General features: G+C 66.4%; 214 protein-coding genes and 8 tRNA genes (1 of these 222 only partly in view). 100 read left to right on the forward strand and 122 right to left on the reverse strand.

What is annotated here, in order from left to right; genetic code table 11:
- Positions 1–121 precede the first annotated feature (121 nt).
- Positions 122–1,312 (forward strand): MFS transporter, encoded by a 1,191-nt coding sequence (locus AC0Z6F_RS09345; RefSeq protein WP_012511569.1) that lies wholly within the window; start codon positions 122–124, stop codon positions 1,310–1,312.
- Between the two features lie 45 nt (positions 1,313–1,357).
- Here AC0Z6F_RS09345 and AC0Z6F_RS09350 read toward each other — a convergent pair whose 3' ends face one another.
- The 5 genes from AC0Z6F_RS09350 to AC0Z6F_RS09370 form a co-directional block, all read right to left on the reverse strand.
- Positions 1,358–2,044: a DUF2058 domain-containing protein gene (locus tag AC0Z6F_RS09350; protein WP_012511570.1), complete on the reverse strand. Its 687-nt coding sequence runs from the start codon at positions 2,042–2,044 to the stop codon at positions 1,358–1,360.
- A gap of 10 nt (positions 2,045–2,054) precedes the next feature.
- On the reverse strand, positions 2,055–2,294 hold the full coding sequence (locus AC0Z6F_RS09355) for a SlyX family protein (RefSeq protein ID WP_006376881.1): 240 nt from the start codon (positions 2,292–2,294) through the stop codon (positions 2,055–2,057).
- Complete coding sequence (locus tag AC0Z6F_RS09360) at positions 2,287–3,636, reverse strand: UDP-glucose dehydrogenase family protein (protein WP_006376882.1); 1,350 nt, start codon at positions 3,634–3,636, stop codon at positions 2,287–2,289. The genes AC0Z6F_RS09355 and AC0Z6F_RS09360 overlap by 8 nt, the downstream gene beginning before the upstream one ends.
- 23 nt (positions 3,637–3,659) lie before the next feature.
- A complete protein-coding gene (locus tag AC0Z6F_RS09365) occupies positions 3,660–4,637 on the reverse strand; it encodes an FKBP-type peptidyl-prolyl cis-trans isomerase N-terminal domain-containing protein (RefSeq protein WP_006376884.1) in 978 nt (325 codons plus the stop codon).
- Positions 4,638–4,733: 96 nt separating this feature from the next.
- Complete coding sequence (locus AC0Z6F_RS09370) at positions 4,734–5,321, reverse strand: glutathione peroxidase (RefSeq protein WP_012511571.1); 588 nt, start codon at positions 5,319–5,321, stop codon at positions 4,734–4,736.
- A 369-nt stretch (positions 5,322–5,690) separates the two neighbouring features.
- Here AC0Z6F_RS09370 and AC0Z6F_RS09375 point away from each other — a divergent pair, with 369 nt between their 5' ends.
- The 7 genes from AC0Z6F_RS09375 (at position 5,691) to AC0Z6F_RS09405 (ending at position 10,290) form a co-directional block, all read left to right on the forward strand.
- Positions 5,691–5,927 carry a hypothetical protein gene (locus AC0Z6F_RS09375; protein WP_100434969.1) on the forward strand — a complete coding sequence of 79 codons (237 nt, stop codon included), beginning with the start codon at positions 5,691–5,693 and terminating at the stop codon, positions 5,925–5,927.
- 2 nt (positions 5,928–5,929) lie between these two features.
- Positions 5,930–6,289 carry a GntR family transcriptional regulator gene (locus AC0Z6F_RS09380; protein WP_012511573.1) on the forward strand — a complete coding sequence of 120 codons (360 nt, stop codon included), beginning with the start codon at positions 5,930–5,932 and terminating at the stop codon, positions 6,287–6,289.
- Positions 6,289–7,179, forward strand: a complete 891-nt coding sequence (locus AC0Z6F_RS09385; protein WP_006376922.1) for an ABC transporter ATP-binding protein — start codon at positions 6,289–6,291, stop codon at positions 7,177–7,179. Before AC0Z6F_RS09380 ends, AC0Z6F_RS09385 begins: the two co-directional genes overlap by 1 nt.
- On the forward strand, positions 7,176–8,198 hold the full coding sequence (locus tag AC0Z6F_RS09390) for an ABC-2 transporter permease (RefSeq protein ID WP_006376924.1): 1,023 nt from the start codon (positions 7,176–7,178) through the stop codon (positions 8,196–8,198). Before AC0Z6F_RS09385 ends, AC0Z6F_RS09390 begins: the two co-directional genes overlap by 4 nt.
- A gap of 25 nt (positions 8,199–8,223) precedes the next feature.
- Positions 8,224–9,111: a DUF4097 family beta strand repeat-containing protein gene (locus AC0Z6F_RS09395; RefSeq protein ID WP_100434970.1), complete on the forward strand. Its 888-nt coding sequence runs from the start codon at positions 8,224–8,226 to the stop codon at positions 9,109–9,111.
- A gap of 30 nt (positions 9,112–9,141) precedes the next feature.
- Positions 9,142–9,759, forward strand: a complete 618-nt coding sequence (locus AC0Z6F_RS09400; protein ID WP_100434971.1) for a YggN family protein — start codon at positions 9,142–9,144, stop codon at positions 9,757–9,759.
- 105 nt (positions 9,760–9,864) lie between these two features.
- Positions 9,865–10,290 carry a hypothetical protein gene (locus AC0Z6F_RS09405; protein ID WP_041864559.1) on the forward strand — a complete coding sequence of 142 codons (426 nt, stop codon included), beginning with the start codon at positions 9,865–9,867 and terminating at the stop codon, positions 10,288–10,290.
- A gap of 127 nt (positions 10,291–10,417) precedes the next feature.
- On the opposite strand, the gene AC0Z6F_RS09410 is transcribed toward AC0Z6F_RS09405, so the two are convergent.
- Positions 10,418–11,845, reverse strand: coding sequence for a class II fumarate hydratase (locus AC0Z6F_RS09410; protein WP_100434972.1), 1,428 nt, complete (start codon positions 11,843–11,845; stop codon positions 10,418–10,420).
- Positions 11,846–12,134: 289 nt separating this feature from the next.
- Here AC0Z6F_RS09410 and purB point away from each other — a divergent pair, with 289 nt between their 5' ends.
- The 6 genes from purB (at position 12,135) to lpdA (ending at position 22,317) form a co-directional block, all read left to right on the forward strand.
- A complete protein-coding gene (gene purB / locus AC0Z6F_RS09415; protein WP_100434973.1) occupies positions 12,135–13,502 on the forward strand; it encodes an adenylosuccinate lyase in 1,368 nt (455 codons plus the stop codon).
- Between the two features lie 733 nt (positions 13,503–14,235).
- The gene (locus AC0Z6F_RS09420; protein ID WP_012511578.1) at positions 14,236–15,651 is read left to right on the forward strand and encodes a ribosomal protein uL16 3-hydroxylase; all 1,416 of its coding nucleotides are present in this window, start codon (positions 14,236–14,238) and stop codon (positions 15,649–15,651) included.
- A gap of 9 nt (positions 15,652–15,660) precedes the next feature.
- Positions 15,661–16,557 carry a GNAT family N-acetyltransferase gene (locus tag AC0Z6F_RS09425; protein WP_100434974.1) on the forward strand — a complete coding sequence of 299 codons (897 nt, stop codon included), beginning with the start codon at positions 15,661–15,663 and terminating at the stop codon, positions 16,555–16,557.
- A 186-nt stretch (positions 16,558–16,743) separates the two neighbouring features.
- A complete protein-coding gene (locus AC0Z6F_RS09430; protein ID WP_065724239.1) occupies positions 16,744–19,575 on the forward strand; it encodes a 2-oxoglutarate dehydrogenase E1 component in 2,832 nt (943 codons plus the stop codon).
- 39 nt (positions 19,576–19,614) lie between these two features.
- Positions 19,615–20,817, forward strand: coding sequence for a dihydrolipoyllysine-residue succinyltransferase (sucB, locus tag AC0Z6F_RS09435; RefSeq protein WP_012511581.1), 1,203 nt, complete (start codon positions 19,615–19,617; stop codon positions 20,815–20,817).
- 63 nt (positions 20,818–20,880) lie between these two features.
- Positions 20,881–22,317, forward strand: coding sequence for a dihydrolipoyl dehydrogenase (lpdA, locus tag AC0Z6F_RS09440; protein WP_485617191.1), 1,437 nt, complete (start codon positions 20,881–20,883; stop codon positions 22,315–22,317).
- Positions 22,318–22,465: 148 nt separating this feature from the next.
- Here the strand turns inward: lpdA and AC0Z6F_RS09445 are convergent, their stop codons facing one another.
- From AC0Z6F_RS09445 to AC0Z6F_RS09495, 11 genes are all read right to left on the reverse strand, one after another.
- A complete protein-coding gene (locus AC0Z6F_RS09445; RefSeq protein WP_012511583.1) occupies positions 22,466–22,714 on the reverse strand; it encodes a hypothetical protein in 249 nt (82 codons plus the stop codon).
- Positions 22,711–22,923: a hypothetical protein gene (locus tag AC0Z6F_RS09450; RefSeq protein ID WP_005410275.1), complete on the reverse strand. Its 213-nt coding sequence runs from the start codon at positions 22,921–22,923 to the stop codon at positions 22,711–22,713. The genes AC0Z6F_RS09445 and AC0Z6F_RS09450 overlap by 4 nt, the downstream gene beginning before the upstream one ends.
- 168 nt (positions 22,924–23,091) lie before the next feature.
- On the reverse strand, positions 23,092–24,681 hold the full coding sequence (locus tag AC0Z6F_RS09455) for an alkaline phosphatase D family protein (protein ID WP_006377192.1): 1,590 nt from the start codon (positions 24,679–24,681) through the stop codon (positions 23,092–23,094).
- The gene (locus AC0Z6F_RS09460; RefSeq protein ID WP_065724245.1) at positions 24,681–26,924 is read right to left on the reverse strand and encodes a TonB-dependent receptor family protein; all 2,244 of its coding nucleotides are present in this window, start codon (positions 26,922–26,924) and stop codon (positions 24,681–24,683) included. The genes AC0Z6F_RS09455 and AC0Z6F_RS09460 overlap by 1 nt, the downstream gene beginning before the upstream one ends.
- 172 nt (positions 26,925–27,096) lie before the next feature.
- Positions 27,097–28,527, reverse strand: coding sequence for a replicative DNA helicase (locus AC0Z6F_RS09465; protein ID WP_006377195.1), 1,431 nt, complete (start codon positions 28,525–28,527; stop codon positions 27,097–27,099).
- A 259-nt stretch (positions 28,528–28,786) separates the two neighbouring features.
- The gene (locus AC0Z6F_RS09470; RefSeq protein ID WP_006377197.1) at positions 28,787–29,347 is read right to left on the reverse strand and encodes an NADPH-dependent FMN reductase; all 561 of its coding nucleotides are present in this window, start codon (positions 29,345–29,347) and stop codon (positions 28,787–28,789) included.
- A 66-nt stretch (positions 29,348–29,413) separates the two neighbouring features.
- Complete coding sequence (gene asnB, locus AC0Z6F_RS09475) at positions 29,414–31,357, reverse strand: asparagine synthase (glutamine-hydrolyzing) (RefSeq protein WP_485617190.1); 1,944 nt, start codon at positions 31,355–31,357, stop codon at positions 29,414–29,416.
- Between the two features lie 3 nt (positions 31,358–31,360).
- Entirely contained in the window at positions 31,361–33,640 is a 2,280-nt protein-coding gene (locus AC0Z6F_RS09480) for a thiamine pyrophosphate-dependent enzyme (RefSeq protein WP_100434979.1), read from the reverse strand.
- 77 nt (positions 33,641–33,717) lie between these two features.
- Entirely contained in the window at positions 33,718–34,374 is a 657-nt protein-coding gene (locus tag AC0Z6F_RS09485) for a glutathione S-transferase family protein (RefSeq protein WP_485617193.1), read from the reverse strand.
- A 173-nt stretch (positions 34,375–34,547) separates the two neighbouring features.
- Positions 34,548–35,090, reverse strand: a complete 543-nt coding sequence (locus AC0Z6F_RS09490; RefSeq protein WP_012511589.1) for a GNAT family N-acetyltransferase — start codon at positions 35,088–35,090, stop codon at positions 34,548–34,550.
- Positions 35,091–35,221: 131 nt separating this feature from the next.
- On the reverse strand, positions 35,222–36,064 hold the full coding sequence (locus AC0Z6F_RS09495) for a glycine zipper 2TM domain-containing protein (RefSeq protein WP_006377367.1): 843 nt from the start codon (positions 36,062–36,064) through the stop codon (positions 35,222–35,224).
- Between the two features lie 162 nt (positions 36,065–36,226).
- Here AC0Z6F_RS09495 and AC0Z6F_RS09500 point away from each other — a divergent pair, with 162 nt between their 5' ends.
- Positions 36,227–36,445 (forward strand): DUF6116 family protein, encoded by a 219-nt coding sequence (locus AC0Z6F_RS09500; protein WP_006377368.1) that lies wholly within the window; start codon positions 36,227–36,229, stop codon positions 36,443–36,445.
- Complete coding sequence (locus AC0Z6F_RS09505; protein WP_012511590.1) at positions 36,442–37,212, forward strand: TatD family hydrolase; 771 nt, start codon at positions 36,442–36,444, stop codon at positions 37,210–37,212. Before AC0Z6F_RS09500 ends, AC0Z6F_RS09505 begins: the two co-directional genes overlap by 4 nt.
- A 78-nt stretch (positions 37,213–37,290) precedes the next feature.
- Here the strand turns inward: AC0Z6F_RS09505 and AC0Z6F_RS09510 are convergent, their stop codons facing one another.
- Positions 37,291–38,118, reverse strand: a complete 828-nt coding sequence (locus AC0Z6F_RS09510) for a tRNA threonylcarbamoyladenosine dehydratase (protein ID WP_006377415.1) — start codon at positions 38,116–38,118, stop codon at positions 37,291–37,293.
- A gap of 77 nt (positions 38,119–38,195) precedes the next feature.
- Here AC0Z6F_RS09510 and AC0Z6F_RS09515 point away from each other — a divergent pair, with 77 nt between their 5' ends.
- Positions 38,196–38,630 (forward strand): cytochrome c, encoded by a 435-nt coding sequence (locus AC0Z6F_RS09515; protein WP_006377416.1) that lies wholly within the window; start codon positions 38,196–38,198, stop codon positions 38,628–38,630.
- A 136-nt stretch (positions 38,631–38,766) separates the two neighbouring features.
- Positions 38,767–39,261, forward strand: a complete 495-nt coding sequence (locus AC0Z6F_RS09520) for a glycine zipper 2TM domain-containing protein (protein ID WP_006377417.1) — start codon at positions 38,767–38,769, stop codon at positions 39,259–39,261.
- An 87-nt stretch (positions 39,262–39,348) separates the two neighbouring features.
- Here the strand turns inward: AC0Z6F_RS09520 and AC0Z6F_RS09525 are convergent, their stop codons facing one another.
- Positions 39,349–39,558, reverse strand: coding sequence for a cold-shock protein (locus AC0Z6F_RS09525; protein ID WP_006377459.1), 210 nt, complete (start codon positions 39,556–39,558; stop codon positions 39,349–39,351).
- 235 nt (positions 39,559–39,793) lie between these two features.
- On the opposite strand from AC0Z6F_RS09525, the gene AC0Z6F_RS09530 reads away from it, so the two are divergent.
- The 3 genes from AC0Z6F_RS09530 to arsC all read left to right on the forward strand — a co-directional run bounded on the left by AC0Z6F_RS09530 (position 39,794) and on the right by arsC (position 41,894).
- A complete protein-coding gene (locus AC0Z6F_RS09530) occupies positions 39,794–40,279 on the forward strand; it encodes a DUF456 domain-containing protein (protein WP_006377462.1) in 486 nt (161 codons plus the stop codon).
- Positions 40,280–40,398: 119 nt separating this feature from the next.
- Complete coding sequence (locus AC0Z6F_RS09535; protein ID WP_012511591.1) at positions 40,399–41,553, forward strand: phospholipase A; 1,155 nt, start codon at positions 40,399–40,401, stop codon at positions 41,551–41,553.
- Entirely contained in the window at positions 41,553–41,894 is a 342-nt protein-coding gene (arsC, locus tag AC0Z6F_RS09540) for an arsenate reductase (glutaredoxin) (RefSeq protein ID WP_012511592.1), read from the forward strand. The genes AC0Z6F_RS09535 and arsC overlap by 1 nt, the downstream gene beginning before the upstream one ends.
- A 71-nt stretch (positions 41,895–41,965) precedes the next feature.
- Here arsC and AC0Z6F_RS09545 read toward each other — a convergent pair whose 3' ends face one another.
- The 3 genes from AC0Z6F_RS09545 to AC0Z6F_RS09555 form a co-directional block, all read right to left on the reverse strand.
- Positions 41,966–42,601 (reverse strand): glutathione S-transferase family protein, encoded by a 636-nt coding sequence (locus AC0Z6F_RS09545; protein WP_012511593.1) that lies wholly within the window; start codon positions 42,599–42,601, stop codon positions 41,966–41,968.
- 58 nt (positions 42,602–42,659) lie between these two features.
- Complete coding sequence (locus tag AC0Z6F_RS09550; RefSeq protein WP_485617189.1) at positions 42,660–42,995, reverse strand: hypothetical protein; 336 nt, start codon at positions 42,993–42,995, stop codon at positions 42,660–42,662.
- Positions 42,996–43,115: 120 nt separating this feature from the next.
- The gene (locus AC0Z6F_RS09555) at positions 43,116–44,633 is read right to left on the reverse strand and encodes a fumarate hydratase (protein ID WP_006377486.1); all 1,518 of its coding nucleotides are present in this window, start codon (positions 44,631–44,633) and stop codon (positions 43,116–43,118) included.
- Positions 44,634–44,812: 179 nt separating this feature from the next.
- On the opposite strand from AC0Z6F_RS09555, the gene AC0Z6F_RS09560 reads away from it, so the two are divergent.
- The 4 genes from AC0Z6F_RS09560 (at position 44,813) to AC0Z6F_RS09575 (ending at position 49,168) form a co-directional block, all read left to right on the forward strand.
- Positions 44,813–45,709, forward strand: a complete 897-nt coding sequence (locus AC0Z6F_RS09560; RefSeq protein ID WP_485617188.1) for an RNA polymerase sigma-70 factor — start codon at positions 44,813–44,815, stop codon at positions 45,707–45,709.
- Positions 45,710–45,745: 36 nt separating this feature from the next.
- On the forward strand, positions 45,746–46,195 hold the full coding sequence (locus AC0Z6F_RS09565; protein ID WP_485617187.1) for a carboxymuconolactone decarboxylase family protein: 450 nt from the start codon (positions 45,746–45,748) through the stop codon (positions 46,193–46,195).
- 242 nt (positions 46,196–46,437) lie between these two features.
- Positions 46,438–48,309: an ABC transporter ATP-binding protein gene (locus AC0Z6F_RS09570; RefSeq protein ID WP_006377523.1), complete on the forward strand. Its 1,872-nt coding sequence runs from the start codon at positions 46,438–46,440 to the stop codon at positions 48,307–48,309.
- A gap of 79 nt (positions 48,310–48,388) precedes the next feature.
- Complete coding sequence (locus AC0Z6F_RS09575) at positions 48,389–49,168, forward strand: ferredoxin--NADP reductase (RefSeq protein WP_012511596.1); 780 nt, start codon at positions 48,389–48,391, stop codon at positions 49,166–49,168.
- 78 nt (positions 49,169–49,246) lie between these two features.
- On the opposite strand, the gene AC0Z6F_RS09580 is transcribed toward AC0Z6F_RS09575, so the two are convergent.
- The gene (locus AC0Z6F_RS09580; RefSeq protein WP_012511597.1) at positions 49,247–49,726 is read right to left on the reverse strand and encodes a glutathione peroxidase; all 480 of its coding nucleotides are present in this window, start codon (positions 49,724–49,726) and stop codon (positions 49,247–49,249) included.
- A gap of 130 nt (positions 49,727–49,856) precedes the next feature.
- Here AC0Z6F_RS09580 and AC0Z6F_RS09585 point away from each other — a divergent pair, with 130 nt between their 5' ends.
- The gene (locus tag AC0Z6F_RS09585; protein ID WP_180889267.1) at positions 49,857–52,025 is read left to right on the forward strand and encodes a M3 family metallopeptidase; all 2,169 of its coding nucleotides are present in this window, start codon (positions 49,857–49,859) and stop codon (positions 52,023–52,025) included.
- Positions 52,026–52,116: 91 nt separating this feature from the next.
- On the opposite strand, the gene cfa is transcribed toward AC0Z6F_RS09585, so the two are convergent.
- From cfa to AC0Z6F_RS09600, 3 genes are read right to left on the reverse strand one after another with little or no spacing between them, the layout of a single operon-like run.
- Positions 52,117–53,232, reverse strand: a complete 1,116-nt coding sequence (cfa, locus tag AC0Z6F_RS09590; protein ID WP_012511599.1) for a cyclopropane fatty acyl phospholipid synthase — start codon at positions 53,230–53,232, stop codon at positions 52,117–52,119.
- A 19-nt stretch (positions 53,233–53,251) separates the two neighbouring features.
- Positions 53,252–54,133 (reverse strand): DUF3298 and DUF4163 domain-containing protein, encoded by an 882-nt coding sequence (locus AC0Z6F_RS09595; RefSeq protein WP_012511600.1) that lies wholly within the window; start codon positions 54,131–54,133, stop codon positions 53,252–53,254.
- Positions 54,134–54,170: 37 nt separating this feature from the next.
- Positions 54,171–54,473: a GNAT family N-acetyltransferase gene (locus AC0Z6F_RS09600; RefSeq protein WP_006377679.1), complete on the reverse strand. Its 303-nt coding sequence runs from the start codon at positions 54,471–54,473 to the stop codon at positions 54,171–54,173.
- Positions 54,474–54,682: 209 nt separating this feature from the next.
- Between AC0Z6F_RS09600 and AC0Z6F_RS09605 the strand changes: the two genes are divergently transcribed.
- The gene (locus tag AC0Z6F_RS09605) at positions 54,683–54,844 is read left to right on the forward strand and encodes a hypothetical protein (RefSeq protein ID WP_012511601.1); all 162 of its coding nucleotides are present in this window, start codon (positions 54,683–54,685) and stop codon (positions 54,842–54,844) included.
- A 55-nt stretch (positions 54,845–54,899) separates the two neighbouring features.
- Here the strand turns inward: AC0Z6F_RS09605 and AC0Z6F_RS09610 are convergent, their stop codons facing one another.
- Both AC0Z6F_RS09610 and AC0Z6F_RS09615 read right to left on the reverse strand, forming a co-directional pair.
- A complete protein-coding gene (locus AC0Z6F_RS09610; RefSeq protein ID WP_485617186.1) occupies positions 54,900–55,526 on the reverse strand; it encodes a rhomboid family intramembrane serine protease in 627 nt (208 codons plus the stop codon).
- Between the two features lie 7 nt (positions 55,527–55,533).
- Entirely contained in the window at positions 55,534–57,099 is a 1,566-nt protein-coding gene (locus tag AC0Z6F_RS09615; protein ID WP_012511603.1) for a POT-type proton-dependent oligopeptide transporter, read from the reverse strand.
- A gap of 162 nt (positions 57,100–57,261) precedes the next feature.
- On the opposite strand from AC0Z6F_RS09615, the gene AC0Z6F_RS09620 reads away from it, so the two are divergent.
- Positions 57,262–58,098: an endonuclease/exonuclease/phosphatase family protein gene (locus AC0Z6F_RS09620; protein ID WP_012511604.1), complete on the forward strand. Its 837-nt coding sequence runs from the start codon at positions 57,262–57,264 to the stop codon at positions 58,096–58,098.
- Between the two features lie 164 nt (positions 58,099–58,262).
- On the opposite strand, the gene AC0Z6F_RS09625 is transcribed toward AC0Z6F_RS09620, so the two are convergent.
- A complete protein-coding gene (locus AC0Z6F_RS09625; protein WP_012511605.1) occupies positions 58,263–58,874 on the reverse strand; it encodes a superoxide dismutase in 612 nt (203 codons plus the stop codon).
- Between the two features lie 219 nt (positions 58,875–59,093).
- Between AC0Z6F_RS09625 and AC0Z6F_RS09630 the strand changes: the two genes are divergently transcribed.
- Both AC0Z6F_RS09630 and AC0Z6F_RS09635 read left to right on the forward strand, forming a co-directional pair.
- Positions 59,094–59,543 carry a guanyl-specific ribonuclease gene (locus tag AC0Z6F_RS09630; protein ID WP_006377728.1) on the forward strand — a complete coding sequence of 150 codons (450 nt, stop codon included), beginning with the start codon at positions 59,094–59,096 and terminating at the stop codon, positions 59,541–59,543.
- Positions 59,543–59,956 (forward strand): barstar family protein, encoded by a 414-nt coding sequence (locus tag AC0Z6F_RS09635; RefSeq protein ID WP_012511606.1) that lies wholly within the window; start codon positions 59,543–59,545, stop codon positions 59,954–59,956. The genes AC0Z6F_RS09630 and AC0Z6F_RS09635 overlap by 1 nt, the downstream gene beginning before the upstream one ends.
- Positions 59,957–60,099: 143 nt before the next feature.
- Here the strand turns inward: AC0Z6F_RS09635 and AC0Z6F_RS09640 are convergent, their stop codons facing one another.
- Both AC0Z6F_RS09640 and AC0Z6F_RS09645 read right to left on the reverse strand, forming a co-directional pair.
- Positions 60,100–61,866 carry a hypothetical protein gene (locus AC0Z6F_RS09640; protein WP_485617185.1) on the reverse strand — a complete coding sequence of 589 codons (1,767 nt, stop codon included), beginning with the start codon at positions 61,864–61,866 and terminating at the stop codon, positions 60,100–60,102.
- A 10-nt stretch (positions 61,867–61,876) separates the two neighbouring features.
- Positions 61,877–62,476, reverse strand: coding sequence for an NfuA family Fe-S biogenesis protein (locus tag AC0Z6F_RS09645; RefSeq protein ID WP_006377738.1), 600 nt, complete (start codon positions 62,474–62,476; stop codon positions 61,877–61,879).
- A gap of 90 nt (positions 62,477–62,566) precedes the next feature.
- Here AC0Z6F_RS09645 and AC0Z6F_RS09650 point away from each other — a divergent pair, with 90 nt between their 5' ends.
- The 3 genes from AC0Z6F_RS09650 to zupT all read left to right on the forward strand — a co-directional run bounded on the left by AC0Z6F_RS09650 (position 62,567) and on the right by zupT (position 64,237).
- Positions 62,567–62,917, forward strand: coding sequence for a 4a-hydroxytetrahydrobiopterin dehydratase (locus AC0Z6F_RS09650; RefSeq protein ID WP_006377739.1), 351 nt, complete (start codon positions 62,567–62,569; stop codon positions 62,915–62,917).
- Positions 62,914–63,330 carry an energy transducer TonB gene (locus AC0Z6F_RS09655; RefSeq protein WP_012511608.1) on the forward strand — a complete coding sequence of 139 codons (417 nt, stop codon included), beginning with the start codon at positions 62,914–62,916 and terminating at the stop codon, positions 63,328–63,330. The genes AC0Z6F_RS09650 and AC0Z6F_RS09655 overlap by 4 nt, the downstream gene beginning before the upstream one ends.
- 97 nt (positions 63,331–63,427) lie before the next feature.
- Complete coding sequence (gene zupT / locus AC0Z6F_RS09660; RefSeq protein WP_006377819.1) at positions 63,428–64,237, forward strand: zinc transporter ZupT; 810 nt, start codon at positions 63,428–63,430, stop codon at positions 64,235–64,237.
- Positions 64,238–64,328: 91 nt separating this feature from the next.
- Here the strand turns inward: zupT and AC0Z6F_RS09665 are convergent, their stop codons facing one another.
- Entirely contained in the window at positions 64,329–65,303 is a 975-nt protein-coding gene (locus tag AC0Z6F_RS09665; RefSeq protein ID WP_485617184.1) for an RluA family pseudouridine synthase, read from the reverse strand.
- A 407-nt stretch (positions 65,304–65,710) separates the two neighbouring features.
- Here AC0Z6F_RS09665 and rne point away from each other — a divergent pair, with 407 nt between their 5' ends.
- A complete protein-coding gene (rne, locus tag AC0Z6F_RS09670; protein WP_012511610.1) occupies positions 65,711–68,986 on the forward strand; it encodes a ribonuclease E in 3,276 nt (1,091 codons plus the stop codon).
- Positions 68,987–69,128: 142 nt separating this feature from the next.
- Here rne and AC0Z6F_RS09675 read toward each other — a convergent pair whose 3' ends face one another.
- The 10 genes from AC0Z6F_RS09675 to AC0Z6F_RS09720 all read right to left on the reverse strand — a co-directional run bounded on the left by AC0Z6F_RS09675 (position 69,129) and on the right by AC0Z6F_RS09720 (position 83,020).
- Positions 69,129–70,022 (reverse strand): endonuclease/exonuclease/phosphatase family protein, encoded by an 894-nt coding sequence (locus AC0Z6F_RS09675; protein ID WP_006378058.1) that lies wholly within the window; start codon positions 70,020–70,022, stop codon positions 69,129–69,131.
- Between the two features lie 2 nt (positions 70,023–70,024).
- The gene (locus AC0Z6F_RS09680; protein WP_006378060.1) at positions 70,025–73,192 is read right to left on the reverse strand and encodes a discoidin domain-containing protein; all 3,168 of its coding nucleotides are present in this window, start codon (positions 73,190–73,192) and stop codon (positions 70,025–70,027) included.
- Complete coding sequence (locus tag AC0Z6F_RS09685) at positions 73,189–74,025, reverse strand: carbohydrate ABC transporter permease (RefSeq protein ID WP_006378064.1); 837 nt, start codon at positions 74,023–74,025, stop codon at positions 73,189–73,191. Before AC0Z6F_RS09685 ends, AC0Z6F_RS09680 begins: the two co-directional genes overlap by 4 nt.
- Positions 74,022–74,903 carry a carbohydrate ABC transporter permease gene (locus AC0Z6F_RS09690; protein ID WP_197584973.1) on the reverse strand — a complete coding sequence of 294 codons (882 nt, stop codon included), beginning with the start codon at positions 74,901–74,903 and terminating at the stop codon, positions 74,022–74,024. Before AC0Z6F_RS09690 ends, AC0Z6F_RS09685 begins: the two co-directional genes overlap by 4 nt.
- Complete coding sequence (locus AC0Z6F_RS09695; protein ID WP_485617183.1) at positions 74,900–76,240, reverse strand: sugar ABC transporter substrate-binding protein; 1,341 nt, start codon at positions 76,238–76,240, stop codon at positions 74,900–74,902. The genes AC0Z6F_RS09690 and AC0Z6F_RS09695 overlap by 4 nt, the downstream gene beginning before the upstream one ends.
- A 4-nt stretch (positions 76,241–76,244) precedes the next feature.
- Entirely contained in the window at positions 76,245–77,849 is a 1,605-nt protein-coding gene (locus AC0Z6F_RS09700; RefSeq protein WP_046984367.1) for a glucoamylase family protein, read from the reverse strand.
- A gap of 250 nt (positions 77,850–78,099) precedes the next feature.
- Positions 78,100–81,186, reverse strand: a complete 3,087-nt coding sequence (locus AC0Z6F_RS09705; RefSeq protein ID WP_485617182.1) for a TonB-dependent receptor — start codon at positions 81,184–81,186, stop codon at positions 78,100–78,102.
- A gap of 76 nt (positions 81,187–81,262) precedes the next feature.
- Entirely contained in the window at positions 81,263–82,300 is a 1,038-nt protein-coding gene (locus AC0Z6F_RS09710; protein ID WP_006378125.1) for a LacI family DNA-binding transcriptional regulator, read from the reverse strand.
- A gap of 148 nt (positions 82,301–82,448) precedes the next feature.
- Positions 82,449–82,724, reverse strand: coding sequence for a BolA family protein (locus tag AC0Z6F_RS09715; RefSeq protein WP_006378127.1), 276 nt, complete (start codon positions 82,722–82,724; stop codon positions 82,449–82,451).
- Positions 82,721–83,020 (reverse strand): YciI family protein, encoded by a 300-nt coding sequence (locus AC0Z6F_RS09720; protein WP_012511616.1) that lies wholly within the window; start codon positions 83,018–83,020, stop codon positions 82,721–82,723. The genes AC0Z6F_RS09715 and AC0Z6F_RS09720 overlap by 4 nt, the downstream gene beginning before the upstream one ends.
- A gap of 361 nt (positions 83,021–83,381) precedes the next feature.
- Here AC0Z6F_RS09720 and AC0Z6F_RS09725 point away from each other — a divergent pair, with 361 nt between their 5' ends.
- The 3 genes from AC0Z6F_RS09725 to AC0Z6F_RS09735 are packed head-to-tail and all read left to right on the forward strand — an operon-like array spanning position 83,382 to position 86,848.
- Positions 83,382–84,287 (forward strand): segregation and condensation protein A, encoded by a 906-nt coding sequence (locus AC0Z6F_RS09725; protein WP_046984371.1) that lies wholly within the window; start codon positions 83,382–83,384, stop codon positions 84,285–84,287.
- Between the two features lie 13 nt (positions 84,288–84,300).
- The gene (gene scpB / locus AC0Z6F_RS09730) at positions 84,301–85,176 is read left to right on the forward strand and encodes an SMC-Scp complex subunit ScpB (RefSeq protein WP_046984372.1); all 876 of its coding nucleotides are present in this window, start codon (positions 84,301–84,303) and stop codon (positions 85,174–85,176) included.
- The gene (locus AC0Z6F_RS09735) at positions 85,169–86,848 is read left to right on the forward strand and encodes a pseudouridine synthase (RefSeq protein ID WP_046984373.1); all 1,680 of its coding nucleotides are present in this window, start codon (positions 85,169–85,171) and stop codon (positions 86,846–86,848) included. Before scpB ends, AC0Z6F_RS09735 begins: the two co-directional genes overlap by 8 nt.
- 115 nt (positions 86,849–86,963) lie before the next feature.
- Here the strand turns inward: AC0Z6F_RS09735 and AC0Z6F_RS09740 are convergent, their stop codons facing one another.
- A complete protein-coding gene (locus tag AC0Z6F_RS09740) occupies positions 86,964–87,752 on the reverse strand; it encodes an AraC family transcriptional regulator (RefSeq protein ID WP_041864562.1) in 789 nt (262 codons plus the stop codon).
- A gap of 90 nt (positions 87,753–87,842) precedes the next feature.
- On the opposite strand from AC0Z6F_RS09740, the gene AC0Z6F_RS09745 reads away from it, so the two are divergent.
- Complete coding sequence (locus AC0Z6F_RS09745) at positions 87,843–88,997, forward strand: MFS transporter (RefSeq protein WP_012511620.1); 1,155 nt, start codon at positions 87,843–87,845, stop codon at positions 88,995–88,997.
- 78 nt (positions 88,998–89,075) lie between these two features.
- Here the strand turns inward: AC0Z6F_RS09745 and AC0Z6F_RS09750 are convergent, their stop codons facing one another.
- Positions 89,076–89,483, reverse strand: coding sequence for a hypothetical protein (locus tag AC0Z6F_RS09750; RefSeq protein ID WP_012511621.1), 408 nt, complete (start codon positions 89,481–89,483; stop codon positions 89,076–89,078).
- Between the two features lie 353 nt (positions 89,484–89,836).
- On the opposite strand from AC0Z6F_RS09750, the gene AC0Z6F_RS09755 reads away from it, so the two are divergent.
- On the forward strand, positions 89,837–90,130 hold the full coding sequence (locus AC0Z6F_RS09755; protein ID WP_046984376.1) for a hypothetical protein: 294 nt from the start codon (positions 89,837–89,839) through the stop codon (positions 90,128–90,130).
- On the opposite strand, the gene AC0Z6F_RS09760 is transcribed toward AC0Z6F_RS09755, so the two are convergent.
- The 3 genes from AC0Z6F_RS09760 to AC0Z6F_RS09770 form a co-directional block, all read right to left on the reverse strand.
- Positions 90,117–90,551: a hypothetical protein gene (locus AC0Z6F_RS09760; RefSeq protein WP_485617181.1), complete on the reverse strand. Its 435-nt coding sequence runs from the start codon at positions 90,549–90,551 to the stop codon at positions 90,117–90,119. The two genes, AC0Z6F_RS09755 and AC0Z6F_RS09760, sit on opposite strands and share 14 nt — an antisense overlap.
- A gap of 103 nt (positions 90,552–90,654) precedes the next feature.
- Positions 90,655–91,461: an amidohydrolase gene (locus tag AC0Z6F_RS09765; RefSeq protein ID WP_485617180.1), complete on the reverse strand. Its 807-nt coding sequence runs from the start codon at positions 91,459–91,461 to the stop codon at positions 90,655–90,657.
- A 13-nt stretch (positions 91,462–91,474) separates the two neighbouring features.
- A complete protein-coding gene (locus AC0Z6F_RS09770; protein WP_485617179.1) occupies positions 91,475–92,623 on the reverse strand; it encodes a pyridoxal phosphate-dependent aminotransferase in 1,149 nt (382 codons plus the stop codon).
- Between the two features lie 186 nt (positions 92,624–92,809).
- Between AC0Z6F_RS09770 and ccmA the strand changes: the two genes are divergently transcribed.
- The 11 genes from ccmA to AC0Z6F_RS09825 all read left to right on the forward strand — a co-directional run bounded on the left by ccmA (position 92,810) and on the right by AC0Z6F_RS09825 (position 101,191).
- Positions 92,810–93,439, forward strand: coding sequence for a heme ABC exporter ATP-binding protein CcmA (gene ccmA / locus AC0Z6F_RS09775; RefSeq protein WP_485617178.1), 630 nt, complete (start codon positions 92,810–92,812; stop codon positions 93,437–93,439).
- Positions 93,436–94,131, forward strand: a complete 696-nt coding sequence (gene ccmB, locus AC0Z6F_RS09780) for a heme exporter protein CcmB (protein WP_478481841.1) — start codon at positions 93,436–93,438, stop codon at positions 94,129–94,131. The genes ccmA and ccmB overlap by 4 nt, the downstream gene beginning before the upstream one ends.
- A 43-nt stretch (positions 94,132–94,174) precedes the next feature.
- Positions 94,175–94,945 carry a heme ABC transporter permease CcmC gene (gene ccmC / locus AC0Z6F_RS09785; protein WP_006378253.1) on the forward strand — a complete coding sequence of 257 codons (771 nt, stop codon included), beginning with the start codon at positions 94,175–94,177 and terminating at the stop codon, positions 94,943–94,945.
- Complete coding sequence (locus AC0Z6F_RS09790; protein ID WP_485617177.1) at positions 94,942–95,130, forward strand: heme exporter protein CcmD; 189 nt, start codon at positions 94,942–94,944, stop codon at positions 95,128–95,130. The genes ccmC and AC0Z6F_RS09790 overlap by 4 nt, the downstream gene beginning before the upstream one ends.
- A complete protein-coding gene (ccmE, locus tag AC0Z6F_RS09795) occupies positions 95,127–95,588 on the forward strand; it encodes a cytochrome c maturation protein CcmE (protein WP_006378257.1) in 462 nt (153 codons plus the stop codon). The genes AC0Z6F_RS09790 and ccmE overlap by 4 nt, the downstream gene beginning before the upstream one ends.
- Positions 95,589–97,508, forward strand: a complete 1,920-nt coding sequence (locus AC0Z6F_RS09800; RefSeq protein WP_006378259.1) for a heme lyase CcmF/NrfE family subunit — start codon at positions 95,589–95,591, stop codon at positions 97,506–97,508. It begins immediately after the preceding gene.
- Between the two features lie 8 nt (positions 97,509–97,516).
- The gene (locus AC0Z6F_RS09805; RefSeq protein WP_006378261.1) at positions 97,517–98,134 is read left to right on the forward strand and encodes a DsbE family thiol:disulfide interchange protein; all 618 of its coding nucleotides are present in this window, start codon (positions 97,517–97,519) and stop codon (positions 98,132–98,134) included.
- Between the two features lie 4 nt (positions 98,135–98,138).
- On the forward strand, positions 98,139–98,588 hold the full coding sequence (locus AC0Z6F_RS09810) for a cytochrome c-type biogenesis protein (protein WP_012511626.1): 450 nt from the start codon (positions 98,139–98,141) through the stop codon (positions 98,586–98,588).
- Complete coding sequence (locus AC0Z6F_RS09815; protein WP_485617192.1) at positions 98,582–99,571, forward strand: tetratricopeptide repeat protein; 990 nt, start codon at positions 98,582–98,584, stop codon at positions 99,569–99,571. The genes AC0Z6F_RS09810 and AC0Z6F_RS09815 overlap by 7 nt, the downstream gene beginning before the upstream one ends.
- A 162-nt stretch (positions 99,572–99,733) precedes the next feature.
- The gene (gene metX / locus AC0Z6F_RS09820) at positions 99,734–100,846 is read left to right on the forward strand and encodes a homoserine O-acetyltransferase MetX (protein WP_485617176.1); all 1,113 of its coding nucleotides are present in this window, start codon (positions 99,734–99,736) and stop codon (positions 100,844–100,846) included.
- Positions 100,847–101,191, forward strand: coding sequence for a DUF1294 domain-containing protein (locus tag AC0Z6F_RS09825; RefSeq protein WP_100435002.1), 345 nt, complete (start codon positions 100,847–100,849; stop codon positions 101,189–101,191).
- A 91-nt stretch (positions 101,192–101,282) separates the two neighbouring features.
- On the opposite strand, the gene cydC is transcribed toward AC0Z6F_RS09825, so the two are convergent.
- Together cydC and cydD are read right to left on the reverse strand one after the other, a co-directional pair.
- Positions 101,283–102,956 (reverse strand): thiol reductant ABC exporter subunit CydC, encoded by a 1,674-nt coding sequence (cydC, locus tag AC0Z6F_RS09830; protein WP_197585275.1) that lies wholly within the window; start codon positions 102,954–102,956, stop codon positions 101,283–101,285.
- Positions 102,953–104,698, reverse strand: a complete 1,746-nt coding sequence (gene cydD, locus AC0Z6F_RS09835; RefSeq protein WP_485617175.1) for a thiol reductant ABC exporter subunit CydD — start codon at positions 104,696–104,698, stop codon at positions 102,953–102,955. Before cydD ends, cydC begins: the two co-directional genes overlap by 4 nt.
- A 228-nt stretch (positions 104,699–104,926) precedes the next feature.
- Between cydD and AC0Z6F_RS09840 the strand changes: the two genes are divergently transcribed.
- The 10 genes from AC0Z6F_RS09840 to pgaD all read left to right on the forward strand — a co-directional run bounded on the left by AC0Z6F_RS09840 (position 104,927) and on the right by pgaD (position 115,593).
- Positions 104,927–106,510 (forward strand): cytochrome ubiquinol oxidase subunit I, encoded by a 1,584-nt coding sequence (locus tag AC0Z6F_RS09840; RefSeq protein WP_006378378.1) that lies wholly within the window; start codon positions 104,927–104,929, stop codon positions 106,508–106,510.
- A gap of 15 nt (positions 106,511–106,525) precedes the next feature.
- Positions 106,526–107,680, forward strand: coding sequence for a cytochrome d ubiquinol oxidase subunit II (gene cydB, locus AC0Z6F_RS09845; RefSeq protein WP_012511632.1), 1,155 nt, complete (start codon positions 106,526–106,528; stop codon positions 107,678–107,680).
- Between the two features lie 54 nt (positions 107,681–107,734).
- Positions 107,735–107,851, forward strand: a complete 117-nt coding sequence (gene cydX / locus AC0Z6F_RS09850) for a cytochrome bd-I oxidase subunit CydX (RefSeq protein ID WP_005410354.1) — start codon at positions 107,735–107,737, stop codon at positions 107,849–107,851.
- A 55-nt stretch (positions 107,852–107,906) separates the two neighbouring features.
- Positions 107,907–107,983, forward strand: a tRNA-Pro gene (locus AC0Z6F_RS09855).
- 140 nt (positions 107,984–108,123) lie between these two features.
- A tRNA-Pro gene (locus AC0Z6F_RS09860) sits at positions 108,124–108,200 on the forward strand.
- A gap of 202 nt (positions 108,201–108,402) precedes the next feature.
- Positions 108,403–109,608 carry a CynX/NimT family MFS transporter gene (locus tag AC0Z6F_RS09865; RefSeq protein WP_485617174.1) on the forward strand — a complete coding sequence of 402 codons (1,206 nt, stop codon included), beginning with the start codon at positions 108,403–108,405 and terminating at the stop codon, positions 109,606–109,608.
- 344 nt (positions 109,609–109,952) lie between these two features.
- Positions 109,953–111,980 (forward strand): poly-beta-1,6 N-acetyl-D-glucosamine export porin PgaA, encoded by a 2,028-nt coding sequence (gene pgaA, locus AC0Z6F_RS09870; RefSeq protein WP_485617173.1) that lies wholly within the window; start codon positions 109,953–109,955, stop codon positions 111,978–111,980.
- A 1-nt stretch (position 111,981) separates the two neighbouring features.
- A complete protein-coding gene (gene pgaB, locus AC0Z6F_RS09875) occupies positions 111,982–113,868 on the forward strand; it encodes a poly-beta-1,6-N-acetyl-D-glucosamine N-deacetylase PgaB (protein ID WP_012511635.1) in 1,887 nt (628 codons plus the stop codon).
- Position 113,869: 1 nt separating this feature from the next.
- Complete coding sequence (gene pgaC, locus AC0Z6F_RS09880) at positions 113,870–115,126, forward strand: poly-beta-1,6-N-acetyl-D-glucosamine synthase (protein ID WP_485617172.1); 1,257 nt, start codon at positions 113,870–113,872, stop codon at positions 115,124–115,126.
- On the forward strand, positions 115,123–115,593 hold the full coding sequence (gene pgaD, locus AC0Z6F_RS09885) for a poly-beta-1,6-N-acetyl-D-glucosamine biosynthesis protein PgaD (RefSeq protein WP_485617171.1): 471 nt from the start codon (positions 115,123–115,125) through the stop codon (positions 115,591–115,593). Before pgaC ends, pgaD begins: the two co-directional genes overlap by 4 nt.
- A gap of 79 nt (positions 115,594–115,672) precedes the next feature.
- Here pgaD and AC0Z6F_RS09890 read toward each other — a convergent pair whose 3' ends face one another.
- From AC0Z6F_RS09890 to AC0Z6F_RS09940, 11 genes are all read right to left on the reverse strand, one after another.
- Entirely contained in the window at positions 115,673–116,944 is a 1,272-nt protein-coding gene (locus AC0Z6F_RS09890) for a glutamate-5-semialdehyde dehydrogenase (protein ID WP_006378485.1), read from the reverse strand.
- On the reverse strand, positions 116,941–118,098 hold the full coding sequence (gene proB / locus AC0Z6F_RS09895; RefSeq protein WP_485617170.1) for a glutamate 5-kinase: 1,158 nt from the start codon (positions 118,096–118,098) through the stop codon (positions 116,941–116,943). The genes AC0Z6F_RS09890 and proB overlap by 4 nt, the downstream gene beginning before the upstream one ends.
- Before the next feature lie 10 nt (positions 118,099–118,108).
- Entirely contained in the window at positions 118,109–118,372 is a 264-nt protein-coding gene (locus tag AC0Z6F_RS09900; protein ID WP_100469029.1) for a YciI family protein, read from the reverse strand.
- Positions 118,372–119,667 (reverse strand): argininosuccinate lyase, encoded by a 1,296-nt coding sequence (argH, locus tag AC0Z6F_RS09905; protein WP_485617169.1) that lies wholly within the window; start codon positions 119,665–119,667, stop codon positions 118,372–118,374. The genes AC0Z6F_RS09900 and argH overlap by 1 nt, the downstream gene beginning before the upstream one ends.
- 20 nt (positions 119,668–119,687) lie before the next feature.
- Complete coding sequence (argC, locus tag AC0Z6F_RS09910) at positions 119,688–120,641, reverse strand: N-acetyl-gamma-glutamyl-phosphate reductase (protein ID WP_032971543.1); 954 nt, start codon at positions 120,639–120,641, stop codon at positions 119,688–119,690.
- Positions 120,638–121,237 carry a GNAT family N-acetyltransferase gene (locus AC0Z6F_RS09915; protein ID WP_006378491.1) on the reverse strand — a complete coding sequence of 200 codons (600 nt, stop codon included), beginning with the start codon at positions 121,235–121,237 and terminating at the stop codon, positions 120,638–120,640. The genes argC and AC0Z6F_RS09915 overlap by 4 nt, the downstream gene beginning before the upstream one ends.
- 4 nt (positions 121,238–121,241) lie before the next feature.
- On the reverse strand, positions 121,242–122,570 hold the full coding sequence (locus tag AC0Z6F_RS09920) for an acetylglutamate kinase (RefSeq protein ID WP_006378492.1): 1,329 nt from the start codon (positions 122,568–122,570) through the stop codon (positions 121,242–121,244).
- Positions 122,571–122,645: 75 nt separating this feature from the next.
- Positions 122,646–123,734 (reverse strand): acetylornithine deacetylase, encoded by a 1,089-nt coding sequence (locus tag AC0Z6F_RS09925; RefSeq protein WP_006378493.1) that lies wholly within the window; start codon positions 123,732–123,734, stop codon positions 122,646–122,648.
- Between the two features lie 152 nt (positions 123,735–123,886).
- Entirely contained in the window at positions 123,887–125,083 is a 1,197-nt protein-coding gene (locus AC0Z6F_RS09930; protein WP_485617168.1) for an argininosuccinate synthase, read from the reverse strand.
- Between the two features lie 68 nt (positions 125,084–125,151).
- A complete protein-coding gene (locus tag AC0Z6F_RS09935) occupies positions 125,152–126,162 on the reverse strand; it encodes an N-acetylornithine carbamoyltransferase (protein WP_005410369.1) in 1,011 nt (336 codons plus the stop codon).
- A 319-nt stretch (positions 126,163–126,481) separates the two neighbouring features.
- Entirely contained in the window at positions 126,482–127,051 is a 570-nt protein-coding gene (locus AC0Z6F_RS09940; RefSeq protein ID WP_012511643.1) for a glycine zipper 2TM domain-containing protein, read from the reverse strand.
- Between the two features lie 188 nt (positions 127,052–127,239).
- Between AC0Z6F_RS09940 and cysS the strand changes: the two genes are divergently transcribed.
- From cysS to AC0Z6F_RS09955, 3 genes are read left to right on the forward strand one after another with little or no spacing between them, the layout of a single operon-like run.
- Positions 127,240–128,616, forward strand: a complete 1,377-nt coding sequence (gene cysS, locus AC0Z6F_RS09945; RefSeq protein ID WP_485617167.1) for a cysteine--tRNA ligase — start codon at positions 127,240–127,242, stop codon at positions 128,614–128,616.
- 53 nt (positions 128,617–128,669) lie between these two features.
- A complete protein-coding gene (locus AC0Z6F_RS09950) occupies positions 128,670–129,122 on the forward strand; it encodes a SufE family protein (protein WP_485617166.1) in 453 nt (150 codons plus the stop codon).
- A complete protein-coding gene (locus AC0Z6F_RS09955) occupies positions 129,119–130,366 on the forward strand; it encodes an MFS transporter (RefSeq protein WP_065724290.1) in 1,248 nt (415 codons plus the stop codon). Before AC0Z6F_RS09950 ends, AC0Z6F_RS09955 begins: the two co-directional genes overlap by 4 nt.
- A gap of 391 nt (positions 130,367–130,757) precedes the next feature.
- On the opposite strand, the gene dksA is transcribed toward AC0Z6F_RS09955, so the two are convergent.
- Positions 130,758–131,975 carry an RNA polymerase-binding protein DksA gene (gene dksA / locus AC0Z6F_RS09960; protein ID WP_065724291.1) on the reverse strand — a complete coding sequence of 406 codons (1,218 nt, stop codon included), beginning with the start codon at positions 131,973–131,975 and terminating at the stop codon, positions 130,758–130,760.
- Positions 131,976–132,247: 272 nt separating this feature from the next.
- Between dksA and yidD the strand changes: the two genes are divergently transcribed.
- The 3 genes from yidD to AC0Z6F_RS09975 are packed head-to-tail and all read left to right on the forward strand — an operon-like array spanning position 132,248 to position 134,695.
- Complete coding sequence (yidD, locus tag AC0Z6F_RS09965; protein WP_005414016.1) at positions 132,248–132,502, forward strand: membrane protein insertion efficiency factor YidD; 255 nt, start codon at positions 132,248–132,250, stop codon at positions 132,500–132,502.
- 1 nt (position 132,503) lies between these two features.
- Positions 132,504–133,850, forward strand: coding sequence for a dihydroorotase (locus tag AC0Z6F_RS09970; RefSeq protein ID WP_065724292.1), 1,347 nt, complete (start codon positions 132,504–132,506; stop codon positions 133,848–133,850).
- The gene (locus AC0Z6F_RS09975) at positions 133,850–134,695 is read left to right on the forward strand and encodes a M23 family metallopeptidase (protein WP_180889276.1); all 846 of its coding nucleotides are present in this window, start codon (positions 133,850–133,852) and stop codon (positions 134,693–134,695) included. Before AC0Z6F_RS09970 ends, AC0Z6F_RS09975 begins: the two co-directional genes overlap by 1 nt.
- 89 nt (positions 134,696–134,784) lie before the next feature.
- Here AC0Z6F_RS09975 and AC0Z6F_RS09980 read toward each other — a convergent pair whose 3' ends face one another.
- From AC0Z6F_RS09980 to efp, 5 genes are all read right to left on the reverse strand, one after another.
- Entirely contained in the window at positions 134,785–135,489 is a 705-nt protein-coding gene (locus AC0Z6F_RS09980) for a squalene/phytoene synthase family protein (protein WP_485617165.1), read from the reverse strand.
- Between the two features lie 11 nt (positions 135,490–135,500).
- On the reverse strand, positions 135,501–136,196 hold the full coding sequence (locus tag AC0Z6F_RS09985) for a phosphoglycolate phosphatase (RefSeq protein ID WP_006379721.1): 696 nt from the start codon (positions 136,194–136,196) through the stop codon (positions 135,501–135,503).
- Entirely contained in the window at positions 136,193–136,909 is a 717-nt protein-coding gene (gene ubiG / locus AC0Z6F_RS09990; RefSeq protein WP_100435016.1) for a bifunctional 2-polyprenyl-6-hydroxyphenol methylase/3-demethylubiquinol 3-O-methyltransferase UbiG, read from the reverse strand. The genes AC0Z6F_RS09985 and ubiG overlap by 4 nt, the downstream gene beginning before the upstream one ends.
- 23 nt (positions 136,910–136,932) lie before the next feature.
- A complete protein-coding gene (locus AC0Z6F_RS09995) occupies positions 136,933–138,276 on the reverse strand; it encodes a TRZ/ATZ family hydrolase (protein WP_012511648.1) in 1,344 nt (447 codons plus the stop codon).
- A 158-nt stretch (positions 138,277–138,434) separates the two neighbouring features.
- Positions 138,435–139,001 (reverse strand): elongation factor P, encoded by a 567-nt coding sequence (gene efp / locus AC0Z6F_RS10000; RefSeq protein WP_006379771.1) that lies wholly within the window; start codon positions 138,999–139,001, stop codon positions 138,435–138,437.
- Between the two features lie 97 nt (positions 139,002–139,098).
- Here efp and epmB point away from each other — a divergent pair, with 97 nt between their 5' ends.
- A complete protein-coding gene (epmB, locus tag AC0Z6F_RS10005; RefSeq protein WP_012511649.1) occupies positions 139,099–140,139 on the forward strand; it encodes an EF-P beta-lysylation protein EpmB in 1,041 nt (346 codons plus the stop codon).
- A gap of 73 nt (positions 140,140–140,212) precedes the next feature.
- Here epmB and AC0Z6F_RS10010 read toward each other — a convergent pair whose 3' ends face one another.
- The 3 genes from AC0Z6F_RS10010 to AC0Z6F_RS10020 all read right to left on the reverse strand — a co-directional run bounded on the left by AC0Z6F_RS10010 (position 140,213) and on the right by AC0Z6F_RS10020 (position 144,085).
- Entirely contained in the window at positions 140,213–142,339 is a 2,127-nt protein-coding gene (locus tag AC0Z6F_RS10010) for a putative bifunctional diguanylate cyclase/phosphodiesterase (RefSeq protein ID WP_485617164.1), read from the reverse strand.
- Positions 142,336–143,238 (reverse strand): phosphate/phosphite/phosphonate ABC transporter substrate-binding protein, encoded by a 903-nt coding sequence (locus AC0Z6F_RS10015; RefSeq protein WP_485617163.1) that lies wholly within the window; start codon positions 143,236–143,238, stop codon positions 142,336–142,338. Before AC0Z6F_RS10015 ends, AC0Z6F_RS10010 begins: the two co-directional genes overlap by 4 nt.
- Positions 143,239–143,314: 76 nt before the next feature.
- Positions 143,315–144,085 (reverse strand): RNA methyltransferase, encoded by a 771-nt coding sequence (locus AC0Z6F_RS10020; RefSeq protein WP_012511652.1) that lies wholly within the window; start codon positions 144,083–144,085, stop codon positions 143,315–143,317.
- 120 nt (positions 144,086–144,205) lie between these two features.
- Here AC0Z6F_RS10020 and AC0Z6F_RS10025 point away from each other — a divergent pair, with 120 nt between their 5' ends.
- A complete protein-coding gene (locus tag AC0Z6F_RS10025; protein ID WP_012511653.1) occupies positions 144,206–145,033 on the forward strand; it encodes an inositol monophosphatase family protein in 828 nt (275 codons plus the stop codon).
- Between the two features lie 259 nt (positions 145,034–145,292).
- Here AC0Z6F_RS10025 and htpX read toward each other — a convergent pair whose 3' ends face one another.
- The gene (gene htpX, locus AC0Z6F_RS10030; RefSeq protein WP_006379846.1) at positions 145,293–146,159 is read right to left on the reverse strand and encodes a protease HtpX; all 867 of its coding nucleotides are present in this window, start codon (positions 146,157–146,159) and stop codon (positions 145,293–145,295) included.
- Between the two features lie 93 nt (positions 146,160–146,252).
- Between htpX and gluQRS the strand changes: the two genes are divergently transcribed.
- From gluQRS to phaR, 3 genes are all read left to right on the forward strand, one after another.
- On the forward strand, positions 146,253–147,173 hold the full coding sequence (gene gluQRS, locus AC0Z6F_RS10035; protein WP_485617162.1) for a tRNA glutamyl-Q(34) synthetase GluQRS: 921 nt from the start codon (positions 146,253–146,255) through the stop codon (positions 147,171–147,173).
- A 17-nt stretch (positions 147,174–147,190) separates the two neighbouring features.
- Positions 147,191–147,931 carry a beta-ketoacyl-ACP reductase gene (phbB, locus tag AC0Z6F_RS10040; RefSeq protein ID WP_006379851.1) on the forward strand — a complete coding sequence of 247 codons (741 nt, stop codon included), beginning with the start codon at positions 147,191–147,193 and terminating at the stop codon, positions 147,929–147,931.
- Between the two features lie 184 nt (positions 147,932–148,115).
- On the forward strand, positions 148,116–148,661 hold the full coding sequence (phaR, locus tag AC0Z6F_RS10045; protein ID WP_012511655.1) for a polyhydroxyalkanoate synthesis repressor PhaR: 546 nt from the start codon (positions 148,116–148,118) through the stop codon (positions 148,659–148,661).
- Between the two features lie 75 nt (positions 148,662–148,736).
- Here the strand turns inward: phaR and AC0Z6F_RS10050 are convergent, their stop codons facing one another.
- From AC0Z6F_RS10050 to AC0Z6F_RS10075, 6 genes are all read right to left on the reverse strand, one after another.
- Positions 148,737–149,693 carry a TraB/GumN family protein gene (locus tag AC0Z6F_RS10050; RefSeq protein WP_485617161.1) on the reverse strand — a complete coding sequence of 319 codons (957 nt, stop codon included), beginning with the start codon at positions 149,691–149,693 and terminating at the stop codon, positions 148,737–148,739.
- Position 149,694: 1 nt separating this feature from the next.
- Entirely contained in the window at positions 149,695–150,624 is a 930-nt protein-coding gene (locus tag AC0Z6F_RS10055; RefSeq protein WP_485617160.1) for a DUF1684 domain-containing protein, read from the reverse strand.
- Positions 150,625–150,635: 11 nt separating this feature from the next.
- A complete protein-coding gene (gene mutL / locus AC0Z6F_RS10060) occupies positions 150,636–152,540 on the reverse strand; it encodes a DNA mismatch repair endonuclease MutL (protein WP_006379887.1) in 1,905 nt (634 codons plus the stop codon).
- Between the two features lie 141 nt (positions 152,541–152,681).
- Positions 152,682–154,247 carry an N-acetylmuramoyl-L-alanine amidase gene (locus AC0Z6F_RS10065; protein ID WP_485617159.1) on the reverse strand — a complete coding sequence of 522 codons (1,566 nt, stop codon included), beginning with the start codon at positions 154,245–154,247 and terminating at the stop codon, positions 152,682–152,684.
- Positions 154,248–154,329: 82 nt separating this feature from the next.
- The gene (tsaE, locus tag AC0Z6F_RS10070; protein WP_197585187.1) at positions 154,330–154,812 is read right to left on the reverse strand and encodes a tRNA (adenosine(37)-N6)-threonylcarbamoyltransferase complex ATPase subunit type 1 TsaE; all 483 of its coding nucleotides are present in this window, start codon (positions 154,810–154,812) and stop codon (positions 154,330–154,332) included.
- Positions 154,809–156,293 (reverse strand): bifunctional ADP-dependent NAD(P)H-hydrate dehydratase/NAD(P)H-hydrate epimerase, encoded by a 1,485-nt coding sequence (locus AC0Z6F_RS10075; protein ID WP_012511660.1) that lies wholly within the window; start codon positions 156,291–156,293, stop codon positions 154,809–154,811. The genes tsaE and AC0Z6F_RS10075 overlap by 4 nt, the downstream gene beginning before the upstream one ends.
- 23 nt (positions 156,294–156,316) lie before the next feature.
- Here AC0Z6F_RS10075 and queG point away from each other — a divergent pair, with 23 nt between their 5' ends.
- Positions 156,317–157,387, forward strand: a complete 1,071-nt coding sequence (queG, locus tag AC0Z6F_RS10080; protein ID WP_012511661.1) for a tRNA epoxyqueuosine(34) reductase QueG — start codon at positions 156,317–156,319, stop codon at positions 157,385–157,387.
- A gap of 44 nt (positions 157,388–157,431) precedes the next feature.
- Positions 157,432–158,763, forward strand: a complete 1,332-nt coding sequence (gene xseA / locus AC0Z6F_RS10085) for an exodeoxyribonuclease VII large subunit (RefSeq protein ID WP_485617158.1) — start codon at positions 157,432–157,434, stop codon at positions 158,761–158,763.
- Between the two features lie 598 nt (positions 158,764–159,361).
- On the opposite strand, the gene AC0Z6F_RS10090 is transcribed toward xseA, so the two are convergent.
- Both AC0Z6F_RS10090 and AC0Z6F_RS10095 read right to left on the reverse strand, forming a co-directional pair.
- Positions 159,362–160,258, reverse strand: coding sequence for a M48 family metallopeptidase (locus AC0Z6F_RS10090; protein WP_065724304.1), 897 nt, complete (start codon positions 160,256–160,258; stop codon positions 159,362–159,364).
- An 88-nt stretch (positions 160,259–160,346) separates the two neighbouring features.
- Positions 160,347–162,233 carry an SUMF1/EgtB/PvdO family nonheme iron enzyme gene (locus tag AC0Z6F_RS10095; RefSeq protein ID WP_485617157.1) on the reverse strand — a complete coding sequence of 629 codons (1,887 nt, stop codon included), beginning with the start codon at positions 162,231–162,233 and terminating at the stop codon, positions 160,347–160,349.
- An 84-nt stretch (positions 162,234–162,317) separates the two neighbouring features.
- Here AC0Z6F_RS10095 and rnd point away from each other — a divergent pair, with 84 nt between their 5' ends.
- A complete protein-coding gene (rnd, locus tag AC0Z6F_RS10100; protein ID WP_065724306.1) occupies positions 162,318–163,394 on the forward strand; it encodes a ribonuclease D in 1,077 nt (358 codons plus the stop codon).
- 176 nt (positions 163,395–163,570) lie between these two features.
- Positions 163,571–164,323: a hypothetical protein gene (locus AC0Z6F_RS10105; RefSeq protein ID WP_485617156.1), complete on the forward strand. Its 753-nt coding sequence runs from the start codon at positions 163,571–163,573 to the stop codon at positions 164,321–164,323.
- Positions 164,324–164,412: 89 nt separating this feature from the next.
- Here AC0Z6F_RS10105 and AC0Z6F_RS10110 read toward each other — a convergent pair whose 3' ends face one another.
- Together AC0Z6F_RS10110 and AC0Z6F_RS10115 are read right to left on the reverse strand one after the other, a co-directional pair.
- Entirely contained in the window at positions 164,413–166,743 is a 2,331-nt protein-coding gene (locus tag AC0Z6F_RS10110; protein ID WP_253144719.1) for a TonB-dependent receptor, read from the reverse strand.
- Positions 166,744–166,942: 199 nt separating this feature from the next.
- Positions 166,943–167,545, reverse strand: a complete 603-nt coding sequence (locus AC0Z6F_RS10115) for a TetR/AcrR family transcriptional regulator (protein WP_448123243.1) — start codon at positions 167,543–167,545, stop codon at positions 166,943–166,945.
- Positions 167,546–167,646: 101 nt separating this feature from the next.
- Between AC0Z6F_RS10115 and AC0Z6F_RS10120 the strand changes: the two genes are divergently transcribed.
- The 4 genes from AC0Z6F_RS10120 to AC0Z6F_RS10135 all read left to right on the forward strand — a co-directional run bounded on the left by AC0Z6F_RS10120 (position 167,647) and on the right by AC0Z6F_RS10135 (position 170,697).
- Positions 167,647–168,702, forward strand: a complete 1,056-nt coding sequence (locus AC0Z6F_RS10120) for a sugar phosphate isomerase/epimerase family protein (protein WP_485617155.1) — start codon at positions 167,647–167,649, stop codon at positions 168,700–168,702.
- Between the two features lie 20 nt (positions 168,703–168,722).
- On the forward strand, positions 168,723–169,616 hold the full coding sequence (locus AC0Z6F_RS10125) for an alpha/beta fold hydrolase (RefSeq protein WP_100435030.1): 894 nt from the start codon (positions 168,723–168,725) through the stop codon (positions 169,614–169,616).
- Positions 169,606–170,532, forward strand: a complete 927-nt coding sequence (locus AC0Z6F_RS10130; RefSeq protein ID WP_485617154.1) for an alpha/beta hydrolase — start codon at positions 169,606–169,608, stop codon at positions 170,530–170,532. Before AC0Z6F_RS10125 ends, AC0Z6F_RS10130 begins: the two co-directional genes overlap by 11 nt.
- A gap of 89 nt (positions 170,533–170,621) precedes the next feature.
- Positions 170,622–170,697 (forward strand) — tRNA-Ala (locus AC0Z6F_RS10135).
- A 61-nt stretch (positions 170,698–170,758) separates the two neighbouring features.
- On the opposite strand, the gene AC0Z6F_RS10140 is transcribed toward AC0Z6F_RS10135, so the two are convergent.
- Positions 170,759–170,932, reverse strand: a complete 174-nt coding sequence (locus AC0Z6F_RS10140; RefSeq protein WP_202908194.1) for a hypothetical protein — start codon at positions 170,930–170,932, stop codon at positions 170,759–170,761.
- A 160-nt stretch (positions 170,933–171,092) separates the two neighbouring features.
- Between AC0Z6F_RS10140 and AC0Z6F_RS10145 the strand changes: the two genes are divergently transcribed.
- Entirely contained in the window at positions 171,093–171,578 is a 486-nt protein-coding gene (locus AC0Z6F_RS10145; protein ID WP_100435031.1) for a hypothetical protein, read from the forward strand.
- 6 nt (positions 171,579–171,584) lie between these two features.
- Here the strand turns inward: AC0Z6F_RS10145 and AC0Z6F_RS10150 are convergent, their stop codons facing one another.
- The gene (locus tag AC0Z6F_RS10150; protein WP_485617153.1) at positions 171,585–172,346 is read right to left on the reverse strand and encodes an SDR family oxidoreductase; all 762 of its coding nucleotides are present in this window, start codon (positions 172,344–172,346) and stop codon (positions 171,585–171,587) included.
- Between the two features lie 132 nt (positions 172,347–172,478).
- On the opposite strand from AC0Z6F_RS10150, the gene AC0Z6F_RS10155 reads away from it, so the two are divergent.
- Positions 172,479–173,318: a bifunctional transcriptional activator/DNA repair enzyme AdaA gene (locus AC0Z6F_RS10155; RefSeq protein ID WP_100435033.1), complete on the forward strand. Its 840-nt coding sequence runs from the start codon at positions 172,479–172,481 to the stop codon at positions 173,316–173,318.
- Positions 173,319–173,363: 45 nt separating this feature from the next.
- On the opposite strand, the gene AC0Z6F_RS10160 is transcribed toward AC0Z6F_RS10155, so the two are convergent.
- Positions 173,364–174,389, reverse strand: a complete 1,026-nt coding sequence (locus AC0Z6F_RS10160) for an NADP-dependent oxidoreductase (protein ID WP_485617152.1) — start codon at positions 174,387–174,389, stop codon at positions 173,364–173,366.
- A 334-nt stretch (positions 174,390–174,723) separates the two neighbouring features.
- Between AC0Z6F_RS10160 and AC0Z6F_RS10165 the strand changes: the two genes are divergently transcribed.
- The 7 genes from AC0Z6F_RS10165 to dxs all read left to right on the forward strand — a co-directional run bounded on the left by AC0Z6F_RS10165 (position 174,724) and on the right by dxs (position 181,252).
- Positions 174,724–174,799, forward strand: a tRNA-Phe gene (locus AC0Z6F_RS10165).
- A gap of 73 nt (positions 174,800–174,872) precedes the next feature.
- Positions 174,873–174,948 (forward strand) — tRNA-Phe (locus AC0Z6F_RS10170).
- Between the two features lie 159 nt (positions 174,949–175,107).
- Positions 175,108–175,659: a lipocalin family protein gene (locus AC0Z6F_RS10175; RefSeq protein ID WP_164159138.1), complete on the forward strand. Its 552-nt coding sequence runs from the start codon at positions 175,108–175,110 to the stop codon at positions 175,657–175,659.
- 162 nt (positions 175,660–175,821) lie between these two features.
- The gene (locus AC0Z6F_RS10180; RefSeq protein ID WP_485617151.1) at positions 175,822–176,298 is read left to right on the forward strand and encodes an LEA/WHy family protein; all 477 of its coding nucleotides are present in this window, start codon (positions 175,822–175,824) and stop codon (positions 176,296–176,298) included.
- 60 nt (positions 176,299–176,358) lie between these two features.
- Complete coding sequence (locus tag AC0Z6F_RS10185; RefSeq protein ID WP_012511679.1) at positions 176,359–178,149, forward strand: acyl-CoA dehydrogenase C-terminal domain-containing protein; 1,791 nt, start codon at positions 176,359–176,361, stop codon at positions 178,147–178,149.
- 424 nt (positions 178,150–178,573) lie between these two features.
- Positions 178,574–179,239, forward strand: a complete 666-nt coding sequence (locus AC0Z6F_RS10190; RefSeq protein WP_006380400.1) for an HNH endonuclease — start codon at positions 178,574–178,576, stop codon at positions 179,237–179,239.
- Between the two features lie 105 nt (positions 179,240–179,344).
- Complete coding sequence (dxs, locus tag AC0Z6F_RS10195; protein WP_041864673.1) at positions 179,345–181,252, forward strand: 1-deoxy-D-xylulose-5-phosphate synthase; 1,908 nt, start codon at positions 179,345–179,347, stop codon at positions 181,250–181,252.
- A 71-nt stretch (positions 181,253–181,323) separates the two neighbouring features.
- On the opposite strand, the gene AC0Z6F_RS10200 is transcribed toward dxs, so the two are convergent.
- From AC0Z6F_RS10200 to AC0Z6F_RS10210, 3 genes are all read right to left on the reverse strand, one after another.
- Positions 181,324–181,527 (reverse strand): hypothetical protein, encoded by a 204-nt coding sequence (locus AC0Z6F_RS10200; RefSeq protein WP_005417823.1) that lies wholly within the window; start codon positions 181,525–181,527, stop codon positions 181,324–181,326.
- 166 nt (positions 181,528–181,693) lie between these two features.
- Positions 181,694–182,254: a DUF3011 domain-containing protein gene (locus tag AC0Z6F_RS10205; protein WP_006380460.1), complete on the reverse strand. Its 561-nt coding sequence runs from the start codon at positions 182,252–182,254 to the stop codon at positions 181,694–181,696.
- 133 nt (positions 182,255–182,387) lie between these two features.
- On the reverse strand, positions 182,388–182,591 hold the full coding sequence (locus AC0Z6F_RS10210; protein ID WP_012511682.1) for a hypothetical protein: 204 nt from the start codon (positions 182,589–182,591) through the stop codon (positions 182,388–182,390).
- Between the two features lie 396 nt (positions 182,592–182,987).
- Here AC0Z6F_RS10210 and AC0Z6F_RS10215 point away from each other — a divergent pair, with 396 nt between their 5' ends.
- From AC0Z6F_RS10215 to AC0Z6F_RS10230, 4 genes are all read left to right on the forward strand, one after another.
- Positions 182,988–183,272 carry a hypothetical protein gene (locus AC0Z6F_RS10215; RefSeq protein WP_485617150.1) on the forward strand — a complete coding sequence of 95 codons (285 nt, stop codon included), beginning with the start codon at positions 182,988–182,990 and terminating at the stop codon, positions 183,270–183,272.
- A 12-nt stretch (positions 183,273–183,284) separates the two neighbouring features.
- Positions 183,285–183,518 carry a DUF1653 domain-containing protein gene (locus AC0Z6F_RS10220; RefSeq protein WP_032971752.1) on the forward strand — a complete coding sequence of 78 codons (234 nt, stop codon included), beginning with the start codon at positions 183,285–183,287 and terminating at the stop codon, positions 183,516–183,518.
- 86 nt (positions 183,519–183,604) lie between these two features.
- Positions 183,605–184,177 carry a TetR/AcrR family transcriptional regulator gene (locus AC0Z6F_RS10225; RefSeq protein ID WP_100435039.1) on the forward strand — a complete coding sequence of 191 codons (573 nt, stop codon included), beginning with the start codon at positions 183,605–183,607 and terminating at the stop codon, positions 184,175–184,177.
- A gap of 13 nt (positions 184,178–184,190) precedes the next feature.
- Positions 184,191–184,523, forward strand: a complete 333-nt coding sequence (locus AC0Z6F_RS10230) for an SMR family transporter (RefSeq protein WP_012511687.1) — start codon at positions 184,191–184,193, stop codon at positions 184,521–184,523.
- A gap of 22 nt (positions 184,524–184,545) precedes the next feature.
- Here AC0Z6F_RS10230 and AC0Z6F_RS10235 read toward each other — a convergent pair whose 3' ends face one another.
- From AC0Z6F_RS10235 to AC0Z6F_RS10255, 5 genes are all read right to left on the reverse strand, one after another.
- Positions 184,546–184,719 (reverse strand): DUF1328 domain-containing protein, encoded by a 174-nt coding sequence (locus AC0Z6F_RS10235; protein WP_006380555.1) that lies wholly within the window; start codon positions 184,717–184,719, stop codon positions 184,546–184,548.
- A gap of 94 nt (positions 184,720–184,813) precedes the next feature.
- The gene (locus AC0Z6F_RS10240) at positions 184,814–185,455 is read right to left on the reverse strand and encodes a LysE family translocator (protein WP_100435040.1); all 642 of its coding nucleotides are present in this window, start codon (positions 185,453–185,455) and stop codon (positions 184,814–184,816) included.
- A gap of 98 nt (positions 185,456–185,553) precedes the next feature.
- On the reverse strand, positions 185,554–186,162 hold the full coding sequence (locus AC0Z6F_RS10245; RefSeq protein ID WP_100435041.1) for an ATP-dependent Clp protease proteolytic subunit: 609 nt from the start codon (positions 186,160–186,162) through the stop codon (positions 185,554–185,556).
- Between the two features lie 37 nt (positions 186,163–186,199).
- On the reverse strand, positions 186,200–186,550 hold the full coding sequence (locus tag AC0Z6F_RS10250; RefSeq protein WP_100469071.1) for an SRPBCC family protein: 351 nt from the start codon (positions 186,548–186,550) through the stop codon (positions 186,200–186,202).
- Positions 186,550–186,861: an ArsR/SmtB family transcription factor gene (locus AC0Z6F_RS10255; RefSeq protein WP_032128664.1), complete on the reverse strand. Its 312-nt coding sequence runs from the start codon at positions 186,859–186,861 to the stop codon at positions 186,550–186,552. The genes AC0Z6F_RS10250 and AC0Z6F_RS10255 overlap by 1 nt, the downstream gene beginning before the upstream one ends.
- An 86-nt stretch (positions 186,862–186,947) precedes the next feature.
- Between AC0Z6F_RS10255 and AC0Z6F_RS10260 the strand changes: the two genes are divergently transcribed.
- A complete protein-coding gene (locus tag AC0Z6F_RS10260) occupies positions 186,948–187,640 on the forward strand; it encodes an aspartate/glutamate racemase family protein (RefSeq protein WP_006380560.1) in 693 nt (230 codons plus the stop codon).
- A 24-nt stretch (positions 187,641–187,664) separates the two neighbouring features.
- On the opposite strand, the gene AC0Z6F_RS10265 is transcribed toward AC0Z6F_RS10260, so the two are convergent.
- On the reverse strand, positions 187,665–188,060 hold the full coding sequence (locus AC0Z6F_RS10265; protein WP_012511691.1) for a hypothetical protein: 396 nt from the start codon (positions 188,058–188,060) through the stop codon (positions 187,665–187,667).
- A gap of 241 nt (positions 188,061–188,301) precedes the next feature.
- Here AC0Z6F_RS10265 and AC0Z6F_RS10270 point away from each other — a divergent pair, with 241 nt between their 5' ends.
- The 3 genes from AC0Z6F_RS10270 (at position 188,302) to AC0Z6F_RS10280 (ending at position 189,690) form a co-directional block, all read left to right on the forward strand.
- Positions 188,302–188,811: a DUF3011 domain-containing protein gene (locus AC0Z6F_RS10270; RefSeq protein ID WP_485617149.1), complete on the forward strand. Its 510-nt coding sequence runs from the start codon at positions 188,302–188,304 to the stop codon at positions 188,809–188,811.
- A gap of 88 nt (positions 188,812–188,899) precedes the next feature.
- Positions 188,900–189,253, forward strand: coding sequence for a DUF6713 family protein (locus AC0Z6F_RS10275; protein ID WP_100435045.1), 354 nt, complete (start codon positions 188,900–188,902; stop codon positions 189,251–189,253).
- Positions 189,250–189,690, forward strand: coding sequence for a GNAT family N-acetyltransferase (locus tag AC0Z6F_RS10280; RefSeq protein WP_100469077.1), 441 nt, complete (start codon positions 189,250–189,252; stop codon positions 189,688–189,690). Before AC0Z6F_RS10275 ends, AC0Z6F_RS10280 begins: the two co-directional genes overlap by 4 nt.
- A gap of 64 nt (positions 189,691–189,754) precedes the next feature.
- Here the strand turns inward: AC0Z6F_RS10280 and AC0Z6F_RS10285 are convergent.
- From AC0Z6F_RS10285 to thrS, 9 genes are all read right to left on the reverse strand, one after another.
- Positions 189,755–189,831 (reverse strand) — tRNA-Pro (locus AC0Z6F_RS10285).
- Positions 189,832–189,899: 68 nt separating this feature from the next.
- Positions 189,900–190,256 carry a MerR family transcriptional regulator gene (locus AC0Z6F_RS10290; RefSeq protein WP_005410431.1) on the reverse strand — a complete coding sequence of 119 codons (357 nt, stop codon included), beginning with the start codon at positions 190,254–190,256 and terminating at the stop codon, positions 189,900–189,902.
- Positions 190,237–190,536 (reverse strand): integration host factor subunit alpha, encoded by a 300-nt coding sequence (locus AC0Z6F_RS10295; protein WP_005410432.1) that lies wholly within the window; start codon positions 190,534–190,536, stop codon positions 190,237–190,239. Before AC0Z6F_RS10295 ends, AC0Z6F_RS10290 begins: the two co-directional genes overlap by 20 nt.
- A 27-nt stretch (positions 190,537–190,563) precedes the next feature.
- Positions 190,564–192,945: a phenylalanine--tRNA ligase subunit beta gene (gene pheT / locus AC0Z6F_RS10300; protein ID WP_485617148.1), complete on the reverse strand. Its 2,382-nt coding sequence runs from the start codon at positions 192,943–192,945 to the stop codon at positions 190,564–190,566.
- An 83-nt stretch (positions 192,946–193,028) separates the two neighbouring features.
- On the reverse strand, positions 193,029–194,024 hold the full coding sequence (locus tag AC0Z6F_RS10305; protein WP_012511694.1) for a phenylalanine--tRNA ligase subunit alpha: 996 nt from the start codon (positions 194,022–194,024) through the stop codon (positions 193,029–193,031).
- A 192-nt stretch (positions 194,025–194,216) separates the two neighbouring features.
- Positions 194,217–194,576: a 50S ribosomal protein L20 gene (gene rplT / locus AC0Z6F_RS10310; protein WP_006380762.1), complete on the reverse strand. Its 360-nt coding sequence runs from the start codon at positions 194,574–194,576 to the stop codon at positions 194,217–194,219.
- Between the two features lie 11 nt (positions 194,577–194,587).
- Positions 194,588–194,785, reverse strand: a complete 198-nt coding sequence (gene rpmI, locus AC0Z6F_RS10315; protein ID WP_005410436.1) for a 50S ribosomal protein L35 — start codon at positions 194,783–194,785, stop codon at positions 194,588–194,590.
- Between the two features lie 284 nt (positions 194,786–195,069).
- A complete protein-coding gene (infC, locus tag AC0Z6F_RS10320; RefSeq protein ID WP_006380763.1) occupies positions 195,070–195,612 on the reverse strand; it encodes a translation initiation factor IF-3 in 543 nt (180 codons plus the stop codon).
- A gap of 49 nt (positions 195,613–195,661) precedes the next feature.
- Positions 195,662–197,563 carry a threonine--tRNA ligase gene (gene thrS / locus AC0Z6F_RS10325; RefSeq protein WP_012511695.1) on the reverse strand — a complete coding sequence of 634 codons (1,902 nt, stop codon included), beginning with the start codon at positions 197,561–197,563 and terminating at the stop codon, positions 195,662–195,664.
- A gap of 429 nt (positions 197,564–197,992) precedes the next feature.
- Here thrS and AC0Z6F_RS10330 point away from each other — a divergent pair, with 429 nt between their 5' ends.
- The 3 genes from AC0Z6F_RS10330 to AC0Z6F_RS10340 are packed head-to-tail and all read left to right on the forward strand — an operon-like array spanning position 197,993 to position 200,122.
- Positions 197,993–198,289, forward strand: coding sequence for a hypothetical protein (locus AC0Z6F_RS10330; RefSeq protein WP_005410439.1), 297 nt, complete (start codon positions 197,993–197,995; stop codon positions 198,287–198,289).
- The gene (locus AC0Z6F_RS10335; RefSeq protein WP_012511696.1) at positions 198,289–198,552 is read left to right on the forward strand and encodes a hypothetical protein; all 264 of its coding nucleotides are present in this window, start codon (positions 198,289–198,291) and stop codon (positions 198,550–198,552) included. The genes AC0Z6F_RS10330 and AC0Z6F_RS10335 overlap by 1 nt, the downstream gene beginning before the upstream one ends.
- A 10-nt stretch (positions 198,553–198,562) precedes the next feature.
- Complete coding sequence (locus AC0Z6F_RS10340) at positions 198,563–200,122, forward strand: PepSY-associated TM helix domain-containing protein (protein ID WP_485617147.1); 1,560 nt, start codon at positions 198,563–198,565, stop codon at positions 200,120–200,122.
- Between the two features lie 36 nt (positions 200,123–200,158).
- On the opposite strand, the gene AC0Z6F_RS10345 is transcribed toward AC0Z6F_RS10340, so the two are convergent.
- Positions 200,159–201,349, reverse strand: coding sequence for a glycoside hydrolase family 18 protein (locus AC0Z6F_RS10345; RefSeq protein WP_485617146.1), 1,191 nt, complete (start codon positions 201,347–201,349; stop codon positions 200,159–200,161).
- Between the two features lie 205 nt (positions 201,350–201,554).
- On the opposite strand from AC0Z6F_RS10345, the gene AC0Z6F_RS10350 reads away from it, so the two are divergent.
- On the forward strand, positions 201,555–202,538 hold the full coding sequence (locus AC0Z6F_RS10350; RefSeq protein ID WP_050767051.1) for a tetratricopeptide repeat protein: 984 nt from the start codon (positions 201,555–201,557) through the stop codon (positions 202,536–202,538).
- A gap of 127 nt (positions 202,539–202,665) precedes the next feature.
- Here AC0Z6F_RS10350 and pnp read toward each other — a convergent pair whose 3' ends face one another.
- The 20 genes from pnp to AC0Z6F_RS10450 all read right to left on the reverse strand — a co-directional run.
- Positions 202,666–204,774: a polyribonucleotide nucleotidyltransferase gene (gene pnp / locus AC0Z6F_RS10355; protein WP_012511700.1), complete on the reverse strand. Its 2,109-nt coding sequence runs from the start codon at positions 204,772–204,774 to the stop codon at positions 202,666–202,668.
- A gap of 151 nt (positions 204,775–204,925) precedes the next feature.
- A complete protein-coding gene (gene rpsO, locus AC0Z6F_RS10360) occupies positions 204,926–205,186 on the reverse strand; it encodes a 30S ribosomal protein S15 (RefSeq protein WP_005410445.1) in 261 nt (86 codons plus the stop codon).
- Between the two features lie 173 nt (positions 205,187–205,359).
- The gene (truB, locus tag AC0Z6F_RS10365) at positions 205,360–206,268 is read right to left on the reverse strand and encodes a tRNA pseudouridine(55) synthase TruB (RefSeq protein ID WP_006381016.1); all 909 of its coding nucleotides are present in this window, start codon (positions 206,266–206,268) and stop codon (positions 205,360–205,362) included.
- Between the two features lie 109 nt (positions 206,269–206,377).
- Positions 206,378–206,761, reverse strand: a complete 384-nt coding sequence (gene rbfA / locus AC0Z6F_RS10370; RefSeq protein ID WP_012511702.1) for a 30S ribosome-binding factor RbfA — start codon at positions 206,759–206,761, stop codon at positions 206,378–206,380.
- Positions 206,762–206,922: 161 nt separating this feature from the next.
- Complete coding sequence (gene infB / locus AC0Z6F_RS10375; protein WP_485617145.1) at positions 206,923–209,574, reverse strand: translation initiation factor IF-2; 2,652 nt, start codon at positions 209,572–209,574, stop codon at positions 206,923–206,925.
- A 92-nt stretch (positions 209,575–209,666) separates the two neighbouring features.
- On the reverse strand, positions 209,667–211,178 hold the full coding sequence (nusA, locus tag AC0Z6F_RS10380) for a transcription termination factor NusA (protein ID WP_006381058.1): 1,512 nt from the start codon (positions 211,176–211,178) through the stop codon (positions 209,667–209,669).
- A gap of 4 nt (positions 211,179–211,182) precedes the next feature.
- Positions 211,183–211,773: a ribosome maturation factor RimP gene (gene rimP, locus AC0Z6F_RS10385; RefSeq protein WP_006381060.1), complete on the reverse strand. Its 591-nt coding sequence runs from the start codon at positions 211,771–211,773 to the stop codon at positions 211,183–211,185.
- Between the two features lie 401 nt (positions 211,774–212,174).
- Positions 212,175–212,251: transfer RNA gene (locus AC0Z6F_RS10390), tRNA-Met, on the reverse strand.
- Positions 212,252–212,333: 82 nt separating this feature from the next.
- Positions 212,334–212,410: transfer RNA gene (locus AC0Z6F_RS10395), tRNA-Met, on the reverse strand.
- Between the two features lie 127 nt (positions 212,411–212,537).
- Positions 212,538–213,998, reverse strand: a complete 1,461-nt coding sequence (gene nuoN, locus AC0Z6F_RS10400; RefSeq protein ID WP_485617144.1) for an NADH-quinone oxidoreductase subunit NuoN — start codon at positions 213,996–213,998, stop codon at positions 212,538–212,540.
- Between the two features lie 15 nt (positions 213,999–214,013).
- The gene (locus tag AC0Z6F_RS10405) at positions 214,014–215,522 is read right to left on the reverse strand and encodes an NADH-quinone oxidoreductase subunit M (RefSeq protein ID WP_006381122.1); all 1,509 of its coding nucleotides are present in this window, start codon (positions 215,520–215,522) and stop codon (positions 214,014–214,016) included.
- Between the two features lie 23 nt (positions 215,523–215,545).
- A complete protein-coding gene (gene nuoL, locus AC0Z6F_RS10410; protein ID WP_012511705.1) occupies positions 215,546–217,720 on the reverse strand; it encodes an NADH-quinone oxidoreductase subunit L in 2,175 nt (724 codons plus the stop codon).
- Positions 217,721–217,727: 7 nt separating this feature from the next.
- A complete protein-coding gene (gene nuoK, locus AC0Z6F_RS10415; protein WP_006381125.1) occupies positions 217,728–218,033 on the reverse strand; it encodes an NADH-quinone oxidoreductase subunit NuoK in 306 nt (101 codons plus the stop codon).
- Positions 218,030–218,686, reverse strand: a complete 657-nt coding sequence (locus AC0Z6F_RS10420) for an NADH-quinone oxidoreductase subunit J (RefSeq protein WP_006381127.1) — start codon at positions 218,684–218,686, stop codon at positions 218,030–218,032. Before AC0Z6F_RS10420 ends, nuoK begins: the two co-directional genes overlap by 4 nt.
- A 9-nt stretch (positions 218,687–218,695) precedes the next feature.
- A complete protein-coding gene (nuoI, locus tag AC0Z6F_RS10425; protein WP_006381128.1) occupies positions 218,696–219,184 on the reverse strand; it encodes an NADH-quinone oxidoreductase subunit NuoI in 489 nt (162 codons plus the stop codon).
- A gap of 3 nt (positions 219,185–219,187) precedes the next feature.
- Positions 219,188–220,282 carry an NADH-quinone oxidoreductase subunit NuoH gene (gene nuoH, locus AC0Z6F_RS10430; RefSeq protein ID WP_012511706.1) on the reverse strand — a complete coding sequence of 365 codons (1,095 nt, stop codon included), beginning with the start codon at positions 220,280–220,282 and terminating at the stop codon, positions 219,188–219,190.
- On the reverse strand, positions 220,279–222,513 hold the full coding sequence (gene nuoG, locus AC0Z6F_RS10435) for an NADH-quinone oxidoreductase subunit NuoG (protein WP_485617143.1): 2,235 nt from the start codon (positions 222,511–222,513) through the stop codon (positions 220,279–220,281). Before nuoG ends, nuoH begins: the two co-directional genes overlap by 4 nt.
- On the reverse strand, positions 222,510–223,850 hold the full coding sequence (nuoF, locus tag AC0Z6F_RS10440) for an NADH-quinone oxidoreductase subunit NuoF (protein WP_012511708.1): 1,341 nt from the start codon (positions 223,848–223,850) through the stop codon (positions 222,510–222,512). The genes nuoG and nuoF overlap by 4 nt, the downstream gene beginning before the upstream one ends.
- Positions 223,851–223,854: 4 nt before the next feature.
- Entirely contained in the window at positions 223,855–224,382 is a 528-nt protein-coding gene (nuoE, locus tag AC0Z6F_RS10445; RefSeq protein WP_012511709.1) for an NADH-quinone oxidoreductase subunit NuoE, read from the reverse strand.
- Between the two features lie 97 nt (positions 224,383–224,479).
- Positions 224,480–225,171 carry the 3' portion of an NADH-quinone oxidoreductase subunit D gene (locus AC0Z6F_RS10450; RefSeq protein WP_100435050.1) on the reverse strand. It continues 616 nt past the right edge of the window, so the window shows 692 of its 1,308 coding nt (coding positions 617–1,308); its start codon lies off the right edge, out of view — the gene reads right to left on this strand; the stop codon is at positions 224,480–224,482.

Below are 225,171 nucleotides of genomic sequence, written 5' to 3' on the forward strand. Positions count from 1 at the left end.
AGATCGTTGTCCACCCCCAATCCCTACCCACTCTCCAACTTCCTTGGTCACCACCGCCCCCTCCCCTCCTCCCCCTCCTCCCCCCCGGCCCTCCCCCCCCGCTACCGTGCATTATTCTGCGATGACCGTTCCCGTTGCCCGTCTTTCCAGCTTCTACCTGTTCTACTACGCGGCGCTCGGTGCGTTCACTCCGTACTGGAGCCTGTTCCTGACCGCGCGCGGCATGAGCGTCACCGCCATCAGCGTGATGATGGGCCTGTGGTATGCCACCCGTGTGGTCGCTCCCAGCACCTGGACCACGCTGGCCGCGGCCTCGCCACGACCGATCCGCCTGCTGCGACTGGGGTGCGTGCTGGCCCTGATCAGTTTCACCGCCTTCCTGCTGCCGCTGCCACAGCCATGGATGTACCCGGCGATGGTGGTGTTCTGCTTCTTCTACAACGCGGTGATGCCGCAGTTCGAGTCGATCACCCTCACCCACCTCGGCAGCGACAGTCATCGCTACGGCCTGATCCGGGTCTGGGGCTCGCTCGGCTTCATCGCCATCGTGACCCTGTTCGGCTGGTTGATCGAGGGCGATGGCAGCGGCAACCGCGCCGCGCTGCTGCCGTGGATGATGCTGCCGTTGTTCGTGTTGATGGTGGCCTCGGCCTTCAGCAACCACTATGCACGTGACATCAGCAAGGCCGACGGCGATGCCACTGGTTTCTGGCAGATCGTGCGCCGGCCACCAGTGCTGGCGTTCTTCCTGGCCGCGTTCATGGAGCAGCTCTCGTTCGGACCGTACTACACGTTCTTCTCGGTCTACATGGACCACCACGGCTACCGCACCTCCACCCTCGGCCTGCTGTGGACCATCGGCGTGGTATTCGAGGTCGGCGTGTTCTTCACCATCGGCCGCTTCTTCCGCCGCTACGACGCCAGCTGGATGCTGCTGATCGCCCTGGTCAGCTCCTGCCTGCGCTGGGCGGTGACCGCGTTGTTCCCGCAGAACCTGCCGGTGATGCTGGTCGCGCAGAGCGCCCATGCGCTCGGCTTTGCCGCCTTCTTCGCGGCAGCGATGCAGATGCTGGCCACTTATTTCCCGGGCCGCCTCAACGGCCATGGCCAGGGCCTGCTGTATGGATTCTCGTCCGGCGTCGGCGGCGTGCTCGGCGCGCTCATCGCCGGCCAGCTGTGGAAGATCGACGACGGCCGCACCGCGTTCCTGGCCGGCAGTGCTTTCGCCCTGATAGGTGCCCTGCTGTGCTTCTTCGCGCTGAGCCTGCCGCTGATCCGCGCACGCCGCACCGGCAGCCGCGCCCAGCAATGAAAACGCCGGGCATTGCCCGGCGTTCCCATCAACCAACCGCACTCATTACCAGACCAGGTCGTCCGGCACCTGGAACTGCGGGTCGGCGTACGGATCTTCCTCGGCCGGCGCATTCGGATCGACCTTCAGCGCCACCGATGCGGCAAACACCGCCTCGGACTGCGCCAGCACTTCGGCGGTGACCAGCAGGTAGCGGCCATTGAGCTGGACCACGCCCAGTTCACCGGCATTGAGCGCAGTCAGCTGTTCGGCGGTCACGTAGATGCGCTTGATCTTGCCGCCGTACGGGAAGTGGCGGGCAATGTCGGCCTCCTCGGCATTCAGGCCCTTGTCCTTCAGCAGCTCTTCCAGCTTGGCCTTCGCCTCGCGGCGCACGCGCGCTTCTTCCTGCTTCAGGCGCTCGGCCTGGATGCGCTCTTCCTTTTCCTTCTGCGCACGGATGGCATAGGCCTTGGCCAGATCCATCTCTTCGGCACTGCGCGGCTTGCGCGGGCCCTGCTGGCCCTGGCCACGCGCCTGGCCGCCGGGCTTGCCGGCTCCAGCGTGGTGGCCATGGCCACGGCGCTCGCCGGGCTTGTGCTCGCCCTTGCCTGCGCCCTGCGGCTTTCCATTGCCATTGCCACCCTTGCCCTGCGGGCGGCCATCACGGCGGGGGCCATCATTCTTGCGCTCGGGCTTGGGCGCTGGCTTGAAGCCCAGGCCCATCAGCTGGTCGCGGAGGGTATCGCTCATAGAGTTCGGATCAGTAGTGCGGCGGCGGCGGTTCGCTCGCCGGATCGGAAGAATTCAGAGCGTTGCGGACCTTGCCCAGGTCTTCCAGCAGCACGCGCAGGATGCCGGCATTGCGGCTGCCTTCCATGCGCGCGTCGGCCAGTGCATCGCTCAGTTCGGCAAGCGCGTGTTCCTGGAAGGACACGCGCATTTCCAGCTCGACCAGGCGCGCTTCCAGCGCCTGCTCGCGTTCACTCGGCAGCTCAGACATGCAACGAACGCCCCCGGCCGATGCCGTAGTAGGCCAGGCCTGCAGCTTCCACCTCGGCCGGCTCGTACAGATTGCGGCCATCGAACACCGCCGCATCCTTCAGCTGCTCGCGCAGCTTCTGGAAATCGGGGCTGCGGAACTGCTTCCACTCGGTCACCACGACCAGCGCGTCGGCACCCTGCAGCGCTTCGTCGGCACTGCTGCAGAACACCAGGTCGTCACGCTCGCCGAAGATGCGCTGCGATTCGTGCATCGCTTCCGGGTCATACGCCCGCACCGTCGCACCACCTTCCCACAGCTGCGCCAGCAGGCGACGGCTGGAGGCTTCGCGCATGTCGTCGGTGTTCGGCTTGAAGGCCAGGCCCCACACCGCAAACGTCTTGCCGCGCACGCCTTCGTCCTCGCCCTTGTCATAGTGGCGCTGGATGAGGGCGAACAGATGGCCCTTCTGTGCATCGTTGACCGCTTCCACCGCGTTCAGCAGCTTCGGCTCGAGGCCGTACTGCTGCGCGGTGCGGGCCAGCGCCTGCACATCCTTGGGGAAGCACGAGCCGCCGTAGCCGGCACCCGGATAGATGAAGTGCCAGCCGATACGCGGGTCCGAACCGATGCCCTGGCGGACCTGCTCGACGTCGGCACCGACACGCTCGGCGATGTTGGCGATTTCGTTCATGAACGAAATCTTGGTCGCCAGCATCGCGTTGGCCGCGTACTTGGTCAGTTCGGCCGAACGTACGTCCATTTCCACCACGCGGTCGTGGTTGCGGTTGAACGGCGCATACAGGCGACGCATCACCGCCACCGATTCTTCGCTGGTCGCACCGATGATGATGCGGTCCGGGCGCATGCAGTCGGCAACCGCGTCGCCTTCCTTCAGGAACTCCGGATTGGACACCACATCGAAGGCGATGTCCGCGTTACGCGCAGCCAGCTCTTCGGCAATGGCCGCGCGCACCTTGTCGGCGGTACCCACCGGCACCGTCGACTTGTTGACCACCACGGTCGGCACACTCATGTACCGGCCAATGGTGCGGGCCACGGCCAGCACGTACTGCAGATCGGCGCTGCCATCCTCGTCCGGCGGCGTGCCGACGGCGATGAAAACGACCTGGCCGTGATCGATGGCAGCCTCAGCGTCGGTGGTGAATGCCAGCCGCAAGGCGGCATGGTTGGCCTTCACCATCGGCTCCAGGCCCGGCTCATAGATCGGGATGATGCCCTGGTTGAGGCCATCCACCTTGGCCTGGTCGATGTCGACGCAGACCACCTGATGGCCGACGTCGGCCAGGCAGGTGCCGGTCACCAGTCCAACGTAGCCGGTACCAAAAATCGCAACGCGCATGTCCGTGCAGGCTCCGTGGTCGCTTACGGCAGGACGCCCAGCAGCTCGACGTCGAAGGTCAGAGTTGCGTTCGGGCCGATCGGGCCGCCCGGGGTGCCGTTTTCGCCATAGGCCAGGTTGCCCGGGATCCAGAAGCGGTACTTCGAACCGACCGGCATCAGCGCGACGCCCTCGGTCCAGCCCTTGATCACCTGGTCCAGGCCGAACTCGGCCGGCTGGCGGCCGTAGGAACTGTCGAACACGGTGCCGTTGAGCAGCTTGCCTTCGTAGTTCACGCGCACCTTGCTGCTCGGCAGCGGACGCTCGCCACTACCCGGGCGGATCACCTGGTACTGCAGGCCCGAGGCAGTGGTCACCACGCCCGGCTGGGTCTTGTTCTTGGACATGAACGCATTGCCTTCCTCGCGGTTGGTCTGCGCGGCGGCGGCGGCCTTGGCCTGCATTTCGGCCTGCTTGGCGCCCATGAACGACTGGATGGTGGCGGTCGCGTCAGCTTCCGTCATCTTCGGCTGGCCCTTGCTCAGGCCGGTGCTGATCGCGTCAAACAGCGAGGCGACATCGATGTCGTCCTTCAGCTGTGCCAGCGACGGACCGACCGAATAGGAACCGATCATCTGCGCCACCTTGACGCGGTCCACCTTCGCCGGCTGCGAACCCGGCGCCACACCCGGCACCTGCTGGCCGCTGCGGGCCATCACCACCTGGCGCAGCGCGGCATCGGTGGCCTTGGCCTGTTCCTGGGTGATCTGCGGCTGCAGGCCTTCGAAGGAGCGCTCCACGGCGGTGCGCAGGGCAGCCACGTCGATTTCATCGGCAATCGGAGTGAACGACTTGGCCACGTCCAGGCCGATGGCGTAGCCGAGCTTCTGCTTGGGGGAATTCAAGGTTGCGGTCTCCTTGGCGGCTGCAGGGGCAGCCGGTTGTTGCGACAGAGCGACACCCGAAGTGCCCATTGCCAGAATCAGAACCGACGCCGCGGCGCCGCGCATTCCCATCTTCATTCGCTGCATTCCTGAAAGTGTCCGGGCGCCGACGTCGGCGCGAAAAGAGTCATTGTCGCACGCATGCCGTCGATGTCGAGGCATACATGCCGGATATCAATGCGTGGCGGCAGCGGCCAGCGCCTTGTCGATGGCGGCGGTGAGCTGTGCATCATCCGGCGTCACCTTGCTGGCGAACTGGGCGATGACCTTGCCATCGCGGCCGACCAGGTACTTGTGGAAGTTCCAGGCCGGGGCTACGCCGGTGGCTGCGCTCAGCCGCTGGTAAAGCGGCGTTGCCTGCGCCCCCACCACATGCACCTTCTCGAACATCGGGAACTTGACGCCGTAGGTCAGCGTGCAGAAATCCTGGATCTGCTTCTCGTCACCCGGCTCCTGGCCCTTGAAATCATTGGACGGGAAACCAAGCACGGCGAAGCCACGCCCCGCATAGCGCTTCTGCAGCGCTTCCAGCCCTTCGTACTGCGGGGTATAGCCGCACTTGCTGGCGGTGTTGACCACCAGCAGCACCTGCCCCTGGTAGCGCTGCTGCAGGTTGACCTGCTGCTTGCCGGCCAGCGGCCGGTAATCCAGGTCGAGCAGATCGGCAGCAAGGGCACTGCCGGAACCAGCAGCGCCGGCCACCATCAGGACCAGCAGGGACAGGCCGCGCAGGCGGCGCGAGGAAACAGTCGGCAGGGGCATCAGGAGCGGTCCGCGGTAGCCATTCAACAGGGGCCCGGCCAGCACCGGCCGGGGATCGGCCGAACTATAGCACCGGGCCTTTGCGGCCCAGATTGCGGCAGCCCGCCGCCACTTTGCGCGGCATGGCCTTTGGATGGAGCGTTCTTCAACCCCGGCGGAGTAATGACATGGTATGCACATCACTGAATGCAAGGTCGACCTGGGTTGCTCACCCGAATTATTTTATTTCCCTTCAAAATCAAAATCTTGAATGGATGTTTCAGCACCATGACCACCCCTGCCATCAGTTGGGGCCGGCAAGGACTTGCACGACGGCGTGCCGGTGTTATAGTTGCATACAACACCAGTCACCTGAGACAGGGGGAAGCCATGAACGTCCGGATACGTCGCAACCTCACCGCACCCGCGGCCGCTGCCGTTTCGACCCTGATCGTGCTGGCCTGGCTGGCCGCGCCAACCTCCCCCGCCTCAACCGACAGTGCGCAGGACGCGACCGCTTCACCGGCAGGCAATGCTGCCCCCTCCCCCTCCCCCCCGCGTCGGCTGCACAGCTCCCTGTCCATGCCGTACTTCTCGTTCGCCCAGCCGCTGACCCCACGGAGCTGAATATGAGCGACATCCAGTGGAGCGACGGTGCTCCCATCTACCGTCAGTTGAAGGAGCGCGTGATCGCCATGATGCTCGACGGAATCCTCAAGCCGGGCGATGCCCTGCCTTCGGTGCGCCAGGTGGCCGCCGACTACCAGCTCAACCCCATCACCGTTTCGCGCGCTTACCAGGAACTGGCCGACGAAGGCCTGGTCGAAAAGCGCCGCGGGCTGGGCATGTTCATGACCGAACAGGCGGCCACGCAGCTGCGCAGCAGCGAACGCGAACGCTTTCTCAATGAAGAATGGCCAGCGGTCCTGGAGCGCATCCAGCGCCTGGGCCTGAGCCTCGACGAATTGCTGCCCCAGGGGAAATTCTGATGAATGCCAGTCCCACTACTGCTGCATCCGGCGATGCCGTCATCACCGCCAAAGGCCTGCGCAAGGCCTACAAGACCACCGTCGCCCTCGACAATGCCAGCTTCAGCATTCCGAGCGGGCGCATCATCGGCCTGATCGGCCCCAACGGTGCCGGCAAGACCACTGCCCTGAAAGCCGTGCTCGGCCTGACCTCGGTGGAAGGCGAGCTGAGCGTGCTCGGCCGCGATCCGCGGCTGCATCGCGATGAGCTGATGAACGACATCTGCTTCATCGCCGATGTCGCCGTGCTGCCGCGCTGGCTGAAGGTCCGCGAGGCGATCGATTTCGTCGCCGGCGTCCATCCGCGCTTTGACCGCGCCCGCTGTGAGCGCTTCCTGGCCAACACCAAGCTGCAGCCGAAGCAGCGCGTGCGCGAACTGTCCAAGGGCATGATCGTGCAGCTGCACCTGGCGCTGGTGATGGCCATCGATGCCCGTATCCTGGTGCTGGACGAGCCCACCCTGGGCCTCGACATCCTGTACCGCAAGGAGTTCTACCAGCGCCTGCTGGAAGACTACTTCGATGAGCAGAAGACCATCATCGTCACCACCCACCAGGTGGAAGAGATCGAACACATCCTCAGCGACGTGATGTTCATCCGTGACGGCCGCATCGTGCTTGATGCGGAAATGGACGAGGTCGGACGGCGCTACACCGAGCTGCTGGTCAACGCCGATCAGCTGGATACCGCGCGCGCCCTGAAGCCGATCGACGAACGCAGCCTGACGTTCGGCAAGACCGTGATGCTGTTCGATGGCGTGCCGCGCTCCCAGCTTTCCACCCTTGGCGAGACCCGCAGCCCGGGCCTGGCCGACCTGTTCGTCGCCATCATGAAGGGGACCTACGCATGAATGCCGTCAACCACCCCGTCAGCCCACTGGGCACGCTGCGCTGGCTGCTCAAGCGCGAGTACTGGGAAAACCGCGGAGGATTCCTGTATGCCCCGCTGATCGCCGGCCTGATTTCGCTGGTGATGAGTACCGTCGGCATCGCCTTCGGCCTGTTCGCGCTGAATCGCGCCGCGCGCAACGGCGGATTCCATGTCGATGGCGAAAGCGTGAACGTCAACGGCCTGGACCTGGCACTGCTCACCCGCAACATCGACAGCAAGGACCTCACCGACCTCGGCAACGGCCTCGACCTGACCCTGGTGCTGAGCTCGGCATGGCCGTTCCTGGTGCTGGCCTTCGTGGTGTTCTTCTACTGCCTGGGCGCGCTGTACGACGACCGCCGCGACCGCAGCATCCTGTTCTGGAAGTCGCTGCCGCTGTCGGACACCCAGACAGTGTTGTCCAAGGTGATCAGTGCACTGGTGGTGGCACCGCTGATCGCGGTGATCGCCGGCATCATCACAATGTTCGGCTTCATGCTGATCATCAGCATCGTGGCCCTGATGCATGGTGGCAGCCCGATGACCCTGATCTGGGGTCCGGCCAGCCCGCTGACCCTGGCCGCCGGCCACCTGTCCTGGATTCCGGTCTATGCCCTGTGGGCACTGCCTACCGCAGGCTGGCTGCTGCTGTGCTCGGCCTGGGCCAAGAGCAAGCCGTTCCTGTGGGCGGTAATGCTGCCGCTGTTTGCCGGCGTCATCGTCAGCACCACCAAGATCATGCCGCTGTTCGGCCTGAGCACCGGCTGGTTCTGGCAGAACATCGTCGGCCGCCTGCTGCTGGGCGGCGTGCCGGGCATGGACCTGGTGTACCGCCTCAGCGCCGGTTCGCGGCGTGACCTGGATTCGGTGGTCAGCCTGATGTCCCCCGCTTCGCAGCTGAAGTCACTGGCGATGCCGGAACTGTGGATCGGTGCTGCCGTCGGTGCAGTGTTCATCTTCCTCGCCATCCGCCTGCGCAAGCGCGCCGGCGAGATCTGATTCCATCCACCCGGAGGCACCACCCATGCGTTCTTTGCTCGCCTGTTCCGCGTTGTTGCTGTTGCCGTTGTCGGCGCTGGCCGCCGATGCTCCGAACTGCAAGTTCACTGCCGCCCGCACGTTGAAGCTGGACGTGGCTGGTGCCAAGGCAGTGGTGTTCGAGGTCAACCAGCATGACCTGAAGGTCGTTGCCAGCGCCGGTGGCGGCCAGCTCGATGGTCGCGCCTGTGCCTCCAACCAGGAATGGCTGGACCAGCTGGTGCTGGGCCAGCGCAAGGTGGGCGACAAGCTGGTGGTCAGCCTGCGCCGCGAGGGCCGCATCAGCAGCATCAGCCTGGGCAACAGTTACGCCTGGCTGGATATCCGCGGCAGCGTGCCGGACAACCTGCCGCTGCAGGTCAAGGTCGGCTCGGGCGACGCCAGCATGGAAAACGCACAGTCGTTGAGCGTGGACGTCGGTTCCGGTGACGCCATCGCCCGCGGCACCCGGGGCAGCATCCATGCCGCGGTGGGTTCGGGCGACCTCGACATCGACGGTGGCAGCTCGCTGAACCTGCTGTCGCTCGGCTCGGGCGACGTTACGGCGCGCAACATCGGCGGCGATGTCATTACCGGCACGGTCGGCTCCGGTGACCTGAAGATCACCGACGTGCGTGGCAACGCGCGGCTGGACACCGTCGGCTCGGGCGACATCGAGTTCAAGCGCGTGCAGGGCAATGTCGAGGTGGGCGTGGTCGGCTCCGGCGGCGTCGATCTCACCGACATCGGCGGCAATGTGCACGTCCGCAGCCATGGCTCGGGCGACATCCAGGTCGATGGTGTGCGCGGCAGCCTCACCGTCGACCACAGCGGCAGCGGTGACGTCGGCCACCGCAATGTCAGCGGCAAGGTCACCCTGCCGCGCAACAAGTAACTCTCAGCCAACCGATCCCAGGGGAATACCATGAACCTGTTGCGCCTGCTGCCTGCCACCCTGTTGTGCCTGCCGCTGATCGCCTGTGGCGGCACCTCTTCCTCGCCTGACAAGACCGTCGGCAAGAGTGTTGCCGAGGCCACCAGCGGCGTCGGCGAGACCGTCAAGGACGCCATGAACGATGCCCGCAAAGACATCGCCCAGGGCAACATCAAGATCTCCGCCGACAAGCAGCCGCGTGCGGAGATCACGCCGGATGGCCGCCTGCTGATCGCGGGCAAGGAGATCGCCGCCAACGATATCCAGCGCCGTCATCTGCAGGACTACCGCGGCCACGTGGTCGCCATCGCGATGGACGGCATGGATGTCGGCCTGGCAGGCGCCAAACTGGGTGCCAGTGCTGCCGGCGAAGCGCTGAAGGGCATTTTCAGTGGCGACAGCGAAGGTGTCGAAAAGCGCATCAATGCCGAAGCCGAGAAGATCGAAGCCCAGGCCAAGCGCATCTGCGACCGCCTGCCCGCGATGCTGGCCAGCCAGCAGGCGCTGGCGCACGAACTGCCGGCATTCAAGCCCTACGCGACGATGGACCAGAGCGACGTGGACGACTGCGGCAAGGACACCGGCAAGGGCCACACCGTCAATCCCTGACTGCGGCAAATGAGCGCACCCGGCCGGCAGCGCGCAAGCGTTGCCGGCCGACGCTGCCTGCGCGGGCTTACAATGGCCGCCCCGGATGCACCCGATCAAACCGCCATGAAGAAACTGTTCCTGCTGCTGGCCGCCCTGCTCTGCCTGGGCCTGGTTGGCTGTGACAAGGATTACCGCAACCACCGCGCCGAGCGCGGCAAGCCCAAGATTTCCGTGAGCGAAGGCATGGTCACCGTGCGTCGCCCACCCGCGCCGAACATCATCATCCTCGCCGATGGCACGATGAAGATGGACGAAATCCAGATTCCGCTGGACGACGCGCAGAAGCAGATGCTGCAGACCATGTTCGGCAAGCTGCAGGTGTTGCGCCAGAACACCCTGGTGGCCGCACCGGCCGATCCCAACATGCAGCCGGTGAAGATCCAGCCGCCCGAAGGCATGGAAGTGATTCCGTCTGACCTGATCCAGCGTATCCCCGAGTTCAAGGACTACACCGACACCTTCGGCAACATCGTCGCTGACCGTCGCTGAAAAAAGAAACGCCGCCCGAGGGCGGCGTTTCTCATTGACCCGGTAGCGCCGGGCCACGCCCGGCGAGCGCAGCGCGCGGCCCTCCGGCGGTTCGCCGGGCATGGCCCGGCGCTACACAACCGGTAGATCAACCGCCCGCGCCACCACCACCGGCCTGGATGCCACCGGCGGTCAGCGCGGTCGGATCCAGCAGGCGGCGCAGCTCGGCTTCGGCCAGGCCACTGTCTTCCAGCGCCACGTCCAGCACCGGGCGCTGTTCCTTGTAGGCGCGCTTGGCAATCGCCGCGGCCTTCTCGTAGCCGATGATCGGGTTCAGTGCGGTGACCAGAATCGGGTTGCGTGCCAGCGCCTCGGCCACGCGGTCCTCGCGCACCTTCAGCCCGGCAATCGCGCTGTCGGCCAGCAGGGTGGACACATTGGCCAGCAGGCCGATGCCATCGAGCAGGTTCACCGCGATCAGCGGCAACGTGACATTGAGCTGGAAGTTGCCGGTCTGGCCGGCCACGGTAATGGCGGTGTGGTGGCCGATCACCTGTGCACAAGCCATCACCGTCGCTTCCGGAATGACCGGATTGACCTTGCCCGGCATGATCGAGCTGCCCGGCTGCAGGGCCGGCAGTTCAATCTCGCCCAGCCCAGCCAGCGGACCGGCGTTCATCCAGCGCAGGTCATTGGCGATCTTGATCAGTGCCACCGCCAGCGCATTGAGCTGGCCGGACAGTTCCACCGCATCGTCCTGCGCGGCCAGGCCTTCGAACTTGTTCTCGGCACTGTCGAACTTGAAACCGGTCTGCTGCTTCAGCGCCTTCGCCACCTGGGTACCGAAGCGCGGATCGGCGTTGATACCGGTGCCGATGGCGGTGCCGCCCAGCGGCAGGCGACGCACGCGCTTGAGGCTGTCTTCGATACGCTCCTGCGCCGACGCCAGCTGTGCCGACCACGCGCCGAACTCCTGCTCGAAGGTCAGCGGCATCGCATCCATCAGGTGGGTACGGCCGGTCTTGACCACCTTGCGCAGGCTGCGGCCCTTCTTGTCCAGGGTCTTGCGCAGGTGTACCAGCGCCGGCAGCAGCTGCTCATGGGTCGCCAGCACCGCCGACACGCGCAGCGCGGTCGGGATCACGTCGTTGGAGCTCTGCCCCTGGTTGACGTGGTCGTTGGGGTGCACGCTGGTCTTGCCCGCCTTGCCGGCACGGTTGGCCAGGGTGGCGATGACCTCATTGGCATTCATGTTCGACGACGTGCCCGAGCCGGTCTGGTAGACGTCGATCGGGAAATGCGCGTCCCATTCACCGGTGGCCACTTCGGCCGCGGCGGACTGGATGGCCTTGGCCACGTTCTTCGGCAGGTGGCCCAGCTCGGCGTTGACGCCGGCGGCGGCGCCCTTGACCAGGCCCAGCGCGCGGATGAAACCGCGCGGCATGCGCTGGCCCGACACCGGGAAATTCTGCACGGCACGCTGGGTCTGTGCGCCCCACAGGGCGTCCGCAGGCACCTGCAGCTCGCCCATGCTGTCGTGTTCGATTCTGAAACCCTTGCTTGCAGCTTTGCTCATTGCATCAACTCCGCACTACTTCAGTTGGGGAAAGGGAAGCGGCGGCTGGCAGGGTGTCGCTTCCCGGGCTGGCGGCTGCGCCAACGATACTCCCTTGCTGGTGACACGGGATGACGGGGACGGGCCAGATCGTTCCGTCCGCAGGGCCGTTTACACGGGTAGCGCCGGGCCATGCCCGGCGAGCGCGCAGCGCGGCGACCATCCGCCGGGCATGGCCCGGCGCTACCAAGCATGCGAAAGCCACGCGTCGTAGAATATGGCCCCCGCCGCTCGCCCCAGCCCTGCCGACATGTCCGATTCCGCCCTGCTCGCCCTGTCCCCGCTCGATGGCCGCTATGCCGGCAAGGTCGACGCCCTGCGCCCGATCTTCTCCGAGTACGGCCTGATCAAGGCCCGCGTCACGGTCGAGGTGGAATGGCTGCTGGCCCTGGCCGCCGAACCGGGCATCGTCGAGCTGGCACCGTTCTCCGACGCCGCCATCGCACGCCTGCGCGCCCTGGCCGCCAGCTTCAGCCCGGCCCAGGCCGCGCGCGTGAAGGAGATCGAGCGCACCACCAACCATGACGTCAAGGCGGTGGAGTACTTCATCAAGGAACAGCTGAAGGACGACGCCGAGCTGGCCCCGGCGCTGGAATTCGTGCATTTCGCCTGCACCAGCGAAGACATCAACAACCTCAGCTATGGCCTGATGCTGGAACAGGCCCGCCGCGAGGTGCTGCTGCCGACCCTGGACGGCATCGCCACCTCCCTGCGCAGCCTGGCCCACGCCCAGGCCGGCCAGCCGATGCTGTCGCGCACCCACGGCCAGACCGCCTCGCCGACCACCCTCGGCAAGGAGCTGGCCAACGTGGTCGCCCGCCTGGAACGCCAGCGCAAGCAGATTGCCGCGGTCGAACTGACCGGCAAGATCAATGGCGCGGTGGGCAACTACAACGCCCACATCGCCAGCTACCCGGACGTGGACTGGCCGGCCTTCGCCGAGCGCTTCGTGACCAGCCTGGGCCTGGTGTTCAACCCGTACACCACGCAGATCGAGCCGCACGACAACATCGCCGAAATCGGCGATGCCGCGCGCCGCGCCAACATCATCCTGATCGACCTGGCCCGCGACATCTGGGGTTACGTATCGCTGGGCTACTTCAAGCAGCGCCTGAAGGAAGGCGAAGTCGGTTCGTCGACGATGCCACACAAGGTCAACCCGATCGATTTCGAGAACGCCGAAGGCAACTTCGGCATCGCCAACGCGCTGTTCGAGCACTTCAGCGCCAAGCTGCCGATCAGCCGCTGGCAGCGTGACCTGACCGACTCCACCGTGCTGCGTGCACTGGGTACCGCGTTCGGCCACAGCCAGGTGGCGCTGGATTCGCTGGCCAAGGGCCTGGGCAAGCTGGAAGTGAACCCGCAGCGCCTGGATGCCGATCTGGATGCAGCCTGGGAAGTGCTGGCCGAGGCCGTGCAGACGGTGATGCGTCGCCACGGCCTGCCGAACCCGTACGAACAGCTGAAGGCGCTGACCCGCGGCCAGGGCATCACCGCCGAGTCGATGCGCGCGTTCGTGCAGGGGCTGGAGCTGCCGGCGGATGCGAAGCAGCGCCTGCTGGAGATGACCCCGGGCAGCTACACCGGTCTGGCCGAGTCGCTGGCGAAGAAGATTTAAGGGGTTTCCTTTGCGGCGGCGGCCGCGGGCGCTGCCTGCGGCAGGCAACAGCAACAGCAACGACAACAACAACAGCAACGTCAAGAGCGGCTCTGGATTGCCGCTAGCTGGGCGGGTCGGGATGGGCCAGCGGGACACGCCGTAAACCCATCCCTGGGGGCTCGATGGCGCCATCCATGGCGCCAACGGTCCCGCTGGCCCATCCCGACCCACCTCTGACAGATTTCCGGTGACGGATCGAAGAGCGGTGGGTTGTCGGGACGGAATTTGAAAGAGGGACGCGGCTTCGCCGCGTCCCTCTTTCGTTTGTCCGATGGGGTCAGATCCCTTTTCCATTGGAAAAGGGATCTGACCCCACGAGCGCAGGAGCATGAGCAAGCGCAGCGCGCGACCCGCTTTTGCCTTGCTTTTCTTCTTCCATTCCGTGGCGGGCCGCGCAGGAAACTGTCAGGGGCCGGGCGGGTGGGCCATGCAGGGGCGTTGGCGCCATGGATGGCGCCATCGAGCTTACAAGGACGTACTTGCAGCGTCCCCTGCATGGCCCACCCGCCCGGCCAAGCGCGGCTTTTGCTTTCAGCGACCAACCCAACCACCCGCCACGAGGGGCTCCGCCGTTGGCCGGACACCCCGCGACAAACCCGCGCACGTGCGCAATCCCGGCGAACGTCGGACAATGGAGGCCTTGGCGGCCCGCCGCGCCGCCCCTCCCGCTTTCCGCTGCAAGGATTCCCCCATGGCCGCCCGCAAGTCCTCCGCCCCCCTCATCGAAGTCACCGCCCGCCCCGGCCAGCCGCTGGGCATGGCGCCGGCCACCTTCCTGCGCGATTTCTGGCAGAAGCGCCCGCTGCTGATCCGCAACGCCTTCCCGGATTTCCAGACCCCGGTGCAGCCGGAAGACCTGGCCGGCCTGGCCTGCGAAGAAGGCGTGCTGGCCCGCCTGATCGAGCATGACAAGACCCAGGATGGCTGGCGCGTACGCACCGGCCCGTTCCAGGAAGAGATCTTCCCCGCCCTCCCCGACCGCGACTGGACCCTGCTGGTGCAGGACGTGGACAAGTGGGACAAGGACGTGCGTGCGTTGATCGAGCACTTCAGCTTCCTGCCGCGCTGGCGCATGGATGACGTGATGATCAGCTTTGCCGCCACCGGTGGCTCGGTTGGTGCCCACGTCGACCAGTACGACGTGTTCCTGCTGCAGGCCCAGGGCCACCGCCGCTGGCAGATCGATGCCAGTGAATCGATCAAGGGCAAGCAGCCGCCGCTGGGCTTCCGCCCCGACGTGGAGCTGAAGCTGCTGAAGGTATTCAAGCCGACCCACGATTGGGTGCTGGCACCGGGCGACATGCTGTACCTGCCGCCGAACGTGCCGCACCACGGCGTCGCCGAAGACCCCTGCCTGACCTTCTCGTTCGGCATGCGCGCGCCAGCGTCGGCCGAGCTGATCAGCGACTACCTGGACACCCTCATCGCCGATGCCGACGAGAACATCCGCTACCAGGATGGCGACCTGAAGGTACCGGCCGACCCGAACGAAATCGACACGGTGGCGATGGCTCGGGTGATCACCGCGCTCAACGCCATCCGCATGAACGATCCGGACAAGCTGGGTGACTGGTTCGGCCGCTTCATCACCACCTACCGTGCCGCCGGCGAAGTGATGCCCCACCAGGCTGCTCCGGCCCCGGAGGAAGTGATCGAGGCGCTGGCCTCCGGCCTGCTGCTGCAGCGCCACCCGTGGGCACGCCTGGCCTGGCGCCGGGCCAAGCGTGGCGCCAGCCTGTATGTCAGCGGCCGGGACTTCGCGCTGCCGGTCAAGGACGCGCAGCGCCTGGCCGGTGCCGAACAGCTGGACGCCGCCGCTTACCGCGGCCTGTCCGACAAGGGCCGCGCTGCGGTCCAGCAGCTGCTGGTCGGCGGTGTGTTCCAGCTGATCGACCCGAACGAGATGTATGAGGCCGAAGACGAGGACGACGGTGAGGATGCCGTGGTGCTCGGCGAAGTCGTCGAAGGCCGTGACCGCGTGGATGCGATCGACGCTGACGCGGTGTCCGACGATGTCCACTCCGTGACCGTGCACGACGACGGCATCGAGGTTATCGTCAACTTCGAGGACGACGAGGAAGACGACAGCGGTGCTGGCCGCGCCTGAGTCGCCACCATGATCCGGGTCCAGCAGGTCAGTCACGCCGATGCCCACGTCGCCATCCACGAGGTACGCCAGCGCGTGTTCGTGCAGGAACAGGGCATCGCCGCCGAGCTGGAACGCGACGCGCTGGACCCGGTCAGCGCCCATGTGCTGGCGCTGGATGGCGACGGGCAGCCGGTCGGCACCGGCCGGCTGGCCCCGGACGGCCGCATCGGCCGCATGGCGGTGCTGGCCAGCCATCGCAGCCATGGGGTGGGCGAGGCTTTGCTGGAGGCGCTGGTCGAGGCCGGGCGGCGGCTCGGGCTGGCCGAGCTGCACCTGCACGCCCAGCTGCCCGCCCGCGATTTCTATGCCCGCCAGGGCTTCCTGCCCGAAGGCGAGGTGTTCGAGGAGGCCGGCATCGGTCACCAGCAGATGCGCCGCCGGCTGGACGCCGCCAGCGCCATCGACAGCCGCGCCGAGGCGCTGGCCATCACCACCGCCATCATCCATCGCGCCCGCCGCCAGCTGTGGCTGCACAGCCGCCAACTGGATCCGGGCCTGCTGGATGCGCCGCCGGTGCAGGCGGCCCTGCGTCGCTTCGCCACCGCCCGCCACGACAAGCAGCTGCGGGTGATCGTGCACGATGCGGCTGCGATCGCCTCGGCCGGAGCGCCACTGCTGGCGCTGGCCCAGCGTCTGCCCAGCGTGATCCAGTTCCGCGAGGTCACCGACCCGGTCGACCGTGGGCTGGCCTCGGCCTGCCTGCTCAACGATGCCGGCGACTTCTACTTTCGTCTGATCGGGCATCGGCTCGACGGCGAAGCCGGCATCGCGCTACCGGCACGTTCGCAGCCGTTCGAGCAGCAATTGCAGCGCATCTGGGACCGTTCACGCGATTGCAGTGAACTGCGCGCGCTCGGCATCTGAGCCAGCGCAGCTGACCCAACCTGTCTGGAAGCGGCACCGGGGGACGCGCGATGCCCTTGGTGGTGCCCCTTCGTGTCCGGTTGGGGGTACAATTTGGCTGTTTGAACGCGCCCGTGCATGGCTATTCATCTTCGTGCCGGGTCCTTCTGAAGCCATACCCCACAAAGCGAATCAGCACCCTCCATCGTGGACAATCAACTGAAGCAGTTTGCGCAATCTTCGCAACTCGCCGGCGGCAACGCCTCCTATGTCGAGGACCTGTACGAGCAGTACCTGGTCTCCCCGGATAGTGTCGATCCCAAATGGAAAACCTACTTCGACGGCTTCAAGGGCCGCGAAGCAGGTGACATTCCCCACTCGGCCGTCATCTCCCACATCGCGGACGCTGCCAAGGATGCGCTGAAAGCTGGCACCGGCACCGGTGCAGGCGACGAGCGTGAGCGCAATGTCGGTCGCCTGATCACCGCCTACCGTTCGCGCGGTCACCTGGACGCCCGCCTGGATCCGCTGGGCCTGGCTGCTCCGGTCAACACCCCGGACCTGGGCCTGCCGTTCCACAGCCTGTCCGATGGCGACCTCAACAGCGAGTTCAGCACCGGTGGCGTCGGCGGCCAGCCGCGCATGAAGCTGCGCGACCTGCTGGCACGCCTGAAGGCGACCTACACCGGCTCGATCGGTGCGGAGTTCATGCACATCTCCGAGGTCGAGCAGCGCCAGTGGATCTACAAGAAGCTGGAACTGGCCGGCGGCAACTACCAGCTGGACGCTGACACCCAGCGCCGCACGCTGGAGCGCCTGACCGCAGCCGAAGGCCTCGAGCGCTACCTGCACACCAAGTACGTCGGCCAGAAGCGTTTCTCGCTGGAAGGCGGCGACTCGCTGATCCCGATGATGGACACCATCATCCGCAGCGCCGGCAAGGATGGCGTCAAGGATGTGGTGGTCGGCATGGCCCACCGCGGCCGCCTGAACGTGCTGGTCAACACCCTCGGCAAGAACCCGCGCAAGCTGTTCGACGAATTCGAAGGCAAGTTCGAGCACGACGAGCACGCCTCGGCCGGTGACGTGAAGTACCACATGGGCTTCTCGGCCGACGTGGCCACCGACGGTGGCCCGGTGCACCTGGCGCTGGCGTTCAACCCGTCGCACCTGGAAATCGCCGACCCGGTCGTGGCCGGCTCGGTGCGTTCGCGCCAGGAACGCCGCAAGGACACCGCGCGCAAGCAGGTGATGCCGATCCTGATCCACGGCGACGCGGCCTTCTCCGGCCAGGGCGTGGTCATGGAGCTGTTCCAGATGTCGCAGGCCCGCGGCTTCGCCGTCGGCGGCACCGTGCACATCGTGGTCAACAACCAGGTCGGCTTCACCACCTCCAACCCGCTGGATACGCGCTCCACGCGCTATGCCACCGACGTGGCGAAGATGATCGCCGCCCCGGTGCTGCACGTGAACGGCGATGATCCGGAAGCGGTGGTGTTCGCTGCACAGCTGGCCTTCGAGTTCCGCCAGAAGTTCGCCAAGGACGTGGTCATCGACCTGATGTGCTACCGCCGTTGGGGCCACAACGAGGCCGACGAGCCGGCGATCACCCAGCCGCTGATGTACCAGGTGATCCGCAAGCACGCCACCACCCGCGAGATGTACGCCGAACAGCTGGAAAAGGCAGGCGTGATCGCCGCCGGCGCAGGCAAGGCGATGGTCGATGCGTACCGCGAGAAGCTGGATGCCGGTGAAGTGACCACCGAGCTGGCGAAGGTCGAGAAGACCCCGCCGAGCAGCCCGCTGTTCGTCGATTGGCCGAAGCTGCTGGAAGGCAAGCTGTCCGATCCGATCTCGACCAAGGTCGAGAAGAACAAGCTGGTCGAACTGGCCAAGCTGATCAACACCGTGCCGGAAGAAGTGCAGCTGCACTCACGCGTGTCCAAGGTCTACGACGACCGCCGCAAGATGGCCGCTGGCGAGATCCCGGGCGACTGGGGCTTTGCCGAGAACCTGGCCTACGCCACCCTGCTGGACGAAGGCAATGCACTGCGCCTGGTCGGCCAGGACGTCGGCCGCGGTACGTTCACCCACCGCCACGCGATCCTGCACGACCAGAAGACCGACAACTACTACCTGCCGCTGCGGCAGCTGGTGGATTCGCCGGAAAAGGCCACCATCATCGATTCGCTGCTCAGCGAAGAAGCGGTGATGGCCTACGAATACGGCTTCTCGACCACCGATCCGAACACCCTGTGCATCTGGGAAGGCCAGTTCGGCGACTTCGCCAACGGCGCCCAGGTGGTGATCGACCAGTTCATCGCCGCCGGTGAAGCCAAGTGGGGCCGCATTTCCGGCCTGACCCTGCTGCTGCCGCATGGCTATGAAGGGCAAGGCCCGGAACACAGCTCGGCGCGCCTGGAGCGCTTCCTGCAGCTGTGCGCGCTGGAGAACATGCTGGTGGTGGTGCCGTCGACCCCGGCGCAGGCCTTCCACATGCTGCGTCGCCAGCAGCACCTGACCACCCGCAAGCCGCTGGTGGTGATGTCGCCCAAGTCGCTGCTGCGCCACAAGCTGGCCGTGTCGACCCTGGACGAGCTGGCCAATGGCGAGTTCCAGCACCTGATCGGCGATGCCAATGCCGATGCCAAGAAGGTCAAGCGCGTGGTGCTGTGCTCGGGCAAGGTCTACTACGACCTGCTGGAAGACCAGACCAAGCGTGGCCAGGACGACGTGGCGATCATCCGCGTGGAGCAGCTGTATCCGTTCCCGCGTGCGCTGCTGGCTGCCGAACTGAAGAAGTACGGCAAGGCCACCGACGTGGTGTGGACGCAGGAAGAACCGCAGAACCAGGGTGCGTGGTACCAGATCCGCCACCATCTGCAGTTCTGCCTGGCCGATGGCCAGAACCTGCACTACGCCGGTCGCGCACGTTCGGCTTCGCCGGCTGCCGGTCACATGGCTGACCACGTCCGCGAACAGCAGCAGCTGGTCGCCGATGCACTGGTCAACCCGTTCAACGACTCGTTCGCTGAATAACTCTCCCCCTATTTAGAAGACAAACCAGGAAGCTCCCGCATGGCCACCGAAGTCAAAGCCCCGGTACTGCCCGAATCCGTCGCCGACGGCACCATCGCCACCTGGCACAAGAAGGTGGGCGACGCCGTCAAGCGCGACGAAAACCTGCTTGACCTGGAAACCGACAAGGTCGTTCTGGAAGTGCCGTCGCCGGTCGATGGTGTGATCAAGGAAATCAAGTTCGCCGAAGGCGCGACCGTGACCTCCAGCCAGGTCGTGGCGATCATCGAAGAAGGCGCCGTGGCCGCTGCTCCGGCGCCGGCCGCTGAAGCCGCTCCGGCTGCTGCCGCCGCTCCGGCCGCTGCTGCGCCCGCTGCCGCCGCTGCTCCGGCCCCGGCTGCCAAGTCGGCCGCTGACGCGCTGCCGCCGGGCGCCCGCTTCACTGCCATCACTGAAGGCGTGAATCCGGCTGACGTCGATGGCACCGGCCGTCGCGGCGCGGTGACCAAGGAAGACATCGTCAACTTCGCCCGCAACGGCGGCGCCGGCAAGGCCGGTGGCGCACGTCCGGAAGAACGCGTGCCGATGACCCGCATCCGCAAGCGCATCGCCGAGCGCCTGATGGAGTCGAAGAACTCCACCGCCATGCTGACCACCTTCAACGAAGTCGACCTGTCCAAGGTGTCGGCCGCGCGCAAGGAACTGCAGGACGAGTTCGTCAAGGCCCACGGCATCAAGCTGGGCTTCATGAGCTTCTTCGTGAAGGCCGCTGCCAACGCGCTGCAGCGCTTCCCGCTGGTCAACGCCTCGATCGACGGCGATGACATCATCTACCACGGCTACTCGGACATCTCGATCGCCGTGTCGACCGAGAAGGGCCTGGTCACGCCGGTGCTGCGCAACGTCGAGCGCATGTCGTTCGCCGACATCGAGCGCACCATCGCCGACTACGCCAAGAAGGCCCGTGACGGCAAGCTGAGCCTGGAAGAACTGCAGGGCGGCACCTTCACCGTGACCAACGGCGGCACCTTCGGTTCGCTGCTGTCGACCCCGATCATCAACCCGCCGCAGAGCGCCATCCTGGGCATGCATGCCATCAAGGAGCGTCCGATCGCCCAGAACGGCCAGGTCGTGATCGCGCCGATGATGTACCTGGCGATGTCCTACGATCACCGCATCATCGACGGCAAGGACTCGGTGCAGTTCCTGGTGGACATCAAGAACCAGCTGGAAAACCCGGGCCGCATGCTGTTCGGCCTGTAAGAAACCTCCCGCCCCTCCGCGCCTGCGCGGAGGGGTTCTGGTAATGCATCAAGGAATAATTCAATGGCTGAACAATTCGACGTCGTCGTCATCGGTGCCGGCCCGGCCGGTTACCACGCTGCCATCCGCGCCGCACAGCTGGGCCTGAAGACCGCCTGCATCGACGCAGCGCTGGGCAAGGACGGCAAGCCGGCCCTGGGCGGCACCTGCCTGCGCGTGGGCTGCATCCCGTCCAAGGCGCTGCTGGATTCCTCGCGCCAGTTCTGGAACATGGGCCACATCTTTGGCGACCATGGCATCAGCTTCAAGGATGCCAAGATGGACGTCGAAGCGATGGTTGGCCGCAAGGACAAGATCGTCAAGCAGTTCACCGGCGGCATCGCCATGCTGTTCAAGGCCAACAAGGTCGCCACCTACTACGGCTTCGGTGAACTGCAGCCGGGCAACGTGGTCAAGGTGAAGCAGCACGACGGCTCGGAAGTCGAGCTGAAGGGCACCAACGTCATCATTGCCGCCGGTTCGGATTCGATCGAACTGCCGTTCGCCAAGTTCGACGGCGATACCATCGTCGACAACGTCGGCGGCCTGGACTTCACCGAAGTGCCGAACCGCCTGGCAGTCATCGGCGCCGGCGTGATCGGCCTGGAACTGGGCAGCGTGTGGAAGCGCCTGGGCGCTGAAGTCACCATCCTCGAAGCACTGCCGGAATTCCTGGCCGTGGCCGACGCCGAAGTGGCCAAGACCGCTGCCAAGGAATTCAAGAAGCAGGGCCTGGACATCCGCCTCGGCGCCAAGGTCTCCAAGACCGAGATCACCGGCAAGGGCAAGAAGAAGGAAGTCGTTGTCACCTACACCGACAGCGAAGGCGAAAAGACCCTGACCGTGGACAAGCTGCTGGTGGCCGTTGGCCGTCGCGCCGCCACCAAGGGCCTGCTGGCCGAAGGCACCGGCGTCAAGATCAACGAGCGTGGCCAGATCGAAGTCGATGCGCATTGCCACACCGGCGTCAACGGCGTGTGGGCGGTCGGCGACTGCGTGCGCGGCCCGATGCTGGCACACAAGGGCTTCGAGGAAGGCATCGCGGTGGCTGAGCTGATCGCCGGCCTGCCGGGCCACGTCAACTTCGACACCATCCCGTGGGTCATCTACACCGAGCCGGAACTGGCATGGGTCGGCAAGACCGAAGCCCAGCTGAAGGCCGAAGGCATCCCGTACAAGGCCGGCAGCTTCCCGTTCGCCGCCAACGGCCGTGCCGTGGCGATGATCGAGCCCGCAGGCTTCGTGAAGATCCTGGCCCAAGCCGAAACCGATCGCATCCTCGGCATGCACCTGGTCGGCGCCAACGTCTCCGAGCTGGTGCACGAAGGCGTGCTGACCATGGAGTTCAGCGGCTCGGCCGATGACCTGGCCCGCATCTGCCACGCCCACCCGTCGCTGTCGGAAGTGATCCACGACGCAGCGATGGCGGTCAGCAAGCGCGCCATCCACAAGGCGAACTGATCTGCATCCAGGTGGGTGCCGACCGTTGGTCGGCACACTCCAGCCAAGAAAAAACCCCGCCTCGGCGGGGTTTTTTCTTGGCGCTGATGATGTAGAGCCGAGCCCACGCTCGGCTATCCCGGGAGAAGAGCCGAGCATCGGCTCGGCGCTACACCTTTTCAGCCGGCTTCTTCGGCGGATCATCACAGATCCGGTGCTGGACCACGGTTTCACCCGCCTTCCATTCCTTCACTACCCGGCAGTGCTCCTTGGGTTTGACCGCGTTGGCCGCCGCTGCATCCGCCTCGTCGGCAGCGGCAGTCTGCTGGCGCTCCAGCCACACCGATGGCGGTGCTGGAGGTGAAGCCAGTGCCGGCCCCGCGAGCAGCGCCAGCGCGGCCAACAGCACCGCCCTCATGCGGCCACCGGACCGCCACCGAGCAGGCGCGCCGGCAGCATGAACAGCGCGCGCAGGAACGCGAACAGCGCCGAGAAGGTGATGCCGACCAGGCGGAACGGCAGGCTCAGCAGCCAGACGAACGGCCAGGCGATCAGGGCGAGGATCGCCAGCGGCCAGCACAGCACGAACAGCAGGCACCACACACCGAGCGCGAACAGGGTCTTCATCACGGTCTCCTTGTGGCGGCACCTTGCCGCCTGCGGACACCATGGCGCCCTGCCCCCGCCGCCCGCAAACGGTTTGCGACGAAACCGGGCTGGGGGCGATGAAACCGGTGGTGGGGAAACCGGAGATTCATGAGGTTGCCGGCCAGCGGCCGGCACTACCGCAGGGATTTACACCGGGACCGCGCCCGGACTGCCGTGGGTCACCTGGAAACGGGCCGCTGTACGCACCGCCGCATCCGCACGCAGCACGCTGTCGGCGAAGCGCAGCTCGGCGTCCACGGTCTGCCGGTTCAGCTGCAGCTTCCACCAGCCACGGCGGTCGCCGTCGAAATAGCGGATGTGCGGGTTCTGCGGTATCGACGGCCCGTAATACGGTCCATACGGTGTGTCGTCGCCGCCACTGCTGATCGCCGGGGCGATGAATTCGGTGGCCACGACCGACGCACTGGCCGCGTCAAAATCCAGCTTCAGATCGTTGACGAAGGTGGAATGCCAGTCGCCACCCAACACGATGGCATTACCCTGCCCGCCCGCCTGCATTGCCTGCAGCAACCGGATACGTGCGGCAGGATAGCCATCCCAGGCGTCATTCCAGAAGCGCTCGCGTGGCGTACCACCGTCCAGCCGCAGCTGCGCCATCAGCAACTGCTGCACCACCACGTTCCAGCGCGTGCCCTGCGCGGCCGCCATCGACTGCGCGAACCACGCCTCCTGGCCCGTGCCGAGCATGCTCATGCGCGGGTCCAGTGCAGCATCACAGCGTGGCGACTCGCCCACGCCACAGGGATTGGCCGGGCGGAACTGGCGGCAATCGAGCAGGGTCAGCTGTGCCAGATCGCCGTAGCGCAGCCGCCGGTGTACGCGCAGGCCACCATTGCCCGCCGGCGAGCTGCGCATCGGCAGGTGTTCGTAGAACGCGCGGTAGGCGGCGGCACGACGCACGATGAAGTCTTCGGTCGATACACCAGGCTTCTCCGGATGGATGCCGGAATAATCGTTCTGCACCTCGTGGTCATCCCAGATCACCGCGAACGCATGCGCGGCGTGCGCAGCCTGCAGATCCGGATCGAGCTTGTACAGCGCGTACTGGTCGCGGTAGCGCTCCAGGCTGACGGTCTCGCCGCTGAAGCGCTCGGCATCCAGTGCGCGCCCACGTGCGTTCTGCAGCGGGCTGTACTCGTACAGGTAGTCGCCAGCATGCAGCACCAGGTCGAGATCGCTCTGGGCGATATCGCGCAGCACCGGGTAGTAGCCGCTGTTCCAGGCCTGGCAGGTACACAGCGCCAACCGCAGCTGCTGCAGCTGCGTGTCCGGCAGCGGCGCGGTGCGGAAATGACCGACCGCGCTTTCCTCATCGCCATCGCAGGCGAAACGATAGTAGTAGTCACGGCCCGGGCGCAGGCCGCTGACTTCCACATGCACCGAATGGGCCAGCTCGGGCACCGCTGCAGCAACACCGCGCTGCACCAGCCGGCGCATGCCCGGATCTTCGGCCACGAACCAGCGCACCGCCACCGCCCGCGATGGCATGCCACCACCGTTGAGCGGGTCCGGGGCCAGCCGCGTCCACAGCACCGCGCCCTGCGGATCCGGATCGCCGGCGGCGACGCCGAGGGTGAACGGATCGCGCCCCAGCCGCGGCCGAGGGCCGGCCGTGGCCAGCCCCGGCATCGCCGCCAGCGCGATCGCCGCCCCCGTGCCCTGCCACGCCGTGCGCAGCAGGCGACGACGGCTTTCCGGATCGACAGGCCCGCGCATCAGAAATGCACGGTAGCGGTGGCCATCACCTGGCGCGGCGCGCCGACCTGCATGGTCGCCAGGCTGCGGGTCGGGTCAGCGGCGTAGGTGCCATTGGTGTTGATCGAGGACAGGTAGCGCTTGTCGGTCAGGTTGGTCAGGTTCAGCGCAACAGTCAGGTTCTGCGCCGGACCCAGCTTGCCGAAGTCATAGGCCACCGAAGCGTTCACCAGCCAGTAGCTCGGCACCGACACGTCATTGGTGTAGGTCACGTAGCGCTTGCCGACGTGGTTGGCGGCCAGGCGCATGTCCCACGGGCCCGGGGTCCAGGCCAGGGTGCTGGCGAACATCCATTCCGGGGTATCGACGGTCTTCTTGCCACGGGTCGGCACCACGGCGTTGTTCACATAGTCGTTGTCGTAGGTACTGTCATTCCAGGACAGCGCATTGGACCAGGTCAGGTCCTGCATCGGCTTCAGCTGCAAGGTTGCCTCGGCGCCACGGCTGGTCACCGAACCGACGTTGGAGAACAGCGCCGGGCAACCGAGGATGCCCACGCACTGCGCGATGGCCAGCAGGCGGTTGTCGAACTTGACGTCGTACACCGCCACCGAGGCTTCATAGCCGCGGCCGTAGCCACGCCAACCGAGCTCAATGGTGCGCGACTGTTCCGGCTTGAGGTTCTTTGCGCTGCTGTCGAAGGCGGCCTGCGGCACATTGAACGGACTGCCGACACCCAGTGCATAGGCGGCGATGTTCTTGGCGAACGAGCCGAAGATCTCATTGCCTTCGTTGAGCTTGAAGTTGAAGCCGGCCTGCGGCAGCAGCCCCTTCTTCGAGGTCAGGCTGCTGTTGTTGGCGTAGCTGCCCAGCGGCGTGCGCACGCTGGTACGGGTGTGCGGCGACTTCGCACCGATGTCGATGGTCAGGCGATCATCGAACAGGCGGAAGCGATCCTGCACGTAGAACTGGCGGGTGATGGTGGTATAGCGCTGGTGCCACACACGCTGGTCCGGATTGCGCAGGAAGAAGTCGTCGGTGATCGGGCCGTCGATGTAGTAGAAGTTGCGCTGCACGCTGTGGCCGTTGTCCTCGTACCACAGGCCGGCCTCCAGCTCGTGCCCGCCCACATTCCAGGTGAACGCCGAGGTCACGCCGGTGCGGTCGATCGCGTACTCGGTGGTGCGGATCGAGATCGGAATCTCGCGGCTGGTGCCCGGGTTGGACGGATTGGACGGGCTGAACCAGTGGCCCTGGCCGCGGTTGCTGTGGTTGTAGACATTGACCTTCAACCGCATCGATTCATTCAGGCCGAAATCGCCGGCAATGCTGGACAGGTCATCGTTGCGCAGGCCGTGGCCGGAGTAGTACGCATCCCACGGGCTGTTGACGCCGCCGCTGAATTTGCCGCGTGCGGCGGCGACCGCGCGATCCCAGTCCGGCGCGTAGTTGTCCCAGTCCCAGCCGAGGCGGTCGATCATCTCCAGCGACAGATCCTGGTAGTCGGCCTCGACGCGGCGCGACGCATTGAACAGCGCGGTGATCCTGCTGTCCACGCCGAAGTTGTAGGTGGCCTTGCCGTTGAACTGCTTCAGTTCCTGCGAGCCCTTGCCCTTCCACTTGTCGCCTTCGGAATAGACGCCTGACAGGTAGGCGGCAAAGCCTTGATGGTCGCCGGTATCCAGCCGCGCATAGCTGCGGCGCGCACTGTCGCTGCCGAAGCTCTGTGCCAGCACCACGCCGTACTCGGTGGACGGATCGATCGAATAGAACTGGAACACGCCGCCGAGGTTGCTGGTGGACGGCGTGCCCAGCGCACCGATGCCGGTGGAGACCTCGGCACCGCCCAGGTTCTCGCTGATCACCGCGCGGCTGATATGCAGGCCGTTGCTGTTGCCGTAGGCCATGTTGCCCAGCGGGATGCCATCGAGGGTGTAGCCAAGGCGGTTCTGGTTGAAGCCGCGCAGGCTGATGGTGGTCGACCATTCGTAGGCGCCGGTGGCATCGGCCGACTCAAAATGCACGCCCGGCTTGGTTGCCAGCAGCTTCAGCGGGTTGGCACCGGGCGGCAGCACCTTCATGTCCTCGGCAGTGACGCGCTGCACCTGGCGTGCTTCGCCGCGGCCGATCACCGAGACCGAATCGAGGGTGGTGGCCGACTGCACGTCGGCGGCGGGGGCGGTTTCAGCGGCAGCCAGAGACGGGAGCGAAGCACAGACCAGCAGGGCCAGCAGATTGCGGCGGAGCGGAGCGTGGGACGGCATGGAGGCGGATTCCTTGGGCGCGCTGGACGCCGAAGGGCGGCGTCAAAAGGGGAAAGCGGCGGCAGAATCCTAAAAGCGTCTCGTTACATGTCATTTACACGCCACATACGGAACGTTGATGTTCCGAATGGTGCTGGGGCCGGCCTGTGTCCGTGCCCCAAACGAACGTCCGTTACTCGAACGAACCGACCGAATCGTGGGCCAGGTTGTCGAAGCGGGTGTACTCGCCGAAGAACTTCAGCTTGCACGAGCCGGTCGGACCACCACGGTGCTTGCCGATGATGATCTCGGCCAGGCCCTTGTCCGGCGAATTTTCCTTGTTGTAGTAATCGTCGCGGTAGATGAACACGATCATGTCCGCGTCCTGCTCGATAGCGCCCGATTCGCGAAGGTCGGCCATCACCGGGCGCTTGTCGGTACGCGTTTCCAGCGAGCGGTTGAGCTGGGACAACGCGATCACCGGTACGTGCAGCTCCTTGGCCAGGCCCTTCAGCGAACGCGAGATTTCCGAGATTTCGGTCGCGCGGTTCTCGCTGTTGCCCGGCACGCTCATCAGCTGCAGGTAGTCGATCACGATCAGGCCAAGATCATGTTCACGCTTGAGGCGGCGGCACTTGGAACGCAGCACTTCCGGCGACACGCCCGGCGTGTCGTCGATGAAGATCTTGGTTTCCTTCAGCATCTTGATCGCGCTGGTGACGCGGCTCCAGTCCTCGTCTTCCAGCTGGCCGGTACGCAGGCGCTGCGCGTTGATGCGGCCGTTGGAGGAAATCAGGCGCATCGCCAGCTGCGAGGCCGACATTTCCATCGAGAACACCGCCACGCCCTTCTTCGACTTGATCGCCGCATACTCGGCGATGTTCAGCGCGAAGGTGGTCTTGCCCATGGCCGGGCGCGCAGCGAGGATGATCAGGTCGGTCGGCTGCAGGCCGGCGGTCATCGCGTCGAAGTCGTTGTAACCGGTCGGCAGGCCGGTAATGTTGCCGCCGTTCTCGAAGCGGTTGCGCAGTTCCTCGAAGGCATCCTTCAGCGCGCCAGGCATGGCCACGAAGTCGGTACGGCCGCGCGCGCCCTGCTCGGCGATGGCGAACACGCTCTTTTCCGCCGAGGCCAGCAGCTCGCTGCTGTCGCGGCCTTCAGGCTGGAAGCCATCGTTGACGATGTCGGTGCCGACCTGGATCAGCTGCCGCAGCACCGCCTTGTCACGCACGATTTCGGCGTAGGCCACGATGTTGGCCGCCGACGGCGTGGTGCTGGCCAGTTCGATCAGATAGGCACCATCGCCGACCAGCTCCAGCTTGCCCTGCGATTCGAACCACTCGCCCAGGGTCACCGCATCGAACGGACGTTCACGTTCGGACAGCTCGCGGATCGCGCGGTAGATCATCTGATGGTCGCGGCGATAGAAATCGCCCTCGGTCAGCTGGTCGTTGACCCGGTCATAGGCCTCCGGCGCCAGCATCAGCCCACCCAGCACCGCCTGCTCGGCTTCCACCGAATGCGGCGGCACACGCAACTGATCGATGCGCGACTCGTCGCGATCACGATCAAAGCCATCACCGCGCTCTCTGCGGTTGGAACGGAAGCCGGAACGGGCGGACATGCTGCGGTGTTTCCTACGAAAGTGGCCAGACGAGTGTAGGCATGCACCGACCCCGGCGACCATGGACAAGCCTGTGGATAAGCCGTGGAAAAACGGGGGATATCCGCCGGTGCCTGGCCAGACTGGCATGGGGGCGTCGCACTGCCTGCGATGAACGCCGTTGCGGCGCCCAAGCCGCGCATTATCGCAGATCAACGCCCGCCCAGCTGGACATGGGGTCGGATCCCTCTGCAAAGCAGAGGGCTCTGCCCCCTCGGTCTCAACCGCCCTTGGCGTGCACCGCGATCAGCGCCAGGAAGCGGTCCACGTAGCCCTGGAGGAATTTCTGCGTGCCCTCGTTGTGGACCGTGCCATCGGCATCGATCAGTCCGTCCTTGAAATGGATGAACGCCTCGGGCTGGCCGAGCACGTGCATGTCCAGGAACGCCAGGCTGTTGCGCAGGTGCTGCTGGGCCACGGCGGTACCGATCTGGCCGATGGAGGCGCCGATCACCGCCGCCGGCTTGCCAGCAAACGCGCTGTCGCCATACGGGCGGGAGCCGATGTCGATAGCGTTCTTCAGCACGCCCGGCACCGAGCGGTTGTATTCAGGGGTCACGAACAGCACGGCTGTGGCGGCGCGTACCTGGTCTTTCAGGCGCGTACCCTGCGCCGGATAGTGCGCATCGAAATCCTGGTCGTACAGCGGCAGATCGCCGATCTGCACGTACTGGAAGCGCGCGCGGTCGCCGGCGATCTTCTCCAGCGCATGGGCCAGCTTGCGGTTGCAGGAATCCTTGCGCAGGCTGCCAACGAACACGGCGATGGTGGGGACGGACATCGGGACAGACTCCTCACGGTGCGGGAGGCCCAGCCTAGTCGCCGGGCCCGTGCAGGCCGGTGAAGATCAGCCGCCGGTGACAGTGGCGCGCACCTGCCGCCAATGCGCCTGCCACGCCTGGAACATCAGCACGTTCCACAGGTGGGTATGCCACTTGCGCTGGCCGCCGAGGAACTGCTGCCACAGCGGCTGCACGGCCGCCGCCGACAGCACGCCCTCGCGCTCCAGCCGCGCCGGCTGCAACAGATCTTCGGCCCACGGCCGCAGGTCGCCCTTCAGCCAGTCGCTGACCGGCGCGCCGAAGCCACGCTTGGGCCGGTGCACCATCGACTGCGGCACGTAACGGCCCAGCACGCGCTTGAGCAGCACCTTGCTGGTGGTTTCACTGCGCTTGAAGCCCAGCGGCAATGACCAGGCGAACTCGGCCACGCGCCAGTCCAGCAGCGGCGCGCGCGCCTCCAGGCTGACCGCCATCGAGGTGCGATCGACCTTGCACAGCAGATCGTCTGGAAGGTAGGTCACATAATCGGCCAGCATCATCGCGTCGGCCGGGGTGCCTGCACCGTGCAGCGGGTCGGCCAGGTCGTAGAAACTGCCTGCCGCCTGCGCGCCCGGCACCGCAGCGGCCGGGTCACGCCAGCGCGAAATACGGTTGCGGTACACATCGCCAATGCCACGCGCGCCGGACTCGGCCAGCAGCGCGGCCAGGCCACCGGTACGCGAGGCCTCGCCCTGCTGCTGCGCGCGTGCGCCCATCCAGCGCCGCAGCGGGCCCGGCACACGGCCCAGCATCTGCCAGTTGCGCAGCGCACGCACATAGCGGGTGTAGCCGAAGAACAGCTCGTCGCCGCCGTCACCGGACAACGCCACGGTCACGCCCTGCCGTGCCAACCGGGCGACCAGCGCGGTCGGCACCTGCGAAGCATCGGCGAAGGGTTCATCGAACATCGACGGCAGCTGCGGAACCACCGCCAGCGCATCGGCGCCACTGACGTAGAGTTCGGTGTGATCACAGCCCAGATGCGCAGCCAGCTCCCTGGCCAACGGCGCCTCGTCGTGGCCGGAGCCGGTGAAGCCGATGCTGAAGCTGTGCACCGGCTGCCCGCTCTGTGCCTGCATGAGTGCCGCCACCAGCGAGGAATCGGTGCCGCCGGACAGGAACACGCCCACTGGCACATCGGCCACCATGCGCAGCGCAACTGCATCGCGCAGCAGCGCGTCCAGCTGTTCCTCGGCCTCTTCGATGCGGCCCTGGAACGGCGCGGCCAGCGCCGCCTGCATGCGAGCACGCGCATCCCAGTATGGGCGCTGCGCCTGCTCCGGGCGATGCGCGGCCGCACCCGCCGCTACGGCTTCGGCGTCCAGGCGCAGCACGCGGCCCGGCATCAATTTGTAGCAGCGCTGGTGGATGCTGTGCGGTGCCGGGATGTAGTCCAGCCGCAACAGCAGGGTCAGTGCGTCGCGGTCGATGTCGTTGTCGAAGGCCGGGTGCTGCCACAGCGCCTTCAGTTCCGAACCGAACACCAGGGTGTCGCCGGCCCAGCCGTAGTACAGCGGCTTCTTGCCGACGCGGTCGCGGGCCAGCCACAAGCACTGTTCCTGGCGGTCCCACAGGGCGATGGCAAACATGCCGTTACAGCGCTGCAGGGTGTCTTCGATACCCCACTGCAGGATCGACGCCAACAGCACTTCGGTATCCGAGTGGCCACGGAAGGTGTGGCCCAGCGGCTCCAGTTCGGCGCGCAGCGCGGCGAAGTTGTAGACCTCGCCGTTGTAGGCCATCACATAGCGGCCATCGGCCGAGGCCATCGGCTGATGGCCCAGCGGGGACAGGTCGAGGATGCTCAGGCGGCGGTGTGCCAGCGCGATGCCGGTATCGGCATCGACCCAGCTGCCACCATCATCCGGCCCGCGGTGGTGCAGCGCCTCGCCCATGGCCAGGACCTGCGCCTGCAGCACCTCGGCCGACGCCACCGGCGCCGGCAACAACATTCCCGCCAATCCACACATGCATCAGGGTTCCTGCGCCAGTTCAAGGGCGGCGCCAATCACTGCATTGTCGCTTGGAAGCCCGAACATTGCTGCCCCCGCCAGCGGCGTATAGGTATCGGCTCCACAGACCCGGCGCAGCGGCAGGTGGCCGAAGCCGGCCTCGACCAGTGCGGTGACCACGCCCTCGCCCACCCCGCCGCTGTGGCGGCCCTCGTCCAGCACCAGCACGCGCCGGGCGCTGGCGGCCTGTGCGGCGATGAAGCCGGCATCCAGCGGCACCAGCCAGCGCAGGTCGACCACCCGCACCTGCCAACCCAGCTGCTGCTCGATTGCCCGTACCGCACGCAGCGCCATCGGCACGCCGTTGCCATAGGTGTAGACCACCAGGTCGCCGGCGTCCGGCGCGTAGACCCGGCCCTCGCCCGGCACCAGCGCCTGGCCGGGCGCGGGGTAGTCGAACAGCCACTGGCCATCGCCCGGTTCGTGCAGGTCCTTGCTCATGTACAGCGCGATCGGCTCCAGGAATACCGCCACCCGGCCGTCCACCCGCGCCAGCGCGGCCAGCGTACGCAGCATCATCACCGCATCGTCGCCACGCGAGGGGCAGCCGACCACCAGGCCAGGAATGTCGCGCAGCGCGGTGATCGAATTGTCGTTGTGGAAGTGGCCGCCGAAGCCCTTCTGGTAGCCCAGCCCGGCCACGCGCACCAGCATCGGGTTGCGGTACTGGTCATTGGAGAAGAACTGCAGCGAACACGCTTCGCCGCGCAGCTGGTCGATGGCGTTGTGCAGGTAGGCCAGGTACTGGATTTCCGGGATCGGCAGCATGCCCATGTTGGCCAGGCCCTGCGCCATGCCCAGAATCATGGTTTCGTCCAACAGGGTGTTGAACACCCGGCGCGGACCGAAGCGGCGCTGCAGGTCCTTGCTGACCGTGTAGACACCGCCCTTCTGCGCCACGTCCTCGCCGAACAGCAGGCTCTGCGGATACTTCGCCAGCAGCTCCTGCAGGCCGTGATTGATCTGGATTGCCAGATGCCGTGGCGGTTGCCGTTCCGGCAGGGCGTCGGCACCGCCATACAGCGCCTCGCGCGCGTCGACGGGCGGCCCTCGCTCGGCTTCAACCTGCACCGCTGCCGGCGTGTACGGAGCCAGCGGCGCCATCACTTCTTCCAATGACTGCAGCCGGGGTCGCCCTTCAGCCTCTGCAGCAGCGGCCATGCAGCGCGCGCGCATCGTCTCGTAGGCAACCTCGATCGCCGCCGCATCCATCCAGCCGGATTCCAGTGCGATCTGCGCCGAGCGCAGCAGGGGATCCTGCGCCTCGGCCGCACACAGCTCCGGCAACGCCCGCCATTCCACTTCGAAGTCGGTACCGGCGTGGCCCATCAGGCGCGTGGTGCGCAGGTGCAGGAAGGTCGGCCGCCGCGTGCGCCGGCAGTGCTCCACTGCGGCCTGCACCTGGGCGTGGCCGACCGCCAGATCCAGGCCATCGGCGAAGAAATAGTCCAGCCCCGGCTGATGGCTGAAGCGCTCGGCGATCCACCCTTCGGGCGTCTTAACCGAGATGCCCAGGCCGTTGTCCTCGCAGACGAACAGGATCGGTGCCGGAAGCTTCTGGTAGGCCGACCACATTGCGGTATTGAACGCGGTCTGCGCGGTGGCATGGTTGGACGAAGCATCGCCGAACGAGCACAGCACGATGCTGTCGGCCGGGATCGGCAGCGGCTGCCCCAGCCGCTTGCCACTCTCGATGGCCAGCGCAGTACCCAGCGCCTTGGGCAGATGCGAGGCGATGGTCGAAGTCTGCGGCAGCACCCACAACGGCTTGCTGCCCCACACCTTGTGGCGCCCCCCGCTGGCCGGATCATCGGCACTGGCGGCGAACGACAGCGCAGCGTCGCGCAGCGGGTCGATGCCCGGAACCTGGCGCGAACGCTCGGCCATGAACGCGCCGGAGCGGTAGTGCAGGAACGCTGGATCGGTATGCCGGCAGGCGCGCGCCAACAACGCATTGCCCTCGTGGCCGGAGGAACCGATGGTGTAGAAGACCTTGTTCTGCACGCGCAGCACGCGCGCCATCAGGTCCAGCTGGCGACTGGCCAGCTGCGAATCGAACAGGTCGTCGAAGGCAGCGGCGGTGAGCGTGCTGCCCGGCAGAATCGGCGCGTCCGGGGCCGGTCGCGGGCGAGGAGTCCCGCGCCAGCCACGCACTGCATCCAGGAAATTGACATCGCACACTTCGGCGCGGTTGAGCACGCGCATGCGTGCGGGAATCGGATCTGGAACCACAGCGAACATCGAACACCCTCCGTGTCGTTGTTGCATTCCGCCGGGCATGGCCCGGCGCTACCCTGTGGGGGTCACCTTGGCGAGAGTCACGCGGCCTCGAATCGTGAGCGCACTTCGGCGGTCACTGCCGGCATCGGCAGAAAGCGCGGTTGCGCGCGCACGCGCTGCAGCCAGCCGCGCACCTCTGGGAAGAGATCCAGCGCGATGCCACCCTCGCCCGCCACATCGGTGTAGGCGAACAGGGCGATGTCGGCGATGCCGTATTCGCTGCCCGTGAACCACTGCGCCTGCCGCAGGTGCTGCTCCATCACCGCCAACGCGTTGGCGGCGCGCTCGTGCAGGCGCGGCAGTTCAGCGCGGCGCGGTGAATCCAGTGCGGTCCAGCCACGGATGAAGCGCGCCACTGCCACGCAGGGCTCGTGCGTGTACTGCTCGAAGAACATCCAGCTCAACGCCTGCGCACGCTCCCAGCCGTCGCTGGGCAGGTAAGGGGTACCTTCGGCCAGCCAGAACAGGATCGCATTGGATTCAGTCAGCACGCGGCCATCGTCGCGGACGATCAACGGCACCTTGGCGTTCGGATTCAGCGCGAGGAATTCAGCGGTGTGGTTCTGGCCATGGGCGCTGTCCACTTCCACCCAGCGGTAACGGCTGCCGAGCTGCTCCAGCAGCAGGCGGACCTTGTGGCAGTTACCCGAGACCGACATGCCATGCACCGTCAGCGGGATGCGCTCTTCCAGCATTGCCTGCTCCATCGAATCCGGCCGGCGGCCGGCTGCGGGCAGTCTGGCAAGCGCACCGGTGAATGCCAAGCGCGGGTGCAGCATGGCACCCTGGTAGTGCCGGCCGCTGGCCGGCAATCGCACGAATCCTGCCAAGAGGTTGCCGGCCAGCGGCCGGCACTACCGGGCAACGCTCAGCGTGCGCGCTGCCGCCACTGCTCGCGCGACTGCCCCCAGATCTGCATCGGCTTGTCGTTGTACGGCGGCGGCAGCTCACCCATGCGCAGCAGCGTGCTGCCCAGCTTGCGCGCGACCACGCGGGAGTTCTCGTTGTCCTCGGCGATGGTGTGGACCACCTCATCCCAACCCAGCGTGTCGAACGCCCAGTCGATCGCGGCCGTGGCAGCTTCCGGCGCATAGCCCTTGCCCCAGCTGGCGCGACGGATGCTCCAGCCGACCTCGGTGCCCGGCCAGTCCTGCGGCTGCCACGGTCCCATCCGGCCGACCCACTCGCCGCTGGACTTCTCGATCACGCTGAACATCGAGAAACCAAACAGCTGCCAGGCACCCGCAAGGCTGCAGAAGCCCCGCCACGCGACCGAGGGCGGCTGCACACCGCCGAGCGTGCGCATCACCTCTTCGTCGGCGCAGAAGGCCAGGTACGGCTCATAGTCGTCACGCTGCGGTGGACGCAGGATCAGGCGCTCGGTTTCCAGGCGCAGGTCGAAGATGCTCATGCCGATTCCATGTCGCAGTGATGGGAAGGCCCATGATGGTAGACCCACATCCGGCGCGGATGAACATCGGCGTCCCCAACGAAACGGGCCGGCATGTGCCGGCCCGTCAGGTACTGCGTGGTGCGGATGGATTACTGGCGGGTCGCGGCGGTAGCACCGGCGGCCGCGGTCTGCGTGACCAGCTGGCCATCGACCACCGGCAGGCGATCGCTGGCCGGCTTGTTGTCCAGGCGCACGGTCTTCTCTGCACCGTCATAGCGATAGGTCACGTTGTAACCCTTGACCACATCGTTGGTGCCCATGGCGATGCGGTTGCCCGGCTTGCTGGCCATGCGCATGGTGCCGGTGGTGCCGTCCTCGTTGCGGTAGGTCACGTTGTAGCCGGTGACGCGGCTCGACTCGGACGTTGCGGTCTCGGTGTGGCACTGGCGCTCGGTGCGGTTGACCACACGGCCACCCACATGGCGCTTGTCGATCTGGTTGCCGATGAAGCCACCGGCCACGGCGCCAGCCGCGGTCGCGGCCTTCTTGCCGTTGCCACCACCGACCTGGTTGCCGAGCAGGCCACCGACCACGGCGCCGACCACGGTGCCACCGACGTTGCCATCACGCTCCGGCAGGCGCTCCTGCACCGTCACGTCCTGGCAGACTTCATGCGGGGTCTGTGTGGTGGAGGTCTCACGCACCGCATCGGTACCAATCACAGTGGCATAGGCCTTCTGCTTCTCAGTGATCGGGTCGACCTTCAGCACGTCGGCGTATTCCAGGCCGCGCGGCGCCGACGGGTCGAGCGTGTCAGCACGTGCGCCATCGTCAGCGGCGTTGCCGTCGACCAGGCGCGATTCACCATTGGGGGTTCCGGCGCTGATGGAATCGGGCGACGTGTCGCCGCTCTTCATGAAGGCGGCGGTGGCGATGCCACCGACCAGCAGCGCGCCCGCTGCGACCAGGACAGTTGTAGTTGTGCTTTTCATGACCTGCTCCTTGCGGACCGTCCGCAACGTTCTCGGGGCAGATTGCAGCATGCGCTGCCTGAACGGAATCTCCACATTTCCTGCTCATTCTCGTAACCCATTCAGCATCGGGAAATGCTGGGCCCGTGGTAGCGTTTGCATATTCCCCACGAGGACCCCGCGATGGCCAACCCGATGCTGCTGCCGGTACTGCAATGGGCGCGCCGGCTGCGCTACCCCACCCTGTTCAAGCTGACCGCCGGGTTGTTCGTGCTGACCCTGTTCGTTCCGGACCCGATTCCGTTCATTGATGAGCTGGTGCTGGGCTTCGGCACCCTGCTGCTGGCCAACTGGAAGAGCCGCAACACCTCCACGGCGCCTCCGTCGCTGGAACAGCGTTGAGCCTGCTGGTCGACAGCCACTGCCACCTGGACGCCAGCGAGTTCGACCGTGACCGCGCCGCCGTGGTCGAGCGTGCGCAGGCGGCTGGCGTGCACCAGCAGGTGGTGCCGGCGGTGACCGCGGCCAGCTGGCCGAAGCTGCGCGAGGTCTGCCAGCAGGCCCCGGGGTTGTACCCCGCTTATGGCCTGCATCCGATGTTCCTGGCCGAGCACCGGCCCGGGCACCTGCCCCAGCTGCGCGAATGGATCGAGCGCGAACGCCCCTGCGCGATCGGCGAATGCGGCCTGGATTTCTTTGTCGAAGGCCTGGATGCAGAGACGCAGCAGGCGTACTTCATCGGCCAGCTGGAACTTGCCCGTGAGTTCGAGCTGCCGGTGATCGTGCATGCGCGGCGCGCGGTGGATGCGGTGATCGCCGCGATCCGTCGCATCGGCGGCCTGCGCGGCGTGGTGCACAGCTTCTCCGGCAGCCCGGAGCAGGCTGCGCAGCTGCACAAGCAAGGCTTCCTGCTCGGCCTGGGCGGGCCGCTGACCTACGAGCGCGCGCAGCGCCTGCAGCGACTGGTGCGCGAAATGCCGCTGGAACAACTGCTGCTGGAGACCGACGCCCCGGACCAGCCCGACGCCGGCATCCGCGGCCAGCGCAACGAGCCGGCGCGGCTGGCAGTCATCGCCCGCCATGTGGCGGCGCTGCGCGGAAGGGACCTGGATGCGCTGGCGCAGGCCACGACGGAAAATGCTCGGCGGCTGTTCAACCTGCCCACCTGACCGGTAGCGCCGGGCCATGCCCGGCGGCATTGTGCTGGTCGCGCTGTTCGCTCGCCGGGCATGGCCCGGCGCTACCGATCACGCGTCGGCGTGATCCTCGACCGCTTCGGCCTTGACCTTCTTCGGCTCCAGCAGCATTTCCAACGCCTTGCCCACCGCCGCGAAGGCGAACGCGCCGGTGATGTGGGTCGCCGCGCCCAGGCCGGCACCGCAATCCAGCTTCAGTGCCGCATCGGCCCCCAGGTTCGGGCGGAGGCCACAGACACTGCCGTCGGCCTGCGGGTACTTCACGTTCTCCAGCGAGTACACCGCCGGCACGCCGAAGTAGCGCTTGGCGTTCTTCGGGAAGTTGAACTCGCTGCGCAGCTTCTTGCGGATCAGCGCCAGCATGGCGTCGTGCTCGGTGCGCGAGACATCGCGGATCCGCACCAGGGTCGGATCGGTGCGGCCACCGGCGGCGCCCACGGTCAGCAGCGGCAGCTTGCGGCGGCGGCACCAGGCGATCGTCTCGACCTTGACCCGGAAGCTGTCGCAGGCATCGATCACCAGATCGAAACCACGGTCCAGCAGCTCGGTCATGTTGGACACGGTCAGGAACGCCTGCACCGCTTCGACCTCGATCTCCGGATTGATCGCGCGGCAGCGCTCGGCCATCGCCTCGGCCTTGTTGCGCCCGTAGTTGCCTTCCATCGCCGGCAGCTGCCGGTTGGTGTTGGACACGCAGATGTCATCGGCATCGATCAGGGTCAGGTGGCCGACCGCCGAACGTGCCAGCGCCTCCACCACCCACGAGCCGACGCCGCCCATGCCCACCACCGCCACGCGGCTGCCCTGCAGGCGCTCGAGCGCGCCCACGCCATACAGCCGTTCGATGCCGGCAAAGCGTTGTTTGACCTGTTCGTTCATCGGGCTATTTTAACGTGCAGGCGCCGGTGCCTACAGCGCGCTGGCATCGAACCCACCGTTGCACCGGAGAGCCCGCCATGAACGCCAGCCCGCCCCGCCCCCCGTCCACTGCCTATCGATACCTGTTCGTGCTGTGCCTGGGCCTGCTGATCGGGCTGATTGCCACGGTGATGGTGGGCCGTGCCCTGCAGGCCCGCCGTGACCCGTTCCCGGACAGCCTCATGCAGGTGATGCAACGGCAGTCGCAGCTGCTGCAGCAGGCCCAGCAGCAGAACCGCTGCAGCCTGGCCGACAGCGTTCCGCGGCTGCAGGCCATACGCCTGTTGTCCAACGATCTGGATCTGGCCTTTCCCGGGCTGAAGGACAGTGCGCAGTTCCAGCAGCACGCCAGCCAGCTGCGCGGCAACCTCAACAGCGCGCTGGCTGCGCCGCCCAGCGACTGCACCACCTTGGCCAAAGTGGTGGAAACACTGCAGGCGGACTGCCGTGCCTGCCACCAGGACTTCCGCTGACGCGCATTCATCCTGCAGCCGGTCAGGGCACGCATGGTTGGCGCGTTGTTCACGTTCGAAAGGAGAGGATTCGTCCACCCTGCTGCATGACGCAGTACCACCCAACGCACCCGCCTTCACGGCCAGGAGACGCCCCATGAAGATCCAGCTCATCGCTGCCAGTGCCATCGCAACCCTCGCCCTGGCTGGCTGTGCCACCCCCGGCGGCTACGGTGGCGGCGGTTACAACAATGGCTACAACAACGGCGGCTACGGCAACAACGGGGGCTACAACCAGGGCCGTTGCGCCGACTGCGGCATCGTCACCCGCATCAACACCGTGCAGTCCGGCCGCACCGCGCCCAGCGCCACCGGCGCGATCCTCGGCGGCATCGTCGGCGCCGTGGCCGGCCACGAGATCTCCGACCATACCGGCGGCAGCCGTGGCAACAAGAACATCGCCGCCGCTGCAGGCGCGGTCGGTGGCGCCCTGGCCGGCAACCAGATCCAGAAGAACGTGACCAGCGACACCTACGACATCAGCGTGCGCATGGACGATGGCCGCACCATCGTGGTCAATCAGCGTGACCTCGGCGGCATCCGCGAGAACACCTATGTGCGCGTGGTCAACGGCAAGGTCATCCTGCGCTGATCCACGGCGGGCCTTGGCCAGGGAAAACCAGGCCAACGAAAAAGGCCCGCTTGCGCGGGCCTTTTTCATGCCGACTGGCGGCGGGTATTACACCGGCTGGACCTTGTCAGCCTGCAGGCCCTTCTGGCCCTGCACGACTTCAAAGCTCACAGCCTGGCCTTCCTTGAGGCTCTTGAAGCCCTGGGTCTCGATGGCACGGAAGTGCACGAACACGTCCTCGCCATTCTGCCGGCTGATGAAGCCGAAGCCCTTCGCATCATTGAACCACTTTACGGTACCGGTCTCGCGATCAGCCATCTCACTAACTCCCTTTGACTCTCTCTTGTTGTTGGAAACGCCTGTTGGGCGGCTGACAAGCAAGGGGGAAGCGAGGTGCATCGATGCAGCGGATCGGGAAGATCTTGCTTCATCAGGCCACGATCCACGGTGACCTTGCCAAGCTCAGCGACTGCAACTTAACCCGCCCAAAACGAAAAAGCAACTGGCAAAATCTTTCACTGTCAACCCCAAAACGGCGACCATACGGGACAGCATGGGACTCTCATTCATCTTATATCTGCTAGCGGTCATTTTTGTCCTCGTCGGCATCGCCGGGATCATCCTGCCGGCCCTGCCCGGCATCCCGCTGGTGTTCATCGGACTGCTGCTGGCGGCCTGGGCCGACGGCTTCGCGCACGTCGGCTGGCCCACGCTGGTCGCGCTGGGCGTACTGACCCTGCTGTCGCTGCTGGCCGACGTGCTGGCCACCGTGGTCGGCGCGCAACGGGTCGGCGCCAGCCGCAAGGCGTTGTGGGGCACCTTCTTCGGCAGCATCGTCGGCCTGTTCTTCATGCCGATCGGCCTGTTCGCCGGGCCGTTGATCGGCGCCCTGCTGGGCGAGTACTGGCACACCCGCGAACTCGGCCGCTCAACCAAGGTCGGGCTGGCCACCTGGCTTGGCATCCTGCTCGGCCTGGCGCTGAAACTGGCCGTGGTGATCGCGATGCTGGGCCTGTTCGCCTTCGCCTGGTTCCTGTGAGCGCCTCCGTCTTCACGCCCTGCGCACGCCGTGGCCGTGCATAAACCGTGGGGGCTGGCCGTGATCCGGTGCAGCCGCCACACTGTGCGATCCCCGTATTCACCGAAGGGCCTGCTGGAATGACCCTCCCCCCGCTGCTTCCCCGCCTTGCGCCGTTGGCGCTGGCCCTGGCCAGTGCTCCGCTGGCCGCGCAGGAATTCGCGCCCGGCACCGACACCTCGCCGGCTGCCTGTGCCGCCATCACCACCGACGCGGCACGCCTGGCCTGCTATGACCGCCTGTTCGCACACACCCCGCAGGCTACCGCTGCGGCCGACGCCGCTGCCGAGGCGGCCGCGCAGGCCCGTCGCGAAGAGCGCCAGACTGCGCGTGTGAGCCAGGGCGAGGAGAAGCTGCGCGAACGTGTCAGCGACCTGTTCCGTCCGGCAACACCGGACAGCGCACTGGCCAACGCCGGCCGCGGTTCGCTGCTGGACAGCCGCTGGGAACTGGCCGAAGACTCCAAACTGGGCCCGTTCCAGCTGCGTGCGTACAAGCCGGTGTACCTGCTGCCCGCGTTCTGGACCAGCGACCGCAACACCACGCCGCATTCGCCGAACCCGGCCAACACGGTCACCACGCCGCAGGTGCTCGACAGTGCCGAGCTGAAGTTCCAGATCAGCTTCAAGACCAAGATCGCCGAGAACCTGTTCGGCGACAACGGCGACATCTGGGCCGGCTACACCCAGAGCTCGCGCTGGCAGGCCTACAACGGCGAGGATTCGCGCCCGTTCCGCGAAACCAACTACGAGCCGGAAGTGATGATGGTGTTCCGCAACGGCTACTCGATCGGTGGCTGGCGTGGGCGCATGACCGGCATCGCGCTGAATCACCAGTCCAACGGCCGTGCCGACCCACTGTCGCGCAGCTGGAACCGGGTGATGCTCAACATCGGCCTGGACCGCGAGAACTGGGCGCTGGTGCTGCGCCCGTGGTACCGCATTCCCGAGACCCGCAGCGACGACAACAATCCGGACATCGAGGACTACATGGGCCGCGGTGATGCGACCCTGACCTGGAACCGCAACGGCCACGAAGTCTCGTTGATGGCACGCCATTCGCTGCGTACCGGCAGCCGCTCACACGGTGCCCTGCAGCTGGATTACGGCTTCCCGATCAGCAACCTGCTGCGCGGCCACGTGCAGATCTTCGACGGCTACGGCGAAAGCCTGATCGACTACAACCACAAGGCCACCTACGTGGGCGTGGGCGTGTCCCTGCTGGAGTGGTTCTGATGGACGTGACGATCTGGCACAACCCGGCCTGCAGCAATTCGCGCGGCGCACTGAAGCTGATCCGCGATGCCGGCTTCGAGCCGGAGGTGATCGAGTACCTGGGCAACCCACCCGACGTGGCCACGCTGCGCCAGGTACTGGCCGAATCCGGGCTGGACGCGCAGGCGCTGGTGCGCAGCAAGGAAGCGCAGTTCACCGAACTGGGCCTGGAAGATGCGGACGAGGCCACGCTGCTGGCGGCGATGGCCGAGCACCCGCGGCTGATCAACCGCCCCGTGGTGCGCACACCCAAGGGCACGCGGCTGTGCCGCCCACCGGAAACGGTGCTGGAGATCCTGTAACGGAAAAGGGGACGGAGGGGATTAAGTCGTTTGTGCACAAACGACTTAATCCCCTCCGTCCCCTTTTCTGGTTACAGCCAGTCGGTGATGCCTTCGCGGCGGTACACCTCGGAGAACGCCGGGCGCGCCTTCATTGTCGTGGCGTGCGCCTTCAGCACCGGCCAGGTGTCGCTGGGCCTCGGCATATTGCGCGACCAGCGCATCAGCATCACCAGCATGTAGTCGACCACGCAGGGCGTGGCACCCAGCAAGTACGGTCCGTGCGCCTGCAGGTGCGTGGCCACATGCTGCCAGGCAGCTTCCAGACGCTGCCGTGCCATCTCGCGGGTGGCCTCCACGTTTGCCTCGCCCGCCATTTCGTGCGGATAGAACCAGGCCCGATAGGCCGGCTGCAGCGTATTGGCACACCAGAACATCCAGCGGTAGGCATCGGCGCGCTGCGGCGTACCCAGTGCCGGCAGCAGGTTGGCTTCCGGATGGCGGTCAGCCAGATACAGTGCGATCGCCGCCGCTTCGGTCAGTACCAAGCCATCGATCAGCAGCGTCGGCACAACGCCGGCCGGATTCAGCGCCAGGTACTCCGCCGACTTGTGCTCGCGCGCGTCGAAATCCAGCAGCACCAGTTCGTGCTCGATACCCAGCTCGATCAGCAGCCAGTGCACCACAAGCGCGGCGGTACTGGTTGAACCATACAGCGTGGTGCTCATGCGGAAGATCCTGTGCAGGTGGATCAGCCGATTATGCGCCCACGCGCGCAATCGTCGCTCAGCCGCAGCTGCTCATGCAGGTATCGCGGCCTTCGCTACAGGACATGATCGGCGTGCGTATCGCGCAGTCGTGCGTCTTCAGTTCACAGGAACGGCGCAGCTCGGGGTTGGCAACGTCCTTGCAGCGTTTGTCCGGCGCCGGCACCATCTGCTGTTCGCAGCTGAAGTCATTGCTGCCGATACTGCCCCGCGCCATGCAGCTGCGATAGTCGGCCTGGCACTGCATGCGGCACTGCGAGGAGGCGGAGAAATCCGCACCTTCATAGGATGAGGTTGTACTGCAGCCGGCCAGGGCCAGCAGGGTCGCAACGGCGATGAATCGATGCAGGCCCATGAACACGTCCTGTGTGAGGTCGCGCCGAGCCTAGCAGAGCAGATGCTGCAGGTTCGTTAACCCTCACCACACAACAACGGCGCCACACGGGCGCCGTTGTCTGAAACGAAACGTGCGGAATTACTCCACCACCACCGGAATCTTGCCGATGCGGGCCTGCCATTCGCGCGGGCCGGTCTTGTGCACCGACTCGCCGGTGGAATCCACCGCCACGGTCACCGGCATGTCCTGCACGGTGAACTCATAGATCGCCTCCATGCCCAGGTCAGCGAAGCCGACCACCTTGGCCGCCTTGATCGCCTTGGACACCAGGTAGGCCGAACCGCCGACCGCCATCAGGTAGGCCGACTTGTTGTCACGGATCGCTTCGATCGCCGCCGGGCCGCGCTCGGCCTTGCCGACCATGCCCAGCAGGCCGGTCTGCTCCAGCACCTGGCGGGTGAACTTGTCCATGCGGGTCGCCGTGGTCGGACCGGCCGGGCCCACTACCTCGTCGCGCACCGGATCGACCGGGCCGACGTAGTAGATGAAGCGGCCCTTCAGATCGACCGGCAGTTCCTCGCCCTTGTTGAGCATGTCGACCATGCGCTTGTGCGCGGCGTCGCGACCGGTCAGCAGCTTGCCGTTGAGCAGCAGGGTCTGGCCCGGCTTCCAGCTGGCCACGTCCTCCGGGGTGATCGTGTCCAGGTCCACGCGGGTGCCCTTGGACGAATCGTAGGTCAGCTTCGGCCAGTCCTCCAGCGACGGCGGGTCCAGCATCACCGGGCCGCTGCCATCCAGGGTGAAGTGCGCATGGCGGGTGGCCGCGCAGTTCGGGATCATCGCCACCGGTAGGTTGGCCGCATGGGTCGGGTAGTCGTTGATCTTGATGTCGAGCACGGTGGTCAGGCCACCCAGGCCCTGCGCACCAATACCCAGCGCGTTGACCTTCTCGTACAGCTCCAGGCGCAGCTCTTCAATGCGGTTGGACGCACCACGGGCCTGCAGCTCGGTGATGTCGATCGGCTCCATCAGCGCTTCCTTGGCCAGCAGCATCGCCTTCTCGGCGGTGCCGCCGATGCCGATGCCGAGCATGCCCGGCGGGCACCAGCCGGCGCCCATGGTCGGCACGGTCTTCAGCACCCAGTCGACGATGGAGTCGGACGGGTTGAGCATGGCGAACTTGGTCTTGGCTTCCGAACCACCGCCCTTGGCGGCGACGATCACGTCGACAGTGTTGCCCGGCACCACCTTGACGTTGACCACGCCCGGGGTGTTGTCCTTGGTGTTGATGCGCTTGCCGGCCGGATCAGCCAGCACCGAGGCGCGCAGCTTGTTGTCCGGGTGCATGTAGGCGCGGCGCACGCCTTCATTGGCCATGTCTTCCACGCCCATGGTGGCGTCATCCCAACGCACGTCCATGCCGATTTCCAGGAACACGGTGACGATGCCGGTGTCCTGGCAGATCGGACGGTGGCCTTCGGCGCACATGCGCGAATTGATCAGGATCTGCGCCATCGCTTCCTTCGCTGCCGGCGACTCCTCGCGCTCGTAGGCGGCGGCAAGGTTCTTGATGTAGTCGACCGGGTGGTAGTACGAGATGTACTGCAGCGCGTCGGCGATGGACTGGATGAGGTCTTCCTGCTTGATCGATGTCACGACTTGCTCGCTTGCTGGAGGCTGGCGGGGTAATCCCCCATTTTACCCCCTCCCCGGCCGCGGGTAGAGTCGGTGGGGTCAGATCCCTTTCCCCTGGAAAGGGATCTGACCCCAATCCCGCTGAGATCCGGCCTGTAACCCTCTGTCACGCCGCGCCCCGCTGGCGCGTCCTTGCCCACATGAACGCTGAAACCGCTTTCCAGACCCACCGTCCGCGCCTGATGGCGCTGGCCTACCGCCTGCTCGGCAGTCGCGCCGACGCCGAAGACGTGGTCCAGGATGCCTGGTTGCGCTGGTCCGGCGCCGACCCGGCGGCCGTCCGCGACCCCGAAGCCTGGCTGGTCACCACCACCACCCGGCTCGGCCTGGACCGGCTGCGCGCAGCCAAGCGCGAGCGCGTGCACTACGTCGGCCCGTGGCTGGCTGAGCCGCTGGCGGTCACCCTGGAGCCCGACCCGGCGCCCGGCCCGGCGCAGCTGCATGCGCTGGCCGACGACATATCGGTCGCCTTCCTGACCCTGCTCGAACAGCTCGGCCCCGAGGAGCGCGCCGCCTTCCTGTTGAAGGAGGCCTTTGACCACGATTACCGCGAGATCGCCGACCTGATCGGCCACAGCGAGGCCAACTGCCGGCAGCTGGTGCATCGTGCCCGGCAGCGCCTGCAGGCCGGGCGGCCGCGCTTCAACGCCGACGCCAGCCAGCACCGGCAACTGCTCACGCGCTTCATGGACGCTTCCCAGCGCGGCGACAGCGAAGCGATCCAGGCCCTGCTGCACGCCAACGCGCTGCTGGTCTCCGACGGTGGCGGCGTGGTCACCGCAGCGGTGCGCCCGCTGCTGGGCGCCGAACGCATCGGCCGCCTGTTCTGGGCCATCGCGCGCCGCGGCGCGGTGCACCCGGCGCAGTTGGGCTATGTCAACGGCGAGCCGGCGATCCTGCGCTTCCAAGGCGATCGCCTGCACTCGATCACCACCATCGAAGTGGTCGATGGCCGCATCGCCAACGTGTACAGCGTGTTGAATCCGGAAAAGCTGCCGGGGGTTGTCACGCGCGGTGACGGTGCGGCGTCCTTGTAGTGAAAGGCGGCCATCGTGGCCGCCGTGGAGCCGAGAATGTCCGACCACGCATCTCCCCGCGTCCCTTACACCCGCCTGGCCGCCGAAGCCTTCAAGGGCCTGCTGGCCACCAGCAAGGCGGTGCACGAAAGCTCGATCGATCCGACGTTGATGGAACTGGTGTTCCTGCGCGTCTCGCAGCTCAACGGCTGCGGCTACTGCATGGACATGCACGGCACCACGCTGCGCAAGGGCGGCATCGAGCCGCGCAAGCTGGATACGCTGCCGGCATGGCACGAAAGCCGCTTCTTCGATGCGCGCGAACGTGCCGCGCTGGGCTGGGCCGAGGCACTGACCCGCTTGACCGACGGTGCGCCGTCGCAGGCGGCGTTCGATGCGCTGGCGCCGCACTTCGATGAGAAGGGCATCAGCGACTTGAGCATGGGCATTGCGGTGATCAACGCCTGGAACCGGCTGGGCGCCGGGCTGCTGCCGCCGCTGCCGTAAAGGGAGGCAAGCCGGGCCAGGCAGGTTCTGCAGCTGTTGGTAGGTGTCGACCTTGGTCGACACGGTAGATCCACGCCATGCGTGGATGTGGTGGGTCGGATCCCTTCGCATTACGAAGGGCTCTGACCCGATCCGGGCAGATGAGGTCAGAGCCCTTTGCTCCGCAAAGGGATCTGACCCCGGTGTCGGCCACACGGCTGCACTGACCCCATCTGCACGCGTCGGGCGCGCACAATACGCGCATGCCTGCTACCCCCACCGCCGGCGCTGCCGCCGCGAAGAAGCCCAGCCTGCGACAACGCTTCAAGGCGATGCGCAACCTGCCACCGTTCCTGCGCATGGTCTGGAAGACCAGCCCCACGCTCACCCTGGCCAGCCTTGGCCTGCGCCTGATCCGTGCGCTGCTGCCGGTGGCGATGCTCTACGTCGGCAAGCTGATCATCGACAGCGCCCTGCACCTGAGCCAGCACGACGCTGGCTTCCCGCCGCTGGGCGAGGCACTGTCCAGCGGCATACTGAATCCGCTGCTGGGCCTGCTGGCGCTGGAATTCGGCCTGGCCATCGCCTCGGATCTGCTCGGCCGGCTGGTCAGCTACGCCGATGCCCTGCTCTCGGAGCTGTTCGCCAACGTCACCAGCATCCGGCTGATGGAGCACGCTGCGACGCTGGATCTGGAGGATTTCGAAGACCCGGACCTGCAGGACAAGCTGGACCGAGCACGGCGCCAGACCATGGGCCGGATGAACCTGATGAGCCAGTTGTTCGGCCAGGTACAGGACGCGATCACCGTGGCCAGCCTCGCCATCGGCCTGCTGGTCTATGCGCCGTGGCTGATCCTGCTGCTGGTGCTGGCGCTGGTGCCGGCCTTCATCGGTGAATCGCACTTCAATGCGGCCGGCTACAGCCTCAACTTCCAGTGGACGCCGGAGCGCCGCCAGCTCGACTACCTGCGCCAGCTGGGTGCCAGCGTGGAAACGGCCAAGGAAGTGAAGATCTACAACCTGCATCGCTTCCTGGTGGAACGCTATCGCAGGTTGTCTGTAGCACTCTTCCAGGCCAACCGTGCACTGGCACGGCGGCGTGCGTTCTGGGGCACGCTGCTGGCTGCGCTGGGCACGCTTGGCTACTACACCGCGTACGCCTACATCGCGTGGCGCACGGTGCGCGGCGACTTCTCGATCGGTGACCTGACCTTCCTCGCCGGCAGCTTCCTGCGCCTGCGCCAGCTGCTGGAAGGCCTGCTGATCGGTTTCTCGCAGGTGGCCAGCCAGGCGCTGTACCTGGATGACCTGTTCTCGTTCTTCCAGATCCAGCCGGAAATCCATTCGCGCGAGGGCGCGGTACGCGTGCCGCAGCCGATCCGCCAGGGCTTCGTGTTCGAGAACGTCGGCTTCCGCTACCCCGACGCCGAACAGTGGGCGGTACGCCACCTCGATTTCCAGCTGCAGGCCGGCGAAGTGCTGGCCCTGGTCGGCGAGAACGGCGCCGGCAAGACCACCCTGGTCAAGCTGCTGGCGCGGCTGTACGAACCGGACGAGGGCCGCATCCTGCTCGATGGCCGCGATCTGCGCGACTACGACCTGGACGACCTGCGCGCCAACCTCGGGGTGATCTTCCAGGACTTCGTGCGCTACAACCTCAGCGCCGGCGAGAACATCGGCGTCGGCCAGGTCGAGGCGATGGACGATCAGGCACGCATCGCCGACGCCGCGCGGCGCGGCATGGCCGAGGAAGTGATCGACGACCTGCCCGGCGGCTACAACCAGCTGATTGGTCGCCGCTTCAAGCAGGGCGTGGACCTGTCCGGTGGCCAATGGCAGAAGATCGCCATCGCCCGTGCATGGATGCGCAATGCGCAGGTGATGATCCTGGATGAGCCAACGGCGGCGCTGGATGCGCGAAGTGAGTTCGAGGTGTTCCAGCGGTTCAGGGAACTGGCGGATAATCGCACCGCAGTGCTGATTTCCCACCGTTTTTCCTCGGTACGCATGGCTGATCGCATCCTGGTGCTGGCCGATGGCCGGATCGAGGCCAGCGGCACCCACGAGCAGCTGATGGCCGAGGGCGGTCGTTATGCCGAGCTGTTCGAGCTGCAGGCGGCCGGTTACCGCTGAGAACGCCTCTCGTTCCGCCTAATGAGAACCTGTCTCATTTGAGATAGAATCACCCCGACGACTTCCGATAGATACGCCCATGTCCTCCGCTTTTGGCGCCGAAACGGTGCTTGAGGTCCGTCATTGGACCGATGCCTACTTCAGCTTCACCCTCACCCGCGACAGCGGTTTCCGCTTCGAGAACGGCCAGTTCGTGATGATCGGCCTGGAAACCGAGGCGCGGCCGCTGCTGCGTGCGTATTCCATCGCCAGCGCCAACTGGGAAGAGCATCTGGAGTTCTTCAGCATCAAGGTGCAGGACGGCCCGTTGACCTCGCGCCTGCAGCACATCAAGCCGGGTGACAAGGTGCTGGTCGGCAAGAAGCCCACCGGCACCCTGCTGATCAGCGATCTGCACCCCGGCAAGAACCTGTATCTGCTGGGCACCGGCACCGGCATGGCGCCGTGGCTGTCGGTCATCAAGGACCCGGAAACCTACGAGCGCTTCGAGAAGGTGATCCTCTGCCACGGCGTGCGCTACGAGAAGGATCTGGCCTACCGCGACTATTTCGAGAAGGAACTGCGCGAGCATGAGTTCCTGGGCGAGATGATCGGCGACAAGCTGCTGTACTACCCGGCCGTCACCCGCGAGCCGTTCGCCAACCAGGGCCGCCTGACCCAGCTGATGGCAAGCGGCGAGATGCAGCGCACCCTCGGCCTGCCGGAGCTGAGCCCGGAGAACGACCGCGCGATGATCTGCGGCAGCCCGCAGATGCTGGCCGACCTGCGCAGCGTGCTCGATGCCCGTGGCTTCCAGGTCTCGCCGCGTATCGGCCAGCCGGGCCACTACGTGTTCGAGCGCGCGTTCGTCGAGAAGTAAGCAAAAAAGGGGACGGAGGGGATTAAGTCGTTTGTGCACAAACGACTTAATCCCCTCCGTCCCCTTTTTGGGTTCATCTCACAGCAGCGCTTCGATCTCGCCGCGCAGCTGCTCCGGCCTGGTGGTGGGCGCATGCCGCGACACCACCTGCCCCTGGCGGTCGACCAGGAACTTGCTGAAATTCCACTTGATGCGGGCACTGCCCAGCAGGCCGCGCTTCTCGCGTGACAGCCACGCCCACAACGGGTCAGCCCCCTCGCCGTTGACCTCGATCTTCTCCGACAGCGGGAAGCTGACCGGGTAGTCCAGCGAACAGAACTGTCGGATCTGTGCCGCGTCGCCCGGTTCCTGTGCACCGAACTGGTTGCACGGGAAGCCGATCACCACCAGGCCGCGCTCGCGATACTCCTGCCACAACTGTTCCAGCCCGGTGTACTGCGGGGTGAAGCCACAACGGCTGGCGACATTGACCAGCAGCAATGGGTGCCCCTGGTACCGGGCCAGGGCCTGGGGCTGGCCGTCGAGGTCGCGGAAGCTGAAATCGTAGGCGGTGGTCATGGCAGCGGGCCGTGGGCGGTGAATGCATGGTACCCGCGCCCGGCCCAGGCAACATGCCTTTTGACACAAGTGCCGGCGCGCCGGGCCGGGTTACCCTCGGGCCCTTGTTTGCCTTACCGGAGTTCCTACCTTGACCACTCGCCTTGCCCTTGCCGTGGCCATGTCCCTCGGCCTTGCCCTGCCCGCCTTCTCGGCCGGCGCCGCCACCCCGGCTGCCATCACCCATGCCCAGCAGGCCAATCCGTTCTTCGCCGAAAGCCCGCTGCCGCTGCATTTCCCGCAGTTCGACAAGATCAAGGACAGCGACTTCGCCCCGGCCTTCGACGCCGGCATGGCGCAGCAGCTGAAGGAAGTGGAGGCGATCGCCAACAACAAGGCCAAGCCGACCTTCGACAACACCATCATCGCCCTGGAAAAGAGCGGTGACATCCTCGACCGTGCGACCACCGTGTTCTTCAGCCTGGTCGGCGCCGACACCAACGACACCCGGAAGAAGCTGCAGGCCGACTACTCGGCGAAGTTCGCCGCGCACAGCGATGCGATAGCGCTGAACGGCAAGCTGTTCGCCCGCATCCAGGCGCTGTATGACAGCCGCACCACCCTGGGCCTGGACGCCGAAGGCGTGCGCCTGGTCGAGAAGTACTACGACAACTACGTGCGCGCCGGCGCCAAGCTGTCCGAGGCTGACAAGACCAAGCTGAAGGAAATGAACGCCGAACTGGCCAACCTGGGCACCAAGTTCAGCCAGAACGTGCAGTCGGAAGTGAACGCTTCGGCGATCACCGTTGACGACGTCAAGGAGCTGGACGGCCTGTCCAAGGAGCAGATCGCTGCCGCCGCCGAAGCCGCCAAGGCTCGTGGCCTGGAAGGCAAGTACGTGATCACCCTGCTCAACACCACCGGCCAGCCGCCGCTGACCAACCTGGCCAACCGCGCCCTGCGCCAGAAGATCTACGAAGCCTCGACCACCCGCGGCAGCCGCGGCGGTGAGTTCGACAACACCGCGCTGGTCTCGCGCATCATGCAGCTGCGCGCCGACAAGGCCAAGCTGATGGGCTTCCCGAACTTTGCCGCCTACAACCTGACCAACCAGACCGCCAAGACCCCCGAAGCGGTCAATGCGATGCTGGGCAAGCTGGCCCCGGCCGCCGTGGCCAATGCCAAGCGCGAAGCCGCCGACCTGCAGGCGATGATCGACAAGGAACAGAAGGCCGCGCGCAAGCCGACCTTCCAGCTGGAACCGTGGGACTGGGCCTTCTACAGCGAGAAGGTGCGCCAGGCCAAGTACAACTTCGACGAGTCGCAGCTGAAGCCGTACTTCGAGATGAAGAACGTGCTGGAGAACGGCGTGTTCTACGCCGCCGGCCAGGAATTCGGCCTGACCTTCAAGCAGCGCACCGACCTGCCGGTCTACCACGATGACGTCACCGTCTACGACGTGTTCGACGCTGACGGCAGCCAGCTGGCGATCTTCATCTTCGACCCGTATGCACGCGCCTCCAAGCGCGGCGGTGCGTGGATGAACTCCTACGTCTCGCAGTCCAAGCTGACCGGCTTCAAGCCGGTGGTCGCCAACCACCTGAACATCCCGAAGCCGCCGGCCGGCCAGCCGACCCTGCTGACCTGGGATGAGGTGAACACCACCTTCCACGAGTTCGGCCACGCCCTGCACGGCATGTTCTCCAACGTGAAGTACCCGTACTTCTCGGGCACTTCGGTGCCGCGTGACTTCGTCGAGTTCCCCTCGCAGGTCAACGAAATGTGGTCGGATAATCCGGTCATCCTGAAGAACTACGCCAAGCACTACCAGAATGGTTCGGCGATGCCGCAGGCACTGCTGGACAAGGTGCTGGCCGCTGCCAAGTTCAACCAGGGCTTTGCCACCACCGAGTACCTGGGTGCGGCCATGCTTGATCAGCGCTGGCACCAGATCGGCGCCGACCAGGTGCCGGCCGCCAAGGACGTGATGGCCTTCGAGCGCGCCGCGCTGGAGAAGGACGGCATCTACTACGCGCCGGTCCCGCCCCGCTACAAGACCCCGTACTTCAGCCACATCATGGGCGGCTACTCGGCCGGCTACTACGCCTACATCTGGTCGGAAGTGCTCGACGCCAACACCCAGAAGTGGTTCAAGGACAACGGCGGCCTGAGCCGCAAGAACGGCGACCACTTCCGCGCCACCCTGCTGTCCAAGGGCGGCAGCGTGGATGCCATGCAGCTGTTCCGCGATTTCGCCGGCCACGAGCCGCAGATCGAACCGCTGCTGGAAAAGCGTGGCCTGACCGGCGCCGGCAACTGATCGCCCGCGCGGTAGCCTGAAACGAAAACCGCCCGGGAGACCGGGCGGTTTTTTGTTGGGGCATCCACGCATGGCGTGGATCTACTGGCTGTCAACGCGGCGCCACGTACCCACCCGGCACGCCCTCCGGCGACAGCACCAGCTGCCACAGCTGCGCGTGCCGGCAACGGAAGGTGGCCATCGACCCGGCCAGGTAGAAGCGCCACATGCGGCGGAAATGCTCGTCGTAACGTTCGTCCAGCCGCGGCCACGCTGCTTCCACGTTCCGCCGCCAGGCCTGCAGGGTCAGGTCGTAGTCGGTGCCGAAGTTGTGCCAGTCCTCCAGCACGAAACGGCCTTCGAACGCCTTTGTGATCTGCACCGCCGATGGCAGCATCGAGTTGGGGAAGATGTATCGCGCGATCCAAGGATCGGTGCGATGCCGCGAAATGTTGGTGCCGATGCTGTGCAACAGCAGCAGGCCGCGTGACGACAGGCAGCGCCTGGCCACCTCGAAGAAGCTGGCGTAGTTCTTGTCGCCGACGTGTTCGAACATGCCGATCGAGAAAATCGCATCGAACGGCTCGTCCAGTTCACGGTAGTCCTGCAGGCGGATCTCGATCGGCAGGCCGGCGCATAGTTCGCGCGCGAACTCGGCCTGTTCCTGCGAAATGGTCACGCCGACACCGCTGACGCCGTAGCGCTCGGCGGCAAACTTCAGCGCTTCGCCCCAGCCGCAACCGATATCCAGCACACGCTGGCCCGGGCGCAGGCCCAGCTTGCGGCAGACCAGGTCGAGCTTGGCTTCCTGCGCAGCGTCGAGATCGCCGGCATTGCGCCAGTAGCCACAGCTATAGACCAGGCGCTGGCCCAGCATGGCCTGGTAGAGATCATTGCCGAGGTCGTAGTGGCGGCGGCCCACCTCGTAGCTGCCCTGTCCCACCTGCAGGTTGAACAGGCGCGCTTTCAGTGCATCGGCCACTTCGCGCCAACCGTGCACCCGTTCGTCCAGGTGCGCCTGCATCAGGTGGACAAGGAAGTCGTCCAGGACGTTGGCATCCCACCAACCGTCCATGTAGCTCTCGCCGAGGCCAAGCGAGCCGTGCGCCATGACCCGCGCGAAGAAGCGCGGGTCATGCACCTGGATATCCTGTGGCTGGGTACCGCCGATGCGGACCCCGGCTTCCTGCAGCAGGCCGGCAACCCGCTCCTGCAACCCTGTATCCACGCCACCTCCTCGACTGCGGTCAACCGCGTGCGAACAGCTCCACGTAGTCCTTGGCCACGTGCGGCAACAGCACCGCCGCCGGTACATCGGCGGTCTGGGTGCCGTCCGAGTATGGACCCACCTGGTACGGCGGGAAAACAAAGCGCAGCGCGGTGATCTGCCCCTTGTCGTCGGTGAGCGGCTGGAACTGGCTGAAATTGTCGGCCTGCGGGCCGGTGCCGTCGGCAATCATGCGCGATGCGTTGCGCAGCGATTCCTGCAGCTGGGCCGGGTCCATGTCCTCACCACTGAGGCGGGTCGCCACGCGTTCGCGCAGCTGGTCGGCGACGAAGTCACTGATCGCCTTCCAGCCCTTGGCATCGGCCACCAGCTTTTCGGCGCTGAGCATCTGCTGGTGCTGCGGCAGCCACACGAAGCGCGCCACCAGCGGCTCACCGTGGGCGCCACCGGTATAACGGCTGCCATCGGCACTGACCACCACCAGCTGCGGGGTTTCCAGCAGCTTCTCGAAGCTCAGCGACAGCTCGTAGGGCATGGTCGGCTTGTCGTTGCCCAGCCCGTCCAGCGCCTGCTGCAGATCGCTGCGTGCATTGGTGGCGTAGCCTTGCAGCGCGCGCGCCAGGCCCGGGTAACGGTCGATGCCGGCCGGATAGCTGATGCCCACCACTTCGCGCTCGTTGTTCTCGATCACATCGCGCAGGTCCAGCGGCGCTTCCGCAGCCGGCGTTTCACCTGCCGCAGTGGCCTCGGCGGCAGGCGCCGCGTCGGTCGCCGCTGCCGGCTCGCTTTCACGCTGGCAACCGGCCAGCAACAGCACGCCCACCACGCCGGCCAGCACGCTGCCGTGCAGTGGCCGGTTGTTTCCAATCTTCATCGGGATCCCCTGTTCATGTTTGTACATCATCGCCTGCCATGGCTGAAGCGTGACCCGCTGGCGTTCAGCCAACGAGCAGGTCGTGATACTCCTCGTGCCGCTGCAGGAAGGCCTCGGCGTACGAACACGCCGGCACTACCTTGTACTTCTGTTCGCGGGCGAAACGCAGCGCGACGCGGGTCAACTCACCGGCAATGCCACGGCCGGCGATCGGCTCGGGGACTTCGGTGTGGGTGATGACCATGCGCCTGCGCTTGATCTGGTAGTCGAGCACCGCCAGCTGTCCTCGCACGCGGGCGGTGAAGCGGTGGCTGGCCAGATCATGTTCGACCTCGTAGGCCAGACCGGGGGGCGTGACCGAAGCCATGGAGCTGTCTCCTGCGACGACTGCGTGGATGGTGCGCAGCCGGGCGCCATGATCGCGTGAAGCCTGAACAGGGGCAAGTCCGATCCATTCACGTCAGTTCCCGACCCTCAAGCTGGAGGGCGGGCGGCCGCTATCGCATGTGGAGGGGTACGGCCAGGCTGGCACGACCCTTGCGACCGTTGACCATGCGCACCACCGTGGAGGCTCCCATGCACCCCAGCGATACCCATTCCGATACCGACCGTGCCCTGCTGGAGGGCCTGCTGCAACTGGCGGTGGAAGGGCAGACCGAAGACCAGGATTTCCAGCGCATCGGCGAGGAGGTATTCGCTCGCCTGCAGGACACCTACGGCCAGCAGACCCGCGCCTGAACAGGAGCGGGGGCCAACCCGGGGCCGGATCCAGCGGACCCGACCCCAGCCACCTTCAACCGCCGCCGAGGCGGAAGGTCGGGTTGGAAAGTTCGCGCAGGAAGTGAGTGAAGATGCTCGGCTGCATGGCCAGCATGAAGATCACGCCGAATGCCGCGCCGGCCAGGTGCGCACTGTGGTTGATGCGGTCGCCGCCACGCTTGTCCATCCAGATGCTGTAGCCGACGTAGAACGCGGCATACACGATGGCCGGTGCCGGGATGAAGAACACCAGGATGATCGACCACGGCTTGATCAGGATGAAGGCGAACAACACCGCCGACACCGCACCCGACGCACCCAGGCTCAGGTAGTTCGGGTTCTTCTGGTTCTTCAGGTAGCTGGGCAGGATCGAAACCACCAGCGCACCGATGTAGAACGCCGGGTAGGTCAGGTAGCTGCCGGTCAGCTGCACCATCACGCTCTCGATGAAGCCCCCGAAGAAGAACAGGGTGATCATGTTGAAGATCAGGTGCGACCAGTCGGCATGGATGAAGCCATAGGTCACCAGGCGGTCGCACTGGCGGTGGCGGTCCACTGCCGGCGGCCACAGGATCAGGCGGTCGGCCAGCTTGCGGTTGTTGAACGCCATCCACGACAGGATGGCGGTGACGGCGATCAACAGCAGATTGACGGGGGTCATGTCAGGCTCAGGCGCTACGGTAGTTGTCGACCATACGATAGCGTTTCGCGTACCAACCGAAAGCCAACGCCGCGATGAAAGCGAAACCGGCGAAGAAGAACATCAGGAACGCCGCCTCGCTCAGCCCGGTTCCGGCAATCTGGTGGGTCACCGTGTCGTTGCGCACCGCGGCGTTGGACAGAAGTACCCACAGGTTGCCGATGGTGGTGGTCAGGTTCCAGAAGCTCATTACCACGCCCTTCATGGCCTGCGGCGCCTGGCTGTAGGCAAACTCCAGGCCGGTGGCCGAGACCAGCACCTCACCGAAGGTCAGCAGCGCATACGGCAGCATCTGCCAGAAGATCGACATCGCATTGCCGCCATCCATCACCACCTGGATGCCACCCACCACGATCCAGGCCAGGCCGCTGAAGGCGATACCGGCGGTCATGCGGCGCAGCGCGGTCGGTTCGAAACCGAAGCGGCGCAGGGCCGGGTACAGCACCAGGTTGTTGAATGGAATCAGGATCATCACCAGCAGCGGGTTCAGCGCCTGCATCTGCGAGGCGGTGAACCAGCTCGGCATCTGCATCTGCTGGCCCTGCAGGACCCAGGTCGAGGCCTTCTGGTCGAACAGCGAGAAGAACGGCGTGGTCAGCGCGAAGATCACCAGCACGCGCAGCACCGAACGCACGCCTTCCACGGCTTCGGCCGGATGCTGGCCGCGGGCGCGGTCCAGCTGCAGCCAGGTGCCGCCACCGATGCCAGCGAGGATGGCGACCAGCGCCAGGCACAGGCAGATCACGATGCCGAGCGAACCGACCAGGCCGAACGAGGCTGCCGCCAGTACCAGGCCGAGCACGGCGATCACCAGGCCCGGACGGCCCTGGCCGGCGACGCGCGCGGTCAGGGCGGTACGCACCACGTTGGCGAACGAATGCGGGTCCTTCGGCGGCAGCGGCACCAGCACGTAGCGCTTGCGGCCCAGCCAGAACACGAAGGTGGCGATGAACATCAGGATGCCCGGGATGCCGAACGCCCACTGCGGGCCCCAGTTCTTCAGCACCAGCGGGATCAGCAGCGAGGCAAACAGCGAGCCGAAGTTGATGATCCAGTAGAAGGCGTCGAAAACGATCTTGGCCAGGTGCTTGTTGCTCTGGTCGAACTGGTCGCCCATGAACGAGGCCACCAGCGGCTTGATGCCGCCGGCACCGAGCGCGATCAGGCCCAGGCCGAGGAAGAAGCCTTCGCGGCTGTTCTCGAACAACGCCAGGCACAGGTGACCGGCGCAGTAGACCAGGCTGAACCAGAGGATGGTGTGGTACTTGCCGAAGAACTTGTCAGCCAGCCAGCCACCGAGCAGCGGGAAGAAATACACGCCGATCATGAAGCTGTGCATGATGTCCTTGGCTTCACCGGCACGGCCTTCCGCAGTGATTTCCTGCAGCAGCAGCGAGGTGATCAGGAACTGCACCAGGATGTTGCGCATCCCATAGAAACTGAACCGCTCGCAGGCCTCATTGCCGATGATGTACGGGATCTGGCGCGGCATCTTTCCCTGGCCGGCGATGGGGGCAACTGCGTCGTGGCTCATCCTGTAAGGCATTCCTGCAAAGCGAAAGGCGCAAGATTACCGGAACCCGGGCTTGCGAAGCACGCTGCAGGGCTGCATGACAACGGTGCCAATCCGTGGCAGACACAACATCCCCTGCCGGAAGTCACGGAACCTGCACGACAAAAGCGTAAACTTATCGTTATGCGCCCCCCCGCCCTCGCCCGCCTCCTGCTCGCTTGCCTTGCGCTGCTGCTGGCGTGGCAGGCCCAGGCGCGACCACAGGCGCCGGGTGCCGCCACCGGCGAAAGCGGGCCACGGCAGTTGACCGTGGCCGCGCTGGAACTGCCCAGCCGCGACGATGCACAGTGGAAGCTGCGCCGTGAGCAGGTCGCCCAGCTCTTGACCGAGCTGCAGCCGGACGTGATCTCGGTGCAGCAGGTGCTGCAGCAGCAGGGCCGCAATCCGGCCTGCTGGCTGGCCAGCCGGCTCCGCTACAGCTGCGACTTCGTCACCGCCGATCCGCCCAGCCAGCCGCTGCGGCATGGCAACGCGATGCTGACCCGGCTGCCGGTCAGCGAGGACGGCGTGACCCTGCTGCACCCGCCCGGCACGTTCAGCGCGGCTGGCATGATGCGGCTGAAGCTGGGCGCGTCGCTGCTCAACGTCTACGTGGCGCGCCTGCGCCCGGACCCGGACGAGGCCATCGCCCGCCAGCACCAGACCAGCGACCTGATGACCTGGATCAGCGCCACCGCCGAGGGCATGCCCAGCCTGATCGCTGGCGACTTCTCGGCCAACACGGTGGAACTGGTGCGCAGCACGCCCGGCTTCCAGCCGGCCCGGCGCAATCCCGGCGCACCGGCGGCCAGTGGCGGCGGCGCAAGTGGCCATGGCCTGGACGTGCTGTTCCAGGTCAAGCACTTCGGCGGCATCCGCCAGCAGCCGATCCTGTTGCCGGCCGACGGCGACCTGCCCGGCCTGCGCCTGGGCGTGATGGCGACCCTGCGCCTGCAGGGGGATACGGCCACGACGGAATGACCGTGACGCTGCGCTCGCCGGGTATGCCCTGCGCTACCCGGCAAGCGGCGCACAACGGTAGCGCCGGGCCATGCCCGGCGAGCGCAGCGGTAAACACATAAAAAGGCCGGGGTCTCCCCCGGCCTTCTGTTGAAGCCGCCGGGCATGGCCCGGCGCTACCGTTCTCAGGCAATCGCTTCCTGGTAACGGCGCTCGACTTCGTTCCAGTCGATGACGTTGAAGAACGCGCCGATGTATTCCGGACGACGGTTCTGGTACTTCAGGTAGTACGCGTGTTCCCACACGTCCAGGCCAAGGATGGGGGTGTTGCCTTCCATCAGCGGGCTGTCCTGGTTGCCGGTGCTCTCAACCACGACCTTCTTGTCCGGAGTCACGCTCAGCCAGGCCCAGCCGCTGCCGAAACGGGTCAGCGCCGCCTTGGTGAAGGCGTCCTTGAACTTGTCGAAGCCGCCCAGGTCCTTGTCGATGGCCTTGGCCACGTCGCCCACCGGGTTGCCGCCAGCATTCGGAGCCATCACGGTCCAGAACAGCGAGTGGTTGGCATGGCCGCCACCGTTGTTGCGCACCGGACCCTGCAGGTTCTCCGGCAGCGACTTCAGCTTCCTCACCAGTTCTTCGACCGGCAGGTCAGCGTACTCGGTGCCTTCCAGCGCCGCGTTGACGTTGTTGATGTAGGTCTGGTGATGCTTGGTGTGATGGATTTCCATCGTCGCCGCATCGATATGCGGTTCCAGCGCGTCGTAGGCGTAGGACAGCTTGGGCAGGGTATAGGCCATGATGCATCTCCTGATTGCGAGGGCACCCGACGGTGTCGGGCGTTGCGCGGTGAATGATGGGGACAGAGCGCCAGATTACCAAGGGGGATGTAAAGGAAATTGCGTCCTGCCGGTGAGCATGACGGCAATTGTTACGCAGCGGTGACGCATCGCCTTCCTCATGCACCGTGCAGCGCACAGGCGCTACAGTGCGTGCACCACCCTCGCCCGCCACTGCCCATGCGCAACCCCCGGCTGCTGATCACCGCCATCGCCCTGCTCGTGCTCGGCCTGGTCGTCAACCATTTCATGCAGCGGCCTCCGGCGCCGCAGTTCGCACCGGACCTGCAGAGTGCGCCTGCGGCACGTGCAACGGCTGCACGAAGCAGCAATGACAACGGCCTGCCGGCCTTCCTGCCCGCCGAGGCACGCCAGACCATCGCCCTGATCCAGCGCGGCGGCCCGTTCCCGCATCGCCAGGACGGCAGCACCTTCGGCAACCGCGAACAGCAACTGCCGCAGCGCCCGCGCGGCTACTACCGCGAATACACTGTTGACACCCCCGGTGCGCGTACCCGCGGCACGCGCCGCATCGTCACCGGTGGCGATCCGCCGGAGGCGTGGTACTACACCGACGACCACTACGCATCGTTCCGCAGCTTCACCGTACCGGCCCCGGGAGCGCAGTAATGAGCCACGACGATTTCGGCCTCGGCCTGCATGACATCAACAATGCCGGCGTCTATGCCATCGACAGCGACGACATCAGCGCACTGGCTGCAGCGATGCGCGATGCCGGCCTGAAGGTGATCCGCATCGACCTGGATGGCGTGGCCGACAAGCGCACCCTGCTGGCCCGTCTGGCTGCGCAGCTGGATTTCCCGGCGGGATTCGGCGGCAACTGGGATGCGCTGTCGGACAATCTGCGCGACCTGCAGTGGCTGCCGGCCAACGGCTATGCGCTGTTCCTGGCCGATGTCGACGCATTCCGTGCGACCACGCAGAAGGATTTCGATACCCTGCTGGACGTGATGGACGAAGCCAGCCGCGACTGGGTCGGCCGTGACGTGCCGTTCTGGGTGTTCCTGTCGCAGAGCGCGTGAGGTCAATTCCCCGGTAGATGCCGACCTTGGTCGGCATGCGCTGATGCCCTGGTAGATGCCGACCTTGGTCGGCGTTTCTGTGCCAACCAGGGTTGGCACCTACCAAAGCGCGAGCCGGCCAGCGTGTGGGGCGCGGCCCCTTCCTAGCGACTGCCGTTATCTTCCTGCAGCTCTTTCTTGAACGGGATGTCCGGCGGCGGTCGCGCCACGGCCGGCTGGTCCTGCATGTTCGGGTTGGTCAGGCCGCAGCCGCCGCCCGCCTGCAGGATCGAGATCACGCAGGAGATCTTCGAATTCGTACCCGGCAATGGAATCTCCATCGCCTTGATGCCCTTGCGCACCCATTCGGCCAGCAGCGATTCCTGCGGCACCCAGTACTTGTCGAACGAAGTGGGCGTGTAGTCATAAGGTGGACGCTTCAACCACTTCCCGGACTCGGCGATGCGCTCCTTGCTCCAGCCATCGTTGGCGCCACCGGGCGCACCGCGCTCGGCACGACCCTCGCCCTCCTGGCCCGGCACGCGGACGCTGCCATCGGCATTGAACAGGCCACTGCCCTTGCCCGCGGTGCTGGCCTGGCGGGCGCCATTGTCGGCGCCGTCATGGTTGCGGCTTGACGCGCCCCAGTCATCACCCTTGGCGGGCGTGGCCCAGTTGCCCGGATTGGGCGCCGGGCGCGCTCCAGCCTGAGCCGGGGTCGTGCTGGATGCAGCAGGCCGCGCAGTACTGCTGCTCGCCTGCGTCGCGTTGCCATTGGCTGCCGGCGCGGGCGTTGCCGCGGGTGCATTCCCACTGGAAGACGATGGGGCTGCCGCCGGTGCCGAGGCTACTTCGCGCTCGCGCACCTTTACGTCACGACCCGCCGGCGCATGCATCGCCGGTTCACGACCGGCGACGGTTGCCATCCGCACCTGCGGATCGACCACCGCCTGCACTTCACGCTCGCGCACCTGCACGTCGCGCTGCGGCACGCGCACCTGCACGTCGGCCGTGCGCAGCGGCTGCGGCGCAACCGGCGCGTCGACCGCACTGACTTCGCGCTCCTGCACCTGGATCTCGCGCAACTGCGGCGACCGCACCGCAACCTCAGGCGCCTGCACCGGCGTGGACGTCGGCGGTGCCTGCACCGGCTGCACGCTGCGCTCGCGCACCGTGGGCGTGGTATCGCGCGGCACGATGCTGACCTCGGTGCGCGGCACGCTGACCGGTGGCACCACGAAATCGGTGCTGGCCTGGGCTACTTCGGTGGCCTGCACCGGCGACGGCGGCGGCGCGGCAACCGGTGCGGGTTCGGCTTCGGCCGGCGGCGGCGGCACGCTGGCTGTCGGTGCTGGAGCCGGTGCGGGCGCAGGCGATGACGCGGCCGCAGGACGCGGCTCAGGCGCAGTCGCTGTCCCTGCTTCCTGGCCGACGGCAACCTGGCCGGCCGGTGCCGCCGCAGCAGCTTGGGCACCCGGCTGATCGCCGCCGCCTTCCTGGCTCGCGCGACCCACGAACTCCACCTGCACACGCTCGCCTTCGGCACCCTCCTGCTCCGGCTCGCTGGTGCGGATCACGGCAACCCACAGCAACAGTACGAAGAACAGCAGGTGCAGCAGCGCACTGGCCAGTGCCGAGATCCAACGCATCCAGCGCTGGTCGCGCGGCGCCGCATCCCAGTCCTGCCAGAACAAGCGGCGCAGCGCCTGCCAGGGGGACAACGCAGGCAACCGGCCAGGCGGGCCAGGCAGCGGGCGCGGCAGCAGTACCGCAATGACATCGCGGGCGTGCAATGGTCGCGGCAGCGGGCCCAGCGAGCGCAGCCACAGCGCCCAGCCATACGGCAGGCGCGTGGTTTTTTCGAGGACGGCGCTTGGCTGCTGGCGCGCCAGCAGAAGATCGATGAGTTGCTCGGCCCGGGTCAGAGGCACGCGTCAGCGATCAGGCGGCGTTGCCGCGAGGAATATACGGCGCGTGGCCACTGTCGTGGTCGGTCGCGTCACGCACAGCGGTGACGCCCGGCACGCGGCCCATCAGGGTCTTCTCGATACCCTGCTTGAGGGTCACATCGGCCATGCCACAGCCCTGGCAACCACCACCGAAGCGCAGCAGCACTACGCCTTCAGCCGAGACTTCCTGCACCGCTACCTTGCCGCCATGCGACGCCAGCTGCGGGTTGATTTCGTTTTCCACCACCCAGTGCACGCGCTCCACCAGCGAGGCGGCATCACCGGGCGCTTCGCCCTTGATGCGCGGTGCCTTGATGGTCAGCTGCTGGGCGCCCGCGGTACCGGCGACGATGTCGATCTCGGCACCGTCAAGCCAACCCACGCTGGCTGCATCGACGTAGAGGGTGAAGCCATCGCAGTCCACCGCCCACTCGTCACCAAGCAGGTCGCTCGGCTCGGCGAACTCCAGCCGGGCATCGGCGCGCGGGGTACCGGGATCGACCGCGCTCAGGCGCACGCCCATGCCGGGCGCGCCCTCGCGTTCGATCAGCTTGCGGAAATGGGTCTGGGCAGTGTCGGAGATCTGGATCATCAGGCTATTCTAGCCAAGTAAGCGTCAGCCGCTCATTCGGTTTATACACCGTCCGGCGCATTGTTCAGTCAACACGAGGTGGAGATTCCCATGGCCGACCTGATTCCGCTGGCCCAGGCCCGTTGCGTGCCGCGCAAAGGCAGCGACCACAAGCTCGGCGAAGCCCGCCTGGCCGAACTGTTGCCGCAGGTTCCCGGCTGGGAGCTGAGCGAGGGAGGCCAGGCGCTGCTGCGCACCTTCCGCTTCAAGAACTACTACGCCACCATGGCCTTCGTGAACGCGCTGGCCTGGATTGCCCACCACGAGGACCATCACCCGGACCTGGGCGTGCACTACGACCGCGCGGTCGTGCGCTTTTCCACCCACGACGTGGGCGGCCTGAGCGAAAACGACTTCATCTGCGCGGCCAAGACTTCGGCCCTGACGGAGCAACTGCCATGAACGTACGCCTGCTGAGCCTGTCCCTGATCGCTGCGACCGGCCTGGCCGGTTGTGGCGCGTCCGAACCGGCGGCCCCGCCACCGCCGCCGCCGACAGAAGTGGCTGCGGTTAAGACGCCGCCGCCGCAGTACCCGCTGGAACTGGCCTGCATGGGCGTGGGGGGTACCAGCACCTTCAAGGTGACCATCGGCACCGACGGCAAGCCCAGCGAGGTCGCCCTACTGACCGGCGCCGGCAACCCGCAGCTGGACGAACTGGCCAAGACCGCGGTACAGGGCTGGCAGTTCAACGCCGCCACCCGCAATGGCCAGCCGGTGCCCGCCACCATCCAGGTGCCGGTCAGCTTCAACCCGCCGCAGCCGAAGCCGGACCAGTGCTTCGCGGTCGAAGAACGCCTGCGCCGCGGCGGCTGATCGCCCGCACCCGACGAGGCCAGCCGACGCCCGCCTCGCCCTTGCCGCCCCGGCCCTGTCCGGGGCGGTTGTCTGTTGACCAGGATCGCGTCGGTACATGCTGCACATTCCCCCCGAAAATGTCTGGATCGCGCTGGCGGTCACCCTCGCGGCCGGCCTCGCCACCGCCATCGGCAGCCTGCTGGTGCTGTTCTCGCGCCGACCCAATCCGCGCCTGCTGGCGTTCGGCCTGGCCTTCGCCGGCGGCGCGATGGTCTATGTGTCGCTGTCGGAGATCCTCAACAAGTCCATTGCGTCGTTCGCGCTGGCCTATGGCGAGCGCACCGGCTTCACCTACGGCACCCTGGCCTTCCTGCTGGGCGTGATCGTGATCGTGCTGATCGACCACTTCATCCCCAACCCGCATGACAGCCTGGACAAACAGGACCCGGCGTTCCGCGAGAACAGCCGCGAGTACCTGAAGCGTGTCGCCCTGCTGACCTCGATCGCGATCACCGCGCACAATTTCCCGGAAGGACTGGCAACGTTCTTCGCGACGCTGGAGAGCCCGTCGGTGGGCATGCCGCTGGCCTTCGCCATCGCCATCCACAACATTCCCGAGGGCATCGCCATTGCGGTGCCGGTGTACTTCGCCACCCAGAACAAGTTCTACGCGTTCAGTGCCAGCCTTCTGTCCGGCCTGGCCGAACCGGTGGGTGCGGCGCTTGGCTACTGGCTGCTGTCCGGATCACTGTCGCACGCCACCTTCGGCTGGGTGTTCGGGCTGATCGCCGGCGTGATGGTATTCCTGGCGCTGGATGAGCTGCTGCCGGCGGCCAAGCGCTATGCCAAGGGCCACGAGACGGTGTACGGGCTGGTGGCAGGCATGGGCACGCTGGCGATCAGCCTGGTGCTGTTCAAGTGGTGAGCGGCCCCGCAAGCCGCATCCACGCATGGCGTGGATCTACCGGCCCCAGGTAGCGCCAGGCCATGCCTGACGGCAGTGACCGGCACCACCTTCAGCGAAGCCGGTCCAACGCCTCGACCAGCTCATCCGCCAGCGGCGCGTTCAGCACGTAAGGGGTCTTGCCCGCGTCCAGCGCGAACTCCAGCGAGGCTGCGTGCAGGAACAGGCGTTTCAGCCCGATCTGCTCACGAAGCCGCTTGTTCACTGCCGGATCGCCGTATTTATCGTCACCGGCCACCGGATGCCCCAGATGCTGGGCGTGCACGCGGATCTGGTGGGTGCGACCGGTTTCGATGCGCACCTCGCAGTACGAATGACCACCGCGACGCTCCAGCACGCGGAAGTGGCTGATCGATTCCTTGCCGATCGCATTGACCTGCACATGGCGCTCGCCGCCCTGGCGCAGGCCCACGTGCAGCGGCGCGTCGACCGTCATCACACCGTCGGGCATGCGCCCGGCCAGCAGGGTCAGGTAGCGCTTGCGGATACCGGCACCATGGTCTTCACGCAGCAGTGCCTGCAGCTCGCTCAGTGCCGAGCGCTTCTTGGCCACAATCAGCAGGCCCGAGGTGTCGCGATCCAACCGATGGACCAGCTCCAGGGTCTGCCCCGGGCGCAGGGCGCGCAGGGTCTCAATGGCGCCGAAGCTGATGCCGCTGCCGCCGTGGCTGGCCACACCGGTCGGCTTGTTCAGGGCCAGCAGGCGGGCATCCTCGAAGACGATGGCCTGCTCCAGGCGGCGCATGAACGCCTCCGGCGGACCGGCCTTGTCTCCTTCCTCACTGAGACGGATCGGCGGCACCCGCACCTCATCGCCCGCTTCCAGCTTGCGTTCGGCCTTGGCACGGCCGCCATTCACCCGTACCTGGCCGCTGCGCACCAGCTTGTAGACCAGGCTGCGTGGGGCGCCCTTCAGTTGGCCGAGCAGGAAATTGTCCAGGCGCTGGCCGGCACGGTCGGCGGGAACGGTGATCATGCGCACGGAAGGCTTGTCGCCAGCGGGCTTGGTAGGGTCTTGGGCGGTCATCAGGCTGTTTATTCTGTTACACTCGGGGGGCGATATAAGGGATTGATTTCGTTGGAAGTTACTCAGGGCCAGAAGCCCAGCTTCCGACGAATCCGGCACAGTGCGCGACCACCGCCCGCGGGGCGGCCATGTTAGCGGCTCACCGGCCTTCCCGGCCATCGCCGGATGTCTGACACACAACCGTGCTGAACATGTCCCGCGTGGCGCTCCAGCCTGGCTGACAGCTGCCTGCGGCCTGTAACACCCCAAAACCCATAAGAGTGAAGCGCTCCCGCGGCCTGCCGTGGTGTCGTAGCGCTGGAAACCCAAGCCGCCCTCCCCGCGCTTGCGCGAATGGGCGGCGAACCGTGTCCAGAGGCGAAACCCCATGGCGTTCCGCGCGGTAGCCGCTTGCGAGGAACGCAACAATGAAGCGAATGCTGATCAACGCCACGCAGGCTGAAGAGCTGCGTGTTGCCATCGTGGATGGCCAGTCGTTGTATGACATCGACATCGAACAGCCGTCGAAGGAACAGAAGAAGTCCAACATCTACAAGGGCCGGATCTTTCGCATCGAGCCCTCGCTGGAAGCAGCCTTCGTTGAATACGGTGGTGGCCGCCACGGCTTCCTGCCGCTGAAGGAAATCTCCCGCGACTACTTCCAGGCCGGTGTCGACCACAACAAGGCCGGCATCCGCGAGCTGCTGAGGGAAGGCCAGGAAATCGTCGTCCAGGTGGACAAGGAAGAGCGTGGCAACAAGGGCGCTGCCCTGACCACGTTCATCTCCCTGGCCGGCCGCTACATGGTGCTGATGCCGAACTCGCCCAGCGCGGGCGGTGTCTCCCGTCGCATCGAAGGCGAAGACCGGGCCGCCCTGAAGGACGCCCTGGACAAGCTGAACATCCCCGACGACATGGGCGTGATCATCCGCACCGCCGGCGTCGGCCGCGATGCCGAAGAGCTGCAGTGGGATCTGGATTACCTGCTGAACGTCTGGCGCGCCATCGCCGAAGCCGCGCTGAGCAAGCCGGCCCCGTTCCTGATCTACCAGGAATCGCGCCTGATCGTGCGCGCCCTCCGTGACTACCTGCGTGCCGACATCGGCGAGATCCTGGTGGACACCGAGGAGATGTACGAGCACGCCAAGGAGTTCATGCAGCAGGTGATGCCGCAGACCCTGCGCAAGCTCAAGCATTACAAGGACGACATCCCGCTGTTCAACCGCTTCCAGATCGAATCGCAGATCGAGGGCGCCTACGAGCGCAACGTACGCCTGCCGTCGGGTGGTTCGATCGTGGTCGACCAGACCGAAGCGCTGACCGCCGTCGACGTGAACTCCTCGCGCGCCACCAAGGGCAGCGACATCGAGGACACCGCCTTCCAGACCAACCTGGAAGCGGCCGAGGAAGTGGCCCGCCAGCTGCGCCTGCGCGACCTGGGTGGCCTGGTGGTCATCGATTTCATCGACATGGCCTCCAACAAGCACCAGCGTGAGGTCGAGAACCGCCTCGCCAACGCGCTGAAGTACGACCGTGCACGCGTGCAGGTCGGCCGCATCTCGCGCTTCGGCCTGCTGGAAATGAGCCGCCAGCGCCTGCGCCCGAGCCTGGGCGAGTCGAGCCAGATCGTCTGCCCGCGTTGCGACGGCCACGGCCGCATGCGCAGCGTCGAGTCGCTGTCGCTGTCGATCATCCGCGTCGCCGAAGAGCACGCGATGAAGGAGAACACCGGGCAGGTGCTGGTGCAGGCCCCGGTGGAGATCGCCAATTACCTGTTGAACGAGAAGCGCAGCGCTCTGCGCGAGATCGAGCAGCGCCATGAGGCGCCGATCGTGATCGTCGCCGATGAGCAGCTGCACACCCCGCACTACGCCGTCACCCGCCTGCGCGACAACGAGCTGGGTGAGGAAAGTGGCAGGCCGAGTTACCAGCGCGGCACCCCGCGCAAGCTGCCGGTGCACGCGCTGACCAAGGGCCAGCTGAACATCCCGCCGCCGATGGTGACCCAGGTCAAGCACAACTCCCCCGCCCCGGTGCGTGAGGAAGTTGAGCCGGCTGCAGCCCCGGCTCCGGCACCAGTGGCCGCGGTCGCTCCGGCCGCAGCCGCCAGTGGTGGCGTCGTCGGCTGGCTGAAGCGCATCTTTGGCGGCGAGCCGGCACCGGCGCCCGCACCGGCTCCGGCCGCACGCCAGCCGCAACAGGACGGTGGCCGCCGTGACCGCAACAAGGATCGCAACAAGGACCGCAAGGACCGTCGCGATGACAGCCGCGGCAACGGCAATGCGCAGCAGCAGAAGGACGGCGGCAACCGCAAGGACCGCGGTGAGCAGCGCAAGGACGGCCGCCAGGGTGGCAACGGCGCCAATCCTGGCACTGGCAATGCCCAGCAGCCGCAGCAGCAGGGCAAGCAGAAGGATCAGCAGAAGGACGGCCAGCAGCAGCCGCAGCAGAACAAGCCGCGCAACGAACCGCAGGCCCAGAACCCGCAGCAGCAGCCGAAGCTGAAGCAACCCCGACAGCCGCGTCCGCAGCAGGACGGCGACAAGCCGGCCGAAAAGCCGCAGCGCAATGCCGCCGAAGCCTCTACCGAAGTGGTCACCGCTGCCGCTGCAGTGACCGCGACGGCGGTCGTCGCCAATACCGTGACCGCGCAGGAAGCCACTGCACCGGTTGCGCCGGTTGCCGCTGCCGCACCGGTGGACGCCGCACCGGTGGTCGAGACCGCCATGGCCGCAGGCACCGAGGCTGAAGCCGCTGTCGTGACCGGTGAAGAGGCCACTGCCGAGGCCACGGGCGACCAGACTGGCGAAGGCGCGAGCCGTCGTCGTCGTGGCCGTCGTGGTGGCCGCCGTCGCCGCCGCGGTGGCGCCGAGAACGCGACCGGCAATGACGCCCTGGGCGACGACCAGGACGACGGTGACGAAGGCGATGACGCCGACGGCACCGAACCGAACGTGGGCAACACCAGCGAAGCCGCTCCGGTCGCCGTCAGCCAGCCGGTCCGTTCGCAGCCGGAGTTCGATTTCGACGACGAGGCCGAACCGGCCGCCGTCGAAGCAGAGAAGCCGGCCCGTGCCGCCGCAGCCGTCGTGGCCGCGCCGGTCGCGGTGGTAAGCAGCGCCGTGGTCGAAGCCGCCGTTCCGGCCGTCGCCGAGACCGCAGCCCCGGTTGAGACCATTGCCAAGTCCGAAACGGCGTCCTCGCCGGTGCAGACCAGCATGCTCGACGCCATCGACGCAGCGACCCCGGTACAGCCGGTCGCCGTTGCCGCCCCGGCGGCAGAAGTGAAGCCGGTCGTGGAAGACGTCGCTCCGGTGATCGAAGCGAAGCCGGTGGTGGTTGAAGCCGCTCCAGTGGTTGAGTCGAAGCCGGTGGTGGTTGAGGCGGCTCCGGTCGTGGAATCGAAGCCGGACGTTGTTGAAGCCGCCCCGGTGGCTGAAGCGAAGCCGGTCGCGGTTGAAGCTGCCCCGGCGGTTGAAGCGCCGCAGGTCGTCGAGACCGCGCCGATCGCTGAACAGCCGGTCGCTGCGGTAGTGGTGGAAGCCGCGCCGGTGGAAGCCGCTGCACCGGTCGCCGAGGCGGTGGTGACGCCGTCGATCGACCCGGTCGCCGATGGCCACGCCGATGCGGCCGCCCAGGCTGCTGAAGCCAAGACCGACGAAGAAGACGAAGAGGCTGCCAAGCGCACGCCGCCGGCAAACTGATCGATCTTTGATCGCGTGAAAACAAAACGGCGGGGATCGATGATCCCCGCCGTTTTTGTTTGTGCGTTGGGTAGAGGCCGACCCTGGTCGGCGCTGCTGGTTCGTGCCAACCAAGGTTGGCACCTACCGAAGTGTGTCTGCGTCAGGGGCTCGGTGCGAACTGCAGGCGGGTCCACACACCGTAGTGGTCCGAGGCCCAGCGGCCGCTGTCGTCGGGCTGGTCGAACAGGATCTTCGCCTCGCGCGCCACCATTTCATCCTGCTGGAAGAAGATGTGGTCGATCCGCGATGGCGCCTGGTAATAGTGGCGGTTGAGTGTACTGACCCCGGCCAGGTCGGTGTTGACATGCACGCTGCCGTAGCTGTCGCCATAGCGGCTGCGCAGTTCGCTCAGATCGCCGGCATCCACCAGCGCGTTGAAATCGCCTGCGATCACCACCGGTGCCGCAGCGGAAGTGGCCGTGATGAAGCGCAGCAGATCCTCCACCTGGGTGCGACGGATGCGTTGCCCGCTTTCATCGCTGCGCTCATTGAGATGGGTGGCATAGACGTTCACTGGCCTGCCATCGACGTCGATGCGCAGATGGGCGACGGTGCGGTAGTCATCCAGCGGCAGCAGCAGGTGATCGTTCCGGGCCAGCACCGGGCGCCGGGTCAGCAGCGCATTACCATAGCGCTTCGGGGCCCCGACCGGATCGGTGGAAACGAACAGATACGTGTAGCCGAGCTGGCTGGCCAACCACTGCGCCTGGTTGCGCAGGGTACGGCGCTGGATCACCTCCTGCAGGGCAATCGCATCGGGCTGCAGGCGCTTGAGTTCGGCAACGATGCTGCGCCGGCGGCTCGGCCAGTCCTCGCGATCATGATGCAGATTGAAGGTGACCATGCTCATGCTCATGCCCGGCGCATGGGCGGCATCGGCCTGCAACGTGTTTGCCGACGTTGCCGCCGCCATCGCGAGGCCAGACAATGCCAACGCGACGGCCAGCCCAAGGGCACGCACGACCGTGCGCGCCCTCGTCCCCTGTTGCTTCATTGTTACTGTCCCTTGCGTTCGGCGCGGCGTACCGCGCTTGGCACTTCAATCTCGACCCGTGCCGGCAACTGGTGCACGTGCAGTTCCTTGTTGACCCACTCGACCGTTTCGCCGTTGATGGTCGCCTCGCCCGGATCACCCGCGTATGGCCACGGCAGCACCACGCCGCCGACCGGCGGCACCAGGCCCGGTTGCACCTCCAGCACCAGCTGCTTGTCGCTGCGCTGCAGGCGATAGTTCAGCTGGCCCTGCGGCGTGCGCAGGCCCTGCACGGCAATGCCCTCGCCCTGCAGCCACGCGCTCGGCACGCCCGCGGCCAGCACCAGCGCGTCGTCCATGTCGCGGTGGTAAGCAAACATGTCCAGCGCCGAGCGCACGAAGTCCGAGGCCACCCAGGCATGCGGCAGGTCGCCGACGAAGAACGGCTTGCGCGGCGTACGCGAGACCACTTCGGCCCACTGGTTCCAGGCCTGCGGTGCGCGATCCTTGAAGAAGAACTCGGTGGCCTGCCAGGCACGGTCGCGCCAGCCCAGGCGCACGAACGCGGCCACGTTGCGCCACTCGTACGGGGTGTAGTCCTTCCACTCGCGCTTGCCGTCGCGACGGGCAACGAACTCGTTCCAGTAGCGTTCGAAGGTCGCCTCCAGCGCCTGCTGCGGCAACCTGCCCTGTTCGCCGCCCGGGGCCAGTGCGATGGTGGTCGACGTCGCGTCGAAGTCACCCAGCTCGGCCGAACCCGGGAGATAGTCGATGTTGTGCTGCTGCATCGCCGACAGCAGCGACGCCTGCAGGTCATCGCGGAACTGGTCGCGCGATTCGGCAATCTGCATCGCCTCAACCTTGCCCAGCTGGGTGGCCAGCTGCGCCGCATCCTTGTAGCCGCGCAGCGCCCAGAAGTTGTCCCAGTACGAGTGCATCGGCTTGGCCGAATAACCCTCGTGGCTGATCGACGCCGGCATCATCCCGTAGAAGGCAGGATTGCGCGCGCGGCTCTCCTCGGTGCGCTCGCTGGCGCGCAGCTGCTCCATGTAGCCGTAGGCGCCCTGCACATGCGGCCACATCAGCTCGGTGAAAGTACTGTCGCCGGTGTAGCGCCCGTACTCGGCGATGCTGTAGATCAGCTCGCCATGGCTGTCGTTCTCCGGCACCGGATCGCTGCCGCGTGCATCGACGCAGCACGGCACCTTGCCGTTCTCGAACTGGTAGGGCGCGTACCAATTGATGTAGTCGCGCACCGCATCGCTGCGGCCCATGCGCAGCAGGCCTTCGGAAATCATCGCGCCGTCTCGGATCCAGCTGCGCGCATATGACCGCGTGCCCGGCTGCAGGCGCGGGCCAACACGCGAGATCAGCATGTGCGCGACTGCAGTACGCAGGGTATCGACCAACGCCTGGCCGGCGGCCGGCACCTGCAGCGACACCACACCCAGCTTCTGTCGCCACTGTTCGGCCACCTGCGCCTGTGCCTTGGCCACGTCCAGGGCCTGCGGTGCCCAACCACCGGTCTGCGGCAGCACCACCGCCACTTCGCGGCTCTGGCCGGGCTCCAGCTTGATCGTGTACAGCAACGCTCCGGAGGCCATGCCGGTGCTGTCCTTCACCGTCGTGGTGGCCGGATACTTCCCCTCCGCCAGATGCATCGCATCCAGCTTGCCGTCGAAGGTGCTGGCGAAGCGTGCGTCCGGCACCTGCAGCGGATAGATGCGCGGCTCGCCATTGATCCGCACCAGCTGCTCGCCGACATCCAGCGCATCGATACGGCTGAAGCCACCGACGGTGTTGAGGAACTGTGTCGGCGGGTTGACCTGCCAGGGACGGATCGCCAGCGCCAGGGTGTACTCGTGCGCGACCTTGTCCGGGTTGCTGAGGCGATAGCGGCCGATCAGCTGCGCGCGCTCGGGAGTGCCCTGCACGAAGCTGGTCACCGCCAGGCCGGCCTTCTCATGCACCCAATCGACGTTGGCGATCGGCAGGTAGTGGTCCTGCAGCGATTGGGTGATGGCAACCTTGGACCAGTCCAGCAGCTTGCCATCGAGGCGGATGAACGGTTCGATGCTGAAGCTGCCCTTGGCCGGCTCCAGTGCGCCGTCCTCGCTGATCAGCGCCTGCTCCTGGCCACCATCGAGGCCCAGCAGGGTCCAGTACGGCTGCTCGCCCACGTAGGCACGCGGCAGCGACCCGCGCGGCAGGTCGGCGGCCACCGAAGACAGGAATGCGTTCGGGGTCGCGGCGAAGGCCAACGGCTTGAGCGCGATATCACGGATACCGTAACGCCAGTTCGGGCCATCCTGCAGGTCGAAGCGCACGTAGCGTGCATCGGTATCCGGCAGCGCCAGCCAGTCACGGCCACCGGCACCACTGGTCACCTCGCGCACGGTGCGCCAGTCACGGCCATCCTCGGACGTGCGCACGGTGTAGCGGCGGGCCTCCAGGTTCGGCAACCAGTCGATCACCGCGCCACCGATCTCGCGGCTTTTGTGCAGGTCCAGGCTGATGGTCTGCTGCTTGACCCCGCCACTGATCCAGAAGGTATCGCTCCTGCCGTCGATCATGCGGTCCTGCAGCGCCATCGCGGTATCGGCGATCACCGACGGCACCAGCGCCGACTCATCCTGCGGCGGCAGGCCCTGCAGGGTCAGTTTGTCGAAGCACACCGTGCCGCGCCCACCGACCTTGCTGTAGATGGTGAACTCGACCGCGGCGCTACGCGCCATCTCCTTTTCGGGCGACGGGCCCCAGGCCTTGTCGATCTGGCGGCGGCGGTACTCCACCGGCGTCCAGGCTTTGTTGAAGCTGTACCCCGGCCGGTTGACCCACCAGACGTTGTCGCCGCTGGCGTCGATCAGCTTGAACTGCAGGTCGTTGCCCGGCGAGTCACCGCGCAACTGGAAGCCAAAACGATAATTGACCGGGTATTCGATGTTCAGCGCGCGACGGATGCCGACATAGCCGGAAACCTTGTGGAAGTCGTAATCCAGGCACAGCGCGCGACCACCGCCGGCACCGCTGACCGGTCGCAACGAGCCGCTGACCTGGTCGGACAGCACCAGCTTCCAGGCACTGATGTCGTCGAAGTCGTCCAGCACCTTCGGTGCCGGCAGCGCCGGTGGTGCGGCGATCGCCAGGGAGGTCCACAACAGGCCCAGTCCAACGGCGATCGCTCGCTTCATCCTTTGACGCTCCCCAGCAACAGACCTTGGATGTAGTACCGCTGCAGCACCAGGAACAGCGCCAGCACCGGAACCACGGTGACCACCGCGCCGGCCATCATCATTTCCACGTCCATGATGTGCTCGCGCGAGAGGGTGGCCAGCGCCACCGGCAAAGTGTAGTGCTCCTGATCGGTCAACACGATCAACGGCCACATGAAATCGTTCCATGCGCCCATGAAGGTGAAGATGGCCAGGGTCACCAGCACCGGCTTGAGCATCGGCAGCACGATCTGGAAGAAGATGCGCAGCTCCCCTGCCCCATCTATGCGCGCCGCTTCCAGCAGTTCGTCCGGGATCGAACGCGCGTACTGGCGGACCAGGAAGATGCCGAACACGCTGGCCAGCGCCGGCACGATCACGCCGCCGAAGCTGTTGACCAGGCCCAGCTGCTTCATCAGCAGGAACAGCGGCAGCATCGCCACCTGTGCCGGGATCACCAGTGCGGCCATCAACACCTGGAACAGGCGTTCGCGGCCGACGAAGTTCAGCTTGGCGAACGCATAGCCGGCCATGGTGTTGAGCAGCAGCGAGCCGAGGGTGATGCCCACCGACACCAGCAGGCTGTTGGCGAAGTTGCCGCCCATGCCGGTGCGCGCGAACAACTCATGGTAGTTGCGCGTGGTGATGCTGGACGGCAACAGCGGCGGTGGGAAGTGGGTGGCCTCGCCCTGCGGCATGAACGAAACCGAGAGCATCCACAGCAGCGGCGCCAGGCTGACCAGGGCCAGCACCAGCAACGCACCATTGATCAACCACGGGTACCAGCGCGACTGGCCGATTTCACGACTCATACCAACTGCCTCTTGCGGCCGAAACGCAGCATCACGGTGGTCACCGCCAGGATGATCAGGAACAGCAGGAACGCCACTGCAGAGGCGCGTCCCAGGTTCCACCACTTGAAGCCTTCCTCGAACATGAAATACAGCACGCTGACGGTGCTCTGCAGCGGGTCGCCACGGGTCATCACGTAGGGTTCGGCGAACAGCTGGAAGTAGCCCGAGACCGTGATCACGCCAACCACCAGCAGCACCGGGCCAAGCATCGGCAGGGTGATATGCAGGAACTGCTTCCAGCGCGAAGCGCCGTCGATGCGTGCGGCCTCGTACAGGTCATGCGGGATCGCCTGCAGGCCGGCCAGGAAGATCACCATGTTGTAGCCGAAGTTCTTCCACACCGCGAACAGCATGATGGTCGGCATCGCCCAGTTGGGATCACCCAGCCAGTCGATCGGGCTGATGCCCAGGTGGCCCAGGCCGTAGTTCACCAGGCCGTAGCTGGTATGGAACAGGTAGCGCCAGATCACCGCCACCGCCACCAGCGTGGTCACCACCGGTGCGAACAGCGCGGTACGGAACAGCGCCTTGAAGCGCGCGGCCGGTGCATTCAGCAGCATCGCCGCGCCCAGCGACACGCCGATCGACAACGGCACACCGATCAGCACAAAGTAGGTGGTGTTCCACAGCGACTTCCAGAACATCGGCGTCTGCAGAAGATCGACATAGTTGCCCAGGCCGACGAAGCGCAGGTTGCCGCTGTCGGCCAGCGCATACAGGTCGAAGTCGGTCACGCTCAGCGCCAGTGCCGAGGCCACCGGCAGGCCGAAGAACATGCCCAGCACGATCAACGAGGGGCCGGCGAAGATCCAGCCGGCCAGCGAAGTACGTTTCATTGCGCGCTCCCGGCGGCCACGGCGCTGCTCGAACGCGGCGACGGCGCACGTTGCTGCAGGCGTTGTTGTTCATGCATCCAGCGACGCTTGGCCAGCACCTTGTCCACGCGCTGGTCCAGTTCTTCCACGGCCTTGTCCTGCGGCAGCCCGCCGCGCACCACCTTCTCGGTGACGATGCGCATTTCCTGCACGATGCGCTCCCATTCAAGCACCTTCGGCGTCGGCTTGACCCGCTCCAGCTGGTCACGGAACGCAGCGGCCAGCGGATCGTTGGCCAGCGACGGCGCGTTCCAGGTACTGCGGCGCGGCGGCAGGTCGCCGATGATCGAATGGAAGCGCGCCTGGATTTCCGGGCGCGACAGGAACTCGATCAGTTTCCAGGAGGCTTCCTTCTGCTGCGACTTGCGGAAGATCACCAGGCTGGTGCCACCGGCAATGCCGGCGCCCGGGCCATCCGGACCCGGCAGCGCGGCGGTGCCCCACTGCCCTTCCAGTTCCTTCGGCTGCAGCTTCTTGAACTCGCGGATGTTCCAGGGGCCGGAAATGTAGAACACGTTGAAGCCACGGAAGAACTCGTCCCAGACGTTGGAGATCTGCGTCTCGGACATCTTCGGCGCCCAGCCCTGCTCGAACATGTTGGCGTAGAAGGCCAGCGTGCGACGGAAACCGGGGCTGGCGAAGTTGCCGCGGGTGTCGTCGTCGCGCAGCAGCGGATCAGGCTGCTGCAGCGCCAGCGACAGCTGCTGCTCGAACTCGTTGATCGGCATCAGCACTGCATAGCGGCTCGGGCCCTGCATTCGCTTGATTGCCGCCATCTGCTCGTCCCACTCCTGCCACGTGCGCGGCGGGTGGTCATAGCCGGCTTTGGCCAGCAGGTCCTTGCGGTAGTAGATCAGGCGCGTATCGACGTACCACGGCACGCCGACCAGTTCACCGTGGATCACGTTGGTATCCCAGATGCCCTGGAAGTAGTCCTTCGGGTCGACCACGGCCGAACGCTGCACGAACGGCTGCAGCGGCGTCAGCGCGTCGAGTTCGGCGAACTCCGGCACCCAGGTGTTGCCGAGCTGGCACACGTCCGGCAGGCCGTCGGCGGCGAACGCGGTCAGCAGCTTCTCGTGCGCGGCCGTCCACGGGATGTTCTGCACATCCACCTTGATACCGGGGTTCTCGGCCTCGAATTCGTGGATCAATTCGCTGACCACCTCGGCTTCGCGCCCCATCGCCCAGAAGCGCACGGTGGTGGTGCCCGGCTCGGTGCGGGCGCAGCCGGCCACGGCCAATGCGGCCAGGGCAGGCAGCGCCCAGCGGCGCAGGCGGTCGATCCAGTTCGGCATCAGGTTACTTGCCCTGGCCTGTGGTGCGGTTGGCATTGTTCTTCTGTTCCTGCGCGGCAGCCGCGCGTGATTCGGCGATACCCACCGCGCGTGCCGCCGCGGCCTTTTCGTCTTTCTGCAGTTCCAGCGGCTGGAAGGAGCCTTCCGGCGCCAGCCAGCCACCGTTGAACCCGGCCCGCTCCAGGCCCTTGCGGATGTACGGGTTCTTCTTCATCACTTCCCAGACAAAGTCATCGCGGTAGTTGGCGATCATGGTCAGGATCGGGCCCTGGTCGATGGCGATGTAGTCGCTGGCGACCCAGCCCCGATCCGGCACCAGGCGACCGGTCTTGATCGGGATGTCGTAGTTGAAGCTGGGGTTGAACGAATCCAGGAAGCCGTAGCTGGAATAGATGTAGTCGCCAAAGCGCTTGTGCATCTCCAGCGTTGCCGGGATCACCTGCTCGGGGGCGAACACCACCGACGCGATCGCAGCGGTGGGAGCGATGGTGCCGTCATCGAAGTTCTCGCGCAGGCCAGCGCCGCGCGAGGAGTAATGGCGGAACTGGCGCTGCTCGCCGCGATAGTCCTGGGTGGTGTTCTGCGGTCCGTCGCTGGCAGTCAGGCCCCACACGTTCTCGCCGTACTCCTTCCACTGCATGGGGTTGGCGATGGCGTATTCGCGTTGGGCCAGCGCGGCCGAGCGGCTGTTGAGGAAATAAGTGCTGCCGCGCTCGCGCATGTACGCGTCCTGGATGTCGCGGAAGTCGATCCAGACGTGGCTGTACTGGTGGCCGAACAACGGGCCGAATGACAGGTATTCCTGGCCCTGGTACACGCCCCAGTCGTTGTCATAGGTACGCGTCCACACGGTCCACGCATCCGGGCTGACCGGGTGCGTCGGCGAGCCCAGGGCGAGGATGTAGACCATCATCGCCTCGTTGTAGCCCATCCAGTCGTGGTCGATGAAGCCGCTCTCCGGGAACCAGCCCATCGAGATCAGCGGTGCACGCTGCTGCAGCCACGGCCAGTCGACCTTCTTGTACAACGTGTCGGCGATCTGGCGGATCTCCTTCTCGCGCGGATCGTCGCCGTCGTAATACGACTGCGCGAACAACACGCCCATCATCAGCAGTGCGGTATCCACCGAGGACAGTTCGACCCAGCTGTCGTAGCGGCGGCCTTCCTGCATGTCCAGGAAGTGGTAGTAGAAGCCCTTGTAGCCGGCCTTGCCGGTGCGCTGCGGGCCCATCGGCACGTCGCGGAAGAACTTCAGTGTGGTCAGCGTGCGGTCGATGGCCTGGTTGCGGCTGACCCAACCGTTCTCGATGCCGATCGGATAGGCAGTCAGCGCGAAGCCAACCGAGGCGATGCTGGCAAACGGCCTCGACGGGTAACGGTCCGGGGTCAGGCCGTTGATTTCGTTGGTGGTGTCCCAGAAGAACTGGAAGGTACGGCGTTCGATGTCATCGAAAAGCGGCGGCAGCACCGGCTTCATCGGCCGCGGTGGCGCGTCGGCCTCGATCAGGATCACCTGCGGCTGAGGCTTGGCAGGCTCCTGCTGGGCCGGCTGGCAGGCAGCAACGACCAGGCTCAACGCTGCGGCGGACAACAGATGGCGTGCCAGCATGGCGCGATTTCTCCGGTGGTCTGATCGATGGGAAAGCATACCGTCCAATGATCTGAAATCGTTTACAAGATGCGTTCTTAAAAAACCACGAAATACGTGGTTTGACACCGCGATCATTGCCCACGCCGCTGCCCCCTGTCCGGCAGCGGCGTGGGCAATGGACCGGCACGGGGCCGGCCATTGCCGTTTTCACGCGATCGATGCCGCCGGCGAACCGGCGACATCGGGGTATTGCTTCAGGCGGATCCGCTTAGAAGCGGAAGCCCACTTCCGCCTTGACCTGGCGCGGGGTACCGATGACGTCGCCGGTCTCGTTGTAGCTCACCAGCAGCTTGCCGTCCTGCTTGACGTAGTTCAGGTTCGAGAAGTTGTCGAAGTTGAGCACGTTGATGATGTCGATACGCGCGTACAGCTCGGTATCGCCAGCCAGCTTGAAGGTCTTGGTGGCCTGCAGGTCCAGCGAGCGGTAGCCGAAGATCTTGCCACCGAGCAGGAAGCGGCCATTGCCACCCGGAGTACCGGCGGCCGGAGTCGGCAGGCAGTTGGCGGTGCCCGCCTGGGCGATGCAGGACCAGTCGTTGCCCGGCGTCGGCGTGGCCAGGGTCAGCTTGCCACCGAAGGTGATGCCCCAGAAGCCATCATACGAACCGGTCACCACCAGGCGGTGACGCGGCGCGCCGTTGGACTTGATGGTCGGGTATTCACCAATGGTGCCGCGATCGAACGAGTAATGCTCGTTGATGTTGCGGTTGTGACGCGCGTTGGTCCAGGTGTAGGCGATCGAGGTGCCCCAGCCGCTTTCCTTGCTGTACGGCTTCTGCGCCGACAGCAGGACCTGGGTCGATCGGGTCTTGATGCCCTGCTGGCCGATGATCAGGCTGCCGAAGCCCGGAATGTTGCAGTTCCACGGCTGACCATAGGTCGGCTCCTTGGCACCACACAGCATCTGGTTGTCAAAGAAGTTGCCGTTGTTGAAGCGGTTGCCCAGGGTGAAGGCAAAGCCGTCATAGGTCAGCGTGCGGGAGATCGTGGCATCGGTCAGCCACTCGCCGAACTGGTTGCTCATGCCCAGGCTGAACTGGTCGGCGTACGGCACCTTCATGTTGTTGTTCAGCAGATCGACTTCCATGCCTTCATTGCTGGTGGAACCCAGCAGTTCCTGCACATTCTCGATGCCGTTCATCAGGTTCGGATTCCAGTCAAAGCACGGCGTCTGACCGTACATGCAGTTACCGGTGGCCGGATTGCGGAAATACACGGTTGGCTGCGGCAGCGCCAGCTTGGTGGTTTCCAGTGCCAGGTTGTCGAACAGGTCGCGGTCGTAGGAACGGCCGGCGCCACCATGGAACACGTGTCGTTCGTCGGCATTGACGTCATACGAGAAGCCCAGGCGCGGCTGCCAGGCATTCTTGAAGTTCTTGCGGTTGTGGCCGGTGCTGATGTAGTCGTTGACGTTCAAACCACTGAGCGCCAGCGTCTGCGCGTAGGTCTGGGACACGCCCACCGGCGCGTTCGGATCCTGCGAGAACAGCGCTTTCACGACCTCCGGCGGGGTCACGAAATCGGTATAGACCGGATTCTTTTCGTAATCCCAGCGCAGGCCGATGTTCAGCTGCAGGTGATCGTTGACCTGCCAGTCATCCTGGATGAACAGACCAATCTGCTTGACCTTGGCGCGCACTTCAGACTGCACGCCGGTGACACCGGTGCTGGCCTTGGTGAACTGCGCCTTGTACGGCGTGCCCGACGGGAACGCCGGGTTGTCGATGGTGTAGGAGAACTGCGGATTGATCTGCGCCGCGTCGGAGGCGTACAGGTCGATCTGCTTGTACTTGGCACCCATCTTGATGGTGTGGTCGCCAGCCCACTGCAGGCCATCGAGGGTCAGGTTGTCCTCGATCGCCCAGCCCTTCTGGCCCTTCACCTGCGAGGCGAAGGCATCGGCTGCGCCGACCTGGACAAGGGTCTTCTCCTGCGGACGGTTGGCGTCCGAGTCACCGAAATCCGGTGCGGTGTAGATGATGCCGTTGCCAAAGCTCAGCGGCAGCGGATTGTTGAAGGCCTCCTCGTGGGTAACCATCAACTCGTTGTAGAAGCGCTCACCGCTGTGGTTCCAGCGCAGCGCGTAACGGCGGTCGGTGTTGTCCACGACCTTGCCGTGTACCTTCGCGGTCTGGCCACTGAACTGCTGCTGGGTTTCGTCGCGATCCTGGAAGGTCAGTTCGATGCGATCGTTGTCGGTCGGCTCGAAGTCGATCTTGGCGAAGATCAGGTCCTGCTGGAACGGCTGACTGGCCGGACCAAGGCCTGCGGCACCGTCAGCGGGCAGATTGGCGGCCGACGGAGTTACAGCACCGTCCGGCGCGATGGTCACCGGCAGGTCGAAGCGCTTGGCTTCATAGGTGACGAAGAAGTGGGCCTTGTCCTTGATGATCGGGCCACCCAGGGCGAAGCCATATTCCTTCTCGGCCGATTCTTCCTTGCTCTTGCCCGGCTGGCGTTCGGCCGGGGTCATCGCGCGCATGCTGTCGTTGGTGTAACGGTAGAAGGTTTCACCCTTGAACTCGTTGGTACCGGACTTGGTAGCGGCGGTGATCGCTGCACTGGACACCTGGCCGTACTCGGCCTTGTAGTTGCCGGTGATGACCTTGTATTCACCGATGGCCAGCTGCGGGAACGGATTGCCTGCGCTTCCGGACTGGCCGGAGATGCCGCCGCCCTTGACGTAGCTCTTCTGGCCCACACCATCGATGTAGACGTTGGTGCCGTCGGAATTGGTGGCGCCGCCGCGCAGCGAGGTGTTGCCCTTGGCATCGCGGGTGAAGATCATGCCCGGCACCGCGTCGGCGAACTCCAGGAAGTTGCGCGACACCTGCGGGGTGGTCTGGATCTGCTGCAGGCTGACGGTCTTGCCGACTTCAGAGGTGCGCACTTCCTGCAGCAGGGTCGGCGCAACAACGTTGACGGTGTCCAGGTTGGTGGCTGCGGTCGTGCCGGGAGTACTGCTGGCGGCGTCGGCAAAGTTCAGCGTCGCGGTCGAGGCCACGGTGACGGTGACCTTCTGGGTCTGGCCGTTGGCGACCACGTTGTAGGTGCCCGGATCCAGGCCCATCAGCGAGTAGCTGCCATCGGCACGCACGGTGCCGCGACGGACGGTGCCGGTGGCTACGTTGGTGGCGGTCACTTCGGCGCCGGCCTGGGCGCCGGAAACCTGGCCGCGCAGGCTGGCATTGGCCGACTGCGCCATGACGTTCGGAGCGGCGGCCAGCATCAGGCAGCTGACCAGTGCGGTGCTCAGCAGCCGGCGTGCCGGCGTGCGGAAGGTGGTGTGCATCATCAACTCAATCTCCGGGTGGCGGTGACCGCTCGCGCGGCCCCTGCGATCAATCAAAAAAGAAGGAACGCCTCTGGCTTCAATGGCCCGATGGCGGAGTGGTGGAATCGCGAACTATCAAGCGGGGAACCAGGGTCTGCTTGTCCCCTGTCCCGTCCGTGGAGGTGCCGTCCATCAACTGCAGCAGGCGCGTCATGGCCCGGTCGCCGAGCTCGGCGATGCTGACCTGCATGGTGGTCAGCGACGGGTGCACGAAACGCGCCAGCGGAATGTCATCGAAACCCGCCAGCGCGACATCGGACGGGACCTGGACGCCGGCCTGCGTGAACGCATACAGGCAGCCCAGGGCCATCATGTCGTTGGCGGCGAACACGGCATCGGGCAGCGCTCCGGCTGCCAGCAACTCCTGACCGGCGCGATGGCCGGAAGCTTCGTCGAAATCACCGGGCAGCTCGATGCCTTCGGCGCCACTGCCAAAAGCCGCCAGTGCGTCACGGAAGCCGCGCAGGCGCTCGCGCGCGTCGAAGTTGAGGTCCGGGCCAGAAATGAAGGCAATGCGGCGATGACCGGCGTCCAGCAGATGGCGGGTCATCGCCATCGCACCGGCGTGGTCGTCGATGCTCAGCACCGGATGGTCCTGCCCGGGCAGATAGGTGTTGATCAACACCGTCGGCAACGACTGCGGCAGGTTGTCGGTCAGGAAGCCCGGACTCTCGGCATAGGGCGAGAGCACCAGCAGGCCGTCGACGCGGCCGCGCATGGCGCGCAGGGCCGCGCCCTGCTGTTCCTGGTCACCATGGTAGCTGGACACCAGCAGGTGCTGGCGGCGGTTGCGGGCCACGCCGTCGATGCCGCGCATCAGTTCGGAGAAGAATTCGCCGTACAGGTCAGGCAGCACCACGCCCACCGTATTGGTGCGGCGGCTGCTCAGGCTGCGGGCGGCGGCGTGCGGGGTGTAACGCAGCCGTGCGGCCACCTCCAGCACAAGCTGGCGGACCGGTTCGGCGACATTTTCATGCCCGTTGAGCGCGCGGGAAACCGTGGCCACGGAGACCCGGGCTTCGCGTGCGACGTCTTTGATTGTGATAGCTGCCTTGTTCACGAAGCCGCCCTCCACGGCTTGGACCTACCAGCATTGGCGCGGAATGTAAGCGTTTCCATCTGGGCTTGTAAACAGTCCGTTAGGCGAATGTCCCGAAATGGACATGGAAATCTGTCTGTGCCGGCCCCTGCGGGGACCGGCCAGGACAGCGTGGGACAAGGCCTCAGCCCTGTTCTGACGGGGTCAGCGCACGGATGGACAGCGCGTGGATATCGGTCTCCATCATCGCCCCCAGCGCGGTGTAGACCGCGCGGTGACGGGCCAGCGGGCCCAGTCCGGCGAAGCGATCGCTGACCACATGCACGTTGAAATGGCCGCGACCGTCGCGGGCACCGGCATGGCCGGCATGGCGATGGCTGTCGTCCTCGATTTCGAGCACGCTCGGGGTCAACGCCTGCTGCAGCGCATCACGAATCCGCTCGATCCGTTCCGCGTTCACGGCAGCACCTTGCGGAACGGTCGCACCTGCACATGGGTGTAGACACCTGCCGCCACGTATGGGTCGGCATCGGCCCAGGCCTGCGCCTGCGGCAACGAATCGAACTGGGCAATCACCACCGAGCCACTGAATCCGGCCGGGCCCGGGTCTTCGCTGTCCACCGCCGGGCACGGCCCGGCCAACAGCAGGCGACCCTCGTCGCGCAGCGCGTGCAGGCGCGCCAGGTGTTCCGGCCGGGCCTGCAGCCGTTGTGCCAGGACATCCTGGCCGTCATACCCTTCAATCACATACCACACCGGCATTTCCTCGCTTGCGTTGTCGGTGCGCTGATTCTAGCCAATGCGGCCCTTGGCCCGGCCGCGGCTGGACACTGGCGCGGCAAAGGCTTACCCTAGACTCCATTGCGCGTGGCTGGATGCAGCAGCCCGTCGGTTTTTGCGGCCAACGTAGCCCCCGACGACCGTCCCGCTGTTTCAAAGGGGCCACGTAGACGACCTCCCCGTAGTCCCGTCGCTGCCGATTCCTGCGGCGCGTCCTGCTGTTTGATATGTGTGGAAGCGCGCCGAACCCGGCGTGCCTGGTGCCCTGGGGCTCCGTGGCGTTGGCCCGGTGAACCCGGTGCCGCGACTGGTCCGTTGCAATCCTGATGTCCATTAGATGACTTCCGAACTCGCGCTCGACGCGAACCCGCCAACCCGGCCGCCCGCCCCCCAGCAGCAGGAAATGCCGCTGGCCGTGGTGCATGGGCAACCGGTCCTGCAGATTCCGCAGGACCTGTACATCCCGCCGGATGCGCTGGAAGTCATCCTGGATGCCTTTGAAGGCCCGCTGGACCTGCTGCTGTACCTGATCCGCCGGCAGAACCTGGACGTGCTGGACATTCCCGTCGCCGAGATCACCCGGCAGTACGTGGAATACATCACCGTGATGCGCGAGCTCCGTTTCGAGCTGGCCGCCGAGTACCTGGTGATGGCCGCGATCCTGGCCGAGGTGAAGTCGCGCATGCTGCTGCCGCGCCCGGTCAGCGAGGAAGGCGATGAGGCCGACCCGCGTGCCGAGCTGGTACGCCGGCTGCAGGAGTACGAACGTTTCAAGCAGGCTGCCGAGGACATCGACGCCCTGCCCCGCCAGGACCGCGATACCAGCCTGGCCCATGCCTTCATGCCCGAACGGGCGACGGTGAAACTGCCGCCGCCGGTCGACCTGAAGGAAATGCTGATGGCCCTGCACGACGTGCTCAAGCGCGCCGAGCTGTTCACCGGCCACGCGATCAAACGCGAGGCGCTGAGTGTCCGGCAGCGCATGGGTGAAGTACTCGGCCGGCTTGAAGACGGCAAGTTCTACCGCTTTGAAGGGTTGTTCACCGCCGAAGAAGGCAAGCTGGGCGTGCTGGTCACGTTCCTGGCGGTGCTGGAACTGGCCAAAGAGCAGCTGCTGGACATCGTCCAGGAAGAACCGCTGGCGCCGATCTACGTGAAGTCATTGGCCGCCGGCAATACCAACGCCCCGCTGCAGTTCAGCAGCGAGTTCGACGACAACGACGCCGCCAATGCCAACGAGTGAGCGCTGACTGCCGATGGATCAACCGCTGATCGACCGCATTGTCGAAGGTGCGCTGCTGGCCTCCAGCCAGCCGCTTACCCTGGCCCAGCTGAAGGACCTGTTCCCGGAAGAGGAACCGGCACCGCCGGGCAGCATCGAACGTGCGCTGGAACGCCTGCGCGACGCCTGCGAAGGCCGTGGCGTGGAACTGGTCGAGGTCGCCTCAGGCTTCCGCTACCAGGTCACCGGCGAAGTACACGGCTGGATCAGCCGGCTGTGGACCGAACGCAAGACCCGCTACACCCGCGCTACTTTGGAAACCCTGGCGCTGATTGCCTACCGGCAGCCGATCACTCGCGGCGAGATCGAACAGGTGCGCGGCGTGGCGGTCAGCAGCAACATCATCCAGGCGCTGGAAGAACGCGAGTGGATACGCGTGGTCGGGCACCGCGACGTGCCTGGCAAGCCGGCGTTGTTCGGTACAACCAAGGGCTTCCTGGACTACTTCGGCCTGAAGCGACTGGATGAACTGCCGCCACTGTCGGAACTGAAGGACCTGGGCGAACTGGAGCCACAGCTGTCGCTGGACCGCGATGCACCGCCCCGGGCTGGCGCCGAAGGCCCCGATGTTTCGACCGGTGGTCACGATGACGCCGCCAATGATGACACCGGCCTGGCCGGCAGCGAGACCCCCGATTCCGCCGATGCAGCCCCTGCCTCGGCCTCCGATGAGCAAGCACCTTCGCCCTTCGATGATGGGCATCCCGATTCCGCGCCGGGCGAGCGCGCGGTGCCAGTGAACGAACGCGAAGACAACGCCGTCGCGATGACGACCGTGGCTGTTGACCAAGCCGATTCCGAACCAGAGGCCGACCTCGAAACCGTCGGCCGGAGCAAAACTGATGAGTGACACCCCCCGTAACAAGCTCTCGCTGAAGCGCGAAGCCACCTCCGAACAGTTCAAATTGGAAGAACGCCTGCACAAGGTCCTGGCCCAGGCCGGCCTCGGCTCGCGCCGCGCGCTGGAACAGCGCATCGCCGAAGGCCTGGTCAAGGTCAACGGTGAAGTCGCGCAGACCGGCATGTCGGTCAAGAGCGGCGACAAGATCGAGCTGGACGGCCGTGGCTTCGTCGCCACCGCCCTGGCCGAGCCGTCGCGCGTGCTGGTCTACAACAAGCCGGAAGGCGAAGTGACCACCCGCGAAGACCCCGAAGGCCGCCCGACCGTGTTCGAGTCGCTGCCGCCGCTGAAGGGCGCGCGCTGGATCGCGGTCGGCCGCCTCGACATCAATACCACCGGCCTGCTGCTGGCCACCACCGACGGTGAGCTGGCCAACGCCATGATGCACCCGTCGTTCGAGGTCGAGCGCGAGTACGTTGTGCGCGTGCGTGCCCCGGAAGGCGAAGAGAAGGTCTCCGACGCCATCATCGACCGCCTCGGCCGCGGCGTGGCACTGGAAGATGGCCCGGCCAAGTTCGACGAGATCGAACGCATTGGCGGCACCGATTCGCACGACTGGTTCCGCGTTGTGGTGAAGGAAGGCCGCAACCGCGAAGTGCGCCGCCTGTGGGAATCCCAGGGTTGCCAGGTCAGCCGCCTGAAGCGCACCCGCTACGGCAAGGTTACCCTGCCGCGCGAACTGGCCCGCGGCCATTCGGTGGAGCTGGGCAGCGCCCAGGTCGAAGCCCTGCGTGCGCAGCTGAAGCTGGAAGAAGGCGCGCCGTCGGCGCTGACCCTGCAGCCGGTGATCGGCCAGCGCCGCGCCGCCAAGACCACCGTGCGCGTACGCGAAGGTGGCCGTGGCAATGCCTACGTCAACGGCCACAACACTGCCGATGAAGGTCGCGAGCTGCGTCGTTTCGACAACGTCCGCGAAGACCGCGGCCGTGGTCGTGGCGGCAAGGCAGGCGGCGGCTTCAAGGGCGGCCTGACGGTCAGCGGTGAAGCCGCAGCCAAGCAGTCGCAGAAGCCGTTCAAGCAGCGCGCACAGAAGAACGACCGCTCGTTGCCGGAAGGCAACCCGGCGGCATTCCGTACCTGGTATGTGCCGGACGGTGTCAGCACCGGCCCGAGCGGCCACCGCAATGCCGGTCCGGGTGCTCGTGGCCCCGGCGCACGCGGTCCGGGCGCAGGCGGCCAGGGTCGTCCATACGGCAAGCCGAAGGGTCCGGGCGCAGGCGCCGGTGGCGGCCAGGGCCGTGGCGGTTTCGGTGGTGAAGGCCGTGGCGCCGGTGGCGGCCAGGGCCGTCCGGCCGGTGCCGGCAACCGCTCGCAGGGCCAGGGCAACAAGCACCCGTACGGCCATCCGGGCAACGCCCCGAGCTTCCCGTCCGACCACGCCAATCCGGGCTTCAACCCGTATGGCAGTGCGCGTCCGGCCGGCAACGGTCGTCCGGGCGGCAACGCCAATGCACGCCCGGGCGGCAACCGCGGCGCAGGTGGCCCCGGTGGCAACCGTGGCCCGGGCGGTCCCGGCGGCAATCGTGGTCCCGGCGGCCCGGGTGGCAACCGTGGCCCGGGTGGCCCCGGCGGCAACCGTGGCCCCGGCGGCCCGCGCCGCAGTGGCCCGCGCGGCGGCTGATCGCTGACGCGAGCGACATGAAAAACCCCGGCTCCGGCCGGGGTTTTTCTTTAAAAAGGGGACGGAGGGGATTAATTCGTTTTTGCCACGGTGTGTATCGAAGGGGCGAAAACGACTAATCCCCTCCGTCTCCTTTTGCGTGGCGCTGGAAAGCGGCGGGCGTAGTGCCGGTCATGCTGCGGAAGAAGGCAATGAACGGGCTCTCGGCGGAGAAGCCGGTGTCCTGGGCCACATGGGCGACGCGATGGCCGAGCAGCAGCAGCTCCATGGCCCGCATCAGGCGCCATTGCTGGCGCCAGGCCTGATAGCTCATGCCGGTATCGCGTTGCATCAACCGACCGACGGTACGCGCGCTCAGGCCTGTGCGCGCGGCCAGCTCCCCCAGTTCGGGCGGCAGCTGTTCGGCCAGCGGCAGGCAACGTGCAATCCGCGGATCACGCGGTAAAGGCAGGTCCATCGGCGCCACCGGTGCAGCGGCGATTTCCAGCACGCACAACGCCAGTTGGTGGTGCGCACGCGGCGCCTGCCAGTCCTGGTCGAACGGTGCCTGTGCGATCGGCTCCAGCAAGGCCTGCAGCAGCGGGCCTACGCCGATGATCGCCGGCTGCCGGGGCAGCTGGGCCGACAGGGTGGCGTCGAAGTACAACGAACGGTAGTCGACCGCTTGGCGCATCTGCGCGCGATGGCGCAGCCCACCCGGAATCCACGCTGCGCGCGCGGGCGGCAGCAGGCTGATGCGATCACCATAGGTCAGACGCGTACAGCCCTGTCGGGTGTACAGCAGCTGCGCGCGTGCATGCTGGTGCCAACCCGAATCGTGATCCGCCAGTGAGGCCGCGATCCCCAGCACCGGAGCGCTCCAGGCATCGGCGTCGAAGTGCGCGTCCGGCTGCAACCAGGCCATGTCTGATTTCATACATTCGATGACAGGATAGACAGGGTGCGCCATTGCGGACGCGACCACAATGCGCGGCCCCGTTCCTGGAGCGCCCGCATGTCGCGTCGCCTGTTGTTGCTCGCCATTGCACTGCTGATGTTTCCGCAGCTGGCACAGACCCTGTACAGCCCGGCCCTGGCCGATCTAGCCATACGCTTCGCCTTGCCGCCGAGTGCCGCCAGCCAGGCCATGAGCCTGTACCTGTTCGGCTTCGCTGCGGGTGTGCTGCTGTGGGGGCGCCTGGCCGATCGTATCGGTCGTCGCCCCGCCCTTCTCTGTGGCCTCTGCGTTTTCGCAGTGGCTGCATTGGGCGGCCTGATGGCTGGCAGCTTCGGCCAGGTGCTGCTGGCCCAGGCATTGGCCGCAGTCGGCGCCGCCGCCGCTTCGGTGGTCACCCAGACCGTGCTGCGCGACCATCTGCAGGGGCCGGCGTTGGCGCAGGCATTCTCCTGGATCGGCATGGCGTTGGCCCTGAGTCCGGCCATCGGTCTTGCACTGGGCACGCTGCTGGTCGCCGCCAATGGCTATGTCGGCGTACAGTCCGGCCTGCTGCTGATTGCTGCCCTGCTGGCAGTCGCATGCCTGGCAGGGCTGCGCGAAAGCCGCCCTGTACAGATCCCGCACACGCCTATGCTGCCGCTGCTGCGGGAACTGCTGCGCGATCGCTGGATCTGGTCACACGCGTTGCTGGTGATGGCTTTCAACGTCGCGATGTACAGCTGGTATGTACTCGGCCCCTTCGTGTTTGCGCGCCTGCACTGGCCAGCCACCTGGTTCGGCGCCAGCGGCGCGGTGCTGGCGCTGGGTTCGGCATTGGGCGCGTGGGGCAATGGGCGCCTGCTGCGTGCAGGCGTTGCCACAACCACGCGCATCCGCATCGCCGCAGGACTGGTTCTGACGGGAGGCCTGCTGGCCGCGTTGCTGCATGATCACCCGGCCCTGGTCGCGGCGATGGTGCCGGTGGTGACGGGCTTCGGCCTTGCCATTCCCAATGTGCTCGGCCAGGCCCTGCGCGGCTATCCACATTGTCTCGGCAGCGCAGGCGCGCTGTTCGGCCTGCTCTACTACCTGTTGATCGGTGCGGCAATGGCACTGGCCGGTGCAGTGCAGCTGCTGGCACCAACCCTTATCGTGTGTGGCCTGCTGGCCTTGTGGCTGCAACGGGACCGGGCAGTTGACGGCGGAAGGCCTGGTTGTGGATCGCAACGGTGAAGGAGCCGGTCCCGCTGCCATAAGGGCAGCAGAGGCCCCGGGGGTTACGCCCCGGGGCCTGGGTCAGCGGACAATCGATTACTGCACGTTGATCACTTCGTCCATCGGCGCAAGGAAGTTGCCAGGGCTGTTGCGCGACGCCGAGATCACATAGGTCCCGGGTGTTGCGATGGTCGCGGTGCAATGGCGAATCGGCGTGGTGTTGCCACCGTCGTAATTGTCATTGGTACGGCACAGGAACTGACCATTGGCATAGACCGAGAAATTACTCGTTCCATCCACCTGGCCGCCGCCTGTGATGTAGATCTCCGATGGCGAGCCGGCCACACGCGGCAGGGTCCCGATCTCGAACCTGGCCGTCACCGGATGCGGTAACAGGCTAGGACAGGACACAACGATGCCGCTGTCGGACAGGCAGACTTCGGCGTGGGCGATCGCGGGTGTGGCGATGAGGGCCACGAGCAGCACGGACGTTCTGAACTCCATTCCAGCGTCTCCAATGATCCCAGCAGAATCGCTGGGACGTCCCTGTTAGGCATTGCGGGGTTACTGCAAGGTCAAGGAAATGTAAATGCACTGCGTGCCCACAGCATCGGATGGGTCCAGGATCCCCTCTGGGCGGTGCGTTGCACGCCTGTACTGCTGCTCGCACCCATCCCTTCCCGATGGCTTCATGTCGATGCAGGATGCTCACCGCCGCGCGGCACTTTTCCTGCGCGTCTTGACGTTCACAGCTCATGTTAGGAATTGCTGCAAACACGGGGCATTGTGCGCCACGCACGGAATTCACATCAGGGCGCTGGCTATCGTGCGTGCTCTCCCGCACAAGGCAGATGCCCATGATCACCATCACCGCTGAACAGGCCCGCGCCAACGCCGATGCCGCCAAGCGCCCGATCGAACAGTTCTACCGCGACCTCGACAACTCGATCCAGATCGGCTCGGAAAATGGCCGCCGCTATATCGTGTTCGGCTTCAGCCAGGTGATGGCCAGCGAGCAGCTCGTCGAAGATGTGGTCGCACAGCTGCTGAAGAATGGTTTCGGTGTCGAACGGTTGTTGAGCGATTCCGAACAGCACTACATCCGGATCAGCTGGGATGGCGCAGCGCAGCGCCGCCTCAACGCCGGCTGAGGGTGAACGCGGTACCGTCCACGCCCAGGTCCCAGCCCTTGCCGGTACCGGACAGGGCCAGTGAGATGTCGCCCTTGGTCATCACCTGCGCATTGCTGGATTTCATCGCACCGGCATGTGCACCAACCGACGCGTAGGTGCCCAGCAGCTGATCGACGCTGATCGCGCCGGTGAAGTTGCCGCGCCCGTTGGTGATCTTCGACTTGCCCACGGTCAGGCCGCCACCCTTCATCTGGATGTGCACCGGCATGCTGGCACCGTTACTGCAGGTGACCGTGCCATTGCCGGACGCAGTCTTGTAGATCAGCGACCAGCCGGACAGGTTGTAGCGCAGCTCGCAATCAAGGTTGCCGGCAGCGTGCGCAGCCGGAACCAGCGATGCGGCGGTCAGGGCCAGCAGCAGGGCGAAGAACTTGTTCATGACAGGACTTCCAGTTCGGTCGGACTGGCGGCGAATCTAGCAGCGCGCGCGTGCAGGTTGGATGCAGGCGCGCGCGCTGGTGCGGAGGCGTTCAGGCCGTCGCTCAGGCCTGCTCGTCCAGGTGGAAGGCGTCGGCATCGAGCATCGCCGGGAAGCGTCCGCGGTGTGCAGCCAGCGCCTCGGCCGAGATGATGGTGGTGACCACCTGTTCGCGCTCGCGGATCTCCACCTGAGGCTGCCCCAGGAAATCCAGCACGGCGCTGTCACCTGCGTAGTGCAGCTGATTGCCATCGACGCCGACACGGTTGACCGCAGCAACAAAGCACAGGTTCTCGATCGCCCGCGCACGCAGCAGGGTCTTCCATGCATAGGCGCGTGCCGACGGCCAGTTGGCGACGAAGATCTGCAGGTCGAAATCCAGCTGCTGCGGACGCTCCACGTTGTAGCGGTTACGGCAGAACACCGGGAAACGCAGGTCGTAGCAGACCTGCGGATTGATCCGCCAGCCCTTCCATTCCACGCTCAAGCGCTCGCGGCCGGCGGCATAACGCTCGTGCTCGCCGCCATAGCGGAACAGGTGGCGCTTGTCGTAGTACTGCAGCTCGCCGTCGGGCGTGGCGAACAGCAGACGGTTGTAGACGCCCTCGCCCTCGCGCAACTGCACGCTGCCGATCACCGCCGCGTCCAGTGCCTTCGCCTGCTCGCGCACCCAGGCCACGGTCGGGCCATCCATGTCTTCGGCCTGGGCGATGGCCTCGTTGGAGAAGCCACTGGTGAAGGTCTCCGGCAGGATCACCAGGTCGGTGCTGCCGGCCAGCGGCGCCAGCAACGCACCGTAGTAGGCGCGATTGCCAGCCGGGTCGTGCCAGCGGGTGTCACCCTGGACGAGGGAAATGCGCAGGTCCTGCATGTTCAAGCCTCGCTCACAGCAGGCGCAGGCGTTCGATCGCCGCGTCCATGGTCGCTTCATTCTTGGCAAAGCACAGGCGCACCAGGCGCTGGCCAGCCGGCGGATTCTCGTAGAACGGCGACAGCGGAATGGCGGTGACGCCCTTCTCGATGGTCAGCCACTTCACGAACTCATGGTCCGGCAGATCGCTGATGGCCGAGTAGTCGACCAGCTGGAAGTAGCCGCCCGGCACCGGCAGCGCTTTCAGTCGGGTGCCGGCCAGCTGCTCGCGGAAGCGGTCGCGCTTGGCCTGGTAGAACGCGCCCAGCTCCAGGTGGTGTTCGGGCTCGTCGCGGATCATCGCGGCGAAGCCGTACTGCGCCGGGCCGAAACTGGTGAAAGTGTTGTACTGGTGGACCTTGCGGAATTCGGCGGTCAACGCTAGCGGTGCGATCGCGTAACCGATTTTCCAGCCGGTGCAATGGTAAGTCTTGCCAAAGCTGGAGATGACGAACGCGCGCTCGCGCAGTTCCGGATAGCGCAGCGCCGATTCGTGGCGGCGGCCGTCATAGATGATGTGCTCGTACACCTCATCGGAAATCAGGTAGATCTGCGTGCCGCGCAGCAGCTCGGCCAGCGCCTGCATGTCCTGCGCCGAAAGCATCGCGCCGGACGGGTTGTGCGGGGTATTGACGATCAGCATGCGGGTGCGCGGGGTGATCGCCGCGCGCACGCGGTTCCAGTCGACGGCGAAGGTCTGCGGATCCAGCGACACATGCACCGCCTTGGCGCCGGCCAGGTCGATTGCCGGCTCGTAGCAGTCATAGGCCGGGTCGAGCACGATCACCTCCTCGCCGGCACGCACCACGGCGTGGATGGCGTTGAAGATGGCCTCGGTACCGCCACTGGTGACAGTGATCTCGCTGTCCGCATCCACCTGCGCGCCGTAGCAGTCCAGCGCCTTCTGCGCGATGGCCTGGCGCAGCGGCGCCACACCGGTCATCGGCGGGTACTGGTTCAGCCCGGCGGCCATCGCCTTTGCAGTCTCGTCGATCAGGCGCTGCGGTGCGGAAAAGTCCGGGAACCCCTGACCGAGGTTGACTGCGCCGTGTTCGGCAGCGAGCTGGGACATCACGGTGAAGATCGTGGTACCGACCTTGGGCAGCTTGGTGGTGGGTTGCATCGGCCTGGGGATATGGGGAGACAGACCCCTGAGTTTACGCAATCCCTGCTTCGGTAGTGCCGGCCGCTGGCCGGCAACCCGGGACTATCTGCGACGCTTGGTCGCGCCTGCCGGCCAGCGGCCGGCACTACCGTATGCATTCACCGCTACAATTGCCGCCGCACTCCGGCATGAAGACCCTGCCCCTTGAACACCCCTGCATTGCTGGCCGCCAGCGGCCTGAGCTTCTCCCGCAATGACGAGCCGGTGTTCGGCCCGCTGGACTTCCATGTGGACGCCGGCGAGGCGCTGCTGGTGCAGGGCGGCAATGGTGCCGGCAAGACCACCCTGCTGCGCGTGCTGGCGGGCCTGGCCCGGCCTGGCGCCGGCAAGGTGCAGATCGATGGCAGGCCGGCCGGCAACGCCGAGCGCGCGCGTTACGTCGCCTACCTCAGCCATCTGCCGGCCTTGAAACCGGACCTGGACACGCTGGAGAACCTGCATTTCCTGTGTGGCCTGCACGGCCGTCGCGCACGGCAGATGCCGGGCAACGCGCTGGCCATCGTCGGCCTGGCCGGTTATGAGGACACTCTCGTTCGGCATCTGTCCGCCGGACAGAAGCGGCGGCTGGCGCTGGCACGCATCTGGCTGTCACCGGCGCCGTTGTGGCTGCTCGACGAACCCTATGCCAACCTCGACCTGGAGGGCATCACCCTGGTCAACCGGATGATTTCCGCGCATCTGCGTGCCGGCGGCGCTGCACTGGTCACCACCCACGGCGCCTATGCCGCACCACCGGTGCGTACCCGCCAGCTCGACCTCGGCGGTACCGCATGATCGCGCCAGGCACCGAACCGGGCCTGTGGCAGACCGCAGCGGCCCTGCTCAAGCGCGACCTGCGCCTGCTCTGGCGCCGCCGCGGCGATGCGCTGCAGCCGCTGCTGTTCGCGGTACTGGTGGTGGTGCTGTTCGCGCTCGCCCAGGGCCGCGAACCGCAACTACTGGCCGTCACCGCCGGCGCGGTGCTGTGGCTGGCCGTGCTACTGGCCGGCCAGCTGTCGCTGGATTCACTGTTCCGCTCCGATGCCGAAGACGGCTCGCTGGAACAATGGCTGCTGGCGCCGGTGCCGCTGGCCTGGCTGGTGCTGGTGCGCGTGCTGCTGCACTGGGCCACCACCGCCCTGCCGTTGATCGTGGTCAGCCCGCTGCTGGCCGAAATGCTGCATCTGCCGCATGACCAGCTGCCGATGTTGCTGGCATCGTTGCTGCTGGGAACACCGCTTCTGAGCCTGATCGGTGGCGTGGTCGCCGCGCTGACCGTAGGCATCCGGCGCTCTGGTATTCTCGTGGCGTTGCTGTCGTTGCCGCTGTACGTGCCGGTGCTGGTGTTCGGTGCAGGCAGTCTGGCAGCGGCCGGACGCGGACAGGATCCGGTCGGTGCACTGCTGATGCTGGGCGCCGGCCTGCTGGTCGCGCTGGTGCTGGCGCCGCTGGCCACCGCTGCTGCAATACGTATTTCTCTGAGTTGACCGAGCTGAGAGCCAATCCACCCCTGCTGGATAGCCGCCACGCATGAATCCGATTGTCCGCTGGTTCCACCAACTCGGCTCGCCCCCCACGTTCGACCGATTCGCTGCCCGCTGGTCGCGGGTGTTCTACCTCGCTGCGGTGCCGGTGCTGCTGGTCGGCATGTGGCAGGCACTGCTGGTGGTGCCGCCGGAAGCGAAGCAGCTGGACAGCTTCCGCATCCTCTACATCCACGTGCCCAGTGCCTGGATGAGCCTGTTCGTATTCGCGCTGATGGCGCTGTATGCCGCCATCGCCCTGATCTGGCGGATCAAGGTCTGCGAGATCCTGGCCATGGCCTGCGCGCCGATGGGTGCCGGCTTCACCCTGATCACCCTGCTCACCGGCAGCATCTGGGGCAAGGGCACCTGGGGCACCTGGTGGGACTGGGACCCGCGCATGACCAGCGAACTGGTGCTGCTGTTCCTGTACCTGGGCGTGATCGGCCTCTACCACGCCATCGAGGACCGTCGCAGCGCCGCGCGCGCGGCTGGCCTGCTGGCCATCGTCGGTGTCAGCCTGCTGCCGGTGATCCGCTATTCGGTGGATTGGTGGGGCGGCCTGCACCAGCGCCAGTCGATCAACGTGTTCGGTGAATCGGCGATCAGCAGCGCGATGATCGCGCCGTTGTGGTGGATGGTGATCGGCACCAAGTTCTGGTTCGCCGGTTCGGTACTGGCCAAGGCCCGCGCCGACAATCTCGACCGCGAGGCCGGCAAGGCCTGGGTCGGTGGCCGTGTCGATGCAGCACGCCCGGCCGGGGAGGCCCAGCCATGACCCATCTGCCTTACGTGATCGGCGCCTACGCCGTGTTCGTGCTGGTGCTCGGCGCCGATGCCATCGGTTCGTGGCTGCGCCTGCGCATGGCTCGTCGCCTGGCCTTGGCCCGGCAGCAGCGGCAGCAGACCCGCGCCGGCAAGCAGGAAGCCGCGTCGTCGTTGCCGACGGAGCTGGAACGATGACGCCGGTACAACGTCGCCGCCTGGTCTGGGTACTGCTGGCCCTGCTCGCCTCCGGGCTGGCCACCGCGCTGGTGGCGATGGCGCTGGAACGCAACATCGCCTACCTGTACACGCCTTCGGAAGTGCTGCGCGGCGATGTCGATGCGCAGTCGCGGTTCCGCCTGGGCGGCATGGTGGTGAAGGGCTCCTTCAACCGCCCGGTCGGTTCGCTGGAAGCACGTTTTGAAGTGACCGACGGCGATGCCCAGCTGGCGGTGACTACGTCGCGGATCCTGCCGGACATGTTTGCCGAAGGCACTGCCGTGGTTGCCAGCGGCCGCCTGCAGGACGGAATCTTCGTCGCCGATGAAGTCCTGGCCAAGCACGATGAAAAGTACGTGCCGAAGGAAGTGGCCGACAAGATGGGCGATGCCCATCGCAAGCATGATGTGCCGGTGACGGCACCCGAGGTGCGCTGAGTGCTGCCCGAACTGGGTCAGATCCTGCTGTTGTGCGCGCTGCTGGCCTCGCTGCTGCAGGCCGGGCTGCCGCTGGCCGGCGCGCAGCGCAACAACACGGCATGGATGGCGGTGGCGCGACCGGCCGCCTTCGCGCAGCTGCTGCTGCTTGCCGGCGCCTTCGCGGTACTCACCGCCGCGTTCGTTCAGCAGGACTTCTCGGTGCGCTACGTGGCCGAGAACTCCAATTCGCTGCTGCCGATGATCTACCGCTACTCGGCGGTCTGGGGCGCGCACGAGGGCTCGTTGCTGATGTGGGCGCTGGTGCTGGCGCTGTGGACCGGCGCGGTGGCGCTGTTCTCGCGGCACCTGCCGGCGCCGGTACAAGCGCGCGTGCTGGCGGTGATGGGCGTGGTCAGCGTCGGCTTCCTCGCCTTCCTGATCTTCACCTCCAATCCGTTCCTGCGCCTGAACCCGGCGCCACTGGAAGGCCGTGACCTCAACCCGCTGCTGCAGGACCCCGGGCTGATCATCCACCCGCCGATGCTCTACATCGGTTACGTCGGCTTCGCGGTGCCGTTCGCGTTCGCGGTGGCCGCACTGCTGGAGGGGCGCGTCGACGCGCGCTGGCTGCGCTGGACGCGGCCTTGGACCAACGTCGCCTGGGGTTTCCTGACCCTGGGGATCGCGCTGGGCAGCTGGTGGGCTTACTACGAGCTCGGCTGGGGCGGCTGGTGGTTCTGGGACCCGGTGGAGAATGCGAGCTTCATGCCGTGGCTGGTCGGTGCGGCGCTGATCCACTCGCAGGCCGTCACCGAGAAGCGCGGTACCTTCGGCAGCTGGACGTTGCTGCTGGCAATCGCCGCCTTCGCGCTGTCACTGCTGGGTACGTTCCTGGTGCGCTCCGGGGTACTCACCAGCGTGCATTCGTTCGCTGCCGATCCTTCGCGCGGCCTGTTCATCCTGGTGTTCCTGTCGGTGCTGGTCGGCGGCAGCCTGCTGCTGTATGCACTGCGCGCGCCACGTCTGTCGGTGAACGCCGACGATCCGCGCCGTGGCTTCATCGCGACATCGCGCGAAACCCTGCTGCTGGCCAACAACCTGCTGCTGGCCACTGCCTGCGCCATGGTCCTGCTCGGCACACTGTACCCGCTGCTGGCCGATGCGCTGTCGCTGGGCAAGATCTCGGTCGGCCCGCCCTACTTCGGCAGCCTGTTCCTGTTACTGATGGCGCCGATGATCCTGCTGCTACCGTTCGGCCCGCTGGTGAAGTGGCAGCGCGACCAGCCTTCGCGTGCATTCGCGTTGCTGGCACCGTGGCTGGGGCTGGCCATGTTGCTCGGCGCGCTGGCCTGGTGGCAGGCACCGCAGAATGGCTGGAAGGCTGGTCTCGGTGTCGCTGCAGCGGCCTGGGTCGGGTTGGGCACCGCCCGCTTCGTCTGGCAGCGCCTGCGCGGCAACGGCCGCTTCACCGCCGAAATGCTTGGCATGATCGTCGCCCATGCCGGCATTGCCGTGTTCCTGGCCGGTGCGCTGCTGGTGGAAGCACTCAACGTGCAGCGCGAAGTAGCGCTGGCACCCGGGCAACAGGTGGTGGTCGGCCGCCATGAAGTGCGCTTCGAAGGCGTGGACCATCGCGAAGGCCCGAATTTCATCGCCGACCGCGGCCATCTGCGCGTGTTCCGCAACGGCCGCGAACTGGCCCTGCTGCATCCGGAGAAGCGCCAGTACGCCAGTGGCGGTCAGGTGATGACCGAGGCCGGCATCGATGCACGCTTCGACGGCGATGTCTACGTGGCATTGGGCGAGCCACTGGGCAACAATGCATGGGCGGTACGGGTCCACATCAAGCCGTTCGTGCGCTGGATCTGGCTGGGCGCGCTGCTGATGGCCCTGGGCGGATTCATCACCGCCGCCGACCGCCGCTTCCGTCGTCCGTAGGAGTTCCCATGTCCGAGTCCCCCGCCCCGCGCCCCTCCCGCCCGCTGCCGCCGGTAGCCATCGTGATCGGCGTGCTGTTCTTCTTCGGCCTGCTCGGGCTGATGATCTACGGGGTGATGAAATCCGGCGACCCGCAGCGCGACGTGCTGCCGTCGGCCCTGATTGACAAGCCGGCGCCTGCGTTCGCGCTGCCGGTGCTGCACGACCCGGAAATGATCGTGCACAGCGACGAGCTGCGCGGCGCGCCCTACCTGCTGAACGTGTGGGGCAGCTGGTGCGCGGCCTGCCGCGAGGAACATCCGGTGTTGACCCGTTTCGCCGAGAGCAAGCGCGTACGCGTGATCGGCTACAACTGGAAGGACGAACCGACCGATGCCCTGCACTGGCTGGAGCAGCTGGGCAACCCGTTCATGGTCGTGCTCAGCGACATTGAAGGCCGCACCGCGATCGACTGGGGCGTGACCGCTGCACCGGAAACCTTCCTGGTCGATGGCAGCGGCATCGTGCGCTGGAAGTACAGCGGTGCGATGACCCAGCGCGTGGTCGACGAGAAGCTGATCCCGGCCCTGGAGAAGATCGAGAAGGCCCAGGGCAATGCCGGCAACACTCTGCACACGGCGCCCTGAACCGATGCGCTGGCTGCTGGCGCTGCTGCTCCTGATGCTGCCGTTGGCCGCGCTGGCCCAGCAGCCGCTGCACGACCCGCAGCCGCTGCAGTTCCGCGATGGCGCCGAGGAACGCCGCTTCCACGACCTGGCCGCGCAGCTGCGCTGCGTGCAGTGCCAGAACCAGTCGCTGGCCGACTCGAACGCGCAGATCGCCCAGGACCTGCGCCGCGAGGTGCTGCAGTTGATGCAGCAGGGCCACGATGACGCACAGATCAAGCAGTTCCTGGTCGCCCGCTATGGCGAGTTCGTGCTCTACCAACCACCCCTGCAGCCGGGCACCTGGTTGTTGTGGGGCGGTCCGCTGCTGGTGCTCGGTGCCGGTGCGCTGGTGGTGGTGGGTATCGTCCGCCGCCGTGGCCGCTCGGTCGGCGCTGCACCAACCGGCAAAGCCGATGAGGGAGATGGCTGGTGAGCCACTGGTTGCCGCTGCTGGCAGGTGTGACCGCTGCATTGATGGCAATCCTGGTGCTGTGGCCGCTGCGCCGTCACGGCCGCCGCGGTTTCGCGCTGGCGGCACTGGCGCTGGGCGTAACGGGCGCCTGCCTGTACCTGCTGGTGGGAGACCCGCGTGCGGCGCAGGTGCAGCCTGCGCCGTCGGTGGCCACCCTGCGTGACGGCGTGCAGGCCCTGCAGGATGCGTTGCAGCGTGATCCGCAGCGCGCCGACGGCTGGGCGTTGCTGGGACGTTCGCAGGCCGAGCTGGGCAACACGCCGGCTGCGGCGGAGGCCTTCGCACGTGCTGCCGCTCTCGCCCCGGAAGACCCCGGCGTGCTGGTGGAAGCGGCGCAGGCACGTGCGCAGGCCGATGCCGGCAAGCAGTTCGATGACACCGCGATGGCCTGGTTGCAGCAGGCTCGTGCGCTGGCGCCCGATGCAGAGCGCGCCAGCTGGCTGCTGGGCATCGCCCTGCGCCAGCGCGGAAAGAATGCCGAGGCTGCCGACGTCTGGAGCGGCCTGCTGCCACGGCTTGAGCCTGGCGCCGCGCAGGCGCTGCAGGCGCAGATCGCCATCGCCCGCGAAGCCGCCGGCCAAGCGCCCGATGCTGCCGCTGCGACGCAACCGGCACTGCTGCAGGTGCGCGTGCAGCTGCCGGCACTGAAGAACACCGAGTGGCCCGCCAGCACCCAGGTATTCGTGCTGGCCCGCGCCGTGGGTGGACCGCCGATGCCGGTGGCCGCACGCAAGCTGCCGCTGGCGGGCTTCCCGGCCACGGTCGGGCTGGGCGACGCAGACAGCCCGATGCCGACCGCACCGCTGTCGGCCCATCGCGAAGTGGAAGTGCTGGCGCGCATCTCGCGCAGCGGCAGCGCCAACCGCAGCGAGGACGATCTGCAGAGCACGCCGGTGAAGGTGAGCCTGCCGCATGAAGGCGTGGTTGAGTTGCGGTTTCCGTAGGGCATCACCGCTGCGCTCACCGGGCATGGCCCGGCGCTACCCGGATGTCGCGCAAACGGTAGCGCCGGGCCATGCCCGGCGGAGGGTTGGCCCGCAGCGCACATCCACCACTGGAAACCAGCGTGTCGCCAGCTCCACATGCAGCCCCGCTAGAATGCCCGCATGACTGAATTCATCCCGCCCGGCACCTGCTTCCACGCCCTGCCCTCGCCGTTCCCGTTCAAGCGCGGTGGCGCCCTGCACGGTGCGCGCGTGGCCTACGAAACCTGGGGAACGCCGGACGCCGATGCCGGCAACGCGATCCTGATCGTCACCGGCCTGTCGCCGGATGCGCATGCCGCCGCCAGCGACGCCAACCCGGCACCGGGCTGGTGGGATGCGATGGTCGGCCCCGGCAAGCCGATCGACACCAACCGCTGGTTCGTGGTGTGCGTGAACTCGCTGGGCAGCTGCAAGGGCTCGACCGGACCGGCTTCGCTCAACCCGGCTACCGGCCAACCCTATCGCCTCGACTTCCCGGAGCTGTCGATCGAAGACGGCGCTCGCGCGGCCATCGAGGTGGTGCATGCGCTGGGTATCGAGCAACTGGCCTGCGTAGTCGGCAATTCGATGGGCGGCATGACCGCGTTGGCCACGCTGATGCTGCAGCCGGGCATCGCACGCAGCCACATCAACATTTCCGGCAGTGCACAGGCGTTGCCGTTCTCGATCGCGATCCGCTCGTTGCAGCGCGAGGCGATCCGCCTCGACCCGCGCTGGAACGGCGGCCACTACGATGACGATGCGTACCCGGAATCGGGGATGCGCATGGCGCGCAAGCTGGGCGTGATCACCTACCGCTCGGCGCTGGAATGGGATGGCCGCTTCGGCCGCGTGCGGCTGGATTCGGACCAGACCGACGACGACCCGTTCGGCCTGGAATTCCAGGTGGAAAGCTATCTGGAGGGCCACGCACGCCGATTCGTGCGCTTCTTCGATCCGAACTGCTATCTGTACCTGAGCCGCTCGATGGACTGGTTCGACCTGGCCGAGTATGCCGACGGCGATGTGCTGGCCGGGCTGGCGAAGATCCGGGTGGAGAAGGCGTTGGCGATCGGTGCCAACACCGACATCCTGTTCCCGGTGCAGCAGCAGCAGCAAGTAGCAGATGGCCTGCGCGCCGGCGGCGCCGATGCGCAGTTCATCGGCCTGGAATCACCACAGGGCCACGACGCCTTCCTGGTCGATTTCGAGCGCTTCGGCCCGGCCGTGCGCGGCTTCCTCGACACTCTCTAAGTGGCCTGGCGGCGTAACCTCGCGCTGGCCGCGTTCGGCGCGCTAGTTGCGCTGATGATCAGCGGCGTGCTGCCACTGTGGCTGGGCGGCTGGTGCCTGCTGGCCAGCGCAGTGTCGTTCGGCCTGTACGGCCACGACAAGCGCGCGGCGCAGCGCAAGCAATGGCGGATTCCCGAGCGCACCCTGCAACTGCTGGCCTTTGCCGGCGGTTGGCCCGGTGCGCTGCTCGGCCAGGCGCTGTTCCGCCACAAGCATCGCAAAGCCGAATTCCAGTGGGTGTTCTGGCTGTGCGTGCTGGCCAACGTGGCCTCGATCTCGGTGATGCTGCGCGAGTTTTCGCGGTAATCGTTCGAATGGGTAGTGCCGGCCGCTGGCCGGCAATTCCGTATCCGTATCAATTGCCATGAGGTTGCCGGCCAGCGGCCGGCACTACCATTCACGCTTCGCGGTTCAGAACCCCATCACGCAACCGATACTGCACATCGACCACGCCCTCGGGCAGGTCATCGTGGGTGATCATCAGCAGGCTGCGGCCGTCCAACAGGCTGGCCAGATCCTGCAGCAGCGCGCGCGCGGTATCCACGTCCAGGCCCTCGGTCGGTTCGTCCAGCAGCAGGATCGGCGCATTGCGCAGCAGCGCGCGCGCCAGTGCCAGGCGCCGTGCCTGACCGGCCGACATGGTCGCGCCGTTCTCGCCCACCCAGGTCTGCAGGCCACCATTGTGCTCGGCCCATTCGCCCAGGCGCACGCGACGCAGCACCGCCCAAAGCGCCGCGTCGCTGGCATTGGGATCGCCCAGGCGCAGGTTCTCGGCCACACTGCCGGCAAACACCGGGGCGTTCTGCGGCAACCAGGCCAGCTGCCGATGCCAGTCGGCCTGGGCGAAGTCGCGCAGGTCACGGCCACCGTAGGTCAACCGCCCCTGCTGCGGATCCCACAGCCGCAGCAGCAGGCTGGACAGTGTGGTCTTGCCACTGCCGCTGTCGCCGCGGATGGCGATGCGCTCACCCGGTGCCAGGGTCAGCTGCAGGCCGGACAGCACCGGACGCACCGCGCCTGGCCACTGGAAATGGATGTCATCCCAATGCACGCGCGCCGCTTGCGGTACCGGCTGCGGCGCCTGCGGGTCTTCCACCGTCGGCGGCTGCTCGACGATGGCCTGCAGCCGCGCAGCGGCGATGCGCCCGGACTGCAGCGACTGCCAGGCCAGGCCCATGCCGGCCCACAGTTCGATCATCGCCACGGTCAGGAACACCAGCCCAGCAGCCATTTCCGGCGCGATCCGCTGCTGCTCCGCTGCATGCAGGGCCAGTGCCAGCATCGCTACCAGGCCCAGCCCGGCAACCAGGCCGTGCAGGGAGGAGGCCGCGATCAGGCGCCAACGCCGGCGACGATCACGCGAGGCCAGCTGCTTGGCGGCCACCCGCACTTTCAGCTGCCATGCGGTGCTGGCATGCAGTGCGGCCAGATCACCCGCGCCTTCCAGTCCTTCGAACGCGGCGGTGCGCAGCGCAGCGCGATGTGCGGCGCGATCGGCCTCCTCATCGTCACGGCCACGCACGCCCAGCCACGGCACCCCGAAGCTGATCAGCACCGCCAGTACCGCCAGCAGCACAGCCGCCGAAGGCAGGATCACAGCGGCCGAAGCCACTCCCACCAGCGACAAGCCGCCCAAGGCCAACAGCGGGCCGATGGCGCGCACCAGCAGGCCATCCACCTCGCCGATGTCACCCAGCAGCCGTGCCAACAGCTCGCCGGTACGCGTCGCGCCCAACCGCGCCGGTGCCAGCGGCAGCGCGCGTCGGAAGAACCACACGCGCAGGTCACGGGCGATGCGCAGGGTCACGTCGTGCCCCACCAGCTTTTCGAAGTAGCGCGACGCGATGCGCGCCATGGTCAGCCCACGGATGCCCGCCGAGGGCGTGAAGAAATTGAAGCCCTGACCGAGGCCGGCGGCACCGGCCAGCGCCGCGGCGGTCAGGAAGCCGCCCGACAACCCCAGCAAGGCGGTGCCGGCCAGCATCGTGGTCCACAGCAGCAGCACGGCCAGCAACAGGCGCGCGCGATGGCGCAGGAACACCGCACGCAGCGAATCCGGCGAACGGCTCATGCGCGCACCGCCTGCGCCGGCTCGACCAGCCGCCCTTCGGGCAGCAGCAGGCAACGGTCAGCCCATGCAATCACCGCTGGGCTATGGGTGGCGACCACCACGCTGCGCCCGCGCGCATAGGCGGCCAGGCTGCGCAGCAGCGCGGCTTCGGTGTCGGCGTCAAGGAAGGCGGTGGGCTCATCCAGCAGCAGTACCTGTGGATCGCGCAGCAGCAACCGGGCCAGGCCGATGCGGCGTGCTTCACCACCGGACAGCCCGAAGCCGCGCTCACCGATCACGGTATCCAGCCCCTGCGGCAGGCGCTGTGCGAACTGCAGCACCTGCGCGGCTTCGGCCACCGCACGCAGGCGCGCGTCGCTGGCACCCGGATCGGCCAGCCGCAGGTTGTCGGCGATGCTGCCATGGAACAGGTAGGGCCGCTGGCTGGCATAGGCGACCTGCAGCCCCGGCCGCAGCTGCACCTTGCCCGCACGAGGTGGCAGCCAACCGGCCAGCGCTTCCAGCAACGTGCTCTTGCCACTGCCACTGGGGCCCACCAGCGCCAGCCGCTGGCCCGGCTCCAGCGTCACATCGAGGTCCTGCAGCACATCATGCGGCGCACCCAATGGGCGAAGCGCCAGCCCCTGTGCCTGCAGCGGCGCCATCGCCACTTCGGCCGGCTCCTGTGCCATCGGCGCCATTTCGTCATCGGCAAGGGCCGCTTCTTCCGGCAGCACCTGCAGAAGGCGCTCTACTTCAGCGGCTGCGGCCAGCGCATTGGCACGGTCGTGGTAGTGCGCTGCCAGCCGCCGCAGCGGCGCGTAGAACTCCGGCGCCAGCAGCAGGCAGAACAGGCCCGCACCCAACGTGGGCACCGTCGCATGCAACGACATCAGGCCCAGATAGCTCAGCCCCAGGTACAGCGCGACCATCGCCACGCTCACCGAGGCGAAGAATTCCAGCACGGTGGACGACAGGAAGGCGATGCGCAGTACCTTCATCGTGCGCACGCGCACGCCTTCTGCAGCCGCTTCGATACCGTCCAGCTCGGCCTCGCCGCGGCCGTACAGGCGCAGCAGGCCCAGGCCCTTGATGCGATCGGCGAAGTGCCCGCTCATCCGTGCCAGTTCACCCAGCTGCGCACGGCCGGCCGCTTCGGCACCCCAGCCCACCAGCATCATGAAGAACGGCACCAGCGGCGCGGTGAACAGCAGGATCAGCGCCACCACCCAGTCGACCCAGGCCACTGCGGCGAGGATCAGCAGCGGTACCACCACCACTTCGGTGCGCACCGGCAGGAAACCGCTGTAATAACTCTCAATCGCATCACCGTGATGCAGCATCAGCTCTCCGAGCTCGCCGGTGCGGCGCTGGCGCAGCCACAGCGGGCCGTGGCCCAGCAGCCGCGCGAACACGCGTTCGCGCAACGCCAGCCGTGCGGCGTCGGCTACATCACCCGCTGCGGCCTGGGTGGCGCTGCCCAGCAGCGTACGCACGATCAGGATCACGGCCAGCGTGGCCAGCACCGGCAGGCCCGAGGCCAGCGGTGCACGCTCGACCAGCACCTGCTGCACCAGCCAGGCGATGGCGGCGGCCTGGCCGATCAACAGCGCGCCGGACAGGCTGATGCACAACGAGGCCAACCGCTGGCGGCCACGCGCGGACCGCGCCAGATCGGCCAGCCACGCGCTGCGGACACGTCGCAACCGGGTCGATTCGTCATCGGAAACAGGGGCGTCAGCAGTCGGTTCGGCGGCGCTCAAGGGTCTTCACAGGCAACAGGGCATTGGCAGGCATTGTAGGCGCAGGCAACAGCCTCCCCCTGCGGCCGGCGGTCGCAGTCCCAGGCGGGTTGGCATACGATCCTCCTGAATACCCATTCATACATTGATCTGGATCAAGGCTGTTTGAAGTAGTCGGTCACATCATTCACCCCGTAGACCACCCTTCCCGCCACCTGCAACGGCACTATCCAACGAGGTAGCCAGGCCATGATTGATCAGACAGTCGTAGAACTGTCGCGGCTGCAATTCGCTCTGACCGCGATGTACCACTTCCTATTCGTCCCGCTCACGCTTGGCCTGTCCTTCATGGTGGCCATCATGGAGAGCGTGTACGTGATGACCCGCAAGCAGGTCTGGCGGCAGATGACCCTGTTCTGGGGTGCCCTGTTCGGCATCAACTTCGCCATCGGCGTGGCCACCGGCCTGGTGATGGAGTTCCAGTTCGGCATGAACTGGTCGTACTACAGCCATTACGTCGGTGACATCTTCGGTGCGCCGCTGGCCATCGAAGGCCTGATGGCGTTCTTCCTGGAAGCGACCTTCATCGGCCTGTTCTTCTTCGGCTGGAAGCGCCTGACTCCGGTCAAGCACCTCACCGTGACCTGGCTGATGGCGCTGGGCACCAACCTGTCGGCGGTGTGGATCCTGATCGCCAACGGCTGGATGCAGAACCCGACCGGTGCGGTGTTCAACCCGGAAACGATGCGCATGGAAGTGGTCGACTTCGCCGCGGTGCTGCTGAACCCGGTGGCCCAGGCCAAGTTCGTGCATACCGTCAGTGCCGGCTACGTGACCGGTGCGATCTTCGTGATGTCGATCAGCGCGCTGTACCTGCTGCGCGGCAAGTACAAGGACATGGCCCGCCGTTCGTTCGCGGTGGCCGCAGCCTTCGGCCTGCTGTCCTCGCTGTCGGTGGTGGTGCTGGGTGACGAAAGCGGTTATGCCGCCAGCGAACACCAGAAGATGAAGCTGGCCGCGATCGAAGCGATGTGGGAAACCGAGCGTGCGCCGGCCGACTTCACCGCCTTCGGCATTCCCAACCAGGACACCCATCAGAACGACTATGCGGTGAAGATCCCGTACCTGATGGGCCTGATCGCCACCCGCTCGCTGGACCAGCCGATTCCCGGCATCCTGGAACTGGTGGAACGTGCCGAGCACCGCATCCGCGGCGGCCAGATCGCCTACGGCGCGCTGGAACGGGTGAAGAAGGACCGCAACGATCTTGAAGCACGCGAGATGTTCGATCGCCACTGGCAGGATCTCGGCCATGGCCTGCTGCTGAAGCGCTACCGCGAAGACATTCTCAACGCGACCCCGGAAGAGATCTCCAAGGCGGCGATGGACACCGTGCCGCGCGTGGCTCCGCTGTTCTGGACCTTCCGCATCATGGCGGGCCTGGGCTTCTACCTGATCGCCTTCTTCGCGTTGGCCTTCTACTTCTCGTGCCGCAACAACTTCCAGGACAAGCGCTGGTTCCTGCGGTTGGCGGTGTGGTCGCTGCCGGCACCGTGGATCGCGATCGAATGCGGTTGGTTCGTTGCCGAGTACGGCCGCCAGCCGTGGGCGGTGGACGGCGTGCTGCCGACCTTCTACGCCGCATCGGGCCTGGCACTGCATGAAATCCTGACCACGCTGGCGGTGTTCACCAGCTTGTACACGGTGCTGCTGATCATCGAGATCAAGCTGATGCTGAAGGCGATCCGCAAGGGTCCGGACGACATCCTGCCGACGCTGCAGGCCGATATCCGCCCTGTTTCCCCCAATGCAGTCGCCCCCGGCCAGGCCTGAGGCAGGAGAATCCAGATGGAATTCATTGCACTTGATTACACCACGCTCCGCGTGATCTGGTGGCTGCTGCTCGGCATCCTGCTGATCGGCTGGGCCGTGATGGATGGTTTCGACCTTGGCGTCGGCACCCTGTTGCCGTTCGTTGCAAAAACCGATGAAGAACGCCGACTGGTGATCAATACCGTCGGCCCGGTGTGGGAAGGCAACCAGGTGTGGCTGGTACTGGGCGGCGGTGCGATTTTCGCCGCATGGCCGCCGCTGTATGCGGTCAGCTTCTCCGGCTTCTACCTGGCGGTGTTTGCGATGCTGTTCGGGCTGATCCTGCGCCCGGTCGGCTTCAAGTACCGCAGCAAGCTGCCGTCCAAGCGCTGGCGCGACAACTGGGACCGCGTGCTGTTTGTCGGTGGCCTGCTGCCGGGCCTGATTGCCGGCGTCGCGGTGGGCAACGTGCTGCTGGGTGTGCCGTTCCACTTCGATGACACCCTGCGCGTGACCTACACCGGTTCGTTCTTCGGCCTGCTCACGCCGTTCGCGCTGATTGCCGGCCTGATCAGCGTCGCCATGCTGGTTTCGCATGGTGCGGCCATGCTGGTGATCAAGACCGACGGCCCGGTGGCCGAACGTGCCGCACGTTACGGCAGCGTCGCCGCCATCATCAGCTTCGTGCTGTTCGCCGTGGCCGGTGCCTGGGTGGCCTTCGGCCTGCCGGGTTACCAGATCACCTCGCAGGTGGTCACCGATGGCCCGACCAACCCGCTGCTGAAGACCGCCGAACTGGGCACGGCTGCCGGTGGCTGGCTGCGCAACTACAGCTCCATGCCGGCGACGCTTGTGTTCCCGGTGCTGGGCCTGCTGGGCGCACTGGCCAGCGCGGTGCTGCTGCGCGCACGTCGTGGCGGCCTGGCCTTCATCGCCTCGGGTGCATCCATCGCCGGCATCATCCTGACCGTCGGCTTTGCGATCTTCCCGTTCCTGCTGCCGTCCTCCAGCCAGCCCACCTCCAGCCTGACCGTCTGGGACAGCTCGTCCAGCCACCTCACGCTGTGGGTCATGCTGCTGGCCACGGCCATCTTCCTGCCGATCATCATCGCCTACACCACCTGGGTGTACCGCGTGTTGAAGGGCAAGACGACGGTCGAGGACATGGACGACAACCCCAACGCCTATTGATTGCCAGCGTGCCGACCCACGGTCGGCACCTGTCTTGCACAGAGGAGATTGAACATGTGGTATTTCGCCTGGATCCTCGGCGCCGGCCTCGCCTCGACGGTCGCCATCCTCAACGGCATGTGGTTTGAAGCCCGCGAGCAGAACCGTATCGAGAAAGAAAATCGTCGCTGAGCTGTAAAAAAGCCTTGCCGCCCTGGTCTTCACACGGTATCTTAGGCGGCTCCTTCGGGGTGTAGCTCAGTCTGGTAGAGCGCTACGTTCGGGACGTAGAGGTCGCAGGTTCGAATCCTGTCTCCCCGACCACTCAAGTGGTCGCATTGAAGCCTGGTGAAGTCGTCCAGGCTTTTTTGTTCCCTGAAGTGGCACTGCTTCGGCAGTGTGAAGAAAACAGCATCCACCCCTTGCCGCCATCGGGGTGAATCGCTAGAATAGGCGGCTCCCTTCGGGGTGTAGCTCAGTCTGGTAGAGCGCTACGTTCGGGACGTAGAGGTCGCAGGTTCGAATCCTGTCTCCCCGACCACTTCGGTGGTCACCAAGAAGCCTGGAAGACATCACTGTCCTCCGGGTTTTTTTGTGCCTGCGGCCCGGGACCGGACCGGCCGGCCGCAACGCCACTGGCCAGCCACGTACAATGGCCGCCTCCCCCACCTGCCGCTTCGGCGTAGACCGATGCCGGCGCTGCATGCCACCACGTCGGCGTGCGACACCTGCAAGGACCACCGATGAGCTCCTCCACTTCCGATTCGCCGTCGCTGCTGCACGGCCGCGTCCTCGCATTCGCCGCGATCCTGCTGGCCGCGATCAACCTGCGCACTGCGGTCACCTCGATCACGCCCCTGCTCGATGTGCTCGGCCAGCAGTTCGGTTTCGGCACCACCATGACCGGTGTGCTGGGCATGCTGCCCACCGCCTCGTTCGCGCTGTTCGGTGTAGCCACGCCGGCACTGGCGCGGCGCCTGGGCCTGGAGCGCACCACCCTGCTGGCCATGCTGATGGCCGCCGCCGGCCTGCTGCTGCGCTCCAGCGCCGGCAACGTCGGCACGCTGCTGCTGGGTTCGGTGATCGCACTGGCCGGCATGGGCATCGGCAACGTGGTGGTGCCGCCGCTGGTGAAGCGTTACTTCGCCAACAAGGTCGGCACCATGAGCACGCTGTACATCAGTGTGCTGCAGCTGGGCACGATGATGCCGGCGCTGCTGGCGGTGCCGGTAGCCAATGCGGCCGGCTGGCGGGTGTCGCTGGGCATGTGGGCACTGCTGGCGCTGGCGGCGAGCCTGCCATGGCTGCTGCTGGCGCGCCGTGCGCCAAAGCCGGTGCTGGACGCCAACGATCCGACCGCACAGCCGCATGGCAAGGTCTGGCGCACGTCGCTGGGCTGGAGCATGACGCTGATGTTCGGCATGACTTCGCTGATGACCTATTCGATGTTCACCTGGCTGCCGCGCATCGTGGTCGAAGCCGGTGGCACGCCCGCCTTCGGCGGGGTGATGGTGGCAGTGTTCTCGGCACTGGGCCTGCTGCCGTCGCTGGTCATCCCATCGATGGCGGTGCGCCTGCAGAACCCGTTCCCGCTGGTCCTGATCGGCTTCTTCTCGTTCGTGATCGCCTTCACCGGCCTGCTGCTGGCACCGATGAAGGCGCCATTGCTGTGGGCCTGCCTGCTCGGTGTCGGCCCGTCCACCTTCCCGCTGGCACTGACCCTGATCAACCTGCGCACGCGCACTCCGACCGGCTCGGCCGCGCTGTCCGGCTTCATGCAGGGTGTGGGCTACAGCTTCAGCTGCCTGGGGCCGTTCCTGGTCGGCTGGCTGCACACCGTCAGCGACGGCTGGACGATCCCATTCAGCTTCCTGTCCGGCTGCGCCACCCTGATGCTGTGCGCCTCGTGGGTGGCGTGCAAGCCGCGCAAGCTGGAAGACCTCTGGTAAGCCCCGGCCGGGGCCGCCTGCCGGCCCCGCCTACCGCCGGTCAGTCTTCACGCGCATTTTGACGCCGGGCTGACAATTCCGGGCGGATAGTGCCCACGAATGCCCATCCTTGCCGCGTGCCGGCATCGGGCATGGGGGCGGCAACGCCGTCCAGGCCACCACTCGGTGTGCGGGGGACTCTCGTTTCAGACAAGACATTGCAGGTCGCTGTCCTGGTTCTACCCGTCCCTGCTGGATGGGAATGCGCGAGGGGAGTGACGCAGGCCACGGCCATCCCAAAATCTGGCATGTGATGTGCGTCACATTTTTCAGGTTGTCTGGTTCGGAAGCCAAGGGGGTCCCCAATGGTTGTCCACCGCCGGCTGGCGCTCTGCGTCGGCCTTGCCTGCTCCGCCCTGGCCTGGGCCAGCAGCGCGGCCCCGCCTGATCGCGAGGCCGCCCTTGCCGAGATCGGCCGCTACCGCGACCAGGCCCGTTGGCTGGACGCACTGGGCGCGATCGAGCGCGCCAGCCAGCAGCAGCCCAACGACGATCTGCTGTTCAAGCTGCGTGTACTGACCCTCGGCGACATCGGCAATGCCTGGCGCGCCTGGGAGCTGTACCAGCAGCGCCCGCAGCTGTTCGACGCTGCACAGAAGCAACGCATCGAGGGCGACTACCTGGCCAAGCTGGTGGTCTGGAGCCTGGCCTACAGCAGCAGCGAGGACGCCCGCCTGGAAGAAGCCGAATCGACCCTGGCGCGCATGCAGCGCTACCTCGGCAGCGAAGGCACCCCACCCGCGCAGGCGCCGCTGCGCATCCGCATGGACCGGCTGATCCTGCTCAACCGGCTCGGCCGCCATGCGCAGGTGCGCGAGGAAGCACGGGCGCTGCAGGCCGAAGGCCATGCGCTACCCGACTACGTCCTGCCAGCGGTCGGTGATTCGTTGATGGGCACGCTGCATCCGCAGGAAGCCATCCCGGTGCTGCAGGCGGCGGTGGCCGGCGATCCCACGCGCGATGCTTCGCATTCGGAACTGGCCTATGCCTACCTGGAGAGCGAACAGCAGGAAAAGGCCATCGGCCTGTTGCAGGCATGGCGCGACAAGGAACCGGCCTGGCGCTGGAGCAACGGCAAGTCGCCGTATGCAAACTGGTCGCGCTACGAGGCCGACCTGAACCTGGCGATGGTGCGCGCCTACAGTGGCGACCTGCCGACCGCCCAGCACGACCTGGAGTCGATGATTGATATCGCCCCCGGCAACGGTGGCCTGCAGAGCGCGCTTGGCAGCGTGTACATGATGCGCGGTTGGCCACGCATGGCCCTGCAGCGCCAGCAGATGGCGCATGCACTGGACCCGCGTGACATCGAGCCGCGGCTGGGCATGGAAGAGGCCTACGTCGCCCTGCAGCGTGATGACCTGGCGCGGCCACTGCATGACGACCTGCTCGCGCGCTATCCCACCCAGCCTGCCGTCGAACGCATGGACCAGGCCTGGCGCGCACATCGCGGTTGGCAGCTGAAGGCATGGACCGACATCGGCCGCAGCTCCGGCGGTGGCGGCACTTCGCCACTGGGCAACAACGACCGCCATTACGGTCTTGAAGTGGAGACACCGATCCTCGATGACCGCTGGCGGTTGTTTGCGCTCGCAGACCGGCGTTCGATCGACTTCCAGGACCAGCGCATCGATCCACTGTGGCTGGGCGCCGGCGTGCGCTACCGCTTCGGCCGGCTGGATGCGGAAGCGGCGGTGCTGCGTGCCAACGACCACATCGGTGATACCGGCCTGCGTGCCAGCGTGGGCTGGCAGTTCAACGACTACTGGCATGCCGGACTGATTGCCGCACGCAATGATCCGGAGGCCTCGATGCAGGCGCGCGCGGCCGGCATCACCGCCGACAGCGTGAGTGCGCAGGTGGACTACCGGCGCAGCGAACGCACCCACTGGATGTTCGGCGCCAGCCGCTTCCGCTACGACGACGGCAATCATCGCGAACTGTTCAGTACCCGCGTCGAGCAGCGGCTGCTGACCCGACCACGCTGGCTGATCGATGGCCTCGGCAGTGCCTATACCAGCCGGGGCAGCCGCGACGATGCACCCTACTTCAACCCCAGTCGTGACCGCATGGTCGAGATCGGCCTGCGCATCGACCAGCAGCTGTGGCGGCACTATGAACGCCATTTCCGGCACCGGCTGACGGTCTCGCTGGGCGACTACTGGCAGGACGGCTTCGGCAGTGCACTGGTGCCGTCAGTGTCCTACATGCACGAGTGGCAGATCGGCCAGGGCCGCGTGTTCGAGTATGGCGTGCGCTGGTCGCGGCCGGTCTACGACGGCCACCGCGAGCGTCACATCGGCTTCGAAGCCGCACTGCGCTGGGGAGACTGACATGACCCGCATCCTGCGACTGATCGTGCTCCTGCTGCTGGGCGTCACGCCACCCGCCCTCGCGCAGCAGGCCGTGCATCTCGACGCGGCCGACAACGGCCTGCTGATCCTCAGTTATCACGACATCCGCGACCAGGTCGCAGCCAAGGGCGACGCCGATACCTATGCGGTGAGCACGCAGAACTTCGCCGCACACCTGGACTGGCTGGGCGCGCATGGCTATCACCCGGTGTCGCTGTCGCAGCTGATCGCGGCCTCGCAGGGCCGCGCCACGCTGCCCCCGAAACCGGTACTGCTGACCTTCGATGATGGCCTGCGCAGCGTCTACGACAAGGCCTTCCCGCTGCTGCAGGCCTACCGCTATCCGGCCCTTGTAGCAGTGATCACCGACTACGTGGACATGGCGCCGGGCCGCACCATCGATTACGGCTACCGGCCGTTCGGCCGCGATGACTTCGTCACCTGGGCACAGCTGAAGCAGATGCACGACAGCGGCCTGATCGAGGTGGCCAGCCATACCGACGACCTGCACCATGGCGTGATCGCCAACCCACAGGGCAACTCCACCCCAGCGGTGGTCACTCGTGTCTATACGCCCGCGACCCACAGCTACGAGAGCGAAGCGCAGTACCAACAACGCCTGCGTACCGATCTCTCGCGCAGCGTGCAGCGCATCGAGCAGCACCTGGGCGTGCGCCCGCGCGCCATCGTCTGGCCGTATGCCGCGTACAACCAGCTGAGCAACGATATCGCCGAGCAGCTGGGAATGCCGGTCTCGTTCGACCTGGAAGGCCGCAGCACGCCGGTGGCCAGCGATCTGCACGGACTGGCGCGCTTCCTGGTCAGCGACAACCCGACCGTGGAGGGACTGGCCTACGAACTTCGCCGCGACGTCGCACTTGATGGCGTCCGCGCCCTGCAGGTCGACCTCGATGCTGTCTACGATCCCGATCCTGCACAGCAGGCGCGCAATCTGGATGCACTGATCGAGCGGGTCAAGCGGATCGCGCCGACCCACGTCTACCTGCAGGCCTTTGCCGACCCCGATGGCAACAACACCGCCGATGCCGTGTACTTCCCCAACCGGCACATGCCGATGCGCGCGGACCTGTTCAGCCGCGTCGCGTGGCAGCTGAAGTCACGTGCCGGAGTGAAGGTGTACGCGTGGCTGCCGGTGCTCGGTTTCGAGCTGCCCGATCCGGCGCAGCGACAGGCGCTGGCGATCCGCAATGGCGATGCCGATGGCATGTACCGGCTGGACTTCACCAACCCCCAGGCACGCCAGATCATGCTCGACATCTACGAGGATCTGGCGGTCAATTCCTACTTTGAAGGGCTGCTGTTCCATGATGACGGCTACCTGCGCGACACCGAGCTGCCCGCGCTGGGCGCAGGCAGCGATGGCAGCGCGCGTACGCAGGCGCTGATCGACTTCACCCTGGCCCTGCGCGACCGCGCACAGCGCTGGCGGCCGAAGCTGGCAACGGTGCGCAACCTGTACGCCGAGCCGGTGCTGCGCCCGCAGAGTGAAGCCTGGTTCGCACAGCGCCTTGACCTGTTCAACAAGGCCTACGACCAGACCGCGCTGATGGCGATGCCGTGGATGGAAGGCAGCAGGCACCCGGAGCGCTGGCTGGACCAGCTGCTGGCCGATGTACGCAGGCACGATCCGCAGCTGCAGCACACGTTGTTCGAATTGCAGACTGTTGACTGGCGCAGCGGCCAGCCGATTCCGGCCGATCGCCTGCGTGCACAGATCCGCCAGCTGCAGGCGCAGGGCGTGCATCACTTCGCCTGGTACCCGGATGACTTCATCGCCGGCCAGCCCTCCACCCACGATGCCCGTGCGGCCATGTCCGCCGGCAACTTCCCGTACCCGGAGAAGTGACATGGACATGCATCCGTTGCTGCAGGTCCTGTTCCAGTTCGCCTTCTATTACCCGATGGTGATGGCGTTCTTCTGGATGTCCGGCGGGCTGTACTACTACTTCCGGCGCGAACGGCATTCGCGGCCGCGCAATGATCCACCGCTGATGATCGATCCACCGTTCGCCAGCCTGCTGATTCCCTGCCACAACGAATCGGACAATCTTGACGACACGCTCGGTGCGGCACTGGCACAGCGTTATCCGGCCGACTACGAGGTGATCGCCATCGACGATGGCAGCAGCGACGACACCGGTGCCCGCCTGGATGCGCTGGCCGCGAAGCACCCGCGGCTGCGCGTGCTGCACCTGGACCGCAACCTGGGCAAGGCCAATGCACTGCGCATGGGCGCGCTGGCGGCACGTTCGGAGTACCTGGTGTGCATCGACGGCGATGCGATGCTGGAGGAGCACGCGCTGCACTGGATGATCTGGCACCTGGTCAGCGGCAACCGGGTCGGCGCGGTCACCGGCAACCCGCGCATCCGCAACCGCTCCACCCTGCTGGGTCGGCTGCAGGTGGCCGAATTCTCCTCGATCATCGGCATGATCAAGCGCGCGCAGCGCGTGTACGGACGCATCTTCACCATCTCGGGAGTGATCGCCGGCTTCCGCCGCACCGCCCTGCACCAGGTGGGGTGGTGGTCGGATGACATGGTCACCGAGGACATCGACATCAGCTGGCGGCTGCAGCGTGCGCACTGGGACATCCGCTACGAGCCCAACGCGCTGTGCTTCATCCTGATGCCGGAAACGCTGAAGGGGCTGTGGCGGCAGCGTCTGCGCTGGGCCCAGGGTGGCGTGGAGGTGATGCTGCGCCACGCACGTTCGCTGCTGCACTGGAAGGAGCGGCGCATGTGGGGCGTACTGCTGGAGTACGTGCTGAGCGTGATCTGGGCCTACACCATGCTGTTCATCGTGGTGCTGTGGGCGTTGGGCAAGTTCATCGAAATGCCGCCGCAGCTGTACATCGCCAGCCTGCTGCCCCAGTGGCATGGCGTGATCCTGGCGCTGGTCTGCCTGCTGCAGTTCGCCAGCAGCCTGATCATCGACCGCCGTTACGAAACACAGATTGGACGCAACTACTTCTGGGTCATCTGGTACCCGATGGCGTACTGGCTGATCAGCCTTTCCACCACCCTGGTGGCACTGCCGAAGACATTGCTGCGCCGGCGCAGCAAGCGCGCCACCTGGACCAGCCCTGACCGGGGAATCCGATGAACACACAACACCCATCCAACCGCTTCGATTCACGGATGATCCGCAAGCCACACCACCAGCCTCGTTTTCAACGCACTGCATGGGGCTTCGTCACCCTGGCGTTCTGGGGCTTTTATTTCTACCTGTGGGCCCCACTGGTCACCCTGGTGTCGTGGCTGGTCGGCGGCCAGCTGGCCTGGCAGCAGCTGTACGAACGACAAAGCCAGTTCGATCCGTATGTGCTGGTGGCGCTGCCGCTGATGCTGCTGTGCGCCAGCGTGCTGCTGATCGGTTGGGCCGAGTACAACCGCGCACGCTTCCGTGGCCACGAGCGGCGCCTGCCGCGGCCGCTGGCCAGCCTCAACGAGGTCGCCGCCGACCTGGGTGCCAGCACCGGCCTGGCCGAACGCCTGCTGGGCTGCAAAGCCGCCACCCTGCACATGGATGAGCATGCGCGGCCGATCGGCATCCGTCGCGAGGTAGTGTGATCCTGCGCTTCGCCGGGCATGGCCCGGCGCTACCTGATGGGCGGCGGTAGCGCCGGGCCATGCCCGGCGTCCGTCGCGCTCAGGTGCGGGTCTGCCCTTCCCCGCGCACGACAAATCGTTCGACGGTGAGCGCTTCCAGGCCCATCGGGCCGTAGGCATGCAGGCGCGTGGTGGAGATCCCGATCTCGCTGCCCAAGCCCAGCTGACCACCATCGGAGAAACGCGAGGACGCATTGACCATCACCACCGCAGAGCGCAACGCGTTGACGAAGCGCTCGGCGTTGCCCGCGTCCTCGGTGGCGATTACTTCGGTATGGTCGGAAGTGTAAGCACGGATGTGCGCGATGGCCGCATCGAGGTCGTCGACCACGCGCACCGCCAGCACCAGATCAAGGAACTCGGCGGCGTAGTCGTCTTCGGTGGCCAACATGCTGCCCGGCAGCAGCGGCTGCGCCAATGCATCGGCGCGCAGCTGCACGCCGCGCTCGCCAAGCGCCTGTGCCACGCGCGGCAGGAATGTATCGGCCACGGCACGATGCACCAGCAGGGTCTCCAGCGAATTGCAGGCCGCCGGACGGCTGCACTTGCCATCCACCAGCAGGTCGATGGCCTTGCCGGGGTCGGCACTGGCGTCCACGAACAGATGGCACACGCCCTTGTAATGCTTGATCACCGGCACCCGCGCGTGCTCGGCAACGAAGCGGATCAGGCCTTCGCCACCGCGCGGAATGGCCAGGTCGATCAGCTCATGCAGCTGCAGCAGTTCCAGCATCGCTTCGCGACGCAGGTCGGTCAGCACGGTCACGGCAGCCGGCGGTACGCCGTTGGCCTTCAATGCACCGGCCAGTGCCTGGGCGATGGCGGTGTTGGAATGAATCGCTTCGGAGCCGCCACGCAGGACCACGCCGTTGCCGGCCTTCAGGCACAGCGCCGCGGCTTCGGCGGTCACGTTCGGACGTGCTTCGTAGATCATCGCGATCACGCCCAGCGGCACGCGCACCTTCTGCACACGGATGCCGTTAGGGCGCACGTCGTCGCGGGTCACCTGGCCGACCGGATCCGGCAATCCGGCCACTTCGCGCACGGCCTCGGCCATCGCGAACAGGCGCGCGGGGTCCAGTGCGAGGCGGTCGAGCATGGCGCTGCCCACGCCCTTGTCACGCGCGGCGGCCAGGTCGCGTGCATTGCCGGCCAGGATCGGCCCGGCATTCACTTCCAGCGCCTGCGCCATCGCCAGCAGCACTGTGCGGCGGGCAGCACTGTCGAGGCCGGCAACCACCTGGGCCGCATCACGGCAGGCACGCGCCTGCGATTCGATATCGCTCATCGGAATATCCTGCAGTTCGTTCATGGCAGTACCAGATCGTCGCGGTGGACGACAGCGCCACCGTAGTTGTAGCCGAGCACGGCCTGGATATCGCGGGTGTGGCGACCGGCGATGCGGCGTACGTCGTCGGCCGCATATTGACTGACCCCGCGCGCAACGCAGACACGCCCCTGCGACGAGGTCCAGCACACCTGCACCATGTCGCCACGGCGGAAGCCGCCTTCTGCGCCGGTGATGCCACCGGGCAGCAGCGAAGCGCCTTTCTCACGCATGGCCTGGGCCGCGCCCGCATCGACGATGATCGCGCCCTCGGCCAGGGGCGCATGCCGCAGCCAGTGCTTGCGTGCGGCCTCACGGCTGCGCGCGGCGTGGATGCGGGTGCCGAACAGGCGGTCCTGCGCCAGTGCGCGCACCACGTCACTGCTGCGGCCATTGAACAGATAGGTCTCGATGCCGAGACGACCGGCCTTGGCCGCCGCTTCCAGCTTGGTGCGCATGCCGCCGGTACCGGCACGCGAGCCCGCACCGCCTGCCATTGCCAGCACCCCGTCGCTCAGTTCCGGCACGTCATGCATCGGTCGTGCGTCGGCCACGGTGCGCGGGTCGGCGCTGTACAGGCCATCGATGTCGGTGGCGATGAACAGCGCGTCGGCATCGACCAGCGCGGCCACCGTTGCGGCCAGGTTGTCGTTGTCGCCGAGCTTGAGTTCGTCCACCGATACGGTGTCGTTCTCGTTGACCACCGGCAACGCGCCCAACCGCAGCAGTTCGTTGAGGGTGGCCCGTGCGTTGAGATAGCGGCGACGGTTGCGCAGGTCGTCATGGGTGAGCAGCACCTGCGCCACCGGTCGCTCGAAGAAACGCTGCCACAACCCGATCAACTGGGCCTGGCCCAGCGCGGCCAGCGCCTGCCGCGCCGCCATCGCCGCACCGGGCTCATCAGCCCGGGGAAGAATCGCGCGGCCAGCGGCGACCGCGCCCGAAGACACGATCACCACCTCGCGTCCGGCCAGCACGTTGGCCGAGACGAACTGGGCCAGGCCCAGCGCGTGGCGTGGCGACAGGCCACCGCCATCGGCGGCCAGCAGGCTGCTGCCAACCTTCAGCACCGCGCGCCGCCACGGCGGCAGCACCTGTTCCGGGAACGGCGAGGCGACGTGGGTGGCGTGCAGAGTCATCAGGTGCGCCTTAGCGGGTATTCCATTCGTGCACGGTCAGGTCGGAGGCCTGCATCGTCACCAGCGGATCGGTGGCGACGATGGCCTGCGCCTGTGCCAGGTTCTCCACGTTGCACAGCACATAGGCGCCGCCGCTGCCGTCGGCGAAACCGCCGGTCAGCTGCAGCTGGCCCTGCGCGCGCAATGCGTCGAGGAAGTCCAGATGCGGCTGCACCGCTGCGGCGTTGAAGTCGGGCCGGCGCATGGCCACCACCAGGTACACGGTAGCGGCCATCAGGACAGCGCCTGCCAGCGCGCGCGCAGTTCATCCAGGCGCAGGTCGGCTGCCGAACCCGGCGATACGCGCGCGGCCAGGCTGCCTTCCGGGGTACGCCCCTGCCCTGCACTGTCGGCGCCGGCAGCTGCGGCCTTGTAGGCCTCGCGGAACGGCACGCCGGCAACGGCGGCTTCCACCGCAACGTCGGTGGCATACATGCCCGAATCGATCGCCGCGCGCAGCTTGTCATCGCGCCATTCCAGATTGGCCAGCAGCGACGGCAGCAGTTCCAGCGCGGCCAGGCCACGACCGAAACCATGGAAGATGGCGCCCTTGGACGACTGCAGGTCGCGGTGGTAGCCCGACGGCAGCGACAGCAACTGCTCGATCTCGGTGCGTGCGGCGGCCACGCTGGCGTGGGTGGCGCGCATCAGTTCGATCACGTCCGGGTTGCGCTTGTTGGGCATGATCGAACTGCCGGTGGTGTACTGCGCCGGCAACGCCACGAAGCCGAACTCCGCGCTGGTGAACAGCGACAGGTCCCAGGCGATGCGACGCAGGTCCAGGGTCGCCCCGCCCAGCGCTTCCAGTGCGGCCAGCTCGAACTTGCCGCGCGACAGCTGCGCGTAGATCGGCGAGATCTGCATGCGCGCGAAACCGAGCGCGGCGGTGGTGTGCTCACGGTCCAGCGGCAGGTTCACGCCGTAGCCGGCAGCGGTGCCAAGCGGATTGGCGTCGACCAGTGCATGGGTATCGCGGGCACGGATGGCGTTGTCGATGAAAGCCTCGGCCCAGCCGGCCCACCACATGCCGGCCGAGGACACCACGGCGCGCTGGATGTGCGTATAGCCGGGAATCGGCAGGTCTTTCTCGGCCTGTGCGCGGTCCAGCGCAACCTTGGCCACTTCGGCGCTGAGCTGGGCCACGCGCTGTAGCTTCTCCTTCAGCCACTGACGGGTGGCGACCAGGATCTGGTCGTTGCGGCTGCGGCCGGTGTGGATCTTGCGGCCGGCATCGCCGAGGCGTTCGGTCAAGCGTGCTTCGATTGCCGAGTGGCCATCTTCGTACTGCGTATCCAGCACGAAGCGGCCTGCGCGGAAGTCCTGCGCCAGCACGTCGAGCTCGCGCAGCAGGCCCGCCAGCTCATCGGCGCTGAGGATACCGATGTGCTGCAGGCCCTGTGCGTGCGCGGCGCTGGCGGCGATGTCGTGCAGGAAGAACTCGCGGTCGAGGATGACGTCGTCACCGGCGAGGAAGGTCTGGATCTTGGCGTCTACAGCGACACCGGGCTTCTGCCAAAGAAGGTCTGCCATGGGGGGCTCCGGAAGCGTGGTCAGTGCGGGATCGACGTCAGTTCGTCGATGCCCAGTGCGAGATTGAGGTTCTGCATGGCCTGGCTGGCCGCGCCCTTCAGCAGGTTGTCCAGGGTCGCCACCACCACCACCCGCTTGCCGCCCGGGGCCAGCGTGAAGCCACCGACCTGGGCACCGTGGCGGCCGGCAATGCGGCTGACCCACGGTGCTTCATCCACCACCTCGATCAGTGGTTCGCCGGCATAGGCCTGCTGGAAACGCTCGACGATCTGCTCGCGGGTCTGCACGCGATTCAGCCACAGATTGGCGGTCAGGGTGATGCCACGGAAATGCGGGGCCACGTGCGGCATGAACTCGACCGCCACGCCCATCTGCACCGACACCTCGCGCTCATGCACATGGTTGGTCAATGCATACGGCATCAGGTTGTCGGCCAGCAGTTCGACATTGTTCTTGTCCGAGGGCGTGGTGCCGGCACCGGAGTAACCGGACACGCCGAAGCACTGCGGCGGACCGGCCAGCAGGTCCAGCAGCGGGTGGATCGCCAGCTGCATCGCGGTGGCATAGCAGCCCGGATTGCTGATGTGCTTCTGGCCGTTGTAGCGACCGCGGGTCAGCTCCGGCAGGCCGTAGTACCACGCATTGTCGAAGCGGTAGTCGGCCGACAGGTCGACAATGACGGTGTCCGGCTTAGCCGCTTCCAGCGCGGCCACGAACGGAGCGGCCAGGCCGTTGGGCAGGGCCAGGATCACCGCGTCCACGCCCTTGGCGGCCACCGCGTCGGCGTCCAGGTTCTCGTACCGCAGTTCGCCCTGGAACTCGGGATGATGGTCAGCGAGGCGCTGGCCCGCGCGTTCGCGCGAGGACACGAAGGCCAGCTGCAGCCGCGGATGCGCAGCGACCAGCTTGATCAGTTCGGCACCGGTATGGCCTCGGGCGCCGACGATGCCCAGGGTGAAAGTCGAATCGTTCATGCGTGGCTGTCCAGGCGGTGCTGCAGGTGGCGCTTCACGCCTTGCCATTCCGCGTTGATGATGGAGAAGATGACGGTGTCGCGCGGGGTGCCGTCGGGGTGGCGGCGGTGGTTGCGCAGCACGCCATCCTGCTTGGCGCCAATGCGCGCGATCGCGGTGCGCGAGGCGAAGTTGAACCAGCTGGTCTCGAACACCACGCTCAGGCACTCCAGCCGCTCGAACGCATGGCTCAGCAGCATCAGCTTGGTCTCGGTATTGACCCCGGTGCGCTGCGCCGACTCGCCATACCAGGTGTAACCGATGCTCAAGCGCGGCACGTCCGCTTGCAGATCGTAGTAACGGGTGGTGCCGACAATCTGGTCGTTGGCATCGAACACCACGAACGGCAGCACCTTGCCTTCGGCCTGCGCCTGCAGCGCCGCCTGCACGTAGCCGGTCATGGTCTTCGCATCGGGCACCTGGGTGTACCAGAGCCTGGACAACGCGCCATCGCCGAGCGCGCCGCGCAGGCCATCGATATGCCCCATCTGCAGCGGCTCCAGCCGCGCATGGGTGCCCGCCAGCGTAGGGACCCTGGTCCAATCGGCATGGTTCATGTGTTCAGCCCTCCAGGCTCGGCGCACGCACGCCGCAATGGTCGACATAGGTCCTGATGCGGTCGATGCCATCGGCGCCGTACCAGAACACCTTCCAGTGGCCCTGCTTGTAGCAGCCATCGGATTCGGCGTAGTAGAAATGGTTGATCGGGTTGCCATTGCGCGAACGCCAGAACAGCTGCGGCGTCTCCTCGCGCATCACGTTCCAGACCGCGCGTCCCAGGCCTTCGCCCTGCGCATCATCAAGCACCGCGAACTTGTCCAGGTACACGCCCTCGGCCTCGTCGGTAAGGATCACCGCCGTGCGGTAGTTCTCGCTGACGTAGGCGCGCAGCAGCGTGGTCTTCTGGAAGTAGTCCGGCACCAGGGTACGGCCGAAACTCGACTCGATCAGCTGCTTCAGGCGCGGCAGGTCCAACTGCTCCCACGCGGTGGCACGCAGCACCTTCTCACCCTTGCGCACCAGCGTGCCCGAGCCCTTGTGGGTGAACAGTTCCTTGGCCAGGTCGGCCGGACGGGTGATCGATACCGACGATTCCAGCGGCAGGCGGTCGAGCAGATCCTTGATCTGTTCGATCTTCACCTTCATGCCGCCGTGGATCCACGGCTGCGCGATCAGGTGGTCGTACTCGGTGGACAGGTTGATCGAGTCGATCACGTTGCCCTGCTCGTCCAGCAGGCCGCCGGTGCCGGTCAGGAAGATGATCTTGTACGGCTGCAGCTCCTGCACCAGCTCGTTGGCGGCGAAGTCGGCGTTGACGTTAAGGATCTGGCCGCCAGCAGTCTCGCCCAGGCTGGTGATGACCGGAATCGAGCCGGCGCGAAGGCTGGCCTCGATCGGCGCCAGGTTGACCTTCTTCACCTCGCCAACCAGGCCGTAGGTGTCCACGTCCAGGTACTCCGCTTCGAACACGCCGCCGGTGATCGAGGTGGCGCGCGCACCGTTCTGCTGCAGCGCTTCGACCAGGCGCAGATTGGACTGCTGGAACACCCGGCGCACGATCGCCAGCGCTTCCGGCGAGGTCACGCGCAGGCCGTTGACGGTCTGCTTCTCGATGCCGGCCGCGGACAGCTCGGCATCCAGCTGCGGGCCGGCGCCGTGCAGCACGATCGGGGTCAGGCCGACTTCCTGCAGGAACGACAGCGACGAGGTCAGCGCGTCAAGGTCGTCGCGCAGGACGGCACCGCCGACCTTGACCACGGCGAAGCGCTTGGCGTCCAGCTGCGAGAATCGCTTGAGGTACTGGCTGATCTCCTTCGCGCTGGCCATGCTGGAAAGCAGGCGCACGATGGTCTGGCGGGTCTGACGGTGGGGCTGGAGGGCAGGAGACATTTCGGTTTCGTCACAGGCGGCGGTCGCCGCGTTGCAGTTCCACCGTGCCGGAGCACGGCGGCGTTGTGGGGTCGATCAGGCGCCGGCAGCAATGATGCGGTGAACGGCGTCGGTGTAGCGCTGCAGCTGGTCCAGCGTTACGAACTCATCGGCGGTATGGGCCTGGGCGATGTCACCCGGGCCGAACACCAGCGTGGTGTAGCCACCGGCCGAGAACAGCGAGGCCTCGGTCCAGAAGTCCACCGCGTTGCCGATCGGCAGCTCAAGTGCGTCGGCCACGTCGCGCGCCAGCAGGCGGCGGTTCTCGGCCTCGGCGATGTCACCGGCCGGCAGGCTGGGACCACGGAAGGTTTCAGTGAACAATGCGGCTTCCGGCTCAGCGAAACCGGCAAAGGTTGCCAGCAGGCCATCAATGTCCATCGACGGCAGCGGGCGGAAGCCGAACCGCACTTCGGCGGCCGGGGCAATCATGTTGGCCTTGATCCCGCCTTCGACGCGGCCGATGTTGAAACGCAGGCCGGTGAGGCCGCCGAAGCGCGCCGAGGCCAGCGATTCCACATGGTCCAGCGCACGGTTGCCCCAGCGCATGGCCTGATGCAGTGCGCTGGCGGCCGCATCCTGCTTGCCCGAGGCATGCCCGGCGCGACCGGAGAACTGCATCAGCACCGAGCTGATGCCTCGGTGCGCCAACACCGCCTCGCTCATGGTCGGCTCGGCCACCAGCACCGCTTCATACGGAATGCCACGGGCCAGAAACGCGGCGATGCAGCGCGGATCGTTGGCTTCCTCGTCGCTGGAGAACAGGAACGCGGCATCGCCATCACTGGCGTTGGCCGCGGCCACCAGCGCGGCGGCCGCGCCCTTGATATCGCATACGCCAAGGCCTACCACGCGGTCGTCGAGGCGCCGCATCACATGCGGGTCGGCACTCCAGTGCGGCGAGTCCGGCACGGTATCCAGGTGCACGTTGAACAGGTACTTCGGCGTGCCACGCACCGCATACAGGCTGACCGCACCGGCGCCATGGTCGATCACCTCGACGTTGAAGCCGGGCAGGTTGTCGCGCAGGTAATCGAAGATGCCACCGGTGGTGATCGCACGCGGCGGGTTGCGGGTGTCGAAGGACACCAGGGCCTGCAGGTGATCGAGCGTCTGTTCAAGCATGTGTCTGAATATCCGTAGGGTTCGAAATCGGTAGTGCCGGCCGCTGGCCGGCTCCGCGATGATCCAGCCGTGCCACGAGCCGGCCAGCGGCCGGCACTACCCTCCATTGACGTTGCGAGGCGCCGGACAACGGCCGGCACCCCCGTCACAGGTCAACCGCGATTGACCTGCGCATAGACAGTGGAGCTCATGCCGAACAGCTTGATGAAGCCTTCGGCCTCCTCCACGCCCCAGTCGGCCGACTGCGCGTAGGTGGCGCCCTTGGTGTTGAGCAGGTGCGGCGACTTCACCGCCACTGCATCGACGCGGCCGCCACGGGTTTCCAGCACCACTTCACCGTTGACCTTGGCCTGCGAGGACTTCAGGAAGGCCTCGATGTCGGTCTTCAGCGGGTCGTGGTAGAAGCCTTCGTACACCAGCTCCACCCACTTGCGCGCCACGTCCGGCTTGAAGCGGTTCTGCTGCTTGGTCAGCACCGCATCTTCCAGCGCGCGGTGCGCGGCCAGCAGCGAAACCAGGCCAGGCGCTTCGAACACGATGCGGCCCTTCAGGCCGATCACGGTGTCACCGGTGTAGACGCCACGGCCGACGCCGTAGGGAGCGAACAGCTTGTTGAGCTGGGCCAGGATCTGCTCACCCGGCAACGCCTTGCCGTTCAGTTCGACGGCTTCGCCTTCAACGAACTTCAGGGTGACGGTCAACGCCTGCTCCGGCCATTCGCTGCGCGGTGCGCACCAGCCACGGGCGCCCTCGCCCGGCGCTTCCCAGCGATCGATCTCACCGCCGGACATGGTCAGGCCCAGCAGGTTCTCGTTGATGGTGTAGGCCTGCTGCTTGGCGCGCACGCCGAAACCGCGCTCTTCCAGGTACTTCTGCTCGTAGGCACGGGTCTGGGTGTGTTCCTTCTGGATCTCGCGGATCGGCGCGATGATCTGGTAGTCGCCCAGCGCCTTCACTGCCAGGTCGAAACGCACCTGGTCGTTGCCCATGCCGGTGCAGCCATGGGCGATGATGTTGGTGCCCAGTTCAGCGGCGCGCTTGAGCGCGGCATCGACGATCAGGTAGCGGTCGGAGACCAGCAGCGGGTACTGGCCCTGGTAGCCTTCGCCGGCCCACACGAACGGCTTGACGAAGCCGGCCCAGATGGCCGGGCCACCATCGACGGTGACGTGGCTGGCCACGCCCAGTTCGGCGGCGCGCTTTTCGATGAAATCGCGCTCTTCATCATCCACGCCGCCGGTGTCGGCGAACACGGTGTGCACGTTGTAGCCACGCTCCTGCAGGTACGGCACGCAGAAGCTGGTATCCAGGCCGCCGGAGAAGGCGAGAACGACGTCTTTGTTGCTCATGGGGGTAATGTCCAATCAGGTGGGGTAGCGCCGGGCCATGCCCGGCGGATTGTTTCAATGCTTGGGAATCAGCGCCCGGCAACAGCCGCCATGATCGCCTTCTGCACGTGCAGTCGGTTCTCGGCTTCGTTGATGGCGATGCACTGCGGCGAATCCATCACCGCGTCGGTGGCCTTGACGTTGCGGCGCAGCGGCAGGCAGTGGCTGAAGACACCGTTGTTGGTCAGCGCCATCTTCCGTTCGTCCACGATGAAGTGCTTGAACTGGTCGCGGATCGGCTTTTCCGGTTCCCAGTTGCCGAAGAACGGCAGCGCGCCCCAGCTCTTGGCGTAGACCACGTCGGCACCGGCGTAGGCGCTGTCGATGTCATGGCTGATCTTCAGCGAACCGCCGCTCTCGGCCACGTTCTGCTCGGCCCAGCCCATGTAGCGGTCGTCGAGGATGTAGTCGGCGGTCGGGCACAGCAGGGTCACATCCATCCCCATGCGGGTGGCGATGGTCAGCGCCGAGTTCGCCACCGCGGTGTTCAGCGGCTTCGGGTGGTAGGTCCAGGTCAGCACGTACTTCTTGCCACGCAGGTCCTGGGTGCCGAAGTGCTCCTGCAGCGCCATCACGTGGGCCAGTTCCTGGCACGGGTGGGTGATGGTCTCCATGTTGATGACCGGCACCGGCGAATACTTGGCGAAGCTGTTGAGGACGATGTCCTGGCGGTCGTAGGCCCAGTCGATGAACTTGGGGAACGCACGCACGGCGATGATGTCGCAGTAACGGCCCAGCACCTTGGCCACTTCAGCGATGTGCTCTTCGGTATCGCCGTCCATCACCGTGCCGAGGTTGAACTCGATCGGCCACGCATCCTTGCCCGGCTGCAGCACCACCGCGTGGGCGCCGAGCTGGAACGCGCCCAGTTCGAAGCTGGTGCGGGTGCGCATGGACGGATTGAAGAACACCAGCGCGATCGACTTGCCCTTGAGCTGGTCGCCGAGCTTGTTGCGCTTGAACAGCGCGGCCTGGGTCAGCAGCGCGTCGAGATCGCTGCGGCTCCAGTCCTGGGTGTTCAGGAAGTGCTTGGGGGACATCATCTTTCCTTGCGTGGCGGCGCCGAAGGTCGACGCGGTGGAAGGGAAACCAGGAACCAAAGGTGGTACGAAAAGGTTGCAGTTGCAGCTTTCATGACGCGGAAACGAAAAAACCCAGCCGGTGGGCTGGGTTTTTTTCGGACGAACAGCAAAAAGCTCCGGTTACCCAGCGAGGATGTGGGGTTCCGGTCGACGCGCACGCGAGGTCATGCCCGACGCCTGTCGGGCTGCGCTGCTGTCGTGCTGGTAGTCGGTGAGCTTCATGGCCGGGCATCTTTGCATGCGGCCGGGACCGGCGCAAGGGGCGTGGGTCGCGGAATCAGGGATTGCTGGCAGTGTTCTGTTCGGGACCGACCCATGGGGTGATCGAGACCCGGACCTTGAGCCGGTTGCCGGGGTCTTCCGGCAGCCGCGAGCGGTACTTGGTGCCCTTGTAGACGTAGTCCACGTCATAGGCGATGGGCCGACGGAATTCACGCCCGACCGGCACGATACGGCAGTCGCGGGTCAGCATCGGCCCGTTGTTGGCCGGCGCCGGGGCCGGCGCGGGCGTCTCGGCGGCCGTCTCCTCGGCCCCCTCTTCATCGCTGCGCTTGAACATCGAGCGCACCGAGTCCCAGAAGCGACCGATCCGGCCCTTGTCCTCGGCAGGCTCCTCACCGGTGACATTGACCGGCGCCAGGGTCCGGGTCGAGACCGGCTCGCAGTGTTCTTCGGTGCGGGTCGCACGCAGGGTCTGGAACACGGGTTCGACGTTCAGCACCTGGGCGTAGTCGAACTTCACGTTCTCCACGATCACCACCCGGTTGCGGGGCTCGGCCTCCTGCGCCTGGGCCACGGCGGGCAGCGCCGACAGGCAGGCCAGGGTCAGCAACGCGGTGGATTTCATTGGCGACGGGAGCAGGGACACGGCGATAGTGTAGGCAGTGGCGAGCGCAAGGGGCTGAACATTACCCGTCCGCGCCGCTCCTGCCCACCCCACCTTGGGCGGGCTTCAGGTCCACCGGTAGCAGCGCGTCGCCCCAAAGCGCCCCGACACGTTCTAAAATCACAGGCTTGTCCCCCAGTCACAGCCCCATGACCCTGCGCCTGCACAACAACCTGACTCGCCAGCTCGAACCGTTCACCCCGCTCGACCCGGCCTGTCCGACCCTGTATGTGTGCGGCCCGACGGTCTACAACTACGTGCACATCGGCAACGCCCGTGGCCCAGTGGTGTTCGGGGTGCTGGCCGACCTGCTGCGGCGGCGCTTCGGTGGCCTGCGCTACGCGCGCAACATCACCGACGTGGACGACAAGATCAACAACGCCGCGCGCGAACAGGGGGTGCCGATCAGCACCATCACCGATCGTTTCGCCGCCGCCTACCGTGAAGACATGGCCGCGCTGGGCGTGGCACCGCCGGACATCGAGCCGGAAGTGACCGCGCACATCCCGCAGATCATCACCATGATCGGGCAGCTGATCGCCAGCGGCCACGCTTACCCGGCCGAGGGCCACGTGCTGTTCGCGGTCAGCAGCTTCGAGGGCTATGGCAAGCTCTCGCGCCGCGATCCGGAGGAAATGCTGGCCGGCGCCCGCGTCGATGTCGCCCCCTACAAGCGCGACCCGGGTGATTTCGTGCTGTGGAAGCCGTCCAGCGATGACCTGCCCGGCTGGGAATCGCCGTGGGGCCGTGGCCGCCCGGGCTGGCACATCGAATGCTCGGCAATGGCCGCCGCCCACCTGGGCGAGACCATCGACATTCATGCCGGTGGCGTCGACCTGCAGTTCCCGCACCACGAAAACGAACTGGCCCAGAGCGAATGCGCGCATGGCGGCAGGATCTTCGCCCGCTTCTGGCTGCACAACGGCATGCTCAACTTCGGCGGCGCCAAGATGAGCAAGTCGGTCGGCAACATCGAGCGCGTGCACGATCTGGTTCGCCAGCACCCGCCGGAAGCGCTGCGCCTGGCCCTGCTGTCGGCCCACTACCGGCAGCCACTGGAGTGGTCCGATGCGCTGATCGAACAGTCGGTGCGCACCCTGGACCGCCTGTACGGCACCCTGCGCGAGCTGGCGTCGGTCGAGGCGGTCGTGGCGATCCCGGCCACGGTCGAGGCGACCCTGGATGACGACCTGAACACCCCGCAGGCACTGGCCGAAGTGGCCCGCATCGCCGCCGACGCACGCCGCGCCACCGACCCCACCGAACAAGCGCGCCTGAAGGGCGAACTGCTCGGCGCCGGCCTGGCACTGGGCCTGCTGCAGGCCGACCCGGCGCAGTGGTTCGGCACCGCTGCCAGCGATGATGGCGACGATGCGCGCATCCAGGGCCTGATCGACGCGCGCGCCGCCGCCAAGCAGGCGCGCGACTTCGCCCGTTCCGACGCCATCCGCGACCAGCTGGCCGCCGAAGGCATCGTGCTGGAAGACACCCCGCAGGGCGTGCGCTGGTCGCGCAAGCGCGGCTGACCCACCCTGCCCCGTGGCCGGCCTGCCGGCCACGCCCCACCGTAGAGACTGTTGTGACCGACTCCCCGTTCCCGCTTGAACCCACCGCCGCCGAGGCCCAGGCCGCCATCGCCGAGGAATTCGGCTTCTTCGGTGACTGGTCCGAGCGCTACCAGTACCTGATCGACCTCGGCCGCAAGCTGCCGGTGTTTCTGGAAGAATGGAAGACCGAAGAGCATCGCCTGCTCGGCTGCCAGTCGATGGTCTGGATCGTGCCGGAAGGCAACACGCAGTCGCTGCGCTTCCACGCCATCAGTGATTCGGCCATCGTCTCCGGCCTGATCTTCCTGGCCCTGCGCGTCTACTCCGGGCGCAGTGCGCAGGAGATCCTCGACACCGAGCCCAGCTACATCCAGGACATCGGCCTGGCCCGCCACCTGTCGCCGACCCGCAGCAACGGCGTGGCCGCGATGCTGGCCTTCATCCGTGAGACCGCGCAGGCGCAGCTGCAGCGCGAGCCCTCGTGAGCGAGCCTGCCACAGCCGAAGACACCGCGCTGGGCCTGCTGTCCCGGCCCGGTTTCGCCAGGCTGCTGGCCTACCGCATCTTCGCGATGCTGTCCTACCAGGTGGTCGCGGTCACCGTCGGCTGGCATATCTACGAAGTCACCCGCAATCCGTTCTCGCTGGGCCTGATCGGCCTGGCCGAAGTGTTGCCGTTCTTCTGCGTGGCGCCGTTCGCCGGCTACCTGGTCGACCACCTGCCGCGCCGCCGGTTGGGCATGGTCGCCTGTTCCGGGCTGATCGCCACTGCGCTGGTGCTGACCAGCGTGGCGATGGGCTGGCTGCCCGTTGACGGTGTGTGGCCGATCTATGCCGCCATTGCGCTGACCGGCATGGTCCGCGCCTTCCTGTCGCCGATCTACAACGCCCTGTTTGCCCGCGTACTGGCCCGCGACCAGTTCGCCCGTGGCGCCGGCCTGGGTGCGGTGGTGTTCCAGGCCGGCATGATCGCCGGCCCGGCACTGGGTGGCGTACTGGTCGGTTTCGCTGGCAAGGGCCTTTCCTATGCGGTGGCCACCCTGTTCGCGGCAGTCGCGATGGGCTGCCTGGCCACGCTGAAGGTGGAAGAGCCCGTGCATTCCGGCCCGGCTGCGCCGATCTTCAAGAGCATCGCCGAAGGCGCACGCTTCGTGGTCGGCAACCGGATCATGGTCGGTGCGATGGCGCTGGACATGTTCTCGGTGCTGCTGGGTGGCGTGGTGGCGATGCTGCCGGCATTTCTGCACGAGATCCTGCACCACGGTCCTGAAGGCCTGGGCATCCTGCGCGCGATGCCGGCGCTGGGTTCGGTCTGTGTCGGCCTGTGGCTGGCGCGCCACCCGCTGCACCGCAATGCCGGCCGCGTACTGCTGTTCGCAGTGGCGGGCTTCGGCCTGTGCGTGATCGGCTTCGGACTGTCCCAGCACTTCTGGCTGTCGGCGCTGATCCTGTTGTTCTACGGGGCGTTCGACGGCGTGTCGGTGGTGATCCGATCGACCATCCTGCAGCTGGCCACGCCGGAAGAGATGCGCGGACGGGTGTCGTCGATCAACGGCATTTTCATCAGTTCCTCCAACGAGCTCGGCGCGTTCTATGCCGGCACGATGGCCAAACTGCTCGGCTTGGTGCCGGCGGTAGTGCTGGGCGGCTTCGCGGTGCTGAGTGTGGCTGGGATCACGGCGTGGAAGAACCCGACGCTGCGGAAATTGAATCTTCGCGACCTGCAATGAACCTGTAGAGCCGAGCCCATGCTCGGCTGAGCATTTCCGCGCGCCCACGCGCCGGTAGCGCCGGGCCATGCCCGGCGAGCGAAGTGGCGGTCTTTGCTCTCATCCCCCCTCCAAGCCCGCGCCTTCGGCCCGAGCCGGGCATGGGCTCGGCTTTACAGCAACCGCGCACGCAGGAAACCGTCGAGAGCCTGCGGGTGGGTCCGGGCAGGACCGTCCGCGGCATGAATGCCACGGCCGAGCTTACAGGGATGTACTTGCAGCGTGTCCTGCCCGGACCCACCCGCAGGCTCCCCCCGATACCCGGAAGGCGCTGTTCTACCCAGCCAACCACCACCCAACAAAAAACCCGGCCGGAGCCGGGTTCTTCGCATGACCATACAACGATCGGGAATCAGTCGCCCTGCTGCTTCTGCAGGTGCTCCCAACGCTCCTGGGCGTCGATGGTGCGCTCGGCGGTGAGGCGCGCTTCCAGGCGCTCCAGGCCGATTTCTTCACCGGTGTCCACGCAGTAACCATAGTCGCCCGCTTCCAGGCGCTTCAGGGTGCTGTCGATCTTGCCGATCAGCTTGCGGTAGCGGTCACGGGTACGCAGTTCCAGCGAGTTCTCGGTCTCGCGGGTCGCACGCTCGGCTTCGTCGCCGATGTCACGCACTTCCTCGCGCAGGTTCTCGATGGTCTGCTTGGACTCTTCCACCAGGTCCGCACGCCAGTTCTGCAGGCGCTGGCGGAAGTATTCCTGCTGCAGCGGGCTCATGTATTCCTCTTCCGAGGACGGCTTGTAGCCAGCCGGCAGGATCGGGCGGCCAGTGGCCTCATCGGTCTTGTATTCGACCACCTTGTACTTGCTGCGCGGGGCCGGCGCGGCCGAGCGGGCGGCGACGGCCACGGCGACCTTGCCGACAGGACGCGGCACGGTCTTCGGGGCGGAATCGGATTTCACGGCGGTTTTGGCAGGCGATTTCGAAACGGGCACGGGATTCTTGGATTGCGGGGCGGTCGATGCTGCAGGAGCGGCGGCCGGGGCCGGCTTGGGAGCCGGTTGGGCTGCTGCCACTGCCGCGGTCTTGGCCGGGACAGACTTGGCCGGAGCCGGCTTCGCAGCTGGCTTCGGTGCGGACTTCACAACGGGGGCCGGAGTCGGCTTTACGGCCGGCGCGGCGACATTCTTGGCAACTTTCTTTACAGCAGCAGGCTTGGCCGCAGCGACTTTCTTCGCTGCAGGCTTGGCGACCGGCTTGACCGCAGCCTTCTTCACCACTGCCTTCGGCGCTGGCTTGGCTGCTGCCTTCTTCGCCACCGGCTTGGCGGCGGCCTTCTTCACCGGCGCAGCCTTGCTGACGGCTTTCTTCACCACCGGCGCCTTCTTGCCGGCAGCGGCAGGCTTGGCCTTGGCAGGCGCAGCGGCCTTCTTCGCCGCCGGCTTGGTTGCCTTCACCGGCGCTTTCTTTGCGGTGGCCTTCCTGGCCGCCGGTTGCGAGGACGCTGCCTTGGTCACCGGCTTGCTGGCCGGTTTCTTGGCAACGGGCTTTGCCGCCAACTTCTTCACAACAGGCTTGGCGGTTTTCTTGGCGGCCGTTACGGCCTTCTTTGCAGTTTTTTTAGCAGCCACGAAACGCTCTTCCTTGGATTCCCCGGGGCCCGGGAAAGCGGGCCTTTATAGCCTACCCGACCCGCAGCAGCAACCTCGGTGGCCCACTCCATTCAGTCCAGGAGACAACGGGCCCAAGGTGCGGTCCGACCAACACGGACCGCCCTGCGCGGTACGGAACCTGTCCGGCACCTGGAGGGTGCCGCGAGCGGTCGCAGGCCATTGGCGACATGCGACCAACGGCCCATCCTGCACAAATGCGGCCTTCATGCCAACTGGCATAAGATGACTGGGTGATCTCGCGCCTGCTCATCGCCCTGCTGCGCTTCTACAAGCGCTTCATCAGCCCCCTGCTGGGGCCGCGCTGCCGTTTCGTACCCAGTTGCTCTGAATACGCGATGGAAGCGATCTCGCGCCATGGCCCGCTGCGCGGCAGCTGGCTGGCGGCACGACGGCTGGGCCGCTGCCATCCGTTCCATCCTGGCGGCTTCGATCCAGTGCCCGAATCTCCCAACGCCCCCTCTTGCCGTTGCACAGGAAAACACTGACATGTCCTCCACCCTCATCACCAACGCCCGCATGGTCAACGAAGGCCGCACCTTCGACGGCGACCTGCGCATCGAGAACGGCCGCATCGCGCAGATCGGTTCCGGGCTGGCGCCGCGCGACGGCGAGCAGGTGGTGGACGCGGCCGGGCGCTGGCTGCTGCCCGGCATGATCGATGACCAGGTGCACTTCCGCGAGCCAGGCCTGACCCACAAGGGCGACATCGCCAGCGAATCGGCGGCGGCCGTGGCCGGTGGCCTGACCAGCTTCATGGACATGCCCAATACCAATCCGCCTACGCTGGATTCGACCATCCTCGAAGCCAAGTACGAGCTTGCGCGCGGCCGCGCCTGGGCCAACTACGGCTTCTACCATGGCGCCAGCAATGACAACCTGGAGGCGATCCGCGCACTGGACCCGAAGAAGGCACCGGGCGTGAAGGTGTTCATGGGCGCCTCCACCGGCAACATGCTGGTGGACAACCCGGAAACGCTCGATGCGATCTTCCGGGAATGCCCGACCCCGATCATCACGCACTGCGAAGACACGCCGATGATCGATGCCAACCTGAAGGCCTTCCAGGAGAAGTACGGCGATGCGCTGACCCCGGACATGCACCCGGACATCCGTTCGCGCGAGGCCTGCATCAAGTCCACCCGCCTGGCCATGTCGCTGGCACGCAAGCACGGCACCCGCCTGCACGTGCTGCACATCTCCACCGCCGATGAGCTGGCGCTGTTCGAGAAGGGTCCGCTGATCCGCGCCGACGGCAGCCGCAAGCAGATCACCGCCGAGACCTGCGTGCACTTCCTGCATTTCGCGCGCCCGGATTACGCGACCAAGGGCAACCTGATCAAGTGCAACCCGGCGATCAAGGACGTGGCCGACCGCGAGGCGATCACCGCCGCGCTGGCCGATGACGTGCTGGACGTGCTGGCCACCGACCATGCGCCGCATACCTGGGAAGAGAAGCAGAAGCCGTACGCACAGGCGCCCTCGGGCCTGCCGCTGGTGCAATACGCGCTGGTGGCCGCGCTGGAACGCGTGCACGAAGGCAAGCTGACCCGCGAACAGGTGGTGCAGAAGTTCGCCCATGCCCCGGCGCAGCTGTTCGACGTCGAGGAACGCGGCTTCCTGCGCGAAGGCTACTTCGCCGATCTGGTGCTGGTTGAGGACGTGCCGTTCACCGTCAAGCGCGAGGACGTGCTGTCCAAGTGCGGCTGGTCGCCGTTTGAAGGCACCACCTTCCGTTCGCGCATCGCCTCCACCTGGGTCAACGGCCAGCAGGTGTGGGACGGCAGCAAGCTGGTGGGCGAACCCGCCGGCCAGCGCATGACCTACGACCGCTGATGCGCTCCGCTCTCCTGATCGGGGCGCTGCTGGCGGCGCCCTTGTTTTCCGCACCTCCGGCGCAGGCACAGGATGGCATCGGCAGCCTGATCGACAGCCGCGTGGTGTTCCCGGCCAGCGCGTCGCAGGGCGCGCTGGTGATCGGCAAGGTACCCGCCGGCAGCCGCGTGCAGTACGCCGGCCGCCAGTTGCGGGTGAGCGGCTATGGCAGCGTGGTGTTCGGCATCGGCCGCGACGAGAAGGGTCCACTGCGTGTGCAGGTACAACGCCCCGATGGTGGCAGCGAGACCGCGACGATCACGGTGACACCGCGCGACTGGCCCACCGAACGTGTCAACGGCGTGCCGCCGAAGACGGTCAATCCGCCGCCGGCGATTGCCGAGCGGATCAAGCGCGAACAGGCGCAGGTGACCGCTGCACGCGCCCGTGACGACGACCGTACCGACTTCACCCAGACCTTCATCTGGCCGGTGGAGGGCCGCATCAGTGGCCGCTTCGGCAATGCGCGCGTATACAACGGCCAACCCGGTGCCGGCCATTCCGGCATGGACATCGCGGTGCCAACCGGCACTCCGGTGAAGGCCCCCGCCGCCGGCATCGTCACCTTCGCCGGCCCGGACCTGTACCTGACCGGCGGCACGTTGCTGCTTGACCACGGCTTCGGGGTCAGCTCCAACTTCCTGCACCTGTCACGCATCGACGTGAAGGTTGGTGACCGCGTGGAACAGGGCCAGGTGATCGCCGCCGTCGGCGCCACCGGCCGTGCCACCGGCCCGCACCTGCACTGGGGCATGAACTGGTTCGATACCCGTATCGACCCGCTGCTGGTGCTGGAACGCAAATAACGCGCGACGAACGGCCGCCGGGCATGGCCCGGCGCTACCCGATTACCGCGCCCGGTAGCGCCGGGCCATGCCCGGCGAGCGCAGCGGCATCAGCCGCGCGCGGCCCACCACACGCGCAGCAGCGTGCGTACCGGCGTGGCTTCGATCGGCTTGCCTGCGACCTGCGCGGCAACGCGTGCACGCGCCAGGCTGGACCACACGCGGCGCGGGCGCGCACCGGGCACGCGACTGCCCCACCCCTTCAACAGATACTGCGCCCAGCGCTGCGCGGCGGTGCTGGAATCCTCGTCCAGCAGGCTGCGCGGCACACCAGCCACGCCGGCGTCCTGCAGGCGCTGGGCCAGGGTCTGCAGCAGCACCGCACGACCTGCGCCGGTGCGCGGCTTGTCGGCAAAAAGTGCCGCTTCCACGGCGGCTACGGCCTCGGCGTAGTTCGCCAGCGCACGCTCGGCGCCGGCCGCATCCAGCGCGACGGTACGCGCTTCAACCAGATCCGGAAGTGCTTCGGCCAATTGTGCCCACGGCGCACGCACCGGCTCCAGCAGACGGCCCAGCGGATGGCGCGAACGATGCGCGGCCCAGCTGCGCAGCTCCTCGCCCCACCACGCCAGCTTGGCGTCGGCCGGCAGCGGGTCGCCGCTGGTGTTGAGCATGTCGTCGAATTCCTGCAGCAGCGCAAACCACGCCACTGCGATATCGCGTTGCGGTTCGGCCACGAACGGGGCGGCCACCGACCATTCCGGCCAACGGCTGCGCCACTTGTCGAGGAAACTGTCCAGCGCGGTACTGCTCACTACGTGATTCCTTACGGCTGGGCCGGGGCTGCCGGCCGGGTCGGCCAGAGGCTGGCCAGTTGCAGAAGTTCGGCGTTCTCGACCAGCACGTCGGCCTGCCAGGCCAGCGGATCGTCGCTGTGCAGGCGATAGCCCCACAACGCCGCCACCGACGGCATGGCCGCGGCACGCGCGGCGATGATGTCGCGCTCGTCGTCACCCACGTACACGCAGTCTTCGGCGGCGATGCCGATGGCCTGCGCGGCGTGCAGCAACGGCAGCGGGTGCGGCTTGCGCTCGGCCAGGCTGTCACCGCCGACCAGCACCGCGCAGCGCTGCTGCCAGCCGTACTGCGGCAGGATCAGCCGCGCCAGGTACTCGGGCTTGTTGGTGACGATGCCCCACACCGTGCCGGCAGCGTCCAGCGCGGCGAGCATGCCCGCCACGCCGTCGAACAGCACCGCGTGCTGGCCGATCAGCGCTTCATAGCGCTGCAGGAACTCGGGAATCAGGGCATCGCGTTCAATGGCTTCCAGCTCAGGGAAGGCCACCGACACCATCGCGCGCGAGCCCTTGGACACTACCGGCCGCAGCAGCACCGGATCGACCGGCGCGCGACCACGCTCGGCCAGCATCGCATCAAGGGTGGCGACGAAGTCCGGTGCGCTGTCCAGCAGGGTGCCGTCCAGGTCGAACAGCACCGCGCGCGGGAACTGCACGGTGGTCATGCAGCCTTGACCGCGTAGGCCAGGTAGTTGATGTCGGTACGACTGCTCAGGCGGGCATGGTTGCGCCACGGCTCGTAGGCCATGCCGCTGACATCCACCAGCTGCATGTCGGCCTCGCGCAGCCAGCGCGCCAGCTCGGCCGGCTTGATGAATTCCTGGTAGTGATGGGTGCCCTTGGGCAGCAGCCGCGCCACGTACTCGGCACCGACAATCGCCACCGCGAAGGCAGCAGCGGTGCGGTTGATGGTCGACAGGAACAGGTGGCCGCCCGGCTTCAGCAGGCGCTTGCAGGCCTCGATGATCGCGCCCGGGTCCGGCACGTGTTCGAGCATTTCCATGCAGGTGACGACATCGAAGCTGCCCGGCTGCTCGGCGGCCAGGTCCTCGGCGGCCTGCACCCGGTAGTCGACCTTGGCACCGCTTTCCAGCGCATGCAGGCGCGCGACCTTTACCAGTTCCGGGGCCAGATCAATCGCGGTGACGTCGGCACCGGCCTGGGCCAGTGCTTCACTCAACAGGCCACCACCGCAGCCGATGTCGAGCACGCGTGCGCCACGCAGCGGCACGCGGTCGGCCACGTACTGCAGGCGTACCGGGTTCAGCGCATGCAACGGCTTCTGCGGGCCGTCAGCGTCCCACCAGCGGTTGGCCAGTGCGGCGAACTTGTCCAGCTCGGCCTGGTCGAAATTGGAGGATGCGTGGGGGGCAGTCATGGGGAGTCCTTGCAGCGCCGGGTTCAGGCGCGGATATGACGGATGCGCTCGCGCCACTGGCGCGCGTTGGCGATGATGCCCGGCAGGTCCATGCCGACCAGCTCGCGCTGCACCAGCTTCGGCTTGCCGGCAATCCAGACGTCGCTGACCTGCTGGCGGCCGGTGGCGTACACCAGCTGCGACAGCACGTTGTGCAGCGGCTGGGTTTCCAGCGCGGACAGATCAACGCAGACCAGGTCGGCCTGCTTGCCGACTTCGATCGAACCGATGCGGTCGCCGAAGCCCAGCGCACGGGCGCCACCGAGGGTGGAGGCGCGCAGCGTGGTCGCCGCGTCCAGCGCGGTGGCATCGTCGGCCACGGCCTTGGCCAGGATCGCCGCGGTGCGGTTCTCGCTGAACATGTCCAGGTCGTTGTTGCTCGCACAGCCATCGGTGCCGATGGCCAGGTTCACGCCGGCGCGCTGCAGAGCGCAGGCCGGGCAGAAACCGGAGGCCAGCTTCAGGTTCGATTCCGGGCAGTGCACCACACTGACGCCACGCTCGGCGCACAGGTGGATTTCCGCATCGGTCAGCTGGGTCATGTGCACCGCGATCAGGCGGTCATTGACCAGGCCGAGCCGATCCAGCCGCGCCAGCGGGCGCTGGCCATGCAGCTTGATCGAATCGGTGATTTCCTGCGCGGTCTCGTGGGTGTGCAGGTGCACCTGCATGTCGAGCTGGTCGGACAGCATCCGCACCCGCTCGAAGTTGGCATCGTTGACCGTGTACGGCGCATGCGGGGCAAACGCGGTGCCGATCAGCGGATCGGTGCGCCACTGGTCATGCAGTTCACCGGCCTTGGCGAAGTACTCGTCATCGGTCCTGGCCCAGGCGGTGGGGAAATCGATGATGACCGCGCCAACCAGCGCGCGGAAACCGTGCTTCTTGTAGACCGCGGCCTGCACGTCGCCGAAGAAGTAGTTCTCGTTGGCGCAGGTGGTGCCGCCGCGCAGCATCTCGGCGATGGCCAGGGTGGTGCCGTCGGCAACGAACTCGGGGCCGATCACCGCCGCTTCCACCGGCCAGATGTGCTGCTGCAGCCAGGTCATCAGCGGCAGGTCGTCGGCGACGCCGCGCAGCAGGGTCATCGGATTGTGCGTGTGCGCGTTGACCAGGCCCGGCATCAGCGCGGCCTCGGGACGGCTGACCACCTGGGTGGCGCGGAAACGCGCACGGGCTTCGGCACGCGGCAGGATGGCCACGATCTCGCTGCCGCGAACGGCCACGGCATGGTCTTCCAGCACCACCGCATGCGGCTCGATCGGAACGACATAACCGGCTTCGATGAGCAGGTCGCAGGCTTCAGGGAGGTGCGGGCTATCGCTCATGCGGGCTCACTGGCTGGGGGGGCGGTGGCCCACGATCCCCCGCGGGAGGATCGTGGTCGTGGCGCCGGGCGATACCCGGCGCCGTCCCGCAACCGTTGAGGTGGCGGGGTTGCCGGCCAGCGGCCGGCACTACACAAGGCGGGCCTGCGGCCCAGACCTTACTTCACGCGCGAGGAGTACTCGCCCGAGCGGGTGTCGACCTTGATGATTTCATCCTGGTTGACGAACAGCGGCACGCGGACCACTGCGCCGGTTTCCAGGGTGGCCGGCTTGCCGCCGCCGCCCGAGGTGTCGCCACGGACGCCCGGATCGGTCTCGGTGATCTTCAGTTCGACGAAGTTCGGCGGCTGCACGAAGATCGGCGAACCGTTGAACAGGGTCACGATGCAGGACTCTTCACCCTTCAGCCACTTCTCGGCGCCGCCCATGCCGGCCTTGTCGGCCTGCACCTGCTCGAAGGTTTCCGGGTCCATGAAGTGCCAGTACTCGCCGTCGCTGTACATGTAATCCATGTTGGTATCGACCACATCGGCCACTTCCACGTCATCGGTCGCCTTCATGGTCATTTCGACCGTGCGGCCCGACTTGATGAAGCGATAGCGCACGCGGGTGAAGGCCTGGCCCTTGCCCGGCTTGATGAACTCGGTCTCGGAGATGACGGCCGGTTCATTGTTGACCAGGATCTTCATCCCGTTCTTGACATCGTTCATGCCCGCAGTGGCCATGCTCAAGCTCCTCAAATGGCGAAACCGCCGCGCGTGCGGCGAGCCGGATAGAATGGAAAGCCCACCGGAACCCCGGCGGGCAACTGTTTATGTGTCCATGATAACCGCAGGCCCCCTGTCCATGCAGCTTTCCGCCTTCCCCCGGACCCCGTCGCCAGGCGCGCCCGCACGCTGGCAGCAGCTCTGGCGCCAGGCGCTGCGCGACCCGCACGCCCTGCTGGCCCGGCTGCAGCTGGACCCGGCCGCGCTGGGTGTCTCGGACCAAGCCATGGCCCAGTTCGCGCTGCGCGTGCCGGAGGGCTTCGTGGCCCGCATGCGCAAGGGCGATGCCGCCGACCCGTTGCTGCGCCAGGTGTTGCCGATCGACGAGGAAATGCGTCCGGCGCCCGGCTTCAGCTTCGACGCGGTGGGCGACGGCGCGGCAAAGAAGGCCACCGGCGTCATCCAGAAGTACCGGGGCCGTGCCCTGCTGGTGGCCACCGGCAGCTGTGCGATCAACTGCCGCTACTGCTTCCGCCGGCACTTCGACTATGGCGCGGAGAATGCCGCCAAGGGCGGCTGGCAGGAGGCGGTGGCGGCCATCGCGGCCGACCCGGACATCGACGAGGTGATCCTGTCCGGTGGCGATCCGCTGTCGCTGGCCACGCACAAGCTTGCCGAGCTGACCGACGCGCTGCGCCAGATCCCGCACATCCGGCGGCTGCGCATCCACACGCGGCTGCCGATCGTGCTGCCGGAGCGCGTGGACGAGGAACTGCTGGCCTGGCTGGGCGGCCTGCCCTGGCCGCTGGCGATCGTGGTCCACGCCAATCACGCCAATGAATTCGACGCCAGCGTGGACGCAGCGATGGCCCGCCTGCGCGGTACCGGCGCCCAGCTGCTGAACCAGGCGGTGTTGCTGCGCGGGGTCAACGACAGCGTGCAGGCCCTGCAGGACCTGAGCGAGCGCAGCTTTGCCGCCGGCGTGCTGCCCTACTACCTGCATCAGCTGGACCGGGTCGAGGGCGTGGCCCACTTCGAAGTGGATGACACCCAGGCCAAGGCGTTGATCGCCGGCCTGACCGCACGCCTGTCCGGCTACCTGATCCCGAAGCTGGTGCGCGAACTGCCCGGCGACCCGAGCAAGCGCCCGCTCTGACCGTCAAAAAGGGGACGGAGGGGATTAAGTCGCAAATGCATTTGCGACTTAATCCCCTCCGTCCCCTTTTTTGTCAGAGGCCCGATTCAATCATCCGCACCACTTCGGTGGCGGTCACCGGGTGGCTCAGCCAGTAGCCTTGGCCGAGGTCGCAGCCACGCTGGGCCAGCAGCTCGAACTGCGCCTGCTGTTCGATGCCCTCGGCCACCACCGTGATGCCCAGCGCATGGGCCATGGCGATGATCGCCGTGGTCAGGGCCAGGTCGTCGGGGTCGCGCTGCATGTCGGCGACGAAACTCTTGTCGATCTTTACCCCGTCCACCGGCACCTGGCGCAGATGGCTGAGGCCGGAGAAGCCGGTGCCGAAATCGTCCAGCCAGACCTTCACCCCGGTGCGGTGCAGCTTGTCCAGCAGCTGCGCGGCCACCATCTCGTCGCCGATCACCGCCGTCTCGGTCAGCTCCAGGTGCAGGCGCGAGGCCGGCAGCCCGGACTCATGCAGGCACTGCGCCACCAGTGCCGGCAACTCACCGCCGCGCAGCTGCCGCGGCGATACATTGACCGATACGAACAGGTCATCACCGGCCGCTCCGCGCGGCCACTGCGAGGCTTCCATGCAGGCCGCGCGCAGCACCTTCGGGCCGATGATCTCGATCAACCCGCTCTGCTCGGCCACTTCGATGAACACCGACGGCGGGATCGTGCCCAGGGTCGGGTGCTGCCAGCGCAGCAGCACTTCGACACCCACCATGCGGCGGTCGCGCATGCGGAAGATCGGCTGGTAGGCCAGGCGCAGCTCGCCTCGCTCCCAGGCACCGCGCAGCTCCTGCTCCATGTGCACGCGGCGCTCGACCGCATGGTCCATCGCGCGGCTGTAGTAGCGATAGCAGTTCTTGCCGGCCATCTTCGCCTGGTACATGGCGATGTCGCCGTTCTTCAGCAGCGCGGTCGCATCGGCCGCATCGTCGGGGAACAGGGTCACGCCGATCGAGGTGCCGAGGAACAGCTCCCTGCCCTGCACCACCAGCGGCTTGCCCAGCTCGCGCACCAGCACTTCGGCCAGCAACCGCGCGTTGGCAGCCACGTCACCGTCGCCGACCAGGATCACGAATTCGTCGCCACCGAACCGCGCCAGCAGCGCCTCATCGCCACCGGCATCGGTCACTGCGCGGCCGATGCGCTGTGCGAACTGCAGCAACGCCTCGTCGCCTGCCTCGTGGCCAAGGGTATCGTTGACCCGCTTGAAGTCGTCGATGTCGGCAAACAGCAGGCCCAGCCGATGGTTGGAGGCGCGCGCGGCCATCAACCGGTGATCCAGCGCCTCGCGGAACGCCAGCCGGTTGGTCAGCCCGGTCAACGCATCGGTATAGGCCATGCGCCGCACTTCGCGATCATGGCGGGCGATCGCATCACGCATGCTGGCAAAGCCGCGCACCAGCTCACCGACCTCGTCATCGCGACTGTTCTCGGCCAGCGGTGCCTGGTAGTCCCCGGCTTCGATACGGCGTGCCGCCGCAGCCAGGTCGCGGATCGGCGCCACCAGCGTGCGCTGCACGTAGAGGATCACCACCACGCCGATCACCACCAGCAGGCCCAGCATCAGCAGCAGCCAGCCCAGGTGGCGGCTGCCAACCTGCTGCAGGCGCTCTCCGAGGGTGGCGTTGGCAGCTTGTTCGCGCTGCTGTACCTCGTCCAGCGCCATACCGACGCGGACGCCGCCGATACGCTGATTGCCGACCATGATCGGCATCGCGTTGTCGAGCACCTTCGGCGATTCCTGCACCACCAGTGCCCGTGCGGCCACAGCCCTGGGCGCCAGCGGGTCGGCCATGGGCTGCCCGAAGCCCGCGACTTCCACCGTACCGTCATGCACCAGCCGGCCATGGTCATCGAACACCAGCACGTAGCGCACCACCTGCTGGCGGGCGGTATTGCGCACCAGCGCGCCGACCTGGTCCAGGTCGCGGTAGTACAGCGGGTTGGCCAGCGCATCGGACAACTCGCGCGCCATCGCCTCGCCACGGCTGCGCACGCCGCGGTCGAACAATTCATGGATGACGCTGCCACTGAGGTTGCGCACCTCGCTCTGCATTGCCGTCTGCCGCCCAAGCAGTACCGCCAGGATCGCCACGACAACGATCATCGCCCCGCCCATCGCGAGCAGGAACCGGGCCTGCATTCCCGAGCCGAGCCACTTCATTCCACTTCCATCCGCACGCGCGTCAATCCTTGTTTCAATTCATCCAGCCGCTGCTGCGCATGCGCATCGACGCGGTGGAAACCGGAAGTGCCAAAAAACCGATGCAACGCCCCCTGCGCCCGCGGATCGCTGGCCGCCTCCAGCAGCACCTGCTGCAGGCGGTCACGCACCTTCGGATCGAGGTCGGCGCGCACCATCTCCACCGCACGCGGGTACGGCTCGGTGCGCAGCAGCTCGCGGAAATCGCGCCGGAACGCCGCCGGCACCCGCCGTTCGTCACTCCAGTCCACGCTGCTCACCGCCCCCACATCGGCCATGCCCTTGTGCACATAGGTGGCGATGTTCAATTCACTGCGTACGAACATGTAACCCACGCTGTCCCGGCCCGGCATGTCCCAGGCCCCGGCCAGGATCTGTGGCGACAGCCCGTCCTGCAGCAGGGTCATCACCGGCACCAGGGAGGCACTGGTGGAGGCGGTGTTCTGCAGGGCCAGGCGATGGCCGCGCAGATCCTGCACGCGATGGATCGGGCTGTCGTTGCGCACGAAGAACACCGTCTGGTATTCGCGCACGCCATTGCGCTCGGTCAACAGCAGCGGACGAGCGCCGCTGCGCTGGCCCAGCGCCATGGCCGTGCCCGATGTTTCGGTGACCCAGTCGACCCGTCCCCGCCGCAGATAGCTGGCCATCTGCTGGGGATCACGCGCCATCAGGATCCTCCCCTCCTTGATGCCAACGTCGTGCATGCGCGCCACCACATAGTCCAGCAAGGGCTGCAGCTGCTCGTAATGAGCCTTGGGATCATCGCTGATCCGGCCCAGCACCAGCACCGGGTCCGTTGCTGCACGCACCGTCCCGGCCAGCAGGACCATGGCCAGGCTCAGCAGTCCCCCCTGCATTGCCTTTCGAAGACCCGACACAGGCTTCATCCCCCCTGGGTATCCGGACAGACTACCCGAAAAAATGAGAACGTCGTCAGCTGTCCTTGTTGCCCGCCTGGGCCAGCCGCGCCATGCGCTGGGTGTCGGCGAGGATGCCGCGCAACAGGCGCACTTCCTGCTCGCTCGGCTCGCTGCGCAGGAACAGGCGGCGCAGCTTGCGCATCGCCGATTCGGGCGCGCGGCCCTTGTGGAAATCGATCTCGTCCAGGGTGTCGCCGAGCTGGGCGAAGAAGCTCTCCATCTGCTCATGGCTGGCCACCGGTTCGCGGACGCCGGTCCCGGACTCAACCACCGGCTGTGCGCCAAGCAGCTGCATGCGGGTTTCATAGGCCAGGACCTGTACGGCCGCCGCCAGGTTGAGCGAGCTGAACTCCGGATCGGACGGGATGTGCACCGCCGCGTGGCACAGCTGCAGCTCTTCATTGGTCAACCCGGTGCGCTCGCGACCGAATACCAGCGCCACCTCGGCGCCTTCACCGGCTTTGGCCACCGCGCGGGCAGCGGCGTCGGCGGGCAGGTATTCCTCCAGCTGGACGCGGCGGGCACGGGCAGTGCAGCCCAGCACCAGGCGGCAGTCGGCCACGGCCTCGGCCAGGGTGGCCACCACCGGGGCGTCACCGAGTACGTCTTCAGCACCGGCCGAGCGGCGGAAGGCCTCCTCGTCCAATGGCTTTTCGGGCGCGACCAGCACCAGGCGGGCCAGGCCCATGGTCTTCAGGGCACGGGCGGCGGCGCCCATGTTGCCGGGGTGCTGGGTGCCGACCAGGACGAATCGGAGGCGGGTGGCGACGGGAAACTGGGACATGAACAGGGAAAATGTCGAGCTGGACGAAGACCAATGGTAAACTGTGCGGCCGGCCACTGCGCCGGACCCGCTCTTTTCCCCCGCCAGCCCTTCTCTTCTGCCTTTCCGGGAGCCCACGCCATGCAGAAACCCGCCGTAACCGTCATGGTCAAGGCCGCCCGCCTCGCCGGCAACGTCCTGTTGCGCAACATCAACAAGCTCGAGGCGCTGAATGTGGTGCAGAAGGGCCGGATGGACTACGCCAGCGAAGTGGACGCGGACGCGGAAAAGGTCATCGTCAAGGAACTCAAGCGCGCCTATCCCGAATACGGCATCTTCGGCGAAGAAGGTGGCGTGCAGGGCGAGCGTCGCCAGATGTGGGTCATCGACCCGCTCGATGGCACCAGCAATTACCTGCGCGGCGTGCCGCACTACTGCGTGTCGATCGCCCTGGTCGAGAACGGCGAGCCGACCGATGCAGTCATCTTCGATCCGCTGCGCAATGAACTGTTCACCGCCAGCCGTGGCGCTGGTGCCGTGCTGAACGACCGCCGCATCCGCGTTGCCGACCGCAAGGACCTGGAAGGCACCATGATCCACACCGGCTTCGCCCCGCGTGAGCGCGCCCGCGCCAGCGCCCAGCTGAAGTCGGTCGACACCCTGCTGGTCCAGGCCGAGGACATCCGCCGCACCGGTTCGGCCGCGCTGGACCTGGCCTACGTGGCCTGTGGCCGCGCCGATGCCTACTTCGAAGCCGGTGTGAAGGCGTGGGACATCGCCGCTGGCCTGCTGCTGGTCCGCGAGGCCGGTGGCAAGGTCTGCGACTTCAAGGGCGCGACCCTGGGCCGCATGGACAACCGCGGCCCGGACACCCACCAGATCGTGGCCGGCAACCTGAAGGTGGCCGAGTCGCTGCAGAAGGTGCTGGTGAACACTGGCTACGCGGCGGAGTTCGACGCGAAGTTCTGAGGTTCCGTGTAAAGCGGTTCATGGAGACGGCACCTGCGAAGGTGCCGTTTTTGTTTGCGCGCCCGCGCATAGGTAGCGCCGGGATCATTTCCGCGACCGCGGAGGGGTGTCACTTTCTTTGTGCGCAAAGAAAGTGACACCTCTCTGCAGGCGCGGAAACGATCCGCCGGGCACGACCCGGCATCCGCAATGCATCCCGCAAACAAAAACGCCCGGCGCGAGGCCAGGCGTTCCTGCACTACCGTGGAAGTACGGAGGCTTACGCCACCGTCGACGCCCGCAGCGCGGCGATGCGCTCTTCCAGCGGCGGGTGGCTCATGAACAGCTTCTTCGCCGTCGAACCGGCAATACCGAACGCCGCAATCTGGGTCGGCAACGTGCTCTGGCCGTGGTTGAGCTGCAGGCGTTCCAGCGCGGCGATCATCTTCTGGCGGCCGGCCAGCGAGGCACCGCCTGCGTCGGCGCGGAACTCGCGATGGCGCGAGAACCACATCGAGATCATGGTGGCGAACAGGCCGAACACCATCTCCAGCACGAACACGATGATGAAGTAGGCGAAGCCACGGCCGCCGCCTTCGCGATTGCCCGACAGCGCGCTGTCGATGATGCCGCCGACCACGCGGGCCAGCACGATCACGAAGGTGTTCAGCACACCCTGCAGCAGCGCCATGGTGATCATGTCACCGTTGGCGACGTGGGCGATCTCATGGCCCAGCACTGCTTCGGCCTCGTCTTCACTCATGTTGTGCAGCAGGCCGGTGGACACCGCCACCAGCGCATTGTTGCGGTTGGCACCGGTGGCGAAGGCATTGATCTCCGGGCCTTCGTACACGGCCACTTCAGGCATGCCGATGCCGGCGGCCTTGGCCTGACGCTCGACGGTGGCCAGCAGCCAACGCTCGGTCTGGTTGCGCGGCTCGGTGATGACCACCGCACCGGTGGAGCGCTTGGCCATCCACTTGGACAGCAGCAGCGAGATGAAGGAGCCACCGAAACCGAAGATACCGGCCATGACCAGCAGGCCGCTCATCGAACGCGAATCCACGCCCAAGAGTGACATCACGATGCTGGCCAGGATCAGCACCGCGAGGTTGGTCGCTAGAAAGAGGGCAATACGGGTGAACATGGGAAATTCCGGCTCGGAAGGGGTCGATATCGATCAATTTGCGGTGCGGTCAGCTTGAATTCAAGCGCCAACCTGACCGACGATTCAGCCAGCATGACCTCCCCCATTCCCTGCGGCCGCTTCGCACCCTCGCCCACCGGCCTGCTCCACCCCGGATCCCTGCTCGCCGCCTTCGGCAGCTGGCTGCTTGCCCGCCATCATGGCGGCCTGTGGCGGCTGCGCATCGAAGACGTCGATCCACCACGCACCGTGCCCGGTGCGGCGGAATCACAGCTGCAGGCGCTGGCCGCGTTCGGCCTGGTCCATGATGGCCCGATCCTCTGGCAGAGCGCCCGCAGCGAGGCCTACCAGGCCGCGCTGGATGTACTGCTCGCCAGCGACCAGGCCTTTGTCTGCCACTGCAGCCGCAGCGACCTTGCCGCCAGCGGCGGCATCCATCATCGCTGCTGGGCCCGGCAACCACGACCGGACCCAGCCGTCCGCTTCCGCGTGCCGCCCGGCAGCCTCGTGCACTTCGACGATGGCCTGCGCGGCCCGCAGCAGCAGGACGTGCAGGCCGAGGTCGGCGACTTCGTGCTGCGCCGTGCCGACGGCTGCTGGGCCTACCAGCTGGCGGTGGTGGTCGATGACGCCGCGCAAGGGGTGACCGAAGTGGTGCGCGGTGCCGACCTGCTCGACTCCACCGCGCGGCAGATTCTGCTGCAGCAGGCATTGGGGCTGGCGGTGCCGCGCTACTGGCACCTGCCGCTGCTGCTCGATGCGCCGGGCCACAAGCTGTCCAAGTCCTTGGCGGCGCTGCCGGTCGACAGCGCACGCCCGCTGCCGGTGCTGCGCCAGCTCTGGCAGCTGCTCGGCCAGGCCCCTGAGGCGCTGGCGCAGGCACACGACCTGGACGCGCTGCTGGCCGCCGCTCGACGGGCCTTTGACCCCGCCCAACTGCCGCGCACCGACATCCTGCTGCCGGCCGGCGCACTTTCCGCGCCGATGTTGCAGAATCCCCCTTCCCCCACCTGATTCCCGGACAGCATTCCATGACATCTCGCGTCGCACTGGTCACCGGCGGAACCGGCGGCATCGGTACCGCCATCTGCCAACGCCTGGCCGACCAGGGCCACCGGGTCGCCACCAATTACCGCGATGAAGCCAAGGCCCGGGCCTGGCTGCAGGCGATGACCGAACGCGGCTACAGCGTGTCGATCTTCCCGGGTGATGTCTCTGATCCAGACAGCGCCGAGGCGATGGTGCGCGCGGTCGAGGCCGAGCTCGGTCCGGTCGAGATCCTGGTCAACAACGCCGGCATCACCCGCGACACCACCTTCCACCGCATGCGTGCGGACCAGTGGCACGATGTGATCAACACCAACCTCAATTCGGTGTTCAACGTCACCCGCCCGGTCATCGAAGGCATGCGCCGCCGCGGCTGGGGCCGGGTCATCCAGATCAGCTCGATCAACGGCCTGAAGGGCCAGTACGGCCAGGCCAACTACGCAGCGGCCAAGGCCGGCATGCACGGCTTCACCATCTCGCTGGCCCGCGAGAATGCCGGCTTCGGCATCACCGTCAACACCATTTCTCCGGGCTATGTCGCCACCGACATGGTGATGGCAGTACCGGAGGAAGTGCGCGCCAAGATCATCGCCGACATCCCCACCGGGCGCCTGGGCAAGCCGGAAGAAATCGCCTACGGCGTGTCGTTCCTGGTGGCCGACGAGGCCTCGTGGATCACCGGCAGCAACCTGGACATCAACGGCGGCCACCATATGGGCTGGTAAGCCGCGCACGGGGTGGTTGCGCCGCGCGTTGCCGCCCCCCTGCCGAGAGTCATGCTGCGCAGCACGCAAACCCTTGTTGCGCAACATGATCGCCGCCGAAAGCCAAGCCTGGCGGGGGCTGAGGCGGTTGCAACGGCTGCTGCACTGCGCCATGCTGCGCGTCTACTGTGACGAGTACCGCTTCATGGCTGCGACCCGCATCATCAAGAAGTATCCGAACCGCCGTCTCTACGACACCGAGATCTCCAGCTACATCACCATCGAGGACGTGCGCCAGCTGATCCTGGACGGTGAAGACTTCGAAGTCCGCGACGCCAAGAGCGGCGACGACCTCACGCGATCGGTCCTGCTGCAGATCATCGCCGACCAGGAACAGGACGGCGAACCGATGCTGTCCACCCAGCTGCTGAGCCAGCTGATCCGCTTCTACGGCGATTCCCTGCAGGGCTTCATGGGCAATTACCTGGAGCGCAGCATGCAGGTCTTCCTCGACCAGCAGCAGCAGTTCCGCCAGCAGATGGGCAACCTGCTGGGCCAGACCCCGTGGGCGATGATGAACCAGCTGACCGAGCGCAACCTGGAGCTGTGGCAGGAGTTCCAGCGCAACATGGGCACCGGTTTCGGCGGCCCGCGCCCGGGTGGTACCGGAACGGGTACCGGCACCAGCACGGGTAACAAGCCGAATGAACCCGGCACCGGTACGGGTACCGGCGGCAAGACGCGCCGCTGAGCCATTGCTCCGGCTGGAACGATAACGGCGCGCCCCTTGGCGCGCCGTTCTGTTTTGCAGTGCAGCCGCGATGCGTCAGCGTTTCGCCTTGCACCCCGTGCACACGCGCTCGACCTTGTAGCCCTTCGCCTTCAGCTTTTCGACCACGCCATCGTTGCCGAGCAGATGAAGCGTGCCGACCACGACCAGCGTACCGCCCTGCCCGGCCTGCAGGTACGGCAGCAGCTTGGGCACCCAGGCATCATTGCGACCGGTGTTGATGCGCTGGTACAGCTGCGGATACTGCTGGCGCATCTCCGCCGCCATCTTGGTCCACAGCACGCGCTCATCGCCGCGCCGCCAGGCGTCGTGCAACTGGCGGGCCTGCTCATCACCCTTGCCGGCCTGGTCCAGCGCCTCGGACAGCATCTGACGCTGCTCCTGCACCGTCATGCCGTCGAGCATGCCGATCTGGGTATCGATATCTTCCAGGCCAGCGGTCTTGCGGCCAGTCTTCTGCGCGCGCTCCATGAAGTGGCGATCCAGGCCCAGCGCCGGGTCCAGCCCCATCTTCTGCATCTGCCCGACCGAAATGCTCAGGCCGACAAACCACGGCTTCATGCCCTGCATCTGCGCCAACGGCAGCTTGTTCTCGGTGGCGAACACCTGCAGTTTCTGCCAGGTGGCGGCATCAAGATCACGCTTGAGTTCGCTGCCATCGGTGCGCACCGCGGCCTGCACCATGCGGCTGGCCAGCTGTGGCGACTGCATGTCTTCGGGCGACAGCTCTAACACCACCCGCTGCGACGCCTCGAAGGCCTGTTCCACATCGGGTGACAACGGATAGTCCTGCGGCTTCAGCAGGTGGAACGAACCGAGCAGGTACACGCGTGCATCGCCGGGGCCGGTTACCTTCCACAGCAGGGGTACCGGCGGCTTGGCGGTACCGGCAGCAGCAACGTCAGCCGCGGGTGCATTGCGCGCCAGCGCCAGCGGCGCGATCGCACAGGCCGCCAGCAGCAGCGTGGCGCGGAACAGCAATCTGATGGGCATTTCAGCCTTCTCCTTCAGGCAGGTGGTAGGCCTTCTCGCCCGCTTCCACGCGCAGGTCCAGCCGGTTTTCCGGTGGCGCCAACGGGCAGGTCGCATAGGCGGTGAACGCACACGGCGGGTTGTAGGCGTGATTGAAATCGATGCGTACCGTGCCGTCGGCGCCGGGCGCATCGGTGTCCAGGTAGCGGCCGGCCGGATAACTGCCACGGCCGCTGGTGCGGTCGGCGAAGATCAGGAACAACGGCTGCCCGGGAGCACCGATCGCCTCCAACCGCCAGGCGCGTCCATCGCGCTCGAACTCGACCGCACCGGCATTCGGCATCTCGGTGGTCAGGCCGGTGATATCGACGATCGGCAAGGTCTTGCCCGGCGGATGCGCGATGAAGCGCGCCTGCACCTGCCAGTCCGGACCACCAGGCCAGTACTCCAGCCCGGCGAAATCACGGCGTGCCGGTGCGTCGGCGTGCTTGACCCGCAGCGCATCGCGCGGGCCGCGTCGGATGATGCCGAGCTGGCCCTTGCCACCATCGAAGGCCAGCAGGGTCGGCTGCGGATCCTTGTCGGTGTCGATGCGGATGCGGCCGCGCACCGGCTGGCCGTCATGGCTGATCTCGGCGCCCGCTTCCGGGGTGAACCACCATTGGCTGCCTTCGCGACGCAGCAGGCCCAGCTTGTCCGGCCCAACCGCCAGGCGGATGCCGTTGGTGGCGCCGCTGCCGACGAAATGCGATTTGTTCGGCAGCCAATGCAGGCCAACCAGTGCTGTCCAGCCATCGGGCCGGGCCAGGTCCTGGTAACGCGCCACGCGCCACTGCTGCTGCGCGGCGGCATAGGCTGGATCTTCAGCAACGGCCGGTGCCGGCGGCGTCGCCGGGCTGCAGGCCGCCAACAACAAGGCGGCCAGCAGGCCGCCCATTCCCCGATAACGCATCGATGCTCCCCTCAACGTCCGCGCAGGAACCAGCGGTCAATCTCCGCCAGCGAAAAACGGGCCCAGGTCGGTCGGCCGTGGTTGCACTGGCCGGACCGCTCGGTGATTTCCATGTCGCGCAGCAACGCGTTCATTTCCGGCACGGTCAACCGCCGGTTGGCACGCACCGCGCCGTGGCAGGCCATGGTCGACAGCAGCTCGTCACGTGCAGTTGCCACGCGGCGGCTCTGGCCGTGCTCACGCAGGTCGGTCAGCACGTCGCGCAGCAGGCCTTCCGGTTCGGCGTGGGCCAGCAGCGCCGGAATACTGCGTACATGCAGCGAGCCGGGGCCGGCGCGGGTCACTTCGAAGCCGAGTGCGGCCAATGTATCTGCCTCGCTCTCGGCGGTATCCGCCTCGCGCTCCCCCACCGCCAGCGTGATCGGCACCAGCATCGGCTGCGACTGCAGGCCGATGCCGTCGTGCGCGTTCTTCAGCCGCTCGTAGCCGATGCGTTCGTGCGCCGCATGCATGTCGACCACGATCAGGCCCTCAGCATTCTCGGCCAGGATGTAGATGCCGTGCAGCTGCGCGATCGCATAGCCCAGCGGCGGCACGCCGGCGTCGGCGCTGGTCACCGGCAGCCCGTTCTCTGTCGGCATCGGCGGTAACGCCGCCCCGCGTTCTGCACCGGAGGGTGCGGCATACAGCGCAGCATAGGCAGCCGGAGCATCGGCAACCTGCAGCCCCAGTGGCTGTTGCGGGCGCCAGCCTGAGAATCCGCCACCACCACCACCGGAGCCAGCGCCGGGTGCGGGACCGCGCACCAGTCCGAAACCGGAGGCGCCCGCGGTTGATGCCACCGGTGCAGCGGCCGCATCCACCGGATGCACGGCGCCAGCACCGATCTCCTGCGCCGACATGCCGGCGCGGGTATCGGCCAGCGCATCCTTCAGCGTGCGGTAGACGAAGTCATGGACCAGCCGCGAATCACGGAAGCGCACTTCGTGCTTGGCCGGATGCACGTTGACGTCGACGCGGGTCGGATCCAGCTCCAGGAACAGCACGTAAGCCGGCTGGCGGCCGTGGTACAGCACATCGCCGTAGGCCATCTTCACCGCGTGGGCGACGCTGCGGTCGCGTACCGAACGGCCATTGACGTACAGGTACTGCTGGTCGGCACTGGCCCGCGAATAATGCGGCTGCGCGATCCAGCCGTGCAGGCGCAGCCCGGCACCGCTATGGTCCACGCGCACCGCCTGGTTGGCGAAGTCCTCGCCCAGTGTTTCAGCCAATCGCGTATCGGAGTACAGGTCGCCCGGCTTGTAACGGCGTGACGCCTTGCCGTTGTGCGACACGCGCAGTTCGACATCCGGCCGCGCCAGCGCCAGCGAACGCAGCCACTCTTCGATATGGCCCAGTTCGGTGCGCTCGGCGCGCAGGAACTTGCGTCGTGCCGGCACGTTGTAGAACAGCTCGCGCACTTCCACGGTGGTGCCCGGCGCATGCGCGCGCGGGGTCACTTCGCCGATCTTGCCGCCTTCGATCTGCAGCGCCGAGCCATGCTCGTCATGCGCGCGGCGCGAGGACAGGGTGAAGCGGCTGACCGAAGCGATCGACGGCAGCGCTTCACCGCGGAAGCCCAGCGTGGCCACCGATTCGAGATCGTCGAGGTCGGCGATCTTGCTGGTGGCGTGGCGTGACACCGCCAGCGGCAACTGCTCCGGCGCGATGCCGCTGCCGTTGTCGCGGATGCGGATCAGGCGCACGCCGCCCTCTTCCAGGTCGATATCGACGCGGCTGGCGCCTGCATCGATCGCGTTCTCGACCAGCTCCTTGACCACCGACGCAGGACGCTCGACCACTTCGCCGGCGGCGATCTGGTTGATCAGGATGTCCGGCAACGGCCGGATCGGGCGCGGACCGGGCGCGCTCATGGGATGGAATGGGCAGCAGACTTCATGGGTTGATGATAGCGGAGCAGCCCCTCCGCCGGACATGACCCGGCGCTACCGTAACCTATTGCGCGATCCCATCCGCCGGGCGTGGCCCGGCGCTACCGTAACCCGCTGCGCGGGTTACTTGCTGCCGCCAGCCATGGTGCCGGCGGCGTCGATCTCGGCCTGGGCGCGGGCCGCGTAGAGCGTGCCCGGCGGCGGCTGCCGGCTGAAGAAGGTGTGCACGCCATCGAGCACCGCACCGGCGATCTTGCGCTGGTAGGCCGGGTCGATCAGGCGGCGCTCTTCATCCGGATTGGAGATGAACGCGGTTTCCACCAGCATCGCCGGCATGTCCGAAGTACGCAGCACCGCGAAGTTGGCGCGCTCGATGTTCGGCTTGTGGTTGTTGCCGATCCGCTTCAGCCCGCCCAGCACGTGGCCGGCCGCGTCCTCGGACGCCTTCATGTAGCCGCTCTGGGCCAGGTCCAGCAGCACGTTGGCCAGGGTGCCTTCGGTCTGCTGTAGGCGCACGCCGCCAACCAGGTCGGCGGCATTTTCCTTGTCCGCCAGCCAGCGGGCGCGCTGCGAGGAGGCGCCCTTGGTCGACAGCACGTACACCGACGAACCGGTGGCCGAACGGTTCTCGGCAGCGTCGGCGTGGATCGAGATGAAGATGTCGGCCTTGTTCGCACGCGCCTTCTGCGCACGCATCGGCAGCGGAATGAACACGTCGCTGTCGCGGGTCAGGTAAGCCTTCAGGCCCGGCGTCGCGTTGACCTGGCGGGCCAGCTCACGCGCCACGGCCAGGGTGACGTCCTTCTCGCGCTTGCCGGTCGGGCCGATCGCGCCTGGATCCTGGCCGCCATGGCCCGGATCAATGGCCACCACCAGGTGGCGCATGCCAGCCTGCATGCGGATGCGCGAGGCATCGCTGGGCATGACCGGGCGCGGCGGCACAACCGTCGTCGATACCGGCGCGGGGGCCGTAGCCGGCGGATTGGTCACTACCGCAGCGGTGCGCTGGCCGGCAAGGATCGCGGCCGGCGAGGAAGAAGGCATGCTGCTGGCGGTGGTGCCGGCGGCGGCGACCTGGGCCGGCGCGGTGGACGGTGCCGGCGTCGGCGTAGCCGGTGCGGCAGCGGCAGCGCTGGCCTGCTGCTGCACCTGTGCGGTCAGCAGCGCCGTGGCATGCGCGGCGTCTGAACGCGACTGCGCGCTTTCGGCCGGCGTCGGCGCCGGTGCGGCAACCGGTGCCTGCTGCGGCGGCACGGTCGGCGTCGCCGCCGGACGGCTGGCGGCCACGGCGGGGCCATCGCCCGGCCATTCGATCACCAGCTTGGATTCATTGCCCTCGCGCTGCATCTGCGGGCGGAACGGCGCCACCGATTCAGCGAGGTCGAAAACGACACGGAAGGTACCCGGCACCGGCTGTCCGGTACGCACCGCCGTGACCACGCCCTGCGCAGCCGGCATCTTCAGGTTGCGGATGGCGCTGGAGTCCGGGAAATCGACCACCAGCCGATTCGGCCCCACCAGCGACAAGGTCTTGTAGCCGCCGCTGCCAACCAGCGAGATTTCGGCGCGGGTGCCGGTGGCGCCCGTGTTCAGCAGGACCTGGCGGACTTCGCCGGCCCACGCACTGACGCTCGCCAGACTCAGTCCGACGGCGGCACAGATGGCAATGAGACGGTTCCCCAGGCGCATGGCTCAGGATTCAATCACCGCGCTGAACGGAATGCAACACCTTTTTCCTTAATAATCCGTAACCTGCCGGTGTTTGTTCTCGTCAGCCGACAGAAATGGCCTGCAAGTCGCCCCCTTGGGGGAGCCGTTTCAGCCATTCATGTCCGGCGTCGCTGGCTCCAGTGAGACGGACGCGACGCCCCTGCCCCTCGATCTCCAGCGCCACCACCAGGTCAGTCGGCGGCAGCGCGCCAGCGCCACGCTCGGGCCATTCCACCAGCCACAGCACTGCACTGCCCTCGTCCAGCCCGAGAAAATCGAGCTCGCCGGCCTGGCCGATCCGGTACAGGTCCAGATGCCAGGCCTCGCCACCGCTGGCCAGCGGATAGCGCTCGACCAGGGTGTAGGTCGGGCTGCGGATCGCCCCCTGCACGCCCAGTGCGCGCAGCAGTGCGCGGGCGGTGGTGGATTTGCCGGCGCCCAGGTCGCCGCGCAGTTCGACCAGCGCCTGCGGCGGTCGGGTGGCGGCCAGCCACTGCCCGAGCAGTTCGGTGGCATCGCTGTCGGCAAGGAAGAAATCGATCATCGAGAGAGTTCCGGGTTGGCCAGTCGCCGCAGCGGCGACAGCAGATCAGTAGGAAGCAGGCCGCGCGCACCGTCGGCGGCAGCGATATCGCCGGCGAGCGCATGCAGCAGCGCGCCAGTGGCGGCGGCGTCGAAGGCGCTCAGGCCCTGCGCGCGCAGGCTGGCGATGATGCCGGTCAGCAGGTCCCCCATGCCACCCACAGCCATGCCGGGATTGCCGGCGGCAATCAGTCGTGGCCCGTGTCCAGGGGCGGCCACGATGCTGCCGGCCCCTTTCAGCACCACCACCGCGTGGAAACGTTCGGCCAGTGCCTGTGCGCTGGTGAAGCGGTCGGCCTGGATGTCAGACGTGCTGCAGCCGAGCAGACGCGCAGCCTCGCCCGGGTGCGGCGTGAGAATGGCTTCGGGCAATGCGCGCGGGTCCTGCGCCAGCAGGTTCAGGGCATCGGCATCGATCACCAGCGGCTTGCCGCATGCCAGCACCCGCGCAAACAATGCACGTGCCCACTCGTCCTGGCCCAGCCCGGGCCCGATCGCCACCACCCTGGCCTTGTCCAGCAGCGCCGGCAGTGCGTCACCATCTTCCAGTGCATGGGTCATGGCCTCGGGCAGCCGAGCCAGCAACGGGCCAACGTGGTCGCGGCGGGTGCCGAGGCTGAGCAGGCCCGCGCCTGCCCGCAGCGCCGCTTCGGCGGCCATCGCGATGGCGCCGCCGCTGCCGTGGTTGCCGCCCACGCACAGCACATGGCCGGATTCACCCTTGTGGGTATTGGCACGGCGCGGCCGCAGCAGGGCCGGCAAGCGCGGCTGCGTCCAGTGCTCCGCCGCTGGCGCCACGCCCAGCCATGCCGCCGTTGGCAGTTGCAGCGGCGCCAGCTGCTTCTGTCCGCAATGATCCAGCGCGTCACCGGTATACAGGCCGCGATGCGCCACGATGAACTGCAGGGTCAGCGCGGCCCTGACCGCCTCGCCGGGTACGGCGCCGCGGTCGGCATCGACGCCACTGGGGACGTCCAGCGCCAACACCGGTGCCACCTGCGCGTTGAGCGCGACAATCATGGCCTGCGCCGCGCCCTCCGGCGCGCGGTCGAAGCCCAGCCCGAACAGGCCATCGACCCAGATGTCGGCCTCGGGCAGCGTGCCGTCGAATTCGGTAACAGTGCCCCCCGCGCGGGCGAAGTCCGATGCCGCACGCCGCGCCAGTGCGGTCGACGGCAGTTTGCCCGGCAAGCTGATCACCTTCAGCGGCCGCCCGGCCTGCAGCGCATGGCTGGCCAGCACGTAGCCATCGCCGCCGTTGTTGCCCGCGCCGACCACCACGCCGATCCGTTGCGCCTGCGGCCAGCGCTGCAGCAGGCACTGCCAGGCCGCCTGGCCGGCCTGCGCCATCAGGTCCCAGCCGCCATCGGCAGCCAGTGCCGAGGCCTGCGCATCGAGCGCACGCGCGGCAGCGGAATCGAACAGATCGGCAAGGTTGGCCATGCAGGGATTTTATACTGGTGCACATGTCCCCCGTCCCCGCCCCTGTCGATCCGGCCCAGGCCGTGCAGCGCATCCGTGAACTGGCCCGTGCGCATGGCTTCCAGCGCTGCGGCATTGCCGGCATCGAACTGGGCGAGGATGAAGCGCATCTGGCCGACTGGCTGGGCCAGGGCCTGTACGGCACGATGGACTGGATGGCGCGCCACGGCACCCTGCGCGCACGCCCGGCCGAGCTGCTGCCCGGCACCGTGCGGGTGATCTCGCTAGGCATGGATTACAGCCACAAGGACGACACCGAAGCCTGGGCAACCCTGGCCGATCCCGGCCGCGCCTACGTGGCCCGTTACGCGCTGGGCCGCGACTACCACAAGCTGATGCGCAACCGCCTGCAGAAGCTGGCCACGCAGATCAACGATGAAGTGGCACCGCTGGGCTACCGCGTATTCGTCGATTCGGCACCGGTGCTGGAACGCGCACTGGCGCGCAACGCCGGGCTCGGCTGGATCGGCAAGCACACCTGCCTGATCGACCGCCACGGCGGCTCCTGGTTCTTCATCGGCGAGATCTACATCGATATCCCGCTGCCGATCGATGCAGCGGCCACAGCACACTGCGGTACCTGCACGCGCTGCATCGATGTCTGCCCGACCCAGGCCATCACCGGCCCGCAGCGGCTGGACGCGCGGCGCTGTATCTCCTACCTGACCATCGAACACGATGGCGCCATCCCCGAAGACATGCGGCCGCTGATCGGCAACCGCATCTACGGCTGCGATGACTGCCAGCTGGTCTGCCCCTGGAACAAGTTCGCCAAGCGCACCGACGAAGCCGACTTCCGTGCACGCAACAACCTCGATACCGCGCGCCTGGACCAGCTGTTCGCCTGGGACGAAGCAGAATTCCTGCGCCGCACCGAAGGCAGCCCGATCCGCCGCAGCGGCCATGAACGCTGGCTGCGCAACATCGCCGTGGCGCTGGGCAACGCACCGGCCTCGGCCGAGGCGTTGGCCGCGTTGCATACCCGCGTCGATGATCCCTCGCCGCTGGTGCGTGAACACGTGCAGTGGGCACTGGCCCAGCACGGCGCCCGCTGACGTGCGATCCTGAGCACCCGTTCCACCCGCCGCACGCCGTACCCATGCAGCCACGCAACAACGACATCCTTACCCCCAGCCAACTCAACACCCTGGCCCGCGACCTGCTGGAAGGCAGCTTCCCGGCGATCTGGGTCGAGGCCGAACTGGGCAGCGTGGCGCGGCCTTCCTCCGGGCACCTGTATTTCACCCTGAAGGACGCACGTGCGCAGCTGCGCGCGGCGATGTTCCGGATGAAGGCGCAGTACCTGAAGTTCGTGCCGCGCGAAGGCATGCGCGTGCTGGTGCGCGGCAAGGTGACGCTGTACGACGCCCGTGGCGAGTACCAGATGGTGCTGGACCACATGGAAGAAGCCGGCGAAGGCGCACTGCGCCGCGCCTTCGAGGAGCTGAAGGCACGGCTTGAAGCCGAAGGCCTGTTCGATCCGGCGCGCAAGCGCCCGATGCCGGCGCACGTGCAGCGCCTGGCGGTGATCACCTCGCCCACTGGCGCTGCCGTGCGCGACGTGCTGAGCGTGCTCGGCCGCCGTTTCCCGCTGCTGGAAGTGGACCTGCTGCCGACCCTGGTCCAGGGCAACAGTGCCGCGGCGCAGATCACCCGCCTGCTGCAGGCCGCCGATGCCAGCGGCCGCTACGACGTGATCCTGCTGACCCGCGGTGGTGGATCGCTGGAAGACCTGTGGGCGTTCAACGATGAAGCGCTGGCCCGTGCGATCGCCGCCAGCCGCACCCCGGTGGTGTCGGCAGTGGGCCACGAAACCGACTTCAGCCTCAGCGATTTCGCCGCCGACCTACGCGCACCCACGCCGTCGGTCGCCGCCGAGCTGCTGGTGCCGGACCAGCGCGAACTGGCGCTGCGCCTGCGCCGCAATGCCGCGCGCATGGTGCAGCTGCAACGGCATACGATGCAGCAGGCCATGCAGCGCGCCGACCGCGCCCTGCTGCGTCTGAACGCCCAGAGCCCGCAGGCCCGGCTGGATCTGCTGCGCCGCCGCCAGCTGGATCTGGGGCGGCGCCTGCACGCTGCCTTCAACCAGCAGCAGGAGCGCCGTGCTGCGCGCCTGCGGCATGCGGCTGCGATCCTGCGCGGGCACCATCCGCAGCGCCAGCTCGACGCGATGCAGCGCCGCCTGGCTGCCCTGCGCGGGCGCCCGCAGATTGCGATGCAGCGCCTGCTGGAACGCGATGCACTGCGCCTGCGCGGGCTGGCGCGTTCGCTGGAAGCGGTCAGCCCGCTGGCGACCGTGGCGCGTGGCTACAGCATCCTGACCCGCAGCGATGACGGCACACTGGTACGGCAGGTCGACCAGGTGCAGCCGGGTGACGCCCTGCAGGCTCGCGTCGGCGACGGCGTGATCGACGTGCAGGTCAAGTAAAGGGTTGTTCGGCAGGGCTGCGCCCTGCACCTGCCGAAGCGTTCAAGCAGCAGCAACAGCCGAAGCAACAGCCAAAGCTGGTATTCCGTGGGATGGCGGGGCGGTGTGGCTGTGCAGGACACGCCGTAAACCCATCCATGGGGGCTCGATGGCGCCATCCATGGCGCCAACGGTCCTGCACAGCCACACCACCCACCCTCGACAGTTTCCCGGTGACGGTCGGTAGATCCACGCCACGCGTGGATGAATCTCCATCGAAATCGAATATTTCGAGTTGAGATCGACAGGCATCCACGCATGGCGTGGATCTACCGTGTCGACCAAGGTCGACACCTGCCAACAGCAGCAGAAATCTGTCGAAGGCGGGGTGGGTCCGGTTGCGGGAGTGTCCGCGGCATGGATGCCGCGGCCAAGCCCCCATGGATGGGTTTACGGCGTCTCCCGCAACCGGACCCACCCCGCCATCCCACGGAATGCACGCTGTTGCTGTTGCTGTTGCTGTTGCTGTTGCTGTTGCTGTTGCCGTTGCTGTTGCTGTTGCTGTTGCTGTTGCTCTGGCTTGTAGCAGGTGCAGGGCGCAGCCCTGCCGAACACCCCTTTACTTTGCCTGCTCGCAGAACTTCTGCCGGTACTCGAGCGCCTTCGGCATCAGCGCCTGCAGGTTCTGGATGCGGGTACCCGGGTTGGGATGGGTCGAGGAGAATTCCGGTGGTGCCTGGCCACCGCTGGCCTGGCCCATGCGCTGCCACAGCGGCACCGCCTCGCGTGGATCGAAGCAGGCCGCCGCCGCCAGCATCAGCCCCACCTCATCCGCCTGGGTCTCGTGGCTGCGCGCGTAGGGCAGCAGGTAACCGTAGCCCATCGCCGACATCATCATCTGTTGCTGCTGCGCGTCCATGCCGCTGGCAGCGCCAGCCACCTGCCCGATCTGGGTCAGCTTCTGCTGGGCCATGCGCTGCGCACCATGGCGCAGCAGCGCATGGGCGATTTCATGGCCCATCACCACTGCCATCGCATCGCGGGTGCGTGCCACCGGCACCAGGCCGGTGTAGACCGCCATCTTGCCGCCAGGCAGGCAGAACGCATTGGCCTGCTCGGACGGGATCACGTTCACTTCCCACTGGAAATCACGCGCGAAATGCGCCGGCTGCACGCCGTGCTCCTGCGCCAGCGCGGTCTCCACCACGTCCACCTTGGCGATCAGGCGCTGGGCGATGTCGCGCACGTCGCGTGCGATCGGCGCATTCGGGTCCATCGGCCGTTCCTGCGACAGGATCTGCTGGTAGGCCTGCAGCCCCAGTGCGGTCTCCTGGCGCGCATCCAGGCTGCTGTCGATCATCACCTTCTCGCCGGTGTAGGGGTCGACCGTGCGGTTGGAGAACCAGTAGAACGCGGCGTAGCCGGCGGCCAGCAGCAGCACCCACCACCGGATGTTGCCGAACAGGCCGCGTCGCTGCGGGCCCTGCTGCGAGCGGGAGAAGGGATCGTTGCTCATCGGGAGATCTTCCAGCAGCCCCGCCGGCTGGCGGGTACGGCGCAATCTTAGTGCGCCGATGCCCGTAGCGGGTGAAGCCGGACGCCGATCAGATGCCGCGCACCAGGCGGAAGCCGATGCGCGCGTTGGTGGTGTCCGAGTCCTGTGATTGCCGCCAGGCCGCGCGGGTCTGCTCGGGCGCGTTGGCCCAGTTGCCACCACGGATCACCCGTGCCCGGCAGCCCGGGTTGAACCAGGCCGCGCCATCGGAGGGCGCACGCCGGTAGCTGGCGTGCCAGCAATCGGCCACCCACTCGCTGAGGTTGCCGCCCATGTCGTGCAGGCCGTACGCATTGGCCCGGAAGCTGGCCACCGGTGCCGGCCCCCACCAGCCGTCGCCATAACCGACGAAGGCGTTGTGCCAGTGCCGCCCGGAGGGCGACACATCCTTGCTGCCGGTGAAGTTGCCACTGCCCGGCGGCGGTATGCCGGCATCGCCCCACGGATAGCGGCCACTGCTGCCGCCACGCAGCGCGTACTCGAACTCAGCCTCACTGGGCAACCGATAGCTGCGACCGGTCTGCTCGGACAACCAGACCGCATAGTTCTCGGCGTCCCGCACGCTGACATGCATCACCGGGGCATTGCCCATCGCGCGGCCACCGTCGTAATCCGAGCGCCAGTCCACGCCGCTGCGGCGGATGAAGTTGCCGCTACGTTCGTCATAGACCACCGAATGACCGCGACGGCTCGCACGTGGCCGCGCATTGGTCGCCTTCACGTAGCGCTCGAAATCGCCAACCGTGACCTCGGTGATCGCCATCGCGAAGCCACGATCGAAACGCACGTAATGCGATGGTCGCTCGGCATCGCTTGAACCCGGCTCGGCATCGCCGGCGCCCATCTGGAAACCGCCATGCGGCACCACCACCATCTGCGGCCCGCGTCCGCCATCGCGCATGGCGTCGCTGAACACCTGGCCCGGGCGGAAGCTACCGTAGTGCGTGGCCAGGTCGATGCGCTCTCGCAGCTGGGCGACCACCGGGTCACCCGGCAGGGCGATGCGCAGGGCTTCGCCCAGCTTCTCGCGCGCCGGCTTCAAGCCCTGCGGCGTGGCCAGGTCCCGCAGGCCGTCGTCGCGCAGCTGCAGCAATACGGTCGCCCGGATCTGCTCGATGCGCTCGAATGCATCGGCAATGGTCGGCGACGAGTCGCGGACCTTGCTGGCCTCGGCCAACCAGCTGCCGGCACTGGCGAAATCACGCGCACGCGCGGCCTCCTCGGCACGCCGGATCAGCCCGCTCTCGGCCGCTGCCAGGCCCTGGTGCGCCCGGCTGTTTTGTTCATCCAGCGCCAGCGCCTCGCGGAAATTGCCGATCGCACCGTCGCCGTCCTCGCCAATCCGGTCGGCGCGCAGGTCCTCTTCGCCGGCACGGTTGTAGGCCACCACCCGCTGCGCGTTCTCCACCCGGCCCTGCAGCGCCCGCACGGTCTCGTCCTTGGGCGCCAGGGTCAGCAGCACCAGTGCCTGTCGGCTGGCCTCTGCCAGTGCTTCGCGCTGCTTCAGCGGCCGTACCAGCAGCGCATCGGCCTGCTGCTGCAGGCGCTGGCGCGCGCGCTGCAGGCCCAGCCGCGCCTGGCGGTCATCCGGGTCTTCTTCCTGGACCGCCAGCCACAGCGGGATGGCCGCGTCTGCATCCTCGTACAGGCGGCCATCGGCGTACGCCTGCGTGGCGGCGCGGCGCAACTGGGCCAGGCTGCGGCCCTGGCGGTCCACGCGCGGCGGCGTCCACTGCTGTACATCCTCGGCGGCATCCTCACCGGCGATGGTCACACTGCCCAAGGCCGGCTGCGGGCTGTCATCGGCGCCCTTGTCCGCGCCCGGACGCACGTCATCGGCTGCCGCCCGGTCCGCCGTCGCGGGGGGCGACGGCGTGCAACCGGCCAGGGCCACGGCCAGGGCGGTGCACAGCACGGACGACAGCGGAAAACGCAAGCGGGATCTCCTTCGGCACGGACGCGGACCGACGTTAGGCTATTCTCCCCTCCCTGAGCAAACCCGAGTAGTAGGCCCTGACCCGTGGCAACCTGGATCACCACCCCCACCGAGCTGGATGCGTACTTCCAGCAGCGCCCCTCCCGCATCGGCCTGGACACCGAATTCATTCGTGAACGCACCTTCTGGCCGCAGCTGGCGCTGGTGCAGATGGCGGTCGGCCAGGACATCCTGCTGATCGACCCGCTGATTCCCGGCATGACCGAGGCGCTGGCGCCGTGGCTGGCCGATGAATCGATCATCAAGGTGATGCACAGCGCCAGCGAAGACCTGGTCGCCTTCAAGTGGGCCTGCGGCGTGCTGCCACGACCGCTGTTCGACACCCAGATCGGCGCGTCACTGGCCGGCATCGGCGGCGGCATGGGCTACCAGAAGCTGGTGGCGGAGATCACCGGCGTGGCATTGGCCAAGGGCGAGACCCGCTCTGACTGGATGCGCCGGCCGCTGTCGGAGTCGCAGCTGCAGTACGCCGCCGACGACGTTGAGCATCTGTTCGCGATGCATGACGCCATCGATGCCAAGCTGCAGGCGCTCGGCCGCCAGCAGTGGCTGCATGACGACGGTGAGCGTCTGCTGGCCAGCGTCGCCAATGACGAGGACCGCTGGCCGCACCTGTCGATGCGCTCGGCGCAGTTCCTTGATGCCGCCGCGCAGCGCCGCCTGCTGCGCCTGCTGCGCTGGCGCGATGTGCAGGCACGCAGCAGCGACCGCCCGCGCAGCTGGATCCTGGACAACGAACTGGCGGCGACCCTGGCGCGTACGCCACCGGCCGACGCCGACGCGCTGGCCAAGCTGTTCGAGCAGTTCCCCAAGGCACCGCGCAAGCTCGCCGCTGCGGTGTGGCAGGCGCTGGACACACCGCTCGCCGACGAAGCCGAAGCGCCGCTGGCGCTGCCGGCCAACGACAGCAACAAGCAGGCGCTGAAGAAGCTGCAGGATGCGGTGGCCGAACGCAGCCGAGAGCTGGGCCTGCCCGATGGCATCCTTGCCTCGCGCAAGCACCTCGAAAGCTATCTGGAGCGTCGCCAATGGCCCGCCGCACTGGCCGGCTGGCGCCAGCAGGAACTGGAATCGCGGCTGCAGGCACTGCTGCCCGCATAAGAAAACCAACCGCATCGGCCGCCCGGCAGGGCGGCCCTGCCGATGATCGACAAGGACGTTGCTGCATGCCTGCGTGGCTCCAATCCAGCACATCACGGTGGATGACAGCCTCGCTGCTGATGCTGGCGTCCAGCAGCATTGCAGCGCCCTCCTGCCCACCCTCATCCGGAGTTGCCGTGGCACAGACGCCCGAGTCCATCAGCGAAGCCCTTGCGCGGGACGATCTGCAAGCCGCCATCGAGGTGCTGCGCGATCCACAACGTTATCGCGTGCTGTTCAAGGACCCGGACGGCGCAGAGCGCTACATCGCGCTGGCACAACAGGTCGCCGATGATGCCCAGCAGAACCCCTGCATCGATCACGGCAGCCTGCTCAATGCCTACACCGTACTGGCCAGCGGGCTGGATCTTTCCCGCTCGGTCCACTACCTGGCACTGTCAGCCGCACTGATCGAACAGGATGCCGATGCCAGCGAGCAGGACGCGCTCGAACCTGCGCTGCATCCGCATGCCCTGATGCATGGCTACTTCGAAGCCGGCGGTGGACTGGCACTGGAAGGCGCTGTACCCGGCATCGATCGCGCCGAAATCAGCGCGTGGCGCTACGGCCACAGCACACCGGCCTACCAGCCGGACCTGCTGCTCGCGTTCCCGCTGCACATGGCTGCACGCCAACGCCAGCGCCTGTTCGAGGTGACCGGCTTCACCCTGCTGCCGGCATCGCAATGGCATGACGCCGCCGCACTGCGCGCCATCATCCGCAGCGATGCCTACCTTGACTGGCTGGAGGCGGCGCCCCTGCATCTTGCCTCGCGCTTGTCGATGGCATTGGAAGAAATGGCCACGCCGCCCTGGCCGGAGCATCTGCGTGCTGCCGGCTATCGGGTCCATGGCGGGACACCCGGGGATGATGGGGCCGATTCCGATTGAGCAACGAAAAGGGCGGCCCGGATCACCGGGCCGCCCTTTGCATTCCGTCGATGCGATGGCGGGACAGTGCCCGCCACCGCGACAGCGCGTTACCAGTTCATGTTCAGCGAAACACCCACGGTGCGCGGCTCGTTGTAGACCGCAGCCATGTAGTTCTCGATCACACCCTTGAGGTTCTTCTCGTTGGTGATGTTGCGCGCGAACAGCGCCACTTCGTAGGCACCGTAATTGCCGGAGTAGCCGATCTTCAGGCCGCCTTCGAAGTCACCCTTGGAGTTGAATTCCTTGCTGTCGTACAGCACGAAGCTGGTGTAACCCTGCTTGTTCCAGTCGGTGGAGACGAACATCGTGCCTGCGTCGCTGACCGGGAAGTCGTAGCGGGCGGCCAGGTTGACGTTGTACTTCGGCGCGTTCGGCAGCGGGTTGCCATCGATCTGCGCGAAGGTGTTGGCGCCGACCTTGATGGTCGGGTCGCCGACGGTGCAGACCACCTGGCCGTTGAGGCCGCAGACCTGCGCGTACACGCGCTTGTCCTTGATCTCGCTGTGCAGCAGGCTCAGGCCGGCGCTCAGGGTCAGGTTCGGGATCGGACGCAGCTCCATGTCCGCTTCGAACCCGTAGGCCTTGGCCTTGTCGGCGTTGAACAGCACGCCGTTGCCGTCCGAATCGTTGCCGTTGAGCTGGATGTCATTGACGGTGTAGGTGAACGCGGTGGCGTTCAGGCGCAGGCGGTTGTCCCACAGGCTGCTCTTCACGCCCGCTTCCCAGGACAGGATCGTCTCGGAATCGGCGGTGGTGAAGTCGGCATTGAACACCGCCGAACGGCCCTGGATGGTCGGGCCGCGGAAGCCGCGGGCGACCTTGGCGTAGACGCTCACGTCCGGCGTGATCTGATACATCGCGCTCAGATCCCAGCTCGGCGTGGTGTCAGACATCTTGACGTCGGTGCGGCCCTTGTAGGTGACCACGCCGGCAGCGGTGTCCGCGGTCTTCAGCAGGCGGGTGTGCTTCTCGTCCTTGGTCTGGCGCAGGCCGGCGGTGACGGTGAACTTGTCGGTGAAGGCGTAGCTCAGCTGGCCGAAACCGGCCCACGAGGTGTTCTTGTTACGCAGGCGCACCCAGTTGTTCGGGTTGCGGGCCGCGCCCTGCAGGAACCAGGCGCGCTGGTAGAAGTCGGTGGTGTCGCTGCCGTTGAAGTAGAACGCACCGGCCTGCCACTGCAGGGCGCTGTCGTCATGGCTGGCCAGGCGGAATTCCTGGGTCCACTGGTCCAGATCACGGATGCGGCCCATCGACTGGCCGTAGCCGTTCGGCACGCCGTTGACCGGGAAGTTCACCGCGGCGCCGCCGTCGGTGTCGCCACGGCTGTAACCGGAGGTGGTTTCGTAGGCGGTGATCGAAGTGAAGTCGATCGCGCCGAAGTCATAACGCGCCTTCACCGAACCGCCATAGGTCTTGTACGCCTGCGGGTTGTTGCCGGCTTCGTCGTAGGCGACCTTGTCGCGCGGCACGTCGGTCTTGTTCGAGCCCTTGGTCAGCGCACCGCGCAGGAACAGGGTCGAGGTGCCTTCGTAATCACGGGCGTGGGCCGAGGCCAGGATCGAGAACTGGTCGCTCGGGGTCAGCAGCAGCTGGGCGCGCACGTTGCGGTCATCGAAGCCGCCCATGGCGTTCTTCTTCGGGCTGACCGTGCCGTCGGCGCTCGGGCCCTTGTAGGTGTTGTCGACGTAATCGTCGCGGTGCTGGTACAGGGCCGACACACGGAACGAGGCGATGTCGTTGATCGGGCCACCGAAGCCGCCGTCGATCGACACGCTGTTGTAGGACGCGTAGCTGGCGCTGACGCGGCCGGTGTAGTCCTGGGTCGGCTTCAGGGTGTCGAACTTGATGATGCCGGCGGTGGTGTTGCGGCCGAACAGCGAGCCCTGCGGGCCGCGCAGCACTTCCACCTGGTCCACGTCATAGACCGGGTTGGACTTCAGCACCACGTGTTCCAGCACCACGTCGTCCTGGATGATCGACACCGGCTGCGAGGCACCGAGGTAGAAGTCGATGTTGCCCAGGCCACGGATGTAGAAGCGCGGGAAGATGCGACCGGTGGTGGTTTCCGCATACAGGCTCGGCACGCGGCCGGACAGCGCCAGCAGGGTGTCGTCGCCGCCGGCGGTGAAGTCGCGCATGCGCTCGCCCTGCACCACGCCCACCGAGACCGGCACTTCCTGCAGGTTCTGCTCACGGTGTTCGGCGGTCACGGTGATCGTGTCCAGGCCGGTCGGGGTCGGCGCGCTGTCCTGTGCGGCGGCGCCGAAGCTGCCGACCAGGGCCAGGCCGGCACAGGCCAGGGCCAGCGGATGGCGGCGGAAGGAAACAAAGGAAGACGACATACCCGACAGGCGGCGGGAATCGGAATGGGAGGGCATGAAATGCTCTGAGGAGGCGTCCGTGCGGCCTGCGCGAGCCGGGCGGCAAAATGGAGGATAACTGCGCAAGCCGCCATTATCCCCCAAATTGTTACGATTTCGTTGCGCAGCACCCAAACCCGGCGAAACAAGCGGTTTCGGCACAGTCACCCGGCACTTCGCGGGCCCAGCGCATTACCTGGGGTCAGATCCGTTTTCCTCAGGAAAAAGGATCTGACCCCGAATTGAGAGTCATCAATGCCACGTCGACCATCGCCAGCAGCCGCTCACGGCTGATGCCGTCACGGGCCTGCACCGAAATGCCGTGCAGCACGGTGGCAAAATGGTCGCCCAGCGCCTGCACCGCGACCCCGGCAGGAAGTTCGCCGGCGGCCTGCGCCTGCTGCAGGCGCGCGATGATCGCCGCGGTGCGCTGGCGGCGATGGCTGGCCAACCAGTCCCGTACGCCCTCGCCATCGGGCGACACGCTGCTGGCCGAGGACACCACCAGGCAGCCATGCGGTCGGCCACGGCGGGTGTAGGTCAGCACCGCATCGCGCAGCATGCTGCCAATCGCCTCGCGCAACGATGCCTGTTCCAGCGCGCGTGGCGCGAAACCGCCCTCGCCGTCCTCGTACAGCGCAACGGCTTCGCGGAACAACTGCTCCTTGCTGCCGAACGCGGCATAGATGCGCGCCGATGCAATGCCCAGCGCTTCCACCAGCGCTGACATCGAGGTGCCTTCATAGCCGTGCTGCCAGAACAGCAGCATCGCCTTGCGCAATGCCTGGTCCCTGTCGAATTCGCGCGGTCGCCCTGCCATCTGCCTGCCTGCCGTTCTGAGGCGCGCAGTGTAACGCGGGTGTTGACCGCATCGATGGTCGCGCCCATTCTTTGTTGATCGACCAACAATTGGAGCAGCACATGCAGACCCTCAAGGGCCCCAGCCTGCACCTGGCGCAGTTCGCCGGCGACCAGGCCCCGTTCAACTCGCTTGCCGGCATTGCCGCGTGGGCGGCCGGCCACGGTTTCAAAGCGCTGCAGATTCCGGCCTGGGATGCACGCCTGTTCGACCTGTCCACCGCCGCCGACAGCCAGGACTACTGCGACGACCTCCGCGGCACGCTGGCCGAGCACGGCCTGCAGGTCAGCGAACTGACCACCCACATCCTCGGCCAGCTGGTGGCTGTGCATCCGGCCTACGATGAACTCTGCGACGGCTTCGCCCCCGAAGCGCTGCGTGGCAATCCGCAGGCGCGTACCGAGTGGGCACAGCAGCAGCTGCACCTGGCCGCCCGCGCGTCGCGCCGCTTGGGCCTGCAGGACATGGGCACCTTCTCCGGCTCGTTCGCCTGGCCCTACCTGTTCCCGTTCCCGCAGCGTCCGCCGGGCCTGATCGATGCAGCCTTCGATGAACTGGCACGTCGCTGGCGGCCGATCCTCGATACCTGCGAGGACAACGGCATCAACCTCTGCTACGAGATCCATCCCAGCGAAGACCTGCACGATGGCACCAGCTTCGAGCGCTTCTTCGAGCGTGTCGGCCAGCATGAACGCTGCCGCATCCTGTTCGATCCCAGCCACTTCGTGCTACAGCAGCTGGACTACCTGCAGTACCTGGACATCTACCACCCACTGATCCGCATGTTCCATGTCAAGGACGCGGAATTCCGCCCCAGCGGGCGCCAGGGCATCTACGGCGGTTACGCCGACTGGACCGAGCGGGCGGGCCGTTTCCGCTCGCTGGGCGATGGCCAGGTCGACTTCAAGTCGATCTTCTCCAAGCTGGCCCAGTACGACTACCAGGGTTGGGCGACGCTGGAATGGGAGTGCTGCCTGAAGGACCAGGAAGCCGGTGCACGCGAAGGTGCCGCTTTCATCCGCGACCACATCATTCCGGTCACCGACAAGATCTTCGACGACTTCGCCGGCGCGCCGATCAGCACCGCACAGATGCAGCAGATGCTCGGCATCGCCTGAGCCCCAACGGAGCAACCCCCATGAACACCCTTTCTTCCGCTGGCACTGCCGGCGACGATGCCCTGCGCCATCACTACCTGCGTATCGACGGCCAGCGCGTGCATTGCGTGTCGGCAGGCAGCGGCCAGCCCGTACTGCTGATCCCTGGCTGGCCGCAGACCTGGTATGCCTGGCGCCATGTGCTGCATGCGCTGGCAGCCGCCGGTTTCGAGGCCATCGCGGTCGATCCGCCTGGCATTGGAGAATCCGATCGCCCCGTGCATGGCTACGACACAGGCAGTGCCGCCGCAGTGCTGCACCAGACCATGCAGGCGCTGGGTCACGAACGCTACCAGGTGGTCGGCCACGACATCGGCATGTGGATCGCCTATGCGCTGGCCAGCGACCAACCACAGGCCGTGCAGCAGCTGGCCGTCACCGAAGCGGTCATCCCCGGGCTGGCGCCGGAGCCGGGCATCTTCGCTGCGCCGGCCGACAACATCTTCCTCTGGCACTTCATGTTCAACCAGGTGACCGACCTGCCGGAAGCACTGATCACCGGACGCGAGCGCGCCTATCTGGAATTCATGTTCGACCGCTGGTCATACCGCCGTGATGCTGTTGCCGCCGATACCTACATTGCCGCTTACAGTCGGCCCGGTGCACTGCGCGCCGGCTTCGCCTGGTACCGAGCGATTCCGGAAACGATCCGCCAGAACCAGCTGCGTGCGCAACGCCGCCTGGCCATGCCGGTGCTGGCGATCGGCGCCGAGCATGCCACCGCCGATGCACCGATGCTGACCCTGCAACCACACGCCGATGACCTGCGTGGCAGCATCGTGCCGGGCTGTGGCCACTTCATCATGGAGGAAGCACCGCAGGCGTTCCTGGAACAGCTGCTGCCGTTCCTGCTGGAGGCGCGTCATGCCGCTTGAACCCACACTGCAGCAGTTCGTCGATGCGGTCGCCGCACATCCGCTACCGGAGGACCTGCGCGAACTGCGCGCGATAAGCGAGACCGCGCTGCCGCAGCTGCAGGGTGCAGTGCAGCCGGTCGCACACGTGATCGAACACAGCGTGGTCGCACGTGACGGGCAGGCGCTGGAAGTGCGCCTGTATACCCCCGAAGGGCTGCCTGACGGACCGGCGCCGGCCCTGTTGTTCGCGCATGGCGGCGGCTGGTTCCAGTGTTCGCTGGCAGTCTATGACGGTCCCTGCCGCGCGATGGCCAATGCCAGTGGTTGCGTTGTGGTGGCGGTCGGCTACCGGCTGGCCCCGGAGCATCCGTTCCCGGTGCCGCTGCATGATGTCGCTGACGCCTGGCAGTGGCTGCAGATCAACGCCGCAGGCCTGGGCCTGGACCCGCAACGACTGGCGATCGGGGGCGACAGTGCCGGTGGCAATCTCGCTGCCGCCTGCTGCCTGCTGCTGCGTGATCTCGGCCTGCCGCAGCCGCGCCACCAGTTGCTGCTGTACCCCGCGCTGGATGCCGGCATGGGCAGCGATTCCTACCGCGAGTACGCCAGCGGCTACTACCTCAGCGCCGAACTGATGCAGCGCTGCTGGCAGGCTTATCTGGGTGACATGGATCCGCCGCCTGCACTCGCTTCGCCGGCCCACGCAACGGACCTGTCCGGCCTGGCACCGGCTTCCGTGCTCAGCTGCGAGCACGACCCGCTGCGTGATGAGGCCGAGCACTACGCGGCGCGCCTGCAGTCTGCGAACGTGGCGTGCACGCTGGAGCGGTTGCCCGGGATGATCCATGCCTGCATCCATCTGCATGGAATAGCGGCCTCCGCGGACGTGGCTGTACAGCGCGCGGGGGCCCGGCTGCGTCAGGCACTGGCCTGAACAGGTGGGCCAGTGGCGGGGCCTAACACCGCCACCCTGCCCTCCGCTTGGCAAGCCCCACAGGCAGCGCTACACTGAAAGCCTGCCGTGGGGCCATAGCTCAGCTGGGAGAGCGCGTCGTTCGCAATGACGAGGTCAGGAGTTCGATCCTCCTTGGCTCCACCACTATTCGGAAGAACCCGCAGATCCTGGTGATCTGCGGGTTTTTTCTTTCCTGCATCCCGGTTCAGGCCGGCTCCTCGCCGCCGTCCTTGCGGTGCGGGCTGCGCGAGTGCGCATCGCGCAGCTGTTGATCGCGCTGCCCCGGCCGCTGCTTGGCCACGTCGTCCTGCTTCCTGTCCTGGCGGCTTTCCTGCACGCCCTGCTTCGGGTCGCCGTGATCTTTATCGTGCTCGCTCATCGAAAACTCCCTCGTCGGCAGAGGCCGACGCTGCCTCCACGCTAGAGCGCATCGGGTAAGTCGAAGGTCAGCCCGGTGCGAACGCTGTGTGCAGCCCGCGGCTTGCAGCCATCGGCAAGGTACATCCAGAATCCGACGCACTATGCATATCGGGTGCACCATGCCCTCTTCTGCCCAGCACGCAGCACACGCCGTGCCGATGATCTTCGATGCGACCGACGGCAGCCTCCGGCTCGGCAATATGTCGGCCTTGATCTGCCCCACCCTCTCACTGGATGAAGCGCGCATCGCCTTTGCCACCTTGGCAAGTGGGGAGCGTGATGTCGGCACCGGCTATCGCTGGTTGAGCCTGCACCGGCTCAGCCTGGGCGGTGCGCCCGCTGGCATCAGCCTGTGCTTCCACGGGCAACAGCTCGACATGGTGACGATGGGCGTCAGTCTGCCTGGTGCGACGTTGGAAGACGGCTGGCCGACCCAGGTGGCGATCGACGCCGAGGTCGCCTTCATGCGCCGCACGCTGGGCGCGGCGTTGGGTCGCAAGCTGAGCGGCGGCCACGCCCGGTTCGACTGGGGCGAAGCCTGGGCCCGTTTCGATCCGAAAGGCTTCATGGCCAGCAGCGGCATTCGCTACTCACCACGCACGTAACCGCGCTCAGGTACGGGTGATCGACACTCCACCCTCCACGCGCATCGCGCTGCCGGTGACGAAACTGCTTTCATCGCTGGCCAGGAACAGCGCCGCATTGGCGATTTCTTCCGGTTCGGCCAGGCGCTTGAGTGCGTGCAGCGAGCGCACGAAATCACGCGCATCGCCCGTAGGCGCCGCCTGCCGCCCCATCTCGGTATCGGTGCCACCGGGCAGCAGCACGTTGCTGCGCACGCCACGCGCCCCGTATTCGGCGGCGATCACCTGGCTCAGGCCGATCAGCCCGGCCTTGCTCGACGCATAGGCCGCCATGCCCGGGAAGCCCACGGTGTGGCCGACAAAGGTGCCGACAAACACCAGCGAGCCACCGCCGCGTGCCAGCAATGCCGGCAACTGCGCGCGTGCCGCATGGAAGGCGGCATCCAGATTGGTCGCCATCACTTCGCGCCAGGCGTTCACCGGGAACTCCGCGGCCGGCACACCGGGCCCGAGCATGCCGGCATTGTTGAGTGCGATGTCCAGACCACCGAAGGACTGCTGGGCCAGATCGACCAGCGCCTGCGCCGTGCCCGGATCAGCCACATCCGCCGCATGCACCACCACCTCGCCACCAGCGGCGCGGATCTGTTCGGCCAGTCCCTGCAGCGGCTCCGGCCGCCGTGCGTTGAGCACCAGCTTTGCTCCTTCGGCAGCGAAGCGCAGCGCGCTGGCGCGACCGATGCCGGCACTGGCACCGGTGATGAGAGCGATCTTGTTGTTCAGGCGCATGGTCGTGGTACCGGTTGTGAAGTGGCCGCCACGATGCCGTGCCTTCGGCCCGCCAACACTCCGTTTCCGGGCCTCACAGATGAGTGCAGGAAACGGAGTTTCCGCAGCACCGGCACGTGCCAGAATCCGGCCATGGACAGTACCGCCACCACCCTCGATGCCCGCGTCGAACGGGTCTGCCGCCACCTGCAGACCAGCCTCGACGAACCCTCGCTGCAGGAACTGGCGGACATCGCCGGCTGCAGCCCGACCCGTCTGCATCGCCTGTTCAAGCAGGCCACCGGATTGACCCCCAAGCAGTACGCCGCCGCGCTGCGCGCCGACCGCCTGCGCACCGGGCTGGAACAACAGGAACGCATCACCGACGCCTTCCACGATGCTGGCTTCGGTTCCAGTGGACGCTTCTACGAGAACGCACCGAAGTTGCTGGGCATGACGCCCAAGCAATGGCGCGCAGGGGGGCGCGGCGAAGTCATCCACTTCGCGCTTGCCGAAAGTTCACTGGGCAGCGTGCTGGTGGCCAGCAGCGGGACCGGCGTGGTCGCGATCCTGCTCGGCGACGATCCGGAGACGCTGCTGCAGTCATTGCAGCAACGCTTCCGCCAGGCCGAACTGGTCGGCGCCGACCAGGGCTACGAGCAACTAGTGGCACAGGTCGTAGGCCTGGTCGAGGATCCTTCGCGAGGCGCCACGCTGCCGCTGGATATCCGCGGCACCGCCTTCCAGCAACGGGTGTGGCAGGCGCTGCAGCAGATTCCGCGCGGGCAGACCGCGTCGTATGCGGATGTTGCCGCGCGCATCGGCGCGCCGCGCTCGAGCCGTGCGGTGGCACGCGCATGCGCAAGCAACCCGCTCGCGGTGGCAGTCCCCTGCCACCGCGTGGTCCGCCGCGATGGCGACCTGTCCGGCTACGCCTGGGGCGTGGCCCGCAAGCGTGAACTGCTGCGCCGGGAAAAGGCAGCCAACGGCTGATGCAACCGGGTAGCTGCCGACCTTGGTCGGCACACCGCCAAGTCCTCAATCCAGCTTCACCACCAGCTTGCCGAAGTTGCGCCCCTGTAACAGCCCGAAGAACGCCTCCGGTGCATTCTCCAGCCCTTCCACCACATCCTCGCGGTACTGGATGCGGCCGTCGCGCAGCCACTGCGGCATCTCGCGTTCGAAGTCCGGCCACAGGTGGTTGAAGTCGTGCACGATGAAACCACGCACGGTCAGGCGCTGGCGCAGGATCTGGCTGAACAGTGCGGGCAACCGGTCCGGGCCGGGCTGCTCGACGCCCCGCTCGTTGTAGGTGGCGATGGTGCCGCACACCGGAATGCGGGCGAAGTCGTTGAGCAGCGGCAGCACTGCATCCAGCACGTGTCCGCCCACGTTCTCGAAATACACGTCGATACCCCTGGGCACCGCCGCGCGCAGCTGCGCGGCGAAATCAGCGGCGCGATGATCCAGCGCCACGTCCACGCCCAGTGTCTGCAGATAGGCACGCTTGGCTTCGCCACCGGCGATGGCGACCACGCGCGCGCCCTGCAGCTTCGCCAGCTGCGCCACAGTCGCGCCGACCGGCCCGGTCGCGGCGGCCACCACCAGCGTCTCGCCCGGCTTCAGGCGGGCGATTTCATGCAGGCTGGAATAGGCGGTGAAACCGGGCATGCCATACACGCCCAGCGCCGTACTCAACGGCAGGCCGGCCGGATCCAGCCGACGCCCCAGCGCCTTGGCCGGCATCACCGCGTGGGTCTGCCAGCCACCGGGCGCCAGCACCAGCTCACCTGTGGCTACGCCCTCGGCATTGGACTGCAGCACCTCGGCCACGGTCTGCCCTTCCATCACCGCGCCCACCGCCACCGGCGCGGCATACGAGGGGCCCTCGTCCATGCGTCCACGCATGTACGGGTCCAGCGACAGGTAGCGGTTGCGCAGCAGCACATCGCCATCGGCCAATGACGGCAACGCAACCTGTTCCAGGCGGAAGTTGGCTGCACTTGGCGCCCCCTGCGGACGCGACGCAAGCACGATGCGGGAGGTGGTCGAGGGATCGGACATGACCAGGTCTCTGCTGTTGCCAGCATCAGGAAAGGAGTGCCGACACTACGCCGCAGCCATCCCCGATGGCGGCCACGAAAACAGCGTTCCATCGCCCGGACCGGCGCGGGTCCGGCGCAGCCCTTGCCCTTGCAGCTTTGGCGATCGCGGCGATCTGCTGATTTCCACCGCAGACGATGATCGACTGGCCACGCCCCGCCCCAGAACGGAGGATCAAGCACTTGCGAGCACGCAGACGGCAATGTGAAGAAATCTTGGCAAAACGCTTGCCGAAGGCAGCCGACCTCCGTAATATACGCGTCCTTGGCAGCGACCTCGCTGCAACGAAACATGTGGCCGAGTAGCTCAGTTGGTAGAGCAGGGGATTGAAAATCCCCGTGTCGGCGGTTCGATTCCGTCTTCGGCCACCACTTTCGAAGGCCTGCAGAAATGCGGGTCTTTTTTTTCCGGAAACCGGATTTGATCACGGTTGCCGCACAATTTGGCCGAGTAGCTCAGTTGGTAGAGCAGGGGATTGAAAATCCCCGTGTCGGCGGTTCGATTCCGTCTTCGGCCACCATCTTCAGAGACCTGCAGAAATGCAGGTCTTTTTTTGTCTGCGATCTGCCATCCACGCAAGGCCTGGATCCATGCCAGGCCAGCGCCGCCTGGTTGACGAAACGTTTACACCACCGCGCGCCGTGCCACCTACGCTCCAGACTCCTGCTTGGAGCCGCCCATGCATCTTCGCCCCGCCCTGCTCGCCTGCCTGCTGCTGGCCGCCTCCCCGGTGATCGCCGCCGAACCGGTACGCGCAGTCGACACGCTGGACATCGATCGCTACGCAGGCCAGTGGCACGAGATCGCGCATCTTCCGGTGTCGTTCCAGAAGCAGTGCGTTGGCGAAATCACCGCCAACTACGGGCTGCGCCGCGATGGCCGCATCAGTGTCACCAATGCCTGCCGCAACGGCGACGGAGAACGCGTGGTTGCTGAAGGCGTGGCACGCCCGGTTGCCGGCCATCCCGGCCAACTGCAGGTGCGCTTCGTGCCGGACTGGCTGAGCTGGGTGCCACTGGTCTGGGCGGACTACTGGGTCCTGGCACTGGACCCGGACTATCAGTGGGCGTTGGTCGGTGAGCCGGACCGTAAGTACCTGTGGATCCTCTCGCGCCTGCCGGAAATGGATCGCGCCCGGTTCGAACAGTTGAAAGAGAAAGCCGAGACGATGGGCTACGACCTCGGCCCACTGCGCCTGATGGCTCCGATTCGCGACACGCCCGCCGACTGAACCGCGCCGCATCCGGCGCACCACGCGCGCGCCATCCGGCGCCGCGCACGCCCGGCCGCCATCTTCACGCGCTACCCTCTGCGACGGGTCGCCACAGGCGATCCAAACGACCATACGCCGTAGTATGCTTATCCAACGCACCCCTCCAGAGGACCTGCGCCCATGCTCCACCGTTTCCGTATCGCCTTGATCGTCCTGTGCACCCTCGCCCTTGTTGCCTGCAACAACGGCATCGTCAAGCGTGTTTCGGAACCGGCGGCCAGCCTGCAGCAACTGACCGTGCGCGCCGACGGCAACTGGACCGTAGCCCTGCGCCTGCAGAACTACAGCTCGATGCCGATGACCTTCGATGATGTCTCCCTGGCCCTGACCGTCGGCGACACCGAAGCCGGCACCCTGCAGGCCAAGCCCGGCATCTCCATCGGCGGCACCTCGGCCGACGTCATCAATGTCGACCTCGTGCCCAGCTCGGCCGCACGCCTGGTGGTGGCCGACGCACTGGCCGGCAATCGCACCCTCGCTTATGGCCTGAAGGGTTCGGTGGCGGCCACGCCGCAGGAAAAGAAGCAGCGCAGCTTCGACATCATCAGCCGCAGCACCCTCAACCAGGCCCCGGGCCTGCCCGGCGTGCTGCGCTGACTCCACTTTCCGCCGCGGCGCCTGCCGCCGCTCCCCCTGTCCCTGATCGAGACGTACCTGATGAGCAGCTACACCGCCCCGCTTTCCGACCTCCGTTTCGGCCTGCACGACGTGCTCAAGGTCGAACCCCTGTTCGCCCGCCTGGGCTTCACCGACGCCACCGCCGACGTGGTCGATGCCGTGCTGGAAGAAGCCGGCCGTTTCAGCGCCACCGTGCTGGCACCGCTCAACAGCGTCGGCGATGAGATCGGCTGCGTGCTCGACCAGGCCAGCGGCGAAGTGACCACCCCGCCCGGCTTCAAGCAGGCCTATGACCAGTTCGTGGACGGCGGCTGGACCGGCCTGACCGCCGCACCGGAGCTGGGCGGCCAGGGCCTGCCGCACACTCTGGGCGTGCCGCTCAACGAAATGATCAATGCCGCCAACCTCGCCTGGGGCAACTTCCCGCTGCTCTCGCACGGCGCCATCGAAGCCCTGAAGCAGCACGGCGAAGCGTGGCAGCACGAGGCCTTCCTGAAGCCACTGATCGAGGGCCGCTGGACCGGCACCATGTGCCTGACCGAACCGCATTGCGGCACCGACCTGGGCCTGCTCAAGACCAAGGCCGAGCCGAATGCCGACGGCAGCTATTCGATCACCGGCACCAAGATCTTCATCACCGCCGGCGAGCACGACCTGACCGGCAACATCGTGCACCTGGTGCTGGCCAAGCTGCCTGACGCGCCCCCGGGTGCGAAGGGCATCTCGCTGTTCGTCACCCCGAAATTCAAGGTCGACCGCGATGGCAATGTCGGCGAGCGCAACGCGCTGCGCTGCGGCTCGATCGAGCACAAGATGGGCATCAAGGGTTCGGTCACCTGCGTGATGAACTTCGATGGTGCGCAGGGCTACCTGGTCGGCCAGCCGCACAAGGGCCTGCAGGCCATGTTCACCATGATGAACACTGCGCGCCTGGGCGTCGGCCTGCAGGGTATCGGCCTGTCCGAGCGCGCCTACCAGAACGCGCTGAAATACAGCCGCGAGCGCCTGCAGTCGCGTTCGCTCAGCGGCGCCAAATTCCCGGACAAGCCGGCCGACCCGATCCTGGTGCACCCGGACGTGCGCCGCATGCTGCTGACGATCAAGTCGCTGGTCGAAGGCAGCCGTCTGCTGGCACTGCACGCGGCCACCCTGATCGACGTCGCCCACCACGCCGACGATGCCGCCGAGCGTGAGCGCGCCGACACCCTGGTGAGCTTCCTGACCCCGATCTCCAAGGCCTGCCAGACCGAATGGGGTATCGAGAACACCTACAACGCCCTGCAGTGCTTCGGCGGCCACGGCTACATCCGCGAACACGGCATGGAGCAGTTGGCCCGCGATGCGCGCATCACCACGCTGTATGAAGGCACCACCGGCATCCAGGCGCTGGACCTGATCGGCCGCAAGACCGCCTCCAGTCAGGGCGCCGGCCTGAAGCTGATGCTGGCCGAGATCGAGGCGTTCGCCAAGGCCAACGAGGGCAACGAAGCGCTGGCCGAGTTCATCGGCCCGCTGCGCGCCAAGGCCGCCGAATGGGGCAAGCTGACCATGGATGTGCTGCAGCGCTCGGCCGCCAATCCGGACGAACTCGGCGCGGCCAGCTACGACTACCTGTTCTATTCGGGTTACGTGGTGCTGGCCTACTGGTGGGCCCGCAGCGTGGCCGCCGCCGATGCCAGCGCGCATGGCGCCGCCTTCGCCCAGGGCAAGCGCGAGACCGCACGGTTCTACTTCGCCCGCGTGTTGCCGCGCACGCTCAGCCACGCCGCCGCGATCCAGGCCGGCGCCGCCCCGCTGATGGCGATGGACGACGAGCGCTTCGGCGCCTGAGCCGGGCGGCGCCCGGCACCCGCGGTAGTGCCGGCCGCTGGCCGGCCACCGCAACAGCAACGGCAAGAGCTGGCTTCCTGCGGGGTGGCGAGGTGGGTCCAATTGCGGGGGGCGCTGCAAGTACGTCCATGTAAGCTCGGTCGCCGCATCCATGCGGCTCACGCCCCCGCAACCGGACCCACCCCGCCCTCGACAGATTTCTGCTGCTGGTGGGTGTCGACCTTGGTCGACACGGTAGATCCACGCCACGCGTGGATGGAAACCACCGAAATCCATCTGGAGAAAAGCCCCCCCTTTGTTAAGGGGGGGCGCACCGACAGGTGCGGGGGATAGGAGGAATGCGCGGACCTGAATCTTGCGATTTGGGTATCGCCCTCCAGGCGATACCCAAATCGCAATGATTCAGGTATAAGCTGTTCTCCCGATGGAGACAGACACTACACGCTTGGGTCTGATCGAAGCCGGAGCCCCGATTTCTGCTCCGGGCGCCGAAGCATCGCCCAACGCCACGACGCTGCATCGCCCCGGTTCGGTCCGGCTGCTCTCGCTTGATGCCCACGGACGCGTACTGGACTGGATCACCTGGCAGGATGCCGCCTGCCTCTACGCCCGCGAAGCGGTGGCCTGGACACTCGGCGACCCCTGCCTGCACATCCACGGCGGCATCAACCGCTTCAGCGGCCTGCAGAGCGGGATGGACCTGCACCCCATCATCGCCGCGCGTGGCCATGCCCGCTCCCGCGCGATCGATCCCACACCGAACCTGACCAACCCGGCCCTGTTCGCCCGCGACGCCCACCTGTGCATGTATTGCGGCCAGCAGTTCGGCCGCCCCACGCTCACCCGCGACCACGTCATGCCGCTGTCCAAGGGCGGCCTGGACTGCTGGGAAAACGTGGTCACCGCCTGCTTCCACTGCAACTCGCGCAAGAGCGACCGCACGCCCCAGCAGGCCGGCATGCCACTGCTGGCGGTGCCCTACCGGCCCAGCTGGATCGAGCACCTGATCCTGTCCAACCGCAACATCCTGGCCGACCAGATGGCCTTCCTGAAGGCGCAATTGCCCAAGCGGTCAAAACTGAGCACCTGAATCGCCGAAAATGCAACCCTCACCGTCCTGTCACGGACGGCGGCGTTTGCTTGCCCCACCCCCGTTTGAGGGCGAAAATGGGCGTTCAGAACAAGTGCGAACATGATGATCGACTCTGCCCGCTATCCCCGCCTCGCGCGCATCCAGACACCGGATGACCTGCGCACGTTCGACGAATCCGAATTGACGGCGGTCGCCGATGAACTGCGCGCCTACCTGATCGAATCGGTGGGCAAGAGCGGCGGCCACTTCGCCGCCGGCCTGGGCGTGATCGAACTCACCGTGGCCCTGCACTACCTGTACCAGACCCCGGTCGATCAGCTGGTCTGGGACGTCGGTCACCAGACCTATCCGCACAAGATCCTGACCGGTCGCCGCGACGAGATCCATACCGTCAAGCAGAAGGACGGCGTCGCGCCGTTCCCGAAGCGCGAGGAAAGCGAATACGACACCTTCGGCGTTGGCCACTCTTCGACCTCGATCTCGGCCGCGCTCGGCATGGCCATCGCCCGCCAGTCCGAAGGCGACGACCGCAAGGTCGTGGCGGTGATCGGTGACGGCGCGATGACCGCCGGCATGGCGTTCGAGGCGCTGATGCACGCCGGTGGCATGGAGCCCGAGCCGAACCTGCTGGTGATCCTCAACGACAACAACATGTCGATCTCCGAAGCGGTTGGCGGCCTGACCAAGATGCTGGGCCGCGCCACCGGCAGCCGCACGCTCAACGCACTGCGCGAAGGCGGCAAGAAGATCCTGGGCGACAAGAAGAACAATCCCGCGCGCTTCGTGAAGCGCTGGGAAGAACACTGGAAGGGCATGTTCGTGCCGTCCACGATGTTCGAGGAAATGGGCTTCCACTACACCGGCCCGATCGACGGCCATGACCTGCCGGCGCTGCTGTCCGCGCTGAAGACGCTGCGCGCCTCCAAGGGCCCGAAGCTGCTGCACGTGATGACCACCAAGGGCAAGGGCTACGAGCCGGCCGAAGGCGACCAGATCGGTTACCACGCGGTGGGCCCGTTCGATCCGGACAAGGGGCTGGTAGCCAAGGCCGGTGCCAAGAAGCCGACCTACACCGATGTATTCAGCGACTGGCTGTGCGATGCCGCCGCCGTCGAGCCGCACCTGTACGGCATCACCCCGGCGATGCGCGAAGGCTCCGGCCTGGTGCGTTTCAGCAAGGAATACCCGCAGCGCTATTTCGACGTGGCGATCGCCGAGCAGCACGCGGTTACCCTCGCCGCCGGCATGGCTACCCAGGGTGGCAAGCCGGTGGTGGCGATCTATTCCACCTTCCTGCAGCGCGCGTACGACCAGCTGGTGCACGACGTGGCGATCCAGGACCTGGACGTGCTGTTTGCGATCGATCGCGCCGGCGTGGTCGGCCCGGACGGCGCAACCCACGCCGGCAACCTCGACCTGAGCTTCCTGCGCTGCGTGCCGAACCTGGTGGTGATGGCACCGTCCAATGAAGCCGAGTGCCGGCAGATGCTCAGCACCGGCCTGCAGCACCCGGGCCCGGCCGCCGTGCGCTACCCGCGTGGTACCGGCACCGGCGTGGCCGCCGGCAGCGACCTGTCCACGCTGCCGATCGGCAAGGGCGAGCTGCGCCTGCAGGGCAGCCGTATTGCCCTGCTGGCCTTCGGCAGCACCGTCGCCGCGGCCGAACAGGTCGGCCGCGAACTGGGCCTGAGCGTGGTCAACATGCGCTTCATCAAGCCGCTTGACCGCGAGCTGGTGCTGGCTGTCGCCGCCCAGCACGAGGGCCTGGTGACGATCGAAGACAACGTGGTGGCCGGTGGTGCCGGTTCCGGTGTCGGCGAGCTGCTCAATGCCGAGGGCGTGCTGCGCCCGATCCTGCACCTGGGCCTGCCCGACAGCTACCAGCACCACGCCAGCCGCGAGGACCTGCTGGCTGAAGCCGGTATTGATGCCGCCGGCATCCGCGCGGCAGTGCTCAAGCGCTGGCCGCAACTGGCAACCGGCACCCCGCCGCTGAGCGCGGCCGGCTGAGGCCGGTCAGCACCACCCAGTGGATCCACGCCATGCGTGGATGGCGGAACCCCGAAAACGCGCCCCGGCCGTCAGCCGTAGCTGACCGCCTCCACGAAGGCACCACTGGCCTCCACGCGCACCGCCGCACGCTGCCCGGTATCGACAAAGTGCAGGCGTGCGAGGGTTTCGGCGAAATCGTAGGCACGGGCGCCATCGCGGAACTCGATCGGCTCCGGCCTGTCCGGGTGCAGCACGCGCCATTGGCGCTGTTCGCATTGCAGGCGGATCAACATGCGGCTCACTCCTTGAGGCAGCGTATCGACGTTGGCGTACGACCGAGCCGATACCGGCACGGACTGTCGTTGCAGATCAGGGACACCCGAGGGCGCCCTGATCGCAGAAGATACGTTGTTCAAAATGTGAGCTGTATCAGATTATTCTGATTTTCGAGGGGGACGCTCAGTTCACCTGGAACTGCGCCCGGCAGCCGTTGCTGACCCAGATGCCGCGACGGTCCCAACCCCAGGTCTGGCCTTCGATGCAGGCGCTGCGCGAATCCTGGCGGACCATGCGCACGCCACGGCGGATGCGGGCTTCGCAGTACTCCTGGCGGTGGCCGTTGGAATGACAGGTGACGACCTCGCCACCACCCCAACCGTTGCCGTTGCCATTACCCCAACCGCCCCCATTGCCCCAGCCACCACCGCGGCGGTATTCACCGACAAACTCGGCACGGCAGCCCTGGGTGACCCAGACCCCGTAGCGCGACTGCCCCCAGGTCTCACCCTCGACACACGGCGAACCCGACAACTGGCGGATCATCCGCGCCCGGCCTTCCAGGCGGCACTCATTGCTGCGGTTCTTGATCGACTCGCAGCGCACGATGCCGCTGCCTTCGCGACCGCCATAGCGATCATCGTCATAACCGTAGCCATAGCTCTGTGCCTGTGCGCCACCGGCGGCTGCCAGCATCGGCAACAGGGTGCAGGCCAGGGTGCGCCAGGGGAGTGCCTTGCCCATCGATATCTCCAGATGAATACGATGGCGCAAGCATCAGTGATTCCCGACGCGGCGCACAGGGGGCGTGCAACGACGGTTCTTTCCCCATTCAAACAACCCAACCGTGGCTGACCGCGCCACCGTCGGCAGCGCGTCACCCGACGATGAGCGCGTCCACGGCATTTCCGAGCGCCTCGACCCGTACCCGGCTGGGCTGGCCGGTACGACGGTGGTGCTCCAGCGCCAGTGCGGCGGCGGCGTCGAACGCGTCGGCACCGCGCGCATAGCGGGCGGCATCATCCGCGTGCGGGTCCAGCACGGACCAGTGCTGGGTGTTGCATCGGACAGTAAAGACCATGGAAGCCTCCTGTGGGTTCGAAGATTCGTCGGCGGGTTCCGCCGCCAGTACCCCGTCAGGCTAGCCAGCGCCTCAGGAGAGGCCTATCAGATTTGTACGAAAACGCCTCGTCATTCGGTCGGCCACCCCCTGCCCTCACATCGCTGAGTCCGTTTACCGAATTCATTTCGTGATCCTTGTCACGGAGTCAGCACGGCTTCACACTACTGTCACCAACAGGGGCCCCTTCCACATGCGCACCTTCTTTTTCCAGCAGCGTTCAACGCTTCTGAAGTTCTACTTCGTGGCTTGCTATCTGGTGCTGATCGAGGAACTGATCCGCGCCGTCGTGTAGAGAGCGCTTGCTGAAGGGTTATTTGCGACAGACACTGTCGCTTTAGGCACGGAGCCGGCCCGATGAAAGCGTTTCTCCTGATTCCCCTCCTGATGCTCCTGACCGCCTGCGCGAGCCAGGACAAGGTAGCTGCGCGCGCTGACGCGGCAGCGGCTGCGCCGGCCACACCGATGGTCGGCGGTGACCGCGACGCCCACGGCTGCATCGGCTCGGCCGGCTACCAGTGGTGCGAACACAGCCAGCGCTGCGAGCGTCCGTGGGAACTGGCACAAGCCCAGGGCCTTGCCAATACCGCCGAGGCCATTGATGCGTACTGCGCGAAGCCGGCCAGCCCGGCACGAAAGTGAGGCGCGCACACCATGGCTGAGCTGAGCCCGCTACCCACCCTGGGCCCGGGTCGCTACCGCCACTTCAAGGGCGGCGAGTACGAAGTGCTCGATATCGTCCGCAGCAGCGAGACGCTGGAGCCACTGGTGCTGTATCGCGCGCTCTATGGCGAAGGTGGCCTGTGGGTGCGCCCGTACGCCATGTTCGTCGAACAGGTACCGGGCGAACACGGACCGCAGCCGCGTTTTGCCCGCATCGACGCATGACGGTTCCGCTGCCGGCCCTGGCCGGCAGCGCGGTACCGCCACGGGCCTGCGTTACAATCGTACCGTCCAGTCGGTTTCTTCCCGCCATGTCCGCATCCCCCTCCCGTTCGCGCCGCAAGGCGCCCGACAGCGTGCGCCAGTCATTGCTGCAGGCAACCATTGAAGTGATCGGCCGTCATGGCCTGGCCGCGCTGACCGTGCAGGACGTCGCGCAGGCCGCCGGTGTCAGCAAGGGTGCGCTGTTCCATCATTTCAGCAGCAAGCAGGCACTGGTGGATGAAGCCATCGGCGCACTTATTGGCGAATTCGAAGCACGCGTGCGCGCCCTGCTGCTGCAGAACGCACCTGGCCATGGCTGCTTCAGCCGTGCCTATGTGCAGGCCAACTTCGAGCACTTGCTGCAGCAGGAAGAAGACAACGACATCGGCCTGACCCTCGGCAATCTGATGGAACCGGCCCTACTGGCGCACTGGCGCACCTGGAAGCGCGCGATGCTGGCCGAATTCCCCGACGAAGCCAACGACGCACGGTTGTATGCCGCGCGCTGTGCCGCCGACGGCTACTGGGCCACCGCCTATGGCCGGCCGCTGGATGAAGAGGAGCGCCTCAACGCCCTGGCCATGGCCGAGCAGGCCCTGAAGCTGTGCGACCCGTTGTGAGCCGGAGCCTGTAATGAACCCCTACGCCTATCTCGCCGCTGCGATCGTGCTGGAAGTGATCGCCACCTCGCTGCTGAAGGCGTCCGATGGCATGAGCCGTCTGGCACCGACACTGGGCGCATTGGTCGGTTACGGCCTGTGCTTCTACCTGCTGTCAGTGACGATGAAGTCGATCCCGACCGGCATCGCCTATGCGATCTGGTCCGGTGTCGGCATCGTGCTGATCTCGCTGATCGGGCTGGTAGTCTTCAAGCAGCGCCTGGATGCACCGGCGCTGATCGGCATCGGGCTGATCTGTGCCGGCGTGCTGGTGATCAACCTTTTCTCGCACAGCAGCGCACACTGAGCACACTGCTGCGCGGTCAACGCTAGCTGACCTTCTTCGCTACGGTCATGCCGAGCAGGAACAGCACCACGGCGATGATGATGCCGGCCCAGAACAGGAACTTGGCGATGCCGACCGCGGCGCCAGCAATGCCGCCGAAGCCGAGCACGCCCGCAATGACGCCGATGATGGCGAAGATGATGGCCCACTTGATCATGTCAAACCTTTCCCCGTGGGGACTGCGTACTGGATGATCAGGCTAGGGCGTAGCCGATGCGGCAGTCGTGAACAGGCCGCGTGCGCGGCGTGAATCAGCGCGGGCGGAAACGCAGCAGGGCCACCGCGAAGGCCAGGAACACGCTGCCCACCAGCCGCTCGAACCAGCGCCGCGCGAAAGGTTTGGCCAACCAACGGCGCAGGCCATGGCCACCGGCGGCATACATCACGTACCAGAACAACTCGCAGGCAGCGAAGGTGGCAACCAGCACGCTGTACTGCAGCGCCTGGCCACGCGACGGGTCGACGAACTGCGGCAGGAACGCCGCAGCGAACAGCAGCAGCTTGGGATTGCTCAGGCCCACCAGAAGGCCACCACGGAACACCTTCCACGCGCCCAGCGACGCCGCAATCGGCAGCGCGGCATCGACCGTCACCGGTGGTGCCGGCCGGCAACTGTCACGCCATGCCTTCAGGCCCAGCCAGGCCAGATAGGCCACGCCAAGATAGCGCAGCACCTCAAACAGCATCGGCGAGGAATGCAGCAGCGCACTCAGGCCTGCTGCGGAGGCCGCCAGCACCAGCAGCATCGCCAGCAGGCAGCCAGCCATCGCCGGCACGCTGCCGCGAAAGCCGAGCCCGACGCTGCGACCGAGGATATGCAGCATGTTCGGCCCCGGCGTACCACACAGAACGAACACCGTGGCGAGGAACCACCACCAGGTATGCAGGGCCATATCGGACATCCACTTCAGAAGATCCCACCAGCATAGAGTGCGCCGGCCTGGCGCGGCACACACAGCGCAGCATGGATGCGGTGGTTACAGAGGCAGGCTCAGGCCGCGAGCGCGTCGCGCCGTAACAGTACCTGGTCGATCAAGCCCCATTCGCATGCCTGCTCGGCACTCATGAAACGATCGCGGTCCAGGGTCTGCTCGACCTCCCCGACACTGCGTCCGCAATGCTGCGCATACAGCCGGGTGATGCGCTGCTTGGTGCGCTGCATTTCCTCGGCGTGGATGAAGATGTCCGACGCCTGGCCCTGCACCCCGCCCAGCGGCTGGTGCACATGCAGGCTGGCATTGGCCAACGCCGCGCGGTGACCGGGCTCGCCGGCCATCAGCAGGAACGAACCCATCGACCGCGCGGTGCCCATGCACAGCGTATGCACCGGGGCCGCGATGTATTGCATGGTGTCGTACATCGCCAGGCCGCTGGAGATCACCCCACCCGGCGAGTTGATGTACAGATGGATCGGCTTCTCCGGGTTTTCCGATTCCAGGAACAGCAGCTGCGCGCAGACCAGCGCCGACACAGTGTCATCGACTTCGCCGTTGAGAAAGATGATGCGCTCACGCAGGAGCCGCGAGTAGATGTCATAGGAGCGCTCACCGCGCTCGCTGCGTTCCACCACCATCGGTATCAGCTGCATTCTGTCCCGCATGTGCCTGCTCCCTGTTGCGTTTGATCCAGGCGCCGCCTCAGGCCGCGCGCATCATGGTGCGATGATCGTCGTTGGCGGCCAACGGCAGCAACGCGCGCAGGTCGGTGAGCCGATGCACGATGGTCAGCACCGTCCCCCCACCGTCATCCGCGCGCAGCTGGAAACACACCAGGCTGTGCAGATGCGGAGGCTGCGCATCGCGCAGGCGAAACCCCAGCTCCCGCCCCTCCTCGCACAGGCAGGGCTGCGGATCGGCAAGATCGGCCGCCGGCAACCAGCGCTCACGAAGTGCCGGATCGAACAGTGCACGCCAGACCCGTTCCGGTGGCGCTGGCAGCCACTGCTCCATCACCAACGCGGGAGCCGCTTCGTGCAGAACATCGTCCATCAGTCCATCTCCTTCAGCAGATCCTGCAAGGCATCCATCCGCGCGGGCCAGTAGGCCCGGTAGCGCTGCAGCCAGTTGCCGATGTGCGCCAGCCCGCGCGGATCGACCTGGTAGTGGACAAAGCGGCCTTGGCGCTGTTCGCTCACCAGCCCGGCATCGCGCAGCACCGCCAGGTGCTGGGACATCGCAGACTGGCTGATCGCCATGCCCTCGCGCAGCGCGCTGGCATGCTGCCCGCCCTCGGCCAGCTTTTCGAAGATGTGGCGGCGGGTGGGGTCGGCCAGCGCTTTGAAGAGGGCGTTCTCGATCATGACAAACACATTAGCAGCCACTAATGTGTAGTGCAACTCCCGCATCGGCTGTGCTGCAATGACGGCTCCCCGGCATGGAGCTGTGCATGAAGACCCTTGGCCTGATCGGCGGCATGAGCTGGGAAAGCTCGGCGCAGTATTACCGGCTCATCAACGAGGACGTGCGGCAGCGCCTCGGTGGCGCACATTCGGCGCAGCTGCTGCTGTGGTCGGTGGACTTCGCCGACATCAAGCAGCTGCAGCATGAAGGCGACTGGAATGCGCTGGGCGACCATATGGCCGACGCTGCACGGCGCCTGCAGGCCGGTGGCGCCGATCTGCTGTTGATCTGCACCAACACCATGCACAAGCTGGCCGACCGCATCGAGGCGGTCTGCCCACTGCCGCTGCTGCATATCGCCGACCCCACCGCTCAGGCCATCGTGCAGTCGGGCATGCGCAGGGTGGGCCTGCTCGGCACCGCCTTCACCATGGAACAGGACTTCTACCGCGGCCGGCTGCAGGATCGCTTCGGCCTGGAGGTACTGGTCCCAGATGCCGATGATCGTCGCAGCGTGCACGACATCATCTACCAGGAACTGATCGCCGGCGTGGTCAGTGATCGCTCGCGACAGGTCTATGTCGACGTGATCGCACGCCTGGTCGAACGCGGTGCCGAAGCGATCATCCTCGGCTGCACCGAGATCATGCTGCTGGTGCGCGACGAGGACAGCGCAGTGCCGCTGTTCGACACCACCACCCTGCATGCGCGGGCCGCGGTGGACGCGGCACTGGCCTGATCCTGCCTGCGATGCAGCGCGGAATCAGTCCGCGCCCTGCACTTCCAGCGCGGTGATCAGCCACTCGACCACCGCCTGTGAATCGCACAGGAAGAAGATGGCATCGCCGGAGCGCGCCTCGGTAAGCAGGCGATAGACCGTGATCGCCACCGCTGACTGGTTGGCGATGAACACTTCCGGGCTGCGCGGCCCCTCGCTGTGGCCGGCAACCGCGTGCAGCGCCTTGCGTGCGGCCACGGTGGCAGCCGGGTCCGCGCTGCGGGTCAGTTCCGGCCCGCGCAGGCCCCAGGCAATGAACACATGCTTGCCCTTGAACGTGGTGTCCAGGACTCGCACCTCGGCGCCACCTGCGTCGGCCGAGCGATGAATGACGGTACTGCTGATCAACGCAACCCCCTGTGGTCGTCGTGGTCCGCGCATCGTCCTCCACGCGCCGGCCGCATGCCAGTGACAACAGCCACAGGCTGTGCCGACCGGCGTGGGAGACATGTAAGAGGGTGTAAACCGATGCGATCGGATGTGCAGCGATGATACGGGATGTAAGCCCCTGCATGGGCTCGTGCGCACTACTAAATCCCCACTGAGCCATCGCCGGAACGATCCGTTCCGGCAGCCCCGGGCTGGGCCATTCTTGCCGCCCGTTCCCCACCCGAGACTCCCCATGACCCATCGCCTGCTGCTGCCGATCGCCGGTACCGCCCTTGCCCTGTTGTTGGCCGCTACTGCCGTGGCCGCCCAGGACTACGACGCCGATCACATTCCCGTGCTGCGCTGCGAATCCCAGTTCAACAAGACCCAGCAGTGCCCGATCGAGGGCCGCATGCGCCTGGCAAAGCAGCTCTCGGTCACCCGCTGCGTCGAGGACAGGAATTGGGGCCAGAGCCGTCGCATGCTGTGGGTGACCGACGGCTGCCGCGCCGAGTTCGTCGCCGACGGCTACGGGCGCGGACGCTGGCCCGGGCGCGGCCGGGACCGCGACGATGACGGCGAACGCCTGGTCTGCGAGTCCTATGAAAAGAAGGAAAAGGAATGCCGCATCCGTGTTCGTCGCGACGTGCGCCTGGTCAAACAGAAGTCGGTGACGACCTGCATCGAGGATCGCAACTGGGGCTGGGACCGCCGCGGCGTGTGGGTCAGCGACGGTTGCCGTGCCGAGTTCCGGGTGTATTGACTGCCGAGCACGCGCTGGCTGCGGCGAGTAGGCATGCGTGCGGGACAGAGCCGATAGACTATGGCCTGTACATGGCAGGGAGCGCGACATGGAACGGTGGTATCTGGCGACGCTGTTGGCGTTGATCCTGCATCAGATCGACGCTGCGTTCTGGCAGGAATGGGCCATGTTCCATGTGCCCGGCGGCATCCAGGGCTTCCTGCTGTTCAACCTGCTTGCGATCGGCTTCGTGCTTTGGGGTTATCGCCAGACCCTGCTGGGCACATCGTCGGCGCGCGGCCATGCGCTGGTTTGTGGCGCACTCGGTATTGGCACGGCGCTGATCCATCTGGCGTTTGCCCTGTTCGGTCGCGATGAATTCCACCTGCCGCTGTCGATCGCCGTCCTGCTCGCCTGCTTTGTGTCGGGCGGCGGCTTGTTGCTGCAGCTGCGCCCGCGATGAGCCGGACTTCCCACTCCGCACACCTGCGTGACGGCAGCATCCAGGACGCCGATGCCTTGATTGCGCTCGACAGCGTGGCCGCCATCGATCCAGGCCGGGCCCTGCAGATCGGCGATTGGCTGGCACGCGGCGGCGTGCAGGTTGCCGAGCAGAACGGCAAGGTCGTCGGCTACCTGGTCATCCATCACCACTTCTTCGGCGAAGCCTTCGTCGAAATGCTGATGGTGGCGCACGCACAGCGCGGCCAGGGCATCGGTACCGCACTGCTGCGCCAGGCCATCGCACTACACGGCCGGCGCAAACTGTTCACCTCGACCAATGCCTCAAACATCGGCATGCAGCGCCTACTCGCTGCGTCGGGCTTCATCGACAGCGGCATCGTGCACGGATTGGACGAAGGCGACGCGGAGCTGATCTACCGCTTCGCGGGTGCATGATCGGCTCTGCCGCACGCACAAAAAAGCCCACGCATTGCTGCGCAGGCTTCTTGATTCATCACAGTGGTCGGGACGGCCGGATTCGAACCGACGACCCTCTGCCCCCCAGGCAGATGCGCTACCAGGCTGCGCTACGCCCCGACTGATGCTGCGATGTGCCCGCCAGTGCAGCGGGCCGTGAAGTATAGCGGATTACGATGGAAATGGGGTCAGCGGCGCAGCAACTGCAGCACTTCTTCCAGCTCCATGCGCACCTGCTTGATGATCTGGTTGCTCAGCGCCGATTCCTCGCGGGCATCGGGGCCATCCAGACGCAGGCGTGCACCACCGATGGTGTAGCCCTGTTCGTACAGCAGGCTGCGGATCTGCCGCACCATCAGCACGTCGTGGCGCTGGTAGTAGCGGCGGTTGCCTCGGCGCTTGGCCGGCTCAAGGCTGGGAAACTCGGTTTCCCAGTAGCGCAGGACGTGCGGCTTGACGTCGCACAGCTCGCTGACCTCACCGATGGTGAAGTAGCGCTTGGCCGGGATCGGCGGTAGTTCGCGGTTACTGCCCGGATCCAGCATAAGCTTCCACCCTCTCCTTGAGCTTCTGGCCCGGACGGAAGGTGACCACCGTACGGGCGGAAATCGGAATTTCCTCGCCGGTCTTGGGGTTGCGACCCGGGCGCTGGTTCTTGCGCCGCAGATCGAAATTGCCGAAGCCCGACAGCTTCACCTGACGTCCCTGTTCCAATGCTTCACGCAGCACATCGAAAAACGCGTCGACGAATTCCTTGGCTTCCCGCTTGTTCAGACCGACTTCGTCGAACAGCTTTTCCGCCATCTCCGCCTTGGTCAATGCCATTGCCTGCTACCCCCGAGTGCTGCCCGCTCAGCCGCGGATCCGGGCGTGGTGTTCACGCTCGATGGCAGTGACCGCCTCGGCCACTACCGCATCCACGTCGCGGTCCGTCAGAGTGCGCGACTTGTCCTGCAAAATCAAGCCCATAGCGAGACTCTTGAATCCCGGCTCGACGCCCTGCCCGACATAGCGGTCGAACAGGTTCAGGTCGCGCAGCAGTGGACCGGCAGCCTGGCGGACAGTCGCCGCCAGCTCGGCCCAGGCCACCTGCTCAGGCACCAGGAACGCCAGGTCGCGGCGCACTGCGGGGAAGCGCGACAGCTCGCCGGCACGCGGCAGGCGGCGGGCGGACAGCGGCTCCAGGTCCAGTTCAAAGGCATAGACGTCGGCTTCGATGTCCATCGCCTTGGCCAGGCGCGGGTGGATCTGGCCGATCCAGCCGATCGCCACGCCGTCGCGGAACACCTCGGCCGAACGCGCCGGGTGACCGTAGGCACGGTCCGAGGGGCGGAACTCCAGGACCGCGCCACTGGCGGCGGCCAGCGATTCCAGGTCGCCCTTCAGGTCATGGAAATCGACCTTGCGGGTCGGCAGGCCCCACTGCACCGCCTGCGCTTCACCGCAGACCGCAGCGGCCACGCGCGGGGTTTCCAGCGGTGCCGGCTGGCCATCACCAACCTGCTGGGCGAACACGCGGCCGATCTCGAACAGGCGCACGCGACCCAGCTGGCGGGCAGCGTTGCGACCGAGCGTGGCGACCAGGCCCGGCAGCAGCGACGGGCGCATCACCGCCAGTTCGGCCGACAGCGGGTTGGCCAGCGGCACCAGGTTGTCGCGCAGCTGCCACTGGGTCAGCAGCGCATCGTCGACGAAGGCGAAGTTGACGGTTTCCTGCTGATCACGGGCGACCAACTGGCGACGCACGCTCAGCGCGTCCAGCTGAGTCTCGCTCGGCATCGCCACGCGCGAGGCACCGCCCGGCAGCGTGGTCGGAATCTGCTCGTAGCCGTGGATGCGGGCCAACTCTTCGATCAGGTCTTCTTCGATGGCGATGTCGAAGCGGCGGCTCGGCGCCGTGACCTGCCAGCCGTCGGCGGTGGCAACCACGTCCATGCCCAGCGCGCGCAGGATGCGCTCGACCTCAGCGTCTTCGATGGTGATGCCGAGCACGCGGGTGATGCGGGCGCGACGCAGCATGATCGTCGCCGGCTTCGGCAGGTCGTCGGCGCGCACGGCCTCGGTGACCGGCGCCGGGGTACCGCCGGCCAGGTCCAGCACCAGGCGGGTGGCGTACTCGATGGCGGTACGCGGCAGTGCCGGGTCGACACCACGCTCGAAGCGGTGGCCGGCATCGGTGTGCAGGCCCAGCTTGCGGCCACGGCCCATGATCGCGGCCGGCGCGAAGTGCGCGGCCTCCAGGAACACGGCGGTGGTGGTATCGGTGACTCGGGTGTCGAAGCCGCCCATCAGGCCGGCCAGACCGACCGCACGATCGGCGTCGGTGATCACCAGGAAGCTGTCGTCCAGCGCAGCATCGCGGCCGTCCAGCAGCTTCAGGCTCTCGCCGGCGCGCGAACGGCGCACGGCGATGCTGCCCTGCAGAGTACCGAGGTCATAGGCGTGCATCGGCTGGCCCAGCTCCAGCATCACGTACTGGGTGATGTCGACCAGCAGCGAGACCGGGCGCACACCACTGCGGCGCAGGCGCTCGGCCATCCACAGCGGCGTCCTGGCGGCGGCGTTGACGCCTTCGATGACACGACCGAGGTAGCGCGGCGCCTCGGCGCCGGCATCGAGCTGGATGGCCAGCTCACGGCTGCCGACCGCGGGAATCGCCTCGGCGGTGAAATCCAGCACGTCGCTGCGGGTGGCCGCGGCGACGTCGTAGGCGATACCGCGCAGGCTGAAGCAGTCGGCGCGGTTCGGGGTCAGCTTGATCTCGATGCTGGCGTCCGGCAGGCTCAGGTACTCGACCAGGGTCTGGCCGACCGGCGCGTCGTCCGGCAGTTCCAGCAAGCCGGAGGCATCGTTGTCCAGGCCCAGCTCCTTGGCCGAGCACAGCATGCCGTTGGACTCCACGCCGCGCAGCTTGGCCGGCTTGATCTTCAGCTCACCGATCTGCGCACCGACCATCGCCAGCGGCGCGACCAGGCCCGGGCGTGCGTTAGGCGCACCGCAGACGATCTGCAGCAGTTCGCCCTGCCCGGCATCGACCCTGCACACCTGCAGGCGGTCGGCTTCCGGGTGGCGCACCGCTTCGACGATGCGTGCCACAACCACGTGATCAAGGCCTTCGCCCAGCGCGGTCACTTCTTCCACTTCCAGGCCGATGGCCGTCAGCACCGCGCTCAGTTCTTCGCGCGATGCAGTGGTCGGGACGTGGCTGCGCAGCCAGTTTTCGGAGAATTTCATGGTGTCACCCTGGTGGGCCCGGCGCATGCGCCTGGGCCTGCGTTGTTGAGTCCGCCGGGCATGGCCCGGCGCTACCTGGTGGTTTACGCGAACTGTTTCAGGAAGCGCACGTCGTTCTCGAAGAACGCGCGCAGGTCGTTGACGCCATAGCGCAGCATCGCGAAGCGCTCCACGCCCATGCCGAAGGCAAAGCCGGTGTAGCGCTCCGGATCGATGCCGACGTTGCGCAGCACGTTCGGATGGACCATGCCGCAGCCGAGCACTTCCAGCCAGCGGGTGCTGCCATCGGGCTGCTGCCAGGCGATGTCCACTTCCGCGCCGGGTTCAACGAACGGGAAGTAGCTGGGGCGGAAACGCATTTCGAAATCGCGCTCGAAGAACGCGCGCACGAACTCGGCCAGCGTGCCCTTCAGGTCGGCGAAGGTCGAATGCTCATCGACCAGCAGGCCTTCCACCTGGTGGAACATCGGCGAATGGGTCTGGTCGCTGTCGCTGCGGTACACCTTGCCGGCGGCAATCATGCGCAGCGGCGGCGCGTGGTCGCCCATGTAGCGCACCTGCACACCGGAGGTGTGCGTGCGCAGCAGACGGCCGTCGCCGAAGTAGAAGGTGTCGTGCATGGCGCGCGCCGGGTGGTGCGGCGGGAAGTTCAGCGCCTCGAAGTTGTGCCAGTCATCCTCGATCTCCGGCCCTTCCGACAGCTCGTAGCCCAGCCGGCCGAAGATGCCGGTGATGCGCTCAAGGGTGCGGGTGATCGGATGCAGGCCAGCGCGCTCGGCGCTGCGGCCCGGCAGGGTGATGTCGATCGATTCGGCGGCCAGGCGCGCGTCCAGTGCGGCATCTTCCAATACCGCCTTACGCTCGCCCAGCGCGTGACTCAGCGCGTCGCGGGCCTGGTTGATGGCTTCACCGGCAGCCTTGCGCTCGTCAGCCGGCAACGCGCCGAGCTGCTTGAGCTGCGAAGTGATGCTGCCGCTCTTGCCAAGCAGGGCCACGCGCAGCTGTTCCAGCACGTCGGGGCTCTGTGCGGCGGCCACATCGGCCAGCGCCTGGGTGGTGAGGGATTGGATGTCGCTCATGGGGGGCCGGAACTCCAGTCGATCTGCCATCGCGATACGCGAAGGGCCGACCCCTGTCGCCACCGCCGTCCCCGCGCTGCCGCTGTGGCCACGCCGGGACCCAAAAAAGAATGGGGAAGGACTTGCGCCCTTCCCCATGCATTGCCTTGACCTGACACCGTTCCGAGGAACGGTTACGGCATCGGGAAGGACTTATGCCGCCAGCGCGCCCTTGGCCTTTTCGGCCAGTGCGGTAAAGCCGGCTGCGTCGTGCACGGCGATGTCAGCCAGGACCTTGCGATCCAGGGTGATGCCGGCCTTCAGCAGACCGTTCATGAAGCGGCTGTAGCTCAGACCATTGATGCGGGCAGCCGCATTGATGCGGGTGATCCACAGCGAACGGAAGTTGCGCTTCTTCTGCTTACGGCCGATGTAGGCGTACTGCTGTGCCTTGATGACCGCCTGCTTGGCAACGCGGAAGACCTTGCGACGGGCGTTGTAATAGCCCTTGGCGAGATCCAGAATTTTCTTGTGGCGGCGACGCGCCTGTACGCCACGCTTAACTCGTGCCATTTTTCAGTTCCTCAGAGGTAAGGGAGCATGCGGTCCAGACGGCCGGCGTCTTCTGCACGGACATGGCCCGTCTGACGCAGATTACGCTTACGCTTGGTCGCTTTCTTCGTGAGGATGTGGCTACGGTTGGCGTGGCCGCACTTGTACTTGCCCGAGGCGGTCTTGCGGAAACGCTTGGCCGCTGCCCGGTTGGTCTTGATCTTGGGCATTGCAATGTCCTTGATGGGATATGACCCTGGTTTCTGACTGATCTGGCGGCGGCCTGGGCCGCTCTTTCCATCCTGCCATGATCGGCGTACGACCCGTCCTGGGTGGGTCGAGCCGGGCATGATACAGGCAAATCGGGACCATCACCAGCCCCTGCTGCCCTTTTCACGCCCGTCTTCACATCGCCGGCGGCCGTGCCGCCCGCACAAAGGCAAAAGGACGCCAGCGGCGTCCTTTCACCTTTCCATTCAGCCGCCAGGCGCCCCGGAAGGCAGCCCGTCAGGCCTCAGGTCTTCTTCTTCGGCGCGATCATCATCACCATCTGACGCCCTTCCAGGCGCGGACGGGATTCAATGACGATGTCCTCGCCCAGATCGGTCTCGATCCGGTTGGCCATTTCGCGACCCAGTTCCTGGTGGCTCATTTCACGGCCACGGAAACGGATGTTGACCTTGATCTTGTCGCCTTCTTCAAGGAAACCGCGCATCTTGCGCAGCTTGATCTGGTAGTCGCCCTCGTCCGTGACCGGACGGAACTTCACTTCCTTGATCTCGACCTGCTTGGTCTTCTTCTTGGCCTCGCTGGCCTTCTTCTGCGCTTCGAACTTGAACTTGCCGAAGTCCATGATCTTGCAGACCGGCGGGTCGGCCTGCGGCTGGATCTCGACCAGGTCCAGGCCTTCATCTTCGGCCATGGACAACGCTTCGTCACGCGTCAACACGCCGATCATTTCTCCGTCGCTGCCGATCACGCGGACGCGCGGCACACGGATTTCCTGATTCTTGCGGTTCTGTTTGTTGTCAGGGGTACTGATATTGCGATCTCCCAAGGGTGTCGAACCCGGCCCGGGCGCCAATGCGCACGGGCCGGACCTTTGCTTACGCGCCCTCGGCCTGGAGCCGCTCGATGAAGGCCTGGAGGCTCATGCTGCCGAGATCTTCGCCAGAACGCGTACGCACCGCCACAGCGCCGTTTTCCTTCTCGCGGTCACCAATGACCAGCAGGTACGGCACGCGCTGCAGCGTGTGCTCGCGAATCTTATAGCCGATCTTCTCGTTACGCAAATCCGCGCTGACGCGGAAGCCTTGATCCGCAAGGGTTTTGGTCACGTCCGAGACGTATTCAGCCTGGGCGTCGGTGATATTGGCCACCACCACCTGGGTCGGAGCCAGCCAGGCCGGGAACTGGCCGGCATGGTGCTCGATCAGGATGCCCAGGAAGCGCTCCATCGAGCCGACGATGGCCCGGTGCAGCATGACCGGGTGCTTCTTCTGGCTGTTCTCGTCCACGTACTCGGCGCCGAGGCGGCCGGGCATCATGAAGTCGACCTGCATCGTGCCCAGCTGCCAGGTACGGCCGATGGCGTCCTTCAGGTGGTACTCGATCTTCGGGCCATAGAAAGCGCCCTCGCCCGGCAGCTCCTGCCACTCCACGCCGTTGCTGGACAGGGCCGAGCGCAGCGCGCCCTCGGCCTTGTCCCAGGTTGCGTCATCGCCCAGGCGCGATTCCGGGCGCAGCGCGATCTTGACCTGGATCTCATCGAAGCCGAAGTGCTGGTAAACCGCCAGCGCCTGCTGGTGGAACGCGGTCACTTCCGCCTCGACCTGGTTCTCGGTGCAGAACACGTGGCCGTCGTCCTGGGTGAAGCCACGCACGCGCAGGATGCCGTGCAGCGCGCCGGACGGCTCGTTGCGGTGGCAGGCACCGAACTCACCGTAACGGATCGGCAGATCGCGGTAGCTGTGCAGGCCCTGATTGAACACCTGCACGTGGCCGGGGCAGTTCATCGGCTTGAGCGCATAGGTACGCTTCTCCGATTCGGTGAAGAACATCGCGTCCTGGTAGTTGTCCCAGTGACCGGATTTCTGCCACAGGCTCACGTCCAGGATCTGCGGGCAGCGCACTTCGCCGTAGCCGGTCTTGCGGTAGACCTTGCGCATGTACTGCTCGACCACCTGCCACAGCGCCCAGCCCTTCGGGTGCCAGAACACCAGGCCCGGTGCCTCTTCCTGCAGGTGGAACAGGTCCTGCTGCTTGCCGATGCGGCGGTGATCGCGCATTTCCGCTTCTTCGATGCGCTTGATGTACGCCTCGAGCTGCTTCTTGTCGGCCCAGGCAGTGCCGTAGATGCGCTGCAGCTGTTCGTTCTGCGCGTCACCACGCCAGTAGGCACCAGAGATGCGGGTCAGCTTGAAGGCCTTCAGGAAGCGCGTGTTCGGCACGTGCGGGCCACGGCACATGTCCACGTACTCCTGGTGGTAGTACATGCCCATGGCCTGGATGTCGTCGGACATGTCCTCGATCAGGCGCAGCTTGTAGTCCTCGCCACGGGCCTTGAAGATCTCGATCACTTCGGCGCGCGGCGTCACCTTCTTGATGACGTCGTAGTCCTGGGCGATCAGCTCGCCCATGCGCTTCTCGATCGCCGCCATGTCTTCCGGGGTGAACGGGCGCTCGGAGTAGATGTCGTAGTAGAAGCCCTCGGCAATCACCGGGCCGATCACCATCTTCACGTCCGGGTACAGCTGCTTGACCGCATGGCCAACCAGATGGGCGCTGGAGTGGCGGATGATCTCCACGCCCTCCTCGTCCTTGGCAGTGATGATGCGCAGGCTGGCATCGTGGTCGATGACGTCGCTGGCATCGACCAGCACGCCATCGACCGAACCGGCGATGGTGGCCTTAGCCAGGCCGGCACCGATCGACTGGGCAACGTCCATGACGCTGACGGGGTTTTCGAATTCGCGGCGGCTGCCGTCGGGAAGAGTAATGTTGATCATCGCAGTGGCTTCGTGCGGGGCCCGCGCGGGCGGGCTGGAAAGCGGTTCCGGGCCAGCGCCCGGGCAATAAAAAAGCGCCGCGAGGGCGCCGGGAACTCGGGCCTTCGGGGGCAGGTCAACAGTGGGCGGTGGTAGTGCTCATGTCGCACGCTCGGCCGGCGCTGGGCGCGGGCCACCTTGTTCCAGTGAGGATTCAACAATGATCTTAAACCAGCGCACGGGAAAGCCCAAGGGCTACCGTACGGCCCGCTGAATGGGCTTCGCTGGCGGCGTCAAATTGCAATGATTACCATGTCGGCGCAGGTCGCCCCGTGCCAGCCTGCCCGCTTTCCCCCAGGACCCCGTGATGCGCCACCCGCTCCGACCGGCTCCCGCCGGCCCCGCCCGTGCCCCGCGTTCGCCAGCCTGCAGCCGCGCAGGTCGCGCGCAATGATCACCGTCGGCCTTTCCACGCTCGGCTTCTGCAGCCTGGGCATGCTGGCGGCGATGTTCTCGGCGCTGGCGTTCTATGCCGCCTCGCCACACTGCCGCTGGCCGCGCCTGCGCCGTGCCGGCCGCCTCGGGCGGCAGATCGGCCTGGTCGCCGCCGCTGCCGCGCTGTGGCTGTGGATGGCCGAGCTCGGTTTTGCCGCCGGCCTGGTGGCGATGCTGTGCACCTGGATGCTGGCGGCGATGCTGCTGCCGGCACTGGCCGCCTGGCATCGCCCCGGCACGGAGTCGCCGTGATGTGGCCGCGCGCCTTCGCCGGCATCGTGGCCGGCTTCCTCCTGGCCGCCGCCGCGACCGGACTGGTGACCTGGTTGCCGCCCGGGCCATGGCAGAACGCGCTGGTGCCCAGCCTGATCACCTTCATCCCGCTGTGGATGCTGGCCGCCCTGTGGGCGTTCAGTTTCCGCAGCGCGCTGCGCGCCTGGCTGGTGCTGGCGGGCAGTGGCGCCGCCGGCTTCGCCGTGCTCGCGCTGCTGCGCCTCACCGGCGCGGTGCAATGAGACCCGCCGCATGAAGTTCAGTTCGCAGACCCTGCGCACATTCACCACCCTGCACACCTGGGTCGGCCTGGTCGCCGGCTTCGGCCTGTTCGTAGCCTTCTATGCCGGTGCACTGACCCTGTTCCACCACGACCTGCCGCTATGGCAGACCCCGGGTGCAGCCAGCGCATTGCCGGCCGGCCTGGACGACGCGCAGTACCTGCTGGAAGACGTGCTTGCCGCGCATCCGGAAGCGCGCCGCCACGTCGGCATGACCTTCCCTGGCACCGAACACCCGCAGCCACTGGCCTACTGGCAGGCCGATGACGGCAGCTGGCGCTACGCCTGGCCAGGGCAGATCGCCGGCAGCCCGACGCCGCCGCAGACCGGGCTGGCCGAACTGGTCAACGAACTGCATTACAGCCTCGGCCTGCCGGTGGCCGGCATCTACGTGATGGGCATCGTCAGCCTCCTGTATGGCATGGCCCTGCTCAGCGGCCTGGTGATCCACCTGCCGAAGCTGTTCGGTGACCTGTTCGCACTGCGCCCCGGCCGCAACCTGAAGCAGCTGTGGCAGGACGCGCACAACGTGATCGGCGTGCTCAGCCTGCCCTTCCATCTGATGTTCGCGGTGACCGGTGCCCTGCTCTGCCTGGTGTTCGTGCAGATGGCCCTGCTCAACCCGTTGATCTACGACGGCAAGGCCCTGCAGGCGGTGCCGACGGCGATGGACACCGCGCCGGTGCGCGACGCCACCGGCATCCCGGCGCCGCCGGGCAGCCTGCGCGTGCTGCATGCACGCGCGCTTGAAGTCGCCCGTGCACAAGGCGTGGCCAACTTCGAGCCGGCCTACCTGAAGCTGGCCAACGCCGGCGATGCCAATGCCACCATCGAGATCACCGGCGAATCCACCGGCACGCTCGGCCCACTTGGCGCGGTGGCGCTGGACGTGACCACCGGCAACGTTCTGGCCTCGCAGCTGCCGGGCCAGCGCGACGCAAACCACGCCACGCTCAGCGCCGCCTACGCGCTGCACTTCGGCGAATTCGGCAACGGCGTGGTGGTCTGGCTGTACTTCCTGCTCGGCCTCGGCGGTGCCTTCCTGTTCTACTCCGGCAACCTGTTGTGGATCGAGTCGCGGCGCAAGCGCCGCCAGCCGCAGCAGCCGCGTGCCGGGGTGAACATGGCGCGGGCCACGGTCGGCGTCTGCATCGGCCTCTGCGTAGCGATCTCGGTCGCCTTCGTCACCGCTTTGGTGCTGGAGCGGTGGGCACCGTCCGCGGTCGACCAGGGCATCCGCTGGGCCTGCTTCGGCAGCTGGGTGTTGTGCGCGTTGTGGGCGGCGCTGCGACGCCCGGCACAGGCCGCACGCGAGCTGCTGTGGGCCGCAGCGATCAGTACCGCGCTGGTGCCGGTCGTGCACGGCGCGCTCAATGGTGACTGGCTGTGGCGCGCGGCCGCACGCGGCCACTGGCCGCTGTTCTGGGTCGATGCGATCGCGCTGGCCATGGCCTTCGGCTTCGCCCGCCTGGCGGTGGCCAGCCAGCGCCGTGCCCGCCACGGCGATCCGAACAGCGTCTGGGCCGATTGAGCCAACGCCGGGCACGGCCCGGCGCTACCGAAGCGGTCAATCGCCGATGCGGGCCTTCTGCCACGGGCCGAGCATGGCGTTGAGCAGGCTGGCCTGCTCGTCGTCGCCGGTCAGCTCCCACATGAACACCCCGGCCAGGCCCTGCTCACGGGCGAACTGCGCACGCAGCCCGATCGAACGCGGGTCTTCGTAGCTGATGAAGACCTTCTGCTCCGCGTTGTACAGCCAGGGGCTCTGCGCCTGCGGCTGCCAGTGCTTCGTCCAGCCGGGCTGGTCGAGATAGCGCGCCTTGATCACCCGCCAGTCACCGGCATCGGCCGGGGCGCTGTAGGCCTGGTACAACCCGTCGGCAGCCTCGCCGGTGACCTTGAAGCCGCGTCCGTAGAACGGCACGCCCAGCACCAGCTTGTCGGCCGGTACGCCGTGCTCACGGTAGTACTGCACCGCGCCGGCCACGTTGTTCCAGCGCCGCAGTTCCGGCGCCAGCGGATCGGCTGGCACCTCATGCAGCGGCGCGTTGAAGGTCGACACCGCCGAGAAGCCGGTGCCCATGTCGTAGCTCATCAGGTTGATGAAATCGAACAGCCTGGCCAGCGCCGGCAGGTCGTAGCTCGCCGCGGGATCGTAGGGGCCGTCGGTCTGCAGGCGGCCGGCGGCCAGCGCAGCAGTCAGCAGCATCGGCTGGCCCGCCTTGCGGCCGCGCGCATCAAGGGCCACGCGGAAGGCCTGCGCAAGCCGGGTCAGGTTGGCGCGATCCTGCGGGCGGTGTGCCAGCTCCTTCGGCCCGCCACTGACCGGGAACTCCCAGTCGATGTCGACACCGTCGAAGCTTCCAGCATGGCGCTCGAAGAACAGCGCCATGCACGAGTCGACCAGGCGCTTGCGGCTGGCCTCGTTCAACGCTGCATCGGAGAATCCGCCGGCGCCCCAGCCACCGATCGAAATCAGCGTGCGCAGGTGCGGGTGCGCCTTTTTCAGCTCAGCCAGTGCAGCGAAATTCTTCGGCGCTTCCGCACCGATCGTGCAGCGCCCGTCCTCGATGGTGGAGAACGCATAGAACAGATGGGTCAGGCGCTCGGCCGGAATGCTCGACACCGGGTAGCGCTCGACCGAACCACCGGGGTAGTAGGCACCGAAGATCGGCGGCTGCGCCGGCGCGGCGTGCGCGGCGATGGGCAAGGCACCGGCAATCAGCACGGCAAGAACGGCCACGGTCTGGCGGAACATGGGAACTCCCGGGTCAAAGGCGCAGCCACGTTAGCAAACAGAAGCGGCAGCGGCATGGATGTCCGCGCATGTCGTCCCGTGGACAGGCACCGGCCGTTGCAAGCTGCCACGGGCCTGGCCAACCCATGTCGAAAGCACGTCGCTGCAGGACAACATGCGGCCTGCCTGGGCTATGGTGTCGCTGGATTTTTACCGGCGCACGGACATGACCGCAGACCACGACGCAGATGGCGAACTGCTTGACGACGAGACCCTGGAGAAACTGCAGGCACTGGAAGCGCGCGCCTATGCAGCGTTCGACGAGGGCGACCTGCCCGATGCAGCCGACCTGTTCGGCGAGCTGGTCGAACTGACCCCTGGCATCCCCCACCTGCACTACATGCGCGGGTTGGCTCACAAATACCTGCGCGACTGGCCGGCATCGCTGCGGGACAACCTGTGCTCGGAACGGCTGCGCGACGCGTTCGACCAGGCCACCGCGTGGAATGCCGGCATTGCCGCCACCGGCGCGGGTGACTGGGCGGAAGCACGCAGGCAGTGGGCCCGATGCGGCATCGCCTTGCCGGAAGGTGAAGGCCCGATCGAAGGCAATTTCGGCGTCGCCTGTGTGCGCCTGAATCCGTGGTCAAGTGGCGAAACCGTCTACATGCGCCGGCTGGACCCGGTGCGTGCACGGGTAGAGAACGTGCCGTTGCCCGAGAGCGGATTCCGCTTCGGCGACATCGTGCTGCACGACGGTGCCTCCACTGGGCAACGCCTCTACGGTGAGCGCCAGGTACCGGTGTTCAATGCCATGCAACGCCTGCAGCAATCGGACATGGCCACCTATGCGGTATTCGTGCAATGCGATGCGGCCGAGGACATCACCGCGCTGCGGGCGCTGAGCCTGCCCGGCATCGGCCTGGTCGAGGACTGGACCCATTCGGTGCGCCACCTCTGCCTGCGCTGCAGCTATGGCACGCCGCACCAGCATGATGATGGCGACGCAGATGACGACGAAGGCTGGGTACGCGATCGCAACCTCGGTATTGCCGCACAAGGCCGGGCTGCGGTGGAGAAGTTGATGGCGGTGTGGACGGCGGCCGGCGCTGGCCGGGTGCTGGAGGCCATCGAACAGCGCGAGCACCCGATGAGCGACCCGAAGCCAGGCCAGGTCTGGTGGCTGGGGGAAGAGGAAGAAAGCGCGTAAGTGCAAGGACCAACGGTCCTCACCCACAGGATTCCAGGCAAAGAAAAAGCGGGCCGAAGCCCGCTTTTTCATCTGCGAAAGCGTGAGGACCAACGGTCCTCACCCACCGCACAATCGGCAATGCCGATTATTCGGCGCTGGCGCCTTCGCCTTCTTCAACGGCCTTCATCGACAGGCGGATACGGCCCTGCTTGTCGACTTCCAGCACCTTGACCTTGACCACATCGCCTTCCTTCAGCACGTCGCCGACCTTCTCGACGCGGTCGCTGGAGATCTGCGACACGTGCACCAGGCCATCCTTGCCCGGCAGGATGGTGACGAACGCACCGAAGTCCATGATCTTGGCGACCTTGCCTTCGTAGATGCGGCCCGGCTCGACGTCCGAGGTGATCTGCTCGATGCGGGCCTTGGCGGCCTGCGCAGCGATGGCATTGACCGAAGCGATGACGATGGTGCCGTCATCCTGGATGTCGATCTGGGTGCCGGTTTCCTTGGTGATGGCCTGGATGGTCGAACCACCCTTGCCGATCACTTCGCGGATCTTGTCCGGGTGGATCTTGATGGTCAGCAGACGCGGCGCGTAGTCCGACAGCTCTTCGCGCGGAGCGGTCAGGCCGTGGGCCATTTCGCCCAGGATGTGCAGACGGCCAGCCTTGGCCTGCTGCAGAGCCTGCTTCATGATCTCTTCGGTGATGCCTTCGATCTTGATGTCCATCTGCAGGGCGGAGATGCCCTCAGCGGTACCGGCCACCTTGAAGTCCATGTCGCCCAGGTGATCTTCGTCACCCAGGATGTCGGACAGGACGACGAAGCGATCGCCTTCCTTGACCAGGCCCATGGCGATACCGGCAACCGGTGCCTTCACCGGCACGCCGGCGTCCATCAGGGCCAGCGACGAACCGCAGACCGAGGCCATCGACGAGGAACCGTTCGACTCGGTGATTTCCGAGACAACGCGGATGGTGTACGGGAACGACTCCAGCGACGGCATCACTGCCAGCACGCCGCGCTTGGCCAGACGGCCGTGACCGATCTCGCGACGCTTCGGGCCCATCATGCGGCCGGTCTCACCCACCGAGTAGGGGGGGAAGTTGTAGTGGAACAGGAAGTTTTCCTTGTACTCACCGGAGACGGCATCGATGACCTGGCCATCACGGGCGGTGCCCAGGGTGATGGTCACGATGGCCTGGGTCTCGCCACGGGTGAACAGCGAGGAACCGTGGGTACGCGGCAGCACGCTGGTCTTCACCGCGATCGGGCGGACGGTGTCCAGCGCACGGCCGTCGATGCGGACCTTGGTGTCCAGCACCGAGTTGCGCATGGTGCTGTATTCCAGCTCGCCGAATTCCTTCGACAGTTCGGCCGGGTTCCAACCTTCGGCGGCAACGCGGCCGGCCAGCGACTCGACCACGTCCTTCTTGATCGCCGAGATGGCGTCACGGCGCTGCAGCTTGTCACGCACCTGGAAGGCTTCGCCCAGGCGCGGGCCGACCGCTTCCTGCACGGCGCTGATCAGCGCGGTGTTCTTGGCCGGGGCTTCCCAGGTCGACGGCTTGGTGCCGGCTTCGACGGTCAGCTCGTTGATGGCGTTGATGACCTTCTGCATTTCGCGGTGACCGAAGGTCACGGCGCCCAGCATCACGTCTTCGGACAGCAGCGCGGCTTCGGATTCCACCATCAGCACGGCGTTGGCGGTACCGGCAACGACCAGCTCCAGCTGCGATTCCTTCAGCTCGGACACGGTCGGGTTGAGGATGTACTCACCGTCCTTGTAACCGACCTTGGCGGCAGCGATCGGGCCCTTGAACGGGGTACCGGCCAGCGACAGCGCGGCCGAAGCACCGATCAGCGCCGGGATGTCACCGTCGATCTCCGGGTTCAGCGACATCACCGTGGCGATGATCTGGACTTCGTTCTTGTAGTCTTCCGGGAACAGCGGACGGATCGGACGATCGATCAGGCGCGAGATCAGGGTTTCCTTCTCGGTCGCGCGGCCTTCGCGCTTGAAGAAGCCACCCGGGATGCGGCCACCGGCGTAGAACTTCTCCTGATAGTCGCAGGTCAGCGGGAAGAAGTCCTGGCCCTCACGCGCGCTCTTGGCGGCAACGGCGGAGACCAGCAGCACGGTGTCGTCGAACTTGACGATGACGGCGCCACCGGCCTGGCGGGCGATTTCGCCAGTCTCAAGCGTGACGGTGTGCTTGCCGTACTGGAAGGTTTTGGTGATTTTTGCCACGGATGGATGTCCTTGGGGATGCTGTCTGCGAATTGGACCGTCGGCGACCCTTGCCGCCAGCGGGTGACCGGATCGTTCCGGCCTGAATCGGGGATTGCGGTGCTACAAAACAAAACCGCGGCGCATCGCTGCGCCGCGGGGGATTCGTTGCTTAGCGACGCAGGCCAAGCTTCTCGATCAGGGCCTTGTAACGCTCGACGTCCTTCTTCTTCAGGTAGTCGAGCAGGCTGCGACGGCGGTTGACCATCTGCAGCAGGCCGCGGCGGCTGTGGTGGTCCTTCTTGTGGGTCTTGAAGTGGCCGGTCAGCAGTTCGATGCGGGCGGTCAGCAGTGCAACCTGGACTTCCGGGGAGCCGGTGTCAGCCGAGCTGCGCTTGTTGTCTTCAATGACCTTCTGGGTGTCGATCGACATTTCTTTTTTCTCAGTGATGCGTGGCCGGCAGGAACGCGCTTCGCGCACCGCCAGGCTCGCCGTGGACTACGAGGATGAAACCTGCGCAAGGCAGGCTGCCGGAAAACGGCCGCGAAATTGTAACGGCCAGGGGCCTCCGGGACAAGGTCCGGGGCTGAACCGGCCTGCCCGGGTCAGAGGTTGAAACGACGCTGCGGCGCCAGCAGCCCGCTGTCATCGACCTGGCCCAGCCCCTGGACAACCGCGTCCGGACCAAACACGGCAACCAGCCCGCGTGGCCAGGAGGGATCGCGCTGGCGCTGGCCGACACAGAAGCGGTGGACCTGGTCGGCATCCAGCTCAACCCGCGGGTATTCAGCCAGGCCGGCCGCCAGAGGCAGCAGCAGCGCGTCCATGCGGGCCTCGTCGCCCGCCTCGACCATCGCCCGCAGCTGGTCCAGGGTGACCATGGCCGGCTGGTGGAAGGGCTCGACCCAGAGCCGGCGCAGTGCACTGATATGGGCACCGCAGCCCAGGCTTTCACCGAGGTCACGGGCCAGGCTGCGGATGTAGGTGCCCGAACCGCAGGTCACGCGCAGGCGCAACTGCTCCGGCTGCTGCTCCAGCACCTCGATGGCATGGACCTGGACCTCGCGCTCGGGCGCCTCGATGTCATCCCCGCGGCGGGCCTTCACATACAGCGGTTCACCGCCCTGCTTCAGCGCCGAATAGATCGGGGCGCGCTGGCGGATGCTGCCGGTCAGCGGCGCCAGCGCGGCCTGCAGCGCCTCGGCACTGATCTGCGGCACCGGGCGCTGCAGCAGCACCTGGCCCTCGGCATCGTCGGTGTCGGTGGTCTGGCCGAGCACGATCCCGGCGTCATAGGCCTTGGCCGAGCCCAGCAGCAGGCCGGCGATCTTGGTCGCCTCGCCGAAGCACAGCGGCAGCAGGCCGGTGGCCAACGGATCGAGGCTGCCGGTGTGGCCGCCCTTCTCGGCACGGAACAGGCGGCGGGCCACCTGCAGTGCGGCGTTGGAGCTCATGCCGGCGGACTTGTCGAGCAGCAGGATGCCATCCAGGCGGCGGAACTGAATTCGGGTCATGACAGGTACGGGTAGCGCCGGGCCATGCCCGGCGAGCGCGCAGCGCGGTCTGCATCAGACATCACGTTGCCGGAATGCAACAACGCCGGGCATGCCCGGCGTCGCGCGGTTATTCGTCGTCGCCTTCGCGACGCTTCTCCGCGGCCAGCGTATCGGGTAGGTCGCGCAGGATGTTGTCGATATGCTCACCGCGATCGACCGAGTCGTCGTAGTGGAAATGCAGCTCCGGCACGTGGCGCAGCTTCATCGCCCGGGCCAGGTCCATGCGCAGGCGATAGCCCAGCTCCTTCAGGCCGGCGACGGCTTCGGCCGAACGCTCGGGCATCAGTGCGGTGACGAACACCTTGGCATGGGCCATGTCGCGGGTGATTTCCACGTCGGACACGCTCACCGAGGGCAACCCATGCTCGCGCACGGCGTTGTGCACCAGGGTGCCGAGTTCACGACGCAGCTGGGCGGAGACACGGTCGGTTCGGTGGAAAGTCTTGGGCACGAGGGACTCTTGGTTCAGTTGTCGCCCGACCAACGGTCGGGCGCTACTCTTGATTCAATGGTCGCCCGACCAACGGTCGGGCGCTACTACATGGTACCCGACCGTTGGTCGGGTTCTACATCATGGTAGGGCCCGACCGTTGGTCGGGCCACTGCACAGCATTACAGGGTGCGCGGCACTTCAATACGCTCGAAGCACTCGATCTGGTCACCCGGCTTGACGTCGTTGTAGGCCTTCACCGCGATACCGCATTCGGTACCGTTGCGGACTTCCTCGACGTTTTCCTTGAAGCGGCGCAGCGATTCCAGCTCGCCTTCGAAGATCACCACGCTGTCGCGCAGGACGCGGATCGGCTTGTTGCGCTTGACCACGCCCTCGATGACCATGCTGCCGGCCACGGCGCCCAGCTTGGAGCTGCGGAACACGTCGCGGACCTCGGCGATACCGATGATCTCTTCGCGGATCTCGACGCCCAGCAGACCGGAGGCCACCTGCTTCACCTGATCGATCACGTCATAGATGATCGAGAAGTAACGCAGGTCCACGCCGTTGGATTCGATGATGCGGCGGGCCGAAGCATCCGCACGCACATTGAAGCCGATGACGGTGGCCTTCGAAGCGGCCGCCGAATTGGCGTCCGACTCGGTGATGCCGCCCACGCCGGAGTGGATCACGTTGATCCGGATGTCTTCGTTGGACAGCGCGACCAGTGCCTGGCTCAGTGCCTGCACCGAACCCTGCACGTCGGCCTTGATGACCAGGTTGAGGACCTGCTGGCCCTCGCCCTTGCCCAGGGTCGCCATGATGTCTTCCATGCGGCTGCCAGCGGTGGCGACCAGGCGCGATTCACGGCGCTTGGTTTCACGCTGCTGGGCAACGTCCTTGGCCAGGCGCTCGTCGTCGACGACGACGAAGTCGTCACCGGCTTCCGGCACGCCGGACAGGCCCAGGACCTGTACCGGGATGGACGGCCCGGCGAACTCCGGCTGCTTGCCGGTTTCGTCGAACAGGGCACGCACGCGGCCGTACTGGATGCCGCACACCAGGTAGTCGCCCTTCTTCAGGCGGCCCTGCTGCACCAGCACCGTCGCGACCGGGCCGCGGCCCTTGTCCAGCGAGGATTCGATGACCACACCATTGGCGCGGCCTTCGTCGACGGCCTTCAGTTCCAGCAGTTCGGCCTGCACCGACACCGCGTCCAGCAGGTCGTCGATGCCCAGGCCGGTCTTGGCCGAGATCTCCACCATCTGGATGTCACCACCGAAGTCTTCGGCCACGACCTGCTCGGAGAGCAGTTCGTTCTTGACCCGCATCGGGTCGGCACCGGACTTGTCGATCTTGTTGATGGCCACGATCAGCGGCACACCCGCCGAACGGGCGTGCTGGATCGCTTCCTTGGTCTGCGGCATGACGCCGTCGTCGGCTGCAACCACCAGCACCACGATGTCGGTCAGCTTGGCACCGCGGGCACGCATCGAGGTGAACGCGGCGTGGCCCGGGGTATCCAGGAAGCTGATGACGCCCTTCGGCGTATCGACGTGGTAGGCACCGATGTGCTGGGTGATGCCGCCGGCTTCGCCGGTGGCGACCTTGGTACGGCGGATGTAATCCAGCAGCGAGGTCTTGCCGTGGTCGACGTGGCCCATGATGGTGACCACCGGCGGACGCTGCACGGCTTCGCCCTGGTTCTCGCCAGCGGAGGCGAGCAGTGCGTCTTCGGCATCGTTGTCGTTGGCACGGATGGCCTTGTGCCCCAGCTCTTCGGTGACCAGCGCGGCGGTGTCATGGTCGATGGACTGGGTGATGGTGGCCATCACGCCCATCTTGAACAGCGCCTTCACCACCTCGCCACCCTTCAGCGCGAGCTTCTGCGCCAGGTCGGCCACGGTGATGGTCTCGCCGATCGCCACTTCACGCACCACCGGCGCGGTCGGACGTTCGAAGGCGTGCGGACCAGCGTTGTTGCCACCACGCGACGTGTCGCGACGGCCACCGCTCTGGTTGCGGCCACCCGGACGACCACGGTTGTTGCTGTTGTTGCTGTTGCCACGACGCGCACGGTCGGCAGCCGACAGATGCATCTGGCCGGCGAAACGGTCGCCCGGGCCACGCTCGTTGCGCGGCGCGCTGCGGTTGTTGCGGTCGTCGCTGCGCGGCGGCGGCGGCGGAGCACCACGCGGCGCAGCCGGGGCGGCAGCCGGGGCGCGCGGCGGGCGCGGCGCGGTTTCGTCGATCGGAGCGCGTACCTTGGGCTTGCTGGCAGCCAGCGCCTCGGCAGCCTTGGCAGCAGCCGCAGCCTCCTCGGCAGCCTTCTTCTCGGCTTCAGCACGCTCCTTGGCGGCAACCTCTTCCTCACGGGCACGGACGATGGCCTCGTCGCGCAGACGATCCTTCTCGGCCAGGGCCTGCTGTTCGGCAAGGTTGCGGGCACGCGACTCTTCCAGCTTGCGCAGGATGTCGGCGCGCTCTTCGTCCGGAGTCATGGCGCGAGCACCATCCTTGACGTAGGTACGCTTCTGGCGCACCTCGACATTCACGGTCGTCTTGCTACGACCGGAATTGACCGTCACTTCCTGCTGCTTCCGGCGGTTGAGCGTGATCTTCTTTGCAGACTGATCGGTCTCTTCCGGGGCCTGCTCGGGCTTGCCGTGCGAACGACGAAGGAAGCCCAGGAGCTTTACCTTCTCGGAGCTGGTCACGACCTGGTCGGGACCGCTGAACTTCATGCCGGCACCGGCCAGCTGTTCCAGCAGTTTTTCGACCGGCGTGTTGACCAGTTCGGCAAGCTTGCGGATGGTGGTTTGCTGCGACATTCGGATCCTATGATCTTGTGGGCGCCCCCCCGCATGTGGAGGTGGCGCGGATTCTACGCCCTGAGCGGCTCAGGGCCCTGTTCATTGCCGGCTCATTCGCCGCGTTCCAGTCGGGCGATCTCCTCGGCACGGGCGGCCAGGATCAGCGCAGCGGCGCGCGCCTGATCCAGTCCTTCGATGCCGAAGTCCATGACCTCGTCGGCGGCCAGGTCGGACAACTCCTCGCTGGTGCGCACGCCGTGGCCGGCCAGCGCATACGCGGTGGCTTCGTCCATGCCCTTCAGGGACAGCAGGTCCTGCGCCGGCTGGCCGTCTTCAAGGCCTTCCTCGACTGCCAGGGCCTCATTGAGCAGCGCATCGCGGGCACGAGCGCGCAGCTCTTCGACGATGTCTTCGTCGAAACCTTCCACGGCCAGCAGTTCGCCGACCGGTACATATGCGATTTCCTCGACGGTGCCGAAGCCTTCACTGACCAGGATGCCGGCGATTTCCTCGTCCACTTCCAGCTTGTCCATGAACAGCTGGCGGGCCGAAGCCTGCTCGGCCTCCGACTTTGCGGTGACCTGGTCCTGGGTCATCACGTTGAGCTGCCAGCCGGTCAGGCGGCTGGCCAGGCGCACGTTCTGGCCGCCCTTGCCGATCGCCTGGGCCAGGCGGTCTTCGGCAACGGCCAGGTCCATCGAATGCTTGTCTTCATCGACGATGATCGACTGCACTTCGGCCGGCGCCATCGCATTAATGACGAAGTTGGCCGGGTTATCGTTCCACAGCACGATGTCCACGCGCTCGCCATTGAGCTCGTTGGACACGGCCTGCACGCGCGAACCGCGCATGCCGATGCAGGCGCCGATCGGATCGGTGCGCTGGTCGTGGGCGAGCACGGCGATCTTGGCGCGGTCACCCGGATCACGGGCACAGGCCTTGATTTCCACCAGGCCCTGGCCGACTTCCGGCACTTCCAGCTTGAACAGCTCGATCATGAATTCCGGGGCGGCGCGGCTGATGAACAGCTGCGGGCCACGCGGCTCCGAGCGCACTTCGGCCAGGTAGCCGCGCACGCGGTCACCGGCGCGCAGCACGTCGCGCGGAATGCCCTTGTCCTTCGGAATGAAGCCTTCGGCGTTGCCGCCAAGGTCGACATAGATGTTGCCGCGCTCGGCGCGCTTGACCACACCGGTGATCAGCTCGCCAACGCGGTCCTTCCATGCGTCCACGACCTGCTGGCGCTCGGCTTCGCGCACGCGCTGCACGATTACCTGCTTGGCAGCCTGGGCGGCGATGCGGCCGAAATCCGGGTTTTCGATCTGCTCTTCGATGTAGTCGCCGACATCTACGCCTTCGGCTTCGTCGACGGCATCCATCAGGCGGATCTGGCGATCCGGCGATTCCATGACCACGTCATCGGCCACCACTTCCCAGCGGCGGAAGGTCTCATAGCTGCCATCCTTGTGGTCAATGACCACGCGTGTCAGCACTTCCTCGTCGGGATAGCGCTTCTTCGCTGCCGAGGCCAGGGCGGCCTCGATGGCATCGAAGATCACTTCACGCGGCACGCCCTTCTCGTTGGCGACTGCGTCGACTACCAGCAACAGTTCCTTGCTCATTGGCTCACTCCGCGCGCGGCTTCTTTGCCGCCGGCTCGTTGGAAGAAGAATTCGTTTTCGGCTTCGGACGCTTCGGTGCCGGACCGGTCGGCTTGCTCGGGGCGAGCCCCAGCGCGACCCAGTCGGGCATGATCCGTGCCTTGTCGATGTTGTCCGCCGACACGACCACTTCGGCCTTGTCGACGATGAAGGTGATGGCGCCTGCGGCTTCGTCGATCGCCTCGATGCGGCCCTGCAGGCGACGACGGTTGTCCTGCGGCAGCTTCAGCGTGACCTTGGCCGACTCGCCGAGGTGACGGCCGAACTGCTCCAGGTTGAACAGCGGACGATCGACACCCGGCGAAGACACTTCCAGCGTGTAGTTGCCGCTGATCGGGTCTTCGACGTCCATCTGTGCCGACACTTCGCGGCTGACCCGCTCGCAGTCGTCGACATTGATGATGCGCTCCGGCTGCTCAGCCAGCGGCACGTCGATGTAAAGGCGCAGGGTCGCACCGCCGGGGGCCGGCAGATACTCAACGCCCAGCAGCTCCAGGCCCAGCGACACAACGGTCGGGGCGAGCAGATTCGCGATGTCGGTTGCCTTGTCGCTCACAGCCTGCCTTGATCTCTTGGTTGGGTGCCGGCCTTGGCCGGCGTGGAAACATGACGCCCCGGAAACGACAAAGGGCCCGCTGGGCCCCTTTTCCGGAAAGACTCCGGTGACTGGATTCCGGTTGCAACCTGCATTGCCTGCCGGTTGCGGCCCTCCTTCCGGGTGTGGACTCCCGCTGGGAGGCCGCCTTCAGGGGTACTGCTAGGCCGCTGATGATAGCGACTGCACCGCGCTGGTGCAAGGCTTGGACCCGCCTGAAACCGGCCGCTTCGCTCGCCGGGCATGGCCCGGCGCTACCGGCACGCCGCGCGGTGGTAGCGCCGGGCCATGCCCGGCGGATCGAGCGGAAGCGCAAAAGAAAAACGCCTTCGAAGCAGGACTTCGAAGGCGCATTCTTTACTTGGTAGCGGGGGCAGGATTTGAACCTGCGACCTTCGGGTTATGAGCCCGACGAGCTGCCAGACTGCTCCACCCCGCATCAGAAGCGGAATTATGAGGCATAGCTTCAAAACATGCAAGCTTTTCCTCATTCATCAAACCGGTTGGCGCCGATATGAAGTTGGTAGCGGGGGCAGGATTTGAACCTGCGACCTTCGGGTTATGAGCCCGACGAGCTGCCAGACTGCTCCACCCCGCACCGGAAGTGTTTGAACTGCTGCCCTACTCTTTCGAGGAGGGCTACCGCAACGATGTTCTGGCTGAACCGCTGCAGTGACAACTCAGGCTGCGCATATTACACGAATCGCGCAGCTTTGTGTCAACTTTTATGCAATATGCGCAAATGCCTGCTGGCACCAGACCATGATCGGGTTCCAGGCCAGGCCCAGCGCCAGCAGCGCCAGTGCATTCACGCCCAGCACCAGGCCCAGCACGCGGTCGTTGCTGCGCGGCATGGCCTCGCCCACCGGCTCATCGAAGTACATGACCTTGATGACGCGCAGGTAGTAGAAGCAGCCGACCACGGCACACAGCACGCCCAGGATGGCCAGCCACAGCAGGCCACCATTGATGGCTGCGCCCAGCACCGCCAGCTTGGTCCAGAAGCCCAGGAACGGCGGAATGCCAGCCAGCGACGCCATGACGCACAGCACCAGGCCGGCCATCCACGGGTTGCGGGCATTCAGACCCTTGAAGTCTTCGATGTTCTCGGCTTCGAAGCCGGCACGCGACAACGCGATGATCGCGCCGAAGGCCGCGGTCGACATGATCGCGTACGCCAGTGCATAGAACAGCGCGGCGGCATAGCCCTGCGAACCGCCACCGGCGATGCCCATCAGCAGGAAGCCGATGTGCGAGACCGTGGAGAACGCCAGCATGCGCTTGAGGTTGCTCTGCGCAATGGCCATCAGGTTGCCGATCACCAGCGAGACCGCGGCCAGGCCGGCAATCAGCAGCTGCAGCTCGGTCGACAGCGGGCCCACGCCCATCTCCAGCAGCCGGTAGGCCATGCCGAACGCGGCCAGCTTCGGTGCCGAGCTGATGAACAGCGCGATCGGTGCCGGGGCACCCTGGTAGACGTCGGGCAGCCACATGTGGAACGGCGCGGCACCCAGCTTGAAGGCGACGCCGGCAATCATGAACACCGCACCGGTGATCAGCAGCACGCGCTCTTCCGAGTGCGGGATGGCCTCGCGGATGACGTCCAGGTGCAGGCTGCCGGTGGCGCCGTAGATCAGCGACATACCGTACAGCAGCAGGCCCGAGGCCAGCGAACCCAGCACGATGTACTTCATCGCCGCTTCCGAGGCCAGGCCGTTCTCACGGTTGCTGGCAACCAGCGCGTACGAGCACAGCGCCAGCAGTTCCAGGCCCAGGTAGACCATCAGCAGGCTGCCGGCCGAGACCAGGATCATCATGCCGGCGGTGCCGAACAGGATCAGCACCGGGATCTCGCCCTGGAACAGGTTGCGGTCACGCAGGTAGCGCCAGCCATAGACCAGGGTCAGGCCGCTGAGCAGCACGATCCCGGTCTTCATCACGTCCGCGGCGGTATCGCGCACGAACATGCCATGGAAGACCTCCCCCTGCCCGCCCACGCCGGTGGCCAGCATGAACAGCACCACGGCCAGCGCAGCGAGCGAGAACAGGTGGGTGACGAGCTTGTTCCGGTTGCTGACGAACAGGTCGAGGATCATCAGGGCGAAGGCGCTGCCGATCAGCACCAGCTCGGGGGCGAGCGGTGGCAGGTCAGCGGCGGTCAATGGCAGCAGCGGCGAGGTGGTCATCATCAAATCCTGGAATTACAGCAGCTTGCTGGATGCGATCTGCATCGCCAGCTTCGCGATCGAGGGCTCCATCAGGTCGGTCAGCGGCTTGGGGTAGATGCCCAGGGCCAGCACGCCGATGGCGAACACGCCCAGCACCAGCCATTCGCGGCCGTTGATGTCCTTCAGTTCGGCGACATGGCTGTTGGCCACTTCGCCGAAGAAGATGCGCTTGTACAGCCACAGGGTGTAGGCGGCGCCAATGATCAGGGTGGTGGCCGCGCCCAGCGCGATCCACGGATTACGCTGGAAGGCCGCGAGGATGACCATGAACTCGCCGACGAAACCGCTGGTGCCCGGCAGGCCTGCGTTGGCCATGAAGAACAGCATGGCGAAGGTGGCAAACCAGGGCATCACGTTGACCACGCCGCCGTAATCGGCGATGCGGCGGCTGTGCATGCGGTCGTACAGCACGCCGACGCTGGAGAACATCGCGCCGGACACGAAGCCGTGCGAGATCATCTGCACCATCGCGCCCTGTAGGCCCAGACGGGCCGCATCGGCGTTGCCGGCTTCGCGCACCAGCCACAGGGCGATGAAGGTACCCAGGGTGACAAAGCCCATGTGCGCGATCGACGAATAGGCGATCAGCTTCTTCATGTCGTCCTGCACCAGCGCGACCAGGCCGACGTAGATCACCGCGATCAGCGACAGCGCGATCACCAGCCAGGCCCATTCCTGCGACGCGTCCGGGACGATCGGCAGGTTGAAGCGCAGGAAGCCGTAGCCACCGATCTTCAGGGCGATGGCAGCCAGGATCACCGAACCGGCGGTCGGCGCTTCCACGTGGGCGTCAGGCAGCCAGGTGTGGACCGGGAACATCGGCACCTTGACCGCGAAGGCGATCAGGAAGGCGAAGAAGATCCAGGTCTGTTCCTTGGCCGACAGCGGCAGCGCGTACAGGTCGGCCAGCTGGAAGCTGCCGCCCTTCATGTACAGGTAGATCAGCGCCACCAGCATCAGCACCGAGCCAAGGAAGGTGTACAGGAAGAACTTCAGCGCGGCGTAGATGCGGCGCGGGCCGCCCCAGACACCGATGATCAGGAACATCGGGATCAGCATCGCTTCGAAGAACACGTAGAACAGCATCGCGTCCGTTGCGGCGAAGATACCGACGGTGACACCTTCCAGAATCAGGAAGGCGGCCACGTACTGGTTGACGCGCTTGTCGATCGCGCTCCAGGCACCGATCAGGGCAAGCACGCTGACCAGTGTGGTCAGCAGGATCAGCGCCACGGCAATGCCGTCCACGCCCAGGTTGTAGCCGATCTTGTACGCCGGGATCCAGGCATGGGTCTCGACGAACTGCATGCCGTCGACACCCGCGTTGTAGCCGCTCAGCAGCGAGAGGCTCGCCACGAAGGTCAGCACGGCGACGCCCAGGGACGCCCAGCGGGCGGTCTGCGCATCACGGATCGCAAGGATCAGGGCACCACCGATGATCGGCAGCCAGATGAGGACACTGAGTAGAGGCCAGTTCGACACGTCTTCTTATTCCGTACAGGTCATCAACGCAGGTAATGCATCAGCACGCCCAGAAGGGCAATAAGGCCGATGATCATCGCGAAGGCGTAGTGATAGAGGAAACCGGATTGGGTACGACGCAGCACGCCGGCTGCAACGTCCACAACACGTGCCGAAAGATTGACCACGCCGTCGACGATGTTGCTGTCGATCCAGCGCGAGACCTTGCCCAGCTTGACACCGCCACCGGCAAAGCCATCGATCCACAGCTTGTCGAAGCCGTACTTGTTTTCCAGCACCGACACCAGCGGAGCAAAGGTCTTGCGCGCCTTGCCCGACAGGTCCGGCTTCCACAGGTAGAACAACGCGGCCAGCAGGAAGCCTGCCAGTGTCAGCCAGAACGGCGGCAGCATCATGCCGTGCAGGGCGAACGCGACCGGGCCATGGAACTCCTCACCGAGGAAGGCAACGGTGTTCTTGGCCGGATCGTAGAAGTCCACGACACCGGTGAAGAACGTCTGCGCCTGGCCCTTGATCGCTTCATGCGCATGGTGGCCGGCCCAGTCGGTGCCGTGCAGCATCGGACCGATGCTGAAGAAACCGATGGCGATCGAGGGGATGGCCAGCAGGATCAGCGGCAGGGTCACCACCCACGGGGTTTCGTGCGGCTCATGCGGACCGTGGCCATGGCCGTGGTCGTCATGGGCATCGCCGTGGTGAGCATCAGCATGGTGGGTGTCGGCGGCGTGGTGATCGTCATGGCCATGGCCGTGATCATCGTGCGCGTCGCGGAAGCGTTCCTTGCCATGGAAGGTCAGGAACAGCAGGCGGAAGCTGTAGAAGCTGGTCACCAGCACGCCACCCAGCACTGCCCAGTAGCCATAGGTGGCCACCCAGCTGTTCTGCATGTGGGCGTGGATCTCGGCCGCCTCGATGATGGTGTCCTTCGAGTAGAAGCCGGAGAAGAAAGGCGTACCGACCAGCGCCAGGGTACCGATCCACATGGTAACGAAGGTGATCGGCATGTACTTGCGCAGGCCGCCCATCTTGCGCATGTCCTGCTCGTGGTGCATCGCGATGATGACCGAACCGGCACCCAGGAACAGCAGCGCCTTGAAGAAGGCATGGGTCATCAGGTGGAACACGGCGGCCGAGTAGGCCGACACACCCAGTGCGACGGTCATGTAGCCCAGCTGGGACAGCGTGGAGTACGCGACGACACGCTTGATGTCGTTCTGCACGATGCCGATCAGGCCGGTGAAGAAGGCCGTGGTGGCACCGATGAACAGGATGAAGTTCAACGCGGTCTGCGACAGCTCGAACAGCGGCGACATGCGGGTGACCATGAAGATACCGGCGGTCACCATCGTCGCGGCGTGGATCAGTGCCGAGATCGGGGTCGGGCCTTCCATCGAGTCCGGCAGCCACACGTGCAGCGGAACCTGGGCCGACTTGCCCATCGCACCGATGAACAGGCAGATGCAGATGACGGTGGCGATCGACCAGATCACCGGCTCGTTCAGCAGCTGCATGCCGAACATGGTGCCGTCCCAGATCTGCAACTGGGCGCGCGGGTCGGCCAGCATGCCGGCCTGCGAGAACACCTGCGAGTAATCCAGGGTGCCGAACACCCACAGCACGCCGGCGATACCGAGCAGGAAGCCGAAGTCACCGACGCGGTTGACCAGGAACGCCTTCATGTTGGCGAAGATCGCGGTCGGGCGCTTGAACCAGAAGCCGATCAGCAGGTACGACACCAGGCCCACCGCTTCCCAGCCGAAGAACAGCTGCAGGAAGTTGTTGCTCATCACCAGGGTGAGCATCGAGAAGGTGAACAGCGAGATGTAGCTGAAGAACCGCTGGTAGCCCGGATCGTCCTGCATGTAGCCAATCGTGTAGATGTGGACCAGCAGCGACACGAAGGTCACCACCACCATCATCATCGCGGTCAGCTTGTCGACCATGAAGCCGACATGGGCCGAGTACTGGCCGACTTCGAAGAACGTGTAGATGTTCTGGTTGAACGGCTGCGCACCGCCCCACAGCAGCTGGTAGAGCGTGTACATCGACAGGCCGCAGGCCACCGCGACGCCGAGGATGGTGATGGTCTGCGCGCCGAAGCGCTTGACCTGGCGACCGAACAGGCCGGCGATGATGCTGCCGAACAGCGGTGCAAGCACCACTGCGATCAACAGACTCTTGGAGAGAGTGATTTCCATCTGTGGATCAGCCCTTCAACGAATCGACTTCGCCGACATTGATCGTGCGTCGGGTACGGAACAGGGTCACCAGGATCGCCAGGCCGATGGCGGCTTCCGCGGCGGCGACGGTCAGGATGAAGAACACGAACAGCTGGCCGGACGGATCGCCCAACTGACGCGAGAACGCGACGAAATTGACGTTCACCGACAACAGCATCAGCTCGATCGACATCAACAGGACGATGACGTTCTTCCGGTTGAGGAAGATGCCGGCCAGGCTGATGGCGAACAGCACCGCGCCAAGCGCAAGCATGTGGCCAAGGGTAATCACGGCTGGGTCTCCTCGCCGGTGGCCGGCTTGCTGTTGCTGTGCACGACCGGCGCTTCGGCGCCCATCTTGACCATGCGCAGGCGCTGGTCGGCCTTGACCATGGTCTGCTCACCCGGGTTCTGGCTCTTCACGCCGGTACGGCGACGCAGGGTCAGCATCACGGCGGCAACCACGGCCACGGTCAGGATGACTGCAGCGAACTCGAACGGCAGCAGGTACTCGGTGAACAGCGTACGCGCCAGCCAGGTGACGTTGGAGCTGTCGGCGGCCAGCGCGGCGGCGTTGTCGGCCGGGAACGGGGTGACCGCCCTGCCCTTCACGCCGATCAGGATCAGCATCTGCACCAGCATCGCCACGGCCACGATGAGGCCGACCGGCAGGTAGCGCACCCAACCCTCACGCAGCTTGGTGGGATCGATGTCGAGCATCATCACCACGAACAGGAACAGCACCATTACAGCGCCGACATACACCAGCACCAGTGCCACGCCGAGGAACTCGGCACCGACCAGCAGCCACACGCAGGCGATGGAGAAGAAGGTCAGCACCAGACACAGAACGGCATGCACCGGATTGCGCACGCTGATCACCGCACCGGCCGAAACCGTTGCCGCGATGGCGAAGACCCAGAAAGCGATATTTACCCAATCCATCTCTCGACCTCAGCGGTAAGCGGCATCGGCGGCGCGACGCTCGGCGATCTCGGACTCGAGACGGTCGCCCAGGGCCAGCAGCTGCGGCTTGGTAACGATGTTTTCGCCACGATTCTCGAAGTGATACTCGAGGATGTGGGTTTCGACGATCGAGTCCACCGGGCAGCTTTCTTCGCAGAAGCCGCAGAAGATGCACTTGAACAGATCGATGTCATAGCGCGTGGTACGGCGGGTGCCGTCTTCGCGCTTGGCCGAGTCGATGGTGATGGCCAATGCAGGGCACACCGCTTCGCACAGCTTGCAGGCGATGCAGCGCTCTTCACCGTTGGGGTAACGGCGCAGGGCGTGCAGTCCACGGAAGCGCGGCGACTGCGGGAACTTCTCCATCGGGTACATCATCGTGTACTTGGGCTTGAAGCTGTACTTCAGCGTCAGCCAAAGGCCGCCCAGCAGTTCGAGCAGCAGCAGGCTCTTGAAGTAATGGGTAATCCTGTTCATCACTTAGACGCCCTTTTGAATCACGCCGAAGAACACCATGACGGCGGTAACCGCGATCCACAGAATGGCCAGCGGGATGAAGACCTTCCAGCCCAGGCGCATGATCTGGTCATAGCGGAAGCGCGGGAAGCTGGCACGGAACCAGATGTAGGCACTGGCGAAGAAGAACACCTTGACGAACAGCCACGGTGCACCGCCCTTCCAGATCCAGTCGACCAGCGGCGAGATATCGCCCGGGTTGACCCAGCCCTGGATCGGGCTCAGCCAGCCGCCGAGGAAGAAGATCGAGATCAGGAAGCTGATCAGGATCATGTTGGCGTATTCGGCCAGGAAGAACAGCGCGAACGCACCGCCCGAGTACTCGACCATGTGACCGGCGACGATTTCCGATTCACCTTCCACCACGTCGAACGGCGCGCGGTTGGTTTCGGCAACGCCCGACACCCAGTAGATGACGAACAGCGGGAACAGCGGCAGCAGGAACCAGTCGAAGAAACCGGAATTGCCGGCCTGCGCCATCACGATGTTGCTCAGGTTCAGGCTGCCCGACGCGATCATCACGCCGACCAGAGCGAAGCCCATGGCGATTTCGTAGCTGATCATCTGCGCCGAGGCGCGCATCGCACCCAGGAACGCATACTTCGAGTTGGATGCCCAACCGGCCAGGATGATGCCGTAGATGCCCAGCGAGGTCATCGCCAGCAGGTACAGCAGGCCGGCGTTGGCGTTGGACAGCACGATCTGCGAATCGAAGGGGACCACCGACCAGGCCGCGAAGGCCGGAGCCAGGGTGATCAGCGGCGCCAGCAGGTAGATCGCCTTGTTGGCGCTGCTCGGCTGGACCACTTCCTTGAACAGCAGTTTGAAGACGTCGGCGAAGGCCTGGAAGATGCCCATGCCTACGTACATCGGGCCGTGGCGGACGTGCATCCAGCCGATCAGCTTGCGTTCCCAGACCACGTAGAAAGCCACCGAGACGATCACCGGAACGGTGATCACCAGGATCTTCAGGATGATCCAGATCAGCGCGCCGATGTCACCAAGGCCGAGCAGCCACTGGTGCAGCGGGTCGACCGCGTTCAACAGCAATTCGTTCATGCAGCCACCACCGTTACGCGAGCGGCACCCAGCGGCGCGGTCGCGCCGTGGCCCGATTCAATCCAGACCGAACCCACAGCGACGCGGGCGTCGATCACCACCGGCAGGGTGGCCTTGCCGGCATCGGTGCCGACCTTGGCCATCTGTCCTTCCTGCAGCTGCAGGCGAGCGGCATCTTCAGCGTTCAGCACGATGCGCGGGGCGTTGTTGAGCGGATGCGACTGCAGCGCCGGGGCGCGACGGACCACCGCATCGGTGCGGTAGATCGCGGCAGTCGAAGCCACTTCCAGGCCTTCGCCAGCAACCACCGGCTGCGCCGAAGCGGCAACGGTAACCGACACCGGGGCCAGGCTGGCGCGCAGGCCGGCCAGGTCGGTGAAGTCGAAACCGGCTACCGCCAGCTCTCCGCCCAGGGCGCGCAGCACGCGCCAGCCCTCACGGGCCTCGCCCGGCAGCTTGCCGCCGGCACGGGCCGACTGCTCGCGACCATCGAGGTTGGTCAGGGTGGCGTCGATTTCCGGCAGCGCACCGATCGGCAGGATCACGTCGGCAACGTCGCGGGTGGAGACGCAGGCGAACTGGCTGAAGGCCACCACCTGGGCACCGACCAGCGCCTTGCGCGCGGCGGGAGCGTCGGCGAAGTCCAGACCCGGCTCCAGGCCGTACACCACGTAGGCCTGGCGCGGCTGCGCCAGCATTGCGGCGACGTCCTTGCCGGCCGGCAGCACGCCTGCGCGGGTCAGGCCAACGGCGTTGGCACCCTGCGGGATGCGGCACAGCTTGGCACCGGTCGCAGCGGCGAAGTCACGCGCGGCGGCGCGGATCGCGGCAGCCTGCGGGTGGTTTTCGGCGATGCCACCGACGATCAGCACGGTGTTGTTGCCGCCCTGCACCGCCGAACGCAGCTCGGCGTTGGCCAGCGCGTCGACGAACTTCGACGGCGCGACGATCTGCTTGCCGGCGATGCTGAAGGCGAAGTCGAAGTCCACCGGGTTGACGACGTGGATTTTCGCGCCGTTGGTGGTCTGCGCCTTGCGCAGGCGGGCGTGCAGCAGCGGCAGCTCGTGGCGGATGTTGCTGCCCAGAACGACGATGCGGTCGGCGCCTTCGATCTCGGCCAGCGGCAGGCCGAACACTTCGGCGGTTGCAGCGTCGGAGAAATCGCGGTTGTTGATGCGGTGGTCGATGTTGCTCGAGCCCAAGCCCTTGGCCAGGCGGGCCAGCAGCGCGCCTTCCTCGTTCGAGGTGGACGGATGCACCAGCACGCCCAGGTTGTCGCCCTGGTTGGCCTTGAGAATCTCGGCAGCGGCGGCCAGGCCTTCGGCCCAGCTCACTTCCTTCCACTCGCCATTGACCTTGCGCAGCGGCTTGACCGCACGGTCTTCGCTGTACAGGCCCTGGTGCGAGTAGCGGTCACGGTCGGACAGCCAGCACTCGTTCACGGCTTCGTTGTCGCGCGGCACGGTGCGCAGCACTTCGCCGCGACGCACGTGCAGGAACAGGTTCGAACCCATGGCGTCGTGGTAGCCCAGCGATTCGCGCGCGGTCAGCTCCCACGGGCGGGCGCGGAACTGGAACACCTTGTTGGTCAGTGCACCGACCGGGCAGACGTCGACGACGTTGCCGGACAGCTCGGTGGTCAGCGGCTTGCCATCGAAGGTACCGATCTGCAGGTTCTCACCGCGGTACATGCCACCCAGTTCGTAGGTACCGGCAACGTCGGCGGTGAAGCGGACGCAGCGGGTGCACTGGATGCAGCGGGTCATCTCGGTGGCGACCAGCGGGCCCATGTCCTCGTCCGGCACCACGCGCTTGCGCTCGTTGAAGCGGCTGACCGAACGGCCATAGCCCAGCGACACGTCCTGCAGCTCGCACTCGCCGCCCTGATCGCAGATCGGGCAGTCCAGCGGGTGATTGATGAGCAGGAACTCCATCACCGAGCGCTGGAACTTCAGCGCCTTCTCGCTGCGGGTGGCGACCTTCATGCCGTCCATCACAGGGGTGGCGCAGGCCGGCGCCGGCTTCGGCGACTTCTCCACGTCCACCAGGCACATGCGGCAGTTGGCAGCGATCGGCAGCTTCTCGTGGTAGCAGAAGCGCGGAATCGAAATGCCGGCCTTGTCGGCGGCCTGGATGATCATCGAACCCTTGGGCACGACCAGCGACTTGCCATCGATCTCGATGGTCACGTGATCCGGTGGCACGCTCGGGTTTACGGGTTGCGCGCTCATGCGGCGGCTGCCTCCACCTTCTTGCCGTCAACCATCGAATGACCGTTGACGATGTAGTACTCGAATTCGTCCCAGAACTGGCGCAGGAAGCCCTGGATGGGCCATGCAGCCGCTTCACCGAACGCACAGATGGTGTGGCCTTCGATCTGGCCGGCCACCGCCTTCAGCTGGTGCAGGTCTTCCATCGTGGCCTTGCCGGCGACGATGCGCTCCAGCACGCGGTGCATCCAGCCGGTACCTTCACGGCACGGGGTGCACTGGCCGCAGGATTCCTTGTGGAAGAACTGGCTGATGCGGCAGGCGAACTTGACGCAGCAGACGCTGTCGTCAAGCACCACGATCGCACCCGAACCCAGGCCGGAGCCCAGCGCACGGATGGTGTCGTAGTCCATCGGCAGGTCCTTCAGCTCGGCCGCGGTCAGCACCGGCATCGACACGCCGCCCGGGATCGCGCCCTTCAGGGTGCGGCCCGGACGCAGGCCACCGGCCATCTGCAGCAGATCGTGGAACGTGGTGCCCAGCGGCACTTCGAAGTTGCCGCCGTTCTGCACGCAGCCGGATACCGAGAAGCACTTCGGACCGCCGTTGGCGGTCAGGCTCAGGCCCTTGAACCACTCCGGACCGTTGCGGATGATCGCCGGCACCGAACCATAGGTCTCGGTGTTGTTGATCGTCGACGGCTTGCCGTACAGGCCGAAGTTGGCCGGGAACGGCGGCTTGTAGCGCGGCTGGCCCTTCTTGCCTTCCAGCGATTCCATCAGCGCGGTTTCTTCGCCGCAGATGTACGCGCCGGCGCCCAGCGCACCGTAGATGTCGATGTCCACGCCCGAGCCCATCACGTTCTTGCCCAGCCAGCCATTTGCATAGGCGTCGGCCAGGGCCTGCTCGAAGTGCTCGAACGGCTCGTGGTGGAACTCACCGCGCAGGTAGTTGTAACCCACGGTCGAACCGGTGGCGTAGCAGGCGATCGCCATGCCTTCCACCACCGAATGCGGGTTGTAGCGCAGGATGTCGCGGTCCTTGCAGGTGCCCGGCTCGGATTCATCCGAGTTGCAGAGGATGTACTTCTGCATGTTGCCCTTGGGCATGAAGGACCACTTCAGGCCGGTCGGGAAGCCTGCGCCACCGCGGCCGCGCAGGCCCGAGGCCTTGACCATCTCGATGACCTGCTCCGGCGGGATCTTCTCTTCGAGGATCTTGCGCAGGGCGGCATAGCCACCAGTCTTCAGGTAGCTTTCGTACGACCACGGGGTGTCGTAATGCAGGGTGGTGTAGACCACCTGGTGCGGCAGCGGCGCGGGGCCGACCGGACCCTTGGATTCGTGGTGATGTGCCATGCCCTTACTCCAGCCCGTCCAGCAGCTCGTCGACCTTTTCCAGGGTCAGACGCTCATGGTAGTGACCGTTGATGACCATCATCGGTGCGCCACCGCAGCCAGCGAGGCACTCTTCCTCGCGCTTGAGGTAGACGCGGCCGTCCGCGGTCGATTCACCGTGCTTGATGCCCAGCTTCTTCTCGCAATGGCGGACGATGTCCTCGGCGCCATTGAGCCAGCAGCTGATGTTGGTGCAGATGGCCACGTTGTTGCGGCCCACCTTCTCGGTCTCGAACATCGAGTAGAAGCTGGCGACCTCGTAGGCCCACACCGGCGGCAGGTCGAGATACTTGGCCACGCCGGCGATCAGCTCGTCGGTCAACCAGCCCTCGTTCTGCTCCTGGGCCGCGTGCAGGCCCTGCAGCACGGCAGAGCGCTTGCGGTCCGGCGGGAACTTGGACAGCCAGTGATCGATGTGAGCGCGCGTCTTGTCGCTCAGCACCACCATCGGGTCGACGTCGCGCGCCGCCTCGAAATTACCTGTCGCCTTCATCGGCCGACCTCAGCGAAATGCATAACGTGGGAGTGCAGGAACTGCGGCGCCGGCTTGCGCCGGCTGCCTGCAGCGGGCGTTGGCGTGGCGGACGGCATTACCGGTCAACCTCGCCGAACACCAGATCGTAGGTACCGATCATCGCCACCACGTCGGCCAGCATGTGGCCGCGCACGATCGAATCGATCGAGGACAGGTGGGCGAAGCCCGGCGCGCGAAGGTGCACGCGGAACGGCTTGTTGGCGCCATCGGAGACCAGGTAGCAGCCGAACTCGCCCTTCGGGGCTTCAACGGCGGCGTAGGTTTCACCGGCAGGCACGCAATAGCCTTCGCTGAACAGCTTGAAGTGGTGGATCAGCGCTTCCATGTCGTCCTTCATGTCCTCGCGCTTGGGCGGAGCGACCTTGAAGTTCTTGACCATGACCAGGCCGGGGTTGGCCTTCAGCCATGCCACGCACTGCTTGATGATGCGGTTGGATTCGCGCATTTCGGCGATGCGGACCAGGTAACGGTCGTAGCAGTCGCCTTCCTTGCCCAGCGGGATGTCGAAATCGACGGCATCGTACTTGGCGTACGGACGCTTCTTGCGCAGGTCCCAGGCAATGCCCGAGCCACGCAGCATCACGCCGGTCATGCCCCACTGGTGGGCCAGTTCCGGGGTCACCACGCCGATGCCGACGGTACGCTGCTTCCAGATACGGTTGTCGGTCAGCAGGGTCTCGTATTCGTCGACACGACCCGGGAATTCGTTGGTGAAGTTCTCCAGGAAGTCCAGCAGCGAACCTTCGC

Source organism: Stenotrophomonas sp. 1L-E-5-B-C3, assembly GCF_057292075.1.

Coding starts and splice junctions, on each gene's coding strand:
- AC0Z6F_RS09345 (WP_012511569.1), top strand. CDS start 122: ATGACCGTTCCCGTTGCCCGTCTTTCCAGCTTCTACCTGTTCTACTAC.
- AC0Z6F_RS09350 (WP_012511570.1), bottom strand. CDS start 2,044: ATGAGCGATACCCTCCGCGACCAGCTGATGGGCCTGGGCTTCAAGCCA.
- AC0Z6F_RS09355 (WP_006376881.1), bottom strand. CDS start 2,294: ATGTCTGAGCTGCCGAGTGAACGCGAGCAGGCGCTGGAAGCGCGCCTG.
- AC0Z6F_RS09360 (WP_006376882.1), bottom strand. CDS start 3,636: ATGCGCGTTGCGATTTTTGGTACCGGCTACGTTGGACTGGTGACCGGC.
- AC0Z6F_RS09365 (WP_006376884.1), bottom strand. CDS start 4,637: ATGAAGATGGGAATGCGCGGCGCCGCGGCGTCGGTTCTGATTCTGGCA.
- AC0Z6F_RS09370 (WP_012511571.1), bottom strand. CDS start 5,321: ATGCCCCTGCCGACTGTTTCCTCGCGCCGCCTGCGCGGCCTGTCCCTG.
- AC0Z6F_RS09375 (WP_100434969.1), top strand. CDS start 5,691: ATGAACGTCCGGATACGTCGCAACCTCACCGCACCCGCGGCCGCTGCC.
- AC0Z6F_RS09380 (WP_012511573.1), top strand. CDS start 5,930: ATGAGCGACATCCAGTGGAGCGACGGTGCTCCCATCTACCGTCAGTTG.
- AC0Z6F_RS09385 (WP_006376922.1), top strand. CDS start 6,289: ATGAATGCCAGTCCCACTACTGCTGCATCCGGCGATGCCGTCATCACC.
- AC0Z6F_RS09390 (WP_006376924.1), top strand. CDS start 7,176: ATGAATGCCGTCAACCACCCCGTCAGCCCACTGGGCACGCTGCGCTGG.
- AC0Z6F_RS09395 (WP_100434970.1), top strand. CDS start 8,224: ATGCGTTCTTTGCTCGCCTGTTCCGCGTTGTTGCTGTTGCCGTTGTCG.
- AC0Z6F_RS09400 (WP_100434971.1), top strand. CDS start 9,142: ATGAACCTGTTGCGCCTGCTGCCTGCCACCCTGTTGTGCCTGCCGCTG.
- AC0Z6F_RS09405 (WP_041864559.1), top strand. CDS start 9,865: ATGAAGAAACTGTTCCTGCTGCTGGCCGCCCTGCTCTGCCTGGGCCTG.
- AC0Z6F_RS09410 (WP_100434972.1), bottom strand. CDS start 11,845: ATGAGCAAAGCTGCAAGCAAGGGTTTCAGAATCGAACACGACAGCATG.
- purB (WP_100434973.1), top strand. CDS start 12,135: ATGTCCGATTCCGCCCTGCTCGCCCTGTCCCCGCTCGATGGCCGCTAT.
- AC0Z6F_RS09420 (WP_012511578.1), top strand. CDS start 14,236: ATGGCCGCCCGCAAGTCCTCCGCCCCCCTCATCGAAGTCACCGCCCGC.
- AC0Z6F_RS09425 (WP_100434974.1), top strand. CDS start 15,661: ATGATCCGGGTCCAGCAGGTCAGTCACGCCGATGCCCACGTCGCCATC.
- sucB (WP_012511581.1), top strand. CDS start 19,615: ATGGCCACCGAAGTCAAAGCCCCGGTACTGCCCGAATCCGTCGCCGAC.
- lpdA (WP_485617191.1), top strand. CDS start 20,881: ATGGCTGAACAATTCGACGTCGTCGTCATCGGTGCCGGCCCGGCCGGT.
- AC0Z6F_RS09445 (WP_012511583.1), bottom strand. CDS start 22,714: ATGAGGGCGGTGCTGTTGGCCGCGCTGGCGCTGCTCGCGGGGCCGGCA.
- AC0Z6F_RS09450 (WP_005410275.1), bottom strand. CDS start 22,923: ATGAAGACCCTGTTCGCGCTCGGTGTGTGGTGCCTGCTGTTCGTGCTG.
- AC0Z6F_RS09455 (WP_006377192.1), bottom strand. CDS start 24,681: ATGCGCGGGCCTGTCGATCCGGAAAGCCGTCGTCGCCTGCTGCGCACG.
- AC0Z6F_RS09460 (WP_065724245.1), bottom strand. CDS start 26,924: ATGCCGTCCCACGCTCCGCTCCGCCGCAATCTGCTGGCCCTGCTGGTC.
- AC0Z6F_RS09465 (WP_006377195.1), bottom strand. CDS start 28,527: ATGTCCGCCCGTTCCGGCTTCCGTTCCAACCGCAGAGAGCGCGGTGAT.
- AC0Z6F_RS09470 (WP_006377197.1), bottom strand. CDS start 29,347: ATGTCCGTCCCCACCATCGCCGTGTTCGTTGGCAGCCTGCGCAAGGAT.
- asnB (WP_485617190.1), bottom strand. CDS start 31,357: ATGTGTGGATTGGCGGGAATGTTGTTGCCGGCGCCGGTGGCGTCGGCC.
- AC0Z6F_RS09480 (WP_100434979.1), bottom strand. CDS start 33,640: ATGTTCGCTGTGGTTCCAGATCCGATTCCCGCACGCATGCGCGTGCTC.
- AC0Z6F_RS09485 (WP_485617193.1), bottom strand. CDS start 34,374: ATGCTGGAAGAGCGCATCCCGCTGACGGTGCATGGCATGTCGGTCTCG.
- AC0Z6F_RS09490 (WP_012511589.1), bottom strand. CDS start 35,090: ATGAGCATCTTCGACCTGCGCCTGGAAACCGAGCGCCTGATCCTGCGT.
- AC0Z6F_RS09495 (WP_006377367.1), bottom strand. CDS start 36,064: ATGAAAAGCACAACTACAACTGTCCTGGTCGCAGCGGGCGCGCTGCTG.
- AC0Z6F_RS09500 (WP_006377368.1), top strand. CDS start 36,227: ATGGCCAACCCGATGCTGCTGCCGGTACTGCAATGGGCGCGCCGGCTG.
- AC0Z6F_RS09510 (WP_006377415.1), bottom strand. CDS start 38,118: ATGAACGAACAGGTCAAACAACGCTTTGCCGGCATCGAACGGCTGTAT.
- AC0Z6F_RS09515 (WP_006377416.1), top strand. CDS start 38,196: ATGAACGCCAGCCCGCCCCGCCCCCCGTCCACTGCCTATCGATACCTG.
- AC0Z6F_RS09520 (WP_006377417.1), top strand. CDS start 38,767: ATGAAGATCCAGCTCATCGCTGCCAGTGCCATCGCAACCCTCGCCCTG.
- AC0Z6F_RS09525 (WP_006377459.1), bottom strand. CDS start 39,558: ATGGCTGATCGCGAGACCGGTACCGTAAAGTGGTTCAATGATGCGAAG.
- AC0Z6F_RS09530 (WP_006377462.1), top strand. CDS start 39,794: ATGGGACTCTCATTCATCTTATATCTGCTAGCGGTCATTTTTGTCCTC.
- AC0Z6F_RS09535 (WP_012511591.1), top strand. CDS start 40,399: ATGACCCTCCCCCCGCTGCTTCCCCGCCTTGCGCCGTTGGCGCTGGCC.
- arsC (WP_012511592.1), top strand. CDS start 41,553: ATGGACGTGACGATCTGGCACAACCCGGCCTGCAGCAATTCGCGCGGC.
- AC0Z6F_RS09545 (WP_012511593.1), bottom strand. CDS start 42,601: ATGAGCACCACGCTGTATGGTTCAACCAGTACCGCCGCGCTTGTGGTG.
- AC0Z6F_RS09550 (WP_485617189.1), bottom strand. CDS start 42,995: ATGGGCCTGCATCGATTCATCGCCGTTGCGACCCTGCTGGCCCTGGCC.
- AC0Z6F_RS09560 (WP_485617188.1), top strand. CDS start 44,813: ATGAACGCTGAAACCGCTTTCCAGACCCACCGTCCGCGCCTGATGGCG.
- AC0Z6F_RS09565 (WP_485617187.1), top strand. CDS start 45,746: ATGTCCGACCACGCATCTCCCCGCGTCCCTTACACCCGCCTGGCCGCC.
- AC0Z6F_RS09570 (WP_006377523.1), top strand. CDS start 46,438: ATGCCTGCTACCCCCACCGCCGGCGCTGCCGCCGCGAAGAAGCCCAGC.
- AC0Z6F_RS09575 (WP_012511596.1), top strand. CDS start 48,389: ATGTCCTCCGCTTTTGGCGCCGAAACGGTGCTTGAGGTCCGTCATTGG.
- AC0Z6F_RS09580 (WP_012511597.1), bottom strand. CDS start 49,726: ATGACCACCGCCTACGATTTCAGCTTCCGCGACCTCGACGGCCAGCCC.
- AC0Z6F_RS09595 (WP_012511600.1), bottom strand. CDS start 54,133: ATGTACAAACATGAACAGGGGATCCCGATGAAGATTGGAAACAACCGG.
- AC0Z6F_RS09600 (WP_006377679.1), bottom strand. CDS start 54,473: ATGGCTTCGGTCACGCCCCCCGGTCTGGCCTACGAGGTCGAACATGAT.
- AC0Z6F_RS09605 (WP_012511601.1), top strand. CDS start 54,683: ATGCACCCCAGCGATACCCATTCCGATACCGACCGTGCCCTGCTGGAG.
- AC0Z6F_RS09610 (WP_485617186.1), bottom strand. CDS start 55,526: ATGACCCCCGTCAATCTGCTGTTGATCGCCGTCACCGCCATCCTGTCG.
- AC0Z6F_RS09615 (WP_012511603.1), bottom strand. CDS start 57,099: ATGAGCCACGACGCAGTTGCCCCCATCGCCGGCCAGGGAAAGATGCCG.
- AC0Z6F_RS09620 (WP_012511604.1), top strand. CDS start 57,262: ATGCGCCCCCCCGCCCTCGCCCGCCTCCTGCTCGCTTGCCTTGCGCTG.
- AC0Z6F_RS09625 (WP_012511605.1), bottom strand. CDS start 58,874: ATGGCCTATACCCTGCCCAAGCTGTCCTACGCCTACGACGCGCTGGAA.
- AC0Z6F_RS09630 (WP_006377728.1), top strand. CDS start 59,094: ATGCGCAACCCCCGGCTGCTGATCACCGCCATCGCCCTGCTCGTGCTC.
- AC0Z6F_RS09635 (WP_012511606.1), top strand. CDS start 59,543: ATGAGCCACGACGATTTCGGCCTCGGCCTGCATGACATCAACAATGCC.
- AC0Z6F_RS09645 (WP_006377738.1), bottom strand. CDS start 62,476: ATGATCCAGATCTCCGACACTGCCCAGACCCATTTCCGCAAGCTGATC.
- AC0Z6F_RS09650 (WP_006377739.1), top strand. CDS start 62,567: ATGGCCGACCTGATTCCGCTGGCCCAGGCCCGTTGCGTGCCGCGCAAA.
- AC0Z6F_RS09655 (WP_012511608.1), top strand. CDS start 62,914: ATGAACGTACGCCTGCTGAGCCTGTCCCTGATCGCTGCGACCGGCCTG.
- zupT (WP_006377819.1), top strand. CDS start 63,428: ATGCTGCACATTCCCCCCGAAAATGTCTGGATCGCGCTGGCGGTCACC.
- AC0Z6F_RS09665 (WP_485617184.1), bottom strand. CDS start 65,303: ATGACCGCCCAAGACCCTACCAAGCCCGCTGGCGACAAGCCTTCCGTG.
- rne (WP_012511610.1), top strand. CDS start 65,711: ATGAAGCGAATGCTGATCAACGCCACGCAGGCTGAAGAGCTGCGTGTT.
- AC0Z6F_RS09675 (WP_006378058.1), bottom strand. CDS start 70,022: ATGAAGCAACAGGGGACGAGGGCGCGCACGGTCGTGCGTGCCCTTGGG.
- AC0Z6F_RS09680 (WP_006378060.1), bottom strand. CDS start 73,192: ATGAAGCGAGCGATCGCCGTTGGACTGGGCCTGTTGTGGACCTCCCTG.
- AC0Z6F_RS09685 (WP_006378064.1), bottom strand. CDS start 74,025: ATGAGTCGTGAAATCGGCCAGTCGCGCTGGTACCCGTGGTTGATCAAT.
- AC0Z6F_RS09690 (WP_197584973.1), bottom strand. CDS start 74,903: ATGAAACGTACTTCGCTGGCCGGCTGGATCTTCGCCGGCCCCTCGTTG.
- AC0Z6F_RS09695 (WP_485617183.1), bottom strand. CDS start 76,240: ATGCCGAACTGGATCGACCGCCTGCGCCGCTGGGCGCTGCCTGCCCTG.
- AC0Z6F_RS09700 (WP_046984367.1), bottom strand. CDS start 77,849: ATGCTGGCACGCCATCTGTTGTCCGCCGCAGCGTTGAGCCTGGTCGTT.
- AC0Z6F_RS09705 (WP_485617182.1), bottom strand. CDS start 81,186: ATGATGCACACCACCTTCCGCACGCCGGCACGCCGGCTGCTGAGCACC.
- AC0Z6F_RS09725 (WP_046984371.1), top strand. CDS start 83,382: ATGACTTCCGAACTCGCGCTCGACGCGAACCCGCCAACCCGGCCGCCC.
- scpB (WP_046984372.1), top strand. CDS start 84,301: ATGGATCAACCGCTGATCGACCGCATTGTCGAAGGTGCGCTGCTGGCC.
- AC0Z6F_RS09735 (WP_046984373.1), top strand. CDS start 85,169: ATGAGTGACACCCCCCGTAACAAGCTCTCGCTGAAGCGCGAAGCCACC.
- AC0Z6F_RS09740 (WP_041864562.1), bottom strand. CDS start 87,752: ATGGCCTGGTTGCAGCCGGACGCGCACTTCGACGCCGATGCCTGGAGC.
- AC0Z6F_RS09745 (WP_012511620.1), top strand. CDS start 87,843: ATGTCGCGTCGCCTGTTGTTGCTCGCCATTGCACTGCTGATGTTTCCG.
- AC0Z6F_RS09750 (WP_012511621.1), bottom strand. CDS start 89,483: ATGGAGTTCAGAACGTCCGTGCTGCTCGTGGCCCTCATCGCCACACCC.
- AC0Z6F_RS09755 (WP_046984376.1), top strand. CDS start 89,837: ATGATCACCATCACCGCTGAACAGGCCCGCGCCAACGCCGATGCCGCC.
- AC0Z6F_RS09760 (WP_485617181.1), bottom strand. CDS start 90,551: ATGAACAAGTTCTTCGCCCTGCTGCTGGCCCTGACCGCCGCATCGCTG.
- AC0Z6F_RS09765 (WP_485617180.1), bottom strand. CDS start 91,461: ATGCAGGACCTGCGCATTTCCCTCGTCCAGGGTGACACCCGCTGGCAC.
- AC0Z6F_RS09770 (WP_485617179.1), bottom strand. CDS start 92,623: ATGCAACCCACCACCAAGCTGCCCAAGGTCGGTACCACGATCTTCACC.
- ccmB (WP_478481841.1), top strand. CDS start 93,436: ATGATCGCGCCAGGCACCGAACCGGGCCTGTGGCAGACCGCAGCGGCC.
- ccmC (WP_006378253.1), top strand. CDS start 94,175: ATGAATCCGATTGTCCGCTGGTTCCACCAACTCGGCTCGCCCCCCACG.
- AC0Z6F_RS09790 (WP_485617177.1), top strand. CDS start 94,942: ATGACCCATCTGCCTTACGTGATCGGCGCCTACGCCGTGTTCGTGCTG.
- ccmE (WP_006378257.1), top strand. CDS start 95,127: ATGACGCCGGTACAACGTCGCCGCCTGGTCTGGGTACTGCTGGCCCTG.
- AC0Z6F_RS09805 (WP_006378261.1), top strand. CDS start 97,517: ATGTCCGAGTCCCCCGCCCCGCGCCCCTCCCGCCCGCTGCCGCCGGTA.
- AC0Z6F_RS09810 (WP_012511626.1), top strand. CDS start 98,139: ATGCGCTGGCTGCTGGCGCTGCTGCTCCTGATGCTGCCGTTGGCCGCG.
- metX (WP_485617176.1), top strand. CDS start 99,734: ATGACTGAATTCATCCCGCCCGGCACCTGCTTCCACGCCCTGCCCTCG.
- cydC (WP_197585275.1), bottom strand. CDS start 102,956: ATGAGCCGTTCGCCGGATTCGCTGCGTGCGGTGTTCCTGCGCCATCGC.
- AC0Z6F_RS09840 (WP_006378378.1), top strand. CDS start 104,927: ATGATTGATCAGACAGTCGTAGAACTGTCGCGGCTGCAATTCGCTCTG.
- cydB (WP_012511632.1), top strand. CDS start 106,526: ATGGAATTCATTGCACTTGATTACACCACGCTCCGCGTGATCTGGTGG.
- cydX (WP_005410354.1), top strand. CDS start 107,735: ATGTGGTATTTCGCCTGGATCCTCGGCGCCGGCCTCGCCTCGACGGTC.
- AC0Z6F_RS09865 (WP_485617174.1), top strand. CDS start 108,403: ATGAGCTCCTCCACTTCCGATTCGCCGTCGCTGCTGCACGGCCGCGTC.
- pgaA (WP_485617173.1), top strand. CDS start 109,953: ATGGTTGTCCACCGCCGGCTGGCGCTCTGCGTCGGCCTTGCCTGCTCC.
- pgaB (WP_012511635.1), top strand. CDS start 111,982: ATGACCCGCATCCTGCGACTGATCGTGCTCCTGCTGCTGGGCGTCACG.
- pgaC (WP_485617172.1), top strand. CDS start 113,870: ATGGACATGCATCCGTTGCTGCAGGTCCTGTTCCAGTTCGCCTTCTAT.
- pgaD (WP_485617171.1), top strand. CDS start 115,123: ATGAACACACAACACCCATCCAACCGCTTCGATTCACGGATGATCCGC.
- AC0Z6F_RS09890 (WP_006378485.1), bottom strand. CDS start 116,944: ATGAACGAACTGCAGGATATTCCGATGAGCGATATCGAATCGCAGGCG.
- proB (WP_485617170.1), bottom strand. CDS start 118,098: ATGACTCTGCACGCCACCCACGTCGCCTCGCCGTTCCCGGAACAGGTG.
- AC0Z6F_RS09900 (WP_100469029.1), bottom strand. CDS start 118,372: ATGGCCGCTACCGTGTACCTGGTGGTGGCCATGCGCCGGCCCGACTTC.
- argH (WP_485617169.1), bottom strand. CDS start 119,667: ATGGCAGACCTTCTTTGGCAGAAGCCCGGTGTCGCTGTAGACGCCAAG.
- argC (WP_032971543.1), bottom strand. CDS start 120,641: ATGAACGATTCGACTTTCACCCTGGGCATCGTCGGCGCCCGAGGCCAT.
- AC0Z6F_RS09915 (WP_006378491.1), bottom strand. CDS start 121,237: ATGAACCATGCCGATTGGACCAGGGTCCCTACGCTGGCGGGCACCCAT.
- AC0Z6F_RS09920 (WP_006378492.1), bottom strand. CDS start 122,570: ATGTCTCCTGCCCTCCAGCCCCACCGTCAGACCCGCCAGACCATCGTG.
- AC0Z6F_RS09925 (WP_006378493.1), bottom strand. CDS start 123,734: ATGCTTGAACAGACGCTCGATCACCTGCAGGCCCTGGTGTCCTTCGAC.
- AC0Z6F_RS09930 (WP_485617168.1), bottom strand. CDS start 125,083: ATGAGCAACAAAGACGTCGTTCTCGCCTTCTCCGGCGGCCTGGATACC.
- AC0Z6F_RS09935 (WP_005410369.1), bottom strand. CDS start 126,162: ATGTCCCCCAAGCACTTCCTGAACACCCAGGACTGGAGCCGCAGCGAT.
- AC0Z6F_RS09940 (WP_012511643.1), bottom strand. CDS start 127,051: ATGAAATCCACCGCGTTGCTGACCCTGGCCTGCCTGTCGGCGCTGCCC.
- cysS (WP_485617167.1), top strand. CDS start 127,240: ATGACCCTGCGCCTGCACAACAACCTGACTCGCCAGCTCGAACCGTTC.
- AC0Z6F_RS09970 (WP_065724292.1), top strand. CDS start 132,504: ATGTCCTCCACCCTCATCACCAACGCCCGCATGGTCAACGAAGGCCGC.
- AC0Z6F_RS09975 (WP_180889276.1), top strand. CDS start 133,850: ATGCGCTCCGCTCTCCTGATCGGGGCGCTGCTGGCGGCGCCCTTGTTT.
- AC0Z6F_RS09985 (WP_006379721.1), bottom strand. CDS start 136,196: ATGACCACCGTGCAGTTCCCGCGCGCGGTGCTGTTCGACCTGGACGGC.
- ubiG (WP_100435016.1), bottom strand. CDS start 136,909: ATGACTGCCCCCCACGCATCCTCCAATTTCGACCAGGCCGAGCTGGAC.
- AC0Z6F_RS09995 (WP_012511648.1), bottom strand. CDS start 138,276: ATGAGCGATAGCCCGCACCTCCCTGAAGCCTGCGACCTGCTCATCGAA.
- efp (WP_006379771.1), bottom strand. CDS start 139,001: ATGGCCACTGCGGGCATGAACGATGTCAAGAACGGGATGAAGATCCTG.
- epmB (WP_012511649.1), top strand. CDS start 139,099: ATGATAACCGCAGGCCCCCTGTCCATGCAGCTTTCCGCCTTCCCCCGG.
- AC0Z6F_RS10010 (WP_485617164.1), bottom strand. CDS start 142,339: ATGAAGTGGCTCGGCTCGGGAATGCAGGCCCGGTTCCTGCTCGCGATG.
- AC0Z6F_RS10015 (WP_485617163.1), bottom strand. CDS start 143,238: ATGCAGGGGGGACTGCTGAGCCTGGCCATGGTCCTGCTGGCCGGGACG.
- AC0Z6F_RS10020 (WP_012511652.1), bottom strand. CDS start 144,085: ATGTCCCAGTTTCCCGTCGCCACCCGCCTCCGATTCGTCCTGGTCGGC.
- AC0Z6F_RS10025 (WP_012511653.1), top strand. CDS start 144,206: ATGCAGAAACCCGCCGTAACCGTCATGGTCAAGGCCGCCCGCCTCGCC.
- htpX (WP_006379846.1), bottom strand. CDS start 146,159: ATGTTCACCCGTATTGCCCTCTTTCTAGCGACCAACCTCGCGGTGCTG.
- gluQRS (WP_485617162.1), top strand. CDS start 146,253: ATGACCTCCCCCATTCCCTGCGGCCGCTTCGCACCCTCGCCCACCGGC.
- phbB (WP_006379851.1), top strand. CDS start 147,191: ATGACATCTCGCGTCGCACTGGTCACCGGCGGAACCGGCGGCATCGGT.
- phaR (WP_012511655.1), top strand. CDS start 148,116: ATGGCTGCGACCCGCATCATCAAGAAGTATCCGAACCGCCGTCTCTAC.
- AC0Z6F_RS10050 (WP_485617161.1), bottom strand. CDS start 149,693: ATGCCCATCAGATTGCTGTTCCGCGCCACGCTGCTGCTGGCGGCCTGT.
- AC0Z6F_RS10055 (WP_485617160.1), bottom strand. CDS start 150,624: ATGCGTTATCGGGGAATGGGCGGCCTGCTGGCCGCCTTGTTGTTGGCG.
- mutL (WP_006379887.1), bottom strand. CDS start 152,540: ATGAGCGCGCCCGGTCCGCGCCCGATCCGGCCGTTGCCGGACATCCTG.
- AC0Z6F_RS10065 (WP_485617159.1), bottom strand. CDS start 154,247: ATGCGCCTGGGGAACCGTCTCATTGCCATCTGTGCCGCCGTCGGACTG.
- tsaE (WP_197585187.1), bottom strand. CDS start 154,812: ATGATCGATTTCTTCCTTGCCGACAGCGATGCCACCGAACTGCTCGGG.
- AC0Z6F_RS10075 (WP_012511660.1), bottom strand. CDS start 156,293: ATGGCCAACCTTGCCGATCTGTTCGATTCCGCTGCCGCGCGTGCGCTC.
- queG (WP_012511661.1), top strand. CDS start 156,317: ATGTCCCCCGTCCCCGCCCCTGTCGATCCGGCCCAGGCCGTGCAGCGC.
- xseA (WP_485617158.1), top strand. CDS start 157,432: ATGCAGCCACGCAACAACGACATCCTTACCCCCAGCCAACTCAACACC.
- AC0Z6F_RS10090 (WP_065724304.1), bottom strand. CDS start 160,258: ATGAGCAACGATCCCTTCTCCCGCTCGCAGCAGGGCCCGCAGCGACGC.
- AC0Z6F_RS10110 (WP_253144719.1), bottom strand. CDS start 166,743: ATGCCCTCCCATTCCGATTCCCGCCGCCTGTCGGGTATGTCGTCTTCC.
- AC0Z6F_RS10115 (WP_448123243.1), bottom strand. CDS start 167,545: ATGGCAGGGCGACCGCGCGAATTCGACAGGGACCAGGCATTGCGCAAG.
- AC0Z6F_RS10120 (WP_485617155.1), top strand. CDS start 167,647: ATGCAGACCCTCAAGGGCCCCAGCCTGCACCTGGCGCAGTTCGCCGGC.
- AC0Z6F_RS10125 (WP_100435030.1), top strand. CDS start 168,723: ATGAACACCCTTTCTTCCGCTGGCACTGCCGGCGACGATGCCCTGCGC.
- AC0Z6F_RS10130 (WP_485617154.1), top strand. CDS start 169,606: ATGCCGCTTGAACCCACACTGCAGCAGTTCGTCGATGCGGTCGCCGCA.
- AC0Z6F_RS10140 (WP_202908194.1), bottom strand. CDS start 170,932: ATGAGCGAGCACGATAAAGATCACGGCGACCCGAAGCAGGGCGTGCAG.
- AC0Z6F_RS10145 (WP_100435031.1), top strand. CDS start 171,093: ATGCCCTCTTCTGCCCAGCACGCAGCACACGCCGTGCCGATGATCTTC.
- AC0Z6F_RS10150 (WP_485617153.1), bottom strand. CDS start 172,346: ATGCGCCTGAACAACAAGATCGCTCTCATCACCGGTGCCAGTGCCGGC.
- AC0Z6F_RS10155 (WP_100435033.1), top strand. CDS start 172,479: ATGGACAGTACCGCCACCACCCTCGATGCCCGCGTCGAACGGGTCTGC.
- AC0Z6F_RS10160 (WP_485617152.1), bottom strand. CDS start 174,389: ATGTCCGATCCCTCGACCACCTCCCGCATCGTGCTTGCGTCGCGTCCG.
- AC0Z6F_RS10175 (WP_164159138.1), top strand. CDS start 175,108: ATGCATCTTCGCCCCGCCCTGCTCGCCTGCCTGCTGCTGGCCGCCTCC.
- AC0Z6F_RS10180 (WP_485617151.1), top strand. CDS start 175,822: ATGCTCCACCGTTTCCGTATCGCCTTGATCGTCCTGTGCACCCTCGCC.
- AC0Z6F_RS10185 (WP_012511679.1), top strand. CDS start 176,359: ATGAGCAGCTACACCGCCCCGCTTTCCGACCTCCGTTTCGGCCTGCAC.
- AC0Z6F_RS10190 (WP_006380400.1), top strand. CDS start 178,574: ATGGAGACAGACACTACACGCTTGGGTCTGATCGAAGCCGGAGCCCCG.
- dxs (WP_041864673.1), top strand. CDS start 179,345: ATGATCGACTCTGCCCGCTATCCCCGCCTCGCGCGCATCCAGACACCG.
- AC0Z6F_RS10200 (WP_005417823.1), bottom strand. CDS start 181,527: ATGTTGATCCGCCTGCAATGCGAACAGCGCCAATGGCGCGTGCTGCAC.
- AC0Z6F_RS10205 (WP_006380460.1), bottom strand. CDS start 182,254: ATGGGCAAGGCACTCCCCTGGCGCACCCTGGCCTGCACCCTGTTGCCG.
- AC0Z6F_RS10210 (WP_012511682.1), bottom strand. CDS start 182,591: ATGGTCTTTACTGTCCGATGCAACACCCAGCACTGGTCCGTGCTGGAC.
- AC0Z6F_RS10215 (WP_485617150.1), top strand. CDS start 182,988: ATGAAAGCGTTTCTCCTGATTCCCCTCCTGATGCTCCTGACCGCCTGC.
- AC0Z6F_RS10220 (WP_032971752.1), top strand. CDS start 183,285: ATGGCTGAGCTGAGCCCGCTACCCACCCTGGGCCCGGGTCGCTACCGC.
- AC0Z6F_RS10225 (WP_100435039.1), top strand. CDS start 183,605: ATGTCCGCATCCCCCTCCCGTTCGCGCCGCAAGGCGCCCGACAGCGTG.
- AC0Z6F_RS10230 (WP_012511687.1), top strand. CDS start 184,191: ATGAACCCCTACGCCTATCTCGCCGCTGCGATCGTGCTGGAAGTGATC.
- AC0Z6F_RS10235 (WP_006380555.1), bottom strand. CDS start 184,719: ATGATCAAGTGGGCCATCATCTTCGCCATCATCGGCGTCATTGCGGGC.
- AC0Z6F_RS10240 (WP_100435040.1), bottom strand. CDS start 185,455: ATGGCCCTGCATACCTGGTGGTGGTTCCTCGCCACGGTGTTCGTTCTG.
- AC0Z6F_RS10245 (WP_100435041.1), bottom strand. CDS start 186,162: ATGCGGGACAGAATGCAGCTGATACCGATGGTGGTGGAACGCAGCGAG.
- AC0Z6F_RS10250 (WP_100469071.1), bottom strand. CDS start 186,550: ATGGACGATGTTCTGCACGAAGCGGCTCCCGCGTTGGTGATGGAGCAG.
- AC0Z6F_RS10255 (WP_032128664.1), bottom strand. CDS start 186,861: ATGATCGAGAACGCCCTCTTCAAAGCGCTGGCCGACCCCACCCGCCGC.
- AC0Z6F_RS10260 (WP_006380560.1), top strand. CDS start 186,948: ATGAAGACCCTTGGCCTGATCGGCGGCATGAGCTGGGAAAGCTCGGCG.
- AC0Z6F_RS10265 (WP_012511691.1), bottom strand. CDS start 188,060: ATGCGCGGACCACGACGACCACAGGGGGTTGCGTTGATCAGCAGTACC.
- AC0Z6F_RS10270 (WP_485617149.1), top strand. CDS start 188,302: ATGACCCATCGCCTGCTGCTGCCGATCGCCGGTACCGCCCTTGCCCTG.
- AC0Z6F_RS10275 (WP_100435045.1), top strand. CDS start 188,900: ATGGAACGGTGGTATCTGGCGACGCTGTTGGCGTTGATCCTGCATCAG.
- AC0Z6F_RS10280 (WP_100469077.1), top strand. CDS start 189,250: ATGAGCCGGACTTCCCACTCCGCACACCTGCGTGACGGCAGCATCCAG.
- AC0Z6F_RS10290 (WP_005410431.1), bottom strand. CDS start 190,256: ATGCTGGATCCGGGCAGTAACCGCGAACTACCGCCGATCCCGGCCAAG.
- AC0Z6F_RS10295 (WP_005410432.1), bottom strand. CDS start 190,536: ATGGCATTGACCAAGGCGGAGATGGCGGAAAAGCTGTTCGACGAAGTC.
- pheT (WP_485617148.1), bottom strand. CDS start 192,945: ATGAAATTCTCCGAAAACTGGCTGCGCAGCCACGTCCCGACCACTGCA.
- AC0Z6F_RS10305 (WP_012511694.1), bottom strand. CDS start 194,024: ATGAGCGACATCCAATCCCTCACCACCCAGGCGCTGGCCGATGTGGCC.
- rplT (WP_006380762.1), bottom strand. CDS start 194,576: ATGGCACGAGTTAAGCGTGGCGTACAGGCGCGTCGCCGCCACAAGAAA.
- rpmI (WP_005410436.1), bottom strand. CDS start 194,785: ATGCCCAAGATCAAGACCAACCGGGCAGCGGCCAAGCGTTTCCGCAAG.
- thrS (WP_012511695.1), bottom strand. CDS start 197,563: ATGATCAACATTACTCTTCCCGACGGCAGCCGCCGCGAATTCGAAAAC.
- AC0Z6F_RS10330 (WP_005410439.1), top strand. CDS start 197,993: ATGATCACCGTCGGCCTTTCCACGCTCGGCTTCTGCAGCCTGGGCATG.
- AC0Z6F_RS10335 (WP_012511696.1), top strand. CDS start 198,289: ATGTGGCCGCGCGCCTTCGCCGGCATCGTGGCCGGCTTCCTCCTGGCC.
- AC0Z6F_RS10340 (WP_485617147.1), top strand. CDS start 198,563: ATGAAGTTCAGTTCGCAGACCCTGCGCACATTCACCACCCTGCACACC.
- AC0Z6F_RS10345 (WP_485617146.1), bottom strand. CDS start 201,349: ATGTTCCGCCAGACCGTGGCCGTTCTTGCCGTGCTGATTGCCGGTGCC.
- AC0Z6F_RS10350 (WP_050767051.1), top strand. CDS start 201,555: ATGACCGCAGACCACGACGCAGATGGCGAACTGCTTGACGACGAGACC.
- rpsO (WP_005410445.1), bottom strand. CDS start 205,186: ATGTCGATCGACACCCAGAAGGTCATTGAAGACAACAAGCGCAGCTCG.
- truB (WP_006381016.1), bottom strand. CDS start 206,268: ATGACCCGAATTCAGTTCCGCCGCCTGGATGGCATCCTGCTGCTCGAC.
- infB (WP_485617145.1), bottom strand. CDS start 209,574: ATGTCGCAGCAAACCACCATCCGCAAGCTTGCCGAACTGGTCAACACG.
- nusA (WP_006381058.1), bottom strand. CDS start 211,178: ATGAGCAAGGAACTGTTGCTGGTAGTCGACGCAGTCGCCAACGAGAAG.
- nuoN (WP_485617144.1), bottom strand. CDS start 213,998: ATGACCACCTCGCCGCTGCTGCCATTGACCGCCGCTGACCTGCCACCG.
- nuoL (WP_012511705.1), bottom strand. CDS start 217,720: ATGGAAATCACTCTCTCCAAGAGTCTGTTGATCGCAGTGGTGCTTGCA.
- AC0Z6F_RS10420 (WP_006381127.1), bottom strand. CDS start 218,686: ATGGATTGGGTAAATATCGCTTTCTGGGTCTTCGCCATCGCGGCAACG.
- nuoI (WP_006381128.1), bottom strand. CDS start 219,184: ATGAACAGGATTACCCATTACTTCAAGAGCCTGCTGCTGCTCGAACTG.
- nuoH (WP_012511706.1), bottom strand. CDS start 220,282: ATGAACGAATTGCTGTTGAACGCGGTCGACCCGCTGCACCAGTGGCTG.
- nuoG (WP_485617143.1), bottom strand. CDS start 222,513: ATGAGCGCGCAACCCGTAAACCCGAGCGTGCCACCGGATCACGTGACC.
- nuoF (WP_012511708.1), bottom strand. CDS start 223,850: ATGGCACATCACCACGAATCCAAGGGTCCGGTCGGCCCCGCGCCGCTG.
- nuoE (WP_012511709.1), bottom strand. CDS start 224,382: ATGAAGGCGACAGGTAATTTCGAGGCGGCGCGCGACGTCGACCCGATG.